Source organism: Clostridioides sp. LIBA-6822 (genome assembly GCF_056688955.1).
In genome coordinates this window covers 674,045-904,730 of record NZ_CP196995.1, presented here as the reverse complement: position 1 = coordinate 904,730, position 230,686 = coordinate 674,045, and the positions used below count along the sequence as shown (strand labels likewise).

The window sequence follows — 230,686 nt, the reverse complement described above, 5'->3', positions numbered from 1 at the left end:
TTAAAACTGTTTGAGATATAAAAGCAGAACCAAAGTAAGTAGATGTCATAACTATAAATGATATAACCACTAACTTCCAGCTCAAAGTCTTTAATATATCCAATTGGTTACCTACAGAAATTCCTGCAAAAGCTAACAATGGTGTCACTGTAGACATAAAATTGATTTTTCCCACATTAGTTGCTATAATATCTCCCACTGGTGATATTGGAAGTGATAAAATGAATGCAACTAATGTAGCCCATGCAAAACCTGGCAAATTAGGTCTTTTAACAAAATTCTTGATTATAATAGCAACTATAACTAACAAGAAACCAAATATACTTCCTATTAATAAATCCTTAGCCTGAGTCTTAAGTGCTATCATTTGCCCAAAGCAAATAATAATATATATAAACAGTACTATTTTTATCTGTTCCATAATAGTCTTAAAAGTTTTTTCCATATAGACACCCTCCTTTATTAGTCATTACTTGTTTTTCTTCCTCTAAATCTTTCAATAATTGGAGCTACTTTACTATAATAATAATTGGCTACTGGCAAAGATAAAAATAACTCTATGTATATTCCAGTAACAGCTGTAATCAAACCACTAGTTGCTGAATATGCTAAAATCTGTTCCGACATCTGTGGAACTGTATTCATTAATGATGCCGTTGCAGCTCCCATCATTGAACCACTACCCATTCCTGATGCCATTGCTAAAGCATATGGATGAAATCCTAAAAGCACTCCTACTGGTGCTAAAAATGAGAATAATAATGTTCCAAATATACTACCACTTATGTAAGTTCCTAATGTTCCTATACCTTCTGGTGAATTTAATCCATACTTATCTCCAATAATTCCTAGTGCTGTGTCACGACATAATGAAAAAGTACCTCCTAATGCACTTCTTCCAAGACCTAATGCAACTCCAACAGGTAATGCAATCAACATTGTACCCATATGACCAAATTCTTGTAATAAAAGTGCTGGCCCTGCTTGAAGTAATATACCAACTTTAGGACCTGCATTGATTCCAAACATTATTCCTAATGGATATAGTGTTAAAGATAGCAAATATGGAGATACATTTATTTCATTATCCCCTATAAACTTTTTTAGAGCTGGTATAACTCGTCCTAATAAATGGGGCGAAACAGCCATTCCTATAAAGATAGCCCATAGTATACTAAGTAAAGTTATATTAATGCCCATAACTTTAAATGAAATAGGACCGATTAATTCCGCCAATATTGTGATTATAAAGGCTGCTATTATGGCATTTCTAATCCCTGCTTTTTCTTTCATTTCTATACCTCCTTGTAATTTTTATAATTTTCTTATAATATAATTGTTAGTGATTTTATTATATAACCTATCATTGATAATGTATAATATATATTATTCATCATTTTTATATACTTTTAGTTATGAATCAAAATAAGACATTACAAATTCATGATATAAAACACAAATAATTTATTAGATTACATTATATAGATAGTAAATTATTACCTAAGCTGACAAAATTATTTACTGATTTTATAAAAATTACCTAAATAAATAAAGGAGTACAGTGTACTTATATACACTTACTCCTCTTAATCTCAATTCATATTATTTTTTAGATTAATTTATACAAAGTATAATACTTCTAATACATTTATTATACTTAAAAACTTACTACTTTATTCTTTTAACACTATTTCGTATTATTAACCTTGGATATAGTTTTCTTGGAATATGTTCTGTTCCCTTTTTATTTATTATATTTACTAAACTGTCTACTCCATTTTTTATAACTTGCTCTCTTGGGTCATCTATCGTTGATAAATGCGACCTAAAATATGATATTAACTCAATATTATTATACCCTATTATAGAAATATCTTCTGGTACATTTATACCATAAGTAGTTTTTAATTCTTGTATTATAGAAATTGCTGGTACATCTTGCTGTACAAATATGGCTGATGCTTTTTTTATTTTATCAATATGTTTTTCTAACAACTCAACTTGAGACTCAAAATCCATTTTAGATTCAATAACCTCAGTCTTTAAATTTGCCTCTTCCATAGCATTCAAATATCCCTTGGTTCTATCTTCATGCATTTTTGAGCTCTTATCATCTGAAGTTACTGTTATTATATTTTTATGACCATGGTCAATTAAATGCTTAGTAGCTATATAACCACCATACACATTATCATCCCAAAAGAAATTGTCTACTTCTCCTACAAAAGATGGTTTAAAATATATAAATACATGTGGAAAATTATTATCTTTTAAAAATTCATACTCTTCTTTTTTTATTGATTGAGACACAATTACTAATCCATCTACCATTTGTCCATTTACCATTTTATATACATTACTGTCACCACTAATATTATTATTAGGTTGTATTATAAAATCGTATTTATTAGTCTCAATAGAATTTATAGAACTGTCCATTATATCACTAAAAAACTTTCTAGTATCTTGGTGATTAAAATTATTTGAAAAGATTACCCCGATTCTGCCTGTTTCTTTTTTGGCCAGATTTCTTGCATTTACATTAAAATGGAACCCTAGTCTATTAGCCTCTTCTACTACCTTCTTTTTTGTCTTTTCAGATACATTAGGATTATTATTTAAGCACCTAGAAACGGTTGAATAACTGATACCTAGATTCCTTGCAATATCTTTAATAGTTACCATCTTTATCCCCTACTTCACTTCATTTTATTTTGATAATATAATACTACACTATGTTGTAAATAATTGTCAACTTCAATTATGTAAACGCTTCTTTATATAAAAAATAGACAGAATCTAAAAGATATCTGCCTATTTTATAAAAAGTTATTATTTTAAAATTTATTATTCTCTTAAGTAATATTTATGGTTTCGCTTTTGGTGTAAATACTACTGACATAAGATATCCAAAGAATATAGCAGCTGCTATTCCACCAGCTGTAGCAGTTGTACCACCTAAAAAGATACCTAAAAAGCCATCACTTTGAATTGACTTTATTACCCCTGTAGCAAGTGAATATCCAAATCCTATTATAGGAACTGTTGCACCTGCTGCTGCAAACTTAACTAATGGTTCGTAAAGACCTAGAAAAGTTAAAACTACACCAGTTGTTACATATGTTACCATAACATATGGAGTTTGCATTTTAAAATAATCCATCATTACTTGGGCTATTAAACATATAATTCCACCTACAATAAATACTCTTACATAGTCCATTAACATATATATCACTTCCTACTCATTTACTATTACTACTGCATGTGCAACACATGGTATTGTCTGCTTTTGTAGTGTACTTGTTGGTGATAGTAATGCTCCTGTTGATACAAGCATTACTTTATTAAATTCTTTTTTTCTCAACTTTTCATATATATACCCTGCAAATACTGTAGCTGAACATCCACATCCACTTCCACCACAATGGACATCTTGTTCTTTAAGATTAAACATTTCTATACCACAGTCAGTGTAACATTTTGATATATCTACACCTTTTTCTTTCAAAAAGTCTTCTGTTATCTGTTTTCCAAGAGTACCTAAATCCCCAGTTGCAATTATATCAAAGCTATTTGGGTCATCATTAGTATCTTCAAAATAAGAATATATTGTATCTATTGCTGCTGGAGCCATAGCTGGTCCCATATTATTACCATCATCAATACCTTCATCTATTACTTTACCAACTGTAACGTATTTTACCTTAGGACCATCTCCATTAGGAGCTAATAATACACTTCCTGCTCCTGTAACTGTCCATTGAGCTGTCATTGGCTTTTGATTTCCAAGTTCTAGAGGAAATCTAAACTGTCTTTCTGCTGTACAATAATGACTTGATGTACCTGATAGTACTAAATCTGCAAAACCACCATCTATAAGCATAGAACCTATGCAAAGACCTTCTGCCATTGTAGAACAAGCTCCGTATATACCTAGAAATGGAATTGCTAATTCCCTTGCTGCGAATGATGCTGGGACTATTTGATTTATTAAATCTCCACCTAACATATAATTTACATCTGTTAGTTTTTTCCCTGCCTTTTGTATAGCTTTCTGAGATGCAGTCTCTACCATCTTACTTTCAGCTAATTCCCAAGTTTTTTCACCATATAAATCATCAGTCATAATCATATCAAAATAGTCCTTTAGCGGTCCTTCACCTTCTTTAGAGCCTACTATAGTTCCAGTTGATATTATTGTTGGTTTATTTTCTAATTTTACTGTTCTTTTTCCAATTCTTTTATTTTTCATATTTTCACACCTTTTTAATTTTGCATTTTAATATTTAATTTTTTAATATCAATTGAAATCTTCATAACTATTTTCTAACTAACAAGCTTCATAGTTAATTTTCAACTTTCATAGCTATTTTGCAATTAATAGAGTTTAAATTAAATAAAAACCATCTAAAACATCTTAAAGATATAATAAATAATCCCACATAAAATAGAAGAACCTATCCCATAAACTAGAACTGGCCCTGCAATTTTAAATAAGTTTGCACCTACACCTAATACATAACCTTCTCTTTTATATTCCATTGCTGGAGATACTATTGAGTTTGCAAAACCTGTTATTGGAATTATAGAACCAGCTCCAGCCCTTTTTCCTATTAGGTCATAAACTCCTAACCCAGTTAAAAATGCCCCTATAAATATTAGTGTTATTGATGTTGCAGAACTAGCACCTAATTTATCAAGACCTCCAACTTTCATGTATAAATCATTTATTGCTTGCCCTATCATACAAATAATTCCACCTACAATAAATGCAAGCGTATAGTTTTTTAAATATGTAGGTTTTGGGCTTATTTGGTCTACATATTTTTTATAATTTTTATCCATACTAAACACCTCTCTAAAGTATTATTTGTTAATTTTAAAAAAATAAACCTATTATTTATTTTGACAGCTTAAAGTTTCATCAAAAAATAAAAAAGATGCCTAATAAAGAAAATAATTTATTTTCTTTCATAAAGACACCTTATTTTTTAATATTTTTTATTGTAATTTAGAAACTTTTAATAATAGTTTAAAAGTTTAATATAACAATCTATTACAGTTTATTTTAGTAATATTCTTATTATATTTTATGGTTTTATATATCATAAATATTCTCATGATATATATTCTTTTAATTTAGACAACACCTTTTTCTCTATCCTAGACACTTGAACCTGTGATATATTGAGCATTTCTCCTATTTCACTTTGAGTCATATCTTCAAAATATCTGAGAACTATTATTTGACGTTCTCTCTTATCTAGTTTTCCAAGTATGTCTTTTAACAGTATGTTATCTACTACTTTTTCTTCCTCACTTTCTCCTTTCATGCTTATTTTATCAATAAGACATATTGGAGAACCTTCCTCTTCATGAATAACACCTTGCAAATATTCAACGTTGAAATTAGCTTCCATAGCCATTACTAAATCTTCTTTTTCTACATCAATTGCTTTAGACAATTCTTCTATACTCGGTTCTCTACCTAACTTTTTGGTCAATGATTCACTTTCCATCTTAGCCTTTATAGCTATTTGCTTTAATGACCTTGATACTTTTATCATACCATCATCTCTTAAGTACCTCTTTATTTCACCTAAAATCATAGGTACCGCATAAGTAGAGAATTTTACATTAAATTTTGGGTCAAATTTATATATTGATTTTATTAAGCCTATAGAACCTAACTGAAATAAATCCTCTCTATCATATCCTATATTTAAAAATCTAGATACAACGCTCCTAACTAGACCTAAATTGCTTGATATTAATATTTCTTTTGCCTCTTCATCTCCATTTTGAACTTTGTCAATAAGTTCTAGAGTCTCCTCATGACTAAGAAGAGGTTTTTTTTCTTCTCTGGCAACAGTTACTTCCATAATAAAACCTCACTTTTGGACTTTATTTAGGCACATTTATTTTTTTAGTCATTTCAATTCTAGTACCATTATCTTTTACAGAACTTACCTCTACATCGTCCATAAAGCTTTTCATTACTGTGAATCCCATTCCTGATCTATCAAGTTCTGGTTTTGATGTATAAAGTGGTTCCATTGCCTTCTCCACATTTTCTATTCCATACCCTTCATCTTCAACTATAATTTTTATAATATTTCCTTCTATCTCACATCTTAAAAAAACAAACTTAGAACTATCTTCTTCATATCCATGTATTATAGCATTTGTAACAGCCTCAGAGACAGCAGTTTTTATATCCACTAATTCATCTACTGTTGGGTCTAATTTAGCTGCAAAGGATGCTACTATAACTCTTGCTAAACTTTCATTTTCAGATATTGCCGAAAATTTAACTTCCATAATATTATTCATCACATACTCCTCCCTACAAAGAACTTAGAGCTTCTTCATACGTATCATAAATGCCAATAATTTTATTTAACCCAGATAAATCAAAAATTTTCTTAACTCGTGAACCTATATTAATTACTGAAACTCGTCCCCCTTCATTAGAAATCTTTTTATATCTACCTATGATGACACCTATACCTGAAGAATCCATAAAATTAATATTTTCAAAATTAAATACAACATTTCTAACTTGATTTACACTTAATAAGTTATCTATTTCTTCCCTTATTTCATTGGCTACATGGTGGTCTAGTTCTGAGCACATAAATTCTATGTATAGATTCTTATGTTCTAAGGAATAATTTACCATCAAAATCCCTCCTTCAATAGTTTTGTAAAAATAGTAACTTTTAATCAATTCTATAATTCTATTTTTATTCCTTCAATGAAATTTAACTAGTTTTGTCGTATTATTTCTACCATGCTTTCATTATATGTTACCTGACCACCAAAGTCTGATATGCCAGAGTCTGTCAAACTGTTTGGATTCCCATGTTTCTTCCACCAACCAACATACATTTTTACTATATAATTACCTACTCCATCATCTATATTTATTTGTACATCTATTTTTGCTTTTTTTGAGTTTAAAGTCACAATATCTCTATCCTTAATGCCTAATTGTTTAGCCATACTTTTATTTATATATGCTTGCGATATAGAAGTCTTGTCCATAAAGTGTTGACTAAACAAAGTATCTGCATGATGATTAGTCAATAATCTAAAATAAGTATTTTCATTTTTTTCTTTTATATTTTTAGATTTATGACTCATATACACGGGTATTGGGCTTATTCCCAAACTTTTTATTCGTTCTGAATAAAGCTCATACTTTCCAGATGGAGTTTCAAACATCTTATCTTCCCAAGCAACAGGTCTATGTATGGTAAAGTAATTGTTTTTAAGTTTTTCTATATCTAAATTCTTATCGAATTGTTTGAGTGGTTCAATCACTTTCGCTAGATATTCTCTTTTTTTCACAAATGGATACTCTTTAAGTTCCATCTTTTTAGCTAACTCCATAAAGAAATAGTATTCATCCATCAGCTTATGTTTTGGCTTTACTGCCCTTTCATTATAAGTTATATATGGATTAGTCATTGAACTATAGATTATATCTTCACTTTCTAGTGTATTTGTACAAGGTATAAACAGGTCGCATAACGTAGCTGTATCAGTCATAAACATGTCAAAGCATACTTTAAATTCAATCTTTGAAAACACTCTTTCTAATTCTACTAAATCTGGCAATTGATTTAACATATTACTTTTAGTTATAACAGCCATCTTTATAGGAATATTAGCTTTTATTGATTTACTTGACGAGTAATTTAATTCATTCGATATACAATTTGCTTTATATTGTGTATCATCAAGCCCCTTAGATGTATCTTTTAAAGATTCTTCTATAAACTTACTAATGTTACTTACATAAAATTCTCTATCTTCTCCATATGATTGGCTATTATAAGGGTCAGAGTTTATAATGTTTGGATAAACCTTATTTGCATAGTTTATACCTCCACCACTAAAACCTATTTGACCTGTTATAGCTCCTAAAGCATCTATGGCTCTTATTGTATTTCCTCCATTTTTATATTTCTGAAGTCCATACCCAAGGTTTATAGTTGAATATTTGTTTGTATATAAATCAACTAGCTCTCTTATCTCATTCTCTTTAACTCCACATTCATTAATTAAAAAGCTTAATTCCAATGAATGTAAATATTTTTTGTACTCCTCAAAACCAATAACGTATGAGTTTATATATTCTTCATCGTATAATTTATCTTCTACTATAACTTTTGCCATAGCTATAGCTAAAGCTCCATCTGTTCCAGGATTTACTTTTATGTATTTATCTGCTATTTGAGCTGTTTTTGTATATATGGGGTCAATTACTACTATCTGTATTCCTTTATCTTTAGCCTTTTTAATTATTTGCATAGTATGAATTGTAGTATATGCTGGATTTTTTCCCCATACAAATATGCTTTTACTATTTAACATATCTTCTATAGCGTGACTTTTAGCTTCTCCAAAATCATACTTTTGAGCATGCATTCCTGCACTCCAACATGGACCACCCTTGTGCCTACTAACTCCTCCATAAAAATTAAAAAATATATCTCCTATGTATTTTAGTACAGACCCACTTCCATATTGGTCATAATGCATAACAGACTTTGATGTGTACTTTTCTTTATAGTCTATAAGCTTTTCTGACATTATCTCTATAGCTTTATCAAAAGAAATTTCCTTCCATACTCCATTAACTTTAAGCATAGGTGTCTCTATCCTCTCTTTATGATTTAGTCTATCTAAATGAGCCAGTCCTTTTTTACATATAAATCCTTTTGTGTAAGGATGGTTTTTATCTCCTTCAATTTTTATTATGTTATTTCCTTTAATATAAACATTAAATTTACAACAATCATGGCAATCTAGTGTACATCCATGACTTAATTTCTTTACTATATCCATAAAATATCCTTCTTTCCTTATTAAAAACTATCCTATTTCCTATAATTTATTAAATTGTATATACTCAAAACTACTTTTATATGAAACATAAATACATTTTATCAAATTAAATTTAAAAATACTTCATAAATATAATATTATTGTAAAATTCTCTTTTAAAAACTTACTATCTTATAATTTTGATTGCATACTATAGTTGTTAAATATAAAAATAACCTCTCAATTAATATATCTTTGAGATACATAAATTGAAAGGTTATAAAGACTTTACATAACTTGTCCACCAGTAACATTTATAGATTGACCTGTACAGTATTCAGCTTCCTTGGAAGCATAAAATGTAAGCATATTTGCAACATCTATAAATCTACAACCTCTTTTTAGAGGTACTTTATCTATATAAACTTGCTTAACTTCTGATTCAGGTATCCCCAATTTTACTGCATATTGAGGAATTAAACTTTCAAACATATCAGAATCAAGTAAATTTCCAAGCATCAATGCATTTACAGTTATCTTATGTTCTGCCAAATCTAATGCTAAACTTTGAGTAAGACCTACTCCAGCAAATTTACCTGCTGAATATCCTGAATTATGCTTACTACCTACTCTACCTGATTTTGAATTTATCTGTATTATTCTACCTTCAATACCTTTTGATATCATGACCTTAGATACTTCCCTTGCAAATAGAAAGTACCCATTTAAATTTACATCTACAATAAATTTAAAATCTCTATATCCAAAGTCGGTTATTTTTTTACTTACAGCTACTCCTGCATTGTATACCAACAAATCAATCCTATCAAAATCATTTTCAATCTTTTTAACAGTACTTATAACCTGTTCTTCATCAGTGGCATTACAGCTATATCCTATGGATTTACAATCAAATTCTTTTTCTATTTCTTCAGCTACTTTTTTTGCATTATCTTCATTTAAATCTGCAATAGCAACATTATAACCTACTTTAGCTAGATGTTTAGATAAAAACTCTCCTAAACTTCTTCCGCCTCCAACTACTAAAGCTACTTTTCTCATTTTAATTTCCCCTTTTATATCACATTAAAAGTTAACCCGATTAGCTAAATTGACTTTTACCTATAATTTACTTATAATATGATTAGATTAGTTTTAAATTTTATTTTCTAATTATTTTTAGTATAGTACCTACGCCAATAGGTGCTATTTCTTTTTCTTCAAGATATAAGGTCCCTCCAATTGCTCCTTCTTTCTCACCTGTAAACTTAAATGTTATATGACCTAATTCTGAAAGATTTTGATTTACTAACTCACCAACAGAAGTAATTTTATAATCAACATTATTTATTGATAACACATCATTCGTAAGTATTTCTTTTACTAAATTATTTTCAGAATGTATATAACAGTAATTTTCTAATTCTTGAGGAGCATTATCCTTGAAAGTTACAAACATATTATGTTCTAAAAATTCATTTGCATTGTCTCCTATTTTATTTATTCGGGTACTGTATATTAATTCCATATCAACTGAACCTCTCTCTAATTATTTATAAAGTATTCTTTTATTTATATAATCCAAAGCTTGCTAACCATGCCAGTAGAACAGTTGGCGCACCTGTTAAAAATCTAGAATATAAAACTGATGGAACTCCTACTTGAACTGTATCAGGTTCAGCTTCTGCGAGACCAAGCCCTACTGGTATAAAGTCACATGCTGCCTGCGAATTTATTGCAAACAATGCTGGCAATGCTAAACTTGGTGGAATATTTCCCTTTCCTATTTCTGTCCCAACCAATACCCCTACTATTTGAGCTATAACGGCTCCTGGTCCAAGAAATGGTGATAGCAACGGAAATGAACATATTATTGATAAAACAACTAGCCCTCCAACATTTCCTATTAGTGGAGTAAGTAAGTTGGCCACCCAATTTCCTACGCCTGATTGATTTATTATACCTATTAGTACGGCAACGAAAGCCATAAAAGGCAATATAGTGTGTATTAATGTATCTATAGTATCTCTACCAGCTTGAAAAAGAGTGCTTGTCACATTACCTAGTGCTATACCTATTTTTGCGACAATTCCTTGACTCTGTTCACTTATCTTCTTTTTAGTATCATAAGCCATATTTTTTCCCTCCTACATCCACAATTATACTTGCTCTACATTGTTTGGTTTTACCCCTGAAACATATATATCTTCTTTTATAAACATTGCTAATGGTCCACTTTTACCTGTTTTCATTATGTTTATAGTTGGTATTTTCTTTTGAGGATATATACCACATCTCAATGTACCACCACAATTTATTATTACACATGCTATTTCATCATCTTTGACACCCTGTGAAAATCCATCTATTAATTCACACCCTGTAAGTTCAGCTATTCTTACGGCAGTTTCTGGTTTTGCTCCTCCAGTTACATACACTACCTTATTTTTCTTTTCTGTTGGCTCTATTATCAATGGTCCACCCCATCCTCCAGAACCTTTTACTATTTTAACTTTATTAAATGACATACAAATTCTCCTCCTATATACACTATTTTTGTATTTTATTTATTCTCTTCATCTAAATTGTATCTATTTCTTTTTTAATGCCCTTATTTTAAATTCTTTAATACTATTATTTATTTTCTTTCACTTGATAATAACTTTCTTATATTTTATATGTAATTTTCTTAACTTAATTAGTTCAGTTACTACTCAAAATAGTTTGCTTGTTATATATGATAATTTACTTACCACTTAGAATAATTTAATTATTCCTTAAAATAATTATCCAATATTTATATCTGAATTTAATGATATTCCTTGTTGCTTCTCTACAAATTTTGTTGTATAGTCAGTAACCACACCTTTAATAAAGTTTGCAATTATACCAACCAACAAATATCTAACTGCTAAATCTGCTGTTGAAAATCCTAAAGTTGTTATACCATTTGCAATTCCTAGATATATAAATAGCTCCCCTGGATTAATGTGTGGGAATAATCCATTCATTGTATGACATGAAAAACTCGCTGCTGCAAAATAACTAGGTTTAAACTTCTCTGGTAAAAATCTTCCAAGTGATAATGTCATTGGATTTGCAAATACAAATGTACCAAGTACTGGTAATATTAAATATCTAGTAAATATATTTGCAGAACATTTTTTTGCAAGCTTCTCGACTCTATCTGTACCTATAAAGTTGATAATTGCATTCATTGTAACCAATAAAGCTACTAAAAGTGGAACTATATCTGTTACAAATCCTACAAATTGTTGACCACCTGCCCTAAATAAATTCATAAAACTGTCTGCACCACTTGCTAATACTTGAAAAAATTGTGTCATATTAACTCCTCCTTATAAATATATATTTTTAAACTACTTCCATCTTACATTCTTCATCAGTACTAATATTATTTGTGTTCTCACATCTATTTTTCTCAAATGTTGTGTACTGTTTGACTGCATCTAGTATTGCCTTTTTAAGTAGTTTATTATAAGCAACTAAATCTGATTCCTTTAGGTCTCCTAAGTCTTTTCCTAAAAGTCCTTCAAATACTTTTACTCTTGCTAATACTGTAACACCTTGCATTTTTCTAGTTTCAACAATCACACCATCCGCATCTATGAGTATTAGTACAATTGTACCTGATGATATTCTTCCTTTTTTTCTTCCTATTGCAACTCTACCTCTTCTTTTTAGTTCAATATAATTTTTATTAAAATCTTTAAGCTGTAAGTATCCAAGAAAAATGTTTAATAAATAAACTGCAATAAGTGATACTATAATAAAAATTACTGGGTCCATATTATTACCTCCTCTTAGTAATTATTTTATAAAATTCATCAAATGATTTTACTTTAGCAAGAGCTTCTACCATTTTCTTGTCTCTCCCTATTTCAAGTACCTCTTCATAACTTTTTATTATCAAATCTGTACTTTCTACATTCCTATCTGGAATTATCATTAATATTATTATTCTAATTTCCTTTGTATCCCAAACTACTGGATTTTCTAATATACCAAATGCCAGATAAAGATTTTCTCCATTAGAACTAACTGAATGAGGTAATGCTATGTAATTATCTAATGCTGTAGAAGACTTCTTTTCTCTTTTTAATACATTTTCCTTAAACTCCAAATCAATAATACCTTTATGTACTAGCTTTACTAACATTTCTTCTAAATTTTCCATAAATGTGTCCTTATTCAGTATAAAAAACTTATCTTCTTCAACTAACTTACCTATAAAAGGAATGTTCTTTTCAATATGCTTTATAGATTTAAGATTTATACTATTTTTCAAGAGTATGGCATTCTCTATTTCTTTTTTTATACTTTCTTCATTAAATAAGGCATTTACTCTGAAAATTGGAACATTTAAGTCCGTCTTAAAATCTACTGTTGTAAATACTAGGTCATAGTACTTTAATAACTCCAGATTGGATTTAGCTTCTATGTCAGAAAAGGTATTTACTTCAACACTTTCTCCAAGAATTTTTCCTATTTTTATCCTAATAAGTTGTGCAGTTCCAAGACCTGTACCACAAACAACAGCTACTCTGTTTACATTCAAAATTTTCCTTGAATTTTTTTCAAAATAACTTCCAAAGTGTAATGCTATGTATCCTATTTCATGGTCACATATCTTTAAATCAAACTTTTCTTCAATTATCATTGCAGCTATCTTTGCAACACTATATGGAAATGTATATCTTTCCTTTATTTCTTGCAATAATGGATTTTTTACTCGTATGTTAAATCTCATTCTATTAAGTGCAAAATACAAATGATATTCTAAATTTTCTATAAGCTTCTTATCTTCTTTAAAATCAATTCCAGATGTCTCCAATAGAAAACTAGTTACTTCATCTACAACTTCTTTTACACTATCATTTATCTTTATGCTGCTAAGTGCTAACTTTGTACTAGGAGCTTTTCTACCTATTAATGGCATTGTTAAAAATATGGTTTCTTTTTCATTTAAAACTATATTAAATATATTTTCCAACAAAGATTTAAGTTTTAATCCTAAAATATATTCATCTGAACATCTTATGACTTCAAACCTCTTATCTATCTTTTCAAATTTATATCCATTTAGATTTCTTAATACAGATATTATTATGTATCTTTCAACATCCTTTAAGACCTGCTCTGTTATATAGAGTTCTTCTTGATTAAATAAATTTTTTAATCCATCTCTAAGACATTCAATATCACTATCTTTAATAACACTTATGTGATTAACGTTTTCCAGTATATCAATATAATTTTCATATAACCTATCAAGGACTAGTAACCTTATATCCATTTCTTCGCCAACTAAAATCATTCCTATATTGGGCTTTCTTTTTAGCTCCAAATCGTACTCAGCTAAAATCTTATCTGCCTTTTTTAAATCCTTTATTAATGTTGTTCTCCCTATACATATCTCTTCAGCCAAGTCATCTATAGTAATTGGATTGTTAGTCATAGTTAAAATATCAAGAACATAATTTATTCTTTCTTCAGGTGAATTTAAATTTATAAAATTTGATGCCTTTCCTCTATTGAAATTTACAATCTCAATTAATTTACTTTCATCTTCAATTCTTATACTATATGTACCTTTTTCGTTTTTAACTATTTTAGCAATGCCATCTTTTAGTTCTCGATTAATCTGGTTTATATAATTTCTGATAGTCCTAGTACTAACACCTATAACATTTGAAAACTGTTCTAGAGTATTTGTATCTTCTTTCAACACCATTTCCAAAATCAAAAAAACCCTAGGGTCCATATAAGTCATTGACATCTTTTTCTCCCCTTTGTTATCTTACATTTTTTATTATAATCTAAACCATATAGATAATTAATATTCTCTTTTTCAAATAAGATTTGAAAAAGAGGAACTAATATACATTTTTTCACAACACTCTGGAAAAGTGTATATTAACATGTTAAATCTCATTCTCAAATGAAAATCATATATCAATTTTTATTTTCTTATAGATTTTATTTTTTTCTTATATCTATTAAGTTAAGTCATAAATTAATTTTAAAATGTTCCTCACAATAATATTATATAAAACAATAAAAGCCTTATGTTGTTAACTATCACAGATTTCACACATCTGTTTTGAAAACACATTAGGCTTTTTAAATATTCAATATATTATTTTATATATTTTATAATTATATTTTTACATGCTATAAATTATTTTTTCTTTTTATTTGCTTTTTCTATATTAATCTTATTACCTTTTATCTTAATATCTTTCATCTTTTCAATTACTGTCTTAGCATCTTTTTTAGGTATTTCAACAAAAGTATACTTATCATATATATCTATAGTTCCTACTACTTTACCTGGTATTCCAACTTCTCCAGCTATAGCACCAACTATATCCTTAGCTTGTACTCTTTGATTTCTACCAATATTGATAAATAATCTAATCATACCATCTTTAGCTCCAGTACCACCTTTTCTATCTCCGCGTTCTCCACGCTCTCTTCTAGGTTTTTCTTCTATTATTTCTTCCTTCATTTCTTCACCTAGAGATAACTTAACAAGTGCAGCAGCTATATCAACCATTGCATAGTCTTCATCATTACAGAAGCTTTCTAACCATTGTAGCTGTTTAGTTAAATGTCCTTCTTCGATAGTTTGTTTAACTTGTGCAAAGAAAGTACCTACTTTTTTCTCTTCAACATCAGTTATTGTTGGTATGTTATGTTTTATCAATTTAGATTTAGTATATCTTTCTATATCTTTCATCTTTCTCATTTCTTTTCCAAATACAAAAGTAAATGACATACCTTCTCTACCAGCACGACCAGTTCTACCAATTCTATGAACATAGTACTCTTCATCTTGTGGTAAATCATAATTGAATACACATTCAACATCATCAACATCTATACCTCTAGCTGCAACATCAGTAGCAACAAGTATATCTATTGTACCATTTCTAAACTTATCCATTACTATATCTCTTTGAGTCTGCTTCAAATCTCCATGTAATGCATCTGCAAAATATCCTCTTGCTTGTAAATCTCCTACTAATTCATCTGCTTTTCTCTTAGTGTTACAGAAAACAACAGATAATTTAGGGTCATATACATCAACTAATCTACATAATACTTCTAATTTATTTGATGACCTAGTTTCTATATAGTATTGTTTTGTATTTGAAACTGTAAGTTCTTTTCTAACAACTTTTATGTGTTCTGGGTCTTTTTGATATCTCTTAGTTAATTCCAAAATTCCTCTTGGCATAGTAGCTGAAAAGAAAGTTGTTTGTCTTTCTTCTGGAATCTTACTTAAAATCATTTCTATATCTTCTCTAAATCCCATATCTAGCATTTCATCTGCTTCATCTAATATAATCATTTTTACATTATCCATCTTTAATGTTTTACGATTGATATGGTCTATTGTACGTCCTGGTGTACCTATTACAACTTGTACTCCACTCTTTAGAGATTTTATTTGTCTATCTATTGGTTGTCCACCATATATAGGTAATGTCTTTATTCCGTGCGAATATTTAGCTAGTTTTCTTATTTCTGTCGATACTTGTATTGCAAGCTCTCTTGTTGGACAAAGTACTACAGCTTGTAAACTTCTATTATTTGGGTCTATTGTTTCTAGTATAGGTATACTAAAAGCTGCTGTTTTCCCCGTACCAGTTTGTGCTTGTCCTATAACGTCTTTACCTGACAAAATCGCAGGTATAGACTGTGCTTGTATAGGAGATGGCTCTTCAAACCCCATTTCAGCTATAGCTTTTTTTATTCCTTCACTTATTGGTAAATCTTCAAACTTTGTTATATTCATATATTATTCCTCTCCGTTATCAATTAATCTTAACCTATCCATTATATACTTTTTTAGGATATTCTGCAATTAATATTTTTAACAGTATTATTAAATAATATACATGAAATACAAAATTGATATGTATAGAAAATATGTAAATAACATCAATATCCCTTGTATTCTACTAAGTCTGTTTGATTTAAGCGTTGGTACTATTACTATTAATAATAACAATATCATAAATGGTATATCCAACTGCCTATTTTGAGATAATATTGGTATGTTATTTGGTATTGCTGATACAGCTATTACTGATACTATGTTCAATATGTTTGCACCTAAAATATTTCCTACTGATATTTCATGATGATTTTTTCTTATAGCAGTAATTGATGAAACTATCTCTGGCAGAGAAGTTCCAAGTGCTATTATAGTTAAACTTACTATACCTTGAGGTATATTTAAAAAACTAGCTATTCTTACTCCACTCTCTATAAGTATTTGTGAACCAATTATCATCATTATCAAACCAGTAGCAAAAACTAATAGTATTTTTACAATTTCTGCTACAGAAAAACCTCTAAAATTCTTACTCTTTTTAGCAGGTATATCTTTAATAGTATTATTTTTAATATTTCTATTTTTAGTAGATTTTCCAACTACACTTCTATAATTATTAACCATATAAAAGATTAATATTATTATAAGTAATAACGAATCACCTCTTGTTATAACTCCATCTAATCCCAATAAAATTAAAACTATTACAGATACTATTAATAGTAAAGACTTAGAAAAAAACATTTTTTTATCTACATTATATGGACTTATAAAAACAACCAATCCTAATGCTAACCCTGTATTACATATTATAGAACCAACTGCATTTCCTAAACTCATTGTAGTGTGACCATCAATAGAAGCAAGTAAAGATACTGTAAACTCAGGTAATGTTGTTGCAAAACTAACGATAGTTGCTCCAAGTATAATTTCTGATATGTTCGTTTTTCTACCTATCTCTACAGTACAATTTATAAAAATATCTGCGCCTTTAGTAATTAATAGGAAACCTACTAAAAATAATATCACTGTGATAAACAATATATCACCTCCCCCTATTAAATAAATATTCAAATTGTGAAGATGTATGCTTTTCTTTTTTTCATAATAAAATTTATTTATTTCGAATTTGGAATTGGAAAAATATATTATTGTTAATTAGTCATTTATCTGTTTCATTTTATTTATATATGGGTATAATTTCATCACATTAATAACATATAATTTGTTTTATACTTTAAAACGACAATTTTTATTTTTTTGTGTATACAGGATACGTATAATATGTTATTATTATATTAGAAAATATATTTTTTAAAAAATATATAAAATAAATTAAGTATATAAAAATTAATTTTAATAGTATTATTTATCATTTAAATCTAAGGAGGAAATACTTAATGAATGCATGGCAAGGATTTAAAACAGGAAGATGGACTAAAGAAGTAAATGTTAGAGAGTTTATACAATTAAACTATTCTCCATATGAAGGAAATGACTCTTTCTTAGCTGGTGCTACTGAAAACACTAAAAAGCTATGGGATAAAGCAATGGTTTTATTTAAAAAAGAAAGAGAAAATGGTGGTACTTTAGATGTTGATACAAAAACTGTTTCTGGAATAGCAGCATATGCTCCAGGATATTTAGATAAAGGATTAGAAACAATAGTTGGGTTACAAACGGATGCCCCTTTAAAAAGAGCTGTTATGCCATATGGTGGTATAAAAATGGTTGAGAATTCATGCGATGCTTTTGGATATGAATTAGACCCAGAAATAAAAGATATATTCACTAAATACAGAAAAACACACAATCAAGGAGTTTTTGATGTTTACACTCCAGAAATGAGAGCTGCTAGAAAATCTGGTATAATAACAGGTCTTCCAGATGCTTATGGTAGAGGTAGAATAATTGGTGACTATAGAAGAGTTGCTTTATACGGTATTGATGCCTTAATAGAAGATAAAAATAAGCAAAAGGAATCATTAGAAGTTTCTTGCATGGATGAGGAAGTTATCAGACTAAGAGAGGAAATAACTGAGCAAATATCAGCTTTAAATGAACTTAAAAAGATGGCTCAGTCTTATGGATTTGATATATCAAAACCAGCAACTAACTCAAAAGAAGCTGTACAATGGTTATACTTTGGTTATTTAGGTGCTGTTAAAGACCAAAATGGTGCTGCAATGTCTTTAGGTAGAACATCTACTTTCTTAGATATATACTTTGAAAGAGACTTAAAAGCTGGAATAGTAACAGAAGAAGAATTACAAGAATATATGGACCATTTTGTTATGAAATTAAGAATGGTTAAATTCCTAAGAACTCCTGATTACAATAATCTATTCTCTGGAGACCCAACTTGGGTAACTGAGTGTATAGGAGGTATGGGAATAGATGGTAGAACATTAGTTACTAAAAACTCATTTAGAATGTTAAATACTCTATATACATTAGGACCTTCTCCAGAACCAAACTTAACGGTATTATGGTCAACTAAGTTGCCTCAAGGATTCAAAGATTTCTGTTCTAAAGTATCTATAGATACAAGTTCAGTACAGTATGAAAATGATGACTTAATGAGAGCATACTGGGGAGATGACTATGGTATAGCTTGTTGTGTATCTGCAATGAAAATTGGTAAACAAATGCAGTTCTTTGGAGCTAGAGTTAACTTAGCAAAAACTTTATTATATGCTATAAATGGTGGTATAGATGAGAAATCTGGTGCTCAAGTTGGACCAAGATTTGAGCCTATAACTTCTGAGTACTTAGATTATGATGAAGTTATAAGTAAATTTGAACCATTCACTGATTGGTTAGCAACATTATATGTAAATACTTTAAATGTAATACACTACATGCATGATAAATATTCTTATGAAGCATTAGAAATGGCATTACATGATAGAGATATATTTAGAACTATGGCTTGTGGTATGGCTGGATTATCAGTTTGTGCAGACTCATTATCTGCTATAAAACATGCTAAAGTTAAAACTATTAGAAATGAGCAAGGAATAGCTGTTGATTTTGAAATAGAAGGAGATTATCCAAAATACGGAAACAATGATGACAGAGTTGATAGTATAGCTGTAGAGTTAGTTGAAAGCTTTATGAACAAAATAAGAAAAAATAAAACTTATAGAAATTCTTATCCAACTCAATCTATACTTACAATAACTTCAAATGTTGTTTATGGTAAGAAAACTGGTAATACACCAGATGGTAGAAGAGCTGGTGCTCCATTTGCTCCTGGTGCTAACCCAATGCATGGTAGAGATACTAATGGTGCCTTAGCTTCATTATCTTCAGTTGCTAAATTACCATATGAGCATGCTCAAGACGGTATATCTAATACTTTCTCTATAGTACCAGCTGCTTTAGGAAAAGATATGAATGAAAGAATAAACAATCTTTCTGCAATGATGGATGGATACTTCTCTCAAAATGCTCATCACTTAAATGTAAATGTATTTGATAGAGCTACTTTAGAAGATGCTATGGAACATCCAGAAGAATATCCACAGTTAACTATAAGAGTATCTGGATATGCTGTTAACTTCATAAAATTAACAAAAGAGCAACAATTAGATGTTATAAACAGAACATTCCACGGTAAAATGGCTTAGTCTTTAAATTTTTATACTTTAACTAAGATTACTACTGTGTAGAAAATAAAAATAAAAGGCCGTCTTATATTTGAATTATTTCTGGTATAGGATGGCCTTTTTTAGACAAATATTATAACTATTAATAAAGTCATTAAAATATATTGTGAGGTGAACTCTATGATTAAGGGAAAGATACACTCTATAGAAACGTTTGGTACTGTAGATGGACCAGGAATAAGATATATATTATTTTTTCAGGGATGTCCCCTTAGATGCAAGTACTGCCATAACAGAGATACATGGGATACTAAATCAGGCAAAGAATATACAGTTGATGAGATAATAACTGATGCTCTTAAATATACTTCTTTTATGAAGTTTTCTGGTGGAGGTATAACTGCTTCTGGTGGAGAATCTACTCTTCAGCCAGAATTTTTAAGTGAATTATTTAAAAAAGCCAAAGAAAATGATATACACACTTGTTTGGATACATCTGGATTTGTAGATATAAAAACTATAGACCCAATTTTAGATAATACTGATTTAGTTTTACTTGATTTAAAACATATGGTTGAAGAAAAATCTATTGATTTGACTGGTGTTGGTATGGATAAAGCTTTAAAACTTGCTAGACACTTAGACTCAAGAAATATCCCTGTTTGGATAAGACATGTTTTAGTTCCTGGTATTACTGATGATACAGATAACCTAGAAAAACTAGGTCAATTTGTAGCTACATTAAAAAATGTAGAAAGATTTGAATTACTACCATACCATTCTATGGGGATACACAAATGGGAGAATTTAGGCATTGATTATGAACTAAAAGATGTTCCTGATGCTACTAAGGAAGATATAAAAAAAGCAAGTGAGACAATCTCTAAATTTGGAGTAAAAGTATATAATAGTTAATATATATTAATATCTATAGATAACACAATAAAATAGGGTAAAGTATAAGTTTCTTAAGAATTTATACCTTACCCTATTTTAATATATTATTATATTGTTTTCTGTATACTACTTTAATAATTGAAGTCTATAAAATTCAGATGCACTTACAGGTCTTCCAAATAAAAATCCTTGAATAATATCTACACCTAGACCCTTTACTATATCATACTCTTCATAAGACTCTATACCCTCAACACAAACTTTTAAGTTGATTATATGAGCCAATTTAATAATATATTCAAGGAAAGTATGTTCATAACTATTATATGTAATATTCTTAACAAAACTTCTTTCAATCTTTATTATATTAACAGACAGTTCTTTAAGGTAATTTAAAGATGAATATCCAGTACCAAAATCATCAATTGCAATATGTACTCCTATGCTCTTTAAACTAATAAACTTATCATTTAGTAAATTTATATCTGGTATCCAACAATTCTCTGTCAATTCCAAAATTAAAAATTCAGGTCTTAATTGATACTCTATTAGACATTCAACTATAAAATCTCTAAAAAAATCTTCTTTTAATTGAATGTATGATACATTTACAGATATCTTGAAATCTGGATTTATTTTATGCCATTCTTTACACTGTTTTACAGCTTCTTTTATAATCCACTTCCCCACCGGTATAATCAAATTGCTTTGTTCCAAGATTGGTATAAATTCAATAGGAGATACTTCTCCATAAGTACTTGAATGCCATCTTAAAAGTGCTTCTGCTCCTATTACTTCTCTTGTAGTTGCATCTATTTGTGGCTGAAAAAATAGTTCAAGGTCATTAAAGTTATTTTCAATACATTCTCTTAGCTTGTGTTGCATTGAAATTACTTTTAGTTTATTTTCATATAGTTCTGGTGAAAAAAACTTAATTCTGTTTTTACCATTTATTTTTGCTATATCTAGTGCGATATCAGCATGTTTAAATAAGTCCAAATAATTATCTCCATCTTCTGGATACATAGCAACCCCCGCAGTTACTGTGCAATAATACTTATTTGATTCAATCTCATGTTGAGTATTCGTATACATCTGTATCTTTTCATAGATTTTATTTATAGTTTCTTTAGTACACATAGGGTAAAAAAATGCAAATTCATCTCCATCTAATCTATACAATCGAACATCTTTTGGTAGATATTCTAACACTTCAGTAGCAATTGCACGCAAGACCTTGTCACCATAAGAGTGTCCATATTTTTCATTTATATTTTTGAAATTATCTATATCCATAATAAATATAGCTCCACTTTCATAGGTCTTATCTTTTATGATATAATTCATCCAGTACTCAAACTGTTCTCTATTCCATGTTCCAGTGATAGAATCAAACTTATTTTTTTCACCAATATTCTTTATTCTTCCAACCAAAACTATAGTTTTTTTATCTTCTGATATGTAAGCCTTCCCTCTACAAGAAATCCATACTACTTCTTCATATTTATTAATTAATCTATATTCTAAATTATGTTCATCTTTTTTTCTATCTACTAAAGCTTGTATATCATCTTTCCACATTTGAACATCGTCTGGATAAACAATTTTACTCCAACAATTTACTACATCAGAATCTATATCTCTACTTAAGTTAAATTCATCAAAAACTGCTGAAGAAATTTTAAATTTATTTCTATTTATATCCCAAAAAAATATATAGTCTTCTGTACTTTGAGACAAAAGTTCAAAGAAAATTTCTATATGATTTAAATTTAAATAGTTCGATTCTTCGCTCATCTTTTCCCCCTACAATATAAGTAATATAGTAATATTATAACCCTACTTATAATAAAAATAATTTTAAAGTAGGGTTATAGTTTACAGTTGGTGTAATTTGTCAATAAAATATTATTATCTAAATTATTCTATTTTCTATTTCTTTTATCTCATTGTTTCTATAGTAAATACATTCATAAGCTATCATAATAGTATTGACTTATATCAAAATATTTTTCTAAATAAGTCTAGTAAGAATATTATTTAAATCACATTTATATGTTCTAAGATACGTACTATTAGTTATTATTTATTCTTACTGATTTAATAAAAAATAGCTTAGAATATGACTATAAAATATACTTAAAGCATCAATATTTTTTAATTAAAATCATATTTTTATTATAATTACCATTATTTTTTACTTCCAATAGTTTCCATTTGTTATAAAAGGGTTTTTTTTTATGCTTCGAAAAAACAAAAAATATTATATCTACAAACCAATCTAAAAAATTTTTCATTTCTAATAAATAAGTATAAATCAAAAAAATGAAATTAAACTTAAAAACAATAAAATATTTACAAATTTGATTGTTAATTAAGAACATTTTCTTTGAAAAATTCTGTATAAAATAGAAAAAAACTGCTAGTTTTTTCAATAGTAACTTTTTTATAACTAAGGGTTACTTTCATCTTATTTTAACATTCTTTTTTCTTCATTTCAATATTTTGCTATTTATTTCCAAAATATTATAAATCGTTTATTTACATTTTTCGTCTTTATAATTTTTATTTTATATGCTTAAACTAATAAATTTACATTACCATTTCTTCATTTATAAATATAAAATAATAAAAAATAAGACTAAAAATAATTTTTTTTATTTTCAGCCTTATGTTATCTTTTTTAATCATATAAATTTATATAGCTATTTAATTAATCAAATAGTCTAAACTCTAGAAACTTTATAAATTACATCTCTAGCCTTTGGTAGATTTCCATTTGGAACACCTACAGCAATAGCAAATGGTACAGAATATCCTTCTGGTATATCTAGTAATTCTCTATATTTTTTATTTGTATCAAACTTCATCTTTATTGAGTCTGATTCTTTTACATCATTGTCATCCAATACACTAACAAGACCTACAATATCCCCTTGTTCAACAGGTGTAAATAGTCCCCTAACCATTCCTATTATACAGCTTCCTAGTCCTAATGCTTGTGCAGCTGTTGTTATATTCCCTGTAAGTATTCCTACATCATATGGAGCCCATGAATTTTCTTCATCATAAGAGATAAATAAAACTGTTGGTGCACCATAAAATAATTTAAAATTCTTATTTATCTCAACATTACTAACTTCATGAATTCTAGATAGAGTATCATCACTAATCTCTTTTAAAAGTTTCTGTTCTTGCACAACACTTATATGCCAAGGTTGCTTATTACATCCTGAAGGTGCTGCAAATGCACAATGTAACAATGTATCTAATTGTTTGTCTGTAATTTGGTCTGTTGTAAATTTTCGTATACTTCTACGGCTTTGTATCAAGTTTATTGTTTGATTATCTTGAAAATTATTCATATATCTATTCCCCTTTTTATGTATTTCTTAGTATAAATACTAAATCTTCAGAAAATTAATTTTATAATTAAATTTCCTCATACTCTTATTATAATTATTTTTGGTTTACATGTGAAGGATTTAAAGTACAAACTCTTTAACATATTTTAATAAGAAATTCAAATAAGAAACTGGTATTAATTATTTATAGAAAACATTCTTTCCTATAGTTTAATTAATACCAGATTAATAAAATGTGCTATATTAATTTAAAGGACCCCAACCAACTTTAGTATGAATCTCTGTTTTTACAGATGTAGCTGTATCTGTATCAATATCCCATGACCTACCTGCAACAGAAATACCATTTTTGCCTTTATACCATCTACCTTCATCATAATCGTAAACTAAGGATGTATACCAATTACCTGAAGTTGAATTATTTGCAAATACAACTACAGTGGCATCAGATTTAGTAGGATTATATGTGTATGGTTGTATAAACAACTTCTCCTTACTTAAATCATACTTTTTCTTAAATTCATCTGGAATTGTAGGCCAACCATTTTTATATTTATTAGCTAACAAATAATTTCTAAAATCATCATTACCCTTTGAAACACTTGATATTATAGAAGAATCTTCTGCAAATGATGCAATCAAATCTGTCATACTTTGATGTACATCTCTAGCCATCTCAACACCATCTGGATGTTCTGTACAAGTAACATACACCTTTGCAATACTTTCATCTCCAGTTATTCCATCATAACCATCATCAAATTCTGCTGAATATGTTCCACCTGATTTACACTTTGGCTCTGTTTCAAAATATTTTCCATCTTTATTTTTTAACACATCTTTTATAATTTCATTCTTGTCTTTACTTGGTTCCTCAGCCATTGCAATAACAATTTGAGTCTTTATATTTTCTCTATTTGAAAGACATGTAACTGCCTTACTTTTTTCTATATTTCTAAATAGTGCCGGAACTGCGACTATAACTAAAATTCCTATTATAGATATAACTACCAATAATTCAATTAGTGTAAAACCCTTTTTATTCATAATAATCATTCCCATTAAATAAAATTATAGTACTTACTTTAAAATACTACATATTAACAAATTGTCTACATAGAGTTCTTCCAACAAAAACTCCTAAAATACTTAATGTTAAATTTAAGAATATATTTAATCCAAATAACATATAATTGCCACTATCAAAAAACTTTACATTCTCAAAACTAAATGTAGAAAATGTAGTAAGACCTCCCATTAGACCAGTTACTAAGAACAATTTCAAACTATCAGAAATATAATTTGTTCTTATACTCATTTCCATGATAAAACCAATTAAAACTCCACCCATGACATTGACAATTAGAGTCCCAAATGGAAACTTAGCTACTGCAAATCTTAAAGATATTAAATATCTTAATATAGCACCCAAAAATCCACCAATACCAACACACAATATATTAATCATATATAACCCTCCCCCAAGAGGCTAATCACTTATACATTAAAACTCTATGTCTTCAACCTCTATTTTATCAATCGCATCCTGTACTAATCCTTCAATGTCAAGTGCTGTTTCAGATTTTTCTATCTTTTCTAACCTAGGCTTAGTAACAGGTTTTCTAGGAGAAAATACGCTACAACAATCTTCTTCAGGAATTATAGATGTTTCAAAAGTTCCTATTTTTTTAGCTATATCAACTATATCTGATTTATCCATTGCTATAAGTGGTCTAAATACTGGTAAATCTACAACAGCATTAGTACAAGTAAGCCCTTGTATAGTTTGAGATGCAACCTGACCAATACTTTCGCCTGTAATTAAAGCATCACAATGTCTTTTTTCAGAAAGCCTCTGTGCTATTCTCATCATAAATCTTCTTGAAAGAATAGTAGCTTCTTCTTCATTACAATTCTCACCGATTGCCTTTTGTATTTCTAATATGTTAACTTTATGAAGTCTTACTCTACCACAATACTTTGCTAATATTTTGGCTAAATCTTTAACTTTTTCCTGTGACCTTTCACTTGTAAATGGATAACTATGGAAGTGTATTGCTTCTACTTCCATACCTCTTTTTGCAACCATCCATGTTGCTACTGGACTATCTATACCCCCTGATAAGAGAGACATTGCTCTACCATTTGTTCCAAGCGGTAATCCACCATATCCAGGTATAGTATCACTATAGACCATGGTATGGAACTCTCTGTATTCGCATTTTATTTTAACTTCTGGATTTCTTACATCAACATCAATCTTATCTCCTACCTTTGATAATAAGTATCCACCTATATCCATACTCATTTCTTGAGAAGTCAATCTAAAAGATTTATCTCCTCTTCTTGACTCTACTTTAAAAGTTTTATATCCAGCTTCTATTTTTTCTTCTAACATTTCTAAAGCTATTTCTTTTAATGTATCATAATCTTTTTTAGCTCTTACTCCAGGACATACTCCCACTATTCCAAATACTTTTCTAACTTCTTCAATTACTTCTTCATAATCATAATCTTCTAAATCAACATATATTCTTCCATATTCTTTATATACATTAAATTTGCCAATTGGCTTTAACATATTTCTTATATTCCTTATAAGTCTATTTTCAAATATATATCTATTTTTTCCTTTTACTCCAATTTCGCCATACTTCACTATTAATATATTATACACTATTTCACCTCTTAAACTAATTTATTATCATTATTTATACTGTATTCTTTACTTCCTTTTCATTATTGACCTTAAGTCGCAAATTGATTCTTTCAATACTTCTACCGCTTCTGATATTTCTTCTTCTGTATTCATATCAGATAAGCTAAATCTTATTGTCCCATTTATTTCTTCATTTGTAAGACCTATGGCATTTAAAACATGGCTACCCTTCTTCTTAGACGAGCATGCAGAGCCAGTTGATACATAAATACCTTTTTGCTCTAAATAATGAAGTAACACTTCTCCTTTTGTCCCTCTAAATGATATATTTAATATATGACATACACCATCTTCTGGAGAATTAATTTTTATATCTTCTATATTATCAATTATTTTATTTTTAAATGTATCTTTTAAGTTATTTACTTTTAAAATAACTGCATCTAAATCTTTATTTAGTATTCTGACAGCTTCTCCAAGCCCATATATCCCAGGTACATTTTCTGTTCCAGACCTAATACCAATCTCTTGTCCTCCACCTGTTAGCATAGGTTTAAGACGATTATTTTCTTTTATATACATAAATCCAATTCCTTTTGGACCATGAAATTTATGTGCACTCACACTCATAAAATCTATATTGTATTTAGATGGTCTAAAATTGATTTTCCCATATGACTGAATAGCATCTACATGAAAATATATCTTTTCTTTTAAAGATTTCAAATACTTTCCGACTTCATCTATTGGCTGTATAGTTCCTATTTCATTGTTAACATGCATCATACTTACTAAACATGTAGTTAACTTTATTGCATTCTTTAAATCTTCTATATTTATCTTTCCATCTTCTCCGACCTCTAAGTAAGTTACTTCAAAACCATCTTCTTCTAAATCTTTCAATGTATTTAAAACAGAAGGATGTTCTATATTAGTAGATATTATATGATTTTTTCGCTTTTTATTTAGATTTGCAATTCCTCTTATTATAGTATTATTACATTCTGTACCACCTGATGTAAAATAAATCTCCTTTTCTTTCGCTCCTAGAGATTTCGCTATAACTTTTCTTACTTCTTTTATTCCTTTTTCAACTTCTACACCTTTTCTATGAACAGAAGAAGGATTTCCATAATCCGTACTAAGTGCATAAACCATTTTATCTATAACTTCTTGATAAGGTTTTGTAGTTGCGCTATTGTCTAAGTATATTTCCAACTTAATTACACCTACCTTTATTTAAAATCTTCAACTCTAACTATTATACCACTAATTATAGTATTTTTTTTGTTAATCTTTATTAAAAAGACAATCTTAAATTTACAAAATATTCTTTCATAAAAAATTAGTTTTTTCACTTTATTATAAAATTTTATAGTAAAATATAATATACTTATACTATATCCTACAAAAATACGTTATAAAATACAATATATGATAAAATAATATATTATATAAAATAAATACATTATATTATACATATGCTTATTTTTACTATAAAAGTTATTTTTATAAGCTTACTTGTTATAAAAATAACTTTTATAATTTATATCAAAAAAAATATTGATTTTTGTGTCGCATTTTGTTATAATAAATTAAGGTTATCCCCCTGGTAACCCTAGTTAGTTAATATATCTATTCCCAATACCCTTTCATAAGGATATATTTTATATTTATTAAAAATCGGATTGATAACGGAAATTGATTCGGTGGAAAAAAAGAGCTTACCCCGAGCTCTTTTTTTCTGCGAAAATTTAGCAAAATGAGATTAATATTAATTTTATTTTAAACTTATATTAATAATCATAAAAAAAGGATGTATTGAGTTTCTAATATCAATAACATCCTTTTTTATATATTATAACACTTTTGCTAAGAATGATTTAGTTCTTTCATGTTTTGGATTTCCAAAAACTTCTTCTGGAGTATTATCTTCTAGTACACTTCCTCCATCTATAAAAATAACTCTATCTGCAACTTCCTTTGCAAATCCCATTTCATGGGTTACAATCGCCATTGTCATCCCTTCTTTGGCAAGCTCTTTTATAACATCCAAAACCTCATTTACCATTTCTGGGTCAAGAGCTGATGTTGGCTCATCAAATAACATCATATCTGGTTCCATAGCAAGGGCTCTAGCTATTGCTATTCTCTGCTTTTGTCCTCCAGATAATTGTGATGGATAGGAATCTTTTTTGTCTAAAAGACCAACTCTACTTAACAAAACTTCTGCTTTTTTTTCTGCTTCTTCTTTTGTCATCTTTTTTAATTTAATTGGTGCCAATGTTATATTATCTAAAATAGTCTTATGTGGGAATAAATTAAAGTTTTGAAACACCATACCTATATTTTGTCTAATTTCATCAATATTAGTTTTTTTATCAACCAAATTTTTTCCTTCAAATATTATCTCTCCACCTGTAGGTATTTCTAGTAAATTCATACATCTAAGAAGTGTACTTTTACCAGAACCACTAGGACCTACTATAACCATTATTTCACCTTTAGCGATTTCTAAGTCTATATTTTTTAATACATTTAAATCTCCAAAAGATTTACTTAAATTTTTTATTGTAATCATATTATCACTTTCCTTTTTACTATTCTATGTTTTCCCTAAATGCTAAACATGCCCTCATCTAGTTAGACACAGATAGTTTCTTTTCTAATAATCCAACTAATCTTGATAGAGTAAATGTTATAACAAAGTAAATTGCTGCCGCTACTATTAATGGCTCTAATGCTTTAAACGCTGCATTTTTTACTATATCAGCAGTACGCATTATTTCAACAACTCCTATTACAGATATTATTGAAGATTCTTTTACAAGTGTAATAAACTCATTTGCTAATGAAGGTAGTATATTCTTTATAGCCTGAGGTATTATTATATATCTCATAGTTGACCAGTAATTTAATCCTAATGATCTACTTGCTTCCATTTGTCCATTATCAACTGATTGTATACCTGATCTAAGTATCTCTGCCACATACGCTCCAGAGTTTACTGATAATGCAAATGCACTAGCTACAAATTCACTTGGTATACCAAATAACATAGGGAATCTTATTCCTAATTGAGGTAATCCAAACCATACTATATATATCTGTACTAATAATGGTGTCCCTCTTAAAATCTCAATATAGATTGATGATATTGCTCTTAATACTTTACTCTTTGATATTTTTGCCATACAGATGATTATACCTATTATAAATCCAAAGCATAATGCCACAAGAGAAATTCCTACTGTCACACCTGTTCCTTCCAGAAAAGAAGTTCCAAATCTACTTAAAAAACTAAAATCTAAACTCATAATTTCATCTCCCACATAACTTTCTTACTAATTTGAAGCAGCTTCAGTAGATGCTTCATTTAAAAATTCGTCTATTTTTTTACCATCTTGTAATTCTTTTATCTTTTTATTTAATAATTCTATAAAGTCTTTGTTATTATCAGCTTTTTTGATTGCTGCTGCCATACCTTCTGTTACATCTTTACCAACTTCAGTATTTGCCATTTTGATTCCATCATATTTTTTAACATTTATTAAAGAAACTGCTTCATTAGTAACAACTGCATCTATGTTTCCATTTTTTAATTCTGTAATTAAATCAGGTATTGCTTTTAAAGATTTTGTAGTTGTCATTTTTAGAGTGTTAACCACATATTCTTCTTGGATACTTCCCGCTTGTACTCCAACTCTAAGTTTCTTTAAATCATCTTCACTTTTTACTTTGTCTATATCTGCATCTTTAACTATAACTGCATTTCTGCTTAAATAATATAATTCTGAGAAATCAACACTCTTTTCTCTTTCTGGTGTTGGAGACATACCTGCAAGAACTATATCAACTTGGTCTGCATTTAAAGCACCTATTAATCCATCAAACGACATATCTTTAATTTCAACCTTTACACCAAGCTCTTTTGCAAATTCTTCAGCCAACATCATATCGAATCCTTTTATTGAATCTTTACCATCTACTACTTTATGGAATTCAAATGGTGGGAATTCTGCACTAGTACCTACAACCAATTTTCCATTCTCTTTTATTTGTTCTAATTTTGTTTTTTCTTCTCCACCACTACATCCTACTAGTGATAATGTTAATCCTAATACTAATCCTAAACTTAATAATTTTTTAAATGCTTTCATTTTAATTACCCCTCTCTTTTAATTATAATTTCCCTCAAATTTTAATACTTTAATGTTTCAAGTTACAAAAAAAGTCCCTCAGTCTTTAATGACTAAGAGACGACTTTACCGCGTTACCACTCTTATTGATAAATACTTTTACAACTTTCAAAATTTGTGAATGTTAGCTTGTAAGCTATGTGGATATTTTGATTTTTAAATCAAAAAAGTCCCTTAGCTTTACAGCTAAGAGACGAATTATATCCGCGTTACCACTCTTTTTGATAAGTAAGTACTTATCCTCTCAATCCCTTAAGGCGGGCAAACCAATTATCATACTAAAACTTCTGATAATCTCCTCCAGAGCTCTCTTCACATAGACTTCATTGCTAGGCTTACACCAACCCCTAACTCGCTGTAAATCCATATATGCTACTTTCTCTATCACTGGATTTGTTTCCTTAAATTGTTAATACAATTGTACTTCCTTATAATATTTTTGTCAATAAGTTTTTTATTTTTTTAATAATTTTATTTGTAAATTATTTAAACACTACGATGTATATTTAGCTCTACTCTTTAGATAATCATAAATAGCATCTTTTAGATTTATTTATATTCTTTAGATATTAATAAATAACATTTTTCATATTTTGAGCTATTTTTTTAATAATATATTTTTTATCTATATCTTTGCCTTAAATATCATACATAAATAATATAATTCTTTCTTACCTATATAAATAATACATTTTCTATCTATCTAAGTTTGGCTTCTAAATTAAATAATATAAATTATATTCTTCAATAAGCAAGTTTTCAGGTCTAAAATTCGCTCCCTATCTTTAAACTTTATTGTAAACATAATTCCATCTTTTTTAATTATTTCTCCTTCATGAAATTTTTTATGGTGCACTTTATCACCTACGCCAATACTATCAATTTCTTTTTTGGTTGGAGATTTTATATCGTCAATAAACAATGATTTATCAACTTTTTTACCATATTTATTTAAAGTAGAACTTATACACAATTTCTCTTCAGCTCTTGTAATAGCAACATACATAAGTCGCCTTTCTTCTTCTAACTGTTCTTCTTTTTTCTCTTCCTTACAAATATCATATGACTTTTCATGAGGTATTGTTCCTTCATTTACACCTATGATATAAACATTTCTAAATTCTAATCCTTTTGCACTGTGCATAGTTGTAAATATGACACCATCAGTCTGCTTATTCTTATTGTTTTCCATTAACTCAGTCTTTACTCTATCAATATGCTCTAAAAACTCTGTCACAGTATTAAAATTTGTAGCCGAACTCTCAAGTTCATTTAATATCTCTACGAGACCATTAGTCTTTATTTTTCTGTTACTACAATAATCTAATACATATCTATCATAATCAAGACTGGTTCTAATATAAGATATTGCATTTTTAGGATTTAAAGTATTTAAATAACTTAGGTCTATTTCCAAATCAGTTATGGTTTTGACTTGTTTAGGATGGAGATTACATTTATTTATTAGTGCAGTTATAAAATCTTTTTCATCCTTAACCATATTTACATTATCCTTAGATATATATCTAAATGGCTTATTTATGATTCTTAACCAATCTTTATTTGACTTTGGATTAATACCTATTCTTAAATATGCTAGTATATCTTGACTTGCCCAATGGTCATATATTGTAATTACTGAGTCTTTCACTACAAATGGAATCCTCATATCCATAAATACATCTACTAATGCTCTTGACTGTATATTAGTTCTATAAATCACTGCAAAATCAGAATACTCTACATAATCTTTTTTTATTTCGTCAATTATTTCCTTGGCAATATATAAAGCTTCCTCTTCTGAATCATGTGGACAAATATAACTCACACTTCCTCCAGTGCCTTGACTACATTTAATAATTTTCTCATATCTATTTTTATTTTTTTCTATAAGTCTATTTGCAATATGTACTATCTCACTATTAGACCTATAATTTACGTCTAATATTATTTTTTTAGTATTATTGAAATATCTTTCAAATTCAAGTAAAAAGTCTGGTCTTGCTCCTCTAAAACCATATATACTCTGGTCCTCATCTCCAACAGCAAATATGTTATTTAATGGATTAGAAATTAACTTTAAAACTTCAAACTGTACTTTATTTATATCCTGAAATTCATCTATCAATATATATTTATATACATTTCTAACCATCTCTAATGCAGACTTATTATTTAAGAGTAAATAGTAAGTCCTTATAAGCATGTCATCAAAGTCAATTTTATTAACTTTAGATTTTTGCTCTTCATATAAATTATATACCTTCAAAAACTCATCTTTTGTCAGTATCTCTGAACTAAATTCATTCTTATCCATAAGTTCATTTTTTACATAAGAAATTTCATTTATAACTTGTCCTATATTCTCATCATCATCAGCATTCTCTATATTTAAACTTTTTAGTATTGCCTTGATTGTTATTCGCTTTGATTTTTCATCAAATATACTATCTAGATTATACCTTTCAAAATACCTTAGAATTTTAAAAAATACAGAGTGAAAAGTTCCATAGGTTACTTTGTTAAGCCTTATATCATCACTTAAACTTAAAGCTCTATTTTTCATTTCTATTGAAGATGCTTTGGTAAAACTTATTGCTAAGATTCTCGTTGGTGCTATATTTTTATTTACTACCATATTGGCTATTCTATATGTAATTACTCTAGTCTTACCTGAACCAGGCCCTGCAAGTATCATGCAAGGCCCATCTATATGTTCAACTGCTTCTAATTGATTTTCATTTAACTTTCTTATATCTATATTTGTTGTGATTATTAGCTCCACCACCCTAATTTATAATTATATTATTTTCTTTTTAATTATAAACCAAAAGTTCATAAAAATACATGTAATTTTTCCTCTATTAAATCACATCATTCCTATTTTCATGACACATCTTGAGCTCTTTTTTAATTTTATCACTTATATCTTCAGGGATAAATGATGGTTTACTAATATAATATCCCTGCATATAATCTATTCCAAGATTAATTAATGTTTCCATCTCACTTTTAGTTTCTACACCTTCTGCTATTACTTTAATATTTCTTTCATTAGAGTATGAAATAAGATTTTTTAATATTTTCTGTCTGTCTTCATCTTTATCAATCCCTCTTACAATAGACATATCAATCTTTACGTAATTTGGCATTATATATAATAGTACAGCATCTCCATTGTAGCCTGTTCCAAAGTCATCCAAAGCAATCTCTATATTCCAATGGTTTATATAAGATTTCTTTTTCTCAATAAAATCTTCATTAATTTTATCATTTTCTGTTATTTCTAATACAACTCTATTCAAATAATTACCATATAAATCTTCAATTTCTTCAAAATCCACTTTTGATAGGTTATTATTTGGAATAGAATTTAAAAACAATTTACAATCTCCAAACTTCTCTCTGTATTTTTTAAATGATTTAAGTGCTTTAAACCAAGTAATACGCTCAATTTGATACAATTTAGATTGTGAACGAGCCAATCTAATAACATCCACTGGAGAACTGAAAGTTTTTATTTTAGGTCTCATGAGTGCCTCATATGCAAAAACTTTTCCTTCACAGTCTACAATAGCTTGAAATGCATACTCAACAAGTTGACCATCAATCAATTTATTTAACTCTTCTCTGTTACTCAATAAGAATGAATCCTTATTATATATATTGATATCAAACTCACTGACTTCACCCTTGATTGTGTTTTTAATTTGATACATAGCAAAATCTGCATATCTCATTAATTCATCATAGTTACTTGAATCGTAAGGATACCAAGAAATTCCTGCTGATGCTCTTATTTTAAATTCTGTTCCATCATGAAGTTTTAGTAATGTATTACTCATCTGTATCTTAACAGAATTAATAATAGCTCTTATACTCTCTTTACTTTCATATCCATATATAAATACATAAAACTCATCACCTGAAAGCCTAGAAACTATACCATTCCATGATATAAACTTTTTAAGTATTCCTGCTGCACATCTAATGTATTCATCTCCAGTATCATGTCCATATGTATCATTGATATATTTTAAATTATCTAAATCCCACATAACAAATGCTGCTACCTTAAGTTCATCTTTGTTTTTGAATTTCTCTTGTATCTGTGAGTAAAATGCTCTCCTATTTAAAAGATTAGTTAAAATATCAAAATCTCTTTCGTACTCTATTTTTCTTTTCTCAACGAACTCTTTTGTGACATCAACAACAACACCGAGAACCTTTATCTCATCTTCAACAAGGTTTAATCTTACCCACTTAGACCTCTTATCTTCAGATTCAAATTTATATATATATGTATTTTCTGTTTCATAACCTTTTTGTAAATATTTATCTAGCTTTTTCATTTTTTTAAGGAACTTATCTTTTTGCATATAACCATATTCTCGGAATCCCTTTTCTGTAATAAATACATTAAAAAATCCTTTTGTACAAAAAACATTATCTGTATTTTTGTACAATTCGAAAGCTCCAATAGGCATATCTACCATCTCTATAATCTGTGATAATTTTGAAGAAGAATCTGCAACATTTGCACTAAGTAGCTCTATAGCTGAAGATAATTCATCTATTTCAGATATATTTATTTTATCAAGATTTACTGGTTTTGATGGATTACTATTTCTAACCTTTTTGGCTAGAAGAACAATTGGTTTTGTAAACAGTCTTGATGCTATATAAATACCTATAAGTCCTATTACTAAAGAAATTGCTATAGATACTATAACCAAACGCTCCACTCTTTTTGAAAAAGATAAAAGGCTTTTTTCTTCAATAATCCCCAAAAGAGCCCAACGTTCATTTTCAAATGGAGTATTGGAATTATATAAATCTAGATATTGCACACTAGCATAAATATTCCCACTACTATAATCATTATCTTCATTTTTAATCTTATATACATTCTTATAAGATTCTTTCTGTTCTAAATTAGAATGTAAACCATCCCAAAATTTTTCTTTTAGTGAATATCCATTTGAAACTACATTTTCAAATGCCATATCATCATTTCTGTCCACACCTAAAATATAATTACCTTTTTTGTTTCCATTTATCTCTGCATATGGTAGTAATTCACTTAAATAGTTTATACTTAAATCTATTCCAAGTACTCCATATACAGTTCCATCCTCATAAATAAGAGGAACTGAATATGTCATAACCTTATCGCCTGCATTTGTTAATAGAAACTTACTTCCCCAATATCCTAAATTAGAACTTGATACATTTGGATTATCAATTGCCGCTCTAAATGGTTTGTAAAAAAAATTATCTCCTTTTCGCTTGTTTTCACTTTTAAATGAAAATTTTGGAGCCCAATAACTATCCATAGATATTCCAAAGTCTCTTGCTATATCTGATGAACCTCTCTCAATTAACAAATCAGAATTATCATTTGGACTAAATTTAGGGTCTAAATCTCTTATATACAGTCCCGTCTTGCTTATTTCACCTTTACTCATGGAATCATCTTCAATGTTTTTATTACTTAATATTACAAAAGAGCCTGTAACAGAATTTTTTCTTAAAAGATATATCAAATTACTCGATATATTTTTTATAATCTCCTTGTTAATTTCTTCATTCTCACCTACATCTTTGATTGAAACATTATTTTCATCCAAAACCTTTTTTACAGATGAATTAATTGCGGCTTCCGTTTCACTTGTCTTTGACCATCTTTGCAACATCTCATTTTGTATATAATTTTTGCGATTAATTACTCTTTCATTTAAAATATCAAATGAGTTGTCATTTAACTTCTTAATAGTTCCTCCCCATAAAATTGTGGCACAAAATAAACTTGTTTGAATTAGCATAACAATAATTAGGGGAAATATCATCTTTTTCATTATTGAATTATTTTTTCTTAGATTGTTTTCCATACTTAATTCCACCTATACCTTTGTGCATGTTGACACACTAACCGCCAATTCATCTACTCTTTTGTAGCATTTTCAAGCTCAGTCTTAAAATCATTAAACCAAGTTTCAAAATTCTTGTCATTATTAAATTGTGCTACTGCATCCTTTTTAGAAGTTCCATTTTTTATTAATTCATTTATTTTATTTAAATCTTCTTTAGCCTTATCAAGCATCGAATATTCAAGAATTTGTCTAGCTTTAGTTCCACCATCGAATGCTTTATTAGTATATAAATTACAGCTTTTAATTTGTGCAATAGATGAAACTATTGATTCTTCAACTTTATTTAATACATTTAAATCGTCTTTCTTCATAACTTCTTTTATAACATCTAAATCATTTGTTTTTTTCTTTACTGGCAAGTATCCAGAAGCAATAGAAAATTTTATATTAGGTTCTTTATCTGTAAACCATTTTAAAAATTCTACTGATGCATATTCTTCTTCTTTAGTGGATTTTGTTACAGCCATTCCTGCACCTTGTTGTACAGCATACTTTTCTTTTCCTTTAAAACGAGGAGCTTCAAAAACAGATGTTTCAATCTTATAACTCTCGTTGTCATTTGACACTACTCTATCTGGGAAGTATGCTGCTCCTGAACTAGAACCCACAAGAGCTAATATATCTCCTGTTTTTGCATCATCAGAACGAAATTTACCATAAGATGCAAAATATCCATTTATATATGGTACATAAAAATTATCCCATAATTTTCTCATAACTTTTTCATCAATATTTAATGTAACTTTTCCATCTTTAACAGAAAAAAGTTCTACTCCTAATTGCTTACTTCCTATAATAATATAATTTGCTAAAGCATCTCTTCCAAAAAACGCTTTACCATCATTAGGCTCTTTTGTTAAACTATCTGTCCATTCATAATATTTTTTTGATATTTCTGTTAATCCCTCTATTGTTTGTATATCATTGATATTTGAATTTGTAGCTTTGGCAAATTTATCCCAATCAGTCTTATTTATCATCAAAATCTCAGTAGATTTTGCAATTGGAAAAAGTTTAAACTCCTCATTAGAATTTATTCTGCCCTCTTCTACATATTCATCTATATACTCATTTAGTTCATCTTTGCTTATATACTTGTCCATATCCACTAGTAATCCTAATTTATCCATTTCATAAGCAGTATCTGAATATGCCGCAAATATATTTGGTACATCTTCAGAACCAACCTTTTTATTTGCAGAATCTAAAACCTTTTCTGATAAATCAACAACATTACCTTGACTAAACGCTTCAACAATAATTCCTTTTTCAGCACCTACAGTGTCATTGAATTCCTTAACAAGCTTGTCAAAAGCTATTTTTTGCTGTCCATTATAATAATGCCAAATTTCTATTGATGTTGGATTCTCTGGGTCCAGCTTATAATTATCTTCCTTTTTCAAACTACACCCTGTAAGTAATAAAACAATCATTGATGTGATAATTAATTTTGCAAACTTACACCTATTCATAAAATCTACTCCTTCAAATTTATAAAATTATAATAGCATTAAAACTACAACTTCACTATTTATATTAATTATAGAACGTTTATTGATATATTTAAACAGGATTAACAACATATTTAAAAGCAATTAAGAAGCATATAATTACAAATACTGAAAATAGGGCTTTTGCATAATTTTTATTTCTAAATGCTCCAAACGATACCAAACCTTGTTGAATAGCCACTGTAATCACTAAAAGCGTCATTATTACATTAAGTTGAACTAACTTAAACAAATAAAGTAAAGAAAATATTACTAAAAGAATACATAATACAATACTAGATTTATTAATAATATCATCAACCTTATCTACATTTTTAGATTTTTTGTTAGTTTCCTTTAGCTTCTCTTTATTTAAAGTATCAACTTTTTTATTATACCTTTCTCTTGTTTTATCTTTATACTTCGTGTTTTTATTCTTATTACTCATTTGTTTCCTCACCCTCTATAAAAATTTTAAAATTGAGTTTTTTATCGTTTAAACATTATATATTTAAGATACCATATATTCTTCCAAAAAGGTAACTTACTGTTCATCTATTTTTAATTTTTACATAAAAAAACTATCTCTTTTTAGAAATAATTCTGCCTTGAGATAGTTTGTTTAACTATTTATTTTCACCAACATTTTCTACATTATCATATTTACTATCAACTAAGACTATATCAACTCGTCTATTTTTTGACATACCATCTTGAGATGAATTTTCTGCTATTGGTCTAAATTCGCCATATCCTACAGCAGATAATTTATCTGGTGCTATACCTGCATTGTCAATAAGAAGTTGAACAACATTGGTTGCTCTCATAACTGATAAATCCCAATTTGACTTAAACTCAGAATTTTTTATAAACATGTTGTCTGTATGACCTTCTACCCTTATGTAACTATTCATTTCATTTAACATCTTACCTATTTGAATAATTTTATCTCTAGAATTATTCTTTACAACTGCTTTTCCAGTATCAAATAGTATGGTATCTTTAAGACTTATTACTAATCCTCTATCCTGAGCTTTTAATGATACTGAATTCGCCATACCATTTTCATTTAAATACTTCTGAATTTCCTCACCAACTTTTTTGAACTCAGCATTTTGTAAACTATCTAAATTATTACTTCCTGGTTCAACTACTGGCTCCATTTGGCTCTTACCACCTTCAATAACCCCAGAAGAATCACCAAATGCAGAATTTAGAGATTCAGATAATTGTTTATATTTCTCTGCATCAACATTACTCATAGAATACATTATGACAAAGAAAATCATAAGTAGTGTTATGAGGTCTGAATAAGTTAAAAGCCATCGCTCATTGTTTTCTTCTTTTTCATCTTCATCATGTAACATAAATATTCCATCCTTTTATATTATTCAGCTCTACTATCTGTTCCTTCAAGTTCGATTAATTCTTTTGAATTTAAAAATATTTTTAATTTTTCTGTCATTAAATTAGAATTATCCCCCTCAAGTATAGATAATATTGCTTCTATCACCAAAAGTCTTTCATTTATTTCTTGTTGGTTTATAGCTTTAAGTTTTGATGCTACTGGTATCCATATTAAATTGGCAGAACCAACACCATATAATGTAGCTAAAAATGCAACAGATATTTGAGGACCCAGTGCATCTGGATTACTCGAAAGATTACCTAAAATATGTACTAATCCCATAACGGTACCTATTATCCCCAGTGTAGGTGCAAATCCCCCTGCTGAATCAAATATTGATATACCCTCTTTATGTCGTTTTGATGTTATCTGTATCTGTGATTCCAAGATATTTCTTATAGTAGCTGCATCAACTCCATCTACCATAAGTTCAAGCCCTTTTTTAATAAAAGGGTCTAAATCATTATTGTCATTTATTTCCTTATCAATGCTTAGAAGCCCCTCTTTTCTAGCTTTTATTGCAATTTCTTTAAAATAGATTATATTTTCTATGTTGTTAGGTTTTTTATTTTTAAAAGCTAACAACATTATCTTTATAGATTTTTTAAACACGGGAAATGGCGTTGAAGCTCCAACAGCTCCTATAGTCCCACCAAAGACAACAAGTGCTGATGAAAACACAAATAGTGCTCCAATATGTCCTCCATCAATAACGAAAGCAACCACTAAAGATGCTATTCCCACTATGAAAAAAATTAAAGTTGTCATCTATTCCCTCCTTTCTTTAGTTCTGCTTAGTAAATTACTTTTATTAAAGACACTACAAAAAGACTACCTTTAACAAGAATAGCCTTTAATAATTGGCGGAGAAGGAGGGATTCGAACCCTCGCACCGGTTACCCAGCCTAATCCCTTAGCAGGGGATCCTCTTGAGCCACTTGAGTACTTCTCCAGATTGTCTTTACTAGTAAATTATATAATAAAATTATATTTTAGTCAATTATTTTATAAAATTTAAGTTATTTTGAATTATTAAATATCTATTTTTACTTTTTTGCTTAAATGTAAGTTTCAAATATGGTAAAATTATCTTGCATAATACTTATAATATTATTTGATAAATATACATACATTAACAAATATACATAAATCCTGACTTAATCATAAGTTATGCTCAAAGCTAAAATAATATTAATCCAAGGAGGATATTCTATGTTACCACAGGAAAGATACGAGAAAATTTTAAGTATTCTCGAATCAGATAATATAATTAAAATAAATGACATAGTTCAAATGTTTGACATATCAATAGAGACAGCACGAAGAGATTTAGCCCATATGGAGAGTATTGGACTTTTAAAAAGAGTCTATGGTGGTGCTATACCAGTTATAGCAAGTAGTGTAGAACTCAACTATGTTAAAAGAAAAAAAATAAACTCAAATGATAAAAAACAAATTGCAATCAAATGCAGTGAGTTTATAAATACAAATGATACTATTTTTATGGATACTGGAACTACTGTTCTTGAAGTTTCAAAAAATTTAAAAGACAAAAAAAATTTAACTGTAATAACCAACTCAATTTTAGTGGCAAATGAACTTATGAATACTAATATAAAAGTATATGTACTTGGTGGTTATCTTAGAGAAACTGAAGGTTCTTTTTCTGGCCCACTCACACTATCAGCTATTGAACAATTTAATGTTGATAAGGCTATTTTAGGTGCTGGAGGTATCACTCTTGAAAATGGTATTTCTGACTATCATTTGGAAGAAGCACTTGTTCGAAAAAAAATGATTGAAAGGTCTAGAAAATCTATAGTGGTTGTTGAACCTCCTAAGTTTGGTATAAATTCATTTGCATCAGTAGCTCCTATAGAACATATAGATACTATTATTACATCCTCTAATATAGACCATGATATAATAATAGAATTTTCTCAGAGAGGAATACCTTTAGTCATAGCAGATAATTAGTTTGTATGATTGGTTTTTAATTCCTTGGCATAATAAATTAAACTTAAGGAGCCAAATAATTATTTATTTAGCTCCATTTATATCTAAATAATACTTTATATTTTTTATTATGTTACTATTTTGAGATTAGTTTAATACTCTCAATTACTTCAATGTTTTATGCTACTTTATTATTTTGAACTATTTAATTATATTCTTAGTCATTTGATTTTTTAATTTAAAGTAACTTAAATTCTGTTTAAGTACTACTCATTTCATACAACATCTTTCTTAACTCTAACACTTTGTTCTTCTTCTAAAGTTAAGTCTTTTGTCATGACCATAGCAAGTGCAATTGCCAATACTCCACCAACCAACTTTCCAATTACAACAGGCGTAATCATCTCTGGCACTACTCCTGCTGTAAATCCTAAATGGTCTCCTAGAGCTGCTGTAGCACAAACCAACCATGCAGTATTTACTACTTTTCCCTTTGGTCTCATATCCTTCATCATTTTATATACTGGAATACTATTAGCTAAAGTAAATACTAACCCTGCTGCACTGGTCGCATCCATACCTAATTTACCTCCCACCATTGTAAGTGGTTTATTAAGAACTTTAACTAGCAAATGCAATATTGGAAAAGTACCTAATAATACTATTGCAATACTTCCAATTACTTGAATTCCTTCTCTTATTGGTGTCATTCCTTTTATAAGCACTATTCCTGTTATTTCTTGAAATGCAGCGGCTCCCAATCCTATTGTTATTAATATGGATATAAATTTCCCAAAAATTAATGACCCATTTATCATAAGTGTAGAATTCAATTTTAATCCTACTGCTAATATTACTGCCAATATTATCACTGGTATCATATTTATAATTACCATTGATAAGTTAAATCCTGCTATTAAGCCTCCTACAATACCTCCAAAAGGTATAGTTATCAATCCTATCAGTAAGCCTTTTGCAAAAAATGGTCTATCTTCATATTCTATAAGCCCTAATCCTACTGGTATTGAAAATACCAATGTACACCCAAGCATGGACGACACAACTAATCCTGCAAGCATTCCTGCCTCTTTATTATGTGCAAGTTCCATGGCTAATGGATACCCTCCCATATCATTGGCTAAAATAGTAGCAAACATAGATGGGTCTGCTCCACAAAGGTTGAAGATTGGTATTATCACAGGTCCTAACACATCTGAAATGACTGGAGCTAAACAAACTATACCAACCATTCCTAATGCTAATGGCCCCATTGAATTAAATCCTTCTTCAAACTGCTCTCCAAGCCCAAACTTATTCCCAATTATCCTATCTAATGCTCCTAAAAGCACACCCACAGCCATTATGTATAATATAATTTTATCAAAGGGCATATTTATTTCCTCCTGTATATGTAAAATTCTCTATTGTACTTTAATTAGCACACATTTTTTTGGTATCGTTTTCCCAATTCATAGCTCTTTTTACTGCTTGATTCCATCCAATTAGTATCTCTTCTCTTTTTTGATTAGTCATATTTGGGATATATTTTTTACTTACTGTAAATTCACTTCTAATTTCATCAATACTATTCCAAACACCACAAGAAAGACCTGCCATATACCCTACCCCAAGCACTGTTGTTTCAGGATTTTCTGCAATTTCAATTGGTATATCTAATATGTCAGCTTGAAACTGCATTGTAAAGTTATTTTTAGTAATTCCACCATCCACTCTCAACATTTTTATATCTTTACCTGAAGCTAAATTCATAGAATCAACAACATCTTTAACTTGAAGTGCAACAGATTCAAGAGTTGCCCTTACTATATGCTCTTTTTTAGTACTTCCGGTTATCCCAACCATTGTACCTCTAGCATATTGGTCCCAATAAGGTGCTGCTATCCCTGCAAATGCTGGTACAAAATACACACCACCAGTACTTGATATGGAGTTTGCCATATCATCAGTTTCCGAATAATTTTTTATAACTCCAATTCCATCTCTAAGCCATTGTATTGCAGCACCTGCTATATACACACCTCCATCATAAGCATAAGTAACTTTATCTCCTATCTTCCAAGCAACAGTTGTCAATATACCATTACCTGCTATATTTAGCTCCTCACCTATGTTCATATATAAGAAACAACCTGTACCATAAGTATTTTTGACCATCCCTGGTTCAAAACATCCATTACCAAACAAGGCTGCTGGTTGGTCAACCATTGAGGCAGTGATTTTTATAGAAACACCACAAAATGCCTCTTTATCTGTAGTTCCAAAATCACCACTAGTAGGCATTATATCTGCTAAAATACTTCTAGGTATTCCTATAATATCAAGTAACTCTCTATCCCAATCCATATCTCTTATATTAAAAAGCATCGTTCTTGCTGCTGTGGATACATCTGTTAAAAAGGATTTTCCTCCTGTCATTTTCCAAATTAACCAACTATCTAATGTTCCTGCAAGCACTTCTCCATTTTTTATTTTTTCCTTTACACCTTTTACATTATCTATTACCCATTTAATTTTTGTACCTGAGAAATACGGGTCTATAATTAATCCAGTCTTATCTATTATTTTATTTTCTAGACCTGGCACCCTCTTTAAATTTTCCACATAATCGTAAGTTCTCCTGCACTGCCATACAATAGCATTGTAAAGTGGCATCCCTGTATTTTTATCCCATAGCATTACTGTTTCACCTTGATTATCTATACCAATTCCTTTTATATCACTTTCATTAATTCCACTTTCAAAAGCTTGTTGTAATACATTATTACTTACAGTTTTTGTATTATTCCAAATTTCTATAGGGTCATGTTCGACGTATCCAGATTGCGGATATATTTGAGTATGTTCCATATAATCACTAAAAACAAACTCTGATTTTTCATTTATTAATACTGCTCTTGTTCCTGTTGTTCCTTGGTCAATTGCTAATACATATTTCACTTTAAACGTCCCCCTTTATTTTCAGAATTAATTAATTCTTCTTTATTTTTTGAATATAAAATCTATTCAAGTTATTTATATTTTATATCATTCTGTGGATTTATACAATATTTATTACGATATTTTTTGTTTTTTTTAATTTAAATGATTTTAAAAGTATTTTAATTAAAATATTATTGCAATATTTACTATTTTATTCTATAATCTAGTTAAAATAACACATAATATCATAATATTTACACATAAACAGTCATCACAAATTTTAAATTAAACTTTAAGGAGGATTTACAATGAAAAAAACATATCTATTTAGTCCTGGACCAGTAATGGTTACAGATAGGGTTAGAAACGCACTTCTTCACTATGATATATGCCATAGAGGAGATGAGTTTATGGATTTATTCAAGGATACTCAACAGAAAATCAATAAACTATATAATGCAACTTCTGATTATTACTCATTAGTCGTATCTGGCTCTGGGACATCTGTAAATGAATGTGTACTGTCTTCTATATTCGATAAAGAAGATGCAGCTTTATTAGTTAGTAATGGTGTTTTTGGAGAAAGGCTAGAAGAAATATTATCTGCTTATAATGTAAAAACATACAAGCCCAATTTTGAATGGGCAGAATATCCAGACTTAGACATTTTAGAAAAATATATAATTGAAAATCCTGATATAAAAGTAATTGCTATAGTATTTCATGAAACTAGCTCAGGAATGATAAATCCAATACCTGAACTAGGAAAACTTGCTAAAAAGTATAATAAAATATTCTTTGTAGATGCAATAAGTGCCTCTGCTGGAGAATATATTGATGTGGATGAGTTTGATATAGATATAATAACTGGTGTTGGTGGTAAAGCTCTTGGTGCATTCCCAGGCTCTGCATATCTTTGTGCTAAAGAAAACATTTTACAAAATATTAAAGAAAATCAATGTAAAAATGTGTACCTTAGTCTTTATAAACACTACAAACTTGCAAAATCGTCCTCTCAAACACCAAATACACCTAATGTCACTTTAATATTTGCTCTTAATGAAGCTTTAACTGAGTTTTTAGAAGATGACAATAAAATAGAAAGATATAGAGAATGTTCTGCTATTTTAAGAAATGGAATGGAAGAACTAGGTCTAACATTTTTACTTCCAGATAAGTATATGTCTAATACGGTTACCTCTGTGTTTTTGCCTAAAGAAATAGATATAAATGAGTTTATATTGGATTTAGAAAGGGAAAATGGTTATGTAGTATATCCTGGAAAGGGCAAATTCTTAGATGCTAATATCTTCCAAGTTGCAAACATGGGAGAAATATATCCAGAAGATTGTTACAAATTTTTAGATGTCTTAAAATCAAAACTAGAAATTAAAAAAGCTATGTAAATATTTATAAAATTGACTTATATTACTGTTTAGAATTATTGCAAAATCCTGTTTTATCATAATAGAAAAATTTATTTCAGCATGGAGTAAACATTTAATACCCTTTCTTTCTAATATTCTTTAATCTTTATTGATTAAATTCTGTAGAATATTAGTATAAATTAAATAGACTGACTTTTTAAAATATTCATTTAATAAATTAGATTTTATATTTTCTATAAGGGTGAACTCTAAATATATAAAGTTCACCCTCATATTAAATTTTATATTGATGCAATTTTTTATATTTAATTATTTTATATTTTTAATACAATCATTTTTAGATTTAGTTATCTTACATTTTTAATACAATCATTTTAGATTTGGTTATTTTATATTTTTAATACAATCATTTTTAGATTTAGTTATCTTATGTTTTTAATACAATTGTTTTAGATTTGGTTATTTTACATTTTAATACAATTATTTTTAGATTTAGTTATCTTATGTTTTTAATACAATTGTTTTAGATTTAGTCATCCTATATTTTTGATACAACTTTTTACATTTAATTATTTTATATTTTAATACAATCGGGTTTACATTTAGTATTATTTTTCAAGCTCATCAAAGTAATTATATACAACAACTTCACCTGTTTCTTTATCTGTTGTCTTTATAATCCCTTTAGCTCCATTTACTTCTTCTTTTGTAAATTCATCATCTAACACAACTTTAAATTTATCTTCCTTCCCATATCCTTGTTGGAATTCTTCTCTTAAAATTGCATTTTTTTCTTCTTTTGGCTTCAATTCAAATTCAATTCCAGATTTCATCTCATCGAAATAATTTAAGATTACAACTTCATTATTCACCTTATTAGTTGTCTTTATAATCCCCTTTGCTCCATTCACTTCTTCTTTTGTAAATTCATCATCTAATGTTATATTGAATTTGTCTTCGTTTCCATACTCCTCTTGAAAATCTCTTTTCATCTCATTGTATTTAGTTTCAAATTCCTTGCTCTCATTTAATTCCATAGCTGATACATTTGTCAATGATACTCCTATCATCATAATTGTTAATGCTGAGACTACACCAGTTTTAAATTTTTTTACTTTCATATCTTACCTCCTAAATTAAATATTCTCAATGCAATTATATAAATAAAATCCTAAGTTTTACAGTTTCATTCTTGTAACTAAAATTACTGTTATGTAACCAAACTTTTCATTTCAACTATTCCTTAAAAATCGCTTTTTTGAGGAATAGTTGAATTTAAATAATAATATTTTTATACTTATTAATAGCTTTAAAATCAAACTAAGCAAATAATTTTTTGATAAAATAAAAGTTTTTAGATACTTCAATCCTACTTATTTACCTAAAGTCTTATAATAAACAAATTAAAAATTTCTCCCTTTTCTAGCAATAGCCTATTTATTTTTACTATACAAAGTAACTCAAAAATATCAAGAGTATTTTTCTTAATATTCAAAAAATATATACCCCATATTCGTATATATATTTAAATATTAAAAAAAAGTTTTAAATAAAGTTATATTTTTTACAACAGTTTTGTAATTAAAAACATATTGAAGATAAAATTAAATGTACTATATACTATAAATATGTCGACACAATAAATTTAAAAAGGAGAGATATAAGTGAAAAAAAAATTATCAATAGTAATATTATCCATTGCTTTAGTGTTATCAAGTATACTTACTATCTTTGCATATTCAGCTGTTAAAAATAATAAATTAATATACTCTAATATGATAGATAAAAAAATTCAAAATGATGTAAAAAAAGTCTTAGAAAAAAATAAGGTTGATAAAAAAGATGTAGATGCATTTATTAAAGCAATTAATAGTTATAACAAACAGCAAGTTAAAATACTGCAAAATAATATAAGTTTATCTAAATCTGGATATTCTTCAACGAACGCAAAACAAGTTCCATATGACCTAGAAAAATTACAAGATAATTGGATGAAAAAATTTCCTGATTATATGGATGTAAATTGTAGAATAACAGCCTTTAGACTTTTTAAAGATTTTATAAATTCAAACAAGAAATTTACTGGAGATTCCATTGATTTAAGTATAGATTTAGATACTATATCAAACAATAAAGATGCTAAATTTAGCCCCAAAGATGTAGAGAAATTTATCAACTTTTTTTCTGCAATACCGGCTAAAGATACAAATGATATAAATAAAAATGCAGAACAAATAAAAAAGGAATGGAAAAAGAGAAAGATATCTTTTAAAGATAATAAAAATATGTTCATTATAAGTGGTTTTCTTCGTTATCCAGAAACTAAAAATGTATTTATAGGTCATACAGGTATATGTATTAAGACTGACAAGGATATTTTATTTATAGAAAAGTATGGAGTTACATCGCCTTATCAAATTACCAAATTTAAAAGTAAAAAAGATGTGAAAAATTATATGTTTAATAGATTGAAAATGGCAGAAGGTGAAGGAGAATTACTTGACCCGATAATAATGGAAAATGATAAACTTATGAAGTAATCGCTTTAAGCACAAAATAAGCTTTCTAAGTTTTAAATTAATACAAGAGCATACAAATAAAATATATTAGTTTTAAATTCTATTATTGTTTTAAATTAACCAAATTTACAAAAGACTGTAGATAAATTTATTTTATACAAACTTATCTACAGTCTTTTATGTGAACATATCTAAAAAATATTATAGTTGTCTATTTCCTCTGCACAGTGAGAATCTGAGCCTAAAACTAGTGGAATGTCATATTCTTTTACTAATTTTAATAAGTATCCATCTATATAAGGTTCTTTACAATACTCTTTTCTATTACCAGATACATTGTAGTCAAGTTCATAACCTTTTTCTTTGACTAACTTTATTAACTTTTCAAGAATTTTATTTCCTTTATAATCATATGGAAATGCCTGATTGAACTTTCTAACTAAATTTAAATGACCTATTCTTCTTGGCTTATGTATTCCTAAGTCTGAATTTACAGCTTTTATCAAAGTTTCATAATACTTATTATAAACAGCTTCAATACTACCTAGCTTATCAATTAAATTTTGAAACTCTTCCACACTGTAATCTACACAGTAATAAGCATCCTCAATCTTAATTATATGTACTGACAAAAGAGAATCTTCTAATTCATCTCCATATTTATCTAAGTTTTGCTTTATTCCCTCTTCATAACCTTCTATAAAGTCTACTTCTGACCCCACATTTATCTTAATTTTACCCTTATATTTTTCCTTCAGTCTCTTAACATCATTGAGATACTTTGGTAAGTCTTCAATACTCATACAACTATCATTTTCAGGAGCAGGGTCTTTAAATCCATCTGCATATGGAAAATGCTCTGTAAATGTCATTTCTGTTATGCCAACATCAATTGCTCTTTGTATGTATTTTTCAAAATCATCCTTACTTCCATGAGGACAATAAGGTGAATGTATATGACCGTCTTTCATAAATAGTTCATCCCCTTCTTTAAATAAAAAATTTAATATAAACATATAAATTCTTTAAACTCTAAAATAAAATCTTTTAACCATACTAAACTTTATTATATCTAATATTAAAGTAATTTTAAACAGTCTTAATGCTATCTTAACATTAGTACTATCTTTTAATAGTAATACTCCAATATGTCAATACTAAGTATCACATAACCCAATTTTATAATAAAATTTACTCATTAAAGTATATTACATACCTCCTAGAAATTTCAATAATTAAATATCAAAAACATAAAAATCGCTTATATCAAACATATAAGCGATTAATTATATTACATATGTTTTTTAGCCTCTAATAACATCTTATTAGCCTCTTCCATACACTCTATAGCTTTTTCGATACTCTTTGCTGTCTCTTCTTTTCCAATAGCTCTAGCTTTTTCAACCCACTCTCTAAATCCTTCTTCATGAGTTTCATTGTGATTTATCCAGTGTACTAAAAGTATTTTTAAAGTTTTTTCATCTTTAGACTCTGATGATTCCTCATGGCTATGTTCGTGGTCATGGTCATGAGCATGGTCATGCGGATGTTCATGACACATATCTCCATGAGTATGTTCGTGGCAGTGGTCATGGTCATGATTACCATGATGATATCTTACAATCTCTTTATCAAAAATCATTAGTTATTCCCCCTGTTATTTTATATTAAATTCTTTTTTTATAAGATTTACAGAATCTTTTACAAGTAGTGCTAATGGTTTACCTTCTAATCCAACTAATTCTATATTTTCTGGCATAATAGGTAACAGTATCTTTAGTGCCTCACTGTCTGAAATAGCTTCACTTATATTACAAGTAACTTCTCCCATCATAGAATTAGGTATTATTACAGAAATAGGTGCAACTACTATATTTGCTTTTTTGGCTGACACTACTATAGCATTTTCCCCTGTAGCTCCTTTATTAGCATGAGCCTTCATCATAGAACTAGTTGCTATAGAATTAGTCCCTAGTGCATAAATTTCTACATATGTAGGTAATTCTTCTCTCAAAGAAGAAACTATCTGGGCTCCAATACCTCCACCCATTCCATCTATCACTGCTATTATCATATGAAATTCCCCTATTAATTAATTTTCTTGTATTATTATCTTATGGTCCATCAATCTTATTTCTTTAATTATCCCATCTATTATCTTTTGCTCTCCTAGTAAATCAGTTAAATAAATCTTTCCATCACAAGGGTCTATATTAACCACATTTTCCATAACCTTTTCTAACTCATTATTACTTTTACAAATGAAAGCTGATGATTCACACATATAAATCTCCTCCTAATATGATTTTTATTAAAAATCAAAAAAAGATTCCCTTAGGTATTTCAATACACCAAAGAAATCTTCATGATTTCAATTTTCGTATATTATTATACTTTAAGTATAGCACTTTAATTTACATAAAGTCAATTAAAGTTAACGCTTTTTATTGTACTCTTCATTCTTATATTTTTCATATAATTCTTTAGCTAATTGCTTCTCATAATCAGTCAAATCGCCTTCTACAAACTCAACATTAAATTGGTCAGCTAATCCTTTTACTATATTTTCTTGCAGAATATCTATGTCTATTTTTTTGCCAAGTTCATTTTCTATTCCACTAGCCTTCTTAGCTGTAAATTTCATAGCCCTTTCCTTAAATTCTGGTGTTTTAGTTTTTATTAATTCAAATAATTTTTCTACATCGAAATTCAATATTATTGAACCATGTTGCAATAAAACTCCATCTTTTCTGCTTTGAGCACTCCCAATAACCTTCTTATTATTAATAGTAACTTCATATGATGCATGTGCATTAAAACATGCAGCTGATAGATTTTCCCTACTTATTCTTTCACCTCTATTTAAATTATCTGTTTCTACTCCACTTAAATTTAATCCTTTAACTAGACCTTCACTTATATATCTATAAGATAGATTAATACTCTTGTCAATCAAAGGATTCTCTTCTCCTATAATTATACTATAAGTTAGCTCATTATCATGTAATACAGCTCTTCCCCCTGTAATTCTTCGAGTATAATCTATATTCATGCATCTACATTTATCCAAATCTATCTCATCTTCCAATTTCTGAAAATATCCTATACTTAAACAAGCTGGCTCCCATGTATAAAATCTAAGTGTCGGCTTATTGTGTCCTTTCTTATATGCAGTAAATATAGCTTCATCAATTGCCATATTCATTGCACCATCATATGATTTATTATGTATAACTCTCCACTGATTCATGATTATTACGCCCCCATCTTTAGTATAAATATATCCTAGAAATCATTTATAAATTTATTTCTCTTATAGCTAAATCTATCTCACTTTGATTTAAAGGTCTTGAATAGTTGTATATAGTACTTCCTGGTCTTTCATTATAATATGGTCTATTACAATCCTTACATCCTCTTATTTCAAAAGGATATCCTTTATTTATGTCTTTTATAATATCCTTATCAAGTTTTATACTATCTAAATATCCATTTTTAAATTCAAAACATTCTTTTAAATAACCTTTATTTATCATATAAGACATTAATTGTACCCTTCTATAACTTTCAATCTTTGGTTGACTTATTTTTTCCATTTTAGTTCCTCTAACTGGAGTAAATGCAAATAAGCTAATCGTTATATTATTTTCCTTTAAATGATTATATAAGTTATATATATCCTCATGACTCTCACCCATACCAACTATTATATGAGTACTTATTTTATTAGGATATGATTTTGACATCTCAGTTATAAATTTTAACTTTTCATCATAATTATTTCCTTTTATTTTTTCATACAATTCTTTATTTGCTACGTCTATAGCTATTCCTATTTTATCTACTCCTGCTGAAAAAAACTTATTTATTTCTTCATCACTCTCTAATTTTGCAGATAATGAAATCGGCATATCTATTTTACCATTTATATAATTTATAAAATCTAAAACAGACTTATGTGCTTCTTCACTTGCCATTGATTGAATACATATTCTCTTTATATTTTTCCCTTTATAAATTCTTAAAGCATCCAATATTTCTTCTTTAGAAAACTCTGGCCAAACTACTCTCGATAACTTATCTTTTCTAGTACTACTTTCTATTGATTGAGAACAAAAACTACATTTGTTTATACATTTTTCTCCAATCATTATATATGCTGTAGTAGGAGGTATATCGCTTTTTTTGTTTAATATTCCAAGTTCTATTGCTGTCCCAGATGATAGTCTAATCATAAAACGCAACACTCCTTACACTCAGTTATTGTCATATTCATTTCTATAGCCTTACTCTTAGCAGACTTTGATGGTAATACTATTCTATTGATTCCACACATTATAGATAGCTGGTCTAGCTCTTTTCTATACGTTCCTCTTGGTCTCATACAGCCTAGATTAATTTCAGTATATGGTAAATTAATTCTAGCTTCACATAAGATATCTGCTACTCCTTCTAGCTCAGGTGGTTCTACATTCTCATACTCAGTTCCTTTTGTTGGAATAAGTACTATAAATGTAAGTTTATTAGGAGGATTTTTTTGTAGGTATTCTATAATTTCATATTCACCCTTTATTTGTCCTCCCTTTAAACCAATACATATATGTGGTGCTACTTCTGTATTTTCTCTTATTGTATTATAAACTTCGATATAATCGTCTTTACTTTTTTCCATCTTATAAACTTCTCTTATTGTTTCTTTATCAAATACTAAATCAAAAGAAACTATATCTAAATACTTACACAACTCTATAATGCTATCTCTATCCATAAGCCCTAAATGAGCATTCAATCTATATCCTTGTTTTTTTAAGTCTTTAATAGTCTTGATATGTGTATTTATTGGAACATCTCCCTCATAGCTACAACCACCACTTAATAAAAAACTAGTTATATTTCTTGACTGTACTTTTTCTTTATAATTCTCGATTGGCACCATATTGTTTAAGTAGTGACCATTACAATGAGCACACTTTAAACTACATTTATTACTTGTAGTACTAAGTGCTAGTGTCTGATTAGGATAAGCAAATTCTATTTTATTCCCAAAATTATTTAGTCTAACATCAAAAGCCATTTTCATTTTTTCAGATAAATTTTTATTCATAATTTATTCCTTTTAAGTTATGTTTTACTCTTCAAGTAATCTTTTTGCTGTTGGGAACTGCTCTATATTTGTATGTGGTAAGAAGCATGCAGATATAAATTCATCCATATAACTTGGATATACACTAAGTTCAACATAAGTCATCTGATTACCTATTTCTTCAAGCTTATTTTTTGCATCTTTACTTATAAGAGCTAAGTAAGAACCCACAAGAGAACTATTTCCAATATAAGTGAATTTTTCTCTCTCAATATCAGGAAGTAATCCTATAATTATTGAATTTTCTATGTCTAAGTTATTTCCTATACCTCCTGCTATATAAACTCTATCTAATATGCTAAAGTCCATACCTAAGCTATCTACAAGAGTATATGCACCTGAATATATAGCTCCTTTAGCTCTGATGAAGTTATCTATATCAACTTCATTGACTACTATATCATTTTCTAAATCAAATTCTTCTTTAAATGCTAATACATATTCTCCTATCTCATGCTCATTAAATCTAACTCTCTTATTATCTAAATCTCTGTATATCTTACCTCTTCTATCTATTACACCTTTAGTAATCATTTGGCAAATTAAATCAATTATACCAGAACCACATATACCAACTGGAGCACATTCATCAATAATCTTTAAAGTTGGCTCTAAAGTTTCTTTATCAATAGTTACTTTTTCTATTGCTCCTGCTGATGCTCTCATTCCACAGCTTATACCTCCACCTTCAAAGGCAGGTCCTGCTGAACATGCACAACTCATCATATAATCTTGATTACCAAATACTATCTCTCCATTAGTTCCTAAATCTATAAATAAAACATTTTCTTCACTTGACCATATACCTGCTGATAGTACACCTGCTGTTATATCTCCTCCTACATAACTTGCAACAGATGGAGCTAAGTACACATATGCACTATCATTTACGAAAAGACCTACATTTTCGCCCATAAGTTTTGGAGATTTTAAAAATGGAGGTATGTAAGGCTCTTGTCTTAAGAAGTCTGTATACACACCTAAGAATAAGCTTGTCATGGTTGTATTTCCAGCAGCTACTAATGTAACTACATCCTCTTTATTTATGCCATTTCTTTCGTATATTGTTTTCAATAGAGGATTTATAGTTTCTTCAACTATAGCTTTATTAAGTGTTTCTAATCCATTTTTCTTAGTTGAATATATGATTCTATTTATAACATCTGCTCCGTATTTTATCTGTGCATTTCCAGAAGATGCTTTGTCTACTACTTCTTTTGAATATAAGTCAACTAGGCATACAACTACTGAAGTTGTACCAATATCTATTGCAACTCCATACAATGAATTTTCTTTGTTGCCTTCTTCTATATTTATAATTGTAAGCTTCTTTTGTTTTTGGACGTATGTTATTGTAACTTTAAAATCGCTCTTTCTAAATACTGTTGGCATCTTTCTAAGTATATCTAGTCTAAAATCTATTTCATTATATCCTAGATTATTTCTAACGTATCTCTCTAATCTATCTACATCACTTATATTATCATCTAGGTTTGGCTCTTCCATTTCTATGTATTTCTTTTTTATATTTGTTTTAAATTGAAGATTATGCTCTTCAATTATCTTTTTAGCTCTTTCAAATATTTCTCTATCTTCTTTTTTATTACTACCTTCTATCTTCATACCATGCATAGAAGATGATAGTTTAGAAGGAACTTCAATTTCTATATCTGAGACTACTTTTGTACAACAAGCTAATATATAACCTTGCTCCCACTCGTCATCCGTTATATGTCTTGTTTTTTCTGTGTCAACTTTCCCGTTCAATAATTTTACCTTACATTTACCACAGGATACATTTCCATTACAAGGAGCATCTATAAATACATCTGCATTTCTTGCAACTTCTAATAATACGTCCCCTTCATTGCAATAAACTTCTTTATTGTTTGGTGTAAAAGTTACTTTTATCATACTATCCCTCCCAATTTGTTCTATATATTATAAAAGGAAAGTATAGCTAAATTTGCGTGCACTCAAATTTTACTATACTTTCCCCAATTATAATAATATACTAATCTTTAATTATTCTAATCCAGCCTCGTATTCTTTATCACTTAATAACGTATCAAGTTCAGCAACATCAGCTAGTTTTACTTTTAATATCCAGTTTTCGTATGGGTCTTCATTTATACATTCTGGCTCATCTTCTAATTTTTCATTAACTTCTAATACCTCACCATTAACAGGAGATATTAAATCAGAAGCTACTTTAGAAGATTCAACTACTCCAAAATCTACTCCCTTAGTTACAGTATCTTCTACTTCTGGTGTTTCAACAAATAATATTTCTCCTAATTGATCTTGAGCATAATCTGTTATACCTATATATACAACATCTCCATCAATTACTTTCACCCACTCATGATCTTTAGAGTATTTTAATTCTGGTAATAATTTCATTTCGATAGACCCCCAATATTATATTATTGATTAAATTATTTAAATCATATTAATATTATATCACACTATTTTAAATTTTCCATCAATTACATTACACTTTCCATAGCTAATGCTGGATGACCTTTTTCTTCTAAGAAAGCTAATACGCCTTCAGAATCGTCAGCTATAGTTTCATCACAAACCATATCACAGAAGTTTTCTATTCCAGTCATTTCTTTAACTGTAGCATTTAATTTATCAGCTACGTAATCTTTTAATTCTTTTGGCATCCAAACTATTCTTTCTGGTCCACCTTCTGCATAAGCAAACTTTTTAGAAGATATGAAATGTCTTCCATGTCCCATGAATCCTGGAGTTTGAACTCCTCCACCTGTCATAGAAGCAAGTTCTCCGAAAGTCATACCAACTGGAGTAACACTTGGGAACTCTCTATTAACTACAACAAATCCGTTTGCTTCTGGCATTATACCACAGATACACTCGAAGCATCCACAAGAAGTCATAGGGTCTTCTAATATAGAGTATAGTGTAACAGCTTCAACTGCACCTTGAGATATTTGGTTTACAGTTTCATTTACTGAATTCCATACACCTGTTCTATCGTCTAAGCACTCGCCTTTTTCTATTGGTTGACAAGGACCTGTTGGGTCTAGTTCTTTAGTAGCCTTAGCATCTAACCAGCTAACTGCTCCACAAAGACCAAGTCTTTCAGGAGTAACAACACAAACGTGAGCTGGTGCAAATGATTGACATAAGTTACAAGAATAGAAAGTATCAACACTTTCATCAACTAGTGAAGCTAATCTTTCATCTCTAGCATTGTACTTAGCTATTGCTTCACCTTTTAATTCAGAAACTTTTTCAGCATCTGTAATTATAGTTATTTCACACTTATCAACTACTGATTCAAATTCATCTAACATCTTAGCATATAAAACTTCTCCTATATGCTCAAGTCTAAATCCTTTATCAAATGCATCTTTAGAGATTCTTACCCAAGCCATATCTCTTTGTCCAACGTGCATTACACCTTCTATATAGTTTAAGAAGTAGTGGAAACGTCTTTCAAGTACTGGCTCGAAATCATCTTGCATGTTTTTACCAGCTATCTTAACTATTACAGCAAGTGGTAATCTCAATACACCATCTGCTTCAACTTCATCTATATTTGGTCCTATTATTTCTATCTTATGGTCTTCAACTTCTGCTGCTTCTTTCTTAACAACAAGTTCCCAAGCTTCAGTTCTATTTCCACCAAACTCAGCAAACATATCGCTCTTTCTAATTCTCTCACCTTCAAATGCTGCTGCAAATGAAACTGGGATAGGTATTTCAGTAACTTTTATTTTTATTCCTCTAGCTTCTAATGAAGTAGCTACTATCTTATCATAATCTTTTTGAGTTAATAAGTTCATTGGAACTTCAAGAACTGTTTGGTCAGTTACAACTGGGAATCCTAAAGCTATTGCTCCAGCACCTGCAGATACAACTAATTCACTTAATGGTCCAAATGCATTAACAAATGCAGGAACTCTATTAGCTGTGTACTCTAATAATCCGTTTAAATCACCAGGAGTTAATCCACCGAATATTAATGCTGCTCTTACTGCAACAGATACAACGTGGATAACAGAAGTTACATCGTATCCTAGAGGTATAACTCTTAGTTCAAGACCCATTTTTACTCCAGCTTCTATCGCTTGGTCTATAACTTTACCAACTAAGAAAGTTAATAAACCTTTAGATTGGTAATCTTTTATAACTTTTGCTGCTGATTCAGCATCAGGACATTCACCAAGAACAACTGCAACACCAGGTATATCTCCTGTAACTAGTGGTACACCAAGTGATCTGATTATAGGGTCAGTTATATGACCTGCACATGGCTCACTATATGGAGCATCCATAGTTGAGTATTTTAATGCTTCAATTACTTCTGCAGCTAAAGCTGTAGCTAAACCAGCATTAAAAGCATGTTCTAATAAATGAGTTCTGTTTATTAAAGATTTTACTACTTCTAAAGCAGCTTCTAAGTCCCCTAAAGTGTTCATTTTTTGTCCTGTTGCAGCATATATACAAGGTAATGAATATGCTGTATCAGGGAATGCAACTTTATGTTCTTTTCCATTTTTTTCTATAGCTTCAGCTAGCATAGCTTGAGCTGCACCTAAAGCTTGTTCTGACCCTGTAAAGATTATATTATATAGATTCATTCTATTTCCCCCTTTAATATTTATACCTATTTTTTATTAACTATACCCTAAAAACCCTAGAAAGCAAATCCACCTTCATTTAACTCTAAGAAAGAGTCTGCATATAAAGATGCCCCATTGATTATGTCACAAGATTTTACAGTTTTCATTAATTCTGGGTCACATGGATTCATTATAGCTGAACTAAATCCATTGGCCATTGCCATTGCTAAGAATGCACTATCTAAAACAGGTCTAACATGTTTAGGACATCCATTAGATACGTTAGATAATCCTCCTGTAGTTAAAAGTCCCATTTCAGTCATCATTTTTATAGCTTCTAAAACTTCTACTTGTTTTTCTTGCATACCTTTTATAACTAAGCATAATGGGTCGAATAGTATATCAGTTGGTTCCATTCCTAACATTAAGCCTTTTTCTAATATTTCTTGGCAGTAAGCCATACGCTCATCATTATCTCTTGGGATACCTTCTTTTGCACATAAGCCTATAACCATTGATTCATATTCAGCTGCTATATCTATTAAATCAAATCTTGAACCAGCATCAGCAGAGTTTATTATTGGTTTTGCATTAGTTCTATCATAAACTTTAAGTCCAGCTTCAATAGCTTTTTTATTAGCTGTATCTAGTGCTATAGGAACATTGTTAAACTCAGATTGAAGTAATTTGATTCCCCATGTCATTATTTCTTCGCCATCTCTTTCAGCAGGTCCGATATTGAAATCTATATAATGTGCTCCTGCTTCTAATTGTTCTTTCGCTCTTTTTAATATTGGAGCTGGATCTCTTTCTGCTAATGCCTTTCTTATTGAAGGTGAGATACAGTGTATTCTTTCACCTATAATCATAAATTTTTCCATTTATAATGTCCCCCTTTAAATTTAATATTAATAGTTAGTTAATATTTTATTAGTTTGTTTGGCATGCTTTTTCTTGGTATCCTTTTAAGAACTTAGGTAATTCCATAGATTCTTCTGGTCCTATAACTACACTCCATCCTGGTAAATTGTCTTCTATATCACCTTTAAGTACTGCAACTTTTCCTGGAATGATAAGGTCTTTACAATTAGTTACTTCTTCTACTTTACTTTCTTTAATGAAAGCAGAGATTGAATTTCCACCAAATTTACCAGCAGCCCAAGATGTAAGAACTGAATATCCACCTGCATCTGGTATTACTAACCATACTGGAACTTTTGATCTTTCTATGTCTCCAGCAACTATGAAGTAAGTTAATGCAAAGTCAACAGTAACTAATACTGGAGAATTTTCATCTGGGTTATTGATTGGGTAAATCTTTGGTTCAACTCTCATTGGTCTTTGTGGGTCAGTGTATATATTTTGTCTTAATGCAAATAATGGTAATGCCTTAGCGTAACTGATATCATCTATTACTATTATAGAACCGTATTTTATAGTAAACATTGATGATAAAGCAATTTCCATCATAGGGTTAGAATTAGATAATCTATTTGCAAATACTATTGAAGGATATCCAAATGTTCTATCTTGCTCTTTTAAAGCTATTCTTCTAACTTGTATAGCATTAGTGTAAGTATCTTTTATGTTTTCTCCAGTTACATCTAATACTAATTCTTTGTATCCAGCAGCTTGAACTAATTCAACTGTTTCATATAATTCTTCTAGGCTACCAGCTTTTACACCTAATGGTAAACTTGCTCCTTTAACTACTTCTATCATATCTTTGTAGTTCTCTTTAGTTGCTCCATATACCATTGGTCTAGCATCTTTTAATACTTCAACAGCTTCTTTAACTGCTTGTGCATCATCACAAGCTAAAATGTAAGCTACTTCTAATCCACTGCCTTTTATTTTATCTATTAATTTTAAATATGCGTCTTTGTCTCCACAGTACTCTAAAACAACCATTTCAACTTTCATTTGTTCACCAATTCTTACATAGTCAACTTTTTTCATGTTAGCTATTTTAGAATCTACTGCTTCATCACTCATACAAGTACAGAATGAAACTGCATATCTATTTCTACTTACTAATGTTTTTTCATGTCTAAATAATACTGTTTCCCCACCTAGTTCATATTCAGAGGCACCAGTACCAACTTTTAAAGCTTTCATTAAAGGTGCTGTAGCTTCTGACAATTTCGCTATAGCGTCATCAGACATGTGTGGGCATTTTCCTACTTCTACAGCTCCTGAAGCAACCTTCATAGAGAAAGCCATACAAGTTGGGAATCCACAATCCTTACAGTTTTTCTTTGGTGTTAATTTAAATATATCTAAAGCTTTTAATGCCATTATTTTTTCCCCCTAACCTTAACAATTTAATTAAGCTAATGCGTTAACCAATTCTTTTATAGTTTCTATTGATTTTGGATGACGAAGTATAACTGCGTTTGAACCACCTACTAAAACACTTGCTGCAGTTGAAACTTCCATTGCTATAGTTCTTTCCTCTGGACAACCCCAATCTGGCTCATCTTCTATTGGAGCTATAGCTTCTTTAACATGACCTACTTCAAAAGCTACTGGTGTTATGATAGGCATTTGTAATGTCTTATCATTTTGACCAAATGCTGCAAGTCTAATTCTATCCATAGTAGATGCAACATACTCATATCCATAACCAACTGCTGAACATCCAACATTCATAACTATATTTTCGCCTTTAACGCCTAATTGAGTTAACAGTACGTTTAATTGTTTAGCTAGGTTTATATCAACAGAAGACTCAGCTCCAACTTTGTGTGCATAAGCCATACCAGCTGATGCTCCAACTCCTTTGTAGTTATCTTCTACTGCTGACATAAATAAGCAGTTATGTCCATCTAATGTTTGAGCTAACTTTTCAAACAATTTACCATCTTTTTCATGATTTCCTGAACCAGCTACAACTAAAGGTAATTCTATTGCTTCAACTACTGCTTTAGCTACATCAGCACATTCATCAACTGACTTATCTAATCCATTTGGGTCAGAACCATCAAATTTTAAACAAATAAAATCTGCTTGTGTATTAGCTTCAACATATTTAGCCCATTCTACTGGACAATTAGCTACATCTTTGTATAACTCTTTATATGAATCAGTCCAGCTTTCAGGGTAAACGTCTGATATTTGTATACCTATTTTTGGAGAATTCCCTACTTCTCCATCAAAACTATAAAAAGGTAATACATTTTCCCCACCTAATTTAATTGCTTTTTCCCCTATTCCTACTTCAACTTCTGATATTTTTCCAGAATATTTTTGAGTAGACATTTTAAATGCCATATTTTTTTCCCCCTTAAACCTATTTTAATTCTAATTTAGCAAAAATCTCTTTCATAGCCACTTTAGATTTTGAATCTTCAGGTAAATTAACTAAAGGAATACCTGTAGAGTCATATTCATATATCAATTCATCCATAGGTACAACACCGATTAACTCTAGGTTATGCTTTTCAATTTCTTCTTTAACTCCATCATTCATAACCCCATTTGGAACTTTATTTACAATTAGAAGTATTCTTCCAACATTTAACTTTAGTTCCTCAGCTAAATCTCTTATTCTAGCAACAGCTTGTATGCTACGTCTTGAGCAATCACTAACCAATAAAAGTGTGTCAACATGTCTAGTGACTTTTCTACTTAGATGTTCCATACCAGCTTCGTTGTCCATGACTAAGTATTTGTAATGACCAGATATTTTGTTTACTTGTTCTCTAAGTATTCCATTTACAAAACAATAACATCCTTCACCTTCTGATCTACCCATTACTAATAAGTCATATCCTTCGCCTTCTTCAATTATAGAGTTCAATCTAAATTGTAGATATTGTGCTTTTGTCATACCACCAGGGAATGCATTGCCTAACTTTTCTCTCTGATTTACTTCTTCTCTTATTTCTCCTATCGTTGCTTCAACTTCGATACCTAATACTTCATTTATATTAGCATTGGCATCAGCATCTACAACTAATACTGGTCCCTTATTGTCCTTAACCAAATAATCAATCAAAAGCCCTGTGAGACTTGTTTTACCAGTTCCACCTTTTCCTGCAACAGCTATATTGTATCCCATTTTAAGACTTCCCCCTTAAATCAGCCACAGAGCCTTATGTACTCTGTTTACGTATTATAATTTAGGTACAGAATGAACACATTCACCATGTACATCGTGAAGAGCTTCCATTAGTCCTTCTGATAAACTTGGATGTGGATGTATTGCATCCCCTACTTGTTCTACTGTTAATCCTAGATGAACAGCTAGTGACAACTCTGTTAATAAATCTGTAGCATGAGGTCCTACTACTGCTGCACCTATTATTTTATCTGTTTCTTTATCAGCTATAATCTTTACAAATCCTTGGAAATGTCCTATAGCTTGTGCTTTTCCAAGACCTCTAAAGTCAAATTGACCTACATTGTATTCTACACCTTCAGCTTCAAGTTGTTTTTCAGTTTTTCCAACACCAGCAACTTCAGGCTCTGTATAAACACATCTTGGAATTGCTCTGTAATCTACTACCTTAGTCTTACCTAAAGCATTTTCAACTGCTACGATACCTTCTTTAGAAGCAACATGTGCTAAGAAAGGAGTATCTATTATATCGCCTATTGCGTATATACCTTCTACATTAGTTTCAAGATGCTCATTAACTACTACTTTTCCTCTTTCCATTTCAATTCCTATATCTTCTACTCCAGAATTATCAAGGTTAGGTCTTCTACCAACACATACTAGTGCATATTGTGCTTCTATAACCTTTCCATTAGAAAGAGTTGCAACAGCTTTACCATCAACTACTTCACAAGTTTGTACTCCAATACCTGTGATAACTTTAATCTTATCTTTCTTAAATTGTCTAAGTAGTTGTTTAGCTACATCTTTATCTTCATTTAATAGTATTTGGTCAACCATCTCAACTATAGTTACTTCTGTTCCTAAGGCTCTAAAGAACTGCCCTATCTCACATCCTATAACTCCACCACCTACTATTAACATAGACTCAGGTATCTCTTCAAGTCCAAGAACTTCATCACTAGTTATTACTATTTTTCCATCATATGGGAACATTCTTGGTACAACTGGAACAGAACCATTTGCTAGTATTATCTTGTCAGCTTTTATAGTTTCTACTGTTCCATCTTCTTTTGTTACTTCTATAGTATTCTTATCAATCAATTTTCCAAAACCATTAACTAGTTTCACGCCTCTTTTTTCAAATAGGAATTCTATCCCACTTATTAATTGATTTACAACTTTATTTTTTCTTTCCATTATGGCAGTGAAGTTTGGTGTAACTGTTCCATCTATTTCTATACCAAAATCTTTTGCTTCTCTTACAGTGTTTAATACTCCAGAAGAAGCAAGAAGTGCTTTAGTTGGTATACATCCTGCATTTAAGCAAGTTCCTCCAACTCTTCTTTTTTCAATAACTGTTACCTCTGCACCAAGCATAGAAGCTTTTATAGCTGCTACATATCCACCTGGTCCACCACCTACTACTACTATCTTCATCCTTAATTCCCCCAAACCTTATATAATCTACAATATTAAAATACTATAAACCTGCGGCATCTAGTATAGCAGGTATGTTCTCTTCTGCCCCAATTGCCATTATATGAACACCATCACATAAATCTTCTTCTTTTAATTGTTTGATAAGTTCTCCTGCCATTTTTATTCCTTCGCTTACCCAGTTTTCTTTTCCAACTGCTCTTAATCTTTCGATTTGTTCATCTGGAACAAATATTCCTGGTACATTTGCAGTCATAAATTTGGCCATTCCTGGTGATTTCAAAGGTACTATCCCTGCTAATACCTTGCAATCCATATCCCTTGTTAATTCTCTAAACTTTCTCATTGTATTTATGTCATAAAGTGCTTGAGTTTGGAAAAATTTAGCCCCCGCTTTTATTTTCTTTTGCATTTTTAATAATTGAACTTCTATTGGAGAATATTCTGGAGTTACTGATGCTCCTAGATAAAAATCTGGAGAACCTTTTAATTTATTACCAGCCATGTCCGTACCTGCCATTAAAGTCTCAGCAGTTTGAAGTATCCCAACAGAATCTAAATCAAAGACTCCTTTAGCTTGTGGATGGTCTCCTACGCTAGTATGGTCTCCTGTTAGTGCCAACAGATTGTTTATCCCAAATACACCTGCTGACAACATTTCTCCTTGTATAGCTATCCTATTTCTATCTCTCCCTGTTATTTGAATAACTGGCTCTAATCCAGCATCTTTTAGTAATTTACATGTAGCAAGAGAAGTTGCTCTCATAACTGCTGATTGAAAGTCTGTTACATTTGCTGCATGAACCCTTCCAACTAATGGCTTTGCACATTCTATTAAATGTGAAAGGTCAGTCCCTTTTGGAGGAGCCATCTCAGTAGTAACTGCAAATTTTCCACTTTCTAATGTTTCTCTTAATAAGCTCATCTCTAATCCCCCTTTTAACCTTCTAAAAAAAACTTTTATGAATTTGCTGCTGCTTCTTTCTTTTTCTTTGCACTTAAACTTCTTGGATTATTTTGCTTAGAGTAGTCTTTTGGTGGTCTTATTTCTGCTAAGTTGCCTAATTGTCCTATAGCTTCTAATCTTTCATATATCTTTATCCAAGCACAATCATTCTCTGCATTTACTTCACACTTACCATTTTTAGCTCCACCACAAGCTCCATTCATAAGACCTTTAGCACACATAGTTACTGGACATATCCCACCTGTCCAACCAAGTTCACAGTCTCCACAAGCTTTACAAGCTTCTTCATATTCTCCAACCCTTTGTACTTCCCCTATGAACAAAGTATTGTTTGCTGGATAAACTGGCTTATCTTTTAGGTTCTTAACTATTGTCTGTGTACCATCTCCACATGCTAAAGATAAAACTGCATCAGCTTCTTTAGTCTCCTCTTTTAGAGCCTTTAAATCCTTTTTAGACTTTAAAAGGTTACAAGCAGGGTCAAGCATTACATATCCTAAGATTTTTTTGCCTTCGCCTTCAAGAGTTTCTTTCATTTTTAAAACTTCTTCTTCTCCACCACTTTTACAAGTTGCTGCACATTGATTACAACCAACTAAAACTAGCTTGTCAAAATTCTTTAAGTACCCTAGTACTTCTTCTAATGGTTTATTTTCAGAAATTATCATATCTACTTCCCCCCTAAACCTTCCACTTATATATATCTATTTATTATTTTGTAATTTACAAGCTTTAACTACATGTTTTGCAAGTATAGATGTTGTAACTGAACCAACCCCCGCTGGAACTGGAGTTATCATTGATACTTTATCTAAAACTGCATTTGTATCAACATCTCCACATAAATTTCCTTCTTCATCAACATTTATACCAACGTCTATAACTACTGCCCCATCTTTAACAAAAGTTTCATCAACCATCTTAGCTCTACCAATAGCTGCTATTAATACATCCGCGTCTGCTGCTACACCTGATAAATTTTTAGTCTTTGAGTGACATATTGTAACAGTTGCATGTTCACTTAATAAAAGCATTGATACTGGCTTCCCAACAACCATTGATCTTCCAAGAACTGTTACCTTACTTCCTTTTAAATCAACATTATAATGTTTTAATATTTCCACTACTGCTGTAGGAGTACATGGTGGGAATCCACTCTTATCACCTTCCATGACTTTAGCAGAGTTTATTGGACTAAAACAGTCTACATCTTTTTCTGGTGCAATAACATATTTTATAACTTCTTCATTTAAGTGTTTTGGAAGAGGTCTAAAACATAATATACCATTAACATTTTTGTCATCATTAACTCTCTTTAATACATCAATGTATTCTTCTTGAGTTATATCTTCAGCTAATTCTAACACTTCTGTTGTTATACCAATGTTTTGACATCTTTTTAGTGCGCCTCTTTCGTATGACAAATCGTCACTTCTTGCTCCAACTCTAACTATTGTTAGTTTAGGACTTATACCTTCTTTAACTAATAACTCAACTTCTTTTATTAACTCTTCACTAATTTTATCAGCTACAGGTTTTCCTTTTATAATTTGTCCTTTAGTTGACATTCCTTCCATATATTCACAACTCCCCTACAAGCAAACTTAAATTCATTTATTCTATATACCACATATTAACAACATAGTATTTACTTTCGTCATTTAAAAATTATTTTCCAAGAGCTTTTTCAACTTTAGCATAAACTTCATCACAAGTCTTTACGCCGTCTTCAACTAATTTATCTACCTCTGTTTTTACCTTATTAACATATTCTTTATCTTGTATAGAATTTATATTTATAACTACATTTAATTGTCCACCAAGTATAGCAGCTCTTAAACATTGAACTCCTACACCAACATCGCTTATAGCAAGTCTTGAACCTTTATCAACTAAATCTTCATGTAACTTAATAGCTTCATAGCAAACTCTTACTATATTTAATGGTACTTCACAAGCAACTTTGAGTGCTTTTTCCATTGTTTCTGCTTTTATTCTTTTTTCTTCTTCTGTTTCTTTAGGAAGCCCATAAGCTTTCGATAATGGTAAGAAACATTCTGCATCATCATCTATCATTTTTAATAAATCTTTTTCTAGTTTTCCAGCTTTACTTAATATCTCTTTTACACTTTCTTCATACTCAGCATACTTTTTCTTTCCTATTGTAAGATTACAGACCATACTGCCTAGGGCCATACCAATTGCACCAACTAGTGCAGCTGCTCCACCGCCACCTGGTACTGCTTCTTTAGAAGATAGTACTTCTACAAAATCAACACAAGTTTTATCTGCTATTTTCATTATAATCCTCCTTGAAAGGATGTAGGAAAATATCTCAAATTATTCGAGCTATTTTAAGATATTTCCTACTCTTTATTTATAAATTAATGTGCTTAGAATAATCCAGCTATTACTCCGTTTTCATCAACATCTATTTTTTCTGCTGCTGGAACTTTTGGTAATCCTGGCATCTTCATGATTTCTCCAGTAAGTGCAACTATAAATCCAGCTCCTGCTGAAATTGCTGCTTGTCTTACAGTTATTCTAAATCCTGTTGGTCTACCTAATTTAGTTTGGTCATCAGTTAAAGAATACTGAGTCTTAGCCATACATACTGGAACCTTAGTAAATCCAAGTTTTTCTAAGTTAGCTATTTCTTTATCAGCTTCTGGAGTATAATCTACACCATCTGCTCCATAAATCTTAGTAGCTATAGCATTTATCTTGTCTTTTATAGATAAATCATCTTCATAGCAGAATCTAAAGTTATTTTCTTCTTCATCTAATAATCTTAAAACTTCTTTAGCTACTGCAACTCCACCTTCTCCACCTTTTGCCCATACTTCAGAAAGAGCAACATTTACACCTAATTCTTTACACTTGTCTTCAACAAGTTTAAGTTCAGCTTCAGTGTCAAGTGGGAATCTGTTTATTGCAACAACTGCTGGTAATCCATATACTTGAGTTATATTTTCAACATGTTTTAATAAGTTTGGAAGTCCTTTTTCAAGAGCTTCTAGGTTTTCGTTATTTAAGTCTGCTTTAGCAACTCCACCATTGTATTTTAATGCTCTTACAGTAGCAACTATTATAACAGCATCTGGTTTTAAGTTTGCCATTCTACATTTTATATCTAAGAATTTTTCTGCTCCAAGGTCAGCACCGAATCCAGCTTCAGTTATTACATAATCAGCAAAGTGCATAGCCATTCTTGTAGCTATAACAGAGTTACATCCATGAGCTATATTTGCGAATGGTCCACCGTGTACAAATGATGGTGTTCCTTCAAGAGTTTGAACTAAGTTTGGTTTTAAAGCATCTTTTAATAATGCAGCCATTGCACCATTAGCTTTTAATTGTCTAGCTGTTACAGGGTCACCCTCGTAGCTATATCCAACTATTATGTTTCCTAATCTTTCTTTTAAGTCAGATATATCACTTGCCAAACAGAATGCTGCCATTATCTCAGAAGCAACAGTTATATCAAATCCGTCTTGTCTAACTGCTCCATCACCTTTTTTACCCATACCATCAACGATATTTCTAAGTTGTCTATCGTTCATGTCTACACATCTTCTCCAAGTTATTTTCTTAGGGTCTATTCTAAGAGCATTTCCTTGGTGAATATGGTTATCAAGCATAGCAGCTAAAAGGTTATTAGCAGCTCCTATAGCATGGAAATCGCCTGTGAAGTGTAAGTTTATATCTTCCATAGGAACAACTTGTGCATATCCTCCACCAGCTGCTCCACCTTTAACACCAAATACTGGTCCTAGAGATGGTTCTCTTAAAGCAACTAGTACATTTTTGTCTAACTTAGCAAATGCATCAGCAACACCTATAGTAGTAGTAGTTTTTCCTTCACCTGCTGGAGTTGGGTTTATAGCTGTAGTTAATATTAACTTAGCTTTTTTACCAGTGTCTCTTTTTAGTAGATTGTAGTCAACTTTGGCTTTATATTTACCATAAAGTTCTACATCATCTTCACCTAGTCCTAATTTTTTTGCAACCTCTCTAATATCTTGAGGTTTAGCTTCTTGAGCTATTTCAATATCAGATTTAAATCCCATAACTGAATCTCCTCCCACAACCTAAATAGATTTAAAATATAATTTTTCTAAAAATTGTATTAATATGTAAAAATTATATTTTATAAGATAATTATACATGTAAAATTGCTTAAAAACTAGCTACTAAGCTATTAAAATATTCAAACTTAATAGCTAGTTATTTATCTAATTACTTATTTATTACCTATCTATTACCTATGTCTAACCTTTAACCAACCTAAAATCCCAAATCAAAATTCTATTTATCTTTAAATGACATTAATTTATCTTTTATTGCTTTAATTTGTGCTTTTGTTGTTTCACTAGAATCATATGGAGATTGATTAGCTCTATCAGAATCTATAACATCTTGATTATAATAAATAAATCCTAAAGATTCTCCATCTTCTAAGTTTTTGATTATAAATTCTTCATCTTCTTTATTTCTAATTTTATTTCCTACAACAAATACCTTATTTACTCCTATATCATGTCCAAGTTTTTTAACTTTTCTATATGTTTGCAGACTTCTTTCTCCTGGTTCTACAACTACTATAAAAGCATCTACTCCTTGGGCTGTTCCTCTTCCTAAATGTTCAATTCCTGCTTCCATATCCATAACAACTACATCTTTATTTTGTAGTATTAAATGTGAACATAATCTTTTTAAAAGAACATGCTCTGGACATACACATCCAGTGCCACCAGAATCTACTGTTCCTAATGTAAGTAATCTTACTCCATTATATTCTTTACAGAAATTTTCAGGGATATCGTCCACTTTAGGATTCATCTTAAACATTTTTCCAAATGAACCTACAGAAGCAGCTGTTCTATCTGAAACTAATTTCTTCATTTCTGATATAGGTACTATTGATTCATATACTTCTTTTGGAAAACCTAGTGCTAAAGCTAAATTAGCATCCGGGTCGGCGTCAACAGCAACAACTCTGTATCCGTCTTCAGCAAACATCCTAGAGAGCATTGAAGAAAAAGTCGTTTTACCTACTCCACCTTTACCTGTTATTGCTATCTTCATAATCCTTACCACCTTTATTTCTATTTGCTTTTTATGTAGTCAATTTTTATAGTTAATTATTTTTTTATACACTAAAAATAAACTACAGCTAGTTCTTACAGGAACCAATTACATTTACCTTACTAGCTTTTCAAAGCAGCATGTATAGTTTTATTATTCTTCATTATATTGTTTATATTTTATTTATTCAGTATATTCATTGTATTTTGATACTCTTTACTTTAATATTTGACTTTATTCAACCATAAACTTGTTTATAAAATCGTTTTTTCTATGATTTTTTTATTTCTTAAGCTTCAGCTTTTTCTGCCATTTTTTCTTCAACTAATGCTTCAAAGTGAACACGTTTCTTCTCTATATCTTCTATTATTGTAGCTGCTAATTCTTTTGGATTTGTGTTTACAGTAAATGTTGCACCAACTTTATCTTTTAATTCACTAGTTAAGATATCTACTGCTCTTGAAGAACCAGTTATTGGAGGCATTATTCCTAGATAAGTATCTATACCAGAAGCCACAACATAACATCCTATAGCAACTGCTTTTTCTGACATCCACTCTGGAGCTATACCTACAACTGGAAGGTCACACATATCCATATCTAAGTAATTAGCTGCTGCTCCAACTAAATCTAGTATACGGCTTATATCAACGCAAGAACCCATATGTAGTACTGGTGGGATTCCTACTAATTTACAGACAGTTGCAAGACCTTTACCTGCATATTTTTCAGCTGCATCAGTTTCCATTAAACCAAATTTAGCTGCTGCTGAAGCACCACATCCTGTAGTAACTACTATTATGTCATTTTTGATTAATTCTTTCATTATTGTTACGTGAGCCTCATTTGAAACTCCTTTAGCATTGTTACATCCAACTACACCAGCTGCTCCTCTTAATACTCCAGATTTTAAACAGTCTGTTAATGGCTTAACTGTTCCTGCTGGGTCTATATGAGAGTTTACAACTCTATCTAATTGGTTTACTACTGCTTCTACACTATACCCAACTGTTGCTCCTGATTTTAATTCAGGTATAAGTACTTTTGATTTATCTCTATTTTTAAAGTTTAAAATAGCTTCTTTAACTATTGCTTTAGCATCATCAAGTGCTTGTTCTTCTCTAAATTCAATATAAGTTGAACCTGTTATTTTAGCTTTTGGAGAAGTTGTTACAAATTTAGTATGGTAACAATCTGCAACTCTAGCTAATGCAGGGAATATACATTGAACGTCAACTATTACAGCTTCAACTGCTCCAGTTATTATTGCAAGTTCTTGTTGATGGAAGTCTCCTGCTATTCTTACACCATGTCTCATTGTAATCTCATTACCTGTACAACACATACCAGCTAAGTTTATTCCATCTGCTCCAACCTCTTTAGCTAAAGCTACTAAGTCTGGCTCTTCTGAAGCTAAAACTATCATTTCTGATAATGCTGGCTCATGTCCATGTAATATTATGTTAACTTTATTTTCTTCTAATACTGCTAAGTTAGCCTCTGTTCTTCTTGGCACTGGAGTTCCAAATAAGATATCGCTTAGACGAGTACCTATCATAGAACCACCCCAACCATCAGCCATAGAAGTTCTAAGACTCATGTGTATTAAACTGTCTATATCACCAGTACATCCTATATGAGTAGAGTGCATTATTGTTGCAATTTCTCTATCTATAGCTCTTGGTTCTATAGCATATTCTTTCCATATTTTTTGTCTTGGCTCTGGCGCATTTTTTATAAATCTTAATGTCCCAAAAGGTTTTCCAAATTCCATTAATGCAATTTCTGCCACTTCATGTGCTACATCATAGATATCTCTACCTTCTGTTTCTACATCCCATTCTTTAGCTAAAGTTATTAACTTAGCTTCATCTCTTATTTTATAGTTTCCATTTGGATCAGCTAATGCTAATGTATGTGCTATATCTCTAGCATGGTCTGAATGGGCAGCTGTCCCACCAGCAACCATTCTTGCAAAGTTTCTACCTACTATAGTGTGTTCATCTGCTCCACATAACCCTCTTGGAGTCTTTGGACTTATTCTACATGGTCCCATTCCACATATTCTACAACAAACACCTTGAAGACCAAAACCACATTGTGCCTTAAAGCCTTCTTTTCTATCATACATTGTTTCTACGCCTTCTTCTCTAGCTTTTGCTATCATCTTCTGGCTGTTTAAATCAATTGTTAACATTTTTTCATCCATATTCCTATCCCCTTTTTTTGATTTTTAAAATCCCCCAGGTGACTGACTTCATGTCATAAAATAATAAAATAAATGCTTTCTAAGTTGATTATATACTAATTTTCAGTACTTTGCTTTAGATTTAAATATTTTTTTAACAAAATTAGATAATACATAAAAATTTAATTTTTGGTACCTAATTTAAGTTAATTTTACTGCCTGTTTTAGGCTATTTTTTAATACCTAAACCTATTTTTTGATACTTTAGTTTAATTAAATTACGTTTTGATTTTTTTTAAATCAAGTTTGAATTATTTCTAGTCATTTTTTGTTTTTATATATTGATTGTGTATTTATTATTTTTCATTACTTTTTGGACTTGTTACAGATTTTTACTCCCTAAACTTAATTAGTAAAAACTTCTTAGAATAGCATTTTTTGGACTAATTTTTTTGAATTTTTTCATTTTTCCTACTTTAATATTAATTATAGCTTCAAATTGAACATTTGTATATATTCATTTGAAGCTATAATTATTTTTTATATAAAATTTTTTTAATATCGCATTAATTTAGACATTTTGACTGCTTTTTCTATTTTTATTCATTTATTTCATACTCTTGATTTTATTTCATGCTCTTAGCTACAATAGCTCCATATGCAATAGAGTATAATTTAGATTCATGTGAATCAGCTCTTGATACCAAAACTATAGGAGCTTTTGCACCCATAATTATACCTGCTGATTTAGAATCCGCCATATATGTAAAGGCTTTCCCTATTCCATTACCAACCTCTATTGTTGGAACCAACATAATATCAACATCACCAGATACTTCACTCTTAAATCCTTTTATTTCACTAGCTTCTTTTGAAACCGCTAAATCAAAAGCTAGAGGTCCTTCTACTATTACGTTATCTCCAAACTCTCCCTCTTTGCAAGCTTTTGCTAACATATCTGCATCTACAGTAGCCTGCATCTTAGGATTTACTTTTTCTTTAGCTGCTAAGCATGCAACTTTTACAGTTTCCATACCTAAAGCTTTTGCAGCTTTTATTGAATTTTTTAATATTTTTGCCTTTTGTTCATAATCAGGTGCTATGTTCATTCCTCCATCTGTAGTTATAAGTAATTTATGGTATTTTTCTAGCTCATATACCATAACATGACTTAATAAACTATCAGTTCTAAGACCATAGTCTTTGTTTAACACTTCTTTTAAGATAACTGATGTATCTAACAATCCTTTCATTACAAAATCAGCTTCTTTACTTGATACTAATTTAACTGCTATTTCTGCACAGTCTTTGATATCATCCTTATCCACTATTTTGATACCATTTAAATCAAATCCTATTTCTTTTGATATTTCTCTTATTTTTGCTTCATTTCCAACTAATATAGGAGTAATTATATTTCTTTCTACAGCATCCTTTATTGCCATCAAAACCTCTTTGTCATGAGCTGCTGCCACAGAGAGAACTATTTTCTCTCCTCCTTTAAGTTGCTCTAAAATATCATCTAATTTTTTTATCAAAAGTAACCCCTCCCTTATATATATTTAACTAAATAATACCATATTTGCTATACCTTTTCTCAATTTATTTTTTATGTTATAAAAAATTTGTATAACTAAAAGATAGTTTAATATTTTATTCTGGGATTTAATCAATAACTCTTAAAATCTTTGCAGGGACACCGCCTACAATAGTATTTTCTGCAACATTTTTGGTTACAACTGCTCCAGCAGCAATAATTGCATTATCACCAATAGTAACTCCAGAAACAATAGTTACATTAGCACCAATCCATACATTTTTTCCTATTATAATTGGAGAAGGATAAGTTGTACTACGTTTCTCTGGTACAATACCATGGTTAAGTGTAGCTAATACCACATTATGACCAATTTGAGTATTATCTCCAATCTCAATACCACCTTGGTCTTGAAAATGACAACTGCTGTTTATAAAAACATTCTTTCCTATAGTAATATTTTTTCCACAATCCGTATAGAATGGTGGAAACATAAAAAATGATTCATCTACTTTCTTACCAATTAACTCAGAAAACAAACTACGCACTTCTTCTGGTTCATGATAAGAAGAATTTAACTTACTTGTTATTTTCATTGCCTCATTACTTAACTTAACCATAAATTCATGTATTTCTGATTCACTAGAAACAGGTTTTCTTTGATTGACATGCGTTAAAAATTCATTGATATTCATTTTATACATCCTTTCAATATAAACTTTAATTTATTTGTATTTTCTAAATAATATTTCAATAAAAATTAGTTTATTTAACTTTATAAGCAATATAATTACTTCTTTTAGTGTAATATACAACTTCTCCTATATCAAATACCTATATTAAATACTTAAATATACGTAAAAAGCATAAAAGTTGATATAATTATATTAATAAATAAGTTAGTAAAGGATGATTAACTATGGAATTAAGAGTATTAAGATATTTTTTAGCAATTGCAAGAGAGGAAAGTATATCTGGTGCAGCAACCTTTTTACATATAACACAGCCAACACTTTCTAGACAGATTATAGAACTTGAAGAAGAGTTGGGAGTCAAATTATTAGTTCGAGGAAATAGAAAAGTTTCCTTAACGAATGAAGGTAGACTTTTACATAAAAGAGCAGAGGAAATTATATCATTAGTTGATAAAGTAGAATTGGAATTTGACAATCCCAATGAAATTATTAGTGGTGATATATATATAGGTGGTGGAGAAACTGAAGCTATGCGACTTATAGCTAGAGCTGCACATCATTTTCATCAAAAATACCCTAATGTAAGATACCACATTTTTAGCGGAAATGCTGATGATGTAACTGAAAAATTAGACAAAGGACTTCTTGACTTTGGGATTTTAATTGAACCTGCAAACATACAGAAGTATGATTATACACAAATTCCTGCTACTGATGTTTGGGGGTTACTAATGCGTAAAGACAGTATCCTTGCTTCACAGAATACGATAAATCCAAAAGATTTATGTAATATACCACTTATTATTTCAAGACAGACACTAGTTGATAAAGCAATTTCTAAATGGCTTGAATATAGTACTGAAAAGCTAAATATTGTTGCTACATATAATTTAGTTTATAATGCTTCTCTTCTAGTGGAAGAAGGACTAGGTTATGCTTTATGTTTAGATAGACTCATTAATACTACAGAAAATAGTAATCTTTGTTTTAGACCTCTATCTCCCCCTTTAGAAGCTAAATTAAATATCATATGGAAAAAACATCAAATATTTTCAAAAGTAGCTGAAAAATTTTTACTTCAAATACAAAAAGACTTTTCTTATATCCTGTTGAACTCATCTGAAGGAAAATAAGTAAAAAATAAAAAGCGGTATAACATGATAAATGTTATACCGCCTAACCAATAAAATCAAATACAACTTAACAATATACTTACTTATTTATTCCAAGCTCTTTTAAACAAGCAATTGTAATCTCATCTTGTGGATTCAATTCATAAGCTCTTTCTATATAATAAGTTGCATCATCAATATCACCATTATTTAAATAAGCCATACCTAAATTACAAAGTATCTCTGGGTCTTCCTTTATCTTAGCAGCTTGTTCAAAATATTCTATTGCTTTGTCTAAATTATTTTTATAAGCCTCACAAAGCCCTAATTCCACTATAGCATCCACTTGCTTAGGCTTTATTATCAATATCTTCTCCAAATACATCTCAGCCTGTTCTATTTCGCCCATACCCTTATATCCAAGAGCTATCATGAACAACAAGTTCCACCAATCCATATGTTCTTCTTCTAATGGAAGTAGTTTCTCTAATCCTTCTTTAAATTTACCTTGAAATACAAGCGTATATCCTTCTTCGTACTGAACCTTAAAGTCCATCTTTCCTAGATTATCTTGTATCTCAGCTACTAAATCAGCATCTAGCCCCAGTCTTAACGCATCTTCCCAAGTTAGCTTGGTCTTTAGATATTGACCTTGATTATAGTAATGGTAGCCTAAGTGATAATAACCTAATGCAAAATTCTCATCAACACCAATTATCTTTTCAAGCTTGGCCATTGCTTCAAGTAAAAATGCATTCATTGCCTTCTCATCCATGTCTTTTTGATACTGTTTTGCTATCTCTTGGCAAACAATTGCATAATTATACATTGCATCTAAATCATCTGGATACATTGTTATAAATGCTTTTATATATATTAAAGAATCTGTATGCTCACCAATCTCAAAGTATTTTCTTGACATATATCCCATATATGCCTTCAAATCCAGATTAATATCTTTAGCTAAAGCATTTAAAAACTTTTCATATTCTCCATTGTTTTTAAATTTACTATCTATCCCAATTATATATATCATAGCATCTGCTATAGACATTGAATTTAACTTATCTTGGGCAGTCTTTTCTTTTATTCCTTTTACCAATACCTCATTTTTTATAGGTACATCTAATCCATCTTTTGGCACATCATAGCTCTTTAATTTAAACTCTCCACCATGCTTTATAGTAATAAAAGCTAGTTCCTCTGCCTTTTTCAGCAAATATTTTTCTATTTTAAAATCCATTTTCTCCTCCTAAATATTTAAATCTCTACTTTATGAGTTTTAGATTTCTCAAATATTTTTTTATCATCATATTCAAATAAGACTACATTTTCTTCTTCTCTTATTTCTGTATTTATATCATTTTTTAAATCCACAACATTGAATTTAAATGGCTCAAAATGAACATATTTTATTATATGTTTAGCTGGCTTATCAACAAAACTAGGTAAATATGTTGATAAATTATCATTATCCTGTAAAAATACATGGCATCTATTCTTAAAATCATCCACATCTAACTTATTAAAAAACTGTGGTATATTCGATGTTTTACCCAGTGATATATAGTCATACTTTAATATATCATTGAATACATCATTATCTATATTTATTTTTTCATTATAGAAATCCATCAATATTTTGTAAAGTTGATTCTTTCCTTGTGCCAAATCAAAATATCCATTTTCATCAAAATACTTGGCAAAAGTCTCAAAGAATTTAAAAGGACTTTGTTTATAAAACTTGCCTATAATATATCTCATAGACAACACAAAGTTTTTAGAATTATAATATCTCTCCAATATATCCTCTATATCCTTTAGCTTCAATGTTTCCTCATAACTTATATAATTATTATATAAAAATTCATATGGAGCATAATCTTTATATTTAAAACCATGCTCATCTGCCACTTTTCTCATGCCTGTACCTTTAATCATCTTTAAAAAACCTAATTGTAGATGCTCTATACCTAAATTAAATACATCATTAAAGGAATTCTCAAAACTCTTATAATCTTCATAAGGAAGCCCTGCAATTAAGTCTAAGTGCTGATGTATATTTCTATAAGATGCTACAGTCTGCACAACATGAGACAACTTTTTAAAATCATCCCTTCTACCTACTGCATCAAGTGTTTTTTCATTTGTCGATTGTACACCTATTTCAAACTGAAAAAGACCTTCTTTACAATCAGCTAAAAATTCAAGCATCTTATCATCTATCAAATACGCTGTAACTTCAAAATGATAAGTAGTATATCCATTATCATTTTTCATAAGAAAATCCATAATTTCCATAGCTACTTTTTTATTTGCATTAAATGTTCTGTCAATAAATTTTATCTGTGATACCTTTGCATCTATTAAAGCTTTTAAATCACTCTTTATCCTATCTAAACTAAAATATCTTAGACCTGGAATAGTAGATGATAAGCAGTACTGACAGTTAAATGGACAACCTCTTGATGATTCATAATACACTATTCTATTTTCATATTCCTTTGGATTTAAATTCTCATAAGGACTAGGAATCTCGTCCAAGTTTTTAAGTAATTCCATTGGTTTATTCACTATTATCTCATTGCCTTGTCTATATACAAGTCCATTTACATCGTTTATGTTTTTTTCACCTTGTAAGTGAAGTATTAAGTCTTTAAAAATTAATTCTCCTTCTCCATAAAGTATATAGTCCACAAAGTCGTACTTTTTCATCGCCTCATAACTATCATAACTAACTTCTGGTCCGCCCAAAGCTATTTTAGTATTAGGTCTAATTTTTTTTAGATTATCACAAAGCTTAACTATATCTCCCACATTCCAAATATATGTGGAGAATAATATTATATCATACTCGTTTTTGTATATATCCTTCAAAATATAGTCCAAATCATTATTTATCGTATATTCTTTCATATCAACTTCTATCAAATCTCTTACAAATTCTTTTAGATATCTTATAGCTAAATTTGTATGAATAAACTTAGAATTTAATGTTGTTAATAAAATTTTCAAATATTTCTCACCTCTTTTTAAGATTATACTGTCTTTTTGTACCCCTTATAGGTTAAAATAGTATATGTAAAGTTTTAATAATATCTATATAATTAATTTATTAATTTCAAGTAATGTGAGGAAAGGAAGTTTTTTATGGAATTAATTGAAAAAGTATCTATCAACTCTTTATCAAAAAGAGATTTACTACTTATTATAAAGTCTCTTGAATACACTAATGAAAATACTCAAATTAGTGATTTTATTGACCTTAGAAATAATATTGTAAAGGAATTATGTTTTTTAACTGACACTAAGGAAAAAGATTTTTTGGATTATCTAGAAAAAAATAGCACGCTCTAATAACCTAAACCTTTTTAAATTTCAATATATAAATACCTGATTTAGAATTTATTTTTATGCTTAATATATTATCATTAAAGGTTTTCGACATAACTGTTATTTGATTAAATATGGGGTCTATTATAGTATTACCTTCTTCAAGTCTTATAAGACTTCTTGGGTCTATCTTTTTATTGTAAGCTTTAACTCCAATTTTATATTTTCTCAATTTAACAACATATTCCGACATAGAAAAAATGAAATCTATATTATCTTCATTTAATTCACTATCTTCACCCAAAATGGATAATATAGATTTTTTTATGCTCTTAATTCCTTCATTTTCTACAATCCTATCTTCCATATATACATCATATAAGACGTTTAACACATTTAATAGAATACTTTCTTCATCATAATCTTCAAACTTCGAATCAATATATTTATCAATTAATTGTATTGCTTTAATCCTTGCCATCTGAAACTTTACAATATCGGATTTGTCTAATTCTATAGAAAATCCTATTATCTTGTCTTTAATACTTTGTAGTAATTCGACATATTCTATTTTACTATTATTTATAAGATTGTGCATAACAGAATTATAAGCTACAGAACCTAACAAATAATCAAATAAAGATTCTTCTTTTTTAAAATAATTCACATATTTTTTTATTAGTCTAATAACCTCATCTTCACTTTTTTGGATATTAGTATTTGATAAAATTAATGGTAATAAAATATTTAAAAAATTAATAGTACCTATTTTCTCTCCATAAAATCTATAGTAAACAAGTTCATCTCTCAGTCTATTTTCGTCTATATATACACATCTTTGCACTTTATCATCTATTAAGGATTTTGTATTTATTATAATCAAATCTTTAAGAGCCCTACTTGCACTATTAAAAGAAGATGTGTAGACTTTTTTTAGTAATTCGTCATTCATAAATATATCCTTTCTAAAAAATTGAATCTAAATATCTTGTCATTAAAAAAAAAGAGACAGCCCGTTTAAGAAGCTGTCATATATAGGGGGATAGTAGTGTACAAAAATCATTGTAATCTACTATCTATATATTATTATACGATACTACTTTTTTATATGTAAAGTATCAGTTTTCGACATCCCTATATTTTACAGTTATACAAATTGCGTACTAAGTTCAATTTTATTCTTTTTATTTCAACATTTTATCGTGTTACATTCTTTCTGGAGCGTGCATTCCCAACAGCTTCAGAGAATTCTCTAAAGTTTGTTTTGTAGCTAGAACTAATGCAAGTCTCGCTTTTCTAATTTCCAAATTTTCTACTAAAATTGGATTGTCATGATAAAATTTATTAAACGCTTGAGCCAAATCTAACATAAATCTAGTCACTATATGTGGTTCATTTTTCTTTAGAGCAAGTAAAATATTTTTGTTAAATGATTCTATAACTCTAAGAACTTCTGCACTATCTTCATCAGCTAATAGACTATAATCTATATCAGAAGTTACTTCTTCTTCTGATTTTCTTAAAACTGCACAACATCTAGCATGTGTATATTGAACATATGGTCCAGTCTCACCATCAAAGCTCAATGTTCTTTCCCATGAGAATGTGTAGTCTTTTATTCTACTATTAGATAATTCTTGGAATACTACTGCACCAACACCTACTTGCTTAGATATTTCATCTACATTTTTAGCATTTGGATTTTTAGCTAGTATAATATCCTTAGTCTTATCTATAGCTTGATTTAAAGCATCTTCTAAAAATACTACTCTTCCTTTTCTAGTTGACATAGTACCTTCTTCAAGAGCTACCATACCAAATCCAACATGAGTTAAATCTTTTGCCCAATCGTATCCCATAAGCTCAATTACCTTAAACCATTGTTGGAAATGTAAGTTTTGTTGAGAACCAACTACATATATACACTTGTCAAAATTGTAAGTTTCTTTTCTATATATTGCAGCAGCTAAATCTCTTGTCATATATAGAGTTGAACCATCATTCTTAGTAATAAGTGCTGGTGGCATCTTATATTCTTCTAAATCAACAATCTTTGCACCTTTAGACTCTTTTAAAAGATTTTTCTCTTCTAATAACTCAATAACTTTACCCATCTTATCAGAATAGAAACTTTCACCTGCCAAAGAATCAAATTCTATATCTAAAAGTTTATACACTCTGTTAAATTCTTTTAAACTCTCATCTCTAAACCATTGCCATAATTCTTTTGCTTCTTCGTCACCATTTTCTAATTTAGTAAACCATGCTCTTGCTTCATCTTCCATTTCTGGATATTGTTCAGCCTCATCATGGAATCTTACATATAATTTTAGTAATTCTGGAATTGGATTAGATTCTACTACCGTCTTTTCTCCCCACTTTTTAAAGGCCACTATTAACTTACCAAATTGAGTTCCGTAGTCACCTAAATGATTTATTCTTATAGTCTTGTATCCTTGTGAGTCATATATCTTATATAAAGCATTCCCTATAACTGTAGTTCTTATATGCCCTATATGGAAAGGTTTTGCTATATTTGGAGAAGAATACTCAACTATTACAGTTTTATCTTTACCAAAATCACTATGACCGTAGTTTTCTTTTTCCTCTAATACTTTTTTGATTACAGTTTCTGCTAATTGAGATTTATTTACAAAGAAGTTTACATATCCGCCTAATTGTATTACCTTTGTTATCTCTCCACTTGGTTCTATACTTTCTGCCAATTCATTTGCTATCATGTTTGGAGCTTTTCTAAATACTTTAGCTAATTTAAAGCATGGAAAAGCATAGTCACCCATATCCTTATTTGGTGGTACTTCTATAAGTGCCTCTATCTCTTCTTTCGATAAATCTTCTATTTTTTCTTTAAGGCAATTTGATATTGCTACCTTGAAATCTTGCATCTTGTTGCTCCTCTCTACATTGTACCTGGTTTATATTGTGCTTATCTCTTTATGTTAAATCAAATTTCGTGTTTTTTCAAGTATTTCATTATGTGACAAAGTACTTTAAAAAATGTACCCTTTGTATGAATTCTGCATACGTTAAAAATGCTCTAATTACAATTTTAATTTATACCATTTTATTAATCTGTATAAGATTTTTTCAACCTTACATTTACTTTTTATACAACTTTTCTACTTTTTATGATGTTTTATAAATTTGGTTAATTCTTATAACTATCTTTATACACATGCTTGTAACTATCTTTATATACAACTTTTTTATTCTTGTATTGATTTTCTACAAATCTTTTTCACTTTTAACTCTTATTCCTGCTTCTTCAAGTAGTTTTGCTGTGACACCTTTTCCTGAGATTTTTTTACCAGAAAAACTACCGTCATAAATTAAATTACACCCACAAGATGGACTGCCTTCTTTTAATATTGCTTCGCTACATACATATAAATTTGCTATTTTTAGAGTCTCTTTTGCACCCTTTACGAAGTTTTCTGTCACATCCTTATTATCTTTGGTAATTACCTTATTATCAACTATTTCAACAGGTGGTCTTGGTGTAGATAGACCACCTAACTGTTCTGGACATACAAGTGTAAATTCTTTGCCTTTTAAATATTCCTTAACTTTTTCATTTTCATTATTATCGCCACTATATTTACAATTTATTCCTATTAAACATGCAGATACTAATATCATAAAAATGTGCTCCCATACAAATTATTTTAGTTTAACAATTGTTACTCCTGCTCCACCTTCTCCGTATTGACCACCTCTTTGTGATTTTACATGTCTATTTCTTCTTAAGACGTCTTGTAGTCCTGCTTTCAATACTCCTGTACCTATTCCATGTATTACTGTTACAGATTCTAATCCTGCCACATATGCATCATCAAGATATTTTTCGACTTCCATTATAGCTTCTTCTAAATTTAATCCTCTAAGGTCAACTTCATTTTTTATATTACCAGATTTTGACCTTATGATATTTCTTGTTGATTTAGTTACATTTGTTGAAACATCTTTGCGAGTTTTTTGTAAAGACTTAAAAGGTAGAGTCATCTTCATTATACCAATTTGCACTACTGCTTCTTTTCTCTTTTTATCCACTGAAACTACACTACCATTTTGATTTAAAGTTATTACCTTAACTTCTTCACCTGGTTTTAGGTCTTTTATCTCCTTATTTGAAACCTTTGGAACTATCATACTTTTTACTGTTGGTTGAAGACTTCCCATGGAGCTAGTCAATTCTTTTCTAAGCTCTTCTATCTTACGATTCTTTTCTTTTGAAGCTCTTTCCTGTTCAAGATTTCTAAGTTCCTTTATTATTAGGTCTACTTCTTCTTTAGCTTGTCTTATAATTGAAAAGGCTTCTGATTTAGCTTTTTCAACCATCTTATCTCTTTGGCTAATCAATTTTTCAAGCTTTTCATCATACTCTACTTTTAGTCTTTCAATCTCTTCTTTTAATCTTTCAGCTTCTTCTCTGTCTTCTACTGCTTTGATTCTATTCTTTTCAACATTCTGTAATACATCTTCTAATGCTATATTATCTGTATTTATATATTCTTTAGCACGTGAAATTACATAATCACTTAGTCCAAGTTTTCTAGAAATCTCAAAAGCATTCGATTTTCCAGGAACACCTATAAGTAGTTTATATGTCGGACTTAATGTTTCTATATCAAATTCAACTGCTGCATTTTCTACACCAGATTTAGTAAGAGCATAGTTTTTAAGCTCACTATAGTGAGTAGTTGCTATACATTTAGCTCCTACAGAGTTTATATCTTCTAATACTGCTATTGCAAGGGCAGCTCCTTCAACAGGGTCTGTTCCTGCTCCTAATTCGTCAAATATAACTAAAGAGTCTGCTGTTACACTTTGTAGTATTGATACTATATTCGTCATATGCGATGAAAATGTTGATAAACTCTGCTCAATACTTTGTTCATCTCCTATATCTGCAAATACATTATCATATACACACATACTACTTCCATAATCAGCAGGTATATGAAGTCCACTTTGTGTCATAAGTGCAAATAGACCTACAGTTTTTATTGTAACAGTTTTACCACCTGTATTTGGACCTGTTATTACCAATGTGTGGAAGTCTCTTCCTAAATAAATCGTATTTGCTACTACTTTCTTCTTATCCAACAATGGATGTCTTCCATTTTTTATATTTAAATATTTATCCTCATTTAAAGTTGGTTCTATACCTCTCATTTGTATAGAAAGTTTTCCCTTTGAAAATGCAAAATCCAATCTTCCTAGTATCTCCTGATTAGAAATCAAATGTTCACTCACTTCTCCAACCATAGCAGAAAGCTCTGATAAAATTCTTTCTATCTCTTCTTGTTCTCCTAATTTCAACTGTCTCAACTCATTATTCATCTCTACTATAGTCATTGGCTCTATAAAAAGTGTCGCACCAGAAGATGACTGGTCATGTACTATACCAGCTACTTGCGACCTATATTCAGCTTTTACAGGCACTACAAATCTATCACCTCTTAGAGAAATTATGGCATCTTGTAAGTATTTTTGATACGTAGTCGAACTTATTATTGAATTTAGTTTTGACCTAATGGATTGATTTTTTTGAGATATTCTTCTTCTGATATCTCTAAGTGTACTTGAAGCATTGTCAGATATTTCTACTTCACTAATTATCGCAGTGTATATCTGGTCTTCTATGTCTTTATACACGTATAGAGAATTTGATAGAGATTGTATTATTGGATAATTGAAATCTTCTTCATCACTACTAGATAGACTATTTTTTAATCTCCTAGCTACTCTTAAAGTATCTGCTATCATAATTAGACTTCCTGGGTCAAGAGATGCTCCTATATATGCTCTCTTTACCTTGTCTTCTATATCATGAATACCTTCCAAAGCTACTGAACCTCTCTTTATAATAATTGATTGAGCTTCACTAGTTTCTTCTAGCATGGATTTTACTTCTACAAAATCAGTATTTGGGACTAAACTTTCTATATATTTTAGACCTAAAGAAGATGAGGCTTTCTTCTTTAATAAGTCTATTATTTTGTTGTATTCTAGAACTCTTAACGATTTCTCATTCATTTTCTATATTCACCATCCTCGATATTTTAACTTTTTTATTTAATTTTAAAAATGTATGCTTTTCAAGCATTTCCAATAAAAACTGCAAGTTTTATTTCTTTTTCATTTCTAAAATTATTATATTTTTTCTCTTTTAGATATATTTTACACATATTTTGTATTATACTATGTATGTAGCTATCTATATATTATACATAAACATGCTTTATTTGTAATATAATCTGTTAAAAAATCTTCTTTAATATTTTTAAAGAAGTTTATTTTAGCTTGTTTTTTTAAAATAGCTACTTATATAGATAAATTAAGGAGGAACATAAGTCATGGGAAACGTATTAGAAGGATTAAAACCAGAGAATGTTTTTAAAAACTTTGAGAAAATATCTCAAATTCCTAGAGGTTCTGGAAATGAAAAAGGTATAAGTGATTTTTTACTTAACTTTGGTAAAGATTTAGGTCTTGAAACTATTCAAGATGAAAGCTTAAACATAATAATAAGAAAGCCTGCTACAAAAGGATATGAAAATTGTCCAGGCGTAGTTCTTCAAGGACACATGGATATGGTTTGTGAAAAAGAAAAGAATGTTGAACATGATTTTCTTAAAGACCCTATAAAATTAAGAATTGATGGTGACATGATATATGCTACTGGAACTACTCTAGGAGCTGACAATGGTATAGCTGTTGCTATGGGTATGGCTATATTAGAAGATAACACTTTAGAGCATCCAGCATTAGAAGTTTTAGTTACTGTTAATGAAGAAGATGGTATGAATGGTGCTGATGCATTAGAGCCTAGTTTAATTAAAGGTCAATATATCCTAAATATGGACTCCGAGGAGGAAGGATACTTATTAGTTAGTTGTGCTGGTGGTAAAACTTGTGTTGTTAGTTTACCTGTTGAGTACAAAGAAGTTGAAGCTGATAAGCAAGGTTTATTAGTTGAAGTTACTGGACTATTAGGTGGACACTCTGGTATGGAAATTGTTTTACAAAGAGCAAATGCTAACAAAGCAATAGCTAGAGTATTAAGTGTATTAGATGTTGACTATGATTTGGCTTCAGTTGATGGCGGAACTAAACACAATGCTATACCTCGTGAAGCTAAGTGTGTAATAGCTGTTAATAAAGCTGATGTTGAAGTTGCTAAAAAACAAATAAATGATATTTTAACTGCATTTAAACATGAGTTCACTACTTCTGACCCTGGTATGACTTATTCAGTTGCTGAAACTTCTGTAGAAAAAGTTCTTGCTAAAGATTGTAAAGAAAAGGTTATTCAAATGTCAAGCTTAACTCCTCATGGTGTTCAATCTGTAAGCCTTGATATAGAAGGATTAGTTGAAAGTTCTACTAACTTCGCTATAATTGAAACTAAAGAATCTACTATTGAATTCTTAACTTCTGTTAGAAGTTCTGTTATGTCTATTAGAGATGAAATAGCTGATAGAATAAGACTTTTAGCTCAAGCTTTAGGTGCTGATTATGGTCTTACTTCTCAATATCCAGCTTGGGAGTTCAAAAAAGGTTCTAAATTAGAAAAAATATGTAGTGAGACTTATGAAAAATTAACTGGTAAAGTTCCTACTGTTATGGCTCTACATGCTGGTCTTGAGTGTGGATTATTACTTGATAAACTTCCTCATGCTGAAGCTATCTCTATAGGACCAGATATGTTTGATGTTCATACTCCAAATGAGCATGTTAGTATCCCTTCTATAGCTAATGTTTGGGATTATGTTATAGAAATATTAAAATCTATGAACCAATATTAAATCTAAATTTTATTTAGATTAACTCTTGGATACAATTATAGATTATAAATAAATCTATATAAAACTCATTCTATAAATTAACATTATAAAAGTTTATAGGAATAAAGCCTAATGATGCATTTTTATATTTATCATTAGGCTTTATTATTTCATTACATATTTTTATTTAATATATTTTTATTATTTAAACTTATATAATTACCTATAATCAAGATATTAAATTACCCCACTTAGTAATTTTTACATATGTAAATTGATTCACTTCATTTTTTCTAGAAAACATATACTTATATGTTTTTTCATGTTTTCATTATGTATAGATTATATAAAGTATATAAAGAAAATTTTTCTATTCAACAATTTTAAAGCAATTTCTACCTTGCTTTTTCGAATTATAAAGAGCATCATCTGCCATTTTGTATATATCATCATATGTTTGTCCTTGTTTTGACATTACACCACCCATACTTACAGATATACTCTTACCATTTGGTAATTTAATACCATGGATTTTATCATATAAAATATTACATTTTTCTACAAGGCTTTCCATATCCTCTACACTTTTAACATATATGCTAAATTCGTCCCCTCCTAGGCGACCTACTATGTCACATTCCTCAAAAGATTTAGTGAGAATATTTGCAACTGCAATCAGCATCTTATCTCCAATAAGATGACCATAATTGTCATTTATCTCTTTAAAATGGTCAATATCTAAAATAAGTAAAGCTCCTCTTTCATTATTCGATAAATCATCCAAACTCTTTGTAGCCATCTCCCTTATAGAAGCTGCATTAAAAATATTTGTTAAACTGTCTTTTTGTGCTTTATCTAACAGTCTCATTTTTTCCTCTTTTTCACAATCAACATTGTGCAATTTGCCTATTGAATAAACAGGTACATTCTTTTCATTATAAATTATCTTTGATGTAATTCTAATCCAATGAAACTCCCTATCAGGGCAAATACAATAAATTTCTGTTGAACCATTTTCTTGTTCCATAATCAACTTAAAAAATTGTTCTCTGTACTCTTTTTCAATTTCATTTCCAGATGTGTCTTTACAATGACTTAGACCTCCAAAGACATTAACACCATTTTCTTGCATCGCAATCGTAATTTTATCTGCTTGATAATCATATTCAAAAAAGTATTCACTTGCCATCTCATATACTTCAGTATGTTTTTTAAGCTCTAAAGAAATTCTCTGATTCATGCTTGTACGAGTACGAAGACTCCAAGCCATAATTATAATAATACATAATGATATGCTAAATACTACAAGAATAGTTTGAATTGGATTTTCCTGCATAATTTGAACTAGAGAAAAATCTGATATATATGTAGTATTATTATAAATAATTGATTGCATCTCTTCAGTCTGTATACTAATTACAGCCTTATTTAATATACTAAATAATTCCTGTTCATTCTGTTTAGCTACACCAAAACAGAAGAGATGTTGTTCGTAGTTTTGTTGAATTAAACGAACATACTTATACTTAGGTTGATTTACATAATACTGTATGGAATAACCTTCACCATATGTATAATCTGCTTTTCCACTATTCACAGCATCAATACATTCTTCTAGCGTATCATACCAAATTATATTTTTAGCAGAATAGCCTTTATAAGAAGTACCTTTTTCAAGAGCTAAACGTTTATTTTCTAAGCTATCTTCGTTTACCTTATTGTTAATCATCATCATATACTGTGTAGAAATAAATGGCCGAGTCATAGCTACATGCTGTTTACGTGCCTTTTCATAATCGTATGTCATGCCTGCTACAATATCAACCTTAGAATTTTTTATCATATTTTCTAAATCCTTCTGAGATTCTACAGGCACCATATCTAATTTCAAACCAGTCTTCTTTGCCAGGTAATTCAATAAATCTATTGAAATACCTTTTAATTTTCCTGTTTTATCATCTACATATTGAAATGGCGGATTGTTTAGTAAAACACCTGCTTTTAAAGTTTTTGTATTTTTAATGTACTCAGATTCTTTCTTAGATAAAATCATCTCTTTATTCTCTGGTGTAAAATATTTCTCATATAATGTAGGTGAAAAATAAGGGTCTGTTTGCTCAATGTTAGATATCGCTGAATTAAGCTTTTTAGATAATTCTGTATTGCCTTTGCTTGTAACAAAATAAAATGGCTTAGGAGAAAACTTAGCTATAGTGCGCAAATCATCTCTAGGATTCATACTGACATTAAGCATTGCGTCTGCTTTTTCATCCTTTAGAGCTTGTATTTGTTCTTCCATTGTTTTACAAGGTATCAATTCAGAGGATATTTGATTCATTTCACAGTATCTATCTAACTCTTTAATTTTACTAGTAGAATTTTCTATTACAGCAATACGCATGTTCTTTGTCACTTGTGAGCTTACACTGTCAATATCTGCATTATCATGAAGTACTTGTAATACTGTATTTACAGTTCCATAACTATATCCGACATAATCATACACTTTCTCTAATGGTTCATCATACAACAAGCCACCCATTAAATCAATCTCACCATTTTTTAACATATCCATTAACTTAATAAGAGATTCATTTATATCTCCTTCGACTTGAACAAACTCATAATTCCACCCAGTATATTGGGCAATTTCTTGTAAATATTCATAGGTATACCCAGAGTACCTACCTTTTTCATCTATCTCACTTAAACCTTTTTGAATGGGATAAGCAACACGTATGGTACGATTATCATTATTCATAGCATTACTCTTAAAGGGAAATATGCAGAAAGTGAATATGGACATAATTACAAAAACTAATGAAAGTAATTTTTTCAAATTCACTATAAAATCCTCCATATAATAATATTTACAGTATAGTATACTGTATAAATTCTTAGACTTGAAAAATAGATTAGTACAAAAAAGGACATAAAATTTTTGTAAAAATTTAACATCCTCATTCATACATAATATATTTTGATTATACTCTATTTACCTTGTGTTTACAATAAATTTGATGTATTAATTATATAGCATTATCTATTTTGATTTAGCATAGAACACAATCCGAGTACTACTTTATATCAAATTTAGCAACATTTCGATTTACAGTTCTCTTATATTTTACATTTGGATAGCCTAATATAAATGAAGTTATAACTGCTTCGTTATCATTCATTCCTAATAGCTCTTTTATCTTTGGTTCTACATTTGATGCCATAACGAAAAATCCATTATAGCACATTCCCAATCCTTGAGAGTAAGCCATAAGTTCCATATTAGATGCAGCCAATCCTCCATCTACATATACACTTCCACCTAAAGAAATATCACCAACAACTACCATAAGTAGTGGTGCATCATAAAATAAAGAGTCAATTCCTTTTTCTTTATATCCTTTATACATTCTCTTAAACGTATTTTTATATATAGAGCGAACAGAGTCTTCATCATCAGTATTTAATGCTAAATTATAAAGCCCTTCTATTGCCAATTCTTTTACTTCTTTTAACTTATCTTTTACTAATATGTATCTTAGAGGCTGTCTATTTCCACCTGTTGGTGTATATCTACCAGCTTCTACTATGTTTCTTATTTTCTCTTCTTCTACCTCTATATCTTTGTAGTCTCTTATACTTCTTCTAAATTTTATGAAATTCATCAAGTTTTCAGACTCTAAGTCAAAAGTTTCATGATTGTATTCTAATACCTCACCTTTATCAAATCCCTGCATTTCTATAGAGTCTGTTGGGCAAATTGCCATACAATGACCACAATTAATACAGAGAACATTTTTTACCTTTGCTTTATTTTCTCTAACTTTTATTGCATTTACAAGGCAGTCTGACTCACACAAGCCACAACCTACGCATGTTTCTAAATTTATGTCTATCATCCTAAATTTTCCTCCATTTAAAAATTTTACTTTAGTATAAAGCAAATAGTTGTCTAAGTCAATTTTTATTTTTTTAACAATATATGAGTTTAAATTGAAAATTTTTATACAAATCAAGTTAAGAAACTTACACTATAATCTTCCAATTCTCCATTATTGTATATTATCTTTGCACTAAAAATTTTCCCAGTCTTAGCCCAATTCAAAAATAATCTGTCACCTTCCCACATATTTAAGTCAAATATTTTATCATTGTCTACCCAAAGTAATTTACCTTCTTTGCAATCATCCAAATCTTTTTCGGACAAACTACCTTCAAAGTCATCTGAAAAATATAGGAACATGTACCAGTCTTCTTCATTCTTAAATTTTGGAAAAGTTATAAGACCTTTATATGTTAGTGATTTAAGCGTAAGTCCAGTTTCTTCTTTAACTTCTCTGATTATACACTCTTCAGGAGTCTCTCCTTGCTCAAACTTTCCTCCAACTCCTACATATTTACCTTCATGTATATCATCTTTCTTTTTATTTCTATATAACATTAAAGTCTTATCATCTTTTTCTATATAACAAATAGTCGTAAGCTTCATATATCCCGCCTTACTTTCTTTTTCTGTTTTTTATTTGATTATTGATACTCTATTTCTTAAATATACTTATCACCATAATTAACTGGTTCTTAGTGATTTGTTAAATCAAGTATTGATAACTTAATTAAGCATCAATTATTTAATCTCTTATTAGTAATCTGTTTTATAAATTATTAATAAATTAGACAATTAAATTTATTATCTCTTTTACATTATTCATTTTCATTACTTTCAAGAACATCACTTATATTTTTCATTGCATTCAGAGAAAGCTCTGCAAATTCATCAAATGGAATCCCTATATCTTCTATACTTCTCATTGCATCTCTATTTACATTTGAAGCAAATCTCGTCTCTTTCATTCTTTTAATTACAGACTTTGTTTTTACACTAGTAAGTTTTTTATCTGGATAAACCAAGGCTATAGCAGTTATAAACCCAGTTATAGGGTCTGCTGCATATATAGCTTTTTCCATAAGGCTAGTTCTTGTAACTCCCATTCCATCGTGGTGACCAAGTATCGCTCTATACATCTCTTCATCACCAAAGTTTTCTTTTTTAAGAAGCTCTACTGTTGTTGTAGCATGCCCTTCACAGATTTCCCCTGGTTTTCTTCCAACTATATCTGAATCTAAATCATGTAAAAGACCTGCAACTGCCCACTCTTCTTCTTTTTCTGGCTCTAATCTTTTGGCTAAATCTTTCATAACCGCTTCAACAGCATAGCAATGTTTTCTCATTCTGTCAGTCTCTAAATACTTAAATAAAATTTCTAAAGCTTCTTCTCTCATTTTCATTAATCCCCCTATTTTTTCATATATATGATATTTTTGTATATTAATACACATAAATCCAAGTTTATTTATATATTTATGTATATTTTTCATATTATATTTATTCTACACCTTTATAGTAGTGTCCTGCAACTGTTCCAACTTTATCCAACTGCTTATATAGGTTAGTAGCCTTTTCTCCAAGCTTATAATCATTACTCAAAACCTCAATATGAGCATCTATAATCTTTTTAACCATTTCGCCATTTTCCACTGTAAAATCTATTCTAAACACATCTATTCCAATTTCATCTAACTCATATAGATTATCTAACATACAAGTAACCTTTGAGTTGTAAATCGTGCTTCTACAGAATATATCTTGTGTTATCCTATAACTTGCATCTGTAAAATCTCTTAAAGCATAACTGCTTTCTTTACATTTAGCAACTCTCTTATCCTTTTTACAATCCCTAACAACAACTCCCATAGGACAGTATTCTGTAATCATCATAGGAGTATATCCATATATTACTGCTTCGATTTCTACATCTGTATATTTTAAAGTTTGTTTAATTTCATTTAGATTTAATTCTTGTGATAAACAAACTGTACTAGCTCCCTCATCTTTAAAGTGATTTATACTTTCACTGTTAAATGCATTTAAATAGCAATCTATATTCATGTCCTTTCCTTTAAAATATTCCATAGAACCCCAGTTACCAATTTGAATCTTATTGACACCTTTTATGTTATCTAATAATTCAAATTGTTTATATTCTTTATTTCTAATAATTCTTGGTACTGAATATATCAATCTGCTTTCACTATTTTCAGCATTAAAACTCTTTTCATCAGAAGTATTTATGTTATTTACATTTGAAACTATTGATTCTTTAGAAATATTTGATACCATTTCTAGAGCTTTTGATAGTGTATTTATATCTTCATAATAAATTAAATCTATATTATATTTTAATACAGCTTCTAATTGCTCTAAGTTTTTGACTTTAACTCTAATTTTAGGGGCTGTATTAAGTTTTTTCTGTTTATTTACTCTATTTGGCTGGTATTTTAATCTATTATTCTTAAATTTTCTATCTTTTATCTTTATTCTTTCTTTATCTAAAAGCTCAATACAATCTCTTCTCATTTGATTTAACATACTTATAGGCATACTTACACCTTCATCCAAATCAATTTCTATACCTTTTAGTGTATAAGGTGTATTTCCAAGCTTTTGAATTTGTGTCTCTATTTTTTCTTTACTTAAAGCTACTTTTATAGCTTTTTCAACTACCTTTTCTCCCTCTACAACCGATTTATTCCCACAAAAATCACTCATAGAAAGTACTGGTTTTTTACCTAATTTAATACTTGCTTTTGCTTTTATATTAGTTTTTATTAACTCTTTATCTTGCTGGAATGTAGCTTGTACTCTATCCATCAACTCACTATCTGAGGTCTTAAATATAAGCTGATTTCTCTTTGCTTCTCCAACAAAATCCAATTCTATTAAGTCTCCTTTATGTGCTATTGTAGTTATCTCTCCATCTTTTATTATCCTTCCAATAGTGCCTCCACCTAGGTTAATTCCATCACCTTTTTTAAGGGTATTTTCTAACATAACTCTAAGTCTTTTGCTTTTTCTATTATAATCTAAAACTTTTCCAACATAGAGACCTTGATTATTAGGTCTATTTGAGTTCATTATATCCTTACCAACTTCACCTAATATATATCCTTTTGTAAACTTTCTATTGAATATAGTGTACAAATTATTTATTATTTCCTCAGAAATACTTATTTTATTCTTATCTACAAATTCATTAATTGCTTCTCTATATCCTGAAACTACAGTAGCTACATATTCTGGCTTTTTCATTCTTCCTTCTATTTTTAAAGATAATACACCTGCTTCAATTATTTTGTCTAAGTCTTCTATAGTGCTTAAATCCCTAGGACTCAACAAATAATCTCCATCACTCTTTACTACTTCACCTGTATTTATATCTATCAACTCATATTTTTGTCTACATGGTTGTGCACATCTACCTCTGTTTCCAGACCTATTTCCTATCATACTACTCATAAGGCACTGACCTGAGTAACACACACATAAAGCCCCATGTACAAAAACTTCTATATCTACAGTTGTATTTTCACAAATCCATTTTATCTCATCGACATTTAATTCTCTTGCCAAAACAACTCTATCAAACCCAATACTTTGAAGATATTTAACATCTTCTAACGAATGAGCTACCATTTGAGTACTTGCATGTAGTTCAAAATCAGGCAATAGTTTTTTTATAAGCCTTGCCATTCCTATATCTTGTACTATTAAAGCATCTATATCTATATCATATAAAAATTTTACATACTCTACAAAATCTTCTATCTCATATTGTTTTATCAATGTATTCACAGTAACAAAGACTTGCACTCCCCTTATATGAGAGTATTTAACAGCATCAATTAGCTCATTTCTATCAAAGTTATTTGCAGATGCTCTTGCACTAAAGTCTTTACCACCTAAATACACAGCATTTGCTCCATTTTGTACTGCTGCTTTTAATGAATCAAAAGAGCCAACTGGTGCAAGTAATTCTATTTTTTTCATATTTTTCTCCTCTATTTATACTTATTAGGTTAATATAATTATCTATAACATAAATATTTACATTAAATTTATACACTATTTACTATATCTAAAATACACCAAATAATTTATACCTTATTTATTATATTTAATGTATTTAAAATAACTTATTTACTACTTATTATATTTAAGATATCTCAAACAATTTATACGCTACTTACTATATTTAACTTGATATGTCTCAAACAATTTATACACTATTTACTGTATAAAGTATATCAAATAATAACTCATTTTTTATCAATTTATACTAAGTTAGTTTTCATTAAATGAATCATCCTTATTGATAAACATAACTCCAAAGACTACTGCCAAAATAAAGAAACATACTAGGATTGACTTTTCCACAAAAATCTTTGTAAAAAAAGTTCCTAAAATAGCCCCAGATATAAAGAATACTATAATAGCATAATACTGCAAACTCTTTTTTATCATAAAAATATTCTTAGTCTGTATATAATGAAATAATGTTTCTGTGGCACTTCTTAAGTTTCCAGTACACATTGTCGTTGCAAAACTATTTCCATTTACCTTTCTAAAACTCTCTACTTGCATTGAACAAATAAAAGAGATAGCAACATTTACAAACATATTAAATTGTCCTCTAGGTACAAAAGAAACAACAAGTATAGTAATCATTTCTATTATAATGATAATTTGACGCCAATGAATCTTAGAATTATTTTTGAAGTACTTTCTTATCTTCTCTGCTATAAAGACACCTAACATAAATGCCAAAATAGGAATCAAGTAATAAAAAGATTTTTTTATGTTCCCTTCTGCTATATTAAGCCCTAATAAAACTATGTTTCCAGTCTGTGCATTAGCAAAGACCTTACCTCTTACTACATAAGTATAAATATCTAAAAATCCTCCTGTTATTGCCAATAAAGAGCATAAGAAGAATGATTCAGACATCTGACTCTGGTTTGTCATATATAAAACATCTCACTTTCTAATGATAGATACCAAATCAAAATTATTTTAGATACTATTTTTTATTAATATTAAAAAACTTTTATATTTACACATATTTGTATTTATACATTAAAAGAAGCTGTCTCAAAAAACAATAGAGACAGCAAATCTTCTAATTTTATTTCACATTTTTTTCATCATTATTTAACCCTGTACATTTTAGCTGTAAATCATAAGCTTTGTTTTGAAACTCTGAAGCCAAATTCTCGGCTATCGTAGCTCTTTCATTTGCCTCTTCAAGTTGAGCACTTAACTCCTCAATCTTGCTTTTATAAGCATCTAACTCAGCTCTAGAACCTTCTGTCGTATTACTAAGTTCGAATATTTCTTGCTTTTTATTTTCTATAATATCAATTAACTCTTTCATCTTAGCCTCAGTTTCACGACTCTCTGCCTCTTTTTCTGCTATTGTAAGCTTTAAAGACTTAATTTCTAATTGAAGCTCTTCATTAGAAGACCCAACCTTTTTACTCAATTCTTCATTAGCTTTAATCAACTTCTCATTCTCATCTGAACATTCAAATAAAAGGTCTGATATATTTAATGCAGTTAATATCGCAGCAACTGATAAGCTTAATTTCGGGTTTTGACGTGTTATTTTATCCATTTCTTTGTCAACAAAATCAGCAATACTAATCATAAACTTCTCTGACTTATCTCCAACCATTGGATATTCAGCGCCATGGATTTTAACCATTACTTTGTTCATCCTAACCTCCCCCGACATTAGTTGTTAATTTGATCTTAAGTTAGCATTCAATTTTTCGCTTAATTCACTTAATATCTTATCATGCACCTTAGCTACATCTTCGTCTGTTAGAGTTTTATCTTTACTTCTATAAGTTATTGAATATGCAATTGACTTGTATCCAGCCTCTATTTGAGAACCTTTGTAAACGTCAAATAACTTGTAACTTTCTACTAATCCTTGACCATTTTCCTTTATTATATCTTCTATTTGTTTTACAAATACATCCTCTTTAACAATAAGAGCTATATCTCTTGATGTAGATGGATATTTTGGTAATGGTACATAATTCTTTGTTCTATCAGAATTATCAAATACAAAGTCAATATCTATTTCAGCGACATAAACTCTTTGACCTAGATTGTAATTTTCTATAACATCTGGATGCAATTCACCTAATGTACCTACATATTTATTATTATACACTATTTTAGCACATCTACCAGGGTGGAAGGTAGTATTATTATCTTGAGGTTCAATTTCATACTCTTTAAATCCTACATTTACAAGTATTGTTTCTATAGCACCTTTTAATGCAAAGAAATCAACATCTTTACCATACATACCTACACACATTCTATTTTCTTCTTTAGGCAACTCTGAATCCTGTGGTATGAATATATGTCCACACTCAAATGCATATACTTCTTCTATTTTATGAGATACATTAGTTGATAAAACATCTAACATATTTGGTATTAAAGTAGTTCTCATTACAGAAGTTTCTTCTCCTAATGGGTTAAGTAATTTAACAAAGTTTCTCTTAGCATTACCTTCTGGTACTCTTATTTTGTCTACTCCCTTAGGGCTTACAAATGAATATGTTAATATTTCGTTTAACCCTACAGCAGTTGAATTATCTTTTAAAGCATCCATGAATTTTTGTTTTGAAGTTTTAATTCCTGCTGTTGTATTTCCTTCTAATTGTACAGAAGGTATGTTTTCGAATCCATAGATTCTAGCTATTTCTTCCCATACATCGGCTTCTTGCTCCATATCTGATCTAAAACTTGGTACATCTATTTCTAGTTTATCATTAGCTATTAAATTACATTTAAATTCTAATGATTCTAAAATTCCTACAAACTGTTCCATTGGTACATCTACACCTAGAAGATGGTTAATTCTTTGAGGATTTACTACCAATTTTTTAGGTTCTGGTTTATTTGGATATACATCTACAACACCTTTTAAAACTTTTCCTGCTCCTAACATCTCAACAAGTTGTACAGCTCTATTTGCTGCTATCTCTGCAAGATTAGGGTCTAAATCTTTTTCATTTCTTGAAGATGCTTCTGATCTAATTCCAACTTTTTTAGCTGTAGTTCTTATGTTTTCTGGTTTGAAATTGGCACTTTCAAAAAGAACAGTCTTTGTATAGTCAGTTATTTCTGAGTTAGCACCACCCATTACACCAGCTAAACCAAGTGATTTTTCTCCATTTGTTATAACTAGCATATCTTTATCTAATGTTCTCTCAACATCATCTAATGTTACAAGTTTCTCTCCATCTTTAGCAGTTCTTACTACTATTCTTCCCGTCTCTACTTGATTTATATCAAAAGCATGAAGTGGTTGACCAAGCTCTAACATTACGAAGTTTGTTATATCAACTATGTTACTTATAGGTCTTACACCTGCTTCTGTAAGTCTTCTTTGCATCCAATATGGAGAAGGCTCTATTTTTACATCAGTAACCATTCTAGCAAAATATCTTCTACATAAGTCTGGATTGTCTATTTCAACTTTGAAGTCTATCTCTTCATCACTTTCTTTTACTTCAATTTCAGGATATTTTACTTTTGTTCCTATAGTTGCAGCCGCTTCTCTAGCTATACCTATCATACATTTGCAGTCAGGTCTGTTTGAAGTTAATTCAAAATCTATTAAAGCATCTTTTAATCCTAAAACATCTTTTATATCTTTTCCTAATTCATAAGAATCTTCGTGGTCTAAAATATATATACCACCTCTTTTATACTCTTCAATGTAGTGTTCATCTATACCTAATTCAGCTGCTGAGCACATCATACCATCTGATAATTCACCTCTGAAGTCAGTTTGTTTGATTTCAACTCCTCCAGGTAATTTAGAACCATTTACAGCTACTGGAATATAATCTCCTTCTGATATATTTGTAGCTCCTGTAACTATTTGAACAACTTTATCTCCAATATCTACTTTAGTTACAACTAACTTATCAGCATTTGGGTGTTGTTTTATTTCTAAAATCTTTCCAACCAATATATTTTCTATTTCTTCACCATAATAATCTATTGTTTCAACTTTAGTTCCTGTCATTGTCATTTTGTCAGCGAACTCTTTTACATCCATGTCTATATCAACATAGTCTCTAAGCCATTTTAAAGATACTAACATCTACATACCCTCCTAATTAAAATTGATTTAAGAATCTCATATCATTTTCGAATAATAATCTAATATCGTCTATTTCATATTTAAGCATTGCAAGTCTTTCAACCCCAACCCCAAATGCAAATCCACTGTAAACCTCTGGGTCTATTCCACAATTTCTAAGAACGTTTGGATGAACCATACCTGAACCTAATATTTCTATCCAACCTTCATATTTACACATTGGGCAACCTTTACCACCACATTTGAAACAAGTAACATCAACTTCTGCACTTGGCTCTGTAAATGGGAAGTTGTGAGGTCTAAACTTCGTTTTGATATCAGAACCAAACAATTTTTCAACGAAGATATCCATAGTTCCTTTAAATTCTGCCATAGTAACATCTTTACCAACAACAAGCCCTTCTATCTGATGGAACATTGGTGAATGTGTTGCATCTGGCGAATCTGACCTAAAACATCTACCTGGTGCAATTACTTTTATCGGTAACTCTTGGCTTCTCATAGTTCTTACTTGAACTGGAGATGTTTGAGTTCTAAGTAATACACCATCATTCATATAGAATGTATCACTCATATCTCTTGAAGGATGGTCTTTAGGAGCATTTAAAGCATCAAAGTTATTATCAACAGTCTCAACTTCTGGACCTTCTGCCACAGAGAATCCCATTCCAATAAATATATCTGTTACTTCATCTATGATTTGAGTTATTGGATGTCTCTTTCCAACCTTTAGAATTTTTCCTGGTTGAGTAACATCTATTACTTCTTCTTTTAATTTTCTTTCTTTTTCAATAGCATTTAATTCTTCTTTCTTAGAATTTATGCTAAGTTCAATATTCTCTCTTACATCATTAGCAACCTTACCAACTACTGGTCTTTCCTCTGCAGATAATTTTCCCATCTCTTTAAGTATGGCAGTTATCTCACCTTTTTTTCCTAAGTACTTAACTCTTAAACTTTCTACACTTTCTATGCTTTGTGCCTCTTTTATTTCAGCTAAAGCTGCTTCACGTAAAGCAAGTAATTTTTCTTGCACACATATCACCCTTTCGTTTTTTTGTATAAAAAAAGCCCCTCAATCCCTGTCTAGGGACGAAAGGCTATAGTTTCGCGGTACCACCCTAGTAGTTTAACAATTAAAAAATCATCAAACCACCTCTAACAAACTTAACGCGTTTTTCACGTCAAAGCCTACTATCAAATTTCAGCTCTGTTACTCCAGAGGGAACTTCTCCTGACCTCTTAGAAAACACTCCCAGCCTAGGTGTTTATCTCTTTACTAAGTTTAATCAAAATACTTTCCTCTTTCATTGCATCTACAATATTATATTGTTTATTTTAGTATTATATCATTTCCATTCAAATTATGTGACTATTTTTAATATACATCTAATACATAATTAATTCAATTATTTTTTTAAATATATTGACTGTTTTTGATATGCTACTATTTAATTCAAGATTATAACATGACATTATATTTATTACAATACATTAAATCAAGTATTTTTTTATTTCATACATCAGTATAGCAGAGCTTATTGCAGCATTTAATGACTCAGCTTTACCATATATAGGTATCTTAACCAAAATATCAGACTTTGATACAAGTTCTTCATTTATTCCATTAGCTTCATTTCCTATCACCAAAGCAACTTTTGAGCCATAATCTATTTTGTCATAAAAATTATCTGTGTTTAGATAGCTTGAAACTATATTAAAATCCAATGATTTAAGCATGTCCACAGTATCATCTTGAGAAGCATTAATTATATTCATGTCAAAAATAGAACCCATAGTCGACCTAATTACTTTTGGATTATATATATCGACGCATCCCTTTAGTGCTATTATGGCATCTACTCCAGCAGAATCAGCAGTTCTTATTATAGTTCCCATATTTCCTGGGTCCTGTATTCTGTCCAAAATCAATACGAATTTATCTTTGTCATTTATATTTTCTTTTAAATTTTTTTCCTTAAATGAAACTACACCTATTATACCTTGAGTATTTTCTGTATCTACAAGTTCTTTAAAGTTTTTGTTAGTAGTCTTATATATCTTTGTGTTTTTTTTATCTAAAGCTTCTAATAGTTCCACATGTTCCTTCTTATTTTCAAAGTCCTCATTGATAAACACATAATCAAGATTTGCACTACATTCAAGTGCAAGTACTACTATTCTATAGCCTTCTATTATGAACTTTAATTCTTTATTCCTATTTTTTGACTTCAATAGTGCTTTTGTATACTTTAATTTTTCATTATCCTTACTGCTTATATTCGTAATCATTTTATCTAAATGCTAAAATTATCTTAGCATAACCTCCTTACCTTACTTTTAATTAAAATCATATTTATCTAAATCCTACTTTTGATTAAATAAAAATAGTATCATATAACTATTCATAATTATATGATACTATCTACTTTTATTGCAATTAAATATATATTAAATAATAAATTATCTTCTTCTAATTATCCCCTTATCTCCAGATGTTATGGCTGTTATACTAGTATTTTGACCAATTATAACTAGAATACTTCCAGCTGTAAGTTCCTCGTCTGGAGAAGGTGTAACATTTATATTTTTACCTGTCTTTATAGCAAGTACAGTTATCTCATATCTAGCTCTTAATTCAAGCTCTACTAGAGTCTTTCCAACCCAAATATTTGGAGTTACGATTTCAACAATTGAATACTCTGGGTCAAGCTCTATATGGTCTAATATGTTATCAGAAACTAAATTGTGTGCAACTCTTACTCCCATATCTCTTTCTGGGAATACAACTCTGTCTGCACCAATTTTATAAAGTACTTTAGCTTGTAGTTCATCCTTTGCCTTACATATTATCAACTCTACACCCATTTCTTTAGCTATAAGAGTCGCCATTATAGATGCTCTTATATCAGAACCTATTGCAACTACTGCCACATCAAAGTTACCTAAACCTAATGATCTTAATGCTTGTTCATCAGTAACATCTACTATAAGTGAGTGAGTTACCTTGTCAGATACACTTTGAACTGAATCTTCATTTTTGTCTATTGCCATTACTTGATGTCCTAAAAGATGCATAGTAGATGCAACGGAACTTCCAAATCTCCCACACCCAATGACTATATATTGCTTCATCTCGAAACTTCCTCCCTAATACACGATTTGTATAATATCTTTTAAATTAATTTTTATACATATAAATTTTATATATAATATACGATTTATATATATACATAGATTAGTTTAATTTTTACTTACCATTTTTATTTATATTTTATTTATTAATCAAATTTATTTGTTCATATGATTATACCTAAGTTCATCTACTTTATTAATAAATTTGTAGTACTAGTTTCTATACATCATTAATAAATTTATACTACTAATTTATATCTTAACCAACCATAATCTTGCCTTCTGCATATCTAACTGGTTGACTCTTTCTTCTACCTCCAGAAAGTATAGCCATAAATAAAGTAAGAGAACCAACTCTACCCATAAACATAAAGATTATAATTATTATCTTTCCTAAAGCATTTAGGTTTGGACTTCCAGCTAAACTTGAACCAACTGTAGCAAGTGCTGATGTAACCTCAAATGCAGATTGAACTAGTGTAAAATTAGGCTGAGTTATTGAAATAATCAAAGTTCCAAAAATAACTGCTGATATACTAATTACAAATATACCTAGCGATTTTTTTATAGTTGCTGGAGCTAATCTTCTTTCAAAAGCTTCTATATCTGATTTTCCTGATATAAAGCTTCTAACAGTAATTATTAAAACAGCCAGTGTCGTAGTTTTTATACCTCCACCAGTAGATGCAGGTGATGCTCCAATAAACATCAAAATTATCATTATAAATATACTACTTTCTTGTAAAGTAGCTAAATCAAGTGTATTAAAACCAGCGGTTCTTGCCGTTACTGATTGAAATATTGCTGACAATACTTTTCCTTTTAAAGGCAAGTCCGCCATAGTAGCTTTTTGATTAAATTCTATAAGAAAAATAAATAATGCACCGACTATAATAAGTGTCGCAGTTGAAAATAAGACAACTTTAGAATGCACATTTAATTTTGATAATCTTCTTTTTCTTACAATATCAAGTACAACTGGGAATCCTAGCCCTCCAAGCACTATAAGTGAAGAAATAGTCATTGATACTGTAAAGTTATTTACATAAGAATTTAGCGATGTAAATGGTCCGCTTACACTTCCCATCAAATCAAATCCGGCATTACAAAACGCTGATATTGCGTGAAATACACTATACCATATACCTCTAGATAAACCAAATTGCGGAATAAAGACAGTTGACAAAATCAATGCTCCTATTCCTTCTATTGTTATAGTTATTATTAATACAAATCTTGTAAGTTTTACAAGACCCGACAAATCAGCTTGATTTAACGATTCTTGTATTAATAACCTTTCTCTTAATTGTATTTTTTTTCGTGCCATAAGTGAAAACATTGTGGCTACGGTCATAAATCCAAGTCCACCAATTTGTATCAATGTTATTATAACTATCTGTCCAAATAAACTCCAATAAGTTGCTGTATCTACCATAACTAGACCAGTGACACAAACCGCTGAGGTAGCCGTAAATAGAGCATTCAATAACCCTATACTTTCTCTACTCTGTGACGCTATCGGGAGTGTCAACAACAATGCTCCAATTACAATAATAGCAGCAAACCCAGATACCATTATTTGAGTAGGTCGCATTCCATCTGCGTAGAGAATAAGTCTTCTAACTATTGTTTTCAACTTTCTTTATACCTCCTTAACATAAAATCACTACTGTTAAGACCCTTAATTTGTTTATTTTTAGAGCTTTCCTCTAAATTATTATTCTATTATAGTATAAATATTGTATAAAGACAATGATATGAATTTTTATAATTCCCGTTTAGAATATTGCAAATTTTTATATATATCTTTTAATTTAAATTATACCAAAAACATCTATATTTTTTACATGTAAGAGGTCTAAAACTATCATAGCTTTTACTTTTTTGTACTTAAAATTTATTTATCATTTTATCAGTGTAAATTTCATATACTTTTTTGAAGTTAAATTTTTTATATTATCTATAATCTTGTATATATTTTTATGTTAAATTTTCTTAACATGCATTTTTTATATTTAATATAGTAAAATAATTAATAACTATATCCATGATTGGAGGATTTTTATGGTTAAATCCAAGAAAAAAATACTTGTTTCTCTAATTTTAATTGCAGTTTTTATTATATTTGCATCATACATAAGAAATTATACTAATAACTCAAAAAAAGATTCAGTTAGAGGAACTATTCCCTTTGAAAAAATGGAATATAAGCGTCCAGATATAAAATCAATTTGCGAAAATATTAACACATATAACGACAAACTTTTAACAGCTAAAACTGCTAAAGAACAATTAAATTTATTTAACGATGTTGATAAGATTTATCAGGATTTTTACAGTACACTTACTATAGCAAAAATCAGAAATAATATAGACTCATCCGATGAATTTTACTCTAAAGAATATAAATATCTTATGAGTAAATCAGTAGATGTTGACATGGCGTACAAAGATTTTCAAGATATATTTGTAACTTCTAAGTTTTCTAAAGAACTAGAAAAAGAACTTGGGAAAGATACGTTCAATTATCTAAAAAATATTGGAAAACTTAATTCTAAAGAAGTTGAAAATCTGCTTAAAAAAGAACAAGACCTAGTTGTAAAATATGAAGACTTGCTATCTAAGTCAACAGTACCAATAGATGGTATAGAGACAGATTTTGAAGAAGCCTTATCAACACCAAACCTTAACCCAGAAGAATATGTAAAGATTTATTCAGATTACTTAAAAAAATACAACCCTATATTTGGCAATATTTATTTAGAACTTATCCAGACAAGAACTGAAATAGCAAGTAAACTAGGATTTAAAAATTATATAGATTATGCTTATATGAACTTAAATAAAGATTATTCTCAGGAAGAAGCGAAAAATTTCAGAAAAGATGTAAAAGAGTACATAGTTCCATTATATAGAGAGATTTCATCAAGACCTTCTGATCCTTCTATCTACACTAAAGTATATAAAAATCGTTCATTTAGGAAATTTGACAAGGTACTTGAAGATATATCACCAAAATTAAAAGATGGTTTCAGCTATATGAAAAAATATGACTTGTATGATTATTCTTCTGGAAAGAATAAATCTCCTGGAGGATACACTACTTATATAACTAAGTATAAAGCACCTTTTTTATTTAATACATGGGACAATTCTTTTTTAGGTGTCACTAGTTTTGCTCATGAGTTTGGTCATTTTTATAATTACTACAACAGTATTAACCTTAACAACAAGATACAGCCAAGTATAGATATATGCGAAGTTCATTCAACATCTTTAGAAATTTTATTTTACAAGTATTTTGATGATTTTTTTGGTAAAAAATCTGAGGCTATAAAAAAAGAACACTTATCAATTGTTCTAAACACTATTATTGATGCTTGCCTTTATGATGAATTTCAAGAGATTATATACAAAAACCCATACATGAGCTTAAATGATATAAATAAATTATTTTTTGACTTAGAAGAAGAATATGGAGTCTCTAGCAATGTACTTAAAGAAAGGAATGCTCCTTTTTGGATACTTGTATCTCACAACTTCCAAGTTCCATTTTACTACCTGAGCTATGGTCTTGCATCTGATATATCACTTCAGATATGGCAATTGTCACAAGATGATTATAGAAAAGCGGTTGATGTGTACATGGATTTTTTAAATCAAAATACAGATTCTGGATTTAAAGATGTAGTAGAAAAGGTAAATTTACAATTACCATTCCAAAATGGAAATTTAGAAGAAATAAGTTCTGCTTTATATGATTATTTTGGCATAGATAATCCACTTGAACTAAAAAATGCGTCTTAATCTATGGTACTAAATTTACAATACTAAATATAATACTAATTTTGATACTCATTAATACTAAATACACAATTACTATTTAATAATTAATACTAACAACATAATTACTGTTTAATAAAATACGCTAATAAAGCATCAGAAATTCTAAAAGCTCTAGTCTTTAGAATTTCTGACGTTTTATCTATTAATAATGATTGATTGTATTATTTATTTTTAATGATACTATTATTTTTTTGCATACATAATTAAAAGAACTATTGAAATCACTAAAAATACACCTGTAAAATTGTCCTTAGTTTTAAAATGATAATTTATTAGACCAACCCCGACATTTGCACGCTCAACAATTTGTCAAACTGTAACCTTCTCAATATCATCTACCTCATCCAAAATATTCAATGTAACTTCAATTATGCGTTCTCTTGCATCTTTATCATTACTTTTCATAACAGCCTCCAGCATATACCTCCAATACATGTATCATTTTTAATTCTGAACATGTTCAGTATAGTATTTTTTAAGATATGTCAACATGATTTTAGTTGACTCTAACATTATGACATGGTTTATATTAATAGTAAGACAAAAACACCTTTATAAAAGGAGGCTTAGACATGTTTAAGATAGGAGACTTCTCAAAACTAAGTAAAATTAGTATTCGTATGCTACGTCATTATGATGAAATTGGACTTTTGACACCAAGTCATACAAATAAAGCTAATGGATATAGATACTATAGTGCAGACCAGCTTTCAACTGCAAATAGAATCCACGCACTAAAAGATATGGGTTTTAGCTTGTATTCTATAAAAGAAATTTTAACAGAATACAACGATAAAAAAAGCCTAATAAAATATCTAAATATCCATCACTCACAAGTGAAAGAACAATTAGAAGATATACAGAAAAAGATACTTAAAATAGAAACTACTATTAAAAGAATTGAAGGAAATGATAATATGAACAGTTATGATGTAACTATAAAGAATTTTCCACCAAAATATATGATGACACTTAGAAAAATCATATCAGCTTACAAAGATGAAGGACTCTTATGGCATCAATCATTCTCAGAGACAAAAGAGCAAAATATTCAAATTGAATCTCCTAATCATTCTAGAGCTGTCTTTTATGATACAGGATATCAGGAAGATTATGTCGATGTTGAAGTACAAGTTGCTGTATCTGGAAAGTATAAAGACACTGAGCATGTTAGATTTAAGACTGTACCAAGCGTGACTGCGGCAACTGCCATAGTCAAAGGAAACTTCAATCAACTTATAGATACTTCTGAGGCTATTGGTAATTGGATATCAGACAATAATTATGAGATGGATGGCTCTATGTTTAATATTTATCATATAGGACCTGGTAATGATAATAATCCTGATAATTGGGTAACAGAGGTATGCTTTCCAGTTAAAAAAATATAACTTTAGCTTATATAATTGGACAATATTTTAAAGAGTAAGGTACAAACAATCGCTTTGTACTCTACTCTTTTTTAAGCTAAATAGAGCTAGATAGTCTTTTAATTTTAACAAAAATATATAATTAACAAAAAACAAGCTTCTTATTCCTTGATATGCTGTTGTTTTAACCAAACCTTCATCACCATCTTTTGTGGCAATAGTTTTGCTAGTAAATGGCTGGACTTTGTATTGATACCATATACAGAAATATCTTTATTTTTCTTTGTATCCTTCAAAGCTTTTACAGCAACAACATCTGGTGTTACTATACCTGAGAATTTTTTTGTCCCTTTTTTAGCTTTAACTATCCCTCTTTCAAATAGATTGGTACTCATCCACCCTGGACATACAGCAATTGCATTTATTCCTTTATCTTTAAGTTCAACATTCAATGCCCTTGTATAATTTCTTACAAATGCTTTAGTTGAACTATAAATGTTTTGATATGGTAATGGTTGAAATGATGCTTGAGAAGAAACATTTATGATATGACTACCCTTTTTCATATATGGGATACATATAAGACCCATTGCCACAACAGCTGTAATGTTTAAATCAATCATATTAACAGATTCATCTATGCTCAAATCATTGTATGAACAGAATTTTGCAAAACCTGCATTATTTACAAGGTATTTTATGCATATGTCTTCTTTATTTAAAAATGTACCAATTTTTTTCACTTCTTCTAGTTTAGATAAATCTTTTGAAAAAATTTTTACCTTACTTCCAAATTCATCTATTAATTGATTTAATCGCTCTTTGTTTCTTGCAATTGCCCATATTTCTGTTATTTCCTCTTCATTCACTAATAATTTAAGAAACTCTTTGCCAAAACCACTATTCGCACCAGTTACAATTGCGATGTTCTTATGACTCATAATTTGTCTCCTTTGTCATTAAGTTTATATGTTTAGACTTATATTTTGCAAATTAAACTTGCTCTATTCAAGAGTTATATAAATACTTATTGCGAAAGTGTTATCAAGTAGTCAGTTGACCATTTTATTGCTTTTGTTTGAAACTAAATGTATGATATATATAAATATAAATTTAACTCAAGGAGATAATAAAAATGAAAAAGTATGAATATGTTACTTTAAGCTATGAATCTCAATTTCTTGTCACTGGTGTAATGAAAGAACATCGCACAATTATCGAAGAATATGCAAAAAAAGGTTATCGTTATATTGGATTTATTCCCATAGAAATAAATGCCCATGGCTTCACAAGAAAAATTGATTTAATTTTTGAAATCGAGGAATAAATATGTAAAAACAAAATAAAAAATAATACTTTTCGCTAATATTAATAGATAATCTAAGGTGGTGATTAGACTGACAATAGAAGAATACAATAACAAATACTCTATTGGAAATAAAATTTTACTTACTCTAAATAGTTTTGATAATAAAGAACTATACTATCATGAAACTGAAAACATATTAAATTTAATAAATGAAACAGATAAATTAACATCAAATAAGATATTTAGAACTATAGAAAACAAAAATGATTTAGCCTTAGAGTCTTATTATTCTATTGTAATTGAAGGTGCTTTTTCAACTAGAAAGATTGCAAAATCTATAATTAAAGGAATAGCTATTGTAAAAGCTGATGTGATGAAAGAATTAGCTGTCAAAATTTTAAAAGGGATTGGTGGATTAAGTGGTGCAATAGATGATGAAAAATAGTTTACTGATATTCTTACCAATTGCTTTATTACTTGATTTAGCTATTCCATTCATTATAGCACCAACCTATAAGGGATATAATCATTTAACACAGGTTATGAGTGTCTTAGGAAATAATAATGCACCATTACATACTGTTTATAATATATGGTTGGTTGTTTGTGGTATTACCCTTTTGGTAAGTAATTTTAAAATTTATATGATTGTTTCAAAATCTTCAAGTATAATTTCGATAGTATTATTTATTGTGATAATTACATATGCTGTTGGTGGTTGTATTCTTTCTGGTTTATTTTCTGTTGGAGAAGTAAAAAGCCTCAATACTATTTCAGAAAAGATACATGGCTTTGGTTCTGTTATTGGATTTGTGACCTTGACTATTGCCCCACTTTTGATAGGTATTTATGCCTTTAAAAGTGAAAGAATGGGATTTGCTATTTTTTCGATTTGTTGTTTTATTTTCGCAGTCATATTCTTTACACTATTTATTATGGCAGATAAACAGAGTTATAAAAATACGATTGTATCTTTGGAGGGATTGTGGCAAAGATTATCACTATTATGTATGTATCTGCCACTAGGCTATCTTGCATTGATTCGATAGTTAATATTATGTAAAAATTAGGATAGTAAGTGTATTACGTCTAATTATAAGAAACTATCAAAAAATTTTTAACACACCATCAAAAACGTATTGTAATTCTTTAAATACTATTTTCGAGTAACTTCGAGCCAAATGGCTCGAAGTTATTTTTATTTATTTTTTTCTAAATCCACTAACCATGTGAGATATAGTGAAGCTTATTTCATTATTAATTTCTACTTCTTCATTTGATGAATAATTTAAGGCTAATTCATTTAATGCCCCAGAAATACAATATGTCATTAATTTTGTATCAACATCTCTTTCTAAATAGCCTTGTTCATTTAAGTCATCAATATGTTCTTGTAAAACATTCATTGAATTTTCTTGGTCAGCTTTTCTCCACGCATCCCAACCAACTACCACTGGAGCATCTACCAGCAATATCCTCCTACATTCTTTTGCATTGGCACCTTTTATAAAACCCAGACATCCCAATATTAATTGTTGCCAAAGATCATCACTTTTAAGTGCTTCTCTCTCTATTTGTTTAGCAACATCTTTTTGGACATTATCCAGCACAGCAAGAAAAAGCCCTTTTTTATTCTTGAAATGGTGGTATATGGCTCCTCTTGTTACATTACTTTCTTCTGCAATTTTTTCTAGTGATACATCAAAGTATCCAAGCTTTGTAAAATGCTTTCTTGCTATTTTCAACAAAGCAGATGTTGTCTTTTGTGTAGCTTCTTCATTTTTCATGATAATGTCTCTCCCACTTTATAATTATCTCGAAATTTTTCGCTGACCTGTATTGATTCAATAATATCAATCATCACACCTTTAGGGTCTTGCACTATACTAAAAACACCTCTCTATTTTTGATTTCTCATACCATGCTTGATAATCCATTCTTGCATGTCACTTGAAGATGATTTTCGCCACTGTTCGATAATGTATTCTGCTTTCTCTGGCGATTCCTTATACAAGTCATTCAAATTGTTACCAACACTCTTTTGAACAAATTTTTCTGGGTCATCTTTAAGGTTGGTAAGAATTTCTACATATCGTTCAAACTCTTCTAATGCTACAAGCAATTTTTCTGACCATGGCAAACGAATCCTAACACCTTCACTTGCCAATCTACGCACATGCACATTATCATCATGTGTCCATACAATCAACTCGTCCATCACTTCTCTTGGATGTTCTTTCAGCAAGGAGCGAATAGCATACTCACCTGTAAACCGTTTTGTCAATTCTTTCAAAAATGATAAAGATATTTTCCAATTTTCATTTCCATAACGTTCGACATATCTGCCAATAGGCCACAACCACCAGCCAAAGCTAAACATTCCTTCTGGTTTAGTTAACTCTGGCCCTAACATGTTGTAAAAAGCATGAATACTATTCGAATAATCAGTCCCCATATTTTTTTGCATTGAGTCTACTATACAATCAAATCGTGCAAATAATTCCTTGTCATCAAGTTGACCGATTAAGTCACCAGAAAATGCTTTTGAGTTAAAACTTGGCATTACGGAGGATAGTTTTTCAGAAATTTCTAAAACATAGTGGTCATCATAATGTTCTTTATGTTTCATAATGTTTTACTCCTATAAAGTTTATTTTTATAGTAACATGCGTACAGCATGTATGTCAATTAACTTTTATTTATCTTTATACTCAAAATTGAAAGCAATATATCGGTGTCACAAAGTTCTGTTTTTTCTTTCTTGGAAGCCCATTATTTTATTTTTCTCTTGTAGCTCTTTTTTAACTTTCTATAGCATTTTAATATAATTAAATGTGTAATTAAGATGAAAAATATTTAAAAATAAATAGCAGTAAAGACTTGCAAAGCATATAATAATATGGCACAAGTCTTTTTACTATTTCAAGGTAGATTTATTTATTTTGATAATATATTCATCTGTAGCACATAAATTCCCTGTGCTTTTGTTATCTGTTTATTCATACTATGTATCTAATGTTTATTCAAATACTTCATATCACGCCCTCCATATCAGTTTTATGCCAATTTTTTTAATTTCCTAAATTCCTTAAACATCATGAATAAGCATAATACCCCCACAAAACCATCAACCAGTGCAATAGCAAGCCACACTCCAGTTTCTCCTAAATTTGCTATCATAGGAAATAAAATAACCGCAGGAATGAATAAAATTATTTGTCTTAACATCACAAGCATACTCGCTTTACTAGCTGTACCTAAAGACTGAAATAACGTAACAATCATGATGAAAACTGCTAATGCACTGTATGTGGAGAACATAAGTCTAAAGTTGCTAACACCTTGTGTAACAATATCATTTTCTGTAATAAATAAAGAAAGGATTTTTTCAGGAATAATTTGTATTGGTAAGAAGAAGCATAATGATAATACAATTGCACTAAGCACAAATACTTTTGTTAATTTAATTGTTCTACTATAATTTTTAGCACCATAATTTGTACCTACAACTGGTTGGAAACCTTGACTCATCCCCCATAATGGAACAAATGCAAAATTTTGTACACGTAGTGCAGCTCCTAATAAAATATATGCGCTTTCTCCACCGTATCGTGAGCCTATATTAAATATAACTGTTTGTTGCACTAATGTCATTACTTGCATTAACATAGCAGAAATACCAACAGAACAAATTTCAGGAATAATATCCCATTCTAGTTTCAATCTTTTGATTTTTATACCTTCACTTTTTCTTGTAAAGTACAACATGCTGATACAGAACTGTACAATTTGAGACACTAAAGTAGCATAGGCAGCACCTTGAATTCCCATTCCATATTGATTAAAATAAGTAATGAAGATAGGGTCTAAAATGATATTCAAAATCGAACCACTTGCAATTATTACCATTGCTTTTTTCAATAACCCTTGTCCACGCATAACCATATTAGAACTTTGAGTGAAATTGATAAACAATGAACCAGCAAAAATGATTTTCAAATAACTTTCAGCCTGAGTAAGCATCTCTCCCTCTACACGGCTAAATTGCAATAATTGACGTGTAAAACACATACCTATAATAGTTATAATGATTGATAAAATTGTAATCATCATAACAAGATTTCCCATTATCTTATTTAATATCGCTTTATCTTTCTTACCAATTGCTCTTGATAATATAGAAGCCGAACCCACTCCTACAAGTGTAGAGACACCTCCATTGATTAATGTAAGTGGGTAAGAAACACTTACAGCTCCCATTGCAGTTGAACTCACTAGCTGTCCAACAAATATAGCATCCATTATATTGTACAAAGCAACTACCACCATGCCAATAATGCCAGGAATACTTAGTGAAAACATTAATTTTAATGGACTTTCTGTAAGTAATCGTGTACGTGTGTCATTTTTTTCGTTCATAAATATATCCTCCTTTTTATTTTAGTCCAGTTCTAATAGAACCTTTCTTCTATACTCCAAAGGACTCATTCCATAGACTTCCTTGAATGTTATTGCAAATTTACTTTGACTTTCATAGCTGACTGCAAGTGCTATGTCAGAAATTGAACTACTTGTATCTCTTAGTAATTCTGTAGCCTTTTTCATTCTGTAATTTTTCATGTATTTCACAATTGTCATTCCGTAAACTTCCTTGAAGTAGACTTTTAAGGTTGTTAGGCTAATAAAATACTTTTTAGATAATTCATCAATAGTATATCGCTCTGCATAATTTTTCGTTATGTAATCTTGTATCTGTTTAATGGTTTTTACATGATATTTATAATAATTTTCTTTTTTCTCATCATGTGGTTTATTTAAAACACTCATAGACAAAAGTAACTCTATAACCTTCATTTTCAAATGTGCTTCTTTAATATCATCAGGAATTTTATATAATTCATAAAATAGATGTTCTATCTGTTTTGTGGCTCTCATAACAAAGCATCCATCATCCATACAAAATTTATCCTTGATGCTATAAATATCTACAGAATCATTTTCTAATATTTCAGGAAGATGTTTACTCAAAGTATCTAAGTATAAATTTACAGATATTCCCTCATAATGTTCTAGTGGAAAATTCATAGCTTCTACAGGATTATCCAACATATTAATCCCCAAATCTCCTTCACCTAAATATAAATAAGTTCCATCTTTAAGTTCACACTCTACTCTACCTTTAAGACAATAGCTTATTTCTAATACATTATTTTTATCTTGACCATCTAAATTAAAATTAGATACATTGTAATTGTTATATATAAGTTCTATGCCCGAAAAAACTTTATAAATCGCCGTTTCATTCATACTACTTGAATATCTATTTTTATCCATTTCCTCATCTCTTTCTTACATATTGTATTATGCTTTTTTAGCTTAACCATAACTATTATATAGAGTATGTTCATATAAATCAGTTACACACCTACATTAAATAGTCCTAAAAAGCCATTAATTTTTTGCTGTAAAAGAGAGCAAGACATACCATAAGGATACGCCCTGCTAATTACTTCGTCATCACGTTGAAAAGTAACATGATTTCCTTGATTTTGTCTTCTTCATCAGAAGTCCCTACATCATCTTTTACATAATGTTCACAAGTCATTCATTCAATATTAGCTTTAATTTTTAAAGTTATTAACTCTCAACGCTCTCATTGAATTAAGTATGGCAATGAAAGAAACACCAACATCAGCAAATACAGCTTCCATCATTTCAGCCATCCCAAAAGCACCTAGAATTAATACAATTGCTTTAATTCCTAAAGCAAAGATAATATTCTGTTTCACAATTTTTAGTGTTCTCTTTGATATATATATTGCAGAATTGATTTTTGTGATTTTATCATCCATAATGACAATATCTGCCGCTTCAATAGCAGCATCTGAGCCTAATCCCCCCATAGCAATACCTATATCAGCACGAGTAAGCACTGGTGCATCATTTATTCCATCTCCTACAAATGCAAGAGAAGTATTATCTACTTTATTGTTTAAAAGATGTTCAACTTGTTTTACCTTGTCTGCTGGTAACAATTGAGAATAGACAGTATCAATGCCTAATTTATTGGCAACAGATTCAGCAACAGCCTTATTGTCACCAGTTAACATAACAGTTTGACTTACCTTATTAATTTCTTTTAAATCGTGAATAGCTTGCTTTGCTTCTTCTTTGATTTCATCTGCAATAAGAATATAACCAATATATTTTCCATTAAGAGCAACATGAACAACAGTGCCAACAGATTTTGAAACTGGTATTTTAATTTTAGCTTTCCTCATAAGTTTTTCATTACCAGCATACACTTCTGCACCATCAAATTTAATAAATACTCCATTACCTGAAATTTCCGAGGCATCACTAATTCTTGTTGATAAAATTTCTTTTCCATATGCTTTCTTTAGAGATTCAGCAATTGGATGATTTGAGTAACTTTCAGCATAAGCAGCTATTTCAAGTAATGTAGCTTTTTCAACATCTACAGGAACTATTTCTGTCACTTCAAATGAACCCTTTGTCAATGTACCAGTCTTATCAAATACGATTGTTCCAGTCTTTGATAAAGTTTCAAGATAATTACTACCCTTAATCAAAATGCCATGCTTAGATGCTCCACCTATCCCACCAAAAAATCCTAGTGGTACAGAAATAACCAATGCACAAGGGCATGAAATTACTAAGAATGAACAAGCCCTATGAATGTAATCTGCAAATTCTGCACCCTCAATAAATAAAGGTGGTAAGAACGCAAGACACACAGCCGCAACAACAACGATAGGTGTATAGTATCTAGCAAATTTAGTAATGAAATTTTCAGTTTTTGCTTTTTTACTACTTGCATTTTCTACAAGTTGTAGTATTTTAGACACTGTTGATTCACCGAATTCTTTTGTTACTTTTATGGTAATTAATCCTGTTTTATTTATACAACCACTTAATATTTCAGTTCCTATCTCTACCTCTCTAGGAACTGATTCTCCTGTCAAAGCAGATGTATCAACTAAACTATTTCCTTTTACTATGATTCCATCAAGTGGTATTTTTTCACCTGGTTTAATTACAATCAATTCTCCTAAAGAAACATCCTCTGGGTCTACTTTAACTAAAGAACCATTTTTTTCAACATTTGCATAATCAGGACGAATATTCATTAATTCTGTAATTGATTCTCTTGAACGACCAACCGCATATTGTTGAAACCATTCTCCAATTTGATATAGCCACATTACCATAAAAGCTTCTGGATAGTCTTTGGTTACAAATGCTCCAATTGTTGCTAACACCATTAAGAAATTTTCATCGAATACTTGGCCATGCCCTATATTGGTAACAGCTTTCTTTATAATATCGCCACCAACAATTAAATAAGCTACCAAGAATAATACAAACTGAATTGTATTATTCATTGGCATAGTAATAGCACCTAAGAAAACGATGAAACTTATGAATATTCGGCAACGTAAATTCTTTAACTTCTTACTCATATGTTTCCTCCCAGTAGCTGATTACTTGATTACAATTTCGCAATCAGGTTCAACTTTTTTACATACTTTAATGATTTTCTGTAGAATCTCATCAAAACTTGCATCTTCTGCATCTAGTGTCATTTTTTGTGTCATAAAACTAAAATTCACAGAATTAACACCCTCAATCTTTGAAGCAGCATTTTCCATTTTAGCTGCACAGTTAGCACAGTCTAAATCAATTAAATCAAATTTTTTCCTCATCAGAAACTCCTCCTTTCAAAATCCAATAGTTGTTCAACTATTCAACTATTGATTAAATTATAGTTGAACATATATTCAATCGTCAAGTCCCGATTAGACATTTTAAATGTTCTTAAAGATAGCCTATTTATTTGACAATTGAACAAGTAATCAATTATAATTACAACTATGGAGGTACATGCTATGGAAAGAAAATGTGATTGTGAAGCCATACACACCGATTTAGTAGAAAAAACATCAAAAAAAATGCCAAAATTGAATTTACTATATGATTTATCTGATTTTTTTAAAATTATGGGAGATGGAACAAGAATTCAATTATTGTGGGCACTTTTAGAAAATGAAATGTGTGTAGGAGATCTTGCGTCTCTCTTAAATATGACAAAATCAGCGGTTTCTCATCAGTTAAAAACACTTAAAACTGCTAAATTAATTAAATCAAGAAAATCAGGTAAACTTGTTTTTTATTCATTAGATGATAGCCACATCAAAGGAATACTTGAGGTATCCTTAGAACATATATGTGAAAAAGAATAATGTTCAATAAAAACAGACTTAACATACTTAAGTATTAGAATATTTTTATAAAAGTCATCTATTTTCAAATAAAGTAGATGACTTTTACTTATATTATGTGACAATTTTCATTTTTATCGAAAATCATATAGAATTGTTATATTTAAAATAAATAAAACTATTAAAAATAAACAGAAAAATAGCCACTTCAAGTGGCATAAATTTTCCAAATATAAGTCATAAACACATATATATTTCGATAGTAATTAGTGACTACATAATTATTATAATTATTCAAAAACAATTCTATTCTTTCCATTATTTTTAGCTATATAAAGTTTCTTATCAGCTCCATTTACTAGCTTATCAATAGTCATATCTCTGGTATACTCTTCTAATCCACCACTTACTGTAATCTTATTTACTAGTTCTATCAATCTTTTATCACTATAAACTCTAACACGAATACGTTCAGCAACTTCAATAGCTCTATCTTTTGTAAAATTAGGCATTGCAATAATAAACTCTTCTCCTCCATACCTTGAAGCAATTCCGTCTTTTCCAATTTCTTCAGTTAAAATTTGACCAAATCTAATCAATACCTTATTTCCACAAAGATGACCATATTTATCATTTACTTTTTTAAAATCATCTATATCAAATAATACAATGGATAAAATCCTCTCTTCTACTGGCTTTTCTAATATACTAGTTATATATTGTATCAAATACCTTCTATTATATAAATTCGTCAAATCATCTACAATTGCTTGTCTTTTAAGTTTCTCATTTAATTTATATACTTTATCACGTTCATAAGAATATTCTTGCAAGACTATTATCATTATTACACTTAAAAACAATGAAACAATAATAAAACTACTTATTGTGTCTGATATACGAGACTCCCCTATAGATATAATTAGGTTAGGATAATTAAATGCTAGAAATATAGATACTCCATACACAATTATAGATATAAACAACATAACTATTCTCTTATATCCATCAAGTGTCAATGATATTACACATATCCCCAATAAGAAATAAAGTATCATCCCACTATTTACTCCCCCACTTATAAAAAAGAGTGTCGGAAATAAAAATAGATTAAGCCCTATATTAATTACTACACGTCCTACATTAACATATCTTGTTTTAAAAGAATAGATTGCCAATATTGACATTATACAAAAACAAAAAAAACTACCCCATACTGATATACTAGGAAGACTACTAAAAAGAGCTGCAACAAAAGCTAAAAATGAACAAATAACACCAGCAAAACAAAAAAGATAAAAAAGCCTTTCTTGTAAGTTTAATTCTTTATTGAAATACTTATACATATATTTTTTAATATACTGTTGTATAGATGCCAAATATTTAATCTCCTCCTTTATTAAGATATTTTCACTTAATTATATTTATAATATTATATCATAAAACAAGTAGGTTTAAATAATGACTTATATATCCAATATATAACAGTACTCTTATTTAATAAGTGTATATAGTAAAAATATATAAGAAAACATTAAAAATAAAACTTCTAAAAAATAATAGACAATTACATACATAAAATAATAAAGAAAAGCACACATATTATGACTTAAGGTGCCTTGCTTTATCTATATATTTTATGAAAATTTATACACCATAATCCTATTCCAACTCAAATGCCCCTGTATAAAGACTATAATAAACACCTTTTTGATTTATCAAATCATCATGTGTACCTCTTTCTATTATACGTCCCTGTTCAAGAACTATAATCGCATCTGAATTCCTAACAGTAGACAATCTATGTGCTATTACAAAGACAGTTCTACCTTTCATAAGATTATCCATACCTTGCTGTACCAGTGTTTCTGTACGTGTATCAATAGAAGATGTTGCTTCATCAAGAATCATTACTGGCGGATTTGCAACTGCTGCACGAGCAATAGAGATTAGTTGTCGTTGACCTTGTGAAAGACTAGCACCATTTTGCGTCAATATAGTCTGATACCCATTTGGCAGTCTAGTAATAAAATCATGTGCATTTGATAATTTAGATGCCTCAATACACTCCTTATCTGTAGCATCCATTTTACCATATCTTATATTATCCATAATTGTCCCTGTGAATAGGTTGACATCTTGTAAAACAACACCCAATGAATGGCGTAAATCTGTCTTTTTAATTTTATTGATGTTAATACCATCATATCTAATTTTTCCATCTGCTAAATCATAAAAACGGTTAATCAAATTTGTGATGGTAGTTTTTCCAGCTCCAGTTGCACCAACAAATGCTATTTTTTCTCCTGCTGTTGCTTCTAGAACTATGTTTTTTAGTACTAATTTCTTTTCTGTATATCCAAAATCAACATCAGAAAACTGAATATCACCTTTTAAAGGAGTATATGTTATTGTACCATCATGATGAGGATGTTTCCATGCCCACACACCTGTATTATCAGTCGTTTCTATTACTTCACCATTATTAAATCTAGCATGTACTGATGTAACATATCCATTATCTTGTTCAGGTTCTTCATCAATTAATTCAAATATACGTTCTGCTCCTGCAAATGCCATAGCCATCATACTAATCTGTTGTGCAATCTGTGAGACAGGCATACAAAATGTTTTTGACAAGTTTAAGAAAGCCACAATCATTCCAACTGTAATAGAGCCTACACCATGCAATGCCATAAGACCTCCAAAAAGAGCAATTAACACGTATTGCAGATTACCAAGTTGCATAATAGCTGGCATAAGTATATTACCGTATTTATTTGCTTGCGTAGAATCTAAACATAAATCTTTATTCTTTCTATCAAATTGTTGTTTTGCATCTTCTTCATGACAGAATACCTTAATAACTTTTTGACCATTTATCATTTCTTCAATATAACCTGTAATATTTCCTAATGTCTCCTGTTGCTTTATAAAATATTTTGCACTTGCACCACCTATTTTTTTAGTAGTTATACTCATGATGACTGTAACTATTAAAACTAAAATTGTCAAAGGTACGTTACTTATAAACATAGAAATCAATATAACGACTACTGTAATAATAGCCGAAATAAATTGTGGCAATGCCTGTGAAATAAACTGACGCAACGTGTCTGTATCATTCGTATAATGACTCATAACATCTCCATGTGTATGAGTATCAAAATAACTAATAGGAAGCTTTTGCATATGTACAAACATATCATCTCTGATTTCTTTCAAAGTTCCTTGAGAAATCTTTACCATAATTCTATTATAGAGAAATGTTGCGACAACACCTAAGATATAAATACATGCCATTAAAATAATAGTATATAATAACCCACTAAATGATGGATTATCCTCAAGTAAAAGTGGAGTGATATAATCGTCAATTAATGTTTGTAAAAACAAAGAACTTATAACAATCGTACAAGAACTAAAAAGGATACATACAACAACTGTACTAAATAAAACTTTATGTCTTCCTACAATATAGGATAACAGTCGTTTGCATACACTGAATACTTTTGTTTCCATCACTTATCATCTCCCTTCGTTTGCGAATCATAGATTTCCCTATAAATTACATTCGTTTTTAGCAGTTCCTCATGTGTTCCATACCCATTGATTTTACCGCCTTCCATGACAATAATATAATCAGCATCTTCTACTGAAGAAATACGTTGTGCAATAATAATTTTTGTAGTCTCTGGTATTTCCTCACTAAATGATTTTCTAATCATTGAATCAGTCTTTGTATCGACTGCACTTGTAGAATCATCAAGTATTAAAATTTTTGGTTTTTTTAACAAAGCTCTTGCAATGCACAGTCTTTGCTTTTGACCACCAGAAACATTTGTCCCTCCCTGTTCAATATACGTGTCATATTTATCTGGAAATGTTTCAATAAAAGGATTTGCCTGTGCCAATTTACAAGCATGTATCATTTCTTCTTCACTAGCATATTTATTTCCCCAAAGTAAATTTTCTTTAATTGTCCCAGAAAACAACTCATTTTTTTGAAGAACCATTGCTACTTCATTACGAAGCGTAAATAAATCATAATCTTTTACATTTACACCTCCTATTGTAATTTTCCCCTCTGTAACATCATAAAGACGTGGTATTAATTGTACCAACGAACTTTTCCCACTTCCAGTTCCACCTATAATCCCTAATGTTGAACCAGCTTCTATATGAAATGAAATATTTTTTAGACACTCTTTTTCTTTATCATCTACGTAACTAAACGATACATTATCAAAACTTATTTCTCCATTTTCCATATGATATACAGGATTATCACCATTTTTCAAGGAACTCTCTTCATCTACTATTTCTATAATTCGTTCAGAAGAAGCTCTTGCCATATTAATCATAACCATAACCATAGATAACATCATAAGACAATTAAGAATATTCATGGCATATGCAATTAAGCTCGAAAGTTCCCCTGTAGTCATTGTAGTTGCGTTGCTTGAAACTATCATCTTTGAACCAAACCAGCAAAGTAGTAGTGTGCAACAATATACTGAAAACTGCATTAATGGCATATTATATGCAACAATTCCTTCAGCTTTTCCAAACGTCTTGTATATTTTTTCTGAGATATTTTTAAACTTCTTGATTTCAAATTTTTCTCTTACAAAAGATTTAACTACTCGTATACCTGTGAGATTCTCTTGCACAACTCCATTTAAATCATCATAAGTATTAAACACTCTTTCAAAATATGGATGGGAACGGTTTACAATGAAATACAAACCAACGCCAAGAATTGGGATTGCAATTAAAAATATAGATGATAAACTCGCATTAACCATAAATACAGCAACCAATGAAAATACAAGCATAAGTGGAGCACGAACAGCCACACGAATAATCATCATATAAGCATTTTGGACATTTGTAACATCAGTAGTTAATCTTGTTACAATACTGGAAGTTGAAAATTTATCAATATTAGCAAAAGAATAGTCCTGTATTTTATAATACATATCCTTCCTTAAATTTTGTGCAAATCCAGCAGATGCAGTAGCACAAAAGCTTCCAGACAGGATTCCAAAAAATAACCCTAAAAATACACAAACAATTAAAATCGTTCCAAATCGTACTAGGGTCTGTGTATTGTTTCCACTGATTCCCACATCAATCATTTCTGCCATAATCAGAGGAATCAAAATTTCCATTAAGACTTCCAATATAACAAATACTGATGTTAGTATAGAAGCCTTTTTATACTCTTTAATAGAACAAGCTAATTTTTTAATCATACTCTATCTCCTTTTCTAACTAATTTTTAAGATGTTGACTTATTCTAAGTTTTATCAGACAGCTTCAATTATCTATAATTTTCTTACTTAACTTTTATTTATTTTGTTATAGAAATGGGTATACTTAGATGTCTAATATTTAAAATTTTATCATTATCTGTTTTAAATGAGAATTTCAAAAAACGCAATAATATTAGATAAAATCTAATGTTATATTGAAATTATAGTATCTTCCAATTATACTTTTAATATGGAAAGAAGGTGCTCTATGAATACTCAACAATTAGAATGTTTCGTATGTGTTGCTGACAAGTTAAATTTTACAAAAGCTGCAGAAGAACTTTTTTTATCTACTCCTACAGTTACTCACCATATCAAAAATCTAGAAGAAGAATTAGGAGCAAAATTATTTATACGAAATTCAAAAATGGTTAGACTGACAGAAATGGGAACTATGTTTTATAGTGATGCCAAGGATATACTCAACAAAATAGAAGTATCACAGAAAAGGATGGCAAAAGCTACTTCTCAGAACACTTCTTTTTTACGTATTGGATGTTCTAGTCATGCTGAACTCAATAAATTACAAGGTATCTTGTCAGACTTACGAATCGTCTTCCCACAGGTATACCCTTTAATCTTTATGGAGGATTATTTTAAACTTAAAAATTTATTCAATAATAAACATTTAGACATTATGCTTTCGACAAGAGAAATGATTAGAGATATGAAAGAATGTTCTTTTAAAAAATTAAAAGATGCTAAAAATTATGCTATTATGTCCTCACAATCCATACTTGCTAAGAAAGATAGTGTATCTTTTGATGATTTAAAGACAAATTGCTTAATTATATTGAATCCTAAATTTATACCATTTCAACATGGGAATGTATTGCAGGAAAAAATAGCATTACATTCTCAAAGCCACTTTAATATTGTATGTGAAAATGACCAAGCAAGTATCCTACTTGCAAATTGTGGATATGGTATAGCAATATTACCTGAACATTGCATACCAGTGGAAAGTGATGGCTTTATTATTCGCCCAATCACTGAACAAGCTCTCATTGAATACGGTATTGCATATCAAAAAAATGTAAAGGAAAAATATATTCGATTCTTTATAGATAATTTTACTTGTCTGTAAATAAAAGAGAAGAACCTCAGATATAAAGGTTCTTCTTTTGTGTTTTAATATACAATTCTTTAATCTTTTAACTATATCTAGGCCTATTTTTGTCTAAATTAAATTTTATTGACTTACTTCATTTTTATTGACTTACTGTACTTATTGATGACATTCCATTTACCATTTTCTTTTCTTAATTCAAGGCTTATTTTAGAATAACACTCTTCTCCAGATTGTGTTACTATAACCTTATCCCCAAACTCATTCTTATAACTATGTTCTTCAATTTTATTTTTCGTATGACCTACCACAATAGCATCTATTCCATCTACTGACATAGCAAGTTTTTTTATTTCATTGCTTGGATTTTTTAGGGCCATATTATTATCTGAATGAACAACTGCAACGATTACGTCTGGATTTTCCTTTTGCATAACCCTTATCCATTCTTCTGCATCTTTTACCAAATTGTTTGTATATAATTTTTCTGTTTCTTCATGAATCTTTAAATTCTTTGAATCTTTATTTGAACCTGAATCACTTGAATCTTTTTCATCCTTATCTACAGTAAGACCCAATACTCCAACCTTTATACTCCCCTCCCTAGTTTCCACTTTATGCATTATATATGGTTTTACATAATTTTCTCCAGACTCATTATATATATTAGCTGACAAAACTGGTATCTTCATTTCCTCAAAATTTTCTATAATAGAATCCAATATAGATTTTTTTTCTTTAAAATTATTTTTATCTGATGTAAGCTCATGGCTACCAAGTACTACTGCATCATAACCGAGGTATACAATTGGCCATTCATTTATTTTTTTATGGATACCTTTCTTTGCATTGTACTGCCACTCTTTAGACCATTTAGTCATTTCTTTTGTGTTGGTATCCAGAAAATCCCCAGTATCAATAAATATAGGCTGGACATCTCTATCTCTTTCATTAAACAAGCTGACTACCATTTCATCTGAAAAATTTTGATGCAGACCAGATGTTGTGATTATATTTACCTCTTTTCCAAATATTTTTAACTCACTGTACTTATCTTTTATAGACCACTTCTCATTTTTCTTATCTAACTTAAAATTAATCTTTGATACACTATTACCATGAGCTCCAGGTTGTGTTACTATTACTTCTTCACCAGACTTATTTTTATATGTATGCTGTTCTATTTTTTCATGAGTATGCCCTGCTACAATAGCATCTATACCATCTACAGTAGTTGCTAATTCTTTTATTCTATTTCCTGGGTTTTTAGGGTTTTTGGGTTCTTCACCTGAATGTACGATGGCAATTATTATGTCTGGCTTTTCCTTTTTCATAACCTTTACCCACTTCTTAGCATCTTCTACTAAATCATTTGCATATAATTCTCCTTTATACTGTGCTTGTTCCCCAAGTTCTCTAGCTTTTTTGTCTTCCTCAAAATTTTTAAATCTTGAGCGTTCACCCACTTCCTTTATAGTTAGACCTAATATTCCAACCTTTACATCCCCTTTATCAGTCTTTACACTTTTCATTACATATGGCTCTACATAGTTTTCTCCAGATTGTTTATATACATTTGCTGACACCAATGGTATATTATTATTTTTAAAATCAGAAACCAACCTATCAAGGCTTTGTTTATCATTAGAAACAAATTCATGATTTCCAAATGTAACTGCATCATATTTCAGCTTTGCCATTTCTTTAGCTAAAGGAACCTCCCCTTCACGTGGTTCAGCTATTTTTTTGTACTCTGGTATACCATCTTTAAATCTTACCAGTTTTTGTCCAGTAAACCACTTGTTCATTTCACCACTTTGCATATCAAAAAAATCTCCTGCATCTACCATAAGTAAATTCTCATCGTATTTTCTTTCTTCCTCAACATAGGAAACCAAATTATCTGGAATAATTGAATGTAAATCACTTGTAGCAAGTACATTGATTTCTGTATCTTTGGTACTTTGACACCCTACGAGTAATACTATTAAAAATATTATTGATGCCATTATAATAAATTTTATTTTCATAAAAGCCTCCCCCTTAGATTTTTGGATGATAATAAAATTTAATATCATGCTTTATCTTTACTATATAAGTTTGTACTATTTATTATACTAAAAGAACTATACGTAAATTCCTTTTTAATTAAATCTACATATAGTTCTCAATATTTTTTATTAGTAAAACAAAACTTACTCTAGGACACTCAAATTATCAAACAAGATTTACCCTAGTATACTCACAATATATTTACCACATTGAAAATACTCTTATCTATTCATCTTATCCATATTGCTAATATTAGACATTTTGCTGTATCTATAAATTTTATAAAATTATTCGACTGCAACTGTTTTACTAAATTTATCATTGATAACCCATGAACCTTTTTCTTTATTTACTTTAAAAGTAATTTTAGAATAATATTTACCATGTTCTCCTGGTTGTGTCACTATAACTTTATCTCCAGCTTTATTTTTATAGTCATGTTCATCTATTTTTTCATGAGTATGACTAGCTACAATCGCATCAATTCCATCTACTGTAGTTGCTAGTTCCTTTATTCTATTGCCTGGATGCTTTGGATTTTTAGGTTCTTCTCCTGAGTGTACTACTGCAACTATTATATCTGGCTTTTCTTTTTTCATCACTTTTACCCACTTTTTTGCATCTTCCACTAAATCATTTGCGTACAATTTATCTTTGTATTGAAATTGCTCTTGTAAATTTACATTTTTAAGACCTTTACCCACTTCTTTTATAGTAAGACCCAATATTCCTACTTTTACATTTCCCTCATTCGTCTCTACATCTTTTATGAGATATGGCTTAACATAATTTTCACCAGATTGCCTATATATATTTGCTGATAATACAGAAATTGAATCCTGTTCAAAATCCTCTATAACCTCATCTAAAAGACGCTCATCTGACCAAAACTCATCTTTTTCAGATACAAACTCATGATTTCCAAGTACTACTGCATCATACATACCCTGATTCATAGATTTAACCATTGGACATCTACTAATCTTTTTGCCTGTATTCTTATCTCTTATATTTTTCCACTCTTTATACCACTGAGTCATTACCTCTGTTTGAGGATCTAAAAAGTCACCTGCATCTACTACTACAGGTTCAATCGGATTACTTCGTTCATTAATAAGGTCAACAGTTAATTTGTCAGAGAAATGTGAATGTAAATCTGCAGTAGCAACTATACTTACTTCTTTATCAATTACTTTTAATTTACTATACTTTTCCTTTATTTCCCACTTATCATCTTTCTTATTTAATTTAAAATTAATCTGTGACACACTATCTGCATGTGACCCTGGTTGTGTCACTATTACTTCTTCGCCAGACTTATTTTTATATTTATGCTCATCTATTTTTTCATGAGTATGACCAGCTACAATTGCATCTATCCCGTCAACTGTAGTTGCTAATTCCTTTATTCTATTACCTGGATTCCTATTTGTTTTAGGTTCTTCCCCTGAATGGACAACTGCAACTATTATATCTGGACTTTCTTTTTGCATTACTTTTACCCATTTTTTTGCATCTTCTATTAAATCATTTGAATATAATTTTCCCTTGTACTCAGGTTGTTCTCCAAGTTCTCTTGCCTTTTTTTCTTTTTCAAAATCTTCAAGACCATGATTTTCCCCTACTTCTTTTATAGTAAGACCTAGTATTCCGACTTTTACATTTCCAGCATCTGTCTTAACATTTTTCATCACATATGGTTGTACATAATTTTCTCCAGATTGTTCATATATATTTGCCGATACCAATGGCATATTATTATTTTTAAAATCAGAAACTAGTTTATCAAGATTTTGCTTATCATTTGAAATAAATTCATTATCTCCAAATACTACAGCATCATATTTCAATGGTGACATATCTTTGACTATAGGTACCTCATCTTTACTTGTCTTAATTATGTCTTTATATTCTGCTCTACCATTTCTTCTAATAACTAGCTTTTTTCCAGAAGTCCACTCCCACATTTCTTTACTTTGTGTACCAAAAAAATCTCCTGCATCTACCATGAGTAAATTTTCATTCTTTGCTCTTTCTTCTTTTACATATGAAACCAAAGAATCTGTCACAATTGAATGTAAGTCAGCTGTACCTAGTATTTTAATTTCTGCATCTGGTGTTTCCTCTTCTAAATTTTCAGTACTTTGACACGCCACAAGTAGTGATACTATTAAAAATATCATAGATGTCATTATAAAAAATTTTATTTTCATAAAATCCTCCCTCTTAAATCTTTAGATTATAATAAAATTTAACATCATACTTTATTTTAAACTATAGCAGTTTATATGATTATGAGCAACATTCATTTAGGCATCAGATTTTATATTCAAATATATACATTTTATCCCTTATATTATTTGTATTTAATCATATTTTAAGTTGTTATATTAAATAGAACGATTACGAGTCATGTTTTGGTATGCAAGTATATTTAGTGCATTTAAAGCTGTACAATAATGAATATGATTTAAGACGAGATATGGGAGAATCCTGATACTAAGCTCAGTTTCTACTATAGGTATGATAGTATGGGCATTTCAATTAGTAAAATATTAAAGAACTGCATTGTACCACTTCACAACCTTATGTGAAAGGGTACAAAGAAGTTCGATTTTATTTATATTAGCTTTTATAATTTATAAGTTCATTCATTATTTTTTAGGATTTACAAGTTCATCAAGTAACTTTGGAAGTAGTTCCTCTATTTGCTCATCATTGAACTGGCAAGTTCCAACAGCTTTATGTCCGCCACCGCCATACTTAAGCATTAGACTACCAACATCAACATTAGAAGTTCTATTTAAAATACTATATCCAACAGCTACAGAACACCCTTTTCCACCTTTACCATTTACAATCCAAGCAGATATGTTTTGTTCTGGATACATACTGTAAATCATAAAACGATTCCCTGTGTAGATTGTCTCAACTCCACGTAAATCAGAAATGATAACATCTCCTTCTACATGTGTATATTGAGCAATCATCTCTTTAAATTTACTTGTTTGCTCAAAATAAACATCTATACGTTCTTTTACATCTGGTAATTCTAAAATTTCTTCTGTACTTAAAGTTCTACATGCATCAATTAGCTTTTCCATTAATTGATAGTTAGATATGGTAAAGTTTCTCCAACGACCGAGACCAGTCCTTGGGTCCATAAGGTAACCAATTAAAATCCATCCAGTTGGATTTTGTACTTCTTCTATTGTAAGATTTCCAGAATCAACTTTGTCTACTGCCTCTAACATCTCATTAAAATGAGGAAATCTTTCACTTCCACCATAATACTCATAAATAATTCTTGCACAAGAAGGAGCCATACGACTTTCACCTTTGTACTTTCCTAGAAGCTCATTTCTCTCAAACTCACTAGAGTGATGGTCAAACCAAAGACCACAACCCTCAACAAATGGTACATTTGCAAGACAATCATCTTCTGTTACCTCAACTAATCCATCCTGTAAGTCCTTAGGATGAGCAAATTTCCAATTATCAATAATACCTGCTTCTTTTAATAATGCACCACATACTAATCCATCAAAATCAGAACGTGTAATTAACCTCATAAGTTTCATCCCCTTTACTTTAAATATGTCATATATATACAATCTTTTCCTTAAATATATCATATCATTTTATATGTCAGCTTGATATACATTTTATTACATACATTGAAATAAAAATACTAAAAAAGCAACAGCTTTATATGAAAATCAAACTGTTACTTTTTATTACTATTAATATTCTTTAGGTGGTGTAATTATTAATCCTATAGAGTGCAATCTTCTTCCCTCTCCATGTAAATTATTTTTAAGAGGTTCCAGTATATTAGCAATCTTTTTATTCGCTTCAACTATCTCATCAACACTAGCATACACTGGACAGACAGAAAATCCCGAACCATCTTTTAAGATATCCTTTTCCCCTTTTTCAGCATACTCATAAAACTCTTTTAAAAATACTATCATATATTGAGTAAATAGCTGTGCATATGCTTCTCCAGAATTCTCATTTATAATATTCTTTACATCATCAGCGATATCCAACTTCATAGCATATACTTTTTCAACAGTTCCTCTTATTTTATTTTCTTCAATCACTTTTATAATGTCATCTTCTAGCATTTTATTAAGATAGCGATAGAGTGTAGCTTTTGATATGTCTTGAAATTTTTCGCCTAACTGTTTTGCTGTAGTTCTGTTATTTGAAAAAATCTCAAGTAGCAACTTACATTTAGTTGGGTTTACAAAACAATCCATCAACTTATCATTCATATTGCATTACCTCCCATAATATTCTTAATAAGATAATATTATCATGTTGATAATATCAATTCAAGATTACTTGGAAAATTTTTACATTGGGTAATATCATTTTCTATAGTCAAATAATAACAGTAAAATTTTTTCATAAGCAATTACTTTTCAAAAAATAAAAAAGCCCTTGAATTATTTGTATAACTCAAAGACTTTACATTTCATGATTCAATACTAAGCTAATTTTGCTTTAGCAGCTTCTGCTAATTTTGCAAATCCTTCTGGGTCTTGTATAGCCATTTCAGATAACATCTTTCTGTTAACTTCAATACCAGATAATTTTAATCCATTCATTAATCTTGAATAAGATATTCCATTCATTCTAGCAGCTGCATTTATTCTTTGTATCCAAAGTTTTCTGAAGTCTCTCTTCTTTAACTTTCTTCCTATATAAGCATTTTTTAATGCTTTCATTACGAATGTATTTGCTGGTCTATATAATTTGCTTCTAGATCCTCTGAATCCTTTTGCAAGTTTTAATATTTTCTTGTGCTTTTTACGAGCGTTCATAGCTTTTTTAACTCTTGCCATCGTTATGACCTCCTTTATATCCCTCTTCTATAGTTATTATTTATAATCTGTATCCTAGTATGGTAATAATTGTGCTATTCTCTTAGCATCTCCATCACTTACTAAAGTTGATTTTCTTAAGTTCATTTTAGTTTTTGCAGATTTTTTAGTTAATATATGTTTTTTAAAAGCTTTAGCTCTCTTTAACTTTCCAGTTCCTGTTTTCTTTAATCTCTTTGCTGCACCTCTATGAGTTTTCATTTTAGGCATGACAAATTCCTCCTCTCAGTTAATCATCTATTTTTTTGGATCTATAATTACAACCATATTATTACCCTCAAATGCAGGGGCTTTTGTTGGTTCTCCAAACTCTTTTATTATATCTAAAAACTTAAGCATAACTTCTTTGCCTATGTCTTTATGTCCTAATTCTCTTCCTCTAAATCTAAGTTCAACTTTGACTTTATCTCCCTTTTTAAGGAATTTTATAGCATTATTAGCTTTCGTATTTAAATCATTTTGTTCAATACCTGGTCTAAGTCTTACTTCTTTTACAACTATATTTTTTTGCTTTTTCTTAGCTTCTTTGTCTTTTCTCGTTTGTTCATATCTAAACTTTCCATAATCCATTATCTTACATACTGGTGGATTTGCATTTGGCGAGATTTGAACCAAATCTAAGTTTTTGCTAGTAGCCATTGCTTGAGCTTCTTTAGTAGGCATTACTCCAAGTTGTTCACCTGTTGATGAAAGGACTCTTATTTCCTTATCTTTTATTTGTTCATTGATTGCTAATTCTTTGCTAATTGTAGGACACCTCCAAATTTTTTATAAAATAAAAAGCGAATGATATAATCATCCGCCATATAAGTTACCAAATTTAAACAAGCTTAAACTAAAATTAAGCTTTAACTTATATTTACCTTACTAACCTTCGTTGTAAGGTGAGAAGCGGACTTCTTCTTTGTTTTATTCTTACCCTATCTACTATATCACTTAATCAAATTATTTGCAACTACTTTTTTTAGTTTATCAAAATTTAATTACTTCTTCCTAATAATAATTATATGTCCATGCTATCTATTTTGCTATTAATTTTTAGATTTCTACTATAAAAACTTTTATATCTATATATTCTACATAACAAATTCTATATTGAATTCTAATATACTACATGCTTATTATTCTATACGATACTCTAATAAGTTATCTATTTATACAATCTGTATAATAGTATAGATAGATATTTCCATTAAATCTTATTTAACAACTAAATTTTATTTAAAAGCTATTTTATTTAAAAGCTATTTTATTTAAAAGCTATTTTATTTAAAAGCTATTTTATTTAACAGTTATTTTATTTAACAGCTATATAGTTCAATTTTTTATATCTAGCTAACATACTTAGTAGTTCCACCTTTTAATACTTATTTAACAGTTCTTCCTTTTATTTATATTACTTTTTTTGTTTATGATAAAGATATAATACTCCCAAAGCGATATTATTTTAAAACTATAGCTAAAAAACTTACTTAGCTAATTTTATACATAATACTATGCTTCATGTCCCTTAATCTATACAATATAACATTTTTTATCATTTTTATTTTATCTTGATTTGTCGCATTTTATTTGATACATAAAAACAATCTATATATACACACAAATTCACTTTTTCATACATTTAACAAATTTATTTTTATTTAGATAACATGTATATTTTTTCCATGAAAAATAAATAATAAAAAATAGTAAATATGGAAAATATAAAATTGATTAACAATAATTAATTACCTGAGGTGTGAATATGAAAATGCTAAACAACTTTTTTAAGAAAATCAACAATCCAGTTCCTGTCTTTGCACAAACAAAAATGGAAAGAGAAAATCAAACAGACGATTCACTTTCTACAAAACCAAAGACTACATTTAGAGACGTTGCTGGATTAGACGAAGTAAAAGAAGAACTATTTGAAATAGTTGATTTTATGAAGTCACCACAAAAATATCAAAAAATGGGTGCAAAGATACCTAAAGGGGTATTATTTTATGGCCCTCCAGGAACAGGGAAAACTTTACTTGCATCTGCTGTAGCTGGTGAAACAAACTCATCATTTTTCAATGTTACAGGTTCAGAGTTCGTTGAAAAATATGTAGGTGTAGGGGCAAAAAGGGTTAGAACTTTGTTTGAAAAAGCTAGAAAAGAAGCTCCAAGTATAATATTTATAGACGAAATAGATGCTGTAGGAGCAAAAAGACATCTTGAAAGTAACAACGAAAAGGACCAAACATTAAACCAACTTTTAGTTGAAATGGATGGATTTAATAAAGACTCCAATGTATTAATAATAGGTGCTACCAATAGACTTGACTTATTAGATGAAGCTTTACTTAGACCAGGAAGATTTGACAGACACATTCATATAGGTGCACCAAATTATCACACTAGATTTGAAATTCTAAAGGTACATACAGATGACAAGCCTATAGACAAATCTGTAAATCTAGAACTTTTAGCTAAAAAAACTCATGGTTTCAATGGAGCCCATCTTTCAAATATAGCAAATGAAGCTGCTATATTTGCAGTTAGAGATGACAGCGAATACATTACATCAGAACACTTTGATAAGGCACTTGAAAGAGTCATTGCAGGGCTAGAGTCTAAAAACTCTGCATTGGTTGAAAAAGAGAAAAAAATAGTATCTTATCATGAAGCTGGACATGCTCTTGTAAGTGATATAGTAGGAATTTGTCCTATACAAAAAATATCTATAGTTCCTAGAGGACAAGCATTAGGTTATGTTCTTCAATTACCTGATGAAGATAGATATATTTATACTAAGGATGAGTTGATTGGAAAAATAAAAATACTACTTGCAGGAAAAGCGTCAGAAGAATTAATATTTAATCATAAATCTACTGGAGCTAAAGATGACTTAAAGAAAGTTACTGAGATAGCTAACCAAATGGTTTGTGAATATGGTATGAGTAATTTAGGATTTATGACTATTGATGGAAATGATAAAACTTTCTTATGTGATAAAATTCAAAAGGAAGCAAATCGTATAGTTGAAGTTTGTTATAAGGAAACTTTAGAGATATTAAAGGATAATCTTGAAGATTTACATTCTGTTTCTAAATTCCTATTTGAAAAAGAAACTATGACTCATGAAGAGTTAAAAGATTTAATAGGAAAAGAAGCTGTAAACTAATGTAAATTTAAAAAGATGAGTCTTATCAACTTTAAGACTCATCTTTTAATTTTATCTGTTAATATAAATATTACCCTTACATAAATACATTAAAGTTTATTATCAGCCAATGTTAACCAATAATAATTATAAAAATCCTACTATTTTACTTACTAAGATTCCTTTACAAAAATTATCATTAACATATATTTAGATATCTATCACTTAAACTGTAGAACCTCTTTCAATCAATTCAGGTTTTAGCATTTCAACTACTGATTCATGATTTTCTTCATTTAATAAAGCTTTAAGTATCTTAATTGTTTTTTCAATTAATAAATCTAGTGGCTGTCTAATTGTTGTTAAATTATAACTTTTCCATGAGGCCATCTGAATATCATCATACCCTATAACTGATAAATCTTCTGGTATCCTTAATTTATACTCAAATCTTGCAGCATCCATTACCCCAATAGCTATCAAGTCACTTGTGCAAAAAATCGCTGTTGGTGGACTTGGTAATGATAACATTCTTTTCCCTGCTTCATATCCAGAATCATAATCATAGCTTGCAGATTCTTCTTTAAGGTTATGAATTCCATTTTGTCTTAACTTAGAATAAAATCCAATTTTCTTTTCCATTTCCTCGCTTGTTTCTCTAGTAAATTGAATGTATCCTATATTTTTGTGTCCCCTATCAAGCAGATATTCAGCAGCCATTCCTCCACCTTCAATTGGGTCTACATAGACTGTACTTATTTTTATACCAGGTATAAAACGATTAAAAAGAATAACAGGAATATTATTTTCTTCACAGGTCTCAGCCATAACCTTATTCATAGCTGAAGCTGTAATAATTACAGCTTCTACTTGAAACTGAATCACTTTTGAAATTATACTGTCTATACTTTCTTGTCTAGGAACTTTAAAAACAAGACATTGTTTACCTATCTCTTGAATTTTTTCTACAAATAAATTGATAATTCTATTGTAAAATGGACCTAGATTATCACCAACTATCAATCCTATAACATTTGTTTTGCCACTAATCATTCCTCTTGCAACTAAATTAGGAACATATCCTATTTCATTTGCTACACGAAAAATTTTTTCTCTTACCTCAGGTTTTACACCCTTTCCATTTGCACTACCAAATGCTCTTGAAACAGATGATTGAGATACTCCTGCCAATCTCGCAACATCTTTTGATGTAGCTGATTTATTATAATGAACTTTTTTTTGATTCATTTAGTATTTCTCCTTAAACATCTAGTATTTCTTCTTAAAATTGTATTAAAAATAAGATAATATATTGGATGATGAAAAAAGCTAACACAATTAATTCTTGCTTCCCTAAAGAAAATGGTAGTATAGACACTCCATCCACTTTATCCATCTCTTTGTAAATAAGGTCTCTTCTCATACCAAATGCAGTATATTTTTTAATATCGTCTACACTATTATTGTTTTTTAAAATGATACTAAAAATATATCCAAATATCAATGTTATTGTAGCACCTATTGCTGGATTCCACAACCAACTCACGTTATATTTATTAGAAATAAAAAATCCTAAAACTAATCCTGCAATAAAGCCAATAGATACTCCTTTATCATGAGCTTTATATGTAAACATTGCTAGTACAAATGCACCTGTAGCTGGTCCAGCAAAGTATGAGATATAGTTACCAACAAGGTCAAGAATTGACTTAATGCTTCCTCCAAATCCCATAATAATGAAACCTGTCATAACAACACCTATAACCATTGTTATAATCATCGTTACTTTTAATGATGATTCTTTACCATCTTTTTTAAAATAAAACTCATAAATATCTTTTGTAAAAACAGTTGTCATACTATTTAGTATAGAGTCAATACTAGACATTGCTGCTGCAAACACACCTGCAATAATAATTCCAATTGCTCCTACTGGGAGTTCATTCAAAATAAAAGTAATCATTATTTCATTTGAAGTTTCAAATGTTCTTCCATCATAGAAAACAAATAAAATCACTCCTACCAATAACATAAAGTAATAAACTAAATTCATAACAAATGCACTAACTACAAAAGAATTTTTTGCACTGTTTAAAGATTTAGATGTTAAAACTCTTTGTACTTGAGCTTGGTCAAAACAGAAATATCTTATCCACATTATAGTTCCACCAATTAAAGTAGCCCAAAAAGTATTTGTAATTGAGATATCTGTGCTAAAATCAAATGTATTTAATTTACCACTCTGTTGTGCAATTTGCAATGTATCAAAAAAACTAAGATTCATTCCTTTTAAGGCTGTAATAATTACTATAAATACAGCACTTATTACTACTAGCATTTGAATACTATCAGTCCATATAACTGCTTTAATTCCTCCTAATAATGTGTATATGATTGATACAAGTACAACGATTGGAACTAAAACATAAAGTGGCCAACCAGTAATCATCTGAATAATAAGTACTGGTATATATACCATAGAACTCGCTTGAATCAATGAATTAATAAAAAATTGAATAATAGTTAATCCTCTTGAATAATTTCCCAATCGAAATCCCATATATTCATATACAGAAGTTATCTTTAATCTATAAATAACTGGGGTGGTAACGCTCAGTGCAAAAAATATTGCTAAAGGTACTGTAATATTAACCATTACTGGATACATTCCATCCATATATGCCCATCCAGGACCACCTATAAAGCCATTTGCACTAATCATAGTAGCTGCAACTGATAAAGCAATTGGAATCCATGGCATTGACCTACCTGCTAAGAAATAATCTTCTTGATTTTTATTATCTTTTCCTGAATAATAACCAATAACTAACATTAACAGCAAATATCCTGTTATAATACATACATCAATTGATGAAATCATAAGCCACCCCTTTCTAAGTGATAAAAGAATTTTTCATTATTTTATTACTTCTTGTTTAATGTTTCTGGTAAGAATAACCATACAATAGCACCTGCTACAAATACTGCTATTGATATATAAAAGATAGTTATCATACCTAAAGTACCAGAAGCTGTACCAGCTATGGCAGGTATTGCAAATGTAGATATAATTCTTCCTCCATTAAACGAAATCCCAGATGACAATGAACGATATTTGCTTGGAAATAGTTCTGTATAGTATGCTCCCCATGCTCCAGAATATCCAACAGCAAGACCTAACAATACTGATATCATGTAGAATGTTGTTATATTGTCTCCTCCTAATTTTGTATATATAAAAACAAACACTGCTGCTAATGCCATACCTATAAAAGGTACTTTTCTCCCAAATTTATCTGCTATAGAACCCCAAAATAAATATCCTACTAATTGACCAATTCCTTGTAAACTATATATAGAACCAGCTACTGCTGCTGTCATTCCAATTCCTGTTACTAAGTATGTAGTTGCATTATTTGAAAATGCTGAATATGCTGTAAAATTAGCACCTGATAAAAGAATTGTTCCCAGACCAATCCATAAGTATTTTCCCTTGTACATACTTATATAGCTAATTCTTTCACCAGTTTCTTTTCCTTTTTTAACTAATTCTTTTGTATACTCCAAATCATCTGGTACAAAGAAAATTGCCAAGATAGCTCCAACTATAGGTGGTACAATCGCAGTATACATCAATATTTGCCAATTTGCATCACCCAAGATTCCATACACCTTACCACCGAAAATCATAGCTAACGAAAATAAGGCAGTTAATATAGCCGCTAATTTACCACGATATTTACTTGGAAACATATCTGCAACCAAAGGCATAGCTGTTCCAAATACACCACCTAGTACTACTCCTGTACACAAACGTGCAATTTTCCATAATATAATATTTGTAGGAGACAACATTGGTATAAATGTTGTCAGTCCAATTAATAAAGCAACACTAATCAAAGTCCTCTTTTTTCCAATTTTTGTAGAAATCACTCCAAAAATAAACGTACCTGGAATTGTCCCAAAAGACATCACAGCAAATATTTCTTCTGTTTGTTTTAATGAGAAACCAAATCCACCCTCTGTTAGAGCATAAATCATTGTTGGTTTAATAAAGGTACCTACCATAAAATTGTAGCAATAAAAAAAGTATATTAAAGCAATTGAAAAAAATGCAATTCCTCTTTTTAGGTTTGAATAGTCCTTTCCTAATATGATATCATTTTCTATCTCAACTGTTGTTTTCATATTCTTTATAAATCCCCCTTTTTAATATTAATCATAGTTTATCTAAGAATTTATCCTGCTATTTGTTATATACATCCATTTCTCGAATTTTATAAAAAGAATACTCATTATATAGATTTCAAAACTATTTATACTCTAATAAACTTACTCTTCTACACCCATATACATTTGCTTTAGAACATCCATACCATCAAAAGTTATCCATTCTTCCTTTACTTTATCTTGTAGTACATGATAATGATTGATTCCCATTACCTCTACAGGTTTTCCAGAAGGTTGTCCAAAAAAACCTATCCCCTCATTTATTCCACGTAATCTCCATCTTACAGATACATCATATCCTTCATTTTTTTCCCTTTGATTACAGGTTACTCTTTCTACTTCATAACTTCCATTTGGAATTGATGCAAGTAAACTTACAATCATACCCTGTATCTCATCATATCCATTTAAATCTTTATCACATATAAAATGGACTACTGCATTATCATGATAGTATTTTTTAACTTCATTTATATATTTGTAATTATAAATACGACTTGTCATCTCAAGCATCATTTCACCAACAGAATCATCTTTCGCTTGGTATTTAACTGGCATAAATTGACCATCCATAGATTCACAGATACCATATGTTGATTGCAAACTAAGTACTTTAGATACACTTGCTTTTGCCATATCTTTTGCTACTTCCTGAGGATTTAATCCTAATTGAGTAACAATCCATAAATTATCTCTAACTAACCACTCTTCATGAATTCTATTGTTTGTTGTAGCACAATCAATTACAGTTCTAAAGTTTATTTTTCGACCTGTTGCTGGTCCAAAATTACTATCACCTAGATTAGTTGCTGTAGATAAAACACGATGAGAAGATAAAAAACCATCAGCACCAAAGTTAGACCATATTACATTTTGTCCAATTAATCTTCTATCAGGAAAAGCATGTAATGTTTGAAGAGTATTGGAAATAACGTCTTTAATACCAACTAAATTAGAAGAACCACAGTGCATTGTAACATTGTTGTGATATGTATCATAAATAACTCCTATACCTTTTTCTTCCCAAATATTATGAGTTATTTTCATAATATAATCTACAAAATCCCTATACTTAGAATCAAATCCTGGTATTTCTTGCTCCCTTTTTGTCTGTTTTGAAAAATCATTGTAGTCCATCACTCCAACAGGTGTTACTTCTAGTGAATCTCCATAGTAAATTTTTGTAGACTCCATATTATATTCCCCCTTAAATACAACTTTTTCATTTTTTTCAGTAGTAATATTTATATTAGATTTATCTTCATCAGTTTTATGTATGCCTGTTTCATTATCAGTAATTTGATTTTTAGTAATTTCATTATCAGTAGTTCCATTATTAGTAATTTGATTTTTAGTAATTTCATTATCAATGGTTTTATTATCAGTGATTTCATTATTAGTAATTTGATTTTTAGTAATTTCGTTATCAATAGTTTCATTATTAGTAGTTTCATTATTAGTAATTTGATTTTTAGTAATTTCGTTATCAATAGTTTCATTATCAGTAATTTCATTATTAGTAATTTGATTTTTAGTAATTTCGTTATCAATAGTTTCATTATTAGTAGTTTCATTATTAGTAATTTGATTTTTAGTAATTTCGTTATCAATAGTTTCATTATTAGTAATTTCATTATCAATAGTTCCATTATTAGTAGTTTCATTATTAGTAATTTGATTTTTATCTGTATTGCTAAAATTAGTTTGATTTACTTTAGATTTATGTCTTTCCTTAACTTTGTCTGATTCAAGCTCACTTATAGAACTTTCTTTTTCTTGCTCTTTTACTATTCCATCATTTTTATTATTGGATATCATTTCATATTCCTCCACTCTTCTAAGAATACGTATGCATAATTAGGCATTAAAAATACTTTTAGTTCTCTCAAGAATATCAAGACCTTGTTGTTTTAGCCAATAAGGAATATCAATTAGTACCCAGTTCTCTTGAAGCTTATCCCCTTTACGATAATAAACATCAACAACCTGCATGTCTGCTTTAATCTCACCACCTGGCAATCCTAAAAAACCTCCACATGGTATATTAGTCAGATTAGGCCACCCAAAGAAACAAGCAAAGTTCCCTTCTGCGAATCTGCATACATGTCCATTAAAAGTCTTTCCTTTTAAATTATTTCTAAATGGTAATTGGTGTTGCTCTTGATATCTAGGTATAGTATAAGAAGCACCAATCCCTCCTGGACCATACCAAATCATATCTTTAGCCCATGATTTTTCAAGTACTTCTGGAGGGCATCCCATAGAACCACTTTCATTTAATTTAGATAAATCATCTACCATTTTATTCACTAGTTCCAAAGTTTTTACTCCTTCAATTTCATCTGCATCTTCAAAAAGTAATCCATTATGGTCAATTGGTCCTGGATATACAAAATATGAACCAGTTTGTGGAGGTAATGGATTGACTCCTGCTTGAATCATAAATCCAATTATGTCTACAAATAATCCAGTTTTAGAAATTTTTCCATCCTGAACACAATTAAATTCTGCATATCTTAAACTAATCATTTTACGAGTATGTTTGATACCAAGCCAATCGTTATCAAAAAGTCCCATAAAATGTCCCATACTCATTACCCACTCACTATTGTCAATTTCATTAGTCCCTGCAATAAAAATATCTTGTCTTCTTTGCATATTACTTAATGAATTTTTTAAAGGTTTCCAAAATACATCTGCTACATTTTCTATTCCTTCTTGTTCATGAAATGGATATACACCTTTCCAATTATAGTCCGATTTCATGTGTTGCTTTAAAACATTTTTAACTCCATCCCCATTGGCATTTTCTAATGCTTCAAAGTAATTTCTTACAACTTTTTTTGAATTTTGATATTTTCCCATATTTATATCCTCCCATATTTGTTTAAGTTATAATTTAACTTTCTCATTCTAACTGCATACGTTATCTTTTTAAGCACTTTTTTCCCTGTTTAAAGTGTTATTTATGAATACATATGCATTTTTCTAAATATTAACATATATCTAAAAATTTGTAAAGAAAATGTTATCATAAAAATATAATTTGTGACTCATATCTAATCAAATTGATATAATTCTATAAATAAATTAATATATTAAATGACTACTGCAAATCAATAAACCATTGCCTAAAATTAGTCCCCTCAACTTTACACTTTATAGAAATCTAAATATATACCATTTAAAATTAGAATAAAATTAAAAAGTGTTGGTCTTTAAAAAATTAAGGCTGTAAGTAGATTCATTTAAAAATAAATCTACCTACAGCCTCATATCTTTCTAAAAGTAGTATAAATAAATCCTCAATATAGAATATCTCACCACAATTCAAGAGGGTAATCTAATTAACATTTTTATCACATGTACGATTTATTGAAAAATTTCATTACTTAATATGATAACTTTTTTCAAACAATCACATAAATTATTCTAATATCTAGTTAAGTTTTACACATTTATATTAAAATAATAAAAAAGGCTTAAAACGTAATATTCTACTAGGTCTGCCATACTTACTCATAAGTTGTTCACTTACTACCTCACAATATCCAGCATCACACAATTTAAGTATTATTCTGTCCATAGTCCTGATACTTACACCACATATAGTAGCTAACTCTTTTGATGTAAATTCAGTTTTTCCACTATTTATTATACTACTGAATACTTTATATACAATATTAGCACTGAGACCTGTCTCTGTGGCTATTTGATAAAATCGTTCATCAAAGCTATTCTTCTTTTTAACAGTAGGATTCGATTCTAGTGGTCCCATAACTTCTCCATTTTCAAAAACTACATATGCTGCATCATTTTTTTGAATCTGAGCCATCTTAATACTCTCATAAGCATTAAATTTAGCTTCATTTGCTGTTTTTCCATAACCAATTCCTATGTAAGAATTTATAACTGAAACCTCACGAATCATATCCAACAAGTAAATATCCCTATACTTCTTTGTTTCTAACTCTAGTATTTTTTTAGTTGTAAAAATCATAAATTCACTTCTACTCTGCTCTACCAAAACACCCTCTATACGACTATTGAAATGGTATAGTTTATCAAGTATCTTAATCCTTTGCGAAAGATAAGCATACTCGTCTTCCTTCATCAATGAATATTCTGAAGGCATATTTAGTTTGATAGCAAGAACAACAATCTGATTCTCATTGTTTTTCTTTGCAATATAACGCATCTGGATATTTTTTATACTTTGCACCATCACATCCTCAGAAGGCAAAGCTAAAACTACTGGAATATCATTTTTTTTCATTATATGATAAGCTTCTTCAAGACCTGTAATACAGCAACATATATTATTATTTTGATAATTATATTTGTGAAATTCGAGCACAAACTTTATGTAATCGTCTTCTAGGTACTTTTGGTCTGCAAAAAACATTTGTTCATCCTTAAATTCGACTCCAATTTCTTTATACAATCTCTTAACCATTGCCTTATCATAAGTGTCTATACTAAGTCTATTAATATCGCATTTAAGTAAATATGTAATTTCAAGCAATACTCTGTATAATGTTGTTTCATGTCTAGGAAGATAATCGGACAGCATAAAATCTTTTTGCCTTTTTTCAAAAAATTTAAATGGTGATTTACCTGTAAAAAGCACTGCATCTACTCTACCTTTATACTGTTCCAATAAGTCAGGTGCTTCAACATATCTATCATATCTAACAAAATCTGTTTCAATATTCGGAAAATTCCTTTTGCTTACTGCTAATATTTTGTCGATTACCATATCTGGTCCTACATAAAGTATTTTCATTATGTCTCTCCTTTCTTATGATATTGTTAATCTTTAAAACAATTTATCAATTATTTACCATACAAAAATCTACTTGAAGTTTTTTTACTTATCATTATTTGTTGAAATATTTTTGTCTTTAAATTTTATCCAGTAATATTAATTACATTTTACAATTAATCTTCTGTTTTTTCTACTTAAATTTAAATCCTTTTAAAAACGCAAGTAGAACAAACTTTATTAATTTAACAAAAATAGCCTTCCTTATATTTTAAAGAAAGGCTATTTTTAGAAAAATTTCTAATGTATTTTATTTTGCTCTGCTAAGAGGATTTTTAATTACACGTCCAGCGCATATGTCAGTTTGTTTTCCTTCTGCCAACGCAATTTTACCATTTACCAATACATATTCTACTCCCACTGTATACTTTTTAGAATCATTGTAAGTTGCTTTGTCTTGTATTTTATCTGGGTCAAACACCACTACATCTGCAAAATAATTTTCCTTAAGTAGACCTCTTTCTTCACAAATCCCTAAGCGTTTTGCTGAAAGATAGGTTATCTTTTTAACTGCTTCCTCAAAAGTCAACATACCCTGCTCTCTAACATAATAGGAGAAAATTCGTCCAAAAGTACCAAATGCACGAGGATGAGGTTTTCCAAGAGATAGCAAACCTTCTGTAGAAAGATCCATACTATCAGAACCTATACATGACTTTGGATGGCAAACAACTTTATCTGTATCTTCTTCACCTTGTGTATGAACAACCACTTGAATTTTACTTTTTTCTTCAATCAAAAGTCTGAAGAATGTATCAAATGGGTCTTCATTGTTGATTTCGGCTACTTCCATTAAGGTTTTACCCTCCACATATTTATTTGCTTCGGTCATTACAGAAGCTAGTACAACACCTGACCATCCACCTGCTAATTGGTAAAAACATTGCCAACCAGGAATACCTTCTTCTAACTCTTTTATAATTCTCTCCCTGTTTTCTTGTACTTCTAATCGCTTTATCATATCTTCTACACCACCTTCAAATACCCAAGTAGGTAAAAGTGCACCTAAAGATGTCATTCCAGCTGTATATGGGTAACAATCAAAAGTTACTTCTAAACCATCCTCCTCAGCTTTATCTAGCTTTTCAAATATTTTATCTATAGTTCCAAAATTCTTATGACCCATGATTTTTAAATGAGAAATATGCAGAGGAACTCCTGCTGTCTTAGCTATATAAATTGCTTCATCAAGAGCTTCCATTTCGTCGTCGCCTTCATCTCTAATATGAGATATATAGTATCCATTGTATGGTATCAATTCCTTACATAGTTCGGCCATTTCTTCCTTCTTTGTATATGCTCCTGGCAGATAAACTAATCCTGATGAAAGAGCTACACATCCAGCTTCCATAGCTTTTCTAACTTCCAACTTCATATTTTCAAGTTGCTCTGGAGTAGCAGGATTCTTTGAAAAACCCATTTCATTAATACGTACAGGACCTTGTGCTACATAAGCTACAACATTTACGGCTGGAGAATTTTCAGTTAAGTAATCAAAGTATTCCTGCATTGTATTCCAATGAAGTTCCAATTTTGTTGGAATTGTACCAATTATTCTAGTTCCAAGATAGTCAATTAGCTCTTGCTTCTTCTCTTCTCTTATAGGAGCAACTCCTATACCACAGTTTGCAATAACATCTGTTGTTACACCAGTATAGATACGGCTTCTTGTATATTTATCATATACAAGAGATAAATCGGAATGAGTGTGGAAATCTATGAAACCAGGAGATACAAATTTTCCAGTTGCATCTATAGTTTTTTTCGCCTCTTCTTGACTTAAATCTCCAATAGCTATGATTTTATCTCCTACAATCCCTACATCACTTTTATATCTTGAATCTCCTGTACCATCAACGATTATCCCATTTATAATTTTAATATCAAACATATTTATTCTCCTTTCAAAACTAATTTATATTCATATTTTTTAATAAACACTTTTATTCTGTTGTTTTATTCATATCAACTACAAAGAAAACTCTTGTGATAAGTATTCCGCCTACTACAATAAACAAAGTTAGTAATCCTCCTGGTATACCAATTTTTTCACCAAAATACATAATCGCTAATGCTGCAGCAATCGTACATCCACCAGCTCGAATATCCTTACGTGCAATGTCAACGTAAATTGCTCCAAATAGTGCTGGAAGTATATAATTAAATGAATCAGTAATAAATTCAGGTAACAAAGGAATTACTTTATACCCTACAATTGTAAAAATGGTAATCATGGAAGCTGATACAAATATTGAGCAACATGTACCAATTGTTCCAACAACTTCACCCTCATGTGTCCCTGATTCTACACCTGCAATTTTCTGTGCCATTGATGCTGCAGGCATACGTATGTCTCCAACAGACCCTGCAAGCCAACCGATATAAGAACCTGGGGCTCCCAAAGTTGGGTAATAAGCGATAGGTTGAACAATCCAACTGATTCCATAAGTTGTGGCAACTAGCCCCCAAATTTGGAATATAACAGAAAGCATTGGCATCTGCCCAAAACGAAGACCTACATAGATAGCTGGAATAAAGTTTGCAATAATTGCAAGACCTATAGAAATTCTTCCTATTTTAATCATCTTTTTATCATACATAACTATCACCTCTTATCTGTTTTAATCACGATAATATAATCTGTGTACCAAACATTCCAATCAACATGGCAATACCTAAGGACAATTCTTGAAGACGTTGATTCTTTTTAAATAAAGTTGTAAATACTAGCATAACTATAGCTGAAATAATTGCTGGGGTCATTTTTGGTATTTCAAATGTTTTTATTTGGTTTGAAAGAAGGTAAGCAAATAATCCAACAGTAGCTCCTGCAAGTAGTTTTTTAACCCAAGCAGGATTATATTTCATGTTCATTTTTTCAACAATTCCACGCATTCTATGTCCCAAAATAAATACAATGAACAACCAACCTAAGTTATTTAAAGCCATCCCCCATAATGCATAAGAAAAAGCTTGTGCTCCAAATGCAGCACTACCTACTTCAACCCCAGACAAATTGGATGTGAGAGATATTACTCCAAGTTCTGTTCTGGCCGCTCCTACATCACAAAGTCTCATCCAAGTCGTAGGAGCACCAATTATAGCTACAAGCGATAATAATGTAATAACAGGAGATAGAGAAGGTCCAATAGCTGTAACACTAGCTGAACGAATTGCTGCTTTAATTCCTTTTCTTTCAATACCAATAGCTGAGGCCTCTTTTAGTGCTGCCCTCATAAATACGATTGCTTGAACAACGGAAATAATTACTAAAAAACTAGAGACAATCCAAAGACCTGGACTATTAATCATTTCTTGAAACTTCATACTTTATTCCCCCTTAAAAATAAATTTTTTGATGTTTCATGATTTACTTTCTTTTTTAATCTTCTTCTATTTTTGTTTTGTTTTAATTTATTTTATCTAAGATAGGTTATCTTTAATAGGGTATTATCTGTCTTAAAGTCTCGTTAAAAATATTAAGATTTGGATAATATATTGATAATTGATAAATATCAGAAAATTCCTACATATTCTTTTTCTTGCATAATTAACTTATAAGGTATTTCTTTATTTTGACATTTCAATATAAAATTTTTAGTCAGAAAACTTTATTATTTTCTAAAAAGATTATTATTTTCATAATTTATGATTTCTAGTGTTATTTACGATTCTATTTATACAAAATGATTTCGTTTCTTATTTTTAATTCTTATTTAAATATCATTGCTTTTTCTTAAAAGCTTACTTTTGGTCAAAATGTAGTTGTCTTTAGGCGCTGTTTAAAGAACTTATATTTAAACTTGTACATGAAGTAAGTTAATTTGAATAAAACTACATTTATAGTAAATAAATAATTGTTCCTATAAAGTAGAAATTATCTTTAAAAGCACAAATTAATTTACAGTATCTAAAAATGACAAAGGTGATAGTCTATTAAAAACTATCACCTTTGTCATTTTACTAGTATTATATATTTAAATTTATTTGTGAGATTTATTTTTAAGTATTTATCTCTTAGTATCTCTCTTTAATACTATTTTTTAATTTTTATTTCTTTTATTTCTTTCTTTTATTTATTATTAATTTTTATTTAATTTATAATCTTACTTTTTATCAATAGCTTTTTTTTCTTCTTTAATGTTACTTTTTTGACCTTCTTGTACTGGCTCATTGCTATCTACCTTAGATTCAGCCATATTTTTATTTTCTTCTATATTATTTTTCTTAGCATCTTCTTTGTTTTCAGCCTCTATTTTTTCACCTGTATTTTGATTTTCAAATCTTTCATGTTCTCTATATTCATTATCTATTTTACAATCTTTAGTAACAAATTCTTCATGCACTTTGTGCTCCATATGGTTTCTTTCATCACCCCTTTGTTCAAATCCTTCATGACCTTTTATACAATCTCCTTGACCATATCTTCTTGGCTCATATCCTTCATGACCTCTAAATTCTCCTTGACCATATCCTCTTGGGTCACACCCTTTATGACTTCTGAATTCTCCTTGACTATAACCTCTTGAAGCAAATCCTTCATGACCTCTACACTCTTCATGTCCATGCTCTCTTGGCTCATATCCTACATGTCCCCTAAATTCTCCTTGTCCATATCCTCTTGAACTAAATCCTCCATGACCTCTAAATTCTCCTTGTTCATTGACTCTTGAAGCAAATCCTTCATGACCTCTACACTCTCCATGTCCATGCTCTCTTGGCTCATATCCTACATGTCCCCTAAATTCTCCTTGTCCATATCCTCTTGAACTAAATCCTCCATGACCTCTAAATTCTCCTTGTCCATATCCTCTTGAACCAAATCCTTCATGACCTCTATGCTCTCCATGCTCATATTCTCTTGGGTCACATCCTCCATGACCTCTATACTCTCCATGTCCATGCTCTCTTGAACCAAATCCTTCATGACCTCTGAATTCTCCTTGACCATATCCTCTTGGTCCAAATCTTTCATGATACATCATTTCAAATAGTCTGCATCCTTCACACATATGATTCCATGGATTACTATGATGACCTTCAAATCCTCTAAAGTTTTCTTTTTTATCTCTGTAATAATTCATATTAACTCCTCCTAATTAATTCGATTTTTTTATTAATTTATTTTCTCGTTTTTACTAAGGTACCTTATCTATTTCTAATTATAAAGGTACCTTAATAATTTGTCAACATTATTTTTAAGGTACCTTATTTTTATTTATTTAAATTTTTTTAAAAAAAGTGAACCATTTATAGTAAAATCTTATCTAATAAGTGAAAGGTAAAAAAGTAGCGCTACAATTTGCACAGAAAGGTAGGAATTCATTTGAATAAAACTACATTTATAAATAATATCCTTGAATCAGAACAGACTTTGTATCGTGTATCTAAATCTATTCTAGGAAACGACCAAGATTGTGAAGATGCCGTCAACAATGCTATTTTAAAAGCATATGAAAAGTTAGATTCTCTTAAGGAAGAACAATATTTTAAAACTTGGTTGATTAGAATAGTGATAAATGAATGTAATTCATTAAGACGTAAACAATTGAAATTTCTATCATTTGAAGACGTATTTAAAAATAAAAAAATCGATGAAAAAGAAGATTATAATGATTTATATATTGCTATTCAAAGTCTCCCTAAAAAAATTAAAGTTCCAATAGTACTTTACTATATTGAAGGTTATTCAGTTGATGAAATTAAGGAAATATTGGATATACCTCAAGGAACTGTGAAAAGTAGATTATCAAGAGGAAGAAAATTATTAAAAACTAAATTAGAAAATATGGAGGTAATCATATGAATAAAAATAGCTTAAATAATTCGTTTCCAAAAGCTCCAGAAAGCTTTCATAATAGTTTAAGTAAAATACTAAATAGTTTACCAGAAAGGGAGGAAAATTATAAAATGAATAATAAAACACATAAATTACCATTTGGAAGAGGTTTAGTCGCAACTTTAGCTATAACTTTAGTATTAGGTACAACAGCTCTTGCAGTAGGAGAAATATATAGTATAGTTGGAAAATCAAGCACTAAAGCTACCTATACATCTATTCCAACTACTGAACAGGTAAAAAAAGACTTTAACTTTACCCCTAATCTAATTTCCGAATTTAGTAATGGATATAAATTTAAAGGGGCATATACTATAAATGAAAAATCACTTGATAAAGAAGATAATGTTTTAGGAGAATTAAAAGTACTTGAGTTTGAGTATAAAAATGGTAATGATGAAATATCTCTTAAAACAGCAAATCATGAACTTGAAAAAGATTCTGAGAATATGAAAGTTGTAGATACTTACAAAGATATAAATATTTCTTATGAAACATCAATGTACAAGTTTGTGCCAGAAGGTTATAAAATGACAGAACAAGATAAACTTGATGAAAAGTCAGGTAAATATACATTTAGTGAAAAATCAAGTAGATATACATTTAATGAAGGAACAGATAAAGTGGAAGTTAATGAATTTAAATTCTTGACTTGGGAACAAGATGGAGTTTACTACTCTTTTACAATTCAAGATTCAAATTTATCTATGAATGACTTAGTTAAAATGGCTCATGAAGTAATAGATGCAAAATAAATATAATTAACAATAAGTTGTTTATGAGTTTATTATACATGATTTTAATTTTCTTATTTGTAAATATAGTTGTATCTTCCATCTTTATATTTTCTTTAGATTTAATATATGAAATTTTAGATATTTAACTGCTCTACAAATCTAACTACTCGCAAAAGTTATTACTAATATAAAAAGCCCTTAAAAACCATTCATATGGAATTTTAAGGGCTTTCACTTTATTATAAATTATTATATAAATTTTAGTAGTAAAGACACAATAAATCCTTTAATTTAGTTTTTTAAAGATTTAACTTTATCATAAATCATTATATAAGTTTTAGTTGTAAAGACACAATAAGCTCTTTAGTTTAGTTTTTTAAAGATTTAACTTTATCATAAATTACTATATAAATTTTAGTTGCAAAGACACAATAAGTCTTTTGGTTTAGATTTTAAAAGATTTAACTTTATCATAAATCATTATATTAATTTTAGTTGCAAATATATGAGTAAATCCATACAAAACAGATAAATAAAGTAGACTATAAATATCTGCTACCCTTAAAATAAAAAGTAGATTATAAGCAAAAACTTGTTATTTTAACAAAGGGGTTATCTTACCTAAATAGTATATATTTAACACATGAAGAGCTCTTGTACAACAAGTGTAAAGAAGTAACCTTTCATCTTCACTATTATACCTTTCATCACTTGCATCGTATATTATAACTACATCAAATTCAAGTCCCTTAGATAAATATGATGGTATTACTAATACGCCATTCACATATTCATCATCATCTTTTGTTATTGCCTCTACATCAATATTATTTTCTTTTAAAAACTCATACACTTCCCTAGTCTCACGAGCTGTTTTTGTTATAATTCCGATAGACTTATAATTTTTCTGTTTATAAGCTTTTATATCTTCAATAAGCTTTTTATCCATATAATTTTTCTCTGTAAAACCAATTACCTTAGGCTCATCACCATGTCTCTCAATATACCCATCATCTATAGCTTTTGTAAGAAGTTGTCTTGAGAATCTAGTAATTTCCATTGTAGAACGATATGTTTTACTTAGATTTATTATACAAGTATCATTCTCCAATACATTAGGAATATTGTTATAATCTCCAACATTCATAAATGGGTTGATTGATTGGTTAATATCTCCTAATATAGTCATATTGGCAGATTTAAAAAGTTTATAAAATATTTCATACTGCAAAGGAGTATAGTCCTGTGCCTCGTCTATGATTACATATTTAATCTGTGATGTGTTTGGAATACCTCCAAGAGCTCCCTTTAAATATAAAAGAATCACTTGGTCTTCATAATAAAGGCTCCTTACACTTAAATTATCCATTGTATAAGTTTTTATATTATCTATAAACTTTTTATCATACTCAATATTTGCCTTATCTAAAAATATTTCTAAATTCTTAAATAAATTTTTATAAGTATCTATTAAATCTAATTCTGTCATTCTTGAAATTTTAGAGTAAACTTCTTTTAGATGCTTTCTTACAATAAAAGTGCTTTTCTCCATCATTTCTTCTTTTTCTATATAATCACCAGATGCTTGAAGTTTTTTAAATATTTCATCAATCCAAGCTTTTTCATATGGCTCAATTAAAAATATTATCCTTGATTTTATTTTCTCTAATCTTTTCTTAATTGGTAAATTTGAATAGTCATTAGAAAACAGTGTTTGTAACTCTTCAGATGAAATTATTAACTTACCTCTTACAATAATATCTTCAAAACATCTATCATCTGTTTCTAAATAATTTAGATATTGTTTTAATATTTTTGTGAACTCTAAAGAGGTTTTAAATTCTATATTTTCTATCCTATCCTTATATGTGATTTTCCCATTATTATTAAGAATGTACTCCATCATTTCAGTTGGGCTTTCTTTTTTAAACTCATCACCCAATTCTTTATACATATAGTCTTTAAATGTTGTCTGACAGATATTATCTTCACCCAGCTGTGGCAATACATTTGAGATATAATCATTAAATATGTTATTCGGAGAAAATATCATTATATTTGCAGAAGTTATTTTATCTTTATGTTTATATAATAAATATGCTATCCTATGAAGTGCTATAGATGTCTTTCCGCTTCCAGCGGCACCTTGTACAATTAAGCTCTTGTATTTCTCATTACGAATTACTTGATTTTGCTCTCTTTGAATAGTAGTAACTATAGTTTTCATTTTCTCATCAGAGTTTTTACCTAAAAGCTCTTGTAATACATCATCATCTATATTTACATTACTATCAAACATATACTCAATCTTTCCATTTTTTATCTTATACTGTCTTTTTTTAGTTATTTCTCCAGAGATTATGCCTTCTGGACACTCATAACTTGCTTGTCCAATTTCATAATCATAAAACATACTTGAAATAGGAGCTCTCCAGTCATATACAAGAAAATCATAATCATCATTAATAAGATTTGATAATCCAATATAATATTTTTGAGACTCAGTTTCACAAGCTTCTGTAAAGTCAATTCTTCCAAAGTAAGGAGATTCAATCATTCTTTCATACTTATCTTTGAGTTTCTTAGTAAATTCATGGCTTCTTTTTTGATGTTTCATAACATCCATAAATGACATAAATTCTGAAAGTTGCTCTAATCCATTTTCAATAGAAATAGAACCTAAGTCATTCCATAGTTCCCTTTGAGTCTCTATAGCATCTTTTTTTAGCTTATCTTCTTCATTACGTTTTTCCTCAAGTTGTCTATTAGCCTCTTTAAGAGTTTTTTGTAACCACTGATTTTCAAGATTTGACTCAAAATCATTTAGATTCATATTATAATCCTCCTCAATTGAAATTAACATTTAATCCACTATATCAATTATATAGAAATGAGAATATATTCACAGTCTTAAAAAAAATTTTTATTTATGATATAATTATAGTGGGAAGGAAAACAAAATTTTCTCTAAACACAGTATATTTAACTGAAAAACTCCTATTTTTAAACAATAAAATAGGATAGTATTTTTTACTACCATCCTATTAATTCCCAATAAACTTTATTTTATATTAGTGTAAGCTCCATTTGAATAACTTCTTCTTTTACAGGTCTATCATTCCATGTAAATCCACTAGCTATTGTATTTACCTCCACAAACCCTAAAGATTTATAAACATGAATAGCTCTACTATTACTTTTTAATACATCTAACTCAATTTTTTTATATCCATATTCCTTTGATAAATCAATAATTTGTTTTAAAAGGTTACTTCCGATACCTTTTTCTCTGTATTCCTTAAGAATACCCATACCCAAATAGCCAACTGTTTCAGCTTTAGGCAAAACGTCACACCAACCAATACAGATATCTGATTTTACGTCAATTATAAACAGCTGTGGAAATTTTTCAATCATAACATTCTTTATAAATTCAACTGTTTCTTCAAAAGGAAATGCTTCGTCCATAGCTAGGTATTTCCTTTCTTTTGCAATATTATCAAAAGTCTGCCAATATGACCAAATATACTTTTCTTCTGGCTTTATAAATTTTATTCCTTCCATAAACTCAACATTTCCCCTTTTTTAATTTATGATTAAATCATGCTCTATTACCCTAATTATAATAGTAGATAAATTACTATATATATTAACTTAAAATAGCTTTGTATGTTTCTACTTATATATCTCTCTATTAAAATAAATTTTCCAGTAGTTAAAATAATATAGATATACTAGTCTTTTGATTCTATATTTCAACATCTCACAATTTAATTTGAGGTATAATAAAATATATAGAAAAACTTCTAAAATAGTACTATAAAATTTTTAATCTTCATCAATATCTGGTTTGCTTTCATTAATATCTTGTTTACTTTCATTCTTAGAACTATTTTTTATATCAAGTTCTTTCTCCGTAAAAAACTCTGGATGCTGTTTCATCAATTGTTCAATAAGCTCTGGATGTTGTTTTACCATCTCTTCAAATAGCTCTTCTCTATTAAAAAAATCTTGATATGCTTCACGTGAATTAAAGAAGTTTTGATTTCCTTCTCTACCAGCAAAACCACCTAAATATTGTCCATGATGAGGTCTTGGTGGTGGTTGCATAGGCATTCCATCAAAATTATTACCATCCTCACTTTTTATAGTTCTTTCCAGTTCATCAGTAATCTTTGTAAGAATGTCACTTAAATTCCTCTTTTCTTCTGGCTCTAATACATTAAATATCTGATTAGTTGGGTCTTCTTTCTGTTCATTTTTATTAATTTCATCCATTCCCTTTGATGTCAATCTTACTACCATTACTCTACGGTCTTTTTCTGAGTGTGTACGAGTAATAAATTCTTGATTTTCTAATTTTGAAAGTAACTCACCTAAAGATTGAGGTCTCATATCAAGTAAGTATGATAGTTCTTTTTGAGTGATTTCTGGCTTTATTTTCAGCATGGATAATACTCTACCTTGACCTCTATGTGTTGCTCTAAAAAATCCATGTGATTTATGATTTTGAAGGTGAAATTTATGTAGCAATGATTGTACTTTATAAAATTGTTCTAATAAATTTTCTTCTTTTGTCTCATTCATTATTGTACCTCCTAAGTTATTTATTTTATAATTTCATATTTTTATTCATTATATTATTTGATTTATAATTGCATATTTTGTTTATTTTGAATCTATAATTTAAAAGCTATTTTACTTGTATCGAGTATAAAAGTAAGCCTTTGATTTGTCAATGTTAGCTTATCATAAACATAGTTCTCCTATAATTAATACCTATTCATTTATCTATATTATATCCTATTCAAAGTTTATATCCTATACTTATACTCTGTATCATACAGTTATATTTTACATTATGTATTTATTTCTTATATAGTAGAGTTAGAAAATAAATAAAAAACATTTATATTTTTTAAATAAAAATACCCAATTGACATAAACAATACAACTGGGCATAAACAATCTAAAAAATTATTTTAAATTTAAGTTTTTCATCTAAATTTTTCTCTTATTTAACTTTAGCTATCAAGGAAATTGTATTAAAGTACTTGCCATTCTCTACTTCTAGCATTTTTTTATCATTTTTAGCATAAGAATTATCGCAGTTTAGCCAATCATTCCAAGCTTCATCATGACAGCTTAAAGCCTCACATTTCTCTACAGTTACAGACTCAGATTCTGACCAAAGTTCATTCCACCATTTAATTGAATGGAAATTCATATTGTCTTGCCAAAATGGAATAAGTTCATCTGGTATACAATTCACAAAATCTTGTTTTAATCCAGGCATTGCCATAGCAATTATTCCTCCCTCTTTTACAAGGGGTGATATGTGATTTTCTAAAAACCCTTCTTTATTTCCAAAATAATGGTAAGAATGTACACTTATTACTGCATCGAAAAAACCTTCTGCGTAAGGCAATTCATGTGCCTCAGCTTGTATAGGAAATATTTTATTATCCAATTTAAACTGTTTAAATCTTTCATAGTTTTCAGTTGGTTCTATCCACAAATCCGTTGCAAATACAGTAGCATCAAATTCATTAGCTAAAAATATAGAAGATATACCTCTACCACATCCTAAATCTAAGATACGCATTCCTTTTTCTAGTTTTATCTTACTCGTTAATTCTTCCAATATTTTTATACAATTAGGTCCCATCATATTTTCCATGAGAAATTCCTTATCGTATTTATTGCTCCTTGTAAATATCATTCTATCTTTCCTTTCCCTGCCAATTATTATTTATTAAATTTCATATATCTGATTTTCTATTTTTTAGATGAGTAATGATAAGTCATCTTTTTGTCCATTTTGAGATAGTTACTTGAATGAGCAATTATCTTTTTTATGTCTTTTTAGATAATTCTCTTTTTATATGTTTTAGATAATTACTTTTTATGTGTTTTTAAATAACTACTTTTTTATGTCTTTTTAAACAACTACTTTTATAAGTGGTCATTTTTTGATATTTAATAAGTTCTAATTATTTATGCTTTAATCTATATACTAATTAACTTATTTAATTTAGTGCATATTTGACACTTTACCTTTTATTATACCATTTATTCTCATAAATATAATAATTCTATTTTTTTAAAATAAATACTTATAATAATTCGAAATAAATATTTATAAAATCTAATCAAGTATAAATAATATCAGAAAAAATATCGAAAAATAAACCTAATAAATAACAATCATAAGTTCATTTGTAAATGTAAAATATGATTATATACTTACTTATGAACCCCTTTTATCTTGGCAAAAGCATTATATTTCATTTCTATATGGTATAACTTTATTGATTAAAACATAAATTTACAAATATATAAAATACAGAAAGGCACAGTAAACAGAGTCTTCCACACACCATACATCTTTGCAGTAATCAGTGAGCATTACATGGTAAGAGAATAAGAAAAAAACTTTTCAAACAATTAACTGGATGAGCAAAGGAAAAACAAGTTATAAGACTATAACTAACTGTAATATTAGCAAATACGGTTACTAAATGCCTATATAAGAAGATATAAAAATAAGCAGTCAGTAGAGACAAACTCCTACTAACTGCTTATTTTTATGATTTTATATACTATTTATTTTCTATAAATCTGCTAAATTATATTCTATAACCCTATAAATCATATCTTATAAATCTGCTAAATCATATTCTATAATCATATAAATCATATCTTATAAATCTGCTAAATCATATTCTATAATCCTGTAAATCATATCTTATAAATCTGCTAAATCATATTCTATAATCATATAAATCATATCCTATAAATCTGCTAAATCATATTCTATAATCCTGTAAATCATATTCTATAAATTTTCTAATTTATCCCCTATAAATCTGCTAAATATTTTTTCCCTTCCAAGAATTCTGATTCTAGACCTAGTTTTTTAAAATAATTAACCATAGACATACAGGCAAATTTTTCTGTAGAATAATGAGTAGCACCTATAACATTAAGCAAATTGTCCTTTGCTATTTTATGGAACTCTAATACTGGTTCAAAGTGCTTTAAAGGTTTAGTAAATCCAGTTATGTATAAATTTATACCAAGTTCGGCAACTTCACTTGCTACAAATGGATAACTTCCTCCTCCTGCTGCAATAGCAACTAAACCATCTTTTAATATAGCATCTCCATAATCATACAATTTAACATCATGACCAACAGTTTTTTTGACTAATTCCTTAATCTCTTCCACTGATTTTAAGGAAGTCTTACATATAACTCCTGTCTTGATTTTATCATCATATTTACAAAATGGTTCGACTATTTCTAAGCCTAGAGCCTTTGCAAAACTGACAGAAGTTGAATACTCACTATAGTTGTCTAATGGCGAATGTAATACGTAAAAAGAGATTCTACGAGTTCTCATCTCTTCCATATAAGATAATGGTATATCATGGAATGGAAAACATTCATCTGATGCTATGTACCCCATTGCATGATGTGAAAAAATTAAAATATCTTTCTCATCTTTATCTATAACCTGCTTAATTATCTCCTTGTCAGGAAAAGTAGTTGTGTATACTTTATTGATACTTTTAGCATTATCTAATACTACTCCTATGTATTTCGTTTTAAATTCTGGAGTAATAAAATCATTTTCAAAATTCATAAAACTCCAATCATCCTCAATATTTTTAATATCAAACTCCAATTCTAATTTTTTGTAAAGTTCAACTGCTTTGATAATACCCACTCCTTTACAACAATATTTGACTAATACATATTAATATAATAATTTTACAATAACTTTTTTGTTTCTAAATACTCTGACCTTACTTTTTCTTAATGTTGTCAATATTCAATTTTATCAAAGTATTTCTAGGCTATTTTTATTTCTTATATGTTATTTTATTCATTTTATATTAATATTCTATTCATTCTAATTTACTTTATAATTCTTGTAAAATATTAATCCTATAAATTCTCTTTAGTTCATTCCATCATAATTAATCTTAATTCAAGTAATTACTACTTGAACATATTAAACATAATTTTATATAGTTGCATTATCATGTAACTTAAATTTTAAAATATAATAAAGGAAAAATAAAAAAAAACATTACTTATTACTTTCAAACTGCTTTACAAATTCAATTGGATGTTGAATTATTTTAGAAGTTTCTTCTACAGAATAGCCTTCAGATAAATACCTTCTAGCTATGACTTCCATGGATTCTCCTATCTCAATAATATGCTTATCAGGGTCGTAAATACGGACTACTCTCTGTTGCCACTCATATTTTAATGGCTGATGAACAAACTCCACATCTTTATAAGAGTTGAGTTTTTCAATAAATTTATCAAAATCATCAACCTCAAAATAAAGTTCCATATTATTTGATTTTTGTATAATTGTATCTGGATTAATCCCTGTAAGCCATCCAAAATCTTCTTGTATAGCAAATCCTCCACTAAAGCTTACATTTTTACCTAAATCCAATTCAACTTCTTGCTCAAATAGCTCTTGATAAAACTTTTTTGATACTTCAACATCATTTACTGCTAATAGTGAAACTTGATATTTCATAAATTCCCCCTCCTAATTTTTAGTACTTTTTTAGTTTGTTCAATATTTTTTATTATCTCTTTATTTTATCAGTTTAAATAAGAAAACTGTATGTCATATTTACAAGGCTTATACATCTCATACATTCTAAAATTTCATATTTCATATTTAAAAAGCTGACTTATTATATTTGAACAGCACCCTATTTATTAGACACAGTAAACAAGATACTGTAAAATTCTACTAAATGGGGTGCTGTTCAATTTAAAAAAGCTACCTTAATTACACTTATCTAGTTGATAAGTAAAGGTAGCTTTTTTAATCGAATTAATAAAATATCCATTATTATTTACACTCATGCTTAATCTGATTTGGATTAATCTAACAATACACTCATAGATTTTATCTATACTACTTAAGTAGTCATATAGATTATATAAATATACTATATGATTTAGATTGGAAGTCTAAAAAATATTCTACTTTATATGTTTTTTTCATCTTTTTTTAGACTCTCTATCCACTCTTCAATAAATAATAATTCTCCTTTACTCAAATTAATATTATCATGTAATGCTAATAATAAACTTTTCATAGAGGAATCATGAACATTTTTAAAGAAATCTCTAGTTTCAACATTTACGTATTCCTTCTCTTTAATTAAAACTTCATAGTGTGTATATTTATCTATCTTTTGAGAATTTAGAAATCCTTTCACTACCAATCTAGATAAAAGAGTCAAAGTCGTTGTTTGCTTCCACTGATATTTTTGCTCCATTCCTAAAACAATATCTCTCGATGTTGCTTTGGAATCTAGTTTCCATATAAATTTCATTATCTTTAATTCTGATTTTGGCAACTTTTTTATAGGCATGATAAACCTTTGCTACTCAGAATATAGACAAGCAATATCCATAATAAAATTTTTTTAGTAAATAAATCTTATATTGATTTATATGAACTTCGATTTATAAGATATTTTTAAATTTTAAATTTAGCTACTTGTACACAGTAAATATATATAAATAGTGTCAAATTTCTTTTGTATTATATTGCTTAATTTTATGAAATATTTTGTACTCAGCTATCTACTTTTGGATACTTGTCCAGTAGCTCTCCTTCCTTATTATATTTTTTAATTTTAAATATTGTATTTCAATTTCCTTTAGCTTTTTATTTCCTAACTAAAAAAATAATGTTAATTGTAATTTTAAGATTCTACTTTCGGATTTAATTGTAATTTTCTATATAATTATATTTTGCTATTTCAGCAGTTTTTTTATCTATATCTACTTTTTTAAATTTTTACATTAATCATATTATAAATAATCAATATATTTCGATATATATATACATCTGTACAAGATATGTACTAAAATAATACACAAAAACTCTACTTTAGTAGAACTTCAAAACACAAAATACGCTAATTTAATATATTTTTCTTGTTATAAATAAATAAGTAAGATAAAACATACTTAAAATAATTGAATAAAAGCTACTATAATTACACAGAACATCATACAATTAAAACCTTCTTTAGCATATGATTATATTTTTCTTAAAATTAAAAAACACTATACTCTAATTCTATTTTAGTAGAATTTTTTTGTCAATAATAATATTGAATATTAGATAAAAAATATAAAAAAATGGAATTATATAAAGAGTTTAACAGTCTTACAATAATTCCAAAATATTATTTCTATGAAAATTTTGATACCACAAGCAACTCAACTTTAAGCGCATAAAGTAAAAGTTACTCTTTATTTAATAAAACTTGACAAGAAAAGAATTTATCATTATTCTACTCTAATAGAGCCTCTTTGTCAATAAATAATAAAATTATTTTCAAAATATTTCCATTCTTCATTCTTATCTGTTATTATTTTATAAAATATTACTTAATCAGTGGTAATTTTAGTATTGTTTTTATTCCTTGACAATCAGTACTTATAATATCTAACTTGCCTTCATGTGCATTGATAATACCTGCCACTATCAAAAGACCTAGACCATGATTTTGACCTTTTGCATATGCTTCACTTAAGCCATTTTGTGATTTTAATAAATAATTAATCTTTTCTTGGCTCATCCCTTTTCCATCATCTTCAACAATTATATAGCAAAAATCCAAATCTGATTTAGAAATCACCTTTATATTACAACCTTGCTGATTATGAGTTATACTGTTTTGTATTAAGTTACTAATAGCTCTCTTTAACAATTTTTTATCTGCATTGATGGTAATATCTTCATTCAATATATCAAGCTCTATATAAAAATCATTATCCAAATTATTATTTATAAATTCAGAAACAAGCTCTCTCAAAAACACAGAAACCCTAATCTTATCACAATTTAATGGTTGCATATTATACTCAAGTTTAGACACCAAATTAAGGTCATTTACTAATTCTCTAATTTTAACACCTTGATTACATATAATAGATGCTTGTTCTTGCTCTCTTTGAGAAAGACTACTGCTTTCTTCAAGTTCTCCAGAATATCCAATTATCATTGAAAGTGGTGTCCTTATATCATGAGATATTCCTGCAATCCAGTTAGTCCTAGCTTCCTCTTTCTTTCTAAGCTTTTCATTTTTCATTTGTAACTCTTTAGACACAGTATTAATAGATTTTGAAATATCGCTTAATATCCCCTTTTCTTGAAGAAGTACTGGCTCACCCTTTGACATAAGCTTTATACCAGTAATAATTGGCTTTATGGATTTAACCATTTTTAATCCTATAAATAAGGCTAGTAAAAATGTAATTATTGCATTAAACAGAAGCATACCTATTATCATCATAGGAAATTGACTTATTTCGTCAATAGTATAGGTAAGGTTGAATTTAGTATATTTGTCCTTAGGATACCCTGTTACTAAGGTTCCATTTGGATGTTCCCATACATACACAGGATAATCTTTTAAAAAGAACCTTGAGAACTTAGCTACATCTGTCAAAGTATAATGGTCTGGAATTTCTTTTGGCAAATCAAAGCCCCATACTCTATCTCCATTGTCATCAATTAGCATTGCCCATACTTTATTGCTATGTAAAACTCCCTTACTAGAATCATCTAGAGTAAATTTTCCATCTTTTAAAATTAATTTATCTTCAAGCATCATCAAGTTTGCTCTTATTTCCTTACTATCACTTTGATTTAAATCACCTGAATACTTAGATACAAATGTCATATATGAAAACATGAATAAACCTAATATATTTAATATAATAAAAAGCAACGAAATCAAGATACTTGAACCTATAAATCTCCTTAATATATACTTTACACTATCCAAAATTAAATCACTCCTCTTGACTTCCTTCATTCTTATCTAAAATTAATTAATTATCAACTTATATCCAAGCCCTCTTACTGTAAGAAGATGCTTAGGAGAAGATGGAGTCTTTTCTATCTTTTCTCTAACCCTTCTGATATGAACCATAAGAGTATTTTCATATCCATACATATCATCTCCCCAAATAGCTTGACACAGTGAGTCACTAGTAACAATTCGCCCTTTATTTTCATACAACTTTAAAAGTAGTGAATGTTCTTTAGCTGTTAAAGAAAGTTCTTGTCCATCTTTTTCAACAGATGCACTATTTAAATTCACAACAACAGAATCTCCTAATCTAAATATTGGTAACTCATCTTCTTCTATAGACACATATACACGATTTAATATCCCCACAAGTCTTAAGGTAAGTTCCTTTGGTAAAAATGGCTTTACTATATAGTCATCAGCCCCTAGACCTAAACCAATCAATCTATCCTCATCTTCACCTCTTGCAGAAAGAAAAATCACTGGTATCTTAGATGTCTCTCTAATTTTTCTCATAATGGAAAAACCATCCCCATCTGGTAAAACAACATCTAAAATTGCACAATCTGGCTTTATATTTTTAAATACTCTAACAGCTTCCTCATAACTCGATGCTAAAAATATTCTACTAAAGCCCTCTTTTCTTAGGATTTCATCTATCATTTTTAATAACTCCTTGTGGTCATCCACTACAAGTATTTTTTTATCTTTTATTGATTCCATAATCATCACCCTTTTTTAGTATATCATAGACCCTTTTTCATGACTTTACCTCAATAGACTATTTAAGGTTATTGTAAGGTAAACGTCAGCTATCTGAAATGTAACCAAGTTATTATACTAATATAAGCTAAAAAAAACAATAAACACAGGTTAAAAAAGGGGATGAAATATATGGAAATGATAATTAGAACACAAAGACTTTCAAAGGAATACAATAAAATATTTAGAGTAAGGGATGTAGACCTAAGAGTTCCAAAAGGAGCTGTATATGGCTTTCTAGGTCCTAATGGAGCAGGAAAATCTACCACTCTTAAAATGTTACTTGGACTTGCAAAGCCTACACAAGGAAATATTAATATTTTAAATAAAGAACTAAATGAGAAGAATAGAATATCAATTTTGAAGGACATTGGTTCATTGATAGAATCTCCATCATACTATGGACATTTAACAGGTCTTGAAAACATGACTATCATGCAAAAACTCTTAGATTTACCTAAAAGAAATGTAAATGAAGCACTGAAAATAGTAAGACTAGAAAACCAAAAGGATAAAAAAGTTAGTCAATATTCTCTAGGTATGAAACAACGTCTTGGTATTGCCATGGCTATAATGAAGTTTCCTAAATTATTAATACTTGATGAGCCTACAAATGGGCTTGACCCAGCAGGAATTGAGGAAATTAGAGAATTAATAAAGTCACTACCAGAAAAATATGGTATGACAGTTCTAATATCCAGCCATCTTTTGAGTGAAATTGACCAGATTGCCACATCAATAGGAATAATAAACCATGGTGAACTTGTTTTTCAAGATAGCATAAAAGAACTTCATGATAGAGGACAAAGTCATATTGCTATCAAAACACAAAACCTTGTATCTACACAAAAACTATTGAACAATAAAGGATATATGTCACTTATACAAAATGGATACTTGACTATTGAAAATTTAAAGGACTCAGATGTAGCCAAAGTAAATAGTATGCTTGTCAACTCAAATATTGATGTATTCAGAATAGAAGAGCATAAAAAGAGCTTGGAAGACATATTCCTAGAACTTACTGGTAAGGCGGTGACGTTATAATGAAATATCTTGGTCTAGAATTTTACAAACTTAAAAGAAAGAAAATTATTCTGATGACCTTTTTATTTGTAGCTGTTGAAATAATGTGGTGCATCATGAATTCAAGCAGAGCTATTACACGTAACCCAGATATGCTAGGTGGATTTGAATATTCATATATGATTATGAGTTTTACAAGTTTAAATGGTTTATTCTTTCCTATTCTAATAGCAATAATTACATCACGTATAAGCGATATAGAGCATAAGGGAGATACATGGAAACTTTTAAAATCTTCTGTAACATCCTTAAATAGTATTTATTCATCTAAATTTTTATGTTCTGCTATTTTGGTATCTGTACCCGTATTGATGCAAGTATTATCTATTATCCTATTTGGATATTTTAGAGGAGTTACTGAGCCACTTTCCATATTTTTACTTTTAAAATATTCATTAGGAACAATTCTCGTAAATATTGCTATAATTGCACTCCACTTATGGATTGCAACTGTAATCCCAAATCAAATGATTGCAATTACATTTGGTATGGTTGGTAGTTTTATAGGTTTGACATCAGGATTGTTTTATCAAGGTATTCGTAGATTATTTGTATGGTCTTATTACCTAGAATTATCACCTCTGAGTTATGCTTATGATACTGTTGCAGGTTCATCTGTTTACAGAACTAATATGAATTTTTCTATTACAATTTTAATTTTCTTAATTGGAATGTTAATTTATTATATTGGAAGAAATCATTTATTAAAAAAAGAAGTATAGGAGGGGTTTAAATGTTAATGAAATCAGTTTTGGGAGAAATCCTAAAGTTAAAAAATTCTTTTATATGGTATGTATTATTAGCTTTACCACTTATAAGTGTATTGATTGGTTGTGGTAACTTTTATCTAAATCAGGGTATACTCACAAAACAATGGTATAGCTTATGGACTCAAGTTAGTCTTTTTTATGGGGAATTTTTCTTTCCTATCTTAATAGCAATCTTTTGTGCTTATATTTGTAGGCTTGAACATATGAATCGTAATTGGAATAATATAATGACATTGCCAGTTAATCTAAAAAATATCTTCTTATCTAAGCTTGCAGTAGTTTCAATACTTACAGCTATTACACAAATTGTATTTGTTATCTTTTACATAGTTGCAGGAAATATGTTTGGTTTTCCTGATAGTATACCTAAAGAACTTACTGGTTGGATTGCTAAAGGCTGGATTATTTCTATTTCAATAGCTTCTATACAGCTATATATGTCTATTAAGATAAGAAGTTTTGCAACTCCTATTGGAATCAGCCTTTGTCTTTCTTTGTTTGGTATGGGTTTAATAGTGGCTAAACCTTCTATTGGTATCTTTTTTCCTTATTCTATGCTAGGAAGTGCAATGGGAGTTATAAAACAATCTGCTTTAAATATTAATGATACTTTGGTTACAATATGTGTTGCATTTATTACTACTATAGTTTTTTCTGAAATTGCCAATAGAAATTTTAAGAAAAATGATGTTATTTCTTAATAGCTAATATATTAGAATCAAATATATTAATAGTAAAGATTTTATTTAGAATTAAAACCATCTATTATAATTCAAATACTTATTTTATCTAATTATATTTGAATTATAATTAGATGGTTTATTTATTATATATTATATTTATTTGCATATTGTATATTTATTTTTATAAAGCAATTATTATCTTAATGTTATATAATCTTATTTTTTATCATATTTTTTTGTATATTACTTTAAAATATTTAGTGTTAAAAAATGACTTTCACCACGTGATATGGTAAAATACAGGAAAAGCTTATATATATTTTTATGAGGAGGGCATATAAATATGTTTGCATTTGGATTTAGTTTGGTAATCCTTTTATTAGTACTGCTGTTAACAGTAGGTATATTTGTGGGTATTATAAAAAAAAATAAGCCAATATTAGTTACATCTTCAGTTACTTTATCAATAATACTTATTACTATAATTGTAATTTGGAATTTAATTCCTGATGCATGGTGATAAGCTTATTTATATAACTATATACTTAGGCATTAGTATTCAGACATAGTTGTATAACTCAGAAAGAGTTTTAATATTATTTGGAGGAAAAATATGAATACCATAGATTATGAAGATAGCAAAATAACAACACTTTGGAATGAATATGCAAACACAAGAAATAGTGGCTTGAAAAAGTTAGCAAACAAAAAACTAGACCTTATGATTGAATACATACTGACATTACCTGAAAGTAAGCAGAAAAATTTTGTTACATATATTTGCAAGGAACGTTTTGATAAAAATAGTATAAAAACATTTCAACAACCTCTAGTTGTTAAGTTAATTTTTCCAATAGTCAAAAAGGCTATTTTAAATGAGGAAATGCCTTTTCTTAGATGGGGATACCAGTTGGATATTCCTATTTTTTTGGATAATGAAGAATACTACTCTTCTGAGGATATGTTAAAAGACGCCTTAAGGTTAGATAACAAAGATATTAAGTCTGTAGAATTATTATTAAATAAGTATATAGATGGGCTCTGGTTTGCCTCTCACCATATACAAGAAAGTGTGATTCTAGGTACTAAAGAAAATATTAAGTATAATTTAGACGAATTGGACAAACTACTTACAAAATATAAAGAAAGATTAGGTTCGTATAGTGAATACTTAAAGGAAAAAACTTATTATCAAGAGTTGTATGACTTATGGTTTCAATATGATAAAACTAGTAAAGATATTTCATTCCCTGAATGGTTAGAAATTAGAGGATACAACTATTATTGGTGTAGTGCTTTTTATTATAAAAAATAATAGAAGCTTACTACTCTACTCTCCTAACTATATACTTTTTATTTAAAGGCTATATATCTGTTACTTAAAAGTTATATGCTTGATATACAATTAAAAGTATAAAGGTTCATAATAATATTATTATTTAAAATTATTTATTATTATACTAAAGGTTTAATGTAAATCTGACTACTATATTATATAATGAAAGTTAATTAAATATAGCTAAAAAATTATTAAATATGATGAATAAATATTTAACTTTTGTGAGGTGTAATTAAAATGATAATTAGACAAGAAAAAGAAAGTGATAAAAATAAAGTGTATGATGTTATTAAGTCTGCCTTTGAAAATGAAGAAATTTCTGACCACGATGAGCATAATCTTGTTAATCGTTTAAGAACTAGTGATAACTTTGTGCCAGAACTTTCAATAGTAGCTGAGCATGATGGAGATATAGTTGGTCATATTTTATTTACAGAAATTAAGGTTGGGGATAATGTCCTTTTAACATTAGCTCCTGTATCAGTTTCTCCTAGTATGCAAGGTAAAAAAATTGGTACAAAGCTAATTGAAGAGGGGCATAAAGTAGCAAAGGCAAAAGGATATAAGGGTTGTGTTGTTTTAGGGCATGACAAGTATTATCCTAGGTTTGGTTATCAGGTAGCAAGTAAATTTAATATAGAAGCTCCATTTGAAGTTCCAGATAAAAACTTCATGGCTCTAGAATTATTAGAAAGTGGATTGCAAGGAATCTCTGGTGTTGTAGAATATGCAAAGGAATTTTTTGAGTAGTCTTTATAAGTTTAGTATAAAAGAAATAATAATCTTATGTATAACATTTAGATGACTCTATAATTTCAAATAATTGATTTTTAGTCATCTAAATTTATTTTATAATACTAGTACTAGAAAGGATGTTTTAATATGTTTGAATCAAGATGTGGTGTTTGTTGTAACAGCTGTACAAGAAAAGAGCAAGTGAATTGCACTGGCTGTCCAAATATGGAAAAGCCATTTTGGGGTGGAGAATGTAAGGTTAAAACTTGCTGTGAAGATAAGGCGCTTAATCATTGTGGGGAATGTGATACTTTCCCTTGTGATATGCTTTTAAATAAGGGTAAAGACCAAGGTTTTGACCCTATGGTAAATATTGAGCAGTGCAGAAAATGGCTTGAGGAGACAGTTTCTAATTAATTATATTAACATATTTTGTTGAGTAATATATTTAGATAGATACATAGATTTACATAAAATTTACAACTAAAAAAGAGTCAACTATTCGTTTTTATCATTATTTAAAATGAATAGTTGACTCTTTTACTGATTCCTAAACTTCTCTAAGTTTTTTTAATCTTTCCAATACCACCATTTTAGTTTTTCTGATTCTGGATTTTCAGTTGATGCAAAATATACTGCACAACGATATACATATAGCTGACATCTATCTATATGATGTCCACGCATTAAACATTCTTTTTCATACATTTCTGTTGGATTTTCATCTTTAAGTGATTCGATTGTTGTATATCCTAACATCATTAAAGATTCTTCTGTTGCTTTCCCTACCCCTGGAATTTTCTGTAATTCACCCATATTACACCTTCTTTCTGAAGTCTATTTTTTGAATAAAACTTTCACCCATTAAAGGTTTTTCCCCATTACTATTTTAAAATGAAACCCATTACAAGTTACTCCACTATGTAATATTTTTATTCCATAGAATCTTCATAAGATTTACTCCTATATTTTAAATATCTCCCTGAAATTTTTCTAATTTTCATATTATATTTATTGTATCATATTAATGATTTCCCTTAATAAATATATCTTATAAAATATCTCTCTATACTCCATTTACAGACTTTCAAAAAATTCCTTATAATTCAGTTATTCTATCTGAAGTTTCTCTTATCCTTTTCATTAAATATATGGGAATATTATCTCAGTACTACTATTTATCAACTTTCTTTCAACGATTTGTACATCTTTTAATTTTTCCAACTATATTTCTAAAGTCTTTTTCCTTATTCATCTAAATTATCTTTCCTTATCTGTTTCTAAAAATAATTAATAAACATCCTTTTTCTAATTTATATAGTAATATGTTTGACTGTTTATACAATTATATATAACAAAATTTAAATCGAGTATCTTATTTTAAATGTCAAATATTATTTAGGTTTTTAGTTAAAGATATCCTTATATTGCTTTATTAATAATTGAAACATGCTATTTCATTTTTAAACTATAGCATTTCATTTTGAAATATAATATAGAAAAATAAAATACTACTACTAATACTACTTAAGAAAAGGTTTCTATAAATTCTTATTGAATCGATTCGGTTCTCAATTAAATTGCAATAAATTACACAAAAAAATAAAAAAATATTATTAATCCAAAAAGTTGGCATGTTTTGTGCTTTTATAATCTAACATAAATCTAAAATCAAATAAGGAGAAAAAAATGAATAAAAAACAGTTGATGAAATTCTTACTTGTTGCAGCTATACCAATAATCGTATGGAGCTTACCTGCCCCACAAGGATTAAAAAAAGAAACTTAGTATATTGTTGAAAATCTCCTTTTATTAGTTCTTATATAACTGGTTTCTTATTTTATTTGAAGTTTCTTTATAATTTTATCAAGAATATAAGAATTATTAAGAAACAAAGTTCTAGTTCATTATAGTATATTAATTTTTTATTCTAGTTAAATTTAATAGTTAATTTAATGATTTAGTATGAGAATTCTAGTATATCTTTTTATTCCAGTTAATATCAAAATTATTTTATATTAAATTTACACAGTTAAAAAGAGTCTTATAATTGTAAATAAACCATTACAAAACTCTTTTTAGACTATAAATTACATTATATGTAAGCTTCTTCCCAATTTACTACCCAGTTTTCCAATGAGTCTATCTTCTCTGCCGTTAACTCCTCTTCATGAAATGACACTAATAAATTCTTTATAAAAATATTCTTCAAAAGGCTTTGTACATTTCTTGATATAAATTCAAAGTACGTATTTTCTTTGATTGCAACTGTATAATACATACATTTACTCGTTTCTTGTACATATAAGAATTTTTTCTTTGACAATCTTGATAAAGTTTTTAAAGCTACTTTCTCTGGTAAATTATGCTCTTCCTGCATATAATCAATAACCTCATATGAATTTGTTTTTATATCTAAATTCCAAATAAATTTCATAATAACTAACTCTAATTTTGATAATTTTTTTAAACACATAGTTATCACTCCACTTCCTTATCTATATAATTAGATATTACAGTAATAATTTCACAAAATCAATTACAATAATTATTATATACCATAAAAATAATAAAAAAATATTTATAATGTAATAAAGTTCACAATTATTATATTTTTCAACTTAAGTATTATAAAACTTTCAAATTGTAGTATATAAACTATTGTCTAAAATACTTGTAATACTCTATTTCATATCTAAATCAAAGATACAATTTAGAATAAATTATATATTTTACTATGTTTGCTTGACAGTATTTTTTTTAGAGCATAAAATAGTACTTGTTAGATAACAATTACTATTTTAAGGAGTTGAGCTTATGCCACCTAAAATAAAAACAGATAGAGATGCAATCATAAATGCAGGATTTGAAGTAGCAAAAAATGAAGGTGTTACTGTCATCACTGCTCAGAAAGTTGCACTAGTACTAGGTACATCAGTTGCCCCAATTTTTCGAGAATTCCAGACAGTTGAAGATTTGCGTGTTTCTGTAGAGGAAAAAATCCATACATTTCATACTCAATATATCAGTGATTATCCTTCTCAATATATCGGTGATTACTCTTTAGATGATTCTGCTTTTTTAACTTATGGACTTGGATATATTAACTTTGCCAAAGAATACCCAAATTTGTTTGAAGCTATTATGCAACACAGTACTATAAATTATAACTTAGATGAACAAGCATCTAAACAACTTGCTTTTGTGGTGAATAGTGCTGCTAGTGAAGGTTCGCTTAGTTTTGAACAGGCAAAAGAATTATTTTATAACATATGGATTTATACTCATGGTATTGCTTGTTTAGTCTACAAAGGAAGTCTAACTCTTACAGGTGAAGAAGAAAAACAACTACTTATTACTGCTTTCAATGCTTTTCTTACAAAGTACAAAAAGTAAGAGTACATATCATTAAAAATAAAAGTAAGATTATCTCAAGATTAAAAATATAAACTAAAAGGAGACTTATTTATGAAAGCTTTCTATACTTTTGTACAACTATGTAGTATTATCATATTTGCTACATTGTGTTCTTTTACGCCCACTGCCATATCATACTTTCTTCTTATAATTTTGATTCTTAGAATGATTCTATTTATACGCCCTACAAAAGGAGAAAAAATACAAGATTTTCAAGAACCTCAAAAGATTTTGTTGGTTATTGATATGCAAGAAGCTATGTGTGGAAAAGATGGAATTTATCCTCAAAAAGAGGAATTTGTAAGTAGTGTAAATAGAGTTATCATTGAAGCTAAAGAACAAGGACAAAAAATAGTATATATCTGTCAAGAATTTAATCACTTTGATTTTCTATTTTGCCTTATTTCAATGGGTGGTTGCCTTTTTCAAGGGTCAAAGGGAGCTTCCATTTGTAGTGATTTAAATGTCGAAAATAATGAAGTGTTTGTTAAACATCAGCAAGATGCCTTTACATCCAAAAGTTTTAGTGAATACCTAAAAGAAAATAGAGTTGATACAATCTCAATTGTTGGATTAGACTCATCAGCTTGTGTTTATAAGACAGCATTAGGAGCAATAAACAGAGGGTACCATGTTAATATCATAAAGAATGGTGTTCTTGGTAAGAGTGTAAATTCTACAGAAAAGGCTTTGAAAAAATTATCGACAAAGGGTGTTTCAATTTATTAGCCCAGAAATAGTAAGTTTTAATTAATGGCAATTAGTGAACTAAACTAATTGTCATTAATTCTATAAAGTCATAATTAAACTAATTTGTTAACTCAAAATACTAATATAGCATTATACCACATTTCCTAAAGCTTACCTGCCTTAGTTGCAAAATGTGTTACACCTAAACATCCAATGGCTTTGACCAATACTTCTTGAATGATTACCTTTTTTATTACATTATACTTTGTTTTATTTTTTAATAAAATTTAACATCATACAATCGTATTACATTAGCTTTATATTTGACTTTGTAACTTAAAAGTGCTAGTTTAAATGTATTAAATATACTTTATCTAAGGAGATGTACGTATGGTAATAGTAAACATAACATATACAGTTGAACTAAATAAAATTGAAGAAAAACTAGATGCACATATAGAATTTTTAAATAAATATTATGCAAATAACAAATTTATATGCTCTGGAAGAAAAAATCCTAGATTAGGTGGAATAATTTTATGCAATACTGATAAAGAAGAAGCTAATAAAATTATACAAGAAGACCCTTTTTATATTAATAAGCTTGGTGATTATGAGATTATTGAATTTGAAGCATCAAAGATTAATAATAAATTAATAGCTGAAAAGTTAAAATATTTATAGATTACATAAATAAAGTTATTAATTTAATAATTAAAATTAACTACTAAAATGCCCTTATAATTCTATTTAATGATTATATGGGCATTTATTTTATGCAAAATCTCCAATAGCTATTGCAATAGCTACTTTTCCAGATAAATCTTTAATATCATTGGCACTTATAATAGGTTCTTTGATAGAGTTACCTATATTATTTTTAGTTACTAGAATTTTATTAAAAATAAAAGGTATGAACAATGTGATTAGCAACTAACTTCGACTTTACAGATATGTTCGTAATAAATTTAATATCCTTACAACTTAAAAATTTAATATCAAAATTAATATCTTTACAACTTAATAACATCTTTAAAACTTAACAATATCCTTAGAATTTAACAATATCCTTAGAATTTAAATAAATAGATTCTAAGGATTTTTTTATTATTTATCTTTAATTTTCCTGCTTCATATTCAAACATGATTTTAAGTAATTTAAGAAATTATTGTAGATTATTTTAAATCACATAATACTATTTGATAATAATACTATTCAATAACTATATTTTTTAATGCCTCAGTTACATTTTTTTGAAACAATCCGCCATGACTAAAAATTACTTCCTCTATATCATAATTGCTTATATTTTTGATAGCATCTGCCAACTCTTGTTTGTTGCTATGCATCACATCAACTGGCTCGAGTTCCCCATCCTTTATTTGTAACAAATCTCCAGCAATAAGTACTTTAGATTTCTTTAAATAAAGGCATATATGACCTCTAGTATGCCCACCTGTATGTATAACTTCTACTTCCTCACCTAAATTTAAAACTTCATGGTTATCCAAAGATACATCTACTTTAGTGTATGATGACTTAAATCCAAGTCCCATAACATTTAACATACTAAGCATCTTATCATCAATATTGTCCACCATTTGCTCTAACATATAAAGTTTATAAGGCGTTTCTTCCCCTGTTATATAGCTAACTTCACTTTTGTATGCGTATACTTTGATATTATTCTCAGACTTTTCTCTTAAGTAATTTATATTTCCTATATGGTCTATATCATGATGAGTGATTATTATATTTTTTAATTTATTGAAGCTTGTATTACTTTTGTTAAGAGCCTCCATTATCAACTCCCCTTGCCCTGGCAGACCAGTATCGACAAGAGTTGCCTCATCTTCTGTATAGATTACAGGAATATACATAACTTTATTTTCGCCCAATACATGTGATGAAACTTTTAAAACATCTAATCCTTTTGTTAAGTTCATAATATTTCTCCTTATAATTACTTAATTAGAGGTCAATTTAATTAAAGAAATTGAAAAAACATAGATTATCCTCTAGTTATATTTTATTAATAAAAAATTGTTAATACCTAGTATATCACTTAAGTTGAGGGATTACTCGACTTGATTTTTTTGTTATTTTGTGGTATAGTAATTAGTATAAAAGTAAGTAATTATAAGCTTTACAACCACTTTTATTTTTTCTTATTATTCTTTGATTTACTCTCGTATTTATATTATTAAAACTAAAAGTACATTAAAAGAATATGAAAAAATATTACACTACATTATAGATGATTATTTATAAAGAAAAGAATATTATTTAATTAATAAAATTTAATTAATAAAAAACATTAGCCATATGACTAATGTTTTTTTAATTTATATGCATGTTGATTCATTTATATAACTCCTTAGATTTCTGTTTTAATAAGGTGATTTTTTGAAAATAATTTGAAATACAGCTCACAATACACACAATCATCCCCATAATTGATAAATAATCAATGAAAAACAAAATTATTGGGCGTTCTTTATCAAAGAATACAAACTGATTTACAAGAAACATATAATCTATAATGTTTTTCTGTACAAATGCATAAATACCATAAACAACTACCACAGTAGAAATGATTCGCAAAATCAAAACTCTAATCTTTGAATTTTTAATATAAAACACACTACTTACAGTATTTATCATGATTCTCCAGTGAAGACCAAGATGTATTGACATCAACACAAATCCCCAATAAGAAGCAAGTAAATGTACTATTCTAGCTAATGATATCCCATTATGTATTGGTAGAAAAACAAAAACATGATTTGATAGAATTATTCCACTGACCATTAAACACATCATACAGACAAGTAGTAGAATATTTACTATAAGTAAGATAATTCTAGTACATGAATACCGACCTTTTAGTATATTTTTATACCATCTATAATTTAAAATATTATGCAGAATGAATATAATAAATATCGCTAATCCCAGCCATTCATGTGTAGACTCACCCACCAGTTCATATGCCATTATAATTGGTAACATTCCAATCATTCCAACATCAAGAAGGATTTGCAAGATTCTTTTTGGGGACATATTTAAGCACTCCTTTAAAGTATATAACTTTACATTTTTTCTATAGTAACTCTAACTCCCTTCTCCATATTACTCAACTCTTCTAAACCAGATTCAAAATGCCCCATAGGAATCAATCCATTGGCATAAGGTTGGTCTTTGTAATATATTGCTAGATTGCCCCAAGGACCATAACATGTAATATCTCCAATATCTGGGTTATAGCCACTAGGTGCTTCTTTTTGAGAAAGTTCTGTTGGAGTATATGCAATTTTTTCTGCACCTGCAAAGTCATCAAAGGAAACTGTTATTGGAAGCTGAACAATCAAACTTTGTGTAGTTGGATTATTTTCAAGCACAGCAACTGCTTCTTTATCATCAAATGTTAACTTAATACGGATTTCATGTTCATTTATTTTATCAGGACTACTTACTTTATCAATAGAATTTACTTTATTAGTAGCATTTACTTTATTAGTAGTATTTATTTTATCAGTGGCATTTGTACTTTGATTATTTGGGACTTGAGATAGTGCGTTTAAATCATCTGCCTTTGTTTTAGCTGATGATGTATTGTTACATGCTGATAAAACAAAGCTACTAGTTAATATAGCTAAAAATATAATCCATTTTCTTATTTTACGCATACAAAATCCTCCTTTTATCTATAAGTAAATCTCGTTTGTTAATCAATGAAGTTCATGTTTTTCAACAATTTATTTTCTTATATGTTAGTTTTATTAAATAGATTTTCCCATTTCGTAAGCCTTTTTCAGTATATTTGTATCATTTTTAATTGCACCAATTTGGTCTAAGCCAGTCCCTCTTACTACACCAGCCAATCTTGCTTTTTCAAAACAGTCAATCCATCCCTGCAACCCTTTAAGTGCACCATCCATGGCACTTTCATTAACATCTGCTGCTGTTGCAAGTAGATAAATATCACTAAAGGCATACTCAGCTGGAAAAATTGGATTTGTTCTATCCAAAAGTGTTTTCATCTGTCCAGTCATCTCATAGAAATATATTGGACTAGCAAATACAAGTACATCAGAATTACACATCTTTTTAATGATGTCATTTGCATCATCTTTTAGTACACATTTACATGTTGTTTGGCAAGCAAGACATCCAGTACAAAACTGAATGTTTTTATCATATAGAGTAATCTTTTCCACTTTATTACCTTGTTCTCTTGCCCCTCTTGCAAATTCATCTGCTAGTTCTTCAGAGTTTCCATTTTTTCGTGGACTAGTAGATATTATACAAATATTTTTTCCCATAATTTTATTCCCCTTTTAAATTAATTATTATATATTTATTTTGTTAATCCAAGATTAGACAACCATGTGTTTATCTCATCTTCTGTATCATCTGGAAGTGTTTGACTAATAGCTAGACCATCTTTAATTGTTGCTTGTGGCTGTTCTTTTCTGATGTTCTCAATACTGTTTGAAAATCCACTACCACCACTAGTACAAAATGGTATGATAATTTTATTTGAAAAATCATACTCTTCTAAAAAGCTATACACTGCCATTGGCATATCACCCCACCAGTTAGGATATCCAATAAAAATTATGTCATAAGAGTCTATATCACTTCTATTAGTTAAAAGTTTTGGACGAATGTTATCGTTTCGTTCATCACGCCCTTGAGTTTCAATAATACTATAATCAGATGGATATTTATTTTCCATCTCTATAAGAGATATATCACCACCAGTTTTACTTTGAATCATCTTTGCAACAATTTCAGTATTTCCTTCAATTACATTGTTTCTAATATTTACACTTGCAGAGGATACAGCTTCTGTTTCATTTGGAGTATCTGAGTTCCCAATACGAGAAAAATAAGCAACTAAGATACGTGCATCTTCTATTTTGATTGCTTCACTATCAGGTTTTAATGATTCACTCGTTTCAGATGTTTTACTTTGAGTAGATTCTGATTCTTGTTGTTTTTCACATGCAACAAGAAAGAATATCAATGTAGAGCAAAGAACCACACCTATCAGCTTTTTGTAATAGTTTATCATTTATATATCACTCCTTAATCGTATGCTTTTTCAAAAATTGCAACACATTCTTCATGGTTCATTTCACAAGGATTTGCAAGGAATAGACCTCCCATAGTATCACGGGCATTTTTTGCTAAAACATCAAGTTCTTCATAAACAATCCCATAATCACTCATCTTCAAGTTATCAACACCACATGCTTTTTGTAGGTCTACTAGTGTTGTGATGAAATCTTCTGGCTTTGAGGCATTCTTCATACCCATAGCCTGTGCCATTCGTATAAATCTTTCATCACAGGCATGTTTATCAATAAAGAATTCATAAAATGCTTTTGATATCATAATTAAACCTGCTCCATGAGGAAGATTCTGATGATATGCACTCATAGCATGTTCCATTGAATGTTTGGCTGTAGTGCTGGTGATTACCATTGCTTGACCAGATAAGGTATTAGCAAAAGCAACATGTTCTCTTGCTTTTATATCTTTTCCATCTTTTACTGCACGAGCAAGATAGTTTGCAATATTTTCGATAGCAGTTAAAGCAATCATGTCACTCATAGGATTCGCAAATTTGCTAATATAGACTTCTGTTGAATGAAATAGTGCATCAAAACCTTGATATGCAGTATACTCTGAAGGTACAGTTGTCATAAGCTCAGGGTCTACAATTGCTAATACAGGAAAAAGTCTATCATCTCCACCAAAACCTATCTTCTCATTTGTTTTATCATTGGTAATAACTCCCCATTGGTCAACTTCTGAACCAGTTCCAGCAGTAGTTGTAATACATACAAGTGGAAGAGGATTTTTTACAAGCAGTTTTTCTCCACCTGTGCCACCAAATATATAATCCCATATATCTCCATCATTTGTGGCCATTGCAGCCATTGCTTTTGAGGCATCCATTACACTACCACCACCTAAAGCAACTATAAAGTCACAATTATTGTCACGTGCTATTTTAGCACCTTCCATAATAGTAGATTTAATAGGATTTGCCTGTACTTCATCAAACAATACAAATTCTACTCCAGCAATTTTAAGCTGTTCTTGTGTTCGATTAAGAGCTCCACTAGTATGCGTAGATTTTCCATTTGATATGACAAGTAATGCTTTTTTCCCAGGTAAACTCTCTCTATGGAGTTGATTTAGTTGCCCACATCCAAATTTTACACGTGTTGGTATAAAAAAATTAAAGTTAGTATTCATTTTATTCACCTTTCCTTTTTGTATTTTAATTTTTATTTTCGGTGTTAAAAATCAAGTAACAAAGTCTTTGATTTTTATTAATTTTCCTAAGAAACACATATCTATAATTTAAGGAGCATATACTTATAATTTGATGATAGAATATGCTCATTTTAAATTTTAGATAATAAAACTATATTGATTTTGTTTATCAATTATAGTATCATCCCTTTCAACTACATTATAGAATCTGGCTATTCAAATATCAAATACCTATATTAAATCTATTGTTATGCTTTATAAGCATAGCTTTTATTTCTGTTTAATTATCACTCACTTTATCACCCTTTCACTTTTGATAAATCATGATATAAAAGTGACCTAATCAAAGCATGAAAAATGACTAGGACATGAAATCGTAGTATAATCTATTACAAGAAGTTAGCTGATAAATTTTAATTTTTAAAGGAGAATAAGGAATATGATATTTAAAAATACTCCTGAACTAAAAACAGAAAGACTCATATTAAGAAGGTTTACTGAGAATGACATAGAAGCTTTGTTCAAAATTTACAGTGACAAAGATGTAAATACTTATTTGCCATGCTTTCCCCTTAAATCACTAGAAGAAACAAAGGTGTTTTTTGAAAAAAAGTATGTAGAAGCATATAAAAAGTCTCATGGATATAACTATGCTATTTGCTTAAAAAACGGCAATATACCAATAGGTTATGTCAATGTAAGTATGGATGACAATCATGATTTTGGTTACGGACTGTGTAAAGAATTTTGGCACAAGGGTATTGTAACTGAAGCAAGTAAAGCAGTTGTCGAACAGTTAAAAAGAGATAATTTCCCTTATATTACTGCTACACATGATATTAAAAATCCACGTAGCGGTAATGTAATGAAGCAATTAGGTATGAGCTATCAATATTCTTATGAAGAACAATGGCAACCAAAAGACATATTAGTTACATTTAGAATGTATCAACTGAATCTTGATGGTAAGAATGATAGGGTATATAAAAAGTACTGGGATAATTCAACGGTTCACTTTGTTGAGAGAGGTGTTTAAATTATGATTATTTTAATTGCGGGTGCTTCTCATACTGGAAAAACTTTATTTGCACAGAAAATATTAGAAAAATACAAATATACATATCTATCTATTGACCTATTAAAAATGGGACTTATACGAAGTGGAAATACTAAGTTAACACCAGAAGATGATGAAGAGCTTGTACCTTATCTATGGTCTATCGTTAAAGAAATTATAAAAACAGCTATCGAAAATAATCAGAACCTTGTAGTTGAGGGATGTTATATTCCATTTGATTGGAAAAAAGATTTTGATAGTAAGTATATAAAAGAAATTCAGTATTATTGCCTTATTATGACTAAGAATTATATAGAAAGACATTTTTCAGATATTAAAAAATATGCAAATGCCATTGAAAGTCGATTGGATGATTCATTCTGCACAATGGAATCTACTATTGAAGAAAATACTAAAAATCTACAAATGTGTAAAAAGTATGACTGTGACTATGTCTTAATAGAAGATGAATATACTGTGGATATTAGTTTTTAAGATTATGTTCTTATTAATTTTAAAATATAACGAAATGAAAAAGGAAAAACGGTATAACATAAAGAAGATGTTATACCGTTTTTCCTTAAAAAGACATTCTTACTGTCACAAACTAAGTAAGTATTTATCATAGACTAGCTAATTACTTATCACGAACTAACCAAATATAAAATTTATTTACATCCCAATATTTAATTCCCTCATTTTCTTTTTAATTACAAAATCCATCTACAACATAGGTACCATAATACCAGCCACTACAATGGAAATCATACAAGCCATACCACCAACTACTAACTTAGGCATTATTTTAGACATCAAATATGCTTTTTCTTCTTCCGTTTCTCCAATAGCATTACACACTTCATTTGAAATCAAATATGTAGTTGGGAATCCCAACATCTGACAGAATCCTACTCCAAAAGCAAGAGGCTTAGAACCAATGATTTTCCAACCTGGAAGTACCTTCATCACAAGGAATATCCCAATAATAGAAACTGCGAACATACCTACAATTGGTACAAACAGACTAATTAAATCTCCCAAAGAAACTTTTGCTAAAGAAGGAATAACAGCTGCAAATACAACCATGTTGATAAAACCTTTGATTTTCCCTTTTTCTAAAATATCTTTTGGTACAATACCAATACGAGTTACAAGCACACCAACTATAAGACATACAATAGAATAATTCACATGGATAACCTCTGAAAGCTCATATCCCAAATAAGAAAATATAGCTATAAAAAATATACAAACATTTGTAGAATAATATTTATCATACTTCTCACAGAAAACTTGCTTTACTTTTTCCCCTGTTCCCTCTGCTTCTTTCTTATCATTATCGACATTGGCTAAATCAATCCCCTTTGCCTTTGCTTCATGATACTCTACTAAAAGACGATTTGCTTCTTGTAGTGCAGCTCTGGAAGCAATTGGTGTACCAACAAACTTTTGGATTGCAAATACAACTGTTGCTGTAGCCGCCGCAAGTGTCAATCCTTTTTCTAATGCTGCTTGTGTCATAATAGTAGTAGCAGGTAATGCCCCATTTATAACTGGTATACTTGTCAACACTGTTCCTTTTCCAAATAAAGGAATACAAAGTGAAACACAAACTATAACTGCCACAATTCCAAGCCATGCTGTCAACACAGTTCTCCATTCATCTATAAACTGTCTAACATTCAACATCGTTCCCATACTAAACATAATCATTGGAACACTCCAACTTGCAGCTGCTGTCATACCTGCTCTTTCAATAATATCCCCTGGTATTACCTTTGTAACAAACAGAATCAAAAATAAAAGTAATGTCACAAATACAGCTGAAACCTTTGCTTTTGTTTTACTTGCAATCAAATCCCCAATGGCAAATAAAACTAATACGACACTAAACCATAATAACATATCACTCATAGAATAACCCCCTTATAAATATCTTTCAAACCAATCTACAATGGCATTGGCACGTACAACTCTATTAGATGGTCTTCCGTTTCTAGACAATCCATGTGTATCCCCGTGGAACAAATACATTTCCGTATCTACACCAAGCTGTTTTAATGCAGTGAACATTTGGAAAGTATCTCCCATAAAACATCTATAATCCCTATCGCTATGCAAGAATAAAGTTGGTGTCTTTACATTTTTTACATACTTAATTGGCGAATGGTTCCAAAGAACTTCCTCATGATTCCAAGGTGTTTTATCTCCACAAGTTTGCTTCATAATTCTATCACCAAAGTCAATAATTAAGGAAGCTGTAATCAAGTTGCTAATCCCTCTTTGAGAAGCAACTGCCTTGAAACGGTCTGTATGACCAATTATCCAGTTTGTCATATAACCACCATAACTTCCACCTGCAACACCTAAGCGGTCTGAATCAATTCCAGGATATTTCTCAATGCAAGTATCTACAAATTCCATAATATGGTCATAATCAACATATCCCCATCTTTCTACCATTTCCAAGAATTCTTCACCATAACCATCACCACCATGAGGATTACAATAAATAACGTACATTCCTTTTGCAGTTACACATTGCTTTAAGTGTGTAAACATATAACCATATGCCCATTTAGGTCCACCATGAATGAACAATACAGCAGGATATTTTTCACCTTCTTTGGCATCTATAGGTGGTATAACAAAACCATCAACTTCTTCTTTATTCTTTGCTACAAATGTCAATTTCTCAGGTAGTGAAACCTTATGACTGTCCAAGTATGGTTTAGAGAAAGAAGTCATTTTTTTCATTGCACCTGTAGCCATATCAATGCTATATATTTCTGCCAATTCATAATCTTTCAACATGACTGTGTACATAGTGTTGTCATAAATATCAAAAGATGTAAAAGCATCCACTTTTGTGATGATACGTATATTACCTGTTTTTGTGTCAAACTCATCAAACTCTGTCATAGTTCTACAAATTCTTGCACCAATAAACTTATCTCCTATAACTTTATTACTACGTCCACCACCATATACTGCATCTACGTCCAGTAATGTAGCATACATGCCATCTGGACTAGCAATCATATTCATTTCACCAGTATTCAAGTCAAGCATAAAAATATCATGATTTTGTGTAATAGAACGGTCTAATATAGAAGCTTGTAACATTACTCTATCTTCACCAATATATTTTATTAAGCTGATTTGATATTTTCCTTGTGGTATAAGTTCTCTTGTTTCACCACTATCTACATGGTATTCCCAAAGACCAGAGAAAGGCGTCGCACAATCTTCATAAATCTGACCAGAATATAAAATTCTTTTCTTATCAAGAGAAACATCTATACCTGCTACCTCACAATATTTTGGTGTAATGGCTTTTGTTTCTCTTTCTCCTTCTTGATACAATTCCAATGTTACACGTCTTCTTTGAGAGAAATTTTCCCCATCTCTTATAAAAGGTTTATCTGTAAATGTCCAATAATCTACTCCTTCTACTGCTCTGTCTGGTTCTATTTTTTTAGCATCTGTTGGATTTTTTGTTGTAAATAGCCACAATTTATTTCCAAGTGATATAGGTACACTACAGGCTTTTGGAATAGAAAATGCTTTTTTTGCTTCTCCTCCTTTTATAGAAATAGTGTAAAAATCTGTTGTACCTGCCTTGGGTTTATCTCTTTTAGATGTAAAAAGAAGTTCTGTATTAGAAATCCAGCTAAATGATGTTACATCTTTTGTTTGTGTCATATGTATTTGTTTTTCTGTTTTAGTATCCATAGCATATAAGTCATGTTCATAGCAGTCTTTTTCCTCATTGATATTTGATATAATATAAGCAATATGTTTTCCATCAGGTGAACAAGAAATATCATGTGGAAATATATATTCAAAAATATCTGAACTTTCAATCTTTAGTTTTTCCATTTTTGTATTCTCCTTTCTTTATTTTCCTTTTTTCTGTATTATTTTTTTTAGTTACTATATTTATATAGGAGTATTTTTTAATTCACATTATTATCTTTCCCTATACGTATTATTGACTTTCCTTAATGTACATTATTATCTTTCACTATACATATTATTGAACTTTCCTTAATGTACATTATTATCTTTCACTATACATATTATTGACTTTCCTTAATGTACATTATTATCTTTCACTATACATATTATTGACTTTCCTTAATGTACATTATTATCTTCACTATACATATTATTGACTTTCCTTAATGTACATTATTATCTTTCACTATACATATTAGTGAACTTTCCTTAATGCACACTATTGTCTTTTATTAATACACATTACTTTTCTTCTTTTATGTACATTGAAAACCAATCCATCATTTCAACTAGTCTTTGTAGTTTTTGTTTTGGTCTACCTGAGCGAGATAACTCGTGATTTTCGCCTTCAAAGAGACAAAGTTTTGTAGGGCATCCATGAATTTTTAATGCAGAAAACATTTGGAATGCTTCTTGCATATAGCATCTGTAATCTTTTTCACCATGTAAAAATAAAGTTGGGGTAACACACTTATCGGCATAGGCTAAAGGAGATTGTTTCCATTGCAATTCGTGGTCTTCCATGTGAGAAGCACCTGTTTGTCCTTTGCAGAAATAATAACCAATATCTGTTGTACCTTCCATACCACTCCAGTTTGCAATAGAACGTTGAGCACAAGCAGCAGCAAAACGGTTTGTATGACCAATAATCCAATTTGTCATAAATCCACCATAACTTCCACCTTCCACAGCTAGTTTTGTTTCATCAATGTCTGTGTATTTTTCAAGTACTGTATCTGTAAATTCCATAAAATCTATATAATCAATATCCCCAAACTGTTTTCTAATATCTGCAAAATCATTGCCACGACCTTCAGAGCCCCTTGGATTACAGAAGAAAACAAAGTAACCTTGACTTGCAAATACCTGTATCTCATGCATAAAATATGGTCCATATGTTAGTCTTGGTCCACCATGAATCGCTAATATAGCTGGATATTTTTCCCCTACCTTATAATCTACTGGTTTGTATACATATCCTTGTATTTCCCAGTCAGCACTTCCTTTTGACTCGATATATTCTGGTACAGAAATTTTATATTCATCTAAAATATGGTCATTTAAATGTGTTTTCTTACACAATGCTCCATTTTCTACTGTATAAACTTCAGGTAATCCGTTTTCTGAACAGCCTATACATACAATGTTTCCATCTTTCACATCTATAAAGTCAACTGAACCTGTTTGTGTAACTTTTTCCTGTCTTCCTGTTGGAATATGTATTCTTTCAATAATGCAATCCATATTTACTGTAGAAGTATAATAAATATATTCACCATCTACTTTTGTTGTCTGACCAGCACCTATTTTAATATCAGATGTTACTGTATTTCCAATACAATGATGCTGATGTTCTGAAAGTAACTTCATTTCTTTTGTATCAATATCTATTGTATAAAAATCTCCATTTTCTCCATTCCCATAAGATAAAGCATCAGTTAAATTTAGTATTGCTTGATTTTTATATAATTCAAAACCTTTTACAATATACTTATCTTTTTCTAAGATACAAACATTCTCATTAGTATTTGTATCAAATACATAAACGCCATTTTTTAGACCTTTTACATCTTCAAACTCTTGACCTACATATAAGATTTTGCCATCACTTATTTTCATACCTACAACATTAAACATAGGTGCTGTAATTGGTTTTAAATCTTTTGTGTTGCTGTTGTATAAGTATAGACGTTTTCTTTTTCTACTGATATATCCTTCACCATTGACAGCATAAGGAATTTCTTTGAAATGCTCATAGTGTCTTTTATTATAAGCATTTATTTTTTTCTGTTGCTCTTCTTCTGACAATCCTTCCACAACAGGTCTGTCATTATCATAAGAATCAATAACTGCATACAAACCTTTTCCTATAGGATTTAATTTTCCACCTTTGATAGGGAGTGTAAAAAGTTCTTCTGCTTCTCCGCCATGTAAGTATAAAGTGTAATAACTCATACATTGCTTACCATTTTTGATAGCTTCTTTTACTTTTTCATTTCTTAAAGCAGGAAACACAATAGTATTTTCATCTTCCCAAGCATATGCTCCTACAGAGTTTATAGATGTTATTTGTTTTAGTTCACCACTCTTATTGTCTAACACATAAATTTGGCTTGTGTAACCATTCTCTTTGATATCAGCTTTTTTTACAACTAATGCTGTATAGCCTCCATCTGGTGACAACTGGCAATCACTCACAAATTGATATTCCAAAAATGTTTCACTTGTAAATAGCTTCTTCATAGTCTTTTCTATCCTTTCTGTAATAATTTTATTCAAACTCCCTACCACCTCTTTCATTTTTTATTTTAAATTTAAAATAAAAAATTTTAAATTTAAAATAAAAAATTTTATAAAGGCTATTTTTTTAGGAAGCCTTATGGCTTCCCTGTAATATTTCTGATTTACACTATATAAATATATAGAAACCTCGAAATACATTATTCATCTTCACAGAATCGTTTAATAGTTCCTTGAATATGATTTCTTAATTTCTCCACTGCTTTTTTTGTATCTCTGCTTTCAATAAATTTCAATATTTCAAAATGGTCTTGCACTGTTCCTTCGTAGTTACGATTTTTTAATGGGCGTATCAGATAATTTACTACTACAAATCTTCCTTGTATACCAACATATACATCATTTAAAATCTCATTATTAGCACCTTCAACAATAGCTTTATGTAATTTTAAATCTGTAAGTGCAAGTTCTACAGATTTTTCTTGTTTATAGAACTCTTCACATTTATCAGAATATCTTTTTATCACTTCTAGCTTTTGTTGGAATACCTCTTCTTCCTCTTGCATCATTTTTTCTAGAGCATATGTTTCAATCAGTGTTCTTGTTTCACAAACTTGCTTTACCATATCGTATTCATACTCTGGTACATATACTTTACCATTTGTCATAATAGTAAGCACACCATCTTTATTTAACATTTTTACTGCTTGTACTACTGGTGTTCTGCTTACTTCAAATTTTTCACAAAGGTCATTTAGTAATATTTTTTGACCTACAGAGTATTCGCCACGAATAAGACTTTCAATAATCTTATGATATAAAATTTCATCTAAATTTGATTTTACTTTCACTACTATCACCTTATTTCTATTCTTTTGCCATATTATAATAAAACCATAATTTTTAAAATATCATTAGACAAATTAAACTATAAAAGCTTATTATGTCTTAATAACTGGAATAATATGTTACAAAAAGTATAGCATCTTTTTATTCTTTCCGCAATAAATAAAAAATAAAAAATTTTAAATTTAAAATTTTTTATTTTTTCACTTCTTTGGATAATAGTAAAAAAGTATAATAATAGTTAAGTTGTCTTACATTTCTATTTTTAATTTGGATTTTTAATATATTCAGATTACTGTTAATATATTTTAAATCTTATACTATATAAGTTTTATATTTATGATTTTTATCGTTTTATTAATAGAATTTGTAGTTATTAGTTTATTAATAGCATTATCATTTTTTATTATGTATTTATCTTAGTCCATTTCATTTAAGGGAGAGTTTGTATTTGTTTTATATGTACATTAATAATCACTCAAATTTATTTTACTTTATATAATCAGTTATTCCTAATCTGTTTCCAAATGGGTCTTCAAATTTAATAGCATTTCCTGTTCCAATTTTAAATGGTTCAGATAAGAAATATATAGAAATAATGGTGAATAAAAAGAAAGGATGATATGAGACTATGTTTCTATAACCTAAATCTAAAATTACACTTAAATAAGTCTTTGCTCATTTTAATATTTTTATTTGATTTTCTGATGAAAATTTTTTATAATAAAAACTTGTAAGTTATGATTATACTCTACTTTAAGTCTACATACAAAAGAAAAATAGATACATAAATATTAAAATTTGCTTTGAAATTAGGAGGATATATGAAACTAAATAAAGCTATATTTACAGAAGAACATGCTATAGAAGTTACTAATTGGAAATATGAAGGGGAATATTCAATATACAATCTACCTTCATGGGATGAGATTAAAAAGAATAATTTCTCACTAACAAAAGAAGATAAAAGAAAAAATTTTATAAGTTTTATAGATGACAATAAAGAATTGATAGGTTTTATAAACTTATTAGATAAAGGAAGCTCTGTATTCTTTGGCATTGGTATAAAGCCAGATTATTGTGGAATGGGAATTGGTAAAGCAATAATTAGTTTAGGCTTAGAAGAATGTAGAAATAAATATAGTACTAAACCTATTGTATTAGAAGTAAGAACCTGGAATACGAGAGCTGTAAAATGTTATGAGTCTCAAGGATTTAAAATAGTTGAGACTAAGATACAAAAAACGTACTTAGGGGATGGAGAATTTTTTGTTATGAGGTATCAAGAGTTTCAAAATTAAGTGACCTATTTTTACAACTCTAAGATACTGAATATCTAACAAATTCTTTTAAATTCATTATATATTTTTATTTCTAGGTGAAATCTGCTACTATATATATAATTATAAAGTTTAAGATAAGGAGAATTAATATGTCAAATGATATTAAATTAATAAAAAAAGAAATAAATTATTTTTTATTAATAAACTTTTTACTAATTGCTTTTATATCTATATTTTTATTTTTATCAGTATCAAAACCAAATAATAGCGAATTTATATCAAACTTTTCATTATTATTTATGTATATTCCTGCATTTTCTGCTATTGTTGTCCTAAAAAGAGTTTCTAATTATAAGTTTAATTCAACAGTGGATAAATTTTTAAAGTTTTTTGCTATAGTTACAGTTGTGAGAATAGTAATACCTATAGCTGAAATATTTTTAATTAATAACAGTATTATTTCTGCAACAATAGATACATTAACATCTTTTTATCTTCTAGCTGTTGTTCTTTACAATGAATCTCAATTTGAAGTTTTAAATTTATCTTTAGGTAAAAATTTTAAAAAGGTTTTAAGTGTGATATTAATATTCTTGATATTAATTATAGTTAGAATTATTATTAGTAATGAAAATTTATCAATTGATATTATCAATAAATTTCTTATAGCATTTGTAAATATAATTATAAATTTATGTTTGGGTTTTAATTTATTTTTTGGAGAAGAATTTGGATGAAGATACTTTCTTCAACCTAGACTACAAAAGATTTATGGAAAAAAATTTGGTGTAATAGTTTTAGGTTTTATATGGGGAATTTGGCATTTGCCCCTTTGTATTACTTTGTACAGTCCGGAAACTCCATTTTATTGTGTTATTTCCCATATATCATATTGTACCTTTATAGGAATATTTTTAGGATATACTTATCTGAAGACCAAAAACCTTTGGGCACCAATATTAATCCACTTAGTAAATAACAATGTTTATGTTATACTTCAAGGAGGTAACGAATCTATATTTACATTAGAATCACTATTTTGGAGTATTGTAGTTGATGCTATATTGTTTTTGCCATTCTTATTTACTAAAGAGTACAAAACTAATAACCCTGATGAAAGTTCTAAATAGTCTATAAATATGCTTTTTCCGATATTTAATTTTTCCATTATTTTTATTACTGTATTCTCATTTTTTAAATATGATTCGATTGCTTTAAATTTTTGCTCTGATTATACCTTAGTTTTGAACATAGCAAAACCCTCTTAGCTTTAGACAGTTTTATATATTTTAATGTCTACTAAGAGGGGGGCATATTTCATGATAAGAATGTCTAAGAACTTAATGTTAAATTTCTTAAGAAAAATATAATTATATAAAAAGTCATCATTTTTTACTATAAACAACTATTTCCATAATATTTTATATGCTTCTCTAAAATCTTCTAAACTTGATAGATATTCAATCAAAGGTTCATAATTCCCTATGCTACATGAATTTAAGGAACTTCTATATAAATCTTCACTATCCCAAGATACAATTTTTATAGGAAGATTATTTTCTAGCATCTGTTTTAACATAACGAATCTACCTATGCGACCATTACCATCTTGAAATGGATGTATCAATTCAAATCTATAATGGAATTCAGCTATAACTTTAATAGTTATTTCATTTTGATTGTAGTACCATTCAATTAACTCATCAAGCTTTGGTTCTACTTCAAATGGCTGTGCTATATTTACATCAGTTCCTAGTATCATATTTGGTATAGTTTTATATATACCAGCCATCCCTCTAGAATGTAAAGTTGTATTAAACATTAAACTTGAATGTAAATTTCTTAAGAAACTATGTGTTATTTTTTCTTTCAATGAATCAATTATTGCGTCAAATGCATAGCTAGAATTAACAGTTTCTTGTACGTCATCTAAGGTATGTCTTCCTGTAACGACATTCTTATCAAGCAAAAGTGCTAGTGCCTCTGTAGTAAAAGTACTACCCTCTATCTTATTGGAATGATAAAGGAAATGATGTTTTAATACACTATAAAGTGAGTTTTTAAGTTCTTTTGTCTCAAGCAATTTATCTAAAAATGTATTGTTCATGTTATCACCTCAATTATTTTGATATTTTTAAATCATTATGTAATTTTATAATAGTTATTTTGAGGTATACAAGATTAGAATTTATGAGCAGTTTGGAATTTTATTATAGTCATAATTTATAAGAATGGTCTATCATTTTATAACTTATTTAATGATTATCCACTTATTCCACCCATATTTACTTTCAATACCCCTCCATTTTCTACTCAATTTACTAATAAATATATACAGCAAATTTCATAACTCATATCCCTCTTATTATATCACTTTACACAACATCTCATCGCAATATTCTATATTCTTTCTACTGACAAAGCTCTTATCTCTTTCTTCAATTTCACTGCCAGAATTGCAGCAGATATAACCATAAACAAATCAGCAATCGGTTGAGCAAAAATCACGCCATTAATCCCCATAATTGATGGCAACAATAATATAGTCGGTATAAAAAACAACCCTTGTCTACTTACACTAAGAAAAGCACCTTCTTTTGCTTTCCCAAGTGCAAGAAATAGTATAGAATAAACTGTACCAAATCCAAAGAAAATAAACATTACACTACTTATTCTAAGAGCAAATGTACCAATTTCTATTACAGAATTATCATTGGTTGAAAACAAAGATATAATAGGTTCTGGAAATATAATTAAAACTAATGACATCAATAAACAAAAAGTAGTTGTCCACTTTAAAGTAGTACTTATAGCCTCGTTTAATCTCATATATTGCTTAGCTCCATAACTATATCCAGCTATTGGTTGAAATCCTTTTTCAAAACCAAACACTGCATAAGAACCCATTGACATTATACGTGTAACAATTCCCATAGCTGCTATTGCTGAATCTCCATAACCTTGAGCACCTTTATTGGTAAGCCCTATAGCTACACTTGTTAAAATCTGAAATACAAGAGTTGGTATCCCTACTTTAAGTATTTGTAAGTAAATTTCACGTTCAAATCTAAACTCCCTTATAGAAAAATTGAAAATACTTTTTTTCATTAATAGATAAACTACATACATTAAACTAGTTATTGCCTGTGCTATGGCAGTTGCAACTGCTGCACCTGAGATACCCATATCTAATCCATATATACAAATAGGTGCTAATACCAAGTTTAATCCTGCTCCTAATAACATGCTTATCATAGATATTTTGGTTGACCCCTCACTGGTTGCTATATTGTTCATAGTTACATTGAATACATTAAAAATTGAACTTGCTACATAAATCACTGCATACTGTTTTGCATATGGAAAAATGGTATCCGTAGCTCCTAGTGCAAATATGATTTTGTCAATGAAACACTCAATCAATACAATTGAGATTATACCAATAAATATACTTGAATACAGTGCAGTTGATGCTGCATGATTAGCTTGTGAATTATTTCCTTCTCCTAATAATCTGGACAAGTATGATGATACTCCTCCACCAAATAATAGTGCTATCCCGACGATTACTTGTCCAAGTGGGAATGCAATTGAAACAGCTCCCATCTGACTAGTACCAAGCCCCCCAACAAAATAAGCATCTACTAAATTATAGAATCCTGTAACTAGCATACCAATCATTGTTGGGATTCCCATTTTTAATAAAAGTTTTTTTATAGGTGTCTCTTTAAGTAGTTTTATACGTTGTTCGTTATCCATGATAAATCCTCCTTCTAAATGTTCTTTTATGTAGTTTATATAACTATCATTTGATTTAACTTACACAATTCTTATTTAAGCTAACTTACACAATTCTTATTTATTCTAACTTATACAATTCTTATTTAAGCTAACTTATACAATCCTTATTTAATCTAACTTATACAATTCTTTTTTAAGCTAACTTATACAATTCTTTTTTAATCTAAGTAAACATTCATATAAAAGCGATAATAATAAAATTCTCTAATTAAACTCATATATAAGCCTTCTTATTCTAAAGGATACTTTAAATGTAAGTTTTCTTATTCTTACGTGAAATAACAAGTCTAATCATTACATGATAGCTCCCATCCACTGGAGCAACAGCCTTCTCCATTACTTTTCTAATTTCACTTTCAATCTTTTGAAGTTTATTTGACCCTGCAATTACTAAAATCACATTTGTATGCAGACCAGACTTGATTATACGCAAGTCATTTATTGTGGCATATGAATCAATTTTATGTATTTCTTTTGTAGCTCTTTTAAATATCTCATCAACTATAATTTGGTCTGTAACTAAAAAATCTGTCTGTATGGTAGCATTACATCCCATATCAATATAAAGTCTATAAGAGATTTCATTCGCAACATCATTTAAAACGCTACTGCCTATACCCTCTTTGCCTTCAATGTGCATTGAAATTACAAAATGACCAAGCCCATAATCATGGATAATCAAGTCATTTATCCCTTGTACTTCCTCATACTGCATTGCTATTTTAGTTATTTCATCTACCATTTCTTTATCTGGAGATTTTCCTAATAATCTTCCTCCTATCTCAAACATAGATTTCATACCTGAAACAATGATAAATACAGATACCAATAATCCACACCAGCCATCAATCGCCCATCCTGTAAAATACTCTGTAAGTAAAGATATTACTATTGCTGTTGTTGCAACCATATCACTGATACAGTCTATGGCTGTTGCTTTCATTGCAGTAGAATCAATTTTCTTTGCGATTTTTTTATTGTAAAAAAACATATATAGCTTAACGATTATAGAGCAAATAAGAATAAAAAGAATTGTAAAACTGAATTCTATACTTTTAGGTGAAATGATTGATACAACTGAATTTCGAGCTAATGTGCTTCCCATAATAATTACAGCAATTGAATACAAAACTCCCATAAACCATTCATATCTTCCATGACCAAAGATATGATTTTCACCTGCCCCAATCCCTGCAATACAAAAGCCTATGAATGAAGCAAAAGAAGTACCTGCATCAGCTAAATTGTTGAATCCATCTGTAATAATTGCTGTTGAGCCACTTACAGTTCCACACAATAATTTAACCATAAACAATAGAATATTTAAGAATATGCCTACACTGCTACAAAGCTTTGCATAAGCCTGACGCACTATTGGAGATGATATATTTTCTTTATCTTTTATACACAATCTAGCTAATAATGATATCATTTATACTCCTACCTTTCTTTACATGTGTTTTTTTGATTAGTCATTTTACATGATGAATAACTTTTTTTCATTAACCAAATAATTATTTATTTTGCACGATTAATAACTTTTTTCATTAATCAACTAACCAACTATTCAATTCAGTGAATAAATTCATTCATTAATGTAGTTCAATAATAAATCAATTTTTTTAATTTGTCAACAAGGAATGAATAAATTCACTCACAAAGATATTTTATATCACTTTTTTATTTATTAAATGGCTCAAATAGATACAGGGTAAATGTTTGATTATACATCTTTAAAACACTTAAATAGGCATAAAACAGTAGGCAATCTCATAGATATAACGACTAAATGAAAAATATAAAATTTAAATAAAAAAATAGTTACTGTTTTAAAATAAAATACAGATGATTAAATTAGATACAATGAAACAGTTAATCTTATAACTCTTAACTACTAAATTAAACTAAAAAAGAGAGTGTCTCAAAATGAACTGTTTAGTTAATGAGGCACTCTTTTTTGTATTAAATCAAATATATTTTTATCATTTCAACAACGAAAAAGAGGCTTATCTCTATTCTGAGATAGCCCCTTTAAAAATCGGAATTTTAGATTTTGATGATTAACATTTGATTATAACTCTTATTATAATGTAATTGTTAACCTTTCAAACGCAGACTTTGCCTCTTTTTCTCCAGACAAGCTACCTATTACTACACCTGTATTTGAGTCTTTGACCCAAAGAACAAAGTTATTTTCTGTACCTGCTTCACCCTCAAATTCATAAAAGAAATACTTATTTTCATCTTTCTCTTTATCTTCAAGAACCTTTACTCCTTTATCAGTCTTTATACTTTGATACTTTTCATAACCCTCTTTTGTAGTAAATATTCCTTGTAATACCTCTTCATCGCCCTTTTTCACAGTAAACTTTCCATCTTTCTGTGTCAATGAATATCCATCCGAGGTGTCTAATCTTACCTTTATCTTATCACCAGTTTCAACCTCAAATGTATATGACATTGAAGAGCCAGAACAAGAAGTTAACATTATAGTAAATAAAAACATCAAAAACAAAAGCTGTATCTTTTTATGTAATTTCATATTATACTTACCCTTCCATTAGAATAAATCTAAATTATTTTTAAAAATTTGAACTGTATAAAATCTAAAAATATCTTTATCTATCCTAATATTTATTTTATTAATAAAACAGACTTTAAAAACTTTCTCTATTAGTTTTGTACATCCTACTTATTTAAAATAACTTGCTTAAGTGTAAAATTTAGTAAGAATATACTCTGACTATATTTGATTTTATAGCAAAAATATCGTTACAATTATAGTATCTTTTTCCAAATTCCGATTTGGTTGTATTGTAGCATACTCATATAGTAAAGTCATTTTTTTATCTTAAAATATACTCCTAAGCAAATAATTTATCAATATTTCACACTACTTAATTATAACTTATAACTAAAATATAAGGGTCTACAAATTAATCCATCCCTCACCAATCTTATCTATATCTTCAATTTTTAAGGTACAGATAAACGCATCTTTCATGAAGTTAAGGAAGGATACTATATACTCTTTAATATTTTCGTTTGGCATCTCTTCATGAAAAGTATGGATAATACCAAACACCAAAAACTTAGTATCAAGAGTCACATTTGTACAGTGAAATACGTTTTCTCTTACACCCTGCTCTATAATTGGAATCATAACATCAACCAGTTGCTTAGCAACATTGTCTAGTCTACTTGCCCTTATCTCAGAATTTTCATTATACCTTGCTTCAAATTCATGGTGCTTCATTTCATATTCAAACATACGTTTTATGATAGTATTCAACTTATCAATTGCAGGTAAATCCTCTGATATAGGGATTTGTATTTGCTCCACAGCCTTCATTGCATAGTATTCTGAAGTAGCGGCAAATATTTCTATTTTAGATTTAAAATAGCGATAACATAGCCCTTGCGAAACATTCATTTTTTCTGCTATGTCTTGAATAGTTGTATTTTCAAACCCTTTTTCAGAAAATAATTCTAAAGCAGTTTCAATTATTTCTTGCTTTCTCTCTTGAGGTTCTTTTGATATTCGTGTACGTTGTTTATTATTTATTTCTTCATGATTTATATTACTATCTATTATCTTTTTTGTTTTAGCCATAATAATACTCCTTTTAAATTAATCTTATATCCAGTGAATGAATTCATTATCTCTTATCTTAACATTCTTGTCAAGATTCTTAGGAGTTTAGACATAAGAATTCGCATGTTGTCTAGTATATTTTATCCTATAGAATATATTATAACTTTCATTTCTAAAAATTATATTATACATAAAAAAGAAACCACATTCTAGTTTTATACAGAACATAGTTTCTCTAAAAATAATCAAATTTGGATTTGAAATAACCAAAAACAAAACTTTACATGTTTTTAATCTTCCAATTTTTATAGTAGATAATTTAGTTAATTAACTCTTAAATGTTTATCTTCTTTAACAAATTTTCTTCTTATTAAGAAATATGCAACTATTACAACAAGTTCTATAGCTAAAAACATGCCATAAGTGGCTATAGAATCTATGCTCTCTATGCCATTTCTAAAGAAAATTAAAGCCACTCCTGCTGCTAGAATACCTACAGCATTTTTTCTTACAGCATTTTGACCAAATCCATAAAAAGAAGGTAAATTTCCCTTTATCTCAATGAATGTCAAAATTAATCCAATAGCTATAAACAATACTCCTACAACTTCCATAATCATACTAGGCATTTTACATCCTCCTTATTAGAAAATTAACTACTACTATAAAAATATTCATTATTTTTATAATTATATTATATATGTGACTAGATAATTTTGGAAGTATATTTAAAATTAAATTTATATTTTATTTTATCCAATTTCTTGTAGCAAAACTTCTCTAATTGTCATATGAATCTTAATACAGATTTTCAACTTTATAAAACCGTTCATTTTCTAATGTACAAGCAACCTGCAAAATTTAAATACTATTCTCCTTCAACAAACTCAAATAGCTCTTCCACAGTTGTATTAAATATCTTAGCAATATCCATTGCCAATTTTAAAGAAGGATTATAACGACCATTTTCTAAATGTACGATAGTTTCACGTCTTACCCCTACTGACTTTGCAAGTTCGCCTTGTGTCATAAGATGCTTTTCTCTATAGTATTTAATTTTTGTCTTTAACGATACTGACACCTAATTGTATATCCCCTTTCTATCAAAATATATAAATAAAAATAACTTTAACAAAGATTGAATAAACAAAATAACTAATAAAAACATCCCTAAATTTAAATTCGATACATTTATATCCAGTGTTGCAAGGGATACAGAGATTATAACCATAGAATAAAACAATACTTTTATCGCAATCCCATTAACTCTTGATAGTATGTATTTAGATGCTTCATCGACCAAATCATCATTCTTTTGGTCATAAATCCATTGACATACTACAGCTACTACCCAAATAATTATAGGAATATACTCAATATTACTTCCTTTAAAAAAATACTTGTTTACCAACGTTGCTCCAAGACAATAGGCAACTGCTATTGTTTCTGAAATAAGTGTTGATTTAATACCAATTTGTTGTTTAGACATATAAAATCACCCCTTAAAAAAGTTATATATTTATAACACCTCTTGTTATAAATATATAACTTTTTGGAATAAATTTCAATATAAATATCATTTTGCAACAAATTCTTTTATTAATTTGACATTAGATAGGGAAACTTTAGATGTTACTCCTTGAAGAGTCAAGTCTTCTATACTCACTTCATTTAATTTTGAGCATAATTCCAAGTCAAATATTCTTTGCCAACTTGCCTCCTTTTCAATCTGTTCATCTTCATAAAGCTCTACAGCAATATCCATTAAAGGTAAATGCCATAAATCAAAATCAGATAACAATACATTATCTTTGCTTATTTCAATTTCGAGTAAAACACCTCTCGTACCTTTTTCTAAGTATGCACTACATCTTAAATCAGGTCTATTCAACCAAACCCATATCATACTATCATCAAATTTAGGTATTCTATTTATCATTTGAGTATACATCCATTTATATGGAATATCAAAACCTTCTAATATAAGAGAATAATTATTTAATAGATATTTATTATTTTTATTGTTATTCCAAAACTCTAAAGTCTGTATAGTATAAAACTTCATATATAATACAACTCCTTTTCAATATTGTTATACTATTTGATTATACATACTTTTTAAAAATATAAATATATCTAATTCTTTTTTAATTGTATGAATGTAGTCAAAAGTACGATGTTTACCAATTCCCGAACTTCTGCTAACAGCTGACTTGATAACCATCATACCAGCATTTCATATAATACTATTTGTAAATTGATATCCAAATATATATCTACAGATTTTCAACTACAATATATGTTATTCTCCAAACTCATGATAGTTATTTTCTTTTCGTTTAGCTTTTGAAATATATACAACCTCTTCATAAAACCTAATAGTATTTGAATTAATATTAAATATCCTTGCTAATTCAATGGGTTTGTATTTTTTCAATTTTAACCTCATAAGAATCTTTATTTAATTTATAGATATTTTTTATACTCATAAGTAACCTAAATGCTTTTGTTTTATTGATAAATACTTTTATAATCATAACTAACTTAAATATTTTTGTTTTATTTATATATCCTTTGATACTTATAACTAACTCAAATATTTTTGTTTTATTTATATATTCTTTGATACTTATAACTAACTCAAATATTTTTGTTTTATTTATACATTCTTTAGTACTTATAACTAGTTTTAAAATTTATTTCTGTTTTAAACCATTGCTGGTAAATTACAAAATGTAAAAGCGAACAAATAGATTGTTCGCCTTTACATTTACTTTCTTAAATTTAATAATATCAACTATTTATTATCTCAATCTACATATATCTAGCCCAATAATAAATCACATATATCCAACTCATTAGACCGTGGAAAATAGCCCACGGGATAGACTTCCATGCAGTATAAGAAATAATCATTGCTAAACAAGAGCCAAAAGAAATTCCTTTTTTAACAGTCGACTTTATAGCATTATTATTTGATTCCATAACTATTCCTCCAAAACTCAAAATAAACAAATTATCATATAACTTATCTGAATTTAACACAATGTAATCGTTGCTAACTAAATTATATTCTTATTATACATAATTTATAAATTATAATTCCAATAACTATATAAATAAAATTAAATTTATATAATTATCTATTTATAAATACATTATACACTTATATACTTTGTTTTTGTAGAAATAAAAATGAGACAAGTACTTTGAGAGATTAAAGTAGCAATAGAAGCTCCTTGAAATCCAGTAATATTTTTTAAAAAAGGGTCAAGTACAGCATTCAATATTGTACATACTAGCATTGCAACTGCCTGAAACACAGTATTGCCAAAACTACGTAATACAACAGTAAAGATATAATGCAATATACCCAAGTAAATATATTGATAAATAGCTATATTCCAATGAATATGTTTCTGTTGGAGTATTTAATATTCTCAATAGAAATGGTAATGAAAATTCACTAATCACAGTAACTATTAATGCAAATATTACTGATGTCAATAATGAAGTGGAAATCAAGCTTTCTATTTTGTCGTTCTCTTTTGCACCAATAGCTTGAGAAATTAAAATTGAAATACCATTTGTAGCTCCCATAGCTATTGAAGTTAGAATTAAAATTATTGGCGTTTAAATTGTAAGTGTTGCCATAGCAGTCTCACCTAATAAATTCCCAATCCATATACTATCCACTAGATTATAAGCCATGTTCAAAAACATAGCTACTATCAGTTATAAAGACATCTTTACAAGGCATTTTTTTGTATCTCCTGATATAAAATCAGTTTTTGTACCCATATCACCCTTTCATGAATGAATATCATTCATTTATAAACCAAAAAAATATTCATTATTTAATTTATTATTTTTTTAATATCTACTCTATCTCTATACTTATCTTTATTTCCATTTTAATGACATCTACTCCACCTCTATACTTATCTTTATTTCTATTTTAATGACATCTACCCCACCTCTATACCTATCTTTATTTCCATTTTAATGACATCTACTCTATCTCAATAACATTAATACTTTTTATTTTTAGCTGTTACAATATATGATGTATGATTTACATTCTTCCACACAATATCATTAAAATCTACAGATAACAATTCGCTTATTTCTTTTTCTGAGTACATTTTTACATCTCCATCTTTACTGTACTTCATAAAGACATTCATTATATCTCTAAGTAAAAATGGTTGCCAACAATCACAAATTATTAAAACCCCTTTTGGTTTCAATACTCTGCTTAGTTCTGATAATACTCTATCTGGTCTAGGATAATGATGAAAAGAATCATTACAGTACACAACATCAAAAAAATCATTTTCAAATGGAAGGTACTCAGAATCTCCTAAAATTAAAGTAGCACTTTCTTTTAATTTATCTCTTGCTACTTTCAACATGTTTTCAGAAATATCAATTCCATATGCCTTCTTTTTACAATCTTTTTTTAAAATCGCTTGTAGTACAGCTCCTGTTCCACACCCTAAATCTAAAATAGTGTCATATGAAATTTTTGAAAGCTCTTCAAGTAATGTTGGATAAAGATTTCTCGCATGTTGTCCCTTTATATCTTTGTCATAAGTATTTGCTTGATTATTAAATGCTTGTTTTGATTTTGTTTTTATATCTTTCATGTTCAAACCCCCTTATTCTTGCTCATAGTATAGCACATGACTTTTTTTATGTCAATGAATGATATTCATTCATTGTTTTGCTTTACTTTATTTTTGTCTATATTTTATGTTTATCTATATTTTATGTTTATCTTCATTATATTTTAGGTCATTATGACCTTTTTATTTTTTAAAAGTCAATTTGACCCTAATAATTTTCTATTTATTTTATCTATTATAATTATTTCTTATTTGTCTTGTCTATTATAATCTTTTTATTTATCTTATCTATTATAATTATTTCTTATTTATCTTATCTATTATAATTTTTTTATTTATCTCATCCATAATCTAAATCTTCACTGACTTAAATCTTCACCAATAAAACAAAGTATTATGATAAATACTCACATCTATCACAATACTTTATTTTGCTATCTATTTAAAACTAATATACCAATATACAAAATAGTCACTAACCTTATACATATTAAATTAAACTCAATAAACTTATACCATAACATCATTATATCTATCTAAAGATACTGTCTTATCTGAAAATAGTATGATAAATACAGCATATCAAAAGGTCAATTTGACCTTTTTTGTTTTTTCTCTAGTTTTTCTTTCTATCATCAATCTTCTCCTCGTTTTATGTAGACCCTTATTCTAACAAACTTATATAATCCTTATACAATACATATATAGTTTATTTTAACCATAATATTTGATACTGCTTATCTTTAAAATATAAACGCTATTATATCTATCTAAAATCAACCTTAGAAAAATTTTATTTGAGTATATGATTCAGACCTCTTGTAAGCTTTTATAATATCTTTCATATTCGTCAAAATACCATAACGTCTACATTCTTCATTTAATAACTTTTCACAATAATCTTTATTTGGAATATTACATACATAGTTCAGACCATATATTTTTTGATACTTAAGTGCTAATTCTGGAGATATATTTTTTAAATGCTTATAAAAAAACTCTCTCTGACCACTACGCATTGTCACTCCATACATACAATAAATAAATTTTGCATTAGCCTTATATGCTTTCTCCACAATCGCTCGTATTTCATCTTTATTATCAGTCAAAAATGGTAACATCGGAGTCAATAATATACCACAAAAAATTCCGGCATCATTAAGTTCCTTTACTGCTTCAAATCGTACAGAACTTGGATTTACGTTGGGTTCTATTTTTTTTGATAACTCATCATTTGCCGTGGTTATAGTTACCTTTACAATAGCAGAATTATTTGTTTTGATTTTCTGTAAAATAGGTATATCCCTAACTACTAAGCTACTTTTGGTATCAATAGAAACACCAAAATAATTTTCTGCAATTAGATTCAATGCTTGTTTAGTAATACAAAGCTCCTTTTCAAAAGGATTATATGTATCAGACATGGAACCAATACCTACTACCCCTTTTTTCCTTTTTGAACGCAATTCTTTACTTAAAATTTCTATCACATTTTCCTTATATCTAACTTGGTCAAAATTTTCTATGTTGTATATTGTACTACGACTATCACAGTATATACATCCATGAGAACAACCACGATAGAGATTCATATTATAATCAATTCCAAACCATCTTGTATTTTCAAATTTAACTTTTTGTAAAATTTGTTTTGCTGGTATACTCTCAATCATTCTCTTATACCTGATTCCTTTATATAATTTTTTAATATAAAAACCATAGTAGTTTTCAGATTATCTTTTATAAGTTATTAAACATACACTAATAATTTCCTGCTAATTTTTTGTAGTAGTTACTGTCTTTTTACTCAATTAAAATTATACATCTAGTTTAAAATCCAACGTACCTTGTTCTACACCATTAACAATAAGTATAACTGAATGTATACCTGGGTAATGTCTCCTTACACTTACATTTGCAAATGAATGTTTTCTTCTGTATAACTTCTTCTCATTTTCTTTTAATGAAACTTCTGATATTTTAAATATCTTTCTATTCCTTTTACCATTGGATTTCACATAATCAATTCCATATTCGAGCCTTGTTTTTGTAGCTTTCTTTGCTAAAATAGTAAATGAAAAAATTAAATCCTCTCCAATAGAAAGAACTGGTGTGTCTAATGCAAAGTCCTGAATATCTATTGAAGTAGTATCATCGTATCCAAAAAGAGCTAATACATCACGATTACCTTTTTTTAATAGAGTTCTACAACCATGTTTTAAAATCCAGTTAGTGTATTCATTTTTTCCATACCAATCCTGTGCAAGATTGATAACTAAATCTGGATGTGTTTTGGATATATCGTTTATATTATTAGCAACACTTTTTCGTACATATAGCGATGTATCAGTCTTGAGTTGTTCCAATATAGGAAGAATAGGTGTAGGGTCTTTTTTAAAACTGGTTAGTGCTTGTCCCCAAGGCAACTGAGGACGGCAACCTTCACTTGCAAGTCTTCTGATATGTTCATTTTCATGCTTAGACCATTTATACATCTGTTCCATCATACGTCTTTCATCCTTGATGATAAATACTCTTACAGCAAATTCCGAAGACCAGTATTCAGTATTTCTTTCTAGTACACTTATAGACAAATCCCAATCTGCGTCGTCCTGCCCATAGACCTCAACAAAATCTGGAAGGAAAAAAGCAAAAGAAAATCTTCTGACGGATTTTTCAAGAATAGAAATAGCCTCTTTATAGTTTGATGGTAAATACTTACCCAAATTCATACTTATTTTTCTACATCTAGATTTTAACTCTAAATTATCCCATGTTTCATCTATTGTCGATTTTATAAACTCGTCCACTTGAAATGGATTATAAACCGATTGGATAGCCAATGCAACCTCATGAAGTGACTTGTGATTAAACTTATTTTTTAGTAAGTCTGGCATATAACTATTCCTCCTTCTATGTTTGATTTATTAATCATATACCACAGGACAAGACACCAGTGTGTCATATTACTAAATCTTCATCATAAAATATAAATAATCCTCACTATTGTTATATAAATAATATTTCATTATCTTTTATGCTAATTTTTATTCAATAAATTAAGTCCGATTTTCTAATTATTGTCCATATTTTATTTAGAATAACTTTTGTCCTATGATTAAACCAGTTTCTCTAATTAGTTTACATACTTTCTTTTATACTAGATTTTATTCAATAAATTAAATCCTACTCTCTAATTATTGTCCATATTTTATTTAGAATAACTTTTGTCCTATGATTAAACCAGTTTCTCTAATTAGTTTACATACTTTTTTTATGCTAGATTTTATTCAATAAATTAAATCCTACTCTCTAATTATTGTCCATATTTTATTTAGAATAACTTTTGTCCTATGATTAAACCAGTTTCTCTAATTAGTTTACATACTTTCTTTTATACTAGATTTTATTCAATAAATTAAATCCTACTCTCTAATTATTGTCCATATTTTATTTAGAATAACTTTTGTCCTATGATTAAACCAGTTTCTCTAATTAGTTTACATACTTTTTTTTATGCTAGATTTTATTCAATAAACTAAATCCTACTCTCTAATTATTGTCCATACTCTCTTTTAGAGAATCTATCCACGTTTCTAACGCCTGAGCTAGTACTAACTGTTGGTCCAATACTGCTTTTGCTATATCTGGTACATTCGTCTTTATACTTATGTTTTCCTCAATAGTTTTCTTTAGCTCTTGTATATTTTCCTCAATGTTTTTAATACATAATTTCTGTTTTTCTGGTGTAAGACTATTTAAATTTACTATGACAGCATTAAAATCTAAAAGCATATTTATTGGCTTAGAAGCTGTATCAAACATTAAATCTAAAAAATGTTTTTCACCTAATTCAGTTAATGAGTAAACTGCTTTCTCTGGCATTTTCCCCTTCTTGACAGATGTACTTTCAATATATCCCTTCTCTTCTAATTGAATTACTTTTTTATAAATTGATGGTGTACTTATTTTAACCCAACGTGATATTTTTCTATATTCTACCGCTTTTTGAATATCATAAGCACTCTGAGGCTCTTGCTTTACTATACCTAATACGATTAAATCTATTGTAGCCATAAAAATTCTCCTCTCATTTTCTTTCTATTGACAAATACTATAATTTATAGTACTATTTTTCATACTTACTATAATTTATAGTATTATAATTTAGAGTTGATGTCAATAGAAAAGGGGTGTTTAACATGAAAGAAAGCAACAAAAAAATTGAATTATTGGGGTCTGCCCCAATACCAAAAGCATTACTTGCTATGGGATTACCTACTATGATAGGTATGATGATAACTGCATTGTACAATTTAGTAGATGGATACTTTGTAGGCGGACTTGGAACGAGCCAAATGGGTGCTATATCTGTTGCATTTCCATTAGGTCAGCTTGTTGTGGGATTAGGGCTATTATTTGGAAATGGAGCTGCTTCATACATTGCAAGACTTTTAGGTCATGGTGATAATGAGAAAGCAGGAAAAGTAGCTAGTACATCTATTTACAGTAGTATTATAGTGGGTGCATTAGTCATTATCGTTATTATGATTTTTCTAAATCCCGTTTTAAAATTATTAGGAGCTACAAAAAGTATTATGCCTTATGCCATGGCTTATACTAGCATTTATATAGTATCCTCTATTTTTAATGTATTCAACGTCACTATGACTAATATTGTCACAAGTGAAGGAGCTGCTAAAATAAGTATGTGTGCGATGTTATCTGGTGCATTGCTTAATATGATTTTAGACCCGATATTCATTTATACTTTTGGTATGGGTGTAAAGGGGGCTGCCATTGCAACAGCTATCTCACAGATAATTTCAACACTTGTCTATATAAGATATATTTTCAGCAAGAAAAGTATGTTTAGTTTTAGAATTAGTGAATATTGTTTCTCAAAAGATGTTGTCTCAGAAATTTTAAAGATTGGTGTGCCTACTTTGATATTTCAATTATTAACTAGTCTTGCTATCACATTAACTAATATGGAAGCTGGAAAATATGGTGATTTTGCTATAGCTGGTATGGGTGCAGTGACACGAATAATGTCTCTGGGTAGTCTTATAGTATTTGGCTTTATAAAGGGATTCCAACCAATTGCTGGGTATAATTTTGGTTCAAAAAACTACGATAGATTGCATAGTGCAATAAAAACATCCATACTATGGACTACAATGTTTTGTGTGGTACTTGGTCTTGTGATGGTGTTCTTCCCAAAAGCTATAATCTCACAATTTACAAATGGTGATATGCTATTGATTGAATGTGGAAGTAAATCACTTAGGGCAAATGGACTTTCATTTATGCTATTTGGTTTTTATACAGTGTATTCTACATTATTCATTGCACTAGGAAAAGCAAAGGAAGGTGGGTTTTTGGGTATGTGTAGACAGGGTGTATGTTTTATCCCTATAATTTTGATTTTTCCTGTATTTTATGGATTAAATGGTATTTTATATGCACAACCAATAGCTGATTTGGTAGCTGCAATAATTGCAGGTTTTATGTCAATAAAACTACATAAAGAACTTACACTTTTAAAAATAGATTCTATCTTTTAAAATATAAATAAATTTTAAAAGATATATTAACTGTTAAATCTATTGTATAGATTCTTCATATATATACTTTCATTCAATATCTATTATGTAGATTCTTCATATATATGCTTTCATTCAACATCTATTATGGAGATTCTTCATATATATGCTTTCATTCAATATCTATTATGTAGATTCCTCATATATATGCTTTCATTCAATATCTATTATGTAGATTCCTCATATATATACTTTCATTCAATATCTATTATGGAGATTCTTCATATATATGCTTTCATTCAACATCTATTGTATAGATTCTTCATATATATTTTTATTCAATAAGTAAAACTATTGTATATCTTTCATAAGCTCAAAGAATTATATGGTAAGTACACTATCATATAGTTCTTTCTGCTTACTAGATATACCTAAATTCATGTATTTCTTACTTCATATAATAACTGCAATCTATAATTATATTAATATATAAACCACTCACCTATTTATATAATTTACTCATTAATAGGCAAGAATATAGGTATTGTCATATTTTTTCCATACAAATCATACTATTAATATCCACTTAAACAATCATACTAATAAACTACTTGTTATTTTATCCATTCACTTGTATCATGGGATTATAAGATTTTAAGAAAGGAGCCATTACATGATTTCACAAAATGATATTGATATACTTACATACAGTTTGCCGTTTTGGGATAAACTCACTGATTTACAAAAAGAGTTATTGATTACTTCAGCAAACATCTCCCATTATAAAAAAGGAACTCCCATACATTGTGGTGATAGCGACTGTATTGGCGTTTTAATTATAAAGTCTGGAACAATACGTACATACATACTTTCAGATGAAGGTCGTGAGGTTACACTCTTCCGTCTTGATAATGGTGATGTATGTATTTTATCGGCTTCATGTATTTTAAAAACAATAACTTTTGATGTATATGTAGATGCAGAAACAGACTGCGATATTATACAGATTAGTTCATCTGTTTTTTCAAAATTATCTACTGAAAATATCCATGCAGAATTATTTTCACATAAATTAGCTACTGAACGTTTTTCTGATGTTATGTGGGCAATGCAACAAATTCTCTTTATGAGTTTTGATAAACGTTTGGCATCTTTTTTAATTGATGAAATAGTTAAGAACAACAGCAACACTATAAATCTAACTCATGAGCAAATTGCTAAGTATATGGGTAGTGCCAGAGAAGTTGTATCTAGAATGTTAAAGTATTTTGCTAGTGAAGGTATTGTGTCTTTATCTCGTGGCGGGATAAAAGTATTGGATAAGGATAAACTTCGTTCTTTGACATTATAAGCACAAGAGATTCTATCTTAGAATGTCTTGTGCTTATTTGATATTTACATTTAACTTTATACTATATTTTATTTATATTTAATTTTATACTTTCTCAATATTTGTATTTAACTTTATACTATATCTTCTCAATATTTGTATTTAACTTTATACTATATCTTCTCTATATTTAATTTTATACTTTCTCGATATTTGTATTTAACTTTATACTATATCTTCTCTATATTTAACCTTATACTACATTTTTTTGATATTTGTATTTAACTTTACTTTTATATAGTTTTATATTTTACTATTGTTCAAATATACTTCTATGTCAATAATACTAATATAAGTCACTTATCCCAATAACATTGAAAATACACATAGATTTACACAACTATATATACATATTATAAACCTCAAAAAATTCCTCAGATGTAATCGTGTCTAACCACTCTTTAGAAGGATATAGAAACTTATATTGATTGTTTTTAACAAGACTATAATCTACAGTATCATAAATACAAGATAATAAGGATGCAGACTTCACAAAAGAATTACAAAACTCTTTAGATAAAATTGCGTCCAATACTTCTATCATGGTTTTCTCATCTAAAGACTTATTTGCAGCAATGTAAGATGGTAACGCTATAGCTCCATCATCAGGATACGACATAAACAAATCTTTATCATTAGCACGTTTTGCATATATGCTAGGAGTTATAGCTAACCTATCAGAACCATTTTTTACATCATTAAATGATTGTATTGGCATATCTAATATAGTTGAATTAGATAAAAATCTTTCAACATACTCTTTTCCATACTTACTCCATATGGCTTTAACAATAGATTTTGCACCAGAATTGTTTATCCCACCAATGACAGTTTTTGTATTAGTATCAATTACAGTCTTTATAGAATCTGCTAAACCCTTATAGTTATTGTTATAAGAAAATACTAATGGTATAACTAAAAATGGAAGCAATCTCTCATCAAAATATATAGGTGATGATTTAATCTCACTTTTAATATTAAAATAATTTGACAATGGATATAATTCACTTGAAAATTTTGAATATATACTGTTATCTTCATATACTTCCAAATCCGTAGAAACTATAATATCAGGAATTACAGAGTCTGACTTTTTCAGATACTCATTTAATTTATAAGGATAACCTATACCAAAATACGTTACCTCTAGATTAATACCTTTTTCTTTTAAAGATATTATTAAATTATCTAAATAGTTTTTCTCATATTTATGAAGTATACAAATGTTACTCCAATACAGTTTAACATTTCTCATAAAGAGTTTCTCCTTTTCTTAATTTATATTGACATTCTAGTTGAAATTCATATATATCTTTGAGTTTATCTAATATTGCTCTTTCTTCTTTAGTTTTGTTGATTACCTTAAAGATTGAACCATTTTTCATTATTATCCTTTTTTCTCCCATCAATGCTGTATGTGGGTCATGTGTAACTATAAATATTAGCTTATCATTCTTCAATAAAATGTCTAAAGCAACATTTTTATTTATTCCAGCATTCTCTATTTCATCTATTAAAATAATAGGATTATTTGAAATAAGAGCAACATCTGCAATCATTAATGCACGAGTCTGTCCACCACTCAATGATGTAAGTTCCTGAGATAATGAAATAGGTTCTGCCGTTATTGAATTTGCTACATCCAACACTTCTTTTATTGAAACAGAAGTATTATTTTTACACTCTTTATGAATAACTAAAAACTCCTCAACTGTAGAATCAAGGACAAATCTCATATTTTGACTAAGATGAGAAATGAGCTTTGTAGAAAATTTATTGCGTTCTTCAATAGGGACTTCCATATTATCAATAACTACTTTTCTATTAGTTAAAGAATCTTTATTTACAAACTGCTCTATATCTTTAATTAGCCTACTCTTACCAGAACCTGTATTCCCCACAATAGAATAAATATGACCTCTGTAAAAAGTTAGAGATTCAAAGTCCTCTGTATCCCCAAACTTATTCTTTCCAGGATATATGGTTATACTTTTCATTAAAATTCACCCCTAAAATTAATTTTAGAAACTACCCCTTGTTGGAATTCATCACCAATCCTACACTCTCCAATACAATAAGAACATACCCCACTTGGCATTGTGTGTCTTAATAAATGTTCGTCATTATTTGTAAGATTAGCATTTTTTATATAGTTTGAAATCAACTCTATACCAAAACCAACTAACCCATCAATAAAAAATATATTCGAGTTAGGATTTATTTTTTTTATATTAAATGATATTATCTCTCTTTCTGCTTGTGATACCATATCTATTTTACTTAAGACTATAGCATCACTTTCACTCAACATAGGTCCTAGTTTTTGAGGAGTACTAAAACTAGATGTACAATCACAGACACATATATGTAGTGTTTTGTTGGTTGCAGGTGAACATCTATTGCAAAGTCCAGCAGTTTCTATTAGCAAAATATCACTATCTTTATTTTTAGCCCAAAGTATAAGTTCATTTATATTTGAAATAAGAAAATGGTCTGGACATATATCCTTACTAAGTCCAACAATATAAGGTATATTCAATTTTTTATATATTAAATCATCATCAGTGGCTAAGCAATCAATCTTGCAGATTGAAGGTTTAAGTCCAGTAGCTTTTAAATACGGAATTAAGTGCTTTATTAAAGCAGTCTTCCCTACAGAAGATGAACCAGAAATTAGTATTGTTTTCATGGTTTATATAAAATCTCCTTTCATATTTTGTTAAGAGATATAATAACATTAGAGACATATAAAAACTGTATCAAATGAGACAATTAATAAATAAACTCTATTGAAAATAATTATCAATATTGTTGTAATTTGGTAAATACTATGATATTATTTCAATCAAAGTGAATATTTATCAGAAAAGGTGATGACTTTGAGTGAAAAAGAAGTACTAACAAATAGTAAATTATTTTCTGAAAGATACATTATAGAAGATAAGATAAAGACAAAACATTATAAGAAAGGTCAATTTATAAGCGATTTTTTTGATAAAGAGTATTATGTAGGTGTGATTAAAACAGGACAAGTATCTATATATTGTATATCAAGTGATGGAAGTGAAGTTAACATGTCTATTATAAAGGAAGGCGATGTTTTTGGAATTTCCAATATATTTGATGAGGAATCTTTAGATACTGTACTAAAGTGCAAAAGTAATGTTTCTGTAGTTTTTTATCCCAAAAAACACTTTATAGAAATGATGAAGTCTGATACTACTGTCGCTTTAGAATATTCAAGATACTGTAATAGAAAGATACAATTTTTACTGAGAAAGATAGAATTTTTAAATATACAATCTAGTAAAAAGAAGATTATTGAATACTTGCTAGAAAAAAATGGTAAAAATGGCATTGTTTTATTAGAATGTTCTAAAGAAGAATTGAGTAAAAGACTTCATGTAAGTCGAGCATCTTTATATAGGGAGTTGCAGTCATTACAAAGTGAAAATTGCTTAGAATTTAATAAAAGGAGTATAAAAATATTGAATAAAGAAAAATTAACACAGATTCTATATGAAATATAATATTAAATAATAAGGAGGAAAGTTTTATGAAAAAGAAATTATCAATATTATTACTAGTATCATTAATAACTGTTTCATTGGCAGGATGTGCGTCAAAACCACAAGAGACACAGGAAAAGAAAGAACCTGATATAGTTGCTAAAGTAACAGCACTAAAGGGACCTACAGGAATGGGAATGGTTAAAATGATTAGTGACGAAAATGATAAAAAAGAAAAGGATTATGAATTTACAATAGCAAATTCTGTTGATGAAATTACACCTAAACTAATTAACAAGGAAATAGATATTGCTGCTATTCCAGCAAATCTATCATCTGTTTTGTATAATAATAGTAAAGGTGAAGTAGAAACTCTAGCAATTAACACATTAGGAGTCTTATACATAATTGAAAATGGAAATTCTATAAACAATGTAAATGATTTAAAAGGAAAAACGATTTACGCTAGTGGTAAGGGGTCAACTCCTGAGTATGCTTTGAATTACATATTGAAAGAAAATGGAATTAATCCGTCTGAAGATGTCAACATAGAGTATAAATCAGAACATACAGAGTGTCTGGCAGCATTATTAAATAACAAAGATGGAATAGCATTGCTCCCAGAACCATTTGTAACAACAGCATTGACTAAGAGCGACAACCTAAGAGTAGCTTTAGATTTGACAAAAGAATGGGATAATTTAAATAAAGATAAAAATATTGAAAGTGCTTTAACAACAGGAGTTGTTGTTGCACGAAAAGAATTTGTTGAAAAATACCCAGAAAAGGTTAAGAGCTTCTTAGAAGAATACAAGAAGTCAGTTGATTTTACAAATAAAGATATAGATGAAGCTTCAAAACTTATTGAGAAAAATGAAATAGTACCAGCAGAAGTAGCAAAAAAAGCAATACCAAAATGCAATATAACATTTATAGATGGTACTACAATGAAAACTACACTAAACAATTACTTAAAAGTACTTTATGAAGCTAATCCAGAGTCAATAGGAGGAAAGATGCCAGGTGAAGATTTCTACTACATCCAAGAAAATTAGTAAAGCTCATATACTAGCAATAATCTTTTGGCTTACAGTTTGGCAAATAGGTAGTATGATAATTGGTCAGGAGATACTTTTAGTATCTCCTTTTTCAGCTTTAAAAAGATTATTAGAATTATCTACAAGCTTTGAGTTTTGGGAATCCATACTCTTTTCTTTTATGAAAATAACAACAGGATTTATACTAGCTTTTATTGTAGGGATAGTAGTTGCAATAATAGCATCGAGTAAAAAAAATTTTAGGATACTTGTTGAACCATTGATACTTACAATACAATCTATACCCGTAGCTTCATTTATAATACTCTCTCTAATATGGATATCTTCAAAGAACTTGTCCATTTTTATATCTTTCTTGATGGTGTTACCAGTAGTATATAGCAATATTCTAAATGGGATAAATAGTATATCTAGAGAGCTGAATGATATGGCAAAAGTATTTAAGGTGAGCAAAATAAAAAAAGTAAGGTACATATATTTATCTGAGGTAGCACCCTACATAAGAGCGGCATGTAGTGTTTCTTTAGGGTTGTGTTGGAAATCTGGGATAGCAGCAGAGATAATAGGTATGCCAGCTAATTCTATAGGTGAAAAACTATATAAGGCTAAGGTATATTTGAATACTCCAGATTTATTTGCATGGACTATAGTTATAATTATAATAAGTATTTGCTTTCAAAAGGGATTTTTGTCATTGATAGACTATTTATTAAAAAGATTAGAGATAAACTAGATTAAAAAGATTGGAGATAGGCTAGATGGATATAGTAATTGAGAATCTAAGCAAAAAATATAATGATAAGATTATTTTAAATAACTTTAGTAATACTTTTAAAGATAATTCTATAACTTTTATAACTGGAACATCTGGAGTTGGCAAAACAACATTAATAAGAATATTGATGGGTCTAGAGAAAGCAGATAGTGGAAAAATTACAGGTATCAGTCATAAAAAGATTAGTGCAGTATTTCAAGATGATAGTTTATGTGAAAATCTAAGTGTGTTGTTAAATATAAAGTTAGTTTGTGAGAATTTGGGGAATTTAGAAATTGAAAATGCTTTAGAAGTATTGGATTTGAAGGGTTGTATCAATAAAAGGGTCAGAGAGTTAAGTGGAGGTATGAAAAGAAGGATAGCAATATTAAGAGCTTTGTTGTATGATTTTGACTTGCTTATAATGGATGAGCCTTTTAAAGGACTGGATATGGAAACTAAGTATAAGGTTATGGATTTTGTTATAGGTAGGCTGGAAAATAAAAGTGCTATAATAATTACTCATGATATGGATGATATAAAATATTTTAGAAGTCATAAGGAATCAATAATTGATTTTAAGATGCCTTCAATATAAATACTTTTTTCATTTTAAAACCCTTAAATATTTTATATAAACATTATTTCAAACCTACTAATTTCATATACTAAAAAGGCTGTAGGTAAATTTATTTTTACACAAATCTACTTACAGCTCTTCTACATAATAATTATGATATTGTATAGTATAACTCTCTAAAATATGAATTATCATTTAATAATTCTTTAAAACTTCCACTTCCTATTATACTACCATCTTTAAGAACAATTATATTTTCAAAACTCTTAATTGAATTTAATCTATGAGCAACCATAATAGTTGTTTTATCTTTTAAAAACTCCATAACATTTAACATAACCTTTTCTTCTGTAATATTATCTAAAGCTGATGTAGCTTCATCTAATATAATTATCTTAGCATCTGAAAACCAAATTCTTGCTAATGCTAGTCTCTGTTTTTCTCCACCCGACAATGTAGTTCCCTTTTCTCCCAATTTAGTATCCAAACCATATTCTAATTTTAAATATAATTTTTTTAAACCTACTTTTTCTAATACATCAATAATATCATTACTTTTTATAGGTTTTCCAAATACAATATTCTCACGTAAGGTTCCATCAAATATGGGTGAATCTTGTGATATATATGTAATATACTTATAGTAGTTATTTAAATTCATCTCAAGCAGATTGTAATTATCAATAAATATAGTTCCTTCATTTGGCTTTAATAACCCAATTAAAAGTTTAATTAAAGTAGATTTACCAGAACCACTTTCTCCAACAATTACTACCTTCTCTCCACTTTTAATACTTAAAGTAAGTCCATTGAATATCTTTCTTTTATTATCGTACAAAAATCTAATATTATTAAAATCAATGTTCCCATGCGTTAAATCAACTTTTTTACCAGACAACAATTGACTATCATTATTAAGTTCTAAAATATCAGTATAACGTTTATATGCTGCTTTATCTAGTTTAAATTGAATATACAATACATTAAAAATAGCTATAGGAGTATATGCATTATCTAGTAATGTTATCAAGGCAATTATAGAACCTATACTTATTGTTTTAGTTTTCCAGCCATAAACTATTATTAATATTTTTATAAAAGTCACTATTAATGAAAAAATCGTGAAGAAAGCTTCATGAATCAGTGTCATTTTAACCTTAGAATCAATGATTTCCTTTTTTGCAGATTTTGACTGACAAATTTCATACTTAAATCTTTTGTTTACTCGAAATACAATCATTTCTATAAATCCACGAACTAAAAAATGATTCATCTTCTCTTCATTAATTAATATATGCTCTTTAATTTGATACAGAGCTTTGATTAATAAATTTGTAATAATAAAAACTATAAAATATCCAATTAATATAGTAAACATAACTTTTTTATCAATCCTACAAATAAAAACCATACTGAATAAAATTGATGGAATTATTTTTCTAATAACAGCTAATAAAAAGTCAAAAAATATATTTCTACCCGCATTAACTCCATTTTCAATTTTTTGAATCAATTTTCCTGTACCTAACTTTTGATATTCTAAGTAATCTATTTTACTCATTTTTTCCAAAGCTTTTAATTTCAAATCTAAAAAAAAGGTATGCTCTAGTTTCCTACCTGGATATTCATCAATATACCTTAAAAGAGACAAGGTAATTAATACAGCACCATAAATAAAAATTATTTGAAAATTTATAGTCCCATTATTAAATCTATCTATTAGATTCTGATAATAATTGGCACTAAAACTATTTAAAAGTTCTATACTTATTCCCAATGCTAAATATATAAAAACTAATAACCTCTCTTGTTTTGCTATCTCTAGTAAATATTTCATAACTGTACACCTATCCTTATTTATTTTACTTGTTAACTTAGAATAAATTTTATATATAAAATGTTTCTTTATTTTTAAAATTTAGTGTGATTATTAATCACTTTAAGTTAACAAAATCTAAAATTTTTAGCAGTACAGTTCTATTTGTTAGCAATTTAATATTTTACTCAGTACATTATGCTAACATATAATCTAACTGTACTGAGTAAATATCTCGTTTTATCATATAAATCCCCTTTTTATAGTCTAATATTTATAGTTAAACTTTAAAGTGTACTATATAAAATGATTATACAATATTTACATAGATATATTAAGATAGAAAAAATTTATATCAAAATTTATTATTAATACACTCCAATACTTTATTTACTAATGGTTGTCCATACTCATTTGGACTTGGTGACTTATTTTTAAGCACCTTATTAATTGCTTTTAGAACTTATTTTTTTGAGAGTTGTCTAACTTTAATAAATCTTTCTTTAAATCCTTTGTATAAAATATACATTCTATAACATTACTCAAAATCTACCTCAATATTTTCAAGGTATTTTTCGCTGATATTCAAATCTTCCACAAGTTTATAAGTTCATTTCTTGATATTCAAATCTTACATAAGTTCATAAGTTCATTTCTTGATATTCAAATCTTACACAAGTTCATAAGTTCATTTCTTGATATTCAAATCTTACATAAGTTCATAAGTTCATTTCTTGATATTCAAATCTTCTACAAGTTCATAAGTTCATTTCGTGGTATCAATTCTGATTCTGTTAGACTCTTCATTCTATTTTCTGTCTCAAGTAGAAGCTTATAATCAAATCTAGATTTTTGAACTATTGTATTAAGCATATTAGCCATTAGTAACTCTCTATTGTTTAACATATTATACCTCCTTAAGTCTATCTATGTATATTATAGGGTCTTACTAAATCAAAAAGAAGCATAAACAAGTTTGTTTTATACAAACTCTATCTATGCTCCCTACACTTATACACTCATCACATCTATTCAAAGCTATCACTCATCTTACACATATTCAACTTTAAACATTAAACCTCTTAAGTCTTCACAAAAACTCTTTCTATACAGACTTACTCTTCGCCTTACATACCATCTGAGTCATAGTACCCATAGGACAATAAACGCACCATGAACGAGGCTTAAACAATACCATCGTAATCAAACCAAGGACAGTTGACGTAAGCATAACACTATAAAAACCGAAAGCAAACTGCACCACCCAAGGTGAAACCAAAGTCCCATGGTACGCCCACTGCCAAGGCATCTTTATAGTCCACAACAGAGTCACTACCTCTTTAAGATTTCTACTCCCTTCAAATACTAAATAAGTTGAAAAAAGCATATTAATAAACATCACCATAAAAAATGTCAAAAATCCATATCTAAACCACTTACTTCTAATAAATTTAGGAATATCTTTATTTCTTGACAGCTTTAATTTATTTCCAAGTAAATTAAACAATTGTCCTCTTCCACAATACTTATTACAATACGCTTTATTTCCTTTAACAATAGAAATAATTAGTGGCACAAAGAAACAAATTAGTCCAATCCAAGCGAAAATAATATTTACAAATCCCAATATCAAATATATTGAAGAAAAAATCCATAAATAATCATACCAATGTTTTTTATTATTCATGACACTTACCTTCTTCCTCTTTTAATATTGTTATAATCTCAATCACAGATGCTGGACATGTCTTTTCACAGATACCACACCCAACACATAAGTCTCTATCAATTTTTGCACTAATACCATGTGGAACTGATATAGCACCTCTTGGACATACTTTTATACAGCTTCCACAAGCTACGCACTCATTTTCTAAAATATTTGCATACTTCTTTTTTTTATTAGACATAATAACCTCCCTATATTATTAATCTATAAGAATTATATCAATATGTTTGCTTTTTATCTGTGACTTAATCACATAAAATGCCAATATTAAAGATTGCATCCTAGTTATAGAAGAACTTTAAATGAAAAAACGATATGAATTTATCTAATTTAACTTCATATCGCTTCTTCTTCTGTTTATTTATATAAATATTTATTATATAATCTTTGACATAGTTATAATATTTTCTTATATGTTTCTATAACTTTATACACAATCTTATCCTATTAATTACAGTCTAAATCTCTCTATTAGTTCTAACCTTACACACATTTTTACTCTATTACCCACAGTTTAACCTATCTATAAGATATAACTTTATACACAATCCTACTATATTATTCACAGTTTAAACCTATCTATACTCGTAACTTTATACACATATTACTTCATAAATCACACATCATATTCTTATATAAACTTTCACTACAAACGCTACTTTACCTTATTAATATAGTTTAATATCTTAAAATATTACATATTCTTAACTATCCATCCCACTTTACCTTACTAATCAAATCCTTCTCTTTTACATACTCATAATCTTATACACAACTTTACCTTGTTGACCATACATTTAACTCACATATAACTCCAACTTTATTCACAAAATCATGATATTAATCACACTTAGATTCATCTATAACCTTAAACTTATACACAATTTTAATCTGTTAATCACAATTTCACCCCAACTATATTAGCCTATATTTTATGAAATATCTGAAGCTCCCATGACTAAAGTCACAGGGTTCCTGCTTTATAGAATTTTGCATAATCAAAATTGCCTTCTCCAAATCAACTCTATTTTTTTCTTACAATATACCTGACATTAATAACGCTCATATCAAACATTCTCGCTAATTCCATATAATTTTTTCCATTAAACAACTTAATCATAAGCTCATTTCTAGCATTTTTTAAAGCACCTTCCATTGTCTTAATATAAAAATATGTTCCCCCACTTTGTTGACACAACTTAAGATACTCCAGCAAATTATACTTATGTAATTCTTTTGGAATACTCACTTCTATCTTGTGTTCTTCAAGTAATTCTATAATCTTCTCTAATTCTAGCATATTTTCACCTCATATTTTATATTATGTTTCATGTTCCTCGACTTTCAATAAGCTTATTATCGCTATCCTATCGACCTAATACTTTAGCTCCTGAAAATGTAACTTATCCCCAAAGTAACAAAAATGCTTATGCTTCGTCTGTCCATCTCTACACTTTGCAACTATTAAATCAACCATCTTGATTCCCCTGTACTCTGACTCCCTGACTGCTTCCTCACTTTCTCCTATATCCTTAACTGCTTCTTCATAATCACTCCCTTTTAATTGATGTATATAAACCACATTGTTGCTATCGTGGTAGATAGCTTTACTATCCCTCATAGGTCTATCCCCATAAGGTCTTGAATCTTTCATTTCATCATTTAACTGACTTAATTGAATTATTGGTATATCAAAATCCAAAGTCATATTTTTAAGCTCTCTAGAAAATGTAGCTACTTCTCTTTCCCTTTTATCCATACTTTTCTGAGATGTAAGGAGTTGCACGTAATCCACTATTAATAAATCTGGCTTTACCTGCCTTATCCTCTTTCTAATTGAACTAATTGTATCTATCTTGTCATTTATATAAATTAAGTTATTCTCACTCAAATCCCCTATTGCATGTACAATAAGCTTCCAATCATTTTCATTTATCTCCTTAGATTTCATATCCCTTGTACTTACACCTGTTACCCTACATATATTTCTCATAAATACTTGCTCACTAGTCATCTCTCTACTTATAAACAAAGTCTTTTTTCCTTGCTTAAATGAATTTAGCATTATTTGAAGTGCTAAAGCAGTCTTTCCAACTCCAGATTTAGCTGCTATAGTAGTTAATTCCCCTTTAAAAAGCCCACCTATAGTAGCATCAAGTAATTTTATACCAAATTTAAAACCAACTTCTTTATCATTTTCCAAGAAATCTAGTACCTTTTCTGCAATACTATGTACATCGTCATTTTCATGGGTATCTTTATCTAAAATTTCTTTCATATTATTTTCAAACTTGTATATACAGGTATCTATGTTTTCTCCAAGGTTTAAACTATGCAAAAGGTTTTGACAGTTTTGATTTATACTTCTTCTTGCCAAGTTTTCTTTTAAAATCTTAATATGACTATCAAGCCCAAAACTCTTCCCCCAAGTGATTAGATTAGTTAAGTCACTTGTTTTTATTGCTAGAGATTTTTTATCTATCTTAGATTTTACAGTAGCCACATCAATCACTATATTTTCTTTTTTAAGCTCTTTCATAATTTTAAATATCTCAAGACATATATTTTCCATAAACATGTCCTCACTTAATTCATCTAGCTTATAGTTTAATTTATTGTCTAAAAGAATTGTGCCTAAAATAGACTGTTCTATTTCAACATCTTTTGATTTACCCATATAAATTAATCTCACTTTCTTCATAAGTTTTTATATTTTAATTTTTAAGTACATTATCAGTTATAAATACATTATTCATTATGATATGATACGCTGTTTGTCATGAATATATGGTTAGTTATAATACTATTGTTAGTTATGAATACATTATTAGAATAAAAATACATTGCTAGTTATAAATACATTGCTAGTTATAAATACATTATTCATTATGATATGATACGCTGTTTGTTATGAATATATTGTTAGTTACAATACTATTGTTAGTTATGAATACATTATTAGAATAAAAATACATTGCTAGTTATAAATACATTGCTAGTTATAAATACATTATTCATTATGATATGATACGCTGTTTGTTATGAATATATTGTTAGTTACAATACTATTGTTAGTTATGAATACATTATTAGAATAAAAATACATTTCTAGTTATAGATACATTATTCATTATGATATGATACGCTGTTTGTTATGAATATATTGTTAGTTACAATACTATTGTTAGTTATGAATACATCATTAGAATAAAAATACATTGCTAGTTATAGATATATTATTCATTATGATATGATACGCTGTTTGTTATGAATATATTGTTAGTTACAATACTATTAGTTATGAATACATTATTAGAATAAAGATACATTACTAGTTATAAATATATCAATTAACTACGAATACATTATTAGACTAATTAAATTTCACATATAGGATTCCAGTATCTTACATTTTCATGTTTTTTCCTCTCACGACTACTGTTATCATAAGTTGTATAATTAGAATATCCATAACTCCAATTGTCATGATTACTGCCTTCTTTACACTGATAAATATTGTTTTGACTTTTTATAGATATGTTTTCATTCACATATGATTCAAACTTATAGCTAAATAAAGTTTCTGGTCTTATATACATTTCCATTATGGTATTTTTCCACTTAGCTACTTTTACCTCAATAACTCTGTAGAAATCTTCTAAGACATAACCTTCTTTTAGCCTTTCATTGATAAGTTTTATGCTTGTTGGAGAATTGAATTTAAAGTTCTTTCCTGATTTTTTATTTAGCATATTTATAATGCTTTGCTGTATATTTTTTTTATTAAATTTATTTAAAGACTCTTTTTTATTTGTTACAGATTTAGTTTCTTTTTGTATATCATGAGTGTTATTAAAGGAATTGTTTTTACTCATCATACCTACATCACTGGAAACTTTACTATTACTAGGTTTTATAACATTTTTATTCTGATTATTTCCTGTAGTATTACCAATTCTTTTACATGTGTCATTGTATGTATCATTAAGGTCTAGATTTATTGACTCTGATAGTGGGTTAGAATTTTTCCCTTTTGATTTTTTTATATTAGAATGTTCATTGATATAATTTTTGATAGTGTTAATATTAGAAATGGATTTATTAATTATAGTATCTTTGTTATGGAAATTATTATGACTATATTCTGTATTGCCAGTATCATTAGACAAATCCTTATTATTGTTATACTCAAGCCCTACATTCACATCACTGTTAAACTCATCATTAAACTCATCACATCTTACATCACAATCAAATTCTATATTACTGTCAACAAAATCGCCATTAACATTACTATCTATGTCATTGCCCTCAGATAGGTTTCCATCAAATTCTATACTGATATAGCTATATATAGAATGAGATTTACCTTTTACACCTTTAGATACCAACTTTATTATTCCTAAATCCAAAAACTCTCTTACAAGCCTACTTATGGTAGAAATAGAAAGGTGTAAATCTGTAGCAGTTCTTCTCACTGTCATATAAAATTGACTCATTGGTAAAGTACCTTGAAGCCTTTGTATATTTTCCTTTCTCATTATATAATGATTGAATCTTATTTTGTTAATATCATTCTTTATATCAAAACCCAATACCACTGAATTCAATTTGTAAAATCCATTACTCATCTCTGTTTCCCCCATTTCTATTAATAAGTGCTTGTGATATGATAATTATTATTTTATATAAATAACATAATATTTTAAATATAAATATATATTTATTTTAATATTTTTTTAATTACACAATTAATTCCTTAAAATATCTATTTATATCCTTAAATATACAATATATTATGTCATATTAATTTATATTTTTTTATTTATATAGCTTATTTATTGTTTTTTCCCCTTTGTACAAGCAATTGTATCATTTTATCTATTTTTTAGCCAACAAATATTTTCGACTATTTTCTTTATATTCTCAATATATCTCCAGTATCTAACAAATTCTTTTACAGAATATACAATGTATTTAAATTAAAAAGTAATAAATTTGCTTAATTTGTCTAAAAAAAACTTTGCAAAATGTCTTTTCTATCTTTTACCCTTAGACTTTATAAGACACTTTGTATTATATTTTATATACCATTTTCATTCAGTATTCGCTTAATATTACCTACACACATATTATACTTAGCAGCCAATTCATTGTAATTTACTCCATTAAACTGTCTTACTATCTCCCTATCTCTTGCATATCTAAAAATCCCTTTGCATGTAGGTATATAGGTATTTGTCCCTCCATACAGCTTAGTAATCTCTATAAACTTATCAATTCCAACTATTTCTATCATTGCATGGAACTGAACTGGTATATCTTCCAATTTTACTTTCATAAACTACACTCCCCTTTAAAATGTTTTTGTAGCCTTAACAAAGTTTAGTACTTTTAACAAAATTTTTCATAATCTAATAACTTTGCTGGCTTTAATAAAGATTTTACTGGTTTAAAGGTAAAATGTTAATATTGGACTTTTAACTTTTTTATTTAAAGATTAAATTTAATAATTTTTTTAACATAATATCTAACCCTTATTACTTAACTTTAAACACCTAGAATTTTATACAATAATAGCTCAACCCATAGAAAAATACACAAATTCTATATCAAAACCATTAAAAACTTATCTCCAAACATAACATATAAATTAACCAAATATACATATATCAAAAATTTTCCAATAAAAATTTACACAAATAATCTTAAGAAATTACTGTTTAACTCCGATATTATCTTAGATGATAGTATTATAGTTACCAAAGAAAGTCGACAAATCTTTGAAATTAAATTTTTAGGAGGTAATTTTATGGCAGTTGTTTCAACAAAAAATTTATCTAGTATAAAATTAAAATTGGATGCTGGTTTTGATGATAAGGGTAAGGCGGTTATTAAAAGTAAGTCATTTGCAAACGTAAAAGCACAAGCATTAGATGATGATGTTTATGCTGTTGCAGAAGCAATAGCAAGTCTTCAGGAAAATCCTATTGTAGATATTTTAAAATTAGACAGTACATCACTATCTAAATAATATTTTTTAAATATAATCTGATTCGCAAATTAAAACACCGAAACTTTATAAAGTGATAAATTATATGATGCACTCAATGTTCTATATATTTTGTAGGTTGTATCTTTAATCTATTTACACTTTAAAGATTAATATATTAAACATGTTAACTATTTTTAAATGTTTTCGAGATTCAATTTAAGTAATACCAAAACATTTTCTATACTAGCAAAAATTAAAATCAACCATTAATATTAACAATTAAAAATATAAATTATTATAACGGAGGTAACTGTATGGAGATTAAGAAAAAATTAGTCATGAGTTTTAAAAATGTAAAGGATAAACAAGTTTCTTTTTCTATAGAAAACCCAAAAGATAGCTTAACTGAAGAAAACATAAAATCTGTTATGGATTTGATAATATCTAAAAATATTTTTTTAGTTGGAGGATTTGACCTTGCTTCTGCTGTTGAAGCTAAGGTAGTAGAAACAAATACCACTCCTTATGACTTAGTTATAGAGTAGGAGGATGATTTCATGGACGATAGTTTGCAACTGTTAATAACCAATGTTGGTTTCCCTATAGCTCTATCCATGTATTTATTGGTTAGAATTGAAGGTAAATTAAATGCTTTATCAAACAGTATTGATACGCTATCTAAAAACATTTTGGTATTTAAGAAGTAATTTTGACAATATATTAAATCATAAAATAGGTCTATTTGTAAAATAATTAGATATATTCTATGAAAAATACTATGATATTTGGAAATTTATTCCAAATATCTATAGTATTTTTTTGAATTTTACCACCTCAAATTTGAATTTCACTATTTTATTTTTGAATTTTACCATACTCAATTTGAAATTTAGAACGCATCTAGTTGGACTAAATAAAATATAATGCTATTCTAATGACAGTAATAAAATGAGGTGATGATTAATGAAAATCCATGTCGAACAAGCTACTAATTGTGATGATATTGAAATAACTATAAAATGCTCTACATTAGATAATAACATCGAAAAAATAATTTCATTATTAAGTACACCACTACTTGATATAAAAGGAAAAAAGTCAGGAGAAATTTATAAACTTAATGTCTGTGACATTTTATATTTTGAGACAGTTGGAAACAAGACATTTGCTTATTATAAAGATGATGTGTTTGAAGTTGATTTGAAAATATATAAACTATCAAAACTATTAGTTAATACATCTTTCTCACGTATATCTAAATCCATGATTTTAAATATGGACTACATAGAGAGCACAAAAATAATATCGCATAATCGTATGCAAGCTACTTTAACAAATAATGAAAAAGTTATTATCAATCGCCGTTACATAAAAAATATTAGAGAAAAGCTAAATATTTAAATAAAATCTAAAATACTTTATTAATATCACTAATCGTATATTTATTGACCTATTTTGTAATCAAAATAATACAATATATTTAGTATTAAATACTAACTGATTGTATTTAGTGTAGAAATAATTAGCCAAAATATAAGAAATAATATATTATCATAACTGAGATATACTATTAAATTACATTTTAGTATATAAAAAAACAAATAAATTAAAACACTATTATAAAACGAAAGGATAGTGAAAAAATGCAAATATATAATACCCCCTTTAATACAAATAAACACTTAACCTATTTCTTTACACTTACTTTATTATTAAATTGGATATTCAGTCTTACACCTGTATTATTTGGAATTACAGACACGATACTTGGAGAAATCATTTTTTATCTTGGATATACGTCACCAGCTATTGTAGGTCTATTTTTTATCTCTACAATATATCCAGATAACGCAAAAAAAGATTTCATTTATAGATGTTTTAGCTTAAAAAAAATGAGTATAAAATGGCCCTTATTGACAATATTATTCTTTGCTTTAATGTTTATTGTTTCTTTAATAATCGGAAATTACTTTAATGTAAAGACTTCTAGTATAAATTGGAAATACATAGCAATATATGAACCTTCTAAAATAACATTTATGCTATTATCAAGCTTTATATTAAGCATACTTAGTCAAGAAGCAGGATGGAGAGGATATGCTATTGACAAACTATTGGTCAGATTTGGATTTACAACCTCCTCAATTATTTTAGGTATTATTTGTGGAATTTGGTATCTAGGGTCGTACTTTACTCCTGGTCAAATGCCATATACTCTAGCACAATCTTCTTTATTTGATGCAGTTTTATTTATACCAAATATTATACTTTTAACCTTTATAATTAATTTTGTATATATAAATACAAATAGAAGTATTCTAGCTGCTGGACTTGTTCATATGATGCACAATTTCTTTAATGTTCAATTACTACTACATTGCCCTATTAAATTGTGTGCAATATCTCAATATGTACAAATACTATTTGGACTAATATTTGTTGTATATATAGTTTCTTCTAATAAGTTTAAACAGAAAGTAGATTCTGAAATTGAACAAATAAAATCAGATGATTTTGAATTTGAGCTAGATTGGTAATTTTAATATTAACTATAAAATATTAACCATAAAGTGTAGGATAACTTGTAATTTGATATAACTATAATCCAATGGTGTTTTACTCCATGTAATTATACCTAAAACTGTAAAATAAATGTATTTCCCTAAACGCTTGAAGTATATAAAAACAAAATATATACTAATTATAAGTGAAAAGGAGGTCATATTTTCATGTTTAAAATTGGAGAAGTTTCAAAATTAACACAGGTATCTATTCGTATGTTACGTTATTATGATGAGCTTGGTATTCTAAAACCAGCAAAAATAGATAAATATACAGGTTATCGCCTCTACTCAGTTGAACAGATTTCAACTTTACAAAAAATAGTCTTATTAAGAGATTCAAAATTTAGTGTTGCAGAAATATCAAATATAGTACATAACTGGGACGATGAATTCGTAATTAAAGAATTAAATCGAAAAAAGAATGAAATAAAAAATGAAATAAAACAAGAGCAGCAGAGAATAAATAAAATTGATAGGTTTATAGATGCTATAAACCATGATAAAGATGAGATTCATCACAATGTTGTCTTTAAGGAAATTCCAAGCTATAAAATCATATCGCTTAGAGAAATAATACCAGACTACTACTATGAAGGTATTCTCTGGAAGAAGTTATACGATTTTATTAAGGAAGAACATATAGAAGTATCACGTCATTCCGACAATAATATAGCATTTTATCATGATGAAGAACTTACAGGTAATGGTGTAGATGTCGAGGTTGGAATGGTCGTAAAGAAATTTGGTAAGAATAAGTCTAAATTTACATATCGCGAGACAGAAGAAGTTAATACAATGGCATGCACTATGGTGTATGGTCCATATGAAAACATAGCTGGTGCATATGAGTCTTTTTGTTATTGGTTGGACAAAAATAGTGATTATAAAATGTCAGGTATAAATAGACAAATTGGTCATAAAGGTGAGCATAATGAATCAAATCCTGAGAATTATCTTACAGAAGTTCAAATCCCACTTATAAAAGTCTATTAGATTTGCACTTAAACACATAAGCACTAGGCACCATTGACATCCCAAAATTTTCATGATAGTATCTAAACGTGTATTAAACACGTTTAATTTTTTTTATAGGGAAATTTTTGAGGGGAAAATTATGAAAATAGATTCGACAAAAGAACAGCTAATTAATGCTACAATTCAGTTACTATCTTTGAATAGAGATATTTCAAGCATTACAGCTAGAGAAATTGTAACTAAGGCAAATGTCAATTTAGCTATGATTAACTATTATTTTAAATCTAAAGAAGCATTAGTTAATACTGCTATTAAAAAAATTTTAAAACATCATATGGATGAATATAAAGCTACACATGATACTAAAAATTTAGTACCTAAACAGCAATTAAGAGAAATACTAATTACATTTTTTGACTTTATAGGTGCGCATAGTCAATTTATAAAGGTTTCTGTACCCTACATATTGATACAAGAAGAAATTATTTATCCATTTGAGATACTTCCTTTAGTTAAGGTTCATTATGAAAGCCAGAACAATAAAAAAACTGAAGCTGAATACAGAACTATTGCATATCAAATAACTTCGTTTATTCAGTTGCTTTGTCTTCGTTATGATGCTTTTTATAAATATAGTGGTATTGATATTATGAATGTTGAACAAAGAAATAGTCTAATAGACTTTCAATTAGATTTACTTCTAGTAGATATTATAAAATAATGATATATTAGCTTTTTACTTTATAATTCTGGTGATGGTTGAAAATATTCTCATTGACTAAAAGATACTTACATTAAATAGGGAGGAAGTTTTAATGTTTTTTACATTTATAGGAGTAATCTCAGCAGTTTTATTATTGTGCACAATTGTATATGGTTTATGGATAAAGCTTAATAACCGTAATAATGACTCAAATTCTCACTTTACTTTTTCGATACTTTCAATTGTTTTTTCGTTGTTGATTGTAGTAGCTTTTTTAGTAAGAAATTAATGTCTTTATTATATGATATGTTTATTAGATGGTATATTTATTATGATAGTTACTTTACTATGATAGCATTTTTATTAAATAGTTCATTTATTTGATAGTTACTTTACTATGATAGTATTTTTATTAAATAGTTCATTTATTTGATAGTTACTTTACTATGATAGTATTTTTATTAAATAGTGCCTTTATCAGAGGGTTTATTTACTATAATAGCATTTTTATTAAATAGTTCATTTATTTGATAGTTACTTTACTATGATAGTATTTTTATTAAATAGTTCACTTGTTAGATGCTATATTTACTATGATAGCATTTTTATTAAATAGTTCACTTGTTAGATGCTATATTTACTATAATAGCATTTTTATTAAATAGTGCCTTTATTTGATAGTATATTTATTATGATAGTTACTTTACTATGATGAGGTCTTTATTATAATGATTTGCTATGATACAGAAATATTTGACTGACTTAAAAGTATTTCTACAGCTTTTTACGATATCTTTAAATCTCTATTTATATTTTTATAAGATTCTTTATTGTTTTTGTACTACTAGTATTTTTATACTTTTAACTACAAACTTCAAATTCTTTTTAACAATTTATTTAGTTTAATACTGCGATATACTTTTTCAATTCTATTGAATTTATATTTTTAAAATCCTTTTTCTATTACTTTATAATTCTTTTCAATAATATAACCTTACTATTTTAATATAACCTTACTATTTTATAACTTTTTTACTTTTACTTTATACATTTTTGCTTTAATCTAACTTCACTATTCTATAACGTCTTATTCTACATTACTGCTCTAAATACTGCCCAACTACTCTGTAACTTTTTTACTTATGCTCTACACCTTTAAGCTTTTCAACTATCACTATTCAATATAATCCATTTCGCTATGCTAATCTCTCATACTATCAATAATATATTTTCAAGTCTTACAAAAAAACACCCAATTCTTACAATAGAGCTGGTACTCCTCTAACCCCTTCAAATGCTATCATTGACTTACAAGATAAATGAAAGCGAGGATGATATATATGCTTAAAGTAAACAACTTATATAAATCGTACAAAACAGGTAATAAAACATATCCAGTATTAAAAAATATTTCTTTTGAAATCAATAAAGGGGAATTTGTAGCAATTATGGGTTCATCAGGAAGCGGAAAAACCACTCTCCTAAACTGTATCTCATGCTTTATCCCAATTGATGATGGTGAAATAACTCTTGGAAACAATAATATAAGAAATTTGCAGGAAAAAGAACTTTCTGAAGTCAGAAACCAACAATTAGGATTTGTATTCCAAGACTTCATGCTATTTGATGGGCTTAGCGTCTTTGAAAATATCTGCGTTCCACAAATTATCAAAGGTGGTCAAGTCATACAAATGGAAAACCGTGCTGGCAGTCTATGTGAACTGTTTGGTATTGAACATATTAAGAAAAAATACCCTGCTGAAATATCTGGTGGAGAAAAACAACGTACAGCTGTGGCAAGAGCACTTATGAACAATCCAGATTTAATATTAGCAGATGAACCAACTGGTAACCTTGATAGTAAGTCTTGTCGTACAGTCATTAATTCATTTCTAAAGGCAAAGCAGGAGTTAGATGCTACTATACTTATGGTTACACATGATAGCTTTGCAGCAAGCTTCTGTGACCGAGTTATCGTACTTAAAGATGGAATAGTTTATAAGGAGGTTGTAAAATCAAGTTCAAGACGCGAATTCCTAGATGAATTACTAGAACTTTTAAAAGAAATGGGAGGCGGTCAAGATGACAATTAATAAATTATATGGAAGACTTCGAGCCTATAATTGGAAGAACTATACAACCTTATTCTTTTGTATAATACTTTCTGTGGTACTAGTTACTTCATATGCTCTAATTTATTTTAGCCCAACAGTACAAAACATCCTGCCAACTGGTGGAGATAGCAGAAAACAAGCTACAATGATATTCTCAGTTGCCATATTGGGATGTGCTGTATTTACTACATACGCTTCTTCTCTATTTTTAAAATTTAAAAGTAAAGAAATTGGTATTTTCATGGCTCTAGGAGCAAACAAGAAGAAATTAAAAAAACTTCTATTTTCAGAAATATTATTAATTTCTATAATATGCTGTTTTTTAGGTCTTATATTAAGTATCCCTGTATCCTTTGGTATATGGAAGATATTCCAATTAGTGATTATTGATACTAGAGAAATGACTTATCAATTTGGAACTCAGGGATTCATCTATGGATTTATATTCTGTATATTTGTGACATTGTGTATATTTATGCTTTCAGTAAAATTTATTAATCGTACAAATATAATTGATATACTAAATGACCAAAGAATATCTGAACCAATACATGATGTAAAGGAATGGTATGGTATATTAGGTATAGTTTTTACTATACTAGGTATTGTTTTAGGTTATGTTGTACCTTCAATAGTTATAGATAAATTAAATTATCTATTACCATCTATATGGAGCATTACCTATCTATTCTCTGCTGTTGGAATCTATATGATTATGACATATATAGTTGTACACGCAAAAAGAGGAAAACATCCTGAAAAATACTACAAAAATATCATATCAACTAGCATGATGAGATTTATGGGAAGACAGACAGTAAAAAATATGTGTGTTATTTCATTTTTAATTGCAGGAGCATTATTTGCTGTATTCTATGTTCCTAACATGGTTACAGGAATTTATGATAATCTTAAAAACAACCCTATAGATTACACTTTTACCTACAATCAAAGAGATAAACAGGTATCAAAAGAAGATATTGAACAATTAGCAGATAAATATAATATAGATATTCAAAACTATATGGAAATTCCTTCTATTGAATTGATTGTTGATGGTACAGAGTCAACACATCATAAAAATGGAACTATTGATAAGGTGTACCTAAAAAAAAGTTCATATGACATGTTCTTTAATTCCAAAGATTTTTCTAAATTAATTGGCAAACCCATAACTATAAAAAGTGGGGAATATCTCGCTGTTGTAAATAAGGAAAATGAAAATAAAGGTTCTGATTATACCAAATTTATATCAAGTCCAGTAACAGAAAAAGAAATTCCTTTTAAACATGCTGGAAACCTAATCTTTAATGGTTCTTTTTTTCAAAATAAAAGTATGAATGTTTATGTTCTTAATGAAAATGATTATAAAGCATTTGCTAAGGATTTATCTATAAAAAATTACAATAATTCTGTACTATTTAATGTAGATAAGTCTAAAGATACTTATGCTTTTGCTAGTGATTTAAAGGCAGAGATTATAAAAAGAACATCTAAAGAATTGGGAATGTTCACTAGTTATGATGAGTATGTAAAAAAACGTTATGAATCAACTGGAGAAAAGTATTTTATGGATGAAAGTTATCCAAGTGGAGAAGGTCCTTTAAAACTAGAACCAGATAATAATCAATTATATCTTAATTGGAAGTACTATCCTAATTTTAAAATTTTACAAAGTCAAGATATGATAAAAAATATGGCAGTCTTCTTGATGTTATTCATATATGTGGCAATCATCTGCTTTACAGCAGTTGGAATCATTGCATATACAAGAGGTGTTACTATAGCTGTAAATCATAAGCAGGTTTTTATGGATTTAAGTCGATTAGGAGCGAATAACGACTATATAAAATTCTGTATTAGAAACCAATTAAAGAAGGTGTTTTCATACCCTCTTATTGTAGGAAGCTTTGTAATCTATCTGTTTAACCTTATGATTATGCTTAACAATGATGGTAGAATTGTAAGTAGTGAGGTCAATGCTCTTTTGATAAATTTAGGTCTTATAGGGCTTTGTGGTATTTATATGTTCCTTATATATCTATTAACATATAAAAAATTCAAAAATATTATTGGGATTTCAAAATAAGAAAAATCACTGGAATCTTAAAATAAGTTTAATAAGATAGTTTCAAGTTTAATAAAATAGTTTTAGGTATAAACCCATACTAATATAGAAAACTTTATCTTGCTACCTGGATATATTTGTTATCTCATTTTATATATCTAGGTAGCAAAATATATTATATACTTAATTATATAAACAAAAAACTTGAAAGGAGATTAGACATTGATTTCGATTTGTATTTGTGATGATGAAAAACAACAAAGAAACATGTTAAATAAAATCATTACAAGAGAAATGGATTTGTGGGGTTACCCATGCCAAATAAAAGAATACTCAAATGGTGAAAGCCTACTATATAACCTAGAACACGAAAGCTATTATATGGATATTATTTTTTTAGATATTGAACTTGGAAAAAGCAACGGTGTTGATGTAGCAAAAGCTATACGAACATATTCAAAAGACACTATAATCATCTTTGTCACAGGATTTTCTGATTATGTATTTCACGGATATGATGTAGGAGCTTTGAACTATATTTTAAAGCCTTATAAAAGTGAAAAAATATGTGAGGTATTAAAAGAAGCACTAAAAAAATTAGAACAATGGAAAGAAAATTTTATTACAGTTCAAATTGGAACTAACCTTTGTAAAATCAATATGAAAGATATTATCTATTTTAAAAGTGAGCTAAGAAAATTGACTGTAGTAACCTTTGAGAGAACATTAGAATATTATGGAAAGTTAAACGATATGGAAAGTATTCTCCCCTCTAACTTTATACGTACACATCAAAGGTATATTGTTAATCTAAACCATGTAGATAGTATAAGTCAAACTTATGCTAAAGTTCAGAATGAAAAAATACCTATAAGCCGTAAAAAATATCAGGAAGTCGTAGGAAAATTTACAAGGTATATGTTAGAGTCTTAATTTCAAAAAGTATATTAGAAACTTAAATTCAAGGACGATATTAGAATATTAGTTTCAAAATACATATTAAAATATTATTTTTTAGAAAGGTATCTTAAATGAATTCTTATTCTTTAATTAATAATGGTACAACTTTTATCATAGTTTTAATTCATATTTATATAGCCTTTTTTCTTTATAAGTTGACTTCTTATTTTATAGACTTTAGAAATCATTGGATTTTTAAAGTCATATTAATTTTTGGCTACTCTATTATTAGTCAAATGATAATATGGGTTTCTGACCCTGTAAATATTCTATTTACACTACTTGGGTATTTTATAATGCTTATAATCTGTAGTAAAAGTAAATTAATTCCCATAGTATCAATTATCATGATACTCTACCCTATTATAGTTGGTATTAATTTTCTTTTTATAAACAATCCTCTGTATAGTGGGCTTATCTGTTCAAGGGATTATCTTTTTATACTTTCAATTGTCAAGATAATTTCCGCTCTGATTAAACTATTGTTTTGGTTTTTAATACATATTTTCTTAAAAAATAGATTAATCAATATAAAACAATACCTATCAAATAAGATATGGATTTTTATCGACATGGTATGTATGGCTTCATTTTTATCAATATTAATTGCTATTATTCTGCCACCAACTAATTTAATTCCTATGGGTAGTGTAAATAATATTTTTTTAGGCGACTTGCCTTATGGAACTTATATAATCATTTTATCAGCAATTATAGCAAATATTGGTGT

206 protein-coding genes, 1 tRNA gene, 2 pseudogenes and 2 other annotated features (2 of these 211 cut by a window edge) are annotated in these 230,686 nt (G+C 28.8%); of the genes and pseudogenes, 51 read left to right on the top strand and 158 right to left on the bottom strand.

The genetic code is table 11. The features are described from left to right. The 19 genes and pseudogenes from ACTG48_RS04500 to ACTG48_RS04410 all read right to left on the bottom strand — a co-directional run. Positions 1–445, bottom strand: the 5' portion of a protein-coding gene (locus tag ACTG48_RS04500; RefSeq protein ID WP_479918238.1) for a hypothetical protein. Its footprint begins 20 nt before the window's first position; 445 of the gene's 465 nt are visible here — the first part of the coding sequence; it begins with the start codon at positions 443–445; its stop codon lies off the left edge, out of view. Between the two features lie 17 nt (positions 446–462). Next, positions 463–1,293 (bottom strand): DUF3100 domain-containing protein, encoded by an 831-nt coding sequence (locus ACTG48_RS04495; protein ID WP_479918237.1) that lies wholly within the window; start codon positions 1,291–1,293, stop codon positions 463–465. A 375-nt stretch (positions 1,294–1,668) separates the two neighbouring features. Next, entirely contained in the window at positions 1,669–2,685 is a 1,017-nt protein-coding gene (locus tag ACTG48_RS04490) for a LacI family DNA-binding transcriptional regulator (RefSeq protein ID WP_479918236.1), read from the bottom strand. Between the two features lie 181 nt (positions 2,686–2,866). Further along, positions 2,867–3,229, bottom strand: a complete 363-nt coding sequence (gene spoVAE / locus ACTG48_RS04485) for a stage V sporulation protein AE (protein WP_021383580.1) — start codon at positions 3,227–3,229, stop codon at positions 2,867–2,869. A gap of 12 nt (positions 3,230–3,241) precedes the next feature. After that, positions 3,242–4,255, bottom strand: coding sequence for a stage V sporulation protein AD (gene spoVAD, locus ACTG48_RS04480; RefSeq protein ID WP_021383664.1), 1,014 nt, complete (start codon positions 4,253–4,255; stop codon positions 3,242–3,244). Between the two features lie 155 nt (positions 4,256–4,410). Continuing rightward, the gene (gene spoVAC / locus ACTG48_RS04475; protein WP_003418420.1) at positions 4,411–4,848 is read right to left on the bottom strand and encodes a stage V sporulation protein AC; all 438 of its coding nucleotides are present in this window, start codon (positions 4,846–4,848) and stop codon (positions 4,411–4,413) included. Positions 4,849–5,120: 272 nt separating this feature from the next. After that, the gene (sigF, locus tag ACTG48_RS04470) at positions 5,121–5,885 is read right to left on the bottom strand and encodes an RNA polymerase sporulation sigma factor SigF (protein ID WP_021383657.1); all 765 of its coding nucleotides are present in this window, start codon (positions 5,883–5,885) and stop codon (positions 5,121–5,123) included. A 22-nt stretch (positions 5,886–5,907) separates the two neighbouring features. Next, entirely contained in the window at positions 5,908–6,336 is a 429-nt protein-coding gene (gene spoIIAB / locus ACTG48_RS04465; RefSeq protein WP_021383646.1) for an anti-sigma F factor, read from the bottom strand. Between the two features lie 13 nt (positions 6,337–6,349). Continuing rightward, positions 6,350–6,685 carry an anti-sigma F factor antagonist gene (gene spoIIAA / locus ACTG48_RS04460; protein ID WP_021383577.1) on the bottom strand — a complete coding sequence of 112 codons (336 nt, stop codon included), beginning with the start codon at positions 6,683–6,685 and terminating at the stop codon, positions 6,350–6,352. 86 nt (positions 6,686–6,771) lie between these two features. Beyond that, entirely contained in the window at positions 6,772–8,859 is a 2,088-nt protein-coding gene (locus ACTG48_RS04455; RefSeq protein WP_479918235.1) for a molybdopterin-dependent oxidoreductase, read from the bottom strand. 267 nt (positions 8,860–9,126) lie between these two features. Next, positions 9,127–9,900, bottom strand: a complete 774-nt coding sequence (gene srlD, locus ACTG48_RS04450; RefSeq protein WP_479918234.1) for a sorbitol-6-phosphate dehydrogenase — start codon at positions 9,898–9,900, stop codon at positions 9,127–9,129. A gap of 100 nt (positions 9,901–10,000) precedes the next feature. Then, the gene (locus ACTG48_RS04445) at positions 10,001–10,366 is read right to left on the bottom strand and encodes a PTS glucitol/sorbitol transporter subunit IIA (RefSeq protein WP_021383629.1); all 366 of its coding nucleotides are present in this window, start codon (positions 10,364–10,366) and stop codon (positions 10,001–10,003) included. Between the two features lie 40 nt (positions 10,367–10,406). After that, positions 10,407–10,826: a PTS glucitol/sorbitol transporter subunit IIB gene (locus ACTG48_RS04440; RefSeq protein WP_407813854.1), complete on the bottom strand. Its 420-nt coding sequence runs from the start codon at positions 10,824–10,826 to the stop codon at positions 10,407–10,409. Positions 10,827–10,913: 87 nt separating this feature from the next. After that, positions 10,914–11,366 (bottom strand): annotated as a pseudogene (locus ACTG48_RS04435) (PTS glucitol/sorbitol transporter subunit IIB); the annotation flags it as partial. A gap of 258 nt (positions 11,367–11,624) precedes the next feature. Next, the gene (srlA, locus tag ACTG48_RS04430; RefSeq protein ID WP_021383626.1) at positions 11,625–12,185 is read right to left on the bottom strand and encodes a PTS glucitol/sorbitol transporter subunit IIC; all 561 of its coding nucleotides are present in this window, start codon (positions 12,183–12,185) and stop codon (positions 11,625–11,627) included. 28 nt (positions 12,186–12,213) lie between these two features. Beyond that, entirely contained in the window at positions 12,214–12,648 is a 435-nt protein-coding gene (locus ACTG48_RS04425; RefSeq protein ID WP_479918233.1) for a transcriptional regulator GutM, read from the bottom strand. 4 nt (positions 12,649–12,652) lie between these two features. Then, positions 12,653–14,638 carry a BglG family transcription antiterminator gene (locus ACTG48_RS04420; protein ID WP_479918232.1) on the bottom strand — a complete coding sequence of 662 codons (1,986 nt, stop codon included), beginning with the start codon at positions 14,636–14,638 and terminating at the stop codon, positions 12,653–12,655. Between the two features lie 402 nt (positions 14,639–15,040). After that, positions 15,041–16,663 (bottom strand): DEAD/DEAH box helicase, encoded by a 1,623-nt coding sequence (locus ACTG48_RS04415; RefSeq protein ID WP_021383561.1) that lies wholly within the window; start codon positions 16,661–16,663, stop codon positions 15,041–15,043. 90 nt (positions 16,664–16,753) lie between these two features. Next, a complete protein-coding gene (locus ACTG48_RS04410; RefSeq protein WP_021383562.1) occupies positions 16,754–17,746 on the bottom strand; it encodes a calcium/sodium antiporter in 993 nt (330 codons plus the stop codon). Between the two features lie 359 nt (positions 17,747–18,105). On the opposite strand from ACTG48_RS04410, the gene pflB reads away from it, so the two are divergent. Further along, on the top strand, positions 18,106–20,337 hold the full coding sequence (gene pflB, locus ACTG48_RS04405; RefSeq protein WP_021383554.1) for a formate C-acetyltransferase: 2,232 nt from the start codon (positions 18,106–18,108) through the stop codon (positions 20,335–20,337). A gap of 159 nt (positions 20,338–20,496) precedes the next feature. Then, a complete protein-coding gene (pflA, locus tag ACTG48_RS04400; RefSeq protein ID WP_479918231.1) occupies positions 20,497–21,231 on the top strand; it encodes a pyruvate formate-lyase-activating protein in 735 nt (244 codons plus the stop codon). A gap of 108 nt (positions 21,232–21,339) precedes the next feature. Here the strand turns inward: pflA and ACTG48_RS04395 are convergent, their stop codons facing one another. From ACTG48_RS04395 to ACTG48_RS04320, 16 genes are all read right to left on the bottom strand, one after another. After that, on the bottom strand, positions 21,340–23,010 hold the full coding sequence (locus tag ACTG48_RS04395; RefSeq protein WP_479918230.1) for a bifunctional diguanylate cyclase/phosphodiesterase: 1,671 nt from the start codon (positions 23,008–23,010) through the stop codon (positions 21,340–21,342). A 929-nt stretch (positions 23,011–23,939) separates the two neighbouring features. Beyond that, positions 23,940–24,578 (bottom strand): nitroreductase, encoded by a 639-nt coding sequence (locus ACTG48_RS04390; protein ID WP_021383564.1) that lies wholly within the window; start codon positions 24,576–24,578, stop codon positions 23,940–23,942. A gap of 243 nt (positions 24,579–24,821) precedes the next feature. Then, positions 24,822–25,625, bottom strand: coding sequence for a prepilin-type N-terminal cleavage/methylation domain-containing protein (locus tag ACTG48_RS04385; protein WP_479918229.1), 804 nt, complete (start codon positions 25,623–25,625; stop codon positions 24,822–24,824). Between the two features lie 46 nt (positions 25,626–25,671). Continuing rightward, positions 25,672–26,046 (bottom strand): fluoride efflux transporter CrcB, encoded by a 375-nt coding sequence (gene crcB, locus ACTG48_RS04380; protein WP_479918228.1) that lies wholly within the window; start codon positions 26,044–26,046, stop codon positions 25,672–25,674. Positions 26,047–26,082: 36 nt separating this feature from the next. Beyond that, entirely contained in the window at positions 26,083–27,255 is a 1,173-nt protein-coding gene (gene thiI, locus ACTG48_RS04375) for a tRNA uracil 4-sulfurtransferase ThiI (RefSeq protein WP_479918227.1), read from the bottom strand. A gap of 48 nt (positions 27,256–27,303) precedes the next feature. Next, complete coding sequence (locus ACTG48_RS04370; RefSeq protein WP_479918226.1) at positions 27,304–28,455, bottom strand: cysteine desulfurase family protein; 1,152 nt, start codon at positions 28,453–28,455, stop codon at positions 27,304–27,306. Between the two features lie 640 nt (positions 28,456–29,095). Beyond that, positions 29,096–29,818 carry an amino acid ABC transporter ATP-binding protein gene (locus tag ACTG48_RS04365; RefSeq protein ID WP_021383543.1) on the bottom strand — a complete coding sequence of 241 codons (723 nt, stop codon included), beginning with the start codon at positions 29,816–29,818 and terminating at the stop codon, positions 29,096–29,098. Positions 29,819–29,876: 58 nt separating this feature from the next. Next, positions 29,877–30,554 carry an amino acid ABC transporter permease gene (locus tag ACTG48_RS04360; protein WP_021383538.1) on the bottom strand — a complete coding sequence of 226 codons (678 nt, stop codon included), beginning with the start codon at positions 30,552–30,554 and terminating at the stop codon, positions 29,877–29,879. Positions 30,555–30,581: 27 nt separating this feature from the next. Then, positions 30,582–31,397 carry a transporter substrate-binding domain-containing protein gene (locus ACTG48_RS04355; RefSeq protein ID WP_021383550.1) on the bottom strand — a complete coding sequence of 272 codons (816 nt, stop codon included), beginning with the start codon at positions 31,395–31,397 and terminating at the stop codon, positions 30,582–30,584. A 225-nt stretch (positions 31,398–31,622) separates the two neighbouring features. Next, positions 31,623–31,833, bottom strand: a binding site (T-box leader). A 324-nt stretch (positions 31,834–32,157) separates the two neighbouring features. Further along, on the bottom strand, positions 32,158–34,224 hold the full coding sequence (locus tag ACTG48_RS04350) for an ATP-dependent helicase (RefSeq protein ID WP_479918225.1): 2,067 nt from the start codon (positions 34,222–34,224) through the stop codon (positions 32,158–32,160). 76 nt (positions 34,225–34,300) lie between these two features. After that, positions 34,301–37,327, bottom strand: a complete 3,027-nt coding sequence (locus tag ACTG48_RS04345; protein WP_021383539.1) for an EAL domain-containing protein — start codon at positions 37,325–37,327, stop codon at positions 34,301–34,303. A 53-nt stretch (positions 37,328–37,380) separates the two neighbouring features. Continuing rightward, positions 37,381–38,841: an extracellular solute-binding protein gene (locus tag ACTG48_RS04340; protein WP_021383537.1), complete on the bottom strand. Its 1,461-nt coding sequence runs from the start codon at positions 38,839–38,841 to the stop codon at positions 37,381–37,383. A gap of 91 nt (positions 38,842–38,932) precedes the next feature. After that, on the bottom strand, positions 38,933–39,307 hold the full coding sequence (locus ACTG48_RS04335) for a hypothetical protein (RefSeq protein ID WP_021383549.1): 375 nt from the start codon (positions 39,305–39,307) through the stop codon (positions 38,933–38,935). 178 nt (positions 39,308–39,485) lie between these two features. Next, complete coding sequence (locus ACTG48_RS04330) at positions 39,486–40,226, bottom strand: flagellar motor protein MotB (protein ID WP_021383541.1); 741 nt, start codon at positions 40,224–40,226, stop codon at positions 39,486–39,488. A gap of 20 nt (positions 40,227–40,246) precedes the next feature. Further along, positions 40,247–41,035: a motility protein A gene (locus ACTG48_RS04325; RefSeq protein ID WP_479918224.1), complete on the bottom strand. Its 789-nt coding sequence runs from the start codon at positions 41,033–41,035 to the stop codon at positions 40,247–40,249. Positions 41,036–41,128: 93 nt separating this feature from the next. Next, a tRNA-Ser gene (locus tag ACTG48_RS04320) sits at positions 41,129–41,219 on the bottom strand. Between the two features lie 260 nt (positions 41,220–41,479). Here ACTG48_RS04320 and ACTG48_RS04315 point away from each other — a divergent pair. Next, positions 41,480–42,244, top strand: coding sequence for a DeoR/GlpR family DNA-binding transcription regulator (locus ACTG48_RS04315; RefSeq protein ID WP_021383536.1), 765 nt, complete (start codon positions 41,480–41,482; stop codon positions 42,242–42,244). A gap of 254 nt (positions 42,245–42,498) precedes the next feature. Here the strand turns inward: ACTG48_RS04315 and ACTG48_RS04310 are convergent, their stop codons facing one another. Both ACTG48_RS04310 and glpK read right to left on the bottom strand, forming a co-directional pair. Further along, the gene (locus ACTG48_RS04310) at positions 42,499–43,614 is read right to left on the bottom strand and encodes an ethanolamine utilization protein EutH (protein ID WP_021383547.1); all 1,116 of its coding nucleotides are present in this window, start codon (positions 43,612–43,614) and stop codon (positions 42,499–42,501) included. A gap of 40 nt (positions 43,615–43,654) precedes the next feature. Then, a complete protein-coding gene (gene glpK, locus ACTG48_RS04305; RefSeq protein WP_021383544.1) occupies positions 43,655–45,181 on the bottom strand; it encodes a glycerol kinase GlpK in 1,527 nt (508 codons plus the stop codon). A 290-nt stretch (positions 45,182–45,471) separates the two neighbouring features. On the opposite strand from glpK, the gene ACTG48_RS04300 reads away from it, so the two are divergent. After that, a complete protein-coding gene (locus ACTG48_RS04300; protein WP_479918223.1) occupies positions 45,472–46,569 on the top strand; it encodes a pyridoxal-phosphate-dependent aminotransferase family protein in 1,098 nt (365 codons plus the stop codon). 590 nt (positions 46,570–47,159) lie between these two features. Here the strand turns inward: ACTG48_RS04300 and ACTG48_RS04295 are convergent. After that, on the bottom strand, positions 47,160–47,672 hold the full coding sequence (locus tag ACTG48_RS04295; protein WP_021383548.1) for a hypothetical protein: 513 nt from the start codon (positions 47,670–47,672) through the stop codon (positions 47,160–47,162). 543 nt (positions 47,673–48,215) lie between these two features. Here ACTG48_RS04295 and ACTG48_RS04290 point away from each other — a divergent pair. Next, positions 48,216–49,091, top strand: a complete 876-nt coding sequence (locus tag ACTG48_RS04290; protein ID WP_479918222.1) for a DUF4300 family protein — start codon at positions 48,216–48,218, stop codon at positions 49,089–49,091. 170 nt (positions 49,092–49,261) lie between these two features. On the opposite strand, the gene hisJ is transcribed toward ACTG48_RS04290, so the two are convergent. From hisJ to ACTG48_RS04170, 24 genes are all read right to left on the bottom strand, one after another. Beyond that, complete coding sequence (gene hisJ, locus ACTG48_RS04285; protein WP_479918221.1) at positions 49,262–50,041, bottom strand: histidinol-phosphatase HisJ; 780 nt, start codon at positions 50,039–50,041, stop codon at positions 49,262–49,264. A 320-nt stretch (positions 50,042–50,361) separates the two neighbouring features. Continuing rightward, positions 50,362–50,712: a DUF8180 domain-containing protein gene (locus ACTG48_RS04280; RefSeq protein ID WP_021383461.1), complete on the bottom strand. Its 351-nt coding sequence runs from the start codon at positions 50,710–50,712 to the stop codon at positions 50,362–50,364. Positions 50,713–50,727: 15 nt separating this feature from the next. Further along, positions 50,728–51,144: a DUF3842 family protein gene (locus ACTG48_RS04275; RefSeq protein ID WP_021383528.1), complete on the bottom strand. Its 417-nt coding sequence runs from the start codon at positions 51,142–51,144 to the stop codon at positions 50,728–50,730. Between the two features lie 18 nt (positions 51,145–51,162). Beyond that, complete coding sequence (locus ACTG48_RS04270; RefSeq protein WP_003418375.1) at positions 51,163–51,354, bottom strand: CooT family nickel-binding protein; 192 nt, start codon at positions 51,352–51,354, stop codon at positions 51,163–51,165. A 150-nt stretch (positions 51,355–51,504) separates the two neighbouring features. Continuing rightward, positions 51,505–52,320: a lipoate--protein ligase family protein gene (locus ACTG48_RS04265; protein WP_479918220.1), complete on the bottom strand. Its 816-nt coding sequence runs from the start codon at positions 52,318–52,320 to the stop codon at positions 51,505–51,507. 46 nt (positions 52,321–52,366) lie between these two features. After that, positions 52,367–53,305 (bottom strand): LipS2 family lipoyl synthase, encoded by a 939-nt coding sequence (gene lipS2 / locus ACTG48_RS04260; RefSeq protein WP_479918219.1) that lies wholly within the window; start codon positions 53,303–53,305, stop codon positions 52,367–52,369. After that, on the bottom strand, positions 53,302–54,174 hold the full coding sequence (gene lipS1, locus ACTG48_RS04255) for a LipS1 family lipoyl synthase (RefSeq protein ID WP_021383447.1): 873 nt from the start codon (positions 54,172–54,174) through the stop codon (positions 53,302–53,304). Before lipS1 ends, lipS2 begins: the two co-directional genes overlap by 4 nt. A 24-nt stretch (positions 54,175–54,198) precedes the next feature. Continuing rightward, positions 54,199–56,127, bottom strand: a complete 1,929-nt coding sequence (gene acsV / locus ACTG48_RS04250) for a corrinoid activation/regeneration protein AcsV (protein ID WP_021383466.1) — start codon at positions 56,125–56,127, stop codon at positions 54,199–54,201. A gap of 111 nt (positions 56,128–56,238) precedes the next feature. Next, entirely contained in the window at positions 56,239–56,616 is a 378-nt protein-coding gene (gcvH, locus tag ACTG48_RS04245) for a glycine cleavage system protein GcvH (RefSeq protein ID WP_003418363.1), read from the bottom strand. 86 nt (positions 56,617–56,702) lie between these two features. Next, positions 56,703–58,829, bottom strand: a complete 2,127-nt coding sequence (acsB, locus tag ACTG48_RS04240) for an acetyl-CoA decarbonylase/synthase complex subunit alpha/beta (RefSeq protein WP_021383474.1) — start codon at positions 58,827–58,829, stop codon at positions 56,703–56,705. A gap of 56 nt (positions 58,830–58,885) precedes the next feature. After that, on the bottom strand, positions 58,886–59,692 hold the full coding sequence (gene acsE, locus ACTG48_RS04235) for a carbon monoxide dehydrogenase/acetyl-CoA synthase methytransferase subunit (protein WP_021383485.1): 807 nt from the start codon (positions 59,690–59,692) through the stop codon (positions 58,886–58,888). Positions 59,693–59,741: 49 nt separating this feature from the next. Next, on the bottom strand, positions 59,742–61,109 hold the full coding sequence (gene acsC / locus ACTG48_RS04230) for an acetyl-CoA decarbonylase/synthase complex subunit gamma (RefSeq protein ID WP_021383529.1): 1,368 nt from the start codon (positions 61,107–61,109) through the stop codon (positions 59,742–59,744). Positions 61,110–61,139: 30 nt separating this feature from the next. After that, positions 61,140–62,084 carry an acetyl-CoA decarbonylase/synthase complex subunit delta gene (acsD, locus tag ACTG48_RS04225; protein ID WP_021383503.1) on the bottom strand — a complete coding sequence of 315 codons (945 nt, stop codon included), beginning with the start codon at positions 62,082–62,084 and terminating at the stop codon, positions 61,140–61,142. Positions 62,085–62,103: 19 nt separating this feature from the next. Further along, positions 62,104–62,874 (bottom strand): carbon monoxide dehydrogenase accessory protein CooC, encoded by a 771-nt coding sequence (locus ACTG48_RS04220; protein ID WP_021383511.1) that lies wholly within the window; start codon positions 62,872–62,874, stop codon positions 62,104–62,106. Between the two features lie 54 nt (positions 62,875–62,928). Next, complete coding sequence (lpdA, locus tag ACTG48_RS04215; RefSeq protein WP_021383534.1) at positions 62,929–64,314, bottom strand: dihydrolipoyl dehydrogenase; 1,386 nt, start codon at positions 64,312–64,314, stop codon at positions 62,929–62,931. Between the two features lie 43 nt (positions 64,315–64,357). Beyond that, on the bottom strand, positions 64,358–65,239 hold the full coding sequence (locus ACTG48_RS04210; protein WP_021383473.1) for a methylenetetrahydrofolate reductase: 882 nt from the start codon (positions 65,237–65,239) through the stop codon (positions 64,358–64,360). A 35-nt stretch (positions 65,240–65,274) separates the two neighbouring features. Further along, complete coding sequence (locus tag ACTG48_RS04205; protein ID WP_021383443.1) at positions 65,275–65,949, bottom strand: methylenetetrahydrofolate reductase C-terminal domain-containing protein; 675 nt, start codon at positions 65,947–65,949, stop codon at positions 65,275–65,277. 36 nt (positions 65,950–65,985) lie between these two features. Continuing rightward, positions 65,986–66,858: a bifunctional 5,10-methylenetetrahydrofolate dehydrogenase/5,10-methenyltetrahydrofolate cyclohydrolase gene (locus ACTG48_RS04200; protein ID WP_021383453.1), complete on the bottom strand. Its 873-nt coding sequence runs from the start codon at positions 66,856–66,858 to the stop codon at positions 65,986–65,988. A gap of 91 nt (positions 66,859–66,949) precedes the next feature. Then, positions 66,950–67,582, bottom strand: a complete 633-nt coding sequence (locus ACTG48_RS04195; protein ID WP_021383524.1) for a cyclodeaminase/cyclohydrolase family protein — start codon at positions 67,580–67,582, stop codon at positions 66,950–66,952. Between the two features lie 92 nt (positions 67,583–67,674). Beyond that, complete coding sequence (locus ACTG48_RS04190; RefSeq protein WP_021383446.1) at positions 67,675–69,351, bottom strand: formate--tetrahydrofolate ligase; 1,677 nt, start codon at positions 69,349–69,351, stop codon at positions 67,675–67,677. Positions 69,352–69,589: 238 nt separating this feature from the next. Beyond that, a complete protein-coding gene (locus ACTG48_RS04185; protein WP_021383484.1) occupies positions 69,590–70,369 on the bottom strand; it encodes an ATP-binding protein in 780 nt (259 codons plus the stop codon). Positions 70,370–70,658: 289 nt separating this feature from the next. Further along, positions 70,659–72,578: an anaerobic carbon-monoxide dehydrogenase catalytic subunit gene (gene cooS / locus ACTG48_RS04180; protein WP_021383498.1), complete on the bottom strand. Its 1,920-nt coding sequence runs from the start codon at positions 72,576–72,578 to the stop codon at positions 70,659–70,661. 605 nt (positions 72,579–73,183) lie between these two features. After that, on the bottom strand, positions 73,184–74,095 hold the full coding sequence (locus ACTG48_RS04175) for a bifunctional enoyl-CoA hydratase/phosphate acetyltransferase (RefSeq protein ID WP_021383475.1): 912 nt from the start codon (positions 74,093–74,095) through the stop codon (positions 73,184–73,186). Positions 74,096–74,222: 127 nt separating this feature from the next. Further along, on the bottom strand, positions 74,223–74,789 hold the full coding sequence (locus tag ACTG48_RS04170; protein ID WP_479918218.1) for a DapH/DapD/GlmU-related protein: 567 nt from the start codon (positions 74,787–74,789) through the stop codon (positions 74,223–74,225). Between the two features lie 224 nt (positions 74,790–75,013). Between ACTG48_RS04170 and ACTG48_RS04165 the strand changes: the two genes are divergently transcribed. Further along, the gene (locus ACTG48_RS04165) at positions 75,014–75,922 is read left to right on the top strand and encodes a LysR family transcriptional regulator (RefSeq protein WP_479918217.1); all 909 of its coding nucleotides are present in this window, start codon (positions 75,014–75,016) and stop codon (positions 75,920–75,922) included. A gap of 79 nt (positions 75,923–76,001) precedes the next feature. On the opposite strand, the gene ACTG48_RS04160 is transcribed toward ACTG48_RS04165, so the two are convergent. Together ACTG48_RS04160 and ACTG48_RS04155 are read right to left on the bottom strand one after the other, a co-directional pair. Next, positions 76,002–77,144, bottom strand: a complete 1,143-nt coding sequence (locus tag ACTG48_RS04160) for a tetratricopeptide repeat protein (protein WP_021383467.1) — start codon at positions 77,142–77,144, stop codon at positions 76,002–76,004. 17 nt (positions 77,145–77,161) lie between these two features. Further along, positions 77,162–78,916 (bottom strand): B12-binding domain-containing radical SAM protein, encoded by a 1,755-nt coding sequence (locus tag ACTG48_RS04155; RefSeq protein ID WP_479918216.1) that lies wholly within the window; start codon positions 78,914–78,916, stop codon positions 77,162–77,164. A gap of 135 nt (positions 78,917–79,051) precedes the next feature. Here ACTG48_RS04155 and ACTG48_RS04150 point away from each other — a divergent pair, with 135 nt between their 5' ends. Beyond that, positions 79,052–79,258, top strand: a complete 207-nt coding sequence (locus ACTG48_RS04150; protein ID WP_003418305.1) for a hypothetical protein — start codon at positions 79,052–79,054, stop codon at positions 79,256–79,258. A gap of 4 nt (positions 79,259–79,262) precedes the next feature. On the opposite strand, the gene ACTG48_RS04145 is transcribed toward ACTG48_RS04150, so the two are convergent. The 4 genes from ACTG48_RS04145 to ACTG48_RS04130 all read right to left on the bottom strand — a co-directional run bounded on the left by ACTG48_RS04145 (position 79,263) and on the right by ACTG48_RS04130 (position 85,294). Further along, positions 79,263–80,186 (bottom strand): hypothetical protein, encoded by a 924-nt coding sequence (locus ACTG48_RS04145; RefSeq protein WP_479918215.1) that lies wholly within the window; start codon positions 80,184–80,186, stop codon positions 79,263–79,265. 253 nt (positions 80,187–80,439) lie between these two features. Then, a complete protein-coding gene (gene argS, locus ACTG48_RS04140; RefSeq protein WP_479918214.1) occupies positions 80,440–82,140 on the bottom strand; it encodes an arginine--tRNA ligase in 1,701 nt (566 codons plus the stop codon). 340 nt (positions 82,141–82,480) lie between these two features. Continuing rightward, positions 82,481–82,894: a 2-thiouracil desulfurase family protein gene (locus ACTG48_RS04135; RefSeq protein WP_479918213.1), complete on the bottom strand. Its 414-nt coding sequence runs from the start codon at positions 82,892–82,894 to the stop codon at positions 82,481–82,483. A 21-nt stretch (positions 82,895–82,915) separates the two neighbouring features. Next, positions 82,916–85,294, bottom strand: coding sequence for an endonuclease MutS2 (locus ACTG48_RS04130; RefSeq protein ID WP_479918212.1), 2,379 nt, complete (start codon positions 85,292–85,294; stop codon positions 82,916–82,918). A 320-nt stretch (positions 85,295–85,614) separates the two neighbouring features. On the opposite strand from ACTG48_RS04130, the gene ACTG48_RS04125 reads away from it, so the two are divergent. Continuing rightward, positions 85,615–87,066, top strand: coding sequence for an aminoacyl-histidine dipeptidase (locus ACTG48_RS04125; protein ID WP_021383476.1), 1,452 nt, complete (start codon positions 85,615–85,617; stop codon positions 87,064–87,066). 349 nt (positions 87,067–87,415) lie between these two features. On the opposite strand, the gene ACTG48_RS04120 is transcribed toward ACTG48_RS04125, so the two are convergent. From ACTG48_RS04120 to ACTG48_RS04065, 12 genes are all read right to left on the bottom strand, one after another. Beyond that, positions 87,416–89,806, bottom strand: a complete 2,391-nt coding sequence (locus ACTG48_RS04120) for a diguanylate cyclase domain-containing protein (protein ID WP_021383530.1) — start codon at positions 89,804–89,806, stop codon at positions 87,416–87,418. A gap of 316 nt (positions 89,807–90,122) precedes the next feature. Then, a complete protein-coding gene (locus ACTG48_RS04115) occupies positions 90,123–90,944 on the bottom strand; it encodes a nitroreductase family protein (RefSeq protein WP_021383532.1) in 822 nt (273 codons plus the stop codon). A 113-nt stretch (positions 90,945–91,057) separates the two neighbouring features. Further along, a complete protein-coding gene (locus ACTG48_RS04110; RefSeq protein ID WP_021383488.1) occupies positions 91,058–91,534 on the bottom strand; it encodes an NUDIX hydrolase in 477 nt (158 codons plus the stop codon). A gap of 212 nt (positions 91,535–91,746) precedes the next feature. Next, on the bottom strand, positions 91,747–92,331 hold the full coding sequence (locus ACTG48_RS04105; protein ID WP_044212816.1) for an HD domain-containing protein: 585 nt from the start codon (positions 92,329–92,331) through the stop codon (positions 91,747–91,749). A gap of 97 nt (positions 92,332–92,428) precedes the next feature. Continuing rightward, on the bottom strand, positions 92,429–94,930 hold the full coding sequence (locus ACTG48_RS04100; RefSeq protein ID WP_021383478.1) for a U32 family peptidase: 2,502 nt from the start codon (positions 94,928–94,930) through the stop codon (positions 92,429–92,431). 294 nt (positions 94,931–95,224) lie between these two features. Further along, a complete protein-coding gene (locus tag ACTG48_RS04095) occupies positions 95,225–95,905 on the bottom strand; it encodes a YoaK family protein (RefSeq protein WP_044212786.1) in 681 nt (226 codons plus the stop codon). A gap of 160 nt (positions 95,906–96,065) precedes the next feature. Next, positions 96,066–96,656, bottom strand: a complete 591-nt coding sequence (locus tag ACTG48_RS04090; protein WP_021383456.1) for a cell division protein ZapA — start codon at positions 96,654–96,656, stop codon at positions 96,066–96,068. 24 nt (positions 96,657–96,680) lie between these two features. Next, on the bottom strand, positions 96,681–99,074 hold the full coding sequence (gene pheT, locus ACTG48_RS04085; protein ID WP_021383515.1) for a phenylalanine--tRNA ligase subunit beta: 2,394 nt from the start codon (positions 99,072–99,074) through the stop codon (positions 96,681–96,683). Between the two features lie 16 nt (positions 99,075–99,090). Beyond that, positions 99,091–100,110: a phenylalanine--tRNA ligase subunit alpha gene (gene pheS / locus ACTG48_RS04080; RefSeq protein ID WP_021383457.1), complete on the bottom strand. Its 1,020-nt coding sequence runs from the start codon at positions 100,108–100,110 to the stop codon at positions 99,091–99,093. A 49-nt stretch (positions 100,111–100,159) separates the two neighbouring features. Next, positions 100,160–100,394, bottom strand: a binding site (T-box leader). A gap of 174 nt (positions 100,395–100,568) precedes the next feature. Further along, positions 100,569–101,366 (bottom strand): TrmH family RNA methyltransferase, encoded by a 798-nt coding sequence (locus ACTG48_RS04075; RefSeq protein ID WP_021383494.1) that lies wholly within the window; start codon positions 101,364–101,366, stop codon positions 100,569–100,571. A gap of 171 nt (positions 101,367–101,537) precedes the next feature. Beyond that, positions 101,538–102,209 (bottom strand): potassium channel family protein, encoded by a 672-nt coding sequence (locus ACTG48_RS04070; RefSeq protein WP_021383523.1) that lies wholly within the window; start codon positions 102,207–102,209, stop codon positions 101,538–101,540. 259 nt (positions 102,210–102,468) lie between these two features. After that, on the bottom strand, positions 102,469–103,845 hold the full coding sequence (locus ACTG48_RS04065; RefSeq protein WP_479918211.1) for a TrkH family potassium uptake protein: 1,377 nt from the start codon (positions 103,843–103,845) through the stop codon (positions 102,469–102,471). A 428-nt stretch (positions 103,846–104,273) separates the two neighbouring features. Between ACTG48_RS04065 and ACTG48_RS04060 the strand changes: the two genes are divergently transcribed. Beyond that, the gene (locus ACTG48_RS04060) at positions 104,274–106,016 is read left to right on the top strand and encodes a gluzincin family metallopeptidase (protein WP_479918210.1); all 1,743 of its coding nucleotides are present in this window, start codon (positions 104,274–104,276) and stop codon (positions 106,014–106,016) included. 611 nt (positions 106,017–106,627) lie between these two features. Then, complete coding sequence (locus ACTG48_RS04055; RefSeq protein ID WP_021383525.1) at positions 106,628–107,446, top strand: MerR family transcriptional regulator; 819 nt, start codon at positions 106,628–106,630, stop codon at positions 107,444–107,446. A 140-nt stretch (positions 107,447–107,586) separates the two neighbouring features. Here ACTG48_RS04055 and ACTG48_RS04050 read toward each other — a convergent pair whose 3' ends face one another. Continuing rightward, on the bottom strand, positions 107,587–108,366 hold the full coding sequence (locus tag ACTG48_RS04050) for an SDR family NAD(P)-dependent oxidoreductase (RefSeq protein ID WP_021383520.1): 780 nt from the start codon (positions 108,364–108,366) through the stop codon (positions 107,587–107,589). Positions 108,367–108,560: 194 nt separating this feature from the next. Between ACTG48_RS04050 and ACTG48_RS04045 the strand changes: the two genes are divergently transcribed. From ACTG48_RS04045 to ACTG48_RS04035, 3 genes are all read left to right on the top strand, one after another. Then, positions 108,561–108,752 (top strand): DUF4177 domain-containing protein, encoded by a 192-nt coding sequence (locus ACTG48_RS04045; protein WP_479918209.1) that lies wholly within the window; start codon positions 108,561–108,563, stop codon positions 108,750–108,752. 61 nt (positions 108,753–108,813) lie between these two features. After that, positions 108,814–109,179, top strand: a complete 366-nt coding sequence (locus ACTG48_RS04040) for a hypothetical protein (protein ID WP_479918208.1) — start codon at positions 108,814–108,816, stop codon at positions 109,177–109,179. Further along, on the top strand, positions 109,169–109,783 hold the full coding sequence (locus ACTG48_RS04035) for a DUF998 domain-containing protein (RefSeq protein WP_202594853.1): 615 nt from the start codon (positions 109,169–109,171) through the stop codon (positions 109,781–109,783). The genes ACTG48_RS04040 and ACTG48_RS04035 overlap by 11 nt, the downstream gene beginning before the upstream one ends. A gap of 153 nt (positions 109,784–109,936) precedes the next feature. On the opposite strand, the gene ACTG48_RS04030 is transcribed toward ACTG48_RS04035, so the two are convergent. From ACTG48_RS04030 to ACTG48_RS04005, 6 genes are all read right to left on the bottom strand, one after another. Then, the gene (locus tag ACTG48_RS04030; protein WP_021383481.1) at positions 109,937–110,521 is read right to left on the bottom strand and encodes a TetR/AcrR family transcriptional regulator; all 585 of its coding nucleotides are present in this window, start codon (positions 110,519–110,521) and stop codon (positions 109,937–109,939) included. A gap of 113 nt (positions 110,522–110,634) precedes the next feature. Beyond that, entirely contained in the window at positions 110,635–111,363 is a 729-nt protein-coding gene (locus ACTG48_RS04025) for a DNA alkylation repair protein (protein ID WP_021383472.1), read from the bottom strand. A 428-nt stretch (positions 111,364–111,791) separates the two neighbouring features. After that, entirely contained in the window at positions 111,792–113,096 is a 1,305-nt protein-coding gene (locus ACTG48_RS04020) for an MATE family efflux transporter (protein WP_479918207.1), read from the bottom strand. A gap of 78 nt (positions 113,097–113,174) precedes the next feature. Continuing rightward, the gene (locus ACTG48_RS04015) at positions 113,175–114,068 is read right to left on the bottom strand and encodes a helix-turn-helix domain-containing protein (RefSeq protein WP_479918206.1); all 894 of its coding nucleotides are present in this window, start codon (positions 114,066–114,068) and stop codon (positions 113,175–113,177) included. Between the two features lie 287 nt (positions 114,069–114,355). Further along, a complete protein-coding gene (locus ACTG48_RS04010) occupies positions 114,356–116,218 on the bottom strand; it encodes a heavy metal translocating P-type ATPase (protein ID WP_479918205.1) in 1,863 nt (620 codons plus the stop codon). A 21-nt stretch (positions 116,219–116,239) separates the two neighbouring features. Then, on the bottom strand, positions 116,240–116,461 hold the full coding sequence (locus tag ACTG48_RS04005; RefSeq protein ID WP_021383518.1) for a cation transporter: 222 nt from the start codon (positions 116,459–116,461) through the stop codon (positions 116,240–116,242). Between the two features lie 183 nt (positions 116,462–116,644). Between ACTG48_RS04005 and ACTG48_RS04000 the strand changes: the two genes are divergently transcribed. Then, positions 116,645–116,998: an ArsR/SmtB family transcription factor gene (locus tag ACTG48_RS04000; RefSeq protein WP_021383444.1), complete on the top strand. Its 354-nt coding sequence runs from the start codon at positions 116,645–116,647 to the stop codon at positions 116,996–116,998. A gap of 269 nt (positions 116,999–117,267) precedes the next feature. Here ACTG48_RS04000 and ACTG48_RS03995 read toward each other — a convergent pair whose 3' ends face one another. The 3 genes from ACTG48_RS03995 to ACTG48_RS03985 all read right to left on the bottom strand — a co-directional run bounded on the left by ACTG48_RS03995 (position 117,268) and on the right by ACTG48_RS03985 (position 122,235). After that, positions 117,268–118,356, bottom strand: a complete 1,089-nt coding sequence (locus ACTG48_RS03995) for a GGDEF domain-containing protein (RefSeq protein WP_479918204.1) — start codon at positions 118,354–118,356, stop codon at positions 117,268–117,270. A 283-nt stretch (positions 118,357–118,639) separates the two neighbouring features. Continuing rightward, complete coding sequence (locus ACTG48_RS03990; RefSeq protein ID WP_479918203.1) at positions 118,640–120,499, bottom strand: ABC transporter ATP-binding protein; 1,860 nt, start codon at positions 120,497–120,499, stop codon at positions 118,640–118,642. Continuing rightward, positions 120,499–122,235 carry an ABC transporter ATP-binding protein gene (locus ACTG48_RS03985; RefSeq protein WP_479918202.1) on the bottom strand — a complete coding sequence of 579 codons (1,737 nt, stop codon included), beginning with the start codon at positions 122,233–122,235 and terminating at the stop codon, positions 120,499–120,501. The genes ACTG48_RS03990 and ACTG48_RS03985 overlap by 1 nt, the downstream gene beginning before the upstream one ends. Before the next feature lie 268 nt (positions 122,236–122,503). Here ACTG48_RS03985 and ACTG48_RS03980 point away from each other — a divergent pair, with 268 nt between their 5' ends. After that, the gene (locus ACTG48_RS03980; RefSeq protein WP_479918201.1) at positions 122,504–123,382 is read left to right on the top strand and encodes a LysR family transcriptional regulator; all 879 of its coding nucleotides are present in this window, start codon (positions 122,504–122,506) and stop codon (positions 123,380–123,382) included. 113 nt (positions 123,383–123,495) lie between these two features. On the opposite strand, the gene ACTG48_RS03975 is transcribed toward ACTG48_RS03980, so the two are convergent. The 7 genes from ACTG48_RS03975 to infC form a co-directional block, all read right to left on the bottom strand. Beyond that, entirely contained in the window at positions 123,496–125,394 is a 1,899-nt protein-coding gene (locus ACTG48_RS03975) for a metallophosphoesterase (protein ID WP_479918200.1), read from the bottom strand. A gap of 309 nt (positions 125,395–125,703) precedes the next feature. Continuing rightward, positions 125,704–127,629, bottom strand: coding sequence for a metallophosphoesterase (locus ACTG48_RS03970; RefSeq protein WP_479918199.1), 1,926 nt, complete (start codon positions 127,627–127,629; stop codon positions 125,704–125,706). A gap of 441 nt (positions 127,630–128,070) precedes the next feature. After that, positions 128,071–128,988, bottom strand: a complete 918-nt coding sequence (locus ACTG48_RS03965; RefSeq protein ID WP_021383513.1) for a DHH family phosphoesterase — start codon at positions 128,986–128,988, stop codon at positions 128,071–128,073. Between the two features lie 171 nt (positions 128,989–129,159). Then, a complete protein-coding gene (locus tag ACTG48_RS03960) occupies positions 129,160–129,696 on the bottom strand; it encodes a helix-turn-helix domain-containing protein (RefSeq protein ID WP_479918198.1) in 537 nt (178 codons plus the stop codon). 216 nt (positions 129,697–129,912) lie between these two features. Next, positions 129,913–130,269 (bottom strand): 50S ribosomal protein L20, encoded by a 357-nt coding sequence (rplT, locus tag ACTG48_RS03955; RefSeq protein ID WP_021383519.1) that lies wholly within the window; start codon positions 130,267–130,269, stop codon positions 129,913–129,915. Positions 130,270–130,323: 54 nt separating this feature from the next. Further along, positions 130,324–130,518, bottom strand: a complete 195-nt coding sequence (gene rpmI, locus ACTG48_RS03950; RefSeq protein ID WP_003429729.1) for a 50S ribosomal protein L35 — start codon at positions 130,516–130,518, stop codon at positions 130,324–130,326. A gap of 27 nt (positions 130,519–130,545) precedes the next feature. Beyond that, complete coding sequence (gene infC / locus ACTG48_RS03945) at positions 130,546–131,037, bottom strand: translation initiation factor IF-3 (protein ID WP_479918773.1); 492 nt, start codon at positions 131,035–131,037, stop codon at positions 130,546–130,548. Positions 131,038–132,055: 1,018 nt separating this feature from the next. Between infC and ACTG48_RS03940 the strand changes: the two genes are divergently transcribed. After that, positions 132,056–133,459 (top strand): ATP-dependent metallopeptidase FtsH/Yme1/Tma family protein, encoded by a 1,404-nt coding sequence (locus ACTG48_RS03940; protein ID WP_021383451.1) that lies wholly within the window; start codon positions 132,056–132,058, stop codon positions 133,457–133,459. 204 nt (positions 133,460–133,663) lie between these two features. Here ACTG48_RS03940 and ACTG48_RS03935 read toward each other — a convergent pair whose 3' ends face one another. From ACTG48_RS03935 to ACTG48_RS03890, 10 genes are all read right to left on the bottom strand, one after another. After that, positions 133,664–134,686 carry a LacI family DNA-binding transcriptional regulator gene (locus ACTG48_RS03935; RefSeq protein WP_021383468.1) on the bottom strand — a complete coding sequence of 341 codons (1,023 nt, stop codon included), beginning with the start codon at positions 134,684–134,686 and terminating at the stop codon, positions 133,664–133,666. A gap of 34 nt (positions 134,687–134,720) precedes the next feature. Further along, the gene (locus tag ACTG48_RS03930) at positions 134,721–136,319 is read right to left on the bottom strand and encodes a sodium:solute symporter family protein (protein WP_479918197.1); all 1,599 of its coding nucleotides are present in this window, start codon (positions 136,317–136,319) and stop codon (positions 134,721–134,723) included. Positions 136,320–136,363: 44 nt separating this feature from the next. Next, a complete protein-coding gene (locus ACTG48_RS03925; protein WP_479918196.1) occupies positions 136,364–137,626 on the bottom strand; it encodes an MFS transporter in 1,263 nt (420 codons plus the stop codon). A gap of 144 nt (positions 137,627–137,770) precedes the next feature. Continuing rightward, on the bottom strand, positions 137,771–139,486 hold the full coding sequence (locus ACTG48_RS03920) for an ester cyclase (RefSeq protein ID WP_479918195.1): 1,716 nt from the start codon (positions 139,484–139,486) through the stop codon (positions 137,771–137,773). Between the two features lie 39 nt (positions 139,487–139,525). Further along, positions 139,526–140,533, bottom strand: a complete 1,008-nt coding sequence (locus tag ACTG48_RS03915; protein ID WP_479918194.1) for a nuclear transport factor 2 family protein — start codon at positions 140,531–140,533, stop codon at positions 139,526–139,528. A 598-nt stretch (positions 140,534–141,131) separates the two neighbouring features. Then, positions 141,132–142,454 (bottom strand): hypothetical protein, encoded by a 1,323-nt coding sequence (locus tag ACTG48_RS03910; protein ID WP_479918193.1) that lies wholly within the window; start codon positions 142,452–142,454, stop codon positions 141,132–141,134. Between the two features lie 289 nt (positions 142,455–142,743). Next, complete coding sequence (locus ACTG48_RS03905) at positions 142,744–144,384, bottom strand: N-acyl-D-amino-acid deacylase family protein (protein WP_479918192.1); 1,641 nt, start codon at positions 144,382–144,384, stop codon at positions 142,744–142,746. 52 nt (positions 144,385–144,436) lie between these two features. Beyond that, positions 144,437–145,093 carry a hypothetical protein gene (locus ACTG48_RS03900; RefSeq protein WP_021383510.1) on the bottom strand — a complete coding sequence of 219 codons (657 nt, stop codon included), beginning with the start codon at positions 145,091–145,093 and terminating at the stop codon, positions 144,437–144,439. Positions 145,094–145,118: 25 nt separating this feature from the next. Beyond that, entirely contained in the window at positions 145,119–145,820 is a 702-nt protein-coding gene (locus ACTG48_RS03895) for a DUF5058 family protein (RefSeq protein ID WP_021383454.1), read from the bottom strand. A 779-nt stretch (positions 145,821–146,599) separates the two neighbouring features. Continuing rightward, positions 146,600–147,577 carry a hypothetical protein gene (locus tag ACTG48_RS03890; protein WP_479918191.1) on the bottom strand — a complete coding sequence of 326 codons (978 nt, stop codon included), beginning with the start codon at positions 147,575–147,577 and terminating at the stop codon, positions 146,600–146,602. 242 nt (positions 147,578–147,819) lie between these two features. On the opposite strand from ACTG48_RS03890, the gene ACTG48_RS03885 reads away from it, so the two are divergent. Both ACTG48_RS03885 and ACTG48_RS03880 read left to right on the top strand, forming a co-directional pair. Continuing rightward, entirely contained in the window at positions 147,820–148,299 is a 480-nt protein-coding gene (locus ACTG48_RS03885; protein WP_021383499.1) for an RNA polymerase sigma factor, read from the top strand. Beyond that, positions 148,296–149,087: a hypothetical protein gene (locus ACTG48_RS03880; RefSeq protein WP_479918190.1), complete on the top strand. Its 792-nt coding sequence runs from the start codon at positions 148,296–148,298 to the stop codon at positions 149,085–149,087. Before ACTG48_RS03885 ends, ACTG48_RS03880 begins: the two co-directional genes overlap by 4 nt. Positions 149,088–149,664: 577 nt before the next feature. Here ACTG48_RS03880 and helD read toward each other — a convergent pair. The 9 genes from helD to ACTG48_RS03835 form a co-directional block, all read right to left on the bottom strand. Further along, positions 149,665–151,902 (bottom strand): RNA polymerase recycling motor HelD, encoded by a 2,238-nt coding sequence (gene helD / locus ACTG48_RS03875; RefSeq protein WP_479918189.1) that lies wholly within the window; start codon positions 151,900–151,902, stop codon positions 149,665–149,667. Positions 151,903–152,135: 233 nt separating this feature from the next. Then, the gene (locus ACTG48_RS03870; RefSeq protein ID WP_021383483.1) at positions 152,136–152,633 is read right to left on the bottom strand and encodes a GNAT family N-acetyltransferase; all 498 of its coding nucleotides are present in this window, start codon (positions 152,631–152,633) and stop codon (positions 152,136–152,138) included. A gap of 264 nt (positions 152,634–152,897) precedes the next feature. Continuing rightward, complete coding sequence (locus ACTG48_RS03865; protein WP_479918188.1) at positions 152,898–153,656, bottom strand: MarR family winged helix-turn-helix transcriptional regulator; 759 nt, start codon at positions 153,654–153,656, stop codon at positions 152,898–152,900. Positions 153,657–154,083: 427 nt separating this feature from the next. Further along, positions 154,084–154,791 carry a methyltransferase domain-containing protein gene (locus ACTG48_RS03860; protein ID WP_044212777.1) on the bottom strand — a complete coding sequence of 236 codons (708 nt, stop codon included), beginning with the start codon at positions 154,789–154,791 and terminating at the stop codon, positions 154,084–154,086. Between the two features lie 1,139 nt (positions 154,792–155,930). Continuing rightward, the gene (locus tag ACTG48_RS03855) at positions 155,931–156,800 is read right to left on the bottom strand and encodes a Nif3-like dinuclear metal center hexameric protein (protein ID WP_479918187.1); all 870 of its coding nucleotides are present in this window, start codon (positions 156,798–156,800) and stop codon (positions 155,931–155,933) included. 366 nt (positions 156,801–157,166) lie between these two features. After that, entirely contained in the window at positions 157,167–157,634 is a 468-nt protein-coding gene (locus ACTG48_RS03850; protein ID WP_021383512.1) for a VOC family protein, read from the bottom strand. Positions 157,635–158,097: 463 nt separating this feature from the next. Beyond that, complete coding sequence (locus ACTG48_RS03845) at positions 158,098–158,487, bottom strand: BlaI/MecI/CopY family transcriptional regulator (RefSeq protein WP_479918186.1); 390 nt, start codon at positions 158,485–158,487, stop codon at positions 158,098–158,100. A gap of 1,026 nt (positions 158,488–159,513) precedes the next feature. Next, positions 159,514–160,920, bottom strand: coding sequence for a sensor histidine kinase (locus ACTG48_RS03840; protein WP_479918185.1), 1,407 nt, complete (start codon positions 160,918–160,920; stop codon positions 159,514–159,516). Positions 160,921–160,962: 42 nt separating this feature from the next. Beyond that, a complete protein-coding gene (locus ACTG48_RS03835) occupies positions 160,963–161,670 on the bottom strand; it encodes a response regulator transcription factor (protein ID WP_479918184.1) in 708 nt (235 codons plus the stop codon). A gap of 171 nt (positions 161,671–161,841) precedes the next feature. Here ACTG48_RS03835 and ACTG48_RS03830 point away from each other — a divergent pair, with 171 nt between their 5' ends. The 7 genes from ACTG48_RS03830 to ACTG48_RS03800 all read left to right on the top strand — a co-directional run bounded on the left by ACTG48_RS03830 (position 161,842) and on the right by ACTG48_RS03800 (position 166,739). Beyond that, a complete protein-coding gene (locus ACTG48_RS03830; protein ID WP_479918183.1) occupies positions 161,842–162,756 on the top strand; it encodes an ABC transporter ATP-binding protein in 915 nt (304 codons plus the stop codon). After that, positions 162,756–163,517 (top strand): ABC transporter permease, encoded by a 762-nt coding sequence (locus tag ACTG48_RS03825; protein WP_479918182.1) that lies wholly within the window; start codon positions 162,756–162,758, stop codon positions 163,515–163,517. Before ACTG48_RS03830 ends, ACTG48_RS03825 begins: the two co-directional genes overlap by 1 nt. 11 nt (positions 163,518–163,528) lie before the next feature. Continuing rightward, a complete protein-coding gene (locus tag ACTG48_RS03820) occupies positions 163,529–164,266 on the top strand; it encodes an ABC transporter permease (protein ID WP_479918181.1) in 738 nt (245 codons plus the stop codon). Between the two features lie 325 nt (positions 164,267–164,591). Continuing rightward, entirely contained in the window at positions 164,592–164,768 is a 177-nt protein-coding gene (locus tag ACTG48_RS03815) for a hypothetical protein (RefSeq protein WP_021383324.1), read from the top strand. Between the two features lie 93 nt (positions 164,769–164,861). Next, complete coding sequence (locus ACTG48_RS03810) at positions 164,862–165,563, top strand: hypothetical protein (protein WP_479918180.1); 702 nt, start codon at positions 164,862–164,864, stop codon at positions 165,561–165,563. A gap of 261 nt (positions 165,564–165,824) precedes the next feature. Continuing rightward, a complete protein-coding gene (locus ACTG48_RS03805) occupies positions 165,825–166,337 on the top strand; it encodes a GNAT family N-acetyltransferase (RefSeq protein WP_479918179.1) in 513 nt (170 codons plus the stop codon). 132 nt (positions 166,338–166,469) lie between these two features. Then, complete coding sequence (locus tag ACTG48_RS03800) at positions 166,470–166,739, top strand: DUF3795 domain-containing protein (protein WP_021383328.1); 270 nt, start codon at positions 166,470–166,472, stop codon at positions 166,737–166,739. A gap of 153 nt (positions 166,740–166,892) precedes the next feature. Here the strand turns inward: ACTG48_RS03800 and ACTG48_RS03795 are convergent, their stop codons facing one another. Further along, entirely contained in the window at positions 166,893–167,138 is a 246-nt protein-coding gene (locus tag ACTG48_RS03795; RefSeq protein WP_021383317.1) for a helix-hairpin-helix domain-containing protein, read from the bottom strand. A gap of 1,279 nt (positions 167,139–168,417) precedes the next feature. Next, positions 168,418–168,798, bottom strand: coding sequence for a BlaI/MecI/CopY family transcriptional regulator (locus ACTG48_RS03790; protein ID WP_021383312.1), 381 nt, complete (start codon positions 168,796–168,798; stop codon positions 168,418–168,420). A gap of 341 nt (positions 168,799–169,139) precedes the next feature. Here ACTG48_RS03790 and ACTG48_RS03785 point away from each other — a divergent pair, with 341 nt between their 5' ends. From ACTG48_RS03785 to ACTG48_RS03775, 3 genes are all read left to right on the top strand, one after another. Beyond that, on the top strand, positions 169,140–169,718 hold the full coding sequence (locus ACTG48_RS03785; protein ID WP_479918178.1) for a hypothetical protein: 579 nt from the start codon (positions 169,140–169,142) through the stop codon (positions 169,716–169,718). A gap of 72 nt (positions 169,719–169,790) precedes the next feature. Beyond that, positions 169,791–170,468, top strand: coding sequence for a cysteine hydrolase family protein (locus tag ACTG48_RS03780; protein ID WP_479918177.1), 678 nt, complete (start codon positions 169,791–169,793; stop codon positions 170,466–170,468). A 351-nt stretch (positions 170,469–170,819) separates the two neighbouring features. Beyond that, a complete protein-coding gene (locus tag ACTG48_RS03775) occupies positions 170,820–171,113 on the top strand; it encodes a YciI family protein (protein WP_479918176.1) in 294 nt (97 codons plus the stop codon). 90 nt (positions 171,114–171,203) lie between these two features. On the opposite strand, the gene ACTG48_RS03770 is transcribed toward ACTG48_RS03775, so the two are convergent. From ACTG48_RS03770 to ACTG48_RS03740, 7 genes are all read right to left on the bottom strand, one after another. Beyond that, positions 171,204–171,350 carry a hypothetical protein gene (locus ACTG48_RS03770; RefSeq protein ID WP_479918175.1) on the bottom strand — a complete coding sequence of 49 codons (147 nt, stop codon included), beginning with the start codon at positions 171,348–171,350 and terminating at the stop codon, positions 171,204–171,206. A gap of 291 nt (positions 171,351–171,641) precedes the next feature. Continuing rightward, positions 171,642–172,376, bottom strand: coding sequence for an MBL fold metallo-hydrolase (locus tag ACTG48_RS03765; protein WP_021383310.1), 735 nt, complete (start codon positions 172,374–172,376; stop codon positions 171,642–171,644). 415 nt (positions 172,377–172,791) lie between these two features. Continuing rightward, the gene (locus tag ACTG48_RS03760) at positions 172,792–173,493 is read right to left on the bottom strand and encodes a DUF4405 domain-containing protein (protein WP_479918174.1); all 702 of its coding nucleotides are present in this window, start codon (positions 173,491–173,493) and stop codon (positions 172,792–172,794) included. A gap of 29 nt (positions 173,494–173,522) precedes the next feature. Beyond that, positions 173,523–174,119 carry a cyclophilin-like fold protein gene (locus tag ACTG48_RS03755; RefSeq protein ID WP_479918173.1) on the bottom strand — a complete coding sequence of 199 codons (597 nt, stop codon included), beginning with the start codon at positions 174,117–174,119 and terminating at the stop codon, positions 173,523–173,525. 93 nt (positions 174,120–174,212) lie between these two features. Further along, complete coding sequence (locus ACTG48_RS03750; protein WP_021383305.1) at positions 174,213–174,755, bottom strand: flavodoxin family protein; 543 nt, start codon at positions 174,753–174,755, stop codon at positions 174,213–174,215. A gap of 35 nt (positions 174,756–174,790) precedes the next feature. Beyond that, the gene (locus ACTG48_RS03745; protein WP_021383340.1) at positions 174,791–175,510 is read right to left on the bottom strand and encodes a flavodoxin; all 720 of its coding nucleotides are present in this window, start codon (positions 175,508–175,510) and stop codon (positions 174,791–174,793) included. 14 nt (positions 175,511–175,524) lie between these two features. After that, positions 175,525–176,703: an iron-containing alcohol dehydrogenase gene (locus ACTG48_RS03740; RefSeq protein WP_021383327.1), complete on the bottom strand. Its 1,179-nt coding sequence runs from the start codon at positions 176,701–176,703 to the stop codon at positions 175,525–175,527. A 460-nt stretch (positions 176,704–177,163) separates the two neighbouring features. On the opposite strand from ACTG48_RS03740, the gene ACTG48_RS03735 reads away from it, so the two are divergent. Continuing rightward, positions 177,164–177,760: a GNAT family N-acetyltransferase gene (locus ACTG48_RS03735; RefSeq protein ID WP_021383322.1), complete on the top strand. Its 597-nt coding sequence runs from the start codon at positions 177,164–177,166 to the stop codon at positions 177,758–177,760. A 3-nt stretch (positions 177,761–177,763) separates the two neighbouring features. Further along, positions 177,764–178,276 (top strand): P-loop nucleotide/nucleoside kinase family protein, encoded by a 513-nt coding sequence (locus ACTG48_RS03730; protein ID WP_021383318.1) that lies wholly within the window; start codon positions 177,764–177,766, stop codon positions 178,274–178,276. Between the two features lie 228 nt (positions 178,277–178,504). Here the strand turns inward: ACTG48_RS03730 and ACTG48_RS03725 are convergent, their stop codons facing one another. From ACTG48_RS03725 to ACTG48_RS03710, 4 genes are all read right to left on the bottom strand, one after another. After that, positions 178,505–179,695 carry a permease gene (locus ACTG48_RS03725; protein ID WP_479918172.1) on the bottom strand — a complete coding sequence of 397 codons (1,191 nt, stop codon included), beginning with the start codon at positions 179,693–179,695 and terminating at the stop codon, positions 178,505–178,507. Between the two features lie 12 nt (positions 179,696–179,707). Beyond that, complete coding sequence (locus tag ACTG48_RS03720) at positions 179,708–181,663, bottom strand: alpha/beta hydrolase family protein (RefSeq protein WP_479918171.1); 1,956 nt, start codon at positions 181,661–181,663, stop codon at positions 179,708–179,710. Positions 181,664–182,044: 381 nt separating this feature from the next. Continuing rightward, entirely contained in the window at positions 182,045–184,081 is a 2,037-nt protein-coding gene (locus ACTG48_RS03715; RefSeq protein WP_021383325.1) for an alpha/beta hydrolase family protein, read from the bottom strand. A gap of 161 nt (positions 184,082–184,242) precedes the next feature. Beyond that, the gene (locus tag ACTG48_RS03710; RefSeq protein WP_479918170.1) at positions 184,243–184,893 is read right to left on the bottom strand and encodes a GntR family transcriptional regulator; all 651 of its coding nucleotides are present in this window, start codon (positions 184,891–184,893) and stop codon (positions 184,243–184,245) included. Between the two features lie 819 nt (positions 184,894–185,712). On the opposite strand from ACTG48_RS03710, the gene ACTG48_RS03705 reads away from it, so the two are divergent. The 3 genes and pseudogenes from ACTG48_RS03705 to ACTG48_RS03695 all read left to right on the top strand — a co-directional run. Beyond that, the gene (locus ACTG48_RS03705) at positions 185,713–186,189 is read left to right on the top strand and encodes a GNAT family N-acetyltransferase (RefSeq protein ID WP_021383321.1); all 477 of its coding nucleotides are present in this window, start codon (positions 185,713–185,715) and stop codon (positions 186,187–186,189) included. A 131-nt stretch (positions 186,190–186,320) separates the two neighbouring features. After that, positions 186,321–186,908 carry a hypothetical protein gene (locus tag ACTG48_RS03700; protein WP_021383329.1) on the top strand — a complete coding sequence of 196 codons (588 nt, stop codon included), beginning with the start codon at positions 186,321–186,323 and terminating at the stop codon, positions 186,906–186,908. A 12-nt stretch (positions 186,909–186,920) separates the two neighbouring features. Continuing rightward, a pseudogene (locus ACTG48_RS03695) lies at positions 186,921–187,139 on the top strand (CPBP family intramembrane glutamic endopeptidase); the annotation flags it as partial. Positions 187,140–187,168: 29 nt separating this feature from the next. Here ACTG48_RS03695 and ACTG48_RS03690 read toward each other — a convergent pair. From ACTG48_RS03690 to ACTG48_RS03605, 18 genes are all read right to left on the bottom strand, one after another. Continuing rightward, positions 187,169–187,339, bottom strand: a complete 171-nt coding sequence (locus ACTG48_RS03690; protein WP_021383332.1) for a hypothetical protein — start codon at positions 187,337–187,339, stop codon at positions 187,169–187,171. Positions 187,340–187,576: 237 nt separating this feature from the next. Continuing rightward, positions 187,577–188,278, bottom strand: coding sequence for a Fic family protein (locus tag ACTG48_RS03685; RefSeq protein ID WP_021383308.1), 702 nt, complete (start codon positions 188,276–188,278; stop codon positions 187,577–187,579). Positions 188,279–188,571: 293 nt separating this feature from the next. Continuing rightward, positions 188,572–189,930 (bottom strand): MATE family efflux transporter, encoded by a 1,359-nt coding sequence (locus tag ACTG48_RS03680; protein ID WP_021383313.1) that lies wholly within the window; start codon positions 189,928–189,930, stop codon positions 188,572–188,574. A 289-nt stretch (positions 189,931–190,219) separates the two neighbouring features. Next, positions 190,220–191,404, bottom strand: coding sequence for a cation diffusion facilitator family transporter (locus ACTG48_RS03675; RefSeq protein ID WP_021383336.1), 1,185 nt, complete (start codon positions 191,402–191,404; stop codon positions 190,220–190,222). Between the two features lie 651 nt (positions 191,405–192,055). Further along, a complete protein-coding gene (locus ACTG48_RS03670) occupies positions 192,056–192,514 on the bottom strand; it encodes a hypothetical protein (protein WP_479918169.1) in 459 nt (152 codons plus the stop codon). 387 nt (positions 192,515–192,901) lie between these two features. Further along, positions 192,902–193,585 carry a TetR/AcrR family transcriptional regulator gene (locus ACTG48_RS03665; RefSeq protein WP_479918168.1) on the bottom strand — a complete coding sequence of 228 codons (684 nt, stop codon included), beginning with the start codon at positions 193,583–193,585 and terminating at the stop codon, positions 192,902–192,904. Between the two features lie 305 nt (positions 193,586–193,890). After that, a complete protein-coding gene (locus ACTG48_RS03660; RefSeq protein WP_479918167.1) occupies positions 193,891–194,196 on the bottom strand; it encodes a hypothetical protein in 306 nt (101 codons plus the stop codon). Between the two features lie 239 nt (positions 194,197–194,435). Next, on the bottom strand, positions 194,436–194,648 hold the full coding sequence (locus ACTG48_RS03655) for a helix-turn-helix transcriptional regulator (RefSeq protein WP_079746906.1): 213 nt from the start codon (positions 194,646–194,648) through the stop codon (positions 194,436–194,438). After that, entirely contained in the window at positions 194,649–195,056 is a 408-nt protein-coding gene (locus ACTG48_RS03650) for a DUF2178 domain-containing protein (protein WP_021383304.1), read from the bottom strand. A gap of 87 nt (positions 195,057–195,143) precedes the next feature. Further along, positions 195,144–195,632 carry a DUF3841 domain-containing protein gene (locus ACTG48_RS03645; protein ID WP_021383333.1) on the bottom strand — a complete coding sequence of 163 codons (489 nt, stop codon included), beginning with the start codon at positions 195,630–195,632 and terminating at the stop codon, positions 195,144–195,146. Between the two features lie 27 nt (positions 195,633–195,659). Next, entirely contained in the window at positions 195,660–195,794 is a 135-nt protein-coding gene (locus tag ACTG48_RS03640; protein ID WP_479918166.1) for a hypothetical protein, read from the bottom strand. A 75-nt stretch (positions 195,795–195,869) separates the two neighbouring features. Further along, positions 195,870–196,016, bottom strand: a complete 147-nt coding sequence (locus tag ACTG48_RS03635; protein ID WP_479918165.1) for a MerR family transcriptional regulator — start codon at positions 196,014–196,016, stop codon at positions 195,870–195,872. Between the two features lie 365 nt (positions 196,017–196,381). Then, positions 196,382–196,552 (bottom strand): hypothetical protein, encoded by a 171-nt coding sequence (locus ACTG48_RS03630; RefSeq protein ID WP_021383326.1) that lies wholly within the window; start codon positions 196,550–196,552, stop codon positions 196,382–196,384. A gap of 351 nt (positions 196,553–196,903) precedes the next feature. Then, complete coding sequence (locus ACTG48_RS03625) at positions 196,904–197,167, bottom strand: MATE family efflux transporter (RefSeq protein ID WP_479918164.1); 264 nt, start codon at positions 197,165–197,167, stop codon at positions 196,904–196,906. Between the two features lie 431 nt (positions 197,168–197,598). After that, complete coding sequence (locus tag ACTG48_RS03620; RefSeq protein WP_479918163.1) at positions 197,599–198,216, bottom strand: class I SAM-dependent methyltransferase; 618 nt, start codon at positions 198,214–198,216, stop codon at positions 197,599–197,601. Positions 198,217–198,977: 761 nt separating this feature from the next. Next, positions 198,978–199,868 carry an SPL family radical SAM protein gene (locus ACTG48_RS03615; RefSeq protein ID WP_479918162.1) on the bottom strand — a complete coding sequence of 297 codons (891 nt, stop codon included), beginning with the start codon at positions 199,866–199,868 and terminating at the stop codon, positions 198,978–198,980. A gap of 144 nt (positions 199,869–200,012) precedes the next feature. Next, positions 200,013–201,092 carry a DNA alkylation repair protein gene (locus ACTG48_RS03610; RefSeq protein WP_479918161.1) on the bottom strand — a complete coding sequence of 360 codons (1,080 nt, stop codon included), beginning with the start codon at positions 201,090–201,092 and terminating at the stop codon, positions 200,013–200,015. Positions 201,093–201,747: 655 nt separating this feature from the next. Further along, positions 201,748–202,272 (bottom strand): PadR family transcriptional regulator, encoded by a 525-nt coding sequence (locus ACTG48_RS03605; RefSeq protein ID WP_021383300.1) that lies wholly within the window; start codon positions 202,270–202,272, stop codon positions 201,748–201,750. A gap of 125 nt (positions 202,273–202,397) precedes the next feature. Between ACTG48_RS03605 and ACTG48_RS03600 the strand changes: the two genes are divergently transcribed. Continuing rightward, the gene (locus ACTG48_RS03600) at positions 202,398–203,762 is read left to right on the top strand and encodes an MATE family efflux transporter (RefSeq protein WP_479918160.1); all 1,365 of its coding nucleotides are present in this window, start codon (positions 202,398–202,400) and stop codon (positions 203,760–203,762) included. 691 nt (positions 203,763–204,453) lie between these two features. Beyond that, on the top strand, positions 204,454–205,092 hold the full coding sequence (locus ACTG48_RS03595; RefSeq protein WP_479918159.1) for a Crp/Fnr family transcriptional regulator: 639 nt from the start codon (positions 204,454–204,456) through the stop codon (positions 205,090–205,092). Between the two features lie 379 nt (positions 205,093–205,471). On the opposite strand, the gene ACTG48_RS03590 is transcribed toward ACTG48_RS03595, so the two are convergent. Genes ACTG48_RS03590 through ACTG48_RS03580 form a run of 3 tightly spaced genes read right to left on the bottom strand, consistent with a single transcriptional unit; the run spans position 205,472 to position 207,820 of the window. After that, a complete protein-coding gene (locus ACTG48_RS03590) occupies positions 205,472–206,386 on the bottom strand; it encodes a type 2 periplasmic-binding domain-containing protein (RefSeq protein WP_479918158.1) in 915 nt (304 codons plus the stop codon). Continuing rightward, entirely contained in the window at positions 206,373–207,128 is a 756-nt protein-coding gene (locus ACTG48_RS03585; RefSeq protein ID WP_479918157.1) for an ATP-binding cassette domain-containing protein, read from the bottom strand. Before ACTG48_RS03585 ends, ACTG48_RS03590 begins: the two co-directional genes overlap by 14 nt. Next, positions 207,128–207,820 carry a GTP-binding protein gene (locus ACTG48_RS03580; protein ID WP_479918156.1) on the bottom strand — a complete coding sequence of 231 codons (693 nt, stop codon included), beginning with the start codon at positions 207,818–207,820 and terminating at the stop codon, positions 207,128–207,130. Before ACTG48_RS03580 ends, ACTG48_RS03585 begins: the two co-directional genes overlap by 1 nt. Before the next feature lie 190 nt (positions 207,821–208,010). On the opposite strand from ACTG48_RS03580, the gene ACTG48_RS03575 reads away from it, so the two are divergent. Genes ACTG48_RS03575 through ACTG48_RS03560 form a run of 4 tightly spaced genes read left to right on the top strand, consistent with a single transcriptional unit; the run spans position 208,011 to position 211,050 of the window. Continuing rightward, positions 208,011–208,661, top strand: a complete 651-nt coding sequence (locus ACTG48_RS03575; RefSeq protein WP_479918155.1) for a Crp/Fnr family transcriptional regulator — start codon at positions 208,011–208,013, stop codon at positions 208,659–208,661. 26 nt (positions 208,662–208,687) lie between these two features. Next, positions 208,688–209,695 carry an ABC transporter substrate-binding protein gene (locus ACTG48_RS03570; protein WP_479918154.1) on the top strand — a complete coding sequence of 336 codons (1,008 nt, stop codon included), beginning with the start codon at positions 208,688–208,690 and terminating at the stop codon, positions 209,693–209,695. Then, positions 209,664–210,431, top strand: coding sequence for an ABC transporter permease (locus tag ACTG48_RS03565; RefSeq protein WP_479918153.1), 768 nt, complete (start codon positions 209,664–209,666; stop codon positions 210,429–210,431). Before ACTG48_RS03570 ends, ACTG48_RS03565 begins: the two co-directional genes overlap by 32 nt. A gap of 25 nt (positions 210,432–210,456) precedes the next feature. Next, positions 210,457–211,050, top strand: coding sequence for an ATP-binding cassette domain-containing protein (locus ACTG48_RS03560; protein WP_479918152.1), 594 nt, complete (start codon positions 210,457–210,459; stop codon positions 211,048–211,050). A gap of 133 nt (positions 211,051–211,183) precedes the next feature. Here the strand turns inward: ACTG48_RS03560 and ACTG48_RS03555 are convergent, their stop codons facing one another. The 8 genes from ACTG48_RS03555 to ACTG48_RS03520 form a co-directional block, all read right to left on the bottom strand. Continuing rightward, positions 211,184–212,869 (bottom strand): ABC transporter ATP-binding protein, encoded by a 1,686-nt coding sequence (locus tag ACTG48_RS03555; protein ID WP_479918151.1) that lies wholly within the window; start codon positions 212,867–212,869, stop codon positions 211,184–211,186. Between the two features lie 729 nt (positions 212,870–213,598). After that, positions 213,599–213,754 (bottom strand): hypothetical protein, encoded by a 156-nt coding sequence (locus tag ACTG48_RS03550; protein ID WP_479918150.1) that lies wholly within the window; start codon positions 213,752–213,754, stop codon positions 213,599–213,601. A 199-nt stretch (positions 213,755–213,953) separates the two neighbouring features. Beyond that, a complete protein-coding gene (locus ACTG48_RS03545; protein WP_021383294.1) occupies positions 213,954–214,535 on the bottom strand; it encodes a 4Fe-4S binding protein in 582 nt (193 codons plus the stop codon). Then, positions 214,528–214,758, bottom strand: a complete 231-nt coding sequence (locus tag ACTG48_RS03540; RefSeq protein ID WP_167640312.1) for a 4Fe-4S dicluster domain-containing protein — start codon at positions 214,756–214,758, stop codon at positions 214,528–214,530. The genes ACTG48_RS03545 and ACTG48_RS03540 overlap by 8 nt, the downstream gene beginning before the upstream one ends. An 843-nt stretch (positions 214,759–215,601) precedes the next feature. After that, positions 215,602–215,877, bottom strand: coding sequence for a Mor transcription activator family protein (locus ACTG48_RS03535; protein ID WP_021383291.1), 276 nt, complete (start codon positions 215,875–215,877; stop codon positions 215,602–215,604). A 75-nt stretch (positions 215,878–215,952) separates the two neighbouring features. Continuing rightward, positions 215,953–217,278: a replicative DNA helicase gene (locus ACTG48_RS03530; RefSeq protein WP_479918149.1), complete on the bottom strand. Its 1,326-nt coding sequence runs from the start codon at positions 217,276–217,278 to the stop codon at positions 215,953–215,955. Positions 217,279–217,954: 676 nt separating this feature from the next. Further along, positions 217,955–219,208: a conserved phage C-terminal domain-containing protein gene (locus ACTG48_RS03525; protein WP_479918148.1), complete on the bottom strand. Its 1,254-nt coding sequence runs from the start codon at positions 219,206–219,208 to the stop codon at positions 217,955–217,957. Positions 219,209–219,660: 452 nt separating this feature from the next. Continuing rightward, positions 219,661–219,918 carry a Mor transcription activator family protein gene (locus ACTG48_RS03520; protein ID WP_021383279.1) on the bottom strand — a complete coding sequence of 86 codons (258 nt, stop codon included), beginning with the start codon at positions 219,916–219,918 and terminating at the stop codon, positions 219,661–219,663. Between the two features lie 471 nt (positions 219,919–220,389). On the opposite strand from ACTG48_RS03520, the gene ACTG48_RS03515 reads away from it, so the two are divergent. From ACTG48_RS03515 to ACTG48_RS03460, 12 genes are all read left to right on the top strand, one after another. After that, entirely contained in the window at positions 220,390–220,611 is a 222-nt protein-coding gene (locus ACTG48_RS03515) for a DUF1659 domain-containing protein (RefSeq protein WP_021383264.1), read from the top strand. A gap of 275 nt (positions 220,612–220,886) precedes the next feature. Further along, entirely contained in the window at positions 220,887–221,117 is a 231-nt protein-coding gene (locus tag ACTG48_RS03510) for a DUF2922 domain-containing protein (protein ID WP_021383274.1), read from the top strand. 12 nt (positions 221,118–221,129) lie between these two features. Then, positions 221,130–221,279, top strand: coding sequence for a YvrJ family protein (locus ACTG48_RS03505; protein ID WP_044212660.1), 150 nt, complete (start codon positions 221,130–221,132; stop codon positions 221,277–221,279). 256 nt (positions 221,280–221,535) lie between these two features. After that, positions 221,536–221,973 carry a LytTR family DNA-binding domain-containing protein gene (locus ACTG48_RS03500; RefSeq protein WP_021383283.1) on the top strand — a complete coding sequence of 146 codons (438 nt, stop codon included), beginning with the start codon at positions 221,536–221,538 and terminating at the stop codon, positions 221,971–221,973. A 242-nt stretch (positions 221,974–222,215) separates the two neighbouring features. Next, the gene (locus tag ACTG48_RS03495) at positions 222,216–223,109 is read left to right on the top strand and encodes a CPBP family intramembrane glutamic endopeptidase (RefSeq protein ID WP_479918147.1); all 894 of its coding nucleotides are present in this window, start codon (positions 222,216–222,218) and stop codon (positions 223,107–223,109) included. A gap of 192 nt (positions 223,110–223,301) precedes the next feature. Continuing rightward, positions 223,302–224,129: a MerR family transcriptional regulator gene (locus ACTG48_RS03490; protein WP_479918146.1), complete on the top strand. Its 828-nt coding sequence runs from the start codon at positions 223,302–223,304 to the stop codon at positions 224,127–224,129. 121 nt (positions 224,130–224,250) lie between these two features. Further along, on the top strand, positions 224,251–224,832 hold the full coding sequence (locus ACTG48_RS03485; protein ID WP_479918145.1) for a TetR/AcrR family transcriptional regulator: 582 nt from the start codon (positions 224,251–224,253) through the stop codon (positions 224,830–224,832). 94 nt (positions 224,833–224,926) lie between these two features. Beyond that, positions 224,927–225,103 carry a hypothetical protein gene (locus ACTG48_RS03480; protein ID WP_021383287.1) on the top strand — a complete coding sequence of 59 codons (177 nt, stop codon included), beginning with the start codon at positions 224,927–224,929 and terminating at the stop codon, positions 225,101–225,103. A 1,051-nt stretch (positions 225,104–226,154) separates the two neighbouring features. After that, the gene (locus ACTG48_RS03475) at positions 226,155–226,907 is read left to right on the top strand and encodes an ABC transporter ATP-binding protein (protein WP_479918144.1); all 753 of its coding nucleotides are present in this window, start codon (positions 226,155–226,157) and stop codon (positions 226,905–226,907) included. Further along, positions 226,897–229,017, top strand: coding sequence for an FtsX-like permease family protein (locus ACTG48_RS03470; RefSeq protein WP_479918143.1), 2,121 nt, complete (start codon positions 226,897–226,899; stop codon positions 229,015–229,017). The genes ACTG48_RS03475 and ACTG48_RS03470 overlap by 11 nt, the downstream gene beginning before the upstream one ends. Before the next feature lie 201 nt (positions 229,018–229,218). After that, entirely contained in the window at positions 229,219–229,929 is a 711-nt protein-coding gene (locus ACTG48_RS03465; protein WP_479918142.1) for a LytR/AlgR family response regulator transcription factor, read from the top strand. Positions 229,930–230,537: 608 nt separating this feature from the next. After that, positions 230,538–230,686: the 5' end (the start) of a sensor histidine kinase gene (locus tag ACTG48_RS03460; RefSeq protein ID WP_479918141.1), read on the top strand. The gene runs 679 nt beyond the window's last position; 149 of the gene's 828 nt are visible here — the first part of the coding sequence; it begins with the start codon at positions 230,538–230,540; its stop codon lies beyond the right edge, outside the window.

What these genes read in the sequence shown, in the direction of transcription:
- ACTG48_RS04495 (WP_479918237.1), bottom strand. Translation starts at nt 1,293, where the DNA reads ATGAAAGAAAAAGCAGGGATTAGAAATGCCATAATAGCAGCCTTTATA.
- ACTG48_RS04490 (WP_479918236.1), bottom strand. Translation starts at nt 2,685, where the DNA reads ATGGTAACTATTAAAGATATTGCAAGGAATCTAGGTATCAGTTATTCA.
- spoVAE (WP_021383580.1), bottom strand. Translation starts at nt 3,229, where the DNA reads ATGTTAATGGACTATGTAAGAGTATTTATTGTAGGTGGAATTATATGT.
- spoVAD (WP_021383664.1), bottom strand. Translation starts at nt 4,255, where the DNA reads ATGAAAAATAAAAGAATTGGAAAAAGAACAGTAAAATTAGAAAATAAA.
- spoVAC (WP_003418420.1), bottom strand. Translation starts at nt 4,848, where the DNA reads ATGGATAAAAATTATAAAAAATATGTAGACCAAATAAGCCCAAAACCT.
- sigF (WP_021383657.1), bottom strand. Translation starts at nt 5,885, where the DNA reads ATGGAAGTAACTGTTGCCAGAGAAGAAAAAAAACCTCTTCTTAGTCAT.
- spoIIAB (WP_021383646.1), bottom strand. Translation starts at nt 6,336, where the DNA reads ATGAATAATATTATGGAAGTTAAATTTTCGGCAATATCTGAAAATGAA.
- spoIIAA (WP_021383577.1), bottom strand. Translation starts at nt 6,685, where the DNA reads ATGGTAAATTATTCCTTAGAACATAAGAATCTATACATAGAATTTATG.
- ACTG48_RS04455 (WP_479918235.1), bottom strand. Translation starts at nt 8,859, where the DNA reads ATGGATATAGTAAAGAAATTAAGTCATGGATGTACACTAGATTGCCAT.
- srlD (WP_479918234.1), bottom strand. Translation starts at nt 9,900, where the DNA reads ATGAGAAAAGTAGCTTTAGTAGTTGGAGGCGGAAGAAGTTTAGGAGAG.
- ACTG48_RS04445 (WP_021383629.1), bottom strand. Translation starts at nt 10,366, where the DNA reads ATGGAATTAATATACAGTACCCGAATAAATAAAATAGGAGACAATGCA.
- ACTG48_RS04440 (WP_407813854.1), bottom strand. Translation starts at nt 10,826, where the DNA reads ATGGCTTTCGTTGCCGTACTAATAGGTATAATAAATCAATCAGGCGTA.
- srlA (WP_021383626.1), bottom strand. Translation starts at nt 12,185, where the DNA reads ATGACACAATTTTTTCAAGTATTAGCAAGTGGTGCAGACAGTTTTATG.
- ACTG48_RS04425 (WP_479918233.1), bottom strand. Translation starts at nt 12,648, where the DNA reads ATGGACCCAGTAATTTTTATTATAGTATCACTTATTGCAGTTTATTTA.
- ACTG48_RS04420 (WP_479918232.1), bottom strand. Translation starts at nt 14,638, where the DNA reads ATGTCAATGACTTATATGGACCCTAGGGTTTTTTTGATTTTGGAAATG.
- ACTG48_RS04415 (WP_021383561.1), bottom strand. Translation starts at nt 16,663, where the DNA reads ATGAATATAACAAAGTTTGAAGATTTACCAATAAGTGAAGGAATAAAA.
- pflB (WP_021383554.1), top strand. Translation starts at nt 18,106, where the DNA reads ATGAATGCATGGCAAGGATTTAAAACAGGAAGATGGACTAAAGAAGTA.
- pflA (WP_479918231.1), top strand. Translation starts at nt 20,497, where the DNA reads ATGATTAAGGGAAAGATACACTCTATAGAAACGTTTGGTACTGTAGAT.
- ACTG48_RS04395 (WP_479918230.1), bottom strand. Translation starts at nt 23,010, where the DNA reads ATGAGCGAAGAATCGAACTATTTAAATTTAAATCATATAGAAATTTTC.
- ACTG48_RS04390 (WP_021383564.1), bottom strand. Translation starts at nt 24,578, where the DNA reads ATGAATAATTTTCAAGATAATCAAACAATAAACTTGATACAAAGCCGT.
- ACTG48_RS04385 (WP_479918229.1), bottom strand. Translation starts at nt 25,625, where the DNA reads ATGAATAAAAAGGGTTTTACACTAATTGAATTATTGGTAGTTATATCT.
- crcB (WP_479918228.1), bottom strand. Translation starts at nt 26,046, where the DNA reads ATGATTAATATATTGTGTGTTGGTATTGGTGGATTTTTGGGTGCTATA.
- ACTG48_RS04365 (WP_021383543.1), bottom strand. Translation starts at nt 29,818, where the DNA reads ATGATTACAATAAAAAATTTAAGTAAATCTTTTGGAGATTTAAATGTA.
- ACTG48_RS04360 (WP_021383538.1), bottom strand. Translation starts at nt 30,554, where the DNA reads ATGAGTTTAGATTTTAGTTTTTTAAGTAGATTTGGAACTTCTTTTCTG.
- ACTG48_RS04355 (WP_021383550.1), bottom strand. Translation starts at nt 31,397, where the DNA reads ATGAAAGCATTTAAAAAATTATTAAGTTTAGGATTAGTATTAGGATTA.
- ACTG48_RS04345 (WP_021383539.1), bottom strand. Translation starts at nt 37,327, where the DNA reads ATGGAAAACAATCTAAGAAAAAATAATTCAATAATGAAAAAGATGATA.
- ACTG48_RS04340 (WP_021383537.1), bottom strand. Translation starts at nt 38,841, where the DNA reads ATGAATAGGTGTAAGTTTGCAAAATTAATTATCACATCAATGATTGTT.
- ACTG48_RS04335 (WP_021383549.1), bottom strand. Translation starts at nt 39,307, where the DNA reads ATGAGTAATAAGAATAAAAACACGAAGTATAAAGATAAAACAAGAGAA.
- ACTG48_RS04330 (WP_021383541.1), bottom strand. Translation starts at nt 40,226, where the DNA reads ATGTTACATGATGAAGATGAAAAAGAAGAAAACAATGAGCGATGGCTT.
- ACTG48_RS04325 (WP_479918224.1), bottom strand. Translation starts at nt 41,035, where the DNA reads ATGACAACTTTAATTTTTTTCATAGTGGGAATAGCATCTTTAGTGGTT.
- ACTG48_RS04315 (WP_021383536.1), top strand. Translation starts at nt 41,480, where the DNA reads ATGTTACCACAGGAAAGATACGAGAAAATTTTAAGTATTCTCGAATCA.
- ACTG48_RS04310 (WP_021383547.1), bottom strand. Translation starts at nt 43,614, where the DNA reads ATGCCCTTTGATAAAATTATATTATACATAATGGCTGTGGGTGTGCTT.
- ACTG48_RS04300 (WP_479918223.1), top strand. Translation starts at nt 45,472, where the DNA reads ATGAAAAAAACATATCTATTTAGTCCTGGACCAGTAATGGTTACAGAT.
- ACTG48_RS04295 (WP_021383548.1), bottom strand. Translation starts at nt 47,672, where the DNA reads ATGAAAGTAAAAAAATTTAAAACTGGTGTAGTCTCAGCATTAACAATT.
- hisJ (WP_479918221.1), bottom strand. Translation starts at nt 50,041, where the DNA reads ATGAAAGACGGTCATATACATTCACCTTATTGTCCTCATGGAAGTAAG.
- ACTG48_RS04280 (WP_021383461.1), bottom strand. Translation starts at nt 50,712, where the DNA reads ATGATTTTTGATAAAGAGATTGTAAGATATCATCATGGTAATCATGAC.
- ACTG48_RS04275 (WP_021383528.1), bottom strand. Translation starts at nt 51,144, where the DNA reads ATGATAATAGCAGTGATAGATGGAATGGGTGGAGGTATTGGAGCCCAG.
- ACTG48_RS04270 (WP_003418375.1), bottom strand. Translation starts at nt 51,354, where the DNA reads ATGTGTGAATCATCAGCTTTCATTTGTAAAAGTAATAATGAGTTAGAA.
- ACTG48_RS04265 (WP_479918220.1), bottom strand. Translation starts at nt 52,320, where the DNA reads ATGAATCAGTGGAGAGTTATACATAATAAATCATATGATGGTGCAATG.
- lipS2 (WP_479918219.1), bottom strand. Translation starts at nt 53,305, where the DNA reads ATGATTAGACTATCATCTGGGACAGCAATAGAACTTGGAATATTAAAC.
- lipS1 (WP_021383447.1), bottom strand. Translation starts at nt 54,174, where the DNA reads ATGAATAAAAATTTATCTGAAAAAATGAAAATGGCTTTTGATGTTAGA.
- acsV (WP_021383466.1), bottom strand. Translation starts at nt 56,127, where the DNA reads ATGATAAAAGTAACTTTTACACCAAACAATAAAGAAGTTTATTGCAAT.
- gcvH (WP_003418363.1), bottom strand. Translation starts at nt 56,616, where the DNA reads ATGAAATTATTACCAGAATTAAAATACTCTAAAGATCATGAGTGGGTG.
- acsB (WP_021383474.1), bottom strand. Translation starts at nt 58,829, where the DNA reads ATGAATCTATATAATATAATCTTTACAGGGTCAGAACAAGCTTTAGGT.
- acsE (WP_021383485.1), bottom strand. Translation starts at nt 59,692, where the DNA reads ATGGAAAAATTTATGATTATAGGTGAAAGAATACACTGTATCTCACCT.
- acsC (WP_021383529.1), bottom strand. Translation starts at nt 61,109, where the DNA reads ATGGCATTAAAAGCTTTAGATATATTTAAATTAACACCAAAGAAAAAC.
- acsD (WP_021383503.1), bottom strand. Translation starts at nt 62,084, where the DNA reads ATGGCATTTAAAATGTCTACTCAAAAATATTCTGGAAAAATATCAGAA.
- ACTG48_RS04220 (WP_021383511.1), bottom strand. Translation starts at nt 62,874, where the DNA reads ATGGGATACAATATAGCTGTTGCAGGAAAAGGTGGAACTGGTAAAACA.
- lpdA (WP_021383534.1), bottom strand. Translation starts at nt 64,314, where the DNA reads ATGAAGATAGTAGTAGTAGGTGGTGGACCAGGTGGATATGTAGCAGCT.
- ACTG48_RS04210 (WP_021383473.1), bottom strand. Translation starts at nt 65,239, where the DNA reads ATGAGCTTATTAAGAGAAACATTAGAAAGTGGAAAATTTGCAGTTACT.
- ACTG48_RS04205 (WP_021383443.1), bottom strand. Translation starts at nt 65,949, where the DNA reads ATGATAATTTCTGAAAATAAACCATTAGAAGAAGTACTAGGGTACTTA.
- ACTG48_RS04200 (WP_021383453.1), bottom strand. Translation starts at nt 66,858, where the DNA reads ATGGAAGGAATGTCAACTAAAGGACAAATTATAAAAGGAAAACCTGTA.
- ACTG48_RS04195 (WP_021383524.1), bottom strand. Translation starts at nt 67,582, where the DNA reads ATGAAAATAGCAGATAAAACTTGTGTTGATTTTGTAGAAGTACTATCT.
- ACTG48_RS04190 (WP_021383446.1), bottom strand. Translation starts at nt 69,351, where the DNA reads ATGGGATTTAAATCTGATATTGAAATAGCTCAAGAAGCTAAACCTCAA.
- ACTG48_RS04185 (WP_021383484.1), bottom strand. Translation starts at nt 70,369, where the DNA reads ATGAAGATAGCAATAACAGGTAAAGGTGGAGTAGGTAAAACGACTTTT.
- cooS (WP_021383498.1), bottom strand. Translation starts at nt 72,578, where the DNA reads ATGGATGAAAAAATGTTAACAATTGATTTAAACAGCCAGAAGATGATA.
- ACTG48_RS04170 (WP_479918218.1), bottom strand. Translation starts at nt 74,789, where the DNA reads ATGAATATCAATGAATTTTTAACGCATGTCAATCAAAGAAAACCTGTT.
- ACTG48_RS04165 (WP_479918217.1), top strand. Translation starts at nt 75,014, where the DNA reads ATGGAATTAAGAGTATTAAGATATTTTTTAGCAATTGCAAGAGAGGAA.
- ACTG48_RS04160 (WP_021383467.1), bottom strand. Translation starts at nt 77,144, where the DNA reads ATGGATTTTAAAATAGAAAAATATTTGCTGAAAAAGGCAGAGGAACTA.
- ACTG48_RS04150 (WP_003418305.1), top strand. Translation starts at nt 79,052, where the DNA reads ATGGAATTAATTGAAAAAGTATCTATCAACTCTTTATCAAAAAGAGAT.
- ACTG48_RS04145 (WP_479918215.1), bottom strand. Translation starts at nt 80,186, where the DNA reads ATGAATGACGAATTACTAAAAAAAGTCTACACATCTTCTTTTAATAGT.
- argS (WP_479918214.1), bottom strand. Translation starts at nt 82,140, where the DNA reads ATGCAAGATTTCAAGGTAGCAATATCAAATTGCCTTAAAGAAAAAATA.
- ACTG48_RS04135 (WP_479918213.1), bottom strand. Translation starts at nt 82,894, where the DNA reads ATGATATTAGTATCTGCATGTTTAATAGGAATAAATTGTAAATATAGT.
- ACTG48_RS04130 (WP_479918212.1), bottom strand. Translation starts at nt 85,294, where the DNA reads ATGAATGAGAAATCGTTAAGAGTTCTAGAATACAACAAAATAATAGAC.
- ACTG48_RS04125 (WP_021383476.1), top strand. Translation starts at nt 85,615, where the DNA reads ATGGGAAACGTATTAGAAGGATTAAAACCAGAGAATGTTTTTAAAAAC.
- ACTG48_RS04120 (WP_021383530.1), bottom strand. Translation starts at nt 89,806, where the DNA reads ATGAATAATGATAATCGTACCATACGTGTTGCTTATCCCATTCAAAAA.
- ACTG48_RS04115 (WP_021383532.1), bottom strand. Translation starts at nt 90,944, where the DNA reads ATGATAGACATAAATTTAGAAACATGCGTAGGTTGTGGCTTGTGTGAG.
- ACTG48_RS04110 (WP_021383488.1), bottom strand. Translation starts at nt 91,534, where the DNA reads ATGAAGCTTACGACTATTTGTTATATAGAAAAAGATGATAAGACTTTA.
- ACTG48_RS04105 (WP_044212816.1), bottom strand. Translation starts at nt 92,331, where the DNA reads ATGAAAATGAGAGAAGAAGCTTTAGAAATTTTATTTAAGTATTTAGAG.
- ACTG48_RS04100 (WP_021383478.1), bottom strand. Translation starts at nt 94,930, where the DNA reads ATGAAAAAAATAGAATTACTTGCACCAGTTGGCTCTTTTGATTCATTA.
- ACTG48_RS04095 (WP_044212786.1), bottom strand. Translation starts at nt 95,905, where the DNA reads ATGACAAACCAGAGTCAGATGTCTGAATCATTCTTCTTATGCTCTTTA.
- ACTG48_RS04090 (WP_021383456.1), bottom strand. Translation starts at nt 96,656, where the DNA reads ATGAACAAAGTAATGGTTAAAATCCATGGCGCTGAATATCCAATGGTT.
- pheT (WP_021383515.1), bottom strand. Translation starts at nt 99,074, where the DNA reads ATGTTAGTATCTTTAAAATGGCTTAGAGACTATGTTGATATAGACATG.
- ACTG48_RS04075 (WP_021383494.1), bottom strand. Translation starts at nt 101,366, where the DNA reads ATGATTACGAATATAAGCAGTAAGGATAATGAAAAATTAAAGTATACA.
- ACTG48_RS04070 (WP_021383523.1), bottom strand. Translation starts at nt 102,209, where the DNA reads ATGAAGCAATATATAGTCATTGGGTGTGGGAGATTTGGAAGTTCCGTT.
- ACTG48_RS04060 (WP_479918210.1), top strand. Translation starts at nt 104,274, where the DNA reads ATGGTTAAATCCAAGAAAAAAATACTTGTTTCTCTAATTTTAATTGCA.
- ACTG48_RS04055 (WP_021383525.1), top strand. Translation starts at nt 106,628, where the DNA reads ATGTTTAAGATAGGAGACTTCTCAAAACTAAGTAAAATTAGTATTCGT.
- ACTG48_RS04050 (WP_021383520.1), bottom strand. Translation starts at nt 108,366, where the DNA reads ATGAGTCATAAGAACATCGCAATTGTAACTGGTGCGAATAGTGGTTTT.
- ACTG48_RS04045 (WP_479918209.1), top strand. Translation starts at nt 108,561, where the DNA reads ATGAAAAAGTATGAATATGTTACTTTAAGCTATGAATCTCAATTTCTT.
- ACTG48_RS04035 (WP_202594853.1), top strand. Translation starts at nt 109,169, where the DNA reads ATGAAAAATAGTTTACTGATATTCTTACCAATTGCTTTATTACTTGAT.
- ACTG48_RS04030 (WP_021383481.1), bottom strand. Translation starts at nt 110,521, where the DNA reads ATGAAAAATGAAGAAGCTACACAAAAGACAACATCTGCTTTGTTGAAA.
- ACTG48_RS04025 (WP_021383472.1), bottom strand. Translation starts at nt 111,363, where the DNA reads ATGAAACATAAAGAACATTATGATGACCACTATGTTTTAGAAATTTCT.
- ACTG48_RS04020 (WP_479918207.1), bottom strand. Translation starts at nt 113,096, where the DNA reads ATGTTTTCACTAAGTATTCCTGGCATTATTGGCATGGTGGTAGTTGCT.
- ACTG48_RS04015 (WP_479918206.1), bottom strand. Translation starts at nt 114,068, where the DNA reads ATGGATAAAAATAGATATTCAAGTAGTATGAATGAAACGGCGATTTAT.
- ACTG48_RS04010 (WP_479918205.1), bottom strand. Translation starts at nt 116,218, where the DNA reads ATGAGTAAGAAGTTAAAGAATTTACGTTGCCGAATATTCATAAGTTTC.
- ACTG48_RS04005 (WP_021383518.1), bottom strand. Translation starts at nt 116,461, where the DNA reads ATGAGGAAAAAATTTGATTTAATTGATTTAGACTGTGCTAACTGTGCA.
- ACTG48_RS04000 (WP_021383444.1), top strand. Translation starts at nt 116,645, where the DNA reads ATGGAAAGAAAATGTGATTGTGAAGCCATACACACCGATTTAGTAGAA.
- ACTG48_RS03990 (WP_479918203.1), bottom strand. Translation starts at nt 120,499, where the DNA reads ATGGAAACAAAAGTATTCAGTGTATGCAAACGACTGTTATCCTATATT.
- ACTG48_RS03985 (WP_479918202.1), bottom strand. Translation starts at nt 122,235, where the DNA reads ATGATTAAAAAATTAGCTTGTTCTATTAAAGAGTATAAAAAGGCTTCT.
- ACTG48_RS03980 (WP_479918201.1), top strand. Translation starts at nt 122,504, where the DNA reads ATGAATACTCAACAATTAGAATGTTTCGTATGTGTTGCTGACAAGTTA.
- ACTG48_RS03975 (WP_479918200.1), bottom strand. Translation starts at nt 125,394, where the DNA reads ATGAAAATAAAATTTATTATAATGGCATCAATAATATTTTTAATAGTA.
- ACTG48_RS03970 (WP_479918199.1), bottom strand. Translation starts at nt 127,629, where the DNA reads ATGAAAATAAAATTTTTTATAATGACATCTATGATATTTTTAATAGTA.
- ACTG48_RS03965 (WP_021383513.1), bottom strand. Translation starts at nt 128,988, where the DNA reads ATGAGGTTAATTACACGTTCTGATTTTGATGGATTAGTATGTGGTGCA.
- ACTG48_RS03960 (WP_479918198.1), bottom strand. Translation starts at nt 129,696, where the DNA reads ATGAATGATAAGTTGATGGATTGTTTTGTAAACCCAACTAAATGTAAG.
- rplT (WP_021383519.1), bottom strand. Translation starts at nt 130,269, where the DNA reads ATGGCAAGAGTTAAAAAAGCTATGAACGCTCGTAAAAAGCACAAGAAA.
- rpmI (WP_003429729.1), bottom strand. Translation starts at nt 130,518, where the DNA reads ATGCCTAAAATGAAAACTCATAGAGGTGCAGCAAAGAGATTAAAGAAA.
- ACTG48_RS03940 (WP_021383451.1), top strand. Translation starts at nt 132,056, where the DNA reads ATGAAAATGCTAAACAACTTTTTTAAGAAAATCAACAATCCAGTTCCT.
- ACTG48_RS03935 (WP_021383468.1), bottom strand. Translation starts at nt 134,686, where the DNA reads ATGAATCAAAAAAAAGTTCATTATAATAAATCAGCTACATCAAAAGAT.
- ACTG48_RS03930 (WP_479918197.1), bottom strand. Translation starts at nt 136,319, where the DNA reads ATGATTTCATCAATTGATGTATGTATTATAACAGGATATTTGCTGTTA.
- ACTG48_RS03925 (WP_479918196.1), bottom strand. Translation starts at nt 137,626, where the DNA reads ATGAAAACAACAGTTGAGATAGAAAATGATATCATATTAGGAAAGGAC.
- ACTG48_RS03920 (WP_479918195.1), bottom strand. Translation starts at nt 139,486, where the DNA reads ATGATATCCAATAATAAAAATGATGGAATAGTAAAAGAGCAAGAAAAA.
- ACTG48_RS03915 (WP_479918194.1), bottom strand. Translation starts at nt 140,533, where the DNA reads ATGGGAAAATATCAAAATTCAAAAAAAGTTGTAAGAAATTACTTTGAA.
- ACTG48_RS03910 (WP_479918193.1), bottom strand. Translation starts at nt 142,454, where the DNA reads ATGAAAATACTTTATGTAGGACCAGATATGGTAATCGACAAAATATTA.
- ACTG48_RS03905 (WP_479918192.1), bottom strand. Translation starts at nt 144,384, where the DNA reads ATGTTTGATATTAAAATTATAAATGGGATAATCGTTGATGGTACAGGA.
- ACTG48_RS03900 (WP_021383510.1), bottom strand. Translation starts at nt 145,093, where the DNA reads ATGTATGATAAAAAGATGATTAAAATAGGAAGAATTTCTATAGGTCTT.
- ACTG48_RS03895 (WP_021383454.1), bottom strand. Translation starts at nt 145,820, where the DNA reads ATGAAGTTTCAAGAAATGATTAATAGTCCAGGTCTTTGGATTGTCTCT.
- ACTG48_RS03890 (WP_479918191.1), bottom strand. Translation starts at nt 147,577, where the DNA reads ATGAATTATTACAGAGATAAAAAAGAAAACTTTAGAGGATTTGAAGGT.
- ACTG48_RS03880 (WP_479918190.1), top strand. Translation starts at nt 148,296, where the DNA reads ATGAATAAAAATAGCTTAAATAATTCGTTTCCAAAAGCTCCAGAAAGC.
- helD (WP_479918189.1), bottom strand. Translation starts at nt 151,902, where the DNA reads ATGAATCTAAATGATTTTGAGTCAAATCTTGAAAATCAGTGGTTACAA.
- ACTG48_RS03870 (WP_021383483.1), bottom strand. Translation starts at nt 152,633, where the DNA reads ATGGAAGGAATAAAATTTATAAAGCCAGAAGAAAAGTATATTTGGTCA.
- ACTG48_RS03865 (WP_479918188.1), bottom strand. Translation starts at nt 153,656, where the DNA reads ATGAATGAGACAAAAGAAGAAAATTTATTAGAACAATTTTATAAAGTA.
- ACTG48_RS03860 (WP_044212777.1), bottom strand. Translation starts at nt 154,791, where the DNA reads ATGATATTTACAAGGAGCAATAAATACGATAAGGAATTTCTCATGGAA.
- ACTG48_RS03850 (WP_021383512.1), bottom strand. Translation starts at nt 157,634, where the DNA reads ATGAAATATCAAGTTTCACTATTAGCAGTAAATGATGTTGAAGTATCA.
- ACTG48_RS03845 (WP_479918186.1), bottom strand. Translation starts at nt 158,487, where the DNA reads ATGCCTATAAAAAAGTTGCCAAAATCAGAATTAAAGATAATGAAATTT.
- ACTG48_RS03835 (WP_479918184.1), bottom strand. Translation starts at nt 161,670, where the DNA reads ATGGAATCAATAAAAGATAAAAAAATACTTGTAGTGGATGACCACAAG.
- ACTG48_RS03830 (WP_479918183.1), top strand. Translation starts at nt 161,842, where the DNA reads ATGGAAATGATAATTAGAACACAAAGACTTTCAAAGGAATACAATAAA.
- ACTG48_RS03825 (WP_479918182.1), top strand. Translation starts at nt 162,756, where the DNA reads ATGAAATATCTTGGTCTAGAATTTTACAAACTTAAAAGAAAGAAAATT.
- ACTG48_RS03820 (WP_479918181.1), top strand. Translation starts at nt 163,529, where the DNA reads ATGTTAATGAAATCAGTTTTGGGAGAAATCCTAAAGTTAAAAAATTCT.
- ACTG48_RS03815 (WP_021383324.1), top strand. Translation starts at nt 164,592, where the DNA reads ATGTTTGCATTTGGATTTAGTTTGGTAATCCTTTTATTAGTACTGCTG.
- ACTG48_RS03810 (WP_479918180.1), top strand. Translation starts at nt 164,862, where the DNA reads ATGAATACCATAGATTATGAAGATAGCAAAATAACAACACTTTGGAAT.
- ACTG48_RS03805 (WP_479918179.1), top strand. Translation starts at nt 165,825, where the DNA reads ATGATAATTAGACAAGAAAAAGAAAGTGATAAAAATAAAGTGTATGAT.
- ACTG48_RS03800 (WP_021383328.1), top strand. Translation starts at nt 166,470, where the DNA reads ATGTTTGAATCAAGATGTGGTGTTTGTTGTAACAGCTGTACAAGAAAA.
- ACTG48_RS03795 (WP_021383317.1), bottom strand. Translation starts at nt 167,138, where the DNA reads ATGGGTGAATTACAGAAAATTCCAGGGGTAGGGAAAGCAACAGAAGAA.
- ACTG48_RS03790 (WP_021383312.1), bottom strand. Translation starts at nt 168,798, where the DNA reads ATGTGTTTAAAAAAATTATCAAAATTAGAGTTAGTTATTATGAAATTT.
- ACTG48_RS03785 (WP_479918178.1), top strand. Translation starts at nt 169,140, where the DNA reads ATGCCACCTAAAATAAAAACAGATAGAGATGCAATCATAAATGCAGGA.
- ACTG48_RS03780 (WP_479918177.1), top strand. Translation starts at nt 169,791, where the DNA reads ATGAAAGCTTTCTATACTTTTGTACAACTATGTAGTATTATCATATTT.
- ACTG48_RS03775 (WP_479918176.1), top strand. Translation starts at nt 170,820, where the DNA reads ATGGTAATAGTAAACATAACATATACAGTTGAACTAAATAAAATTGAA.
- ACTG48_RS03765 (WP_021383310.1), bottom strand. Translation starts at nt 172,376, where the DNA reads ATGAACTTAACAAAAGGATTAGATGTTTTAAAAGTTTCATCACATGTA.
- ACTG48_RS03760 (WP_479918174.1), bottom strand. Translation starts at nt 173,493, where the DNA reads ATGTCCCCAAAAAGAATCTTGCAAATCCTTCTTGATGTTGGAATGATT.
- ACTG48_RS03755 (WP_479918173.1), bottom strand. Translation starts at nt 174,119, where the DNA reads ATGCGTAAAATAAGAAAATGGATTATATTTTTAGCTATATTAACTAGT.
- ACTG48_RS03750 (WP_021383305.1), bottom strand. Translation starts at nt 174,755, where the DNA reads ATGGGAAAAAATATTTGTATAATATCTACTAGTCCACGAAAAAATGGA.
- ACTG48_RS03745 (WP_021383340.1), bottom strand. Translation starts at nt 175,510, where the DNA reads ATGATAAACTATTACAAAAAGCTGATAGGTGTGGTTCTTTGCTCTACA.
- ACTG48_RS03740 (WP_021383327.1), bottom strand. Translation starts at nt 176,703, where the DNA reads ATGAATACTAACTTTAATTTTTTTATACCAACACGTGTAAAATTTGGA.
- ACTG48_RS03735 (WP_021383322.1), top strand. Translation starts at nt 177,164, where the DNA reads ATGATATTTAAAAATACTCCTGAACTAAAAACAGAAAGACTCATATTA.
- ACTG48_RS03730 (WP_021383318.1), top strand. Translation starts at nt 177,764, where the DNA reads ATGATTATTTTAATTGCGGGTGCTTCTCATACTGGAAAAACTTTATTT.
- ACTG48_RS03725 (WP_479918172.1), bottom strand. Translation starts at nt 179,695, where the DNA reads ATGAGTGATATGTTATTATGGTTTAGTGTCGTATTAGTTTTATTTGCC.
- ACTG48_RS03720 (WP_479918171.1), bottom strand. Translation starts at nt 181,663, where the DNA reads ATGGAAAAACTAAAGATTGAAAGTTCAGATATTTTTGAATATATATTT.
- ACTG48_RS03705 (WP_021383321.1), top strand. Translation starts at nt 185,713, where the DNA reads ATGAAACTAAATAAAGCTATATTTACAGAAGAACATGCTATAGAAGTT.
- ACTG48_RS03700 (WP_021383329.1), top strand. Translation starts at nt 186,321, where the DNA reads ATGTCAAATGATATTAAATTAATAAAAAAAGAAATAAATTATTTTTTA.
- ACTG48_RS03690 (WP_021383332.1), bottom strand. Translation starts at nt 187,339, where the DNA reads ATGGAAAAATTAAATATCGGAAAAAGCATATTTATAGACTATTTAGAA.
- ACTG48_RS03685 (WP_021383308.1), bottom strand. Translation starts at nt 188,278, where the DNA reads ATGAACAATACATTTTTAGATAAATTGCTTGAGACAAAAGAACTTAAA.
- ACTG48_RS03680 (WP_021383313.1), bottom strand. Translation starts at nt 189,930, where the DNA reads ATGGATAACGAACAACGTATAAAACTACTTAAAGAGACACCTATAAAA.
- ACTG48_RS03675 (WP_021383336.1), bottom strand. Translation starts at nt 191,404, where the DNA reads ATGATATCATTATTAGCTAGATTGTGTATAAAAGATAAAGAAAATATA.
- ACTG48_RS03670 (WP_479918169.1), bottom strand. Translation starts at nt 192,514, where the DNA reads ATGAAATTACATAAAAAGATACAGCTTTTGTTTTTGATGTTTTTATTT.
- ACTG48_RS03665 (WP_479918168.1), bottom strand. Translation starts at nt 193,585, where the DNA reads ATGGCTAAAACAAAAAAGATAATAGATAGTAATATAAATCATGAAGAA.
- ACTG48_RS03660 (WP_479918167.1), bottom strand. Translation starts at nt 194,196, where the DNA reads ATGCCTAGTATGATTATGGAAGTTGTAGGAGTATTGTTTATAGCTATT.
- ACTG48_RS03650 (WP_021383304.1), bottom strand. Translation starts at nt 195,056, where the DNA reads ATGTCTAAACAACAAATTGGTATTAAATCAACACTTATTTCAGAAACA.
- ACTG48_RS03645 (WP_021383333.1), bottom strand. Translation starts at nt 195,632, where the DNA reads ATGAAGTTTTATACTATACAGACTTTAGAGTTTTGGAATAACAATAAA.
- ACTG48_RS03640 (WP_479918166.1), bottom strand. Translation starts at nt 195,794, where the DNA reads ATGATGGTTATCAAGTCAGCTGTTAGCAGAAGTTCGGGAATTGGTAAA.
- ACTG48_RS03635 (WP_479918165.1), bottom strand. Translation starts at nt 196,016, where the DNA reads ATGAGGTTAAAATTGAAAAAATACAAACCCATTGAATTAGCAAGGATA.
- ACTG48_RS03630 (WP_021383326.1), bottom strand. Translation starts at nt 196,552, where the DNA reads ATGGAATCAAATAATAATGCTATAAAGTCGACTGTTAAAAAAGGAATT.
- ACTG48_RS03625 (WP_479918164.1), bottom strand. Translation starts at nt 197,167, where the DNA reads ATGGGAGCTACAAATGGTATTTCAATTTTAATTTCTCAAGCTATTGGT.
- ACTG48_RS03620 (WP_479918163.1), bottom strand. Translation starts at nt 198,216, where the DNA reads ATGAAAGATATAAAAACAAAATCAAAACAAGCATTTAATAATCAAGCA.
- ACTG48_RS03615 (WP_479918162.1), bottom strand. Translation starts at nt 199,868, where the DNA reads ATGATTGAGAGTATACCAGCAAAACAAATTTTACAAAAAGTTAAATTT.
- ACTG48_RS03610 (WP_479918161.1), bottom strand. Translation starts at nt 201,092, where the DNA reads ATGCCAGACTTACTAAAAAATAAGTTTAATCACAAGTCACTTCATGAG.
- ACTG48_RS03605 (WP_021383300.1), bottom strand. Translation starts at nt 202,272, where the DNA reads ATGGCTACAATAGATTTAATCGTATTAGGTATAGTAAAGCAAGAGCCT.
- ACTG48_RS03600 (WP_479918160.1), top strand. Translation starts at nt 202,398, where the DNA reads ATGAAAGAAAGCAACAAAAAAATTGAATTATTGGGGTCTGCCCCAATA.
- ACTG48_RS03590 (WP_479918158.1), bottom strand. Translation starts at nt 206,386, where the DNA reads ATGAGAAATGTTAAACTGTATTGGAGTAACATTTGTATACTTCATAAA.
- ACTG48_RS03585 (WP_479918157.1), bottom strand. Translation starts at nt 207,128, where the DNA reads ATGAAAAGTATAACCATATATCCTGGAAAGAATAAGTTTGGGGATACA.
- ACTG48_RS03580 (WP_479918156.1), bottom strand. Translation starts at nt 207,820, where the DNA reads ATGAAAACAATACTAATTTCTGGTTCATCTTCTGTAGGGAAGACTGCT.
- ACTG48_RS03570 (WP_479918154.1), top strand. Translation starts at nt 208,688, where the DNA reads ATGAAAAAGAAATTATCAATATTATTACTAGTATCATTAATAACTGTT.
- ACTG48_RS03560 (WP_479918152.1), top strand. Translation starts at nt 210,457, where the DNA reads ATGGATATAGTAATTGAGAATCTAAGCAAAAAATATAATGATAAGATT.
- ACTG48_RS03555 (WP_479918151.1), bottom strand. Translation starts at nt 212,869, where the DNA reads ATGAAATATTTACTAGAGATAGCAAAACAAGAGAGGTTATTAGTTTTT.
- ACTG48_RS03550 (WP_479918150.1), bottom strand. Translation starts at nt 213,754, where the DNA reads ATGTTAAACAATAGAGAGTTACTAATGGCTAATATGCTTAATACAATA.
- ACTG48_RS03545 (WP_021383294.1), bottom strand. Translation starts at nt 214,535, where the DNA reads ATGAATAATAAAAAACATTGGTATGATTATTTATGGATTTTTTCTTCA.
- ACTG48_RS03540 (WP_167640312.1), bottom strand. Translation starts at nt 214,758, where the DNA reads ATGTCTAATAAAAAAAAGAAGTATGCAAATATTTTAGAAAATGAGTGC.
- ACTG48_RS03535 (WP_021383291.1), bottom strand. Translation starts at nt 215,877, where the DNA reads ATGCTAGAATTAGAGAAGATTATAGAATTACTTGAAGAACACAAGATA.
- ACTG48_RS03530 (WP_479918149.1), bottom strand. Translation starts at nt 217,278, where the DNA reads ATGAAGAAAGTGAGATTAATTTATATGGGTAAATCAAAAGATGTTGAA.
- ACTG48_RS03525 (WP_479918148.1), bottom strand. Translation starts at nt 219,208, where the DNA reads ATGAGTAATGGATTTTACAAATTGAATTCAGTGGTATTGGGTTTTGAT.
- ACTG48_RS03520 (WP_021383279.1), bottom strand. Translation starts at nt 219,918, where the DNA reads ATGAAAGTAAAATTGGAAGATATACCAGTTCAGTTCCATGCAATGATA.
- ACTG48_RS03515 (WP_021383264.1), top strand. Translation starts at nt 220,390, where the DNA reads ATGGCAGTTGTTTCAACAAAAAATTTATCTAGTATAAAATTAAAATTG.
- ACTG48_RS03510 (WP_021383274.1), top strand. Translation starts at nt 220,887, where the DNA reads ATGGAGATTAAGAAAAAATTAGTCATGAGTTTTAAAAATGTAAAGGAT.
- ACTG48_RS03505 (WP_044212660.1), top strand. Translation starts at nt 221,130, where the DNA reads ATGGACGATAGTTTGCAACTGTTAATAACCAATGTTGGTTTCCCTATA.
- ACTG48_RS03500 (WP_021383283.1), top strand. Translation starts at nt 221,536, where the DNA reads ATGAAAATCCATGTCGAACAAGCTACTAATTGTGATGATATTGAAATA.
- ACTG48_RS03495 (WP_479918147.1), top strand. Translation starts at nt 222,216, where the DNA reads ATGCAAATATATAATACCCCCTTTAATACAAATAAACACTTAACCTAT.
- ACTG48_RS03490 (WP_479918146.1), top strand. Translation starts at nt 223,302, where the DNA reads ATGTTTAAAATTGGAGAAGTTTCAAAATTAACACAGGTATCTATTCGT.
- ACTG48_RS03485 (WP_479918145.1), top strand. Translation starts at nt 224,251, where the DNA reads ATGAAAATAGATTCGACAAAAGAACAGCTAATTAATGCTACAATTCAG.
- ACTG48_RS03480 (WP_021383287.1), top strand. Translation starts at nt 224,927, where the DNA reads ATGTTTTTTACATTTATAGGAGTAATCTCAGCAGTTTTATTATTGTGC.
- ACTG48_RS03475 (WP_479918144.1), top strand. Translation starts at nt 226,155, where the DNA reads ATGCTTAAAGTAAACAACTTATATAAATCGTACAAAACAGGTAATAAA.
- ACTG48_RS03470 (WP_479918143.1), top strand. Translation starts at nt 226,897, where the DNA reads ATGACAATTAATAAATTATATGGAAGACTTCGAGCCTATAATTGGAAG.